This is a genomic window from Actinoallomurus sp. CA-150999 (assembly GCF_050942425.1).
GTDB lineage: Bacteria > Actinomycetota > Actinomycetes > Streptosporangiales > Streptosporangiaceae > Actinoallomurus.
In genome coordinates, this window is record NZ_CP192063.1 from 11,406,660 (window position 1) to 11,635,238 (window position 228,579).

Consider the following 228,579-nt stretch of genomic DNA (forward strand, 5'->3'; position numbering starts at 1 on the left):
GGCGGAGCGACACTCATGCCGATCACGAGCGATTGGCGTAAGTCGAGCCACTCTGGCGCCAACGGTGGCGAGTGCATCGAAGTCGCCGTCGTCACCACCCGACCATGATCGGCAGAGTGATGTCCATGCCGATCCGCGACTGGCGGAAGTCGAGCAGGTCTGGCGCCAATGGCGGTCAATGCGTCGAGGTCGCCGTCATCGCCGTCCGAGCCTGACGGTCTCTCGGTCGGAGATGACGGCGTGGTCTCTGGAATGGGACCGGATTAGACGCCGGTGCGCCCGTCGACGAGTTCGCGCACGATGTCGAGGTGGCCGTTGTGGCGGGAGATCTCCTCGATGAGGTGGAGAACGATCCACCGGAGGTCCGCGTGGCTGCCGTCCCGGAACGGCCGGCTCGCCTTGGAATCCAGGTCGTGGTCGGACAGCAGGCGGCGGTAGCGGGCGCTCTGCTCCTCGTACTCGGCAAGGAGGCGGGGCAGCGGGATGTCCTGCGCCTGCCGCATCTCGGGGTCGGGGTCCTCGTCGGTGGCCTCTGTGAGGGGGCCCTCGGGCTCCTCGCCCAGGAACATCACCTGGAACCAGTGGTACTCGACCCAGCGGAGATGGCCGATCAGGCCGCACATCGTCATCAGCGGTGAGTTCGGAAGCGGGGCCTTGCGGGCGTCCTCCGCAGACAGTCCCTCGCACTTCGCACGTGCCGTGTCACGCGCATAGTCGAGGAAAGTGGTCAGCTGCGTGCGCTCGTCCCAGGCGGGAGGCGTGTCGGTGCGTCGCGTCATCGCCCGCAGCCTCCCGCAACTCGAATGCGGTGTCGAATGGAATACGGCCAAGGCAGGCCGGATCGACAACGACTCGCCGCTGGTGCACCACGCCGACTGACGCGAGTTAGCCGACCCGTCACATCCATCCTCCGGGATCCGTCATAGCGGCGGAACCCATCGAAGATCGAGGAAGGAACCCGTCATGACGACCGAGTCGCGGCTGCCCAACCCCGTCAAGCTCGTCCCCGAGTTCGGGCCGGTCACCGGCGCCCTGTTCAAGGCCACCGGGAACGGTACGGTCCCGCAGACCACCATCAGCCTGATGCAACTGCGCGCCGGCCAGATCGTGGGCAACACCTACCTGACCGTCCTGCACACCGGCAGCCTGCGTAAGGCCGGGGAGTCCGAAGAGCGCATTACCGCCGTGGCGACCTGGAAGGACGCGCCGTACTTCACCGAGGCCGAGCGTGTCGCACTGGCGCTGGTCGAGGCCGTGTACACCCCGAACCCGCGCGGCGAGCGCGTCTCTGACGAGCTCTATGCCCTGGCGTCCGAGCACTACGACGACAAGGCTCTCGCCACGCTTGCCATCGCGATCGGCCAGGTCGGTTTCTTCGTCCCCCTCGCCCTCATCGGCAGGCCGCTCCCCGGCAAGTCCCCCGCGGAGCAGTGGCGGGACTGAGTACCGACCCGCACAAGATGGCGAGCGGATCGTCGTCGTCCTGTGCGGGGCCGGCATCGACCCCGGCGACCTGATTCAGCCACCGAAAGGACGTCGGCCGGGAAGGCCGCGCAGAGGCGTGGATCGATGCCGCGTCCGTACCGCTCCAGAATGAGCCCGAGACCGTCTCCAGCGGGGTTGCCGATCGGAGGTGGCCTCCGTATCGTGACCCGAAACCACAATCGGAGGTTACCTCCGCTTAATCCCAAGGGGGGCGGTCATGACCGTGGAGGAGACTCGGCGACGGCTCGGCCGGTTCGGCGTGTGGATCCCGCCGCAGACACTGCTCGTGACCCCCGTCGCGGTGCAGCGGCGGGAGTTCGCCCGGATCGAGCGCCTCGGGTACGGCTCGCTGTGGAGCGGTGAGCCGCCGGCGACCTCCCCGGGTGTGAGCCGTGACGCACTCGTCCAGCACGGGCTGATGCTGGCCGCCACGGAACGGATCGTCGTCGGCACGGGGATCGCCAACATCGGGATGCGCGACCCGGTCGCCATGCACACGGGCGCGGCCACTCTGGCGGAGGCGTACCCCGGCCGGTTCATCCTCGGCCTCGGCGGCCAGAGCGGCGACCGGCCACTCGCTCGGCTCGGTGAATACCTCGACGCGATGGACGCGGCCGCCGAGCGGCTGCTACCCGACGTCCGATACCCGCGCATCCTCGCCGCCCTCGGCCCGAAGGCGCATCGGCTGGCCGCCGAGCGCGCGGACGGCGTGCACCCGTTCCTCCAGCCGGTCGAGCACACGGCGAACGCACGGGCGGCCCTGGGCTCCGGCCAACTGCTGATCCCGCATCAGGCGGTCGTCCTCGACACCGACCCGGCGTCCGCACGTGGCCGGTTGCGCGCCATGTTCGGGACCGCCCGGCGTGGCGTCGACTCCCCCTACACGCGGCACTACCGGCGACTGGGGTACGGCGACGAGGATCTTGCGGGTGACCGGAGTGACCGGCTCATCGACGCGATCCTCGCCTGGGGCGACGAGACGGCGATCGCCCAGCGGCTCCGCGCCCACCTGGACGCCGGCGCCGACCATGTACTCGTCCATCCGTTCGCCGCGGATCTACCGGCGATGGTCGACCAGCTCGAAAGGCTCGCGAACCCGCTGGCCCTGTAGGCGGAATGCCTTGATCAAGTGCGCGCCGCCAGGGATTCGGGCCCCGGGTCGCCGGTCGCGTGGTCGTGGCGGGCGCGCGCGTGGCGGATGTCGTCACGGTGCGCCACAGCCCATTCGTGGAGCGCGGCGATCGGGGTGAGCAGCGTGCACCCCAGGTCGGTGAGTTCGTAGTCGACGCGTGGCGGCACGGTCGGGTAAGCGGTGCGGCCGACCAGGCCGTCGCGGACCAGTGCGCGCAGGGTCAGGGTCAGCATCCGCTGGCTGATTCCGTCGATCTCGGCACGGCGGCCGCCAAGGAGCAGTTCGCGTCATCAGGCAACGTTCGCCCTGTCTATGTCCACCTGTGATCACGCCGCCGATGAGTTTCAGGGACGATCCCGGTCAACAAGGCTGTACATGGGTTAAGGAAGGTGAGTAAGGATGGGGAAGGTGCTCTGGCACACGATGTTGAGCCTGGACGGCTTCATCGCGGGACCGGACGATGACATGGGATGGGCATTTGGCGTCGATGGTGGGCCAGGCCAGACCGCCGACGAGGTTGTCCGATCGACGGGAGCGTTGCTGGTCGGCCGGCGTACGCAGGATGTCGAGGATCGCCTGCAACCGGGTTTCTACGGAGGCGCCTTTCGCGGGCCGTTCTTTGTACTGCGCCACGATCCGCCGGCGCAACCTCCTGTCGTGAAGGGTGTGACCGGCCAGTTCCTCGATATGGGCATCGAGCAGGCGGTGACGCTTGCCAAGAAGGCCGCCGATGGTGCGAACGTAGTCATCCTTGGCGCCAACGTCGCCCGGCAGTGTCTCGCGGCCGGGCTCCTGAATGAGATCATCGTGCATATCGCTCCGGTCCTCGTCGGCGAGGGCGTTCGCCTCTTTGAGAGCGCCGGTGGCGCTCCGATCAAGCTCGAGGCGGTCTCTTCCCACGCGGAGGGCGAGACCACGGTGCTTCGCTACGCGGTGCGTCAGACGCCAGAGGAACGACGGTGAGGCAAGTCAGTCCTGCCTTACCTTGGAACAAGCACGCCGCGGGCGAACGCCTCTGCGAGGTAGTCAATAGGGCGAACGCTGCCTGATGCGGCACTAGAGCGTGTCCTGTGGATCAAGGACTAGGCCAGCCGCGGCAGTGCCCTTGCCCGCCGTGGCTGCGCGCCGAGAAGCCGGGTGGAGGGTCAGGCGCGCAGGGTACGTACGGCGAGCAGGGTCAGCCATGCCCAGCCGATGGTGATCGAGATGCGCTGGATCAGTCCGCCTAGATCGACCAGGTTTTTCTCTTGGGCGAATGCGGTGCCGGCTAGCACCATCGTTGCCGCGAAGAGCACGCCGCTTGCGATCGAGTAGATCGCCCATCCGCGCGTGCCCGACCAAGCGAGCACGATGCAGGCCGCGGCCAGTGCCACGAACCCGATGAGGGAGAAGAGGTCGTGGAGAGTTCCCTGTCTGGTGTTGTGCTGGAGCAGGTCGGGGGTTCCGGGAGGGTAGCCGCTCACCGGATCTGTCCGGAAGATCCCGGCGCACAGCAGGCCGATCGCCCACACACCGACGAGCAACGAGCCCCAGCGTGAGGTTCCGACACGCCACAGGCCCGCAGCGAAGGCCAGGGACAGCAGGCCCGCGACGATGAAGTTGGCGGTCTGGGTCCATCCGTGGTCGCCGAGGGCGAGCGAGCTGACCGGATGGCGTAGCGGCTTGTAGTGGGCACGGGTGGCGCCTTCTAGAAGGTACGCGGCGGTGAAGAGGGGACCGGCGGCCACCCCGCAGGCGAGCAGTATTCGATCAGCCACGCTGTCAACATAGGTTGACATCGACCATGTGTCAACCTATGTTGACGAGGCCCTGGGTTGGGACCGGTCTTGTAGATCAAGGGACTGGGTCTCGGAGCCAGATGCGGATAGAGGCGACGTCGATGGTGCCCTGGTAGATGCGGACTCGCTTGTCGAAGCGCATCGCGACGGCGCGAAACTGGCGGAGCTTGTTGAAGCAGCGCTCCACGGTGTTGCGGCCCTTGTACGCCTCGGGGTCGAAGGCGGGTGGGCGGCCTCCGGCGCTGCCGAGCTTGCGACGGCTGGCGGCCTGGTCCTTCTTGATGGGGATGACGGCTTTGATGCGGCGGCGGCGCAGGTAGGCGTGGTTGCCTTTGGAGGAGTAGGCCTTGTCGCCCATGGCTTTCACTGATCCACGGGACACGCCCTAGTGCCGCATCAGGCTACGCCAGCCCCTGCTGACGATATGGCGGAGTCGTTCTTCGCAGTTGTGGTTATCGCACCAGATGGACGCGAGGCGGATCAGCCCTCGGGGTGCACCACCCACTCGCCGAGTAGCGTCTCATGCAGCCAGGTCAGGGCCGCCTTGGTGCGGCAGCGGGCACACGCGTACGACCCGTCATCTCGGAGGAGCACGTCGTGCCCGCCGAACCAGCGGGTGCCGGTGTTCCGTCCCGGCTCTGGAGCGTAGAGATAGCCGGGGACGGCGAGCCGCTCGAAACGGCGCTCCACTTCGGCGACGCCGGCAGCGTCCCACCACAGAATGTCAAAGAGGGCTTCCTCGCCCATCGATTCCGACAGGGCCATCTCCACCCACGCCCACGACATGCTGGGCAGGTACGGTTCCCACTCCGTCATCGGATCGGGTGCCCGCCAGACCACGGGCGGGTCGGCCTGGCCGGTCAGGCGCGTTCCAACCTCTATGACGTACTCATGCTCTTCCTGGTAGACCAGTACCTTCCCCTCCGCATCGAGACGGAGCTCGTGCGGCAGGAGCAGGCGCATCTGGCGCCTCAGATCGTCACGCCGGCCGCAGAGCCGGTAGCCGTGGCGCAGGACCTCCGGTAGCACGATGCCCAGTCTCTGCTCCGCGCGCCGGATCTCAGCCTCGTCGCAGCCGTCGCCGTCGCGCAACGGCCGCGACCAGTGCTCGAAGAATTCCCGGATGAACCTCCAGGCCCCGGCGGCATCGTGCACCTGTCCCAGCCCGGCGCGCAGGTCGAAGGCGTTCCCCACGGGTGGGGACCTTAGCAACCACTGCCGACAGCCTCCACGGCCACGTCCTCTGTAGCCCTTGAAATCGCCGTCGATGTTGGCGTGGCCGAATTGGCCACAGACGCTGAAATCGGTGCCGGGGCGCACCTCGGTGGCGACGACCTGGTCGGTGTAGTTGGGCACCCCGAAAGAATGGCGTCGGGTCGAAGAAGGCCCCGGCCACTCTTTGTCATCGAGTGGACGCGATCAGTATTCAAAGGGAGCGCACCAACGCGCAGTAGGGAGAACGCCCTATTGCCACTGGGGCGGGGTGGAACCCGTTTCGCGGAGTCGGGGAAAAGCGGGTGAAGCGCACACCGCGCACGGCCGGAACACCGGCTGCAAGAGACGGGAGCCGTATGACTGTGACGACCCGACAGGGCGTGAGCGACGCCGCTGTGATCGAGCAGTCTTGGCAAGAGCCCGGGGTCTTCGCCGCGCTGTACCGACGGCACGCCCCTCACATCAGCCGCTACGTCGCCCGAAGACTCGGCGACGACATGGCCGACGACGTCACCGCCGAGACGTTCTACCGGGCGTTCGAGAAACGCCGGAAGTACGACCTCGGACGACCGGACGCCAGGCCTTGGCTGTACGGGATCGCCGCCAATGTGATGGCCCAGTACCACCGCAAGGAGACCCGGATGTTGCGGGCGTTCGCCCGCAGCGGCGCCGACCCGGTGGTGCAGACCTACGGCGGTCAGCTGGATGGCGCCGACGACCGGGTGGTGGCGGCCGGCATGCACCAGCCGCTCGCGGCCGCCCTCGCCGGCCTCAGCCGACCGCACCGGGAGGTCCTGCTGCTGGTGGCCTGGGCGGATCTGTCCTACGAGGAGACCGCCCAGGCGCTGGGCATTTCCGTGGGGACGGTGCGATCGCGGCTGCATCGGGCTCGAAAGAAGATCCGCGCCGCTCTCGGCGACGGAAACCCCCTGTCCATTTCCGATGAAGGCTGAGGCACCGACCGTGAACGACCTCGATCTGATGCGCACGATGCGCACCGACGCCCCGATCCCGTCGCAGCAGCGTCTCGACGCCGGCGAGAAGCGGCTCATCGCGGCCATCGACGAGCCCGGCGCGCGGCGCGCCGTACGGACCCGCCGGCGTTTCGGCGGTGTCCGGGTCATGCTGCTCGCCGGTGGGGTGGCGGCCGCCGCCGGCGTCGCGATCGCGGCCACCCAGGCGGGCGTCTCCCCCGTCACCGTGCACGGCACTCCCGCCGCGGAGGCGGCCAAGTACAGCGACCCGCTCGTGGCACGCGCGACCTTCGGCTGGCTGCCCCCCGGCCTGCACGCCAACGGCTACGTCGCTGACCACCAGCATGAGAAGTTCTTCCAGGTCACCGCGCAGAAGAGCGAGGCCTCGGTGACCCTCACCGCGTACGAGCAAGGAAAGGAGCCGTTCCTGGGTTACCTGCCCGGCGGCATCCCGGCCAAGCGGATCCCCGCCGCGTCCATCAACGGCCACTCCGCCTACTGGATCTACAAACCGAGCCCGTCCGGGCAGTCGTCGTTCGAGCTGCGCTGGCAGTACGCCCCGAACAGCTGGGCCGACCTCGAGGGCGACGGGCTGCGCGGAAGCAGCGCCGAGCTGACGAGGACGGCGTACAGGATCGCCACGTCGGCGAAGTTCGGCGACAACCGGCCGATCGAGATGCCCCTGCACATCGGCGGGGTGCCCGGCGGGTTGAGCCCGGATCGTACGGTGCTCAACAACGGCGCGCACGACGAGCTCAGCGCCATCGTGGGTTACGACGCCGGGGGGCCGTCCTCCAACCTGGAGATCAGCATCGTCAAGTCGAACGGCACCGTCGGGACCGCCGTCCCCGGCAAGCCCGGCAAGCCCTGGAAGGGTCTTCCGGGTCCCAACACGAAGCTGAAGGGGCACCCCGCGTACCGGGCGCCGAGCCTCCTGTACGTCTACGGGGACAACGGCTTCGACGTGCAGATCACCGCGTCCGGTGCGGTGCTGGCGAAGCTCGACAAGACCGGTGGAGTCGTCGGCCTGTACCAGCGGATGACCGTTCTCGGCACTGATCCGGCGAACTGGACCCCGAACCCGATCAACTGATCTCTGATGCCGGTACCGCACGCAAGAGGGCGGTACCGGCATCGCCATGCCCGCCGGGTCAGCCGGCGAGCGAAGCGTCACCCCTGCGGCGGGCGAGGGCCTCACCGGACGGAAAGGCGTCCGCCACACTGCGCAGCAAGGCCAGCGGCTCTTCGAGCGACCGGCCCGCGATGAGTTCTTCCAGGGTGGCGTACAGCCGGTCCTCGATGGCCACGATCTCGCGCTCGAGTCGGCGTCCTTCGGCTGTCAGCGTCAGGGTGACGAACCGGCGGTCATCCGGATCGGTGGTCCGCTCGACGAGGCCCTGGGCCACGAGCCGGTCGACCAGGCGACTGGGACTCGCGGTGGTCTCGCACACCAGGAGCCGCCCGAGGGCCGACAGCGTGAGCGGCTGGTGATCGTGCAGGACCCGCAGCACCTCGGCCTGGGACGGGGTGAGCCCGAGCGGCCGCAGGGCGGCGCCGAGGAGGCGGTTCCCCTCGCGCTGAACGGCGAGGATGAGGTAGCGGAACTCCTCGATCGGCTTCATGTCGTGCACGCCCCTCACTGTTCGGTACGCCAACCGAGAGATCAGGTTACACGACACGTATGACACGACAACTGATTCACGGAGAAGGCTTGACGAGACTAGATGTCGTGTCATCTAATGTCGTGTAATCGACCTCAAGGAGATCGCCATGAACGACCCCATCAGCGCCGTGTCGGTCATCAGCACCGGCACCGTCGCCATCCGCCCCGAGCACGTCGGACCGACGCGGAAGAACACCTATGTCTGGCTGTTCTCCTCGCGCCGGTGGACCGAACCCCGGCCGATCAACGTCTACGTCGTGGAGCACCGCGAAGGCCTCGTCCTGTTCGACACCGGCCAGGACCGCGCCTCCGTCACGGACCCGCACTACTTCCCCGGCGGCCTCAACGGGTTCGTCTACTCCCGGCTCGCCAAGTTCGACATCGACCCCCAGGACACCCTGACGGCCGGACTGCGCGGGCTCGGCCACCGGATCGAGGACGTCCACACCTCCGTCATCTCCCACCTGCACCAGGACCACATCGGCGGACTGCCCCACCTCGGCGGCTCCGAGATCGCCGTCAGCCGACCGGAGTGGGAGTCCCTGCACAAGCCGCTGCCCGAGGCCCGCGGCCTCATGCCCGGCCACATCGACCTACCGGGCCTGCGATGGAACCTGATCGACATGGAGGGCCTCGCCGAGCCCTCGCTCGCGCCGTTCACCCGCGGGCACGACCTGTTCGGCGACGGCAGCCTGGTGCTGCTGCCCACGCCCGGCCACACGCCCGGTTCCCTGTCCATGCTCGTGCGCCGGCCCGGGCACGCGCCGCTTCTCATGGTCGGCGACCTGACCTACGACGACCGGCTGCTCATCGACGGCAAGCTCCCGGGTGTCGGGAACAAGCGCGCCATGCGCACGGCGACGCAGATGGTGAACGAGCTCCGCTCGCGGTTCCCGGGGCTGGTCGTCCTGCCCGCCCACGATCCGGGTGCCGGCGACCGGTTGGCCGCCGCGCTCGCCGATGAGGCTCCGGGACCTTCCGGAAGCCGCTCGGCCACCGTCTAGGGGGTGTCCGCACGTCAGTCGGTGACGCGGAGGAAGCGGGTGCCCCACTCGCGGACGAAGTCGGTGAGCTCCGGCGGGCCGACGATCTCGAACTCGGCGCCGATCGCGCCGATCAGCATGGTGGGCCACTCCAGGCCGTCGACGGTCATCAGCAGGCGGCATCGGTCATCGGCGAGCTCCTCGACCGTGCCCCAGCGTGAGACGGTGGCGCGGACCTTGGCCGCCGGGGCGTGCACGATGACCTCGACGGCGTAGGTCGTCGGGATGGTCGCGATGCCCGCCCGGACGAAGGCCGCGGCGTCCTCGGCGGGCAGGTCACGGGGGCGGAACCGCTCGCCCGTACTGCCCGGGTCGGAGAGCCGGTCGAGGCGGAAGCTGCGCCAGTCGTGCCGGCCCAGGTCGTACGCCACGAGGTACCAGCGGCGGCCGAGCGAGACGAGGCGGTGCGGTTCGACGTGGCGGGCGGTCTGCTCGCCGGCCCGGGCCCGGTAGGAGAACCGCAGCCGTTCCTCGTCGCGGCAGGCCTGGGCGACGGCGGTGAGCACGTCCGCGTCGATGGTCGGGCCGGCGCCCCAGGCCGCGGGGACGGTGACCGCGCGCAGCGCGTCGATGCGGCGGCGCAGCCGGGGCGGCATCACCTGGACGACCTTGGTCAGGGCGCGGACCGCCGACTCCTCGATGCCGGCGACGGCGCCCTGCGCGGCCATCCGCAGGCCGATGGCGAGGGCGACGGCCTCCTCGTCGTCGACCACGAGCGGGGGCAGCGCGGCACCGGGCGCCAGCTGGTAGCCGCCGTCCACGCCCCGGTGCGCGACGACCGGATAGCCCAGCTCACGGAGCCGGTCGACGTCACGGCGGAGCGTACGGGGAGAGACGCCGAGCCGGTCGGACAGCTCCGGGCCGGGCCAGTAGCGGTGGGTCTGCAGGAGGGACAGCAGCCGGAGGGTGCGGGAGCTCGTGTTCGCCATGTCTTTCAGGGTTCCGGTCATTGCGGTCAGGAAGTGGCCGCTATGAACTCTAACGTCTTGTTCATCGACCTCGTTCACAGGAGATGGCCTTGACCGAAATCCTCGAATCCCCGCTCGCGGCGGACGAGAAGACCACCGCGCCGTACCGCTGGCGGTGGCTCGCGTTCTCCGCCGTCCTCGCCTCGAGCGTCATGGACCTGCTGGACAGCACCGTGATCAATACGGCGGCCCCGGCGATCCGGGCGAGCCTCGGCGGGTCGTACGCGACGCTGCAGTGGATGGCGGCCGGCTACACGATGGCGCTCGCGGTCATGCTGCTCATCGGCGGACGGCTCGGCGACATGTTCGGCCGCAAGCGGATGCTGCTGATCGGCGTCGGCGGCTTCACGGTGGCCTCCGTGGCCTGCGCGACCGCCGGCTCCCCGACCATGCTGATCGTCTCGCGGGTGCTGCAGGGCGCATTCGGGGCGGTGATGCTGCCGCAGGGGTTCGGGCTGATCCGTGACCTGTTCCCGGCGGAGGAGATGAAGAAGGCGTGGACCGCGTTCGGCCCGGTGATGGGGCTGTCGGCGGTGCTCGGCCCGATCACCGGCGGAACGCTGATCCACGCCGACCTGTTCGGCACCGGCTGGCGGATGATCTTCCTGGTGAACGTCCCGATCGGCGCCTTCGCGCTGGCCGTCGCGGCGAAGTTCCTGCCCGCGACGCCGCCCGCCGTGCGCTCGGCGCGGCTCGACCTGCCCGGCGTCGCCCTGGCCGCCTCCGGCACCTTCATGCTGATCTTCCCGCTGGTGCAGGGCCGTGAGCTCGGCTGGCCGCTGTGGACCAAGATCCTCCTGGCCTGCTCGGTCCCGGTGCTCGCCCTGTTCGCCGCGTACCAGGTCCGCCGCAAGCGCGTAGGCGCGACGCCGCTGATCGAGCCCGGCGTCTTCACCCGGCGCTCGTACGCCTCCGGGGTCGTCTTCGCGATCGCCTTCACCGGGGCGATGGGCGGCACGCTCCTCACCCTCGGCGTGTTCATGCAGGTCGGCCTCGGATACAGCCCGCTGCGCGCCGGCCTCACGACCGCGCCCTGGGCGTTCGGCGCGATGATCGGCTCGGCGATCAGCGGCACGCTCATGGTCAAGCTCGGCCGGCGGCTCCTGCACATCGGCCTGGCGGGCATGGGCATCGGGCTGGCCGTCCTCTACGGCGTCTTCCAGTACGTCGGACCCGACCTCACCAGCGTCGACTTCATCGCCCCGCTGTTGGTCGGCGGCGTCGGGATGGGCATGATCTTCGTGCCGATGTTCGACATCATCCTCGGCGAGGTCACCGACCACGAGGTCGGCTCGGCGTCCAGCGCCCTGCAGGCCATCCAGCAGCTCGGCATGTCGCTCGGCGTCGCGGTCATCGGCACCCTGTTCTTCGGGCTGCTCGGCGCGCAGGCGCACCACAACTTCGACGCCTCGGCCGCGCCTCGGCTGCGCGCCGCGCTGACCCAGGCGGGCGTGCCCGCCCCGGCCCAGGCCCCGATCGTCGCGGGCGTCCGGACCTGCGTGCACGACCGCGAGGCCGAGAAGGACCCGGACACCGTGCCGGCCAGCTGCCGGGCCACCGGCTCGGCCTCCCCGGCGGTCGTCAAGGCGCTGACCACGGCGGGTCTGGACACCCACCGCCGCGATTCCCTCGACGCCGCCGGGATCACGGCGCTGGTCACCATCGGACTGATCGCGCTGGCCTTCGGGCTCGGGTTCCTGCTCCCGCGGAAGGCCCGCGCCGAGGCCGCCCCGGCCTGAGCGGTAGCCCCGGGCGGACGCCGCCCCCCACCCCTGCGCCCCCGGCCGCCCGGCCGGGGGCGCTGCCGTCTCCGGCGATACTTCGTTAGAGGCTCTGCCTGCGTCGACGTCCCGTCGCCGCTCATGTCCTCGGTCAGGCCACGTCGAGGAAGTCGGTGGAGCGACTCACGTCGGCCCATCGGGCCGCTTCGGCCGCGCGTTCCCGGGAGGACCGCTCGGCCGCCGCCAAGGCGTCCGAGCCGAGCAGGAGGCGCAGGGGCGGCTCGTCCAGGTCGATGACGTCCGCAATGGCCCGCGCCGCCCGCTCCGGATCTCCGGGGGAGGTCCGGTCGAGGCCCGCGCGGCGGCGGTTCATCGCGCCGACGGTCTGCTCGTAGTCCGGGCCGACGGGCGCGAGTGTCATGGACGAGCCTGCCCAGTCGGTGCGGAACGCCCCCGGCTCGACGATCGTGACCTTGATGCCGAGCGGCTTGACCTCGTTGTTCAGGACCTCGGAGAAGCCTTCGACGGCGAACTTCGACGCCTGGTAGGCGGCGGCACCCGGCGAGCCACCCACGCGGCCGCCGACCGAGGAGACCTGCACGAAGTGGCCGGAGCGCTGGACGCGCAGCACCGGAAGCGCGGCCTTTGTGAGGTTCACGACGCCGAAGAAGTTCGCCTCCACCTGCGCGCGGAAGTCCTCATCCGTGGTCTCCTCGATCGCCGAGGAGTTGGCGTACCCGGCGTTGTTGACGACGACGTCGAGGCGGCCCAACGCCTCGACGGCGAACCGGACGGCGGCGCGGGCGGCCTCGGCGTCGGTGACGTCCAGCGCGAACGTACGGACGCGGTCGCCATAGCGGTCCACGAGATCGGCGAGCTGTTCGGGGCGGCGCGCCGTCGCGACCACGGTGTCCCCGCGCTCCAGCGCGGCCACGGTCAGCGCGCGGCCCAGGCCGCGCGAGCTACCGGTGATCAGCCAGGTTCGGGACATGATCTGCTTCCTTCCGTTGAGGGATTGCCCTCATCAGGCAACTGTCACACTAACGTGGCACTTATTCGAGTTATTTCCTCAATGGTGGGAAGATTGAATCGATCGACCGTCACACCCGCACCCGGGAGCCGAGATGAGAGCCGACGCCGCCCGCAATCTGGACGCGGTGCTGCGCACCGGGGCCCGCCTGCTGGCCGATGACCCCTCGACCAGCATCACGACCATCGCCGCGGAGGCCGGGGTCGACCGGAGAACCGTCTACCGGCGGTTCGCCACGCGAGAGGCACTGCTCGCCGCCGTCTTCGAGACGAAGCTCGACTCCTCCGAACGGATCCTCGACGAGGCACGGCTCACCGAGGCACCGGTACCGGTCGCCCTCCACCGCTACGTGGAGGGCATCATCCCGGTCAGCCGGGAGTGGCCGGTCGACACGCGTCGGATGATTCTCGACCATCCCACCGCGAGCGTCCGCCGGGAGGAGCTGAGCCGCCGCCTGGACGTCTTCCTGCGGCGAGCGGCCGACGAAGGGTTCCTGAGGGCCGATCTGCCGACCGGCTGGGTCCGCGCCGTACTGGACGACCTCGTCGACAGCGCCGCCCACCGATTCCCCGACCTGAAGCCCCCGCAGGCCGCCGACCTCGTCGTGGACACCCTCCTGAACGGCGTCGGCCGTCGGTGACCTGGCCGGCGATCACCCGCTCCGGTGATCACACCGGCCGTTTAGGCCAGCCAGCCGTCGCCGAAGTCCTCGCAGGAGTTCACGAGAGCCTCCTCCGAACGGGCGCGGATCGTGAGCCAGGCCCGCTGATCCTCCCGTACGAGCACGTCCAGGCCCGCGAACCACCGCGATCCAGGCAGCTGACCCGACGGGTACTCCGGGAGGGGCAGGCGGGCGTACCGCTCGAGCACCTCGAGATCGTCCTCGTTGACCTCGCGATAGTCCGCGAGCGTCTCGTCGGCGTGGAGGGTCTCCGACAGCACCATCTCGACGCAGGTGAGGGAGAAGGAGTCCAGCCACGGCTCCCAGCTCTCGGCCCCCTCATCGGCCAGGTCGGGCCGGATGAACACCGCGGGGTCGGGGCCGTCGAGCCGGACGCCCCACCGCGCCGCGCCCTGGTCCTCGTCGCGGAACACCAGTAGCCCGTCGTGGACGTACAGCTGCTTCGGCTCGAGCAGTTCGTCCTGGTTACTGGTCAGGTCCCCGCGCCGGCCGAACAGCGCGTACGCCTCCCGTACGGCGGCGGGCAGGGTGACGCCGAGCCGCGTCTCGACGGCGTTCAGGTCCGCGTCCTCCCAGCCGTCGGCGTCCGTGAGCGGTGTCGCCCACGCCGCCGCGAACCCCTGGATGAACCGCCACGCCCCGGCACGGTCCTCGACGCCGGCCAGCTCCGCACGCACATCGAACGCATCGACCATGCCGGGCACCGTACCCGAGCGGTACGGCGCTGGACAGGGCGAACAGATGACGATCCGGTCGCGGATCACGGCCCTTCATCCGAGCGGCCGGTTGCGATGGCCGAGATCATGATTCGGGCGGTTCGGGCGCAACCCGACCTCGGTCTTCGGGAGAGAGCCGGGTGTCAGCAGCCCGACAACGGAGAGTGACGCATGAAGGGACACAGCGGCCCATGGCCACGGCGAGAGCGGTGAGCCACGCGCAGGGAGGACCCGCCGACAAGGCACTCGTCGCCGCCTCCCTGGAAGACCCCGAGTCGTTCGGCGAACTGTTCCGCCGCCACGCGCCACGACTCCACGCCTACATCAAACGGCGCCTCGGAGCCGCCCTGGCCGACGACGTCGTGTCGGAGACGTTCGCCATCGCGTTCCGGCGCCGGGAGCGATTCGACGGACGCTTCGAGTTCGGCGCGTGGCTGTGGGGCATCGCCAGCAAGCTGATCGCCCAGCACCACCGCCAGGAGACCCGCATGTACCGGGCGTTCGCCCGGACCGGAGTCGACCCCGCCGAGGTCGGCGTGGCCGAGGCGACCGACGATCGGGTGGCGGCCGCCGCGCTCGGTCCTCAGCTGGCCAAGGCCCTCGCCTCGCTGAAGACCGAGGACCGCAACGCCCTCCTGCTCCTCGCCTGGGGCGAGCTGTCGTACGCCGAGATCGCGGCGACGCTGGACCTGCCCCTCGGCACCGTCAAAGCCAAGATCCACCGGGCTCGAAAGAAGCTACAGAAGGCCCTCCCGGAGGCGAAGAACGATGGATGAACTCGACGCCCTGCGGCAGATGCGACCGGCGCTCGCCCGCGAGGAGCACCCGGACCGTCTCGCCCTGCGCACCAACTGGCGCTCCCGCCCCGCTCCGCGCCCGCGCACCCGGCGCCGGCTCATGGTGCCGCTGATGGGCGTGGTCGCGGCCGGGGCGGTGGCCGCGGGATCCGTGGCCGTCCTCTCCCTGGACTCGGGCGGGCACCCGTCGCCCGGCCGTACGGTTCCGCTTCGGACGGGCGGCGGCGGAAACGCGCTGCTCGTCGCCGCGACCAACGCGGAGAAGGCGCCGAGCGGCGCGTACTGGCACACCAGGCGCATCAATGGCGTGATCTACGCGGTCGGCAAGACCAGGGCCGACCACTACAAGATCGAGTCGAGGCAGCAGTACGACATGTGGACCAGACGCGACGGTAGGACGCTCCTCAACGTCACCGACCTGCCCGCCCGGCCGTGGACCGCCCAGGACAGGGCGAAGTGGCAACAGGCGGGATCCCCGACGACGATCCAGGCCCCGAGCAGCGAGGGCCCGGTCACCCTGTTCCTCGACCCGAAAACCGCCATGCAGCTTCCTCATCCGCGACCGGAAAGTAATCAGGAGTTCTACGGCCTGACGCCCAGGCAGATCGCCGAGCTGCCGACCGAGCCGAAGGCCCTGGAGAACGCGCTGTTCAAGCTGCGCGACCGCTGGCACGCGTACTCCTCGACGTCCGCGAAGGAACGGTTGGGGTCCCTCCAAGGCGCAGAGCGCGTCCGGGCGCTGAGCGATGTGGCCGGCGGGCTGCTGGCCGACGTGCCCGCCCCGCCGAAGGTACGGGCGGCGGCGTTCCGGATGCTCGCCGCGCAGCCCGGCGTCCGTGCCCAGGGCACGGAGACCGATCCCATGGGCCGCACCGGAACGGTGATCTCCCTGCCGGTGGAGACGACCGTCCCCCTCGGCCTGTACACCGCGCCCAAGCAACTCGGCACGTACCGACGTCAGTGGATCATCGACCCCGCCACCGGGACCCTCCTGGCCGTAAGGGACCTCGTGGCGACGCCGCCGCACGGCAGCCGGAAACTCCCCCCGGGCGACGACGGCAAGCCTCGAACCCTGCGGGTCCAGGACCAGCCCGACCGGTTCCACCGGCCGGGGGAGGTCTCCTCGTACAAGGTCTACGCCGTCGCGGAGTGGGTGAACTCGGAGCCGAAGCTCCCGGCCGGCCCGTGAGCGCTCGGGAGGGGCCTGGCCGCCATGGCGGCCAGGCCCCTCCCTCGTTTTCGGCCGTCCGCAGCGGGAAACAGGCTCAAGAGCTTCCGCGTCCTTGTGGAGTGACCAGCCCCTGAGGGGTCGAACGGCGCGTAGCGGGTAGGGGTCGAATCAATGGCGAACCCTTGAAGAGGCGCCGAGTCGATCGGCCGCGAAAGGGACGGGTGAGCTGACATGTCGACCTCTGTTCATGGCACCGGCGTCCCACGGGTCGCCGCGTCCGGAGACACCTCGATCGGCCGGCTCGTCGGCGAGGCGACCGCCGACCTGCAGAAGCTGATGCGGCAGGAGGTCGCGCTGGCGAAGGCGGAGGTCCGTCAGGAGGCGACCAAGGCCGGGAAGGCCGCCGGGCTGTTCGGCGGGGCGGGATTCGCGGGCTACATGGTGGTGGTGCTGCTGTCGTTCGCGGCGGCACTCGGCATCGGCCATGTGCTCGACATCGCCTGGGCCTTCCTGATCGTGGGGGGCATCTGGGCGGTCGCGGGAGCGATCATGTACGCCATGGGGCGCCACCGGATGCGGACCTTCTCTCCGACACCGCATCGGACGGTCGAGACCCTCCGGGAAGACGCCCACCTGATGCGGCACCCGACCGCCGCCCGGGCGATCCCCGCCGAGCCGCTCCCGGCCGAGCTGCCCGCGCCGGCCCACCCGCGTTGGCCGACCAGTGTCGGCCGGCCGTAACGACCGGCGCTGAACGCGAAGAACGCCGTGGCCTTCCAGGGGTTCCTGGAGGACCACGACGTCAGCGCGGATGCTCTCTGCCGGTCGGAGTGACCTCTACTCGGACAGATCCCAGCTTTCGATCTCGGCGTCGCTGAGCGGGAGGACGCACCAGATGGCGTCCTGCATCGTCGGGCAGATCAGGGCGACCTTGTCGACGCCGGTGATCCGGAACGGCCGCTCGACGCACGGCATGAGGCCGAAGTAGGCGATCGGAACTCCTCGCCGCTTGGACAGCTTCTCCGCGGCGACCACGGCGTTGAGCCCGGCCGCGGAGAAGAACGGCACCCCGCTCATGTCCACCAGCAACGGTCGGTCGGCCGTGGTGACAAGCTCGATCAGACGCCCCCGGAACGTATGCCCGGTGAAGGCATCGACCTCACCGCGCGGCATGGCGAGGGTGTAGTCCTCGCACTCCATCGCGAACATGTCCAGGGCAACGTCCATGGGACCTCCAGTCCGGAACACCGTGGGGCACCCGTGACCATCACAGCATCGCGCGATTACTGATCGTTTCCAAGAGGGTGACGGATACCATCCACAGCGCGGCGCGCTAATGGGGCACCATGCCCGCTTTGGGAGTACACAAACCCCCAAATGGCGGGGGCGTCGCAATGCCGTGCCCAGAAACTCCCCCCAGAAACCGTCCCACTCTCCGAAGTCACCGAACGTTACACATCGCACGAAAATTCCGGTTCCAACCAAGAATCGCCGTAGTCGTCGGCATCGAGGGCATGCGCCGCGTCCGTCCGCCGCAGGTCGCGCGCGGCCTCCTCCGAAGGTCGCAGGGCGGGGCGATGGGATCCCCCCGGCGAGCGACGCCTCGGGGCCGCCGGCTTGAAATGGTCTCTGTAGCCGCTTTGCGAGCACGCGTGCCTCCAAATCCCCTCCGAACGGGAGTCTCGATGAAGCGTTCGTCCGTCGCGACGGTGGCCATGACCGCGACCGCCGTCCTGACCCCGGGTTCCGCCGCGATGGCGGCGAGCGGTCCCGCCCCGGCCCAGACCCCGGCGCCCGCCTGGCGCGACTGCCACACCGCGAACACGCCGCCTCAGCTGGAGTGCGCCACGATCAGCGTGCCGCTGGACTGGTCCCATCCGGGCGGGCAGCGGATCACCCTGGCGCTGAACCGCCTGCGGGCCACCGACCCGGCGCACCGGATCGGATCGTTGCTCGTCAACCCCGGCGGCCCGGGCGGATCCGGCACCGCGGTGGTCGCCCAGGGCGGGATGCTCCTCGGAACGCCCCAGCTCAAGCCCCTGCGCGAACGTTTCGACCTGGTCGGCTTCGACCCGCGCGGAGTCGGCGGCAGCACTCCCGTACGCTGCTCCACGCCGGTGTACGACCCGGCCGCCCCCACCCTTCCGACGACGGAGGCGGAGTACCGGCGGCTCCTGGAGAGCAACCGCCGCCACGGGAACGACTGCCTGAAGACGACGGGCCCGCTGCTCCGGCACGTCGACACGATCAGCGCCGCCCGGGACGTCGACGCGATCCGCGCCGCGCTCGGCGAGTCACGGATCTCCTGGCTCGGCGTCTCGTACGGCACGGAGCTCGGCGCCGCGTACGCCCGGCTGTTCCCCGGCCGGGTACGGACGATGGTGCTGGACGGCGCCATCGACCACACGCGCTCGGTCGCCCGGGACGGCGTGGACGAGTCCACGGCGATGGAACAGGTCTTCAGCCACTTCGCGAGCTGGTGCCGGGCCACGGCCGACTGCGCGCTCCACGGCCGGGACGTCGTGGCCGACTTCGACGCCCTGACGGCGCGGGCCGACAAGGGCGAGGTCACCGATCCCGCCCTCGGCCGCCCCCTCACCGCCGCCGAGGTCACCTCCGGCGCGTACGGGTACCTGATCATCAAGTCGTTCTGGCCGCAGCTCGCCACAGCGCTCGCCGACGCCGAGAAGACGCCCTCGAACGCGACGGCGCTGGGCGAGGGCGTGTCCGGCATCGACCCGAGCTACACCGCGTACCGCGCCATCGGGTGCCACGACTTCCCGCCGCGGGTGCGCGGCCTCGCGGACCTGCGGGCCCGGCTCGCGCGCGTCAAGAAGGCGGCGCCGCACATGTGGCGCTACTCGGAGATGTGGGACGCGACCACCGGGTGCACCGGCTGGCCGGTGCCGGCGGCGAACCCGCCACGCCCCGAGCGCGTCACCGGCGCCCCGACGATCCTCGTCGTCGGCAACACCTACGACCCGTCCACCCCGTACGTCTGGGCGCAGGCGCTGACCCGGCAGATCGACGGCGGCCGGCTGCTGACGTACGACGGCGACGGGCACACCGCCCTGTACAACTCCTCCTGCGCCCGTACGCACGAGGTCGACTACCTGATCACCGGCCAGGCACCCCCGGCCGGCACGGTCTGCCACGCCTGACCCGTACGGCGGGAACGGTAGAGCCGGATCCACAGGGTGTGGACGGCCGAGCCTGACCAGCACGGCGGGAGGACCGACCCGAACCCGCACGGCGGGGAGGGCCAAGCCGGATCCACAGGATGTGGACGGCCGAGCCCGACCCGCACGGCAGGGATCGCCGACCTGAACCCGCGCGGCGGGGACGGCCGAGCCGGGTCCGCAGGATGTGGACGGCCGAGCCTGATCCGCGCGGCAGGGATGGCCGATTCGTCCATGACGAGCGGGGCCCGCGGGAAGGACGATCGCGTTATGAGCATCGACCTTTCCGCGGCGGCCGCGTTCATGGCCGGTCACGCGCGTCTCCTGGACCGCCGTCGCTTTCAGCTGATCACGGAGGACGTCGACGCCGCCCACGTCCTCGCCGCCCTGGACGCGTACCGCAACGCGGACGGGGGCTACGGCTGGGGCCTTGAGCCCGACCTGCGCTCGCCCGAGAGCCAGCCGGGCGCGGCGCTGCACGTCTTCGAGACGCTCGAGGAGATCGCGGCCCACGCGCCGGTCACGGAGGAGGTCATCGCGCGGGCCGTCGCGCTGTGCGACTGGCTGGAGTCGGTGACGCTCCCCGACGGCGGCCTGCCCTTCGCCCTTCCCCTGACGTCCCGCGCCGCGACCGCCCCCTGGTGGGCGAACGCCGATCCGGACACGTCATCCCTGCAGATCACCGCCGTGACCGCCGCGCTCGCCCACCTCGTCGCGGTCCACGTCCCGGCTGTCGCCGGCCATCCCTGGCTCGACCGGGCGACGGCGTACTGCCTGGCCGCGATCGAGGCGATCGACGAGACGCCGCACGCGTACGTGCTGGCGTTCGCGGTGCGCTTCCTCGACGCCGTGCACGATCTCCGGCCTGAGGCCCCGCGTCTCCTGGCCTCCCTGGGCGCGTGGATTCCGTCGAGTGGCGAGATGCCGGTCGAAGGCGGCATCGCGGGCGAGACGCTGCGTCCGCTGGGCTTCGCGGAGCACCCCGACCGGCCCGCCAGGGCGTTGCTCCGGCCCGAGGCGATCGAGGCCGACCTGGATCGGCTGACCGGCCTGCAGCAGGAGGACGGCGGCTGGATCGTCGACCACGCCAGCGCCTCCCCGGCAGGCGCCCTCGAATGGCGCGGTTACGCCACCGTCGGCGCCATCGACGTCCTGCGGAGCCACGGGAGATTGTGAAAACGGTTTTCGTTTCCTCTATAGTCGGTCGCACCGAAACCCCATCACTCACTGTATTCACATCGCCGCATTGCGCGATACCAGAAGTGAGCATCGGCCGCACCCGGGAGGAAGCATGAAGGTCGCGTTCGTCGGAAAGGGCGGCAGCGGCAAGACGACCTTGTCGTCCCTGTTCATCCGTCATCTGGCGGCGGTCGGCGCGCCGGTCGTGGCGGTGGACGCCGACATCAACCAGCACCTCGGCGTCGCCCTCGGCCTTCCCGAGCAGTCCGCCGCCGCGATCCCGGCCATGGGCGCGCACCTGGCCGCGATCAAGGAGTACCTGCGGGGTGACAACCCCCGGATCTCCTCGGCCGCGGCGATGGTGAAGACCACGCCACCAGGCCGTGGATCCCGGCTGCTGCGCCTGGGCGGCGACGACCCGATCCATTCCCGGCTGGCGGTCCCGGCCGCCGGCGCCAGGCTCATGGTGACCGGACCGTTCAGCGATGAGGACTTGGGCGTCTCCTGCTACCACTCCAAGACCGGGGCGGTCGAGCTGTACCTCAACCATCTCCTCGACGGCCCCGGCGAGTACGTCGTCGTCGACTGCACCGCCGGCGCGGAGTCGTTCGCCTCCGGCATGTTCACCCGCTTCGACCTGACCTTCCTGGTCGCCGAGCCCACGCGGAAGGGCGTCGCCGTCTACCGGCAGTGGACCGAGTACGCCGCCGACTACGACGTCGCCCTGAAGGTCATCGGCAACAAGGTCCACGGCCCCGAGGACGTCGCGTTCCTGCGCGAGCACGTCGGCGACGCGCTGCTGTGCTGCGTCGGACAGTCCGGCGCCGTCCGCGCCATGGAGCAGGGCCGCCCGTTCGACCTCGACGACCTGGCCGAGCCCGACCGTGCCGCGCTCGCCACGCTCCGGGCCGCCGTCGACGCCCGCTCCAAGGACTGGGACAAGTTCACCCGCCAGGCGGTCGAGTTCCACCTCAAGAACGCCCGCGCCTGGGCGAACGCCGCGACCGGCCAGGACCTCGCCGCCCAGATCGACCCCGGCTTCACCCCCACCCCCGAGGCGCTCTTTGAGGCCACGGGTTGATCGATTGGTCTGATCCCTCACCTGTGGGGTAGGCAAGGAGGGTGCGCCTCGGGCAGCACTTGCGTGATCTTCGCCCGTCATGGCAGCCGGCTCATGCACTGGTGTTGATACCACTCGCGTTCATCGTGGTGATCGCGGTGGCGGACTTCCTCGCCCCGACCTCGGTCCATCTGGGACCGCTCCTCGTCGTCGCACCCGCGCTCACTGCGTCGTTCGGGGGCCCGGTGATGACGGGGTTGATCGCCACCGTGGCGGTGGTGGCGCAGGTACTCGTCGACGCGCTGCACGGCGGCGTCGGCGGGCTCAACCACCAGGTGCAGATCGCCTCGCTGCTGGCGGTGTCGTCGCTCGTGGTCGTGTTCCGTTATCTGCGTGACCGTCACGCGCGGCAGCTCATCCAGGTCCGGTCGGTGTCCGAGACCGCGCAGCGGGTCATCCTGCGGCCGCTGCCTCGTGGGATCGGCCCCCTGCGGATCGCGTCGATGTACCTCGCCGCGACCGCCGAGGCCCGGATCGGCGGTGACCTGTACGCCGCCGCGCGCACGGCGGGCGGCACCCGCCTGCTCATCGGCGACGTACGCGGCAAGGGTCTGGCCTCCGTCAGCGACGCCGCGGTTCTGCTGTGCGCCTTCCGCGAGGCGTCGCACCGCCATTCGACCCTGCCGAAGCTCGTGGCGTACCTGGAAGGCAGTGTCTGCCGGAACCTCGCCGAACTCGCGGAGACGAACACGGAGAGTTCGGAGCGCTTCGTCACCGCCGCCATCATCGAGATTCCGGACGCCGAACCCGTGGTGCATGTGATCGACTGCGGTCATCCGCCGCCGCTGCTGCTGCGCCGCGGCGAGGTGTCGGCCCTCGAGCCGCACCAGACGGGGCCGCCGCTGGGGCTGGGCGAACTCGGCGCCGGTGAATACATCCCGCAGGCGTTCACCTTCGAGCCCGGCGACATCCTGCTGCTCTACACCGACGGCGTCGTCGAGGCCCGCGACGGTTCGGGCGCGTTCTACCCCCTCGCCGAGCGCCTGCCCGCGTGGGCGGGCCAGGATCCCGAGGCTCTCGTCCGGCTGCTCCATGAGGATCTCGTCGGTCACGTCGGCGGCAACCTGAACGACGACGCCGCGGCGATCGTGGTCCAGCGCCTGCCCACTGGGCCCCTTGGGCGAGCCCCCGGCCCTGCCGTGTCGCCATCGGCCGTGACGCTCAGTGACGCCGGTCCTGCCGGGCGGCGGCCACGGCGACCTGGCCGAGGCTGATGCCGCCGTCGTTCGGCGGCACCCGCCGGTGGGTGAGCACCTGCAGGCCGTGGCGTTCAAGGCCGTCGGTGACCCGACCCAGCAGGAGCCGGTTCTGGAAGACGCCGCCGGACAGCGCGACCGTGCCGATCCCCGTCGCGGTGGACAGCCGACGGCACGCGGCGACGGTGGCGTCGGCGAGCCCGTGGTGGAAGCGCGCGGCGACGGTCGCGGCCGGGACGCCGCCGCGCAGGTCGGCCACGACGGCACGGACCAGGTCGCCGACCCGGATGACCATGGGGTCTCCGTCGTCGATCGCGGCCGGGTAGGCGGCCGTCTCCGCGGGGTCGGCGCGCTGCTCGAGTTCGATCGCCGCCTGTCCTTCGTAGTCGACGGTGTCGCGGATGCCGAGGATCGCGGCGACGGCGTCGAACAGGCGGCCGGCGCTCGACGTGAGCGGCGCGTTCACGCCGGACCTCGCCACGGCCAGTACGTCGTCCCAGCCGCTGCGATGCCTGGCCTGGACGTCCAGGTCCGGCGGCGGAGCGCCGTCGTACGCCGCGTCCAGGTGGGCGGCGGCCATCCGCCACGGCTGCCGGATCGCGGTCGTCCCACCGGGCAACGGCACGGGGGCCAGGAGGCCCACCCGGGAGAAGCCCGCCAGGTCGGCGACGAGAAGCTCACCGCCCCAGATCGTGCCGTCGGCGCCGTAGCCGGTGCCGTCGTAGGCGACGCCGATCACCGGGCCGTCCTCCCGGTTGTCGGCCAGGCAGGAGGCGATGTGCGCGTGATGGTGCTGCACGCCCACGAGTTCCACGTCCTCCAGCGCCAGGGCGTACTTCGTCGACAGGTACTCCGGGTGCAGGTCGTGGGCCACGACGCGCGGCGTGATGTCGAACAGCCGCCGGAAGTGTGCGATCCCCTCGGTGAAGGAGCGCAGCGTCTCGTAGTTCTCCAGGTCCCCGATGTGGTGGGAGACGAAGGCGCGGTCGCCCTTGGCGAGGCAGAAGGTGTTCTTCAGCTCGGCCCCGCAGCCCAGCACCGGGGACGGCACCGGCCGGGCGAGCCAGACCGGCTGCGGCGCGTACCCACGCGACCGCCGCAGCGGGAGCTCCCGGCCTCCGACGACGCGGACGACGGAGTCGTCGGTGCGGATGTGGATCGGCCGGTCGTGCGTGAGGAATTGGTCGGCGATGCCGGCGAGCCGCTCGTACGCGTCGGCGTCGCGGTAGGCGATCGGCTCGTCCAAGACATTGCCGCTGGTCAACACGTACGGACGGCCGAGCTCTCGCGCCAGCAGGTGGTGCAGCGGCGTGTACGGCAGCATGATCCCGAGCTCGCGATTGCCCGGCGCGACCGCCTCCGCCACCGACGCGCCGGGCCGTCGGGGAAGCAGTACGATCGGGCGGCGCGGCCCGGTGAGCAGGCGTTCGGCGACCGGGTCGAGCAGGCAGAGCCGGCGGGCGGCGTCGAGATCGGGGACCATGACGGCGAACGGCTTGGCCTCGCGGTGCTTGCGCGAGCGCAGCCGCCGGGCCGCCTCCTCGTCGCCGGCGTCCACCGCCAGGTGGTAGCCGCCGAGCCCCTTCACAGCCAGAACGCCGCCCGCCCGCAGCACCTCCACGGCCGCCACGATCGGATCACTGGACGCCGACGCGCCTTCCCGACGCCGCACCTCCGCCGCCGCGATCGGATCACCGGAGGCCGGTGCGCCCTCCCGACGCCGCACCTCCGCCGCCACGATCGGGTCACGGGCCGCGCCCCCTCCGCCGGAGGCCGACGCGCCTTCCCGAAGCCGCGCCTCCGCCGCCGCGATCGTCACCCCGGACGCCGCCGCGCCGCCGATATGCGGTGCCTCGACGGCCGGGTCGCCGTCGGCCGTACCCGACAGGCGCAGCGTCGGGCCACAGGCCGGGCAGCAGGTCGGCTGCGCGTGGAAGCGCCGGTTCCCCGGGTCGTGGTACTCCGCCGCGCAGTCGTCGCACAGGGCGAACCCGGCCATCGTCGTCACGGGCCGGTCGTACGGCACGTCGCGGATGATGGTGAACCGCGGTCCGCAGTTGGTGCAGTTGACGAACGGGTAGCGGTACCGCCGGTCGGCGGGGTCGAACAGCTCGGCGAGGCAGTCCGCGCAGGTGGCGACGTCCGGCGAGATCAGCGTCGCACGGGTGTCCTCCCGGCGGCTCGGCGCGATGCGGAATCCTCGCTCGCCGCGGACCGGGAGCCGTGTGGCGGTCATCCGGTGGATCAACGCCAGGGGCGGTGGGTCGTCGCGCAGTCCCTCCTGGAACCGTGTCAGGGCGTCGGGCGGCCCCTCGACCTCGACGAAGACGCCGTGCGCGTCGTTGCCCACCCATCCGGCCAGGTCCAGCCGCCGCGCGAGCGAGTGGACGTACGGCCGGAAGCCGACCCCTTGCACGATCCCCTCGACGCGGATCAGCAGCCGAGCGGACGTTGATCGCATACGTCGAATGTTGCCCACGGCGTGGCGGCCCCGAGACCTGCCCGCAGCCGCCGTGGCCGAGAACTTACCGATCGGGCCGAGGCTTTACCGCCGGTTGTGCGAGACAGGGTGTTCCCCCAGAGCGACATGGACATAGCGTGACGGTACGGATCCGGAATGGAGTGTGTACATGACCGTGACACCACCCATGGAACGGGTCAGTCAGGCGTTCGCGCGGCGTGAGACGGCCGGCCGGATGCTCGCCGAGGACTCCGGGCGGGTGGCCCGCGCGTGCCAGGACATGGCGGTCCGCTTTCACCGCGGCGGAAAGCTGATCGCCTTCGGCAACGGCGTGGCCGGTACGGACGCGGCGCACGTCGCCGTCGAGTTCATGCATCCGATGATCGTGGGGAAGCGGGCGTTGCCCGCCATCGCGGTGAGCAATGACGCGGCGGCCATCACGGGGGTGGCGTGCCGCGAGGGGTTCTGCGAGGTGTTCGCCCACCAGGTGCGCCAGTGGGCGGCTCCGTACGACATCGCCCTGGGGATCTCCGCGGGCGGTCAGTGCGTCGACGTGCTCCGCGGCCTGGAGGCAGCCCATGACCTGGGGCTGCTCACGGTCGCGCTGACCGGCGGGGATGGCGGCATGCTGGGCCAGAGCCCGGCGATCGACCACCTGCTGATCGCGCAGAGCGACGATCCGGCGATCGTCAAGGAGATCCACGTGACGACGTACCACCTCCTGTGGGAGCTCGTTCACGTGTTCTTCGAACAGCCCGGTCTGCTCGGCCCGGAGGTGATCGGGTGACCGAGCGCGGTCCGTGTTCGGAGGAGGTCTGCGTCACCTGTTCCGACGAGGCCGTCCCCGTGACGGTGGTGCGCCTGCTCGACGGCGACCTCGCGGTCGCCGACACCGGTGGCGGCGGGTACGAGGAGGTCAGCGTCGCGCTGGTCGACGCGGCCGTCGGCGACACGATCCTGGTCCACGCGAAAGAGGCCATCGCGGTGGTGGCGCGGGGTGATCGGGGGGAGCGGCAATGACCGGGAGTGAGCCACCGGAAGGGATGCAGGAGCTGTACCCGTTCCTGTATTCGCGGGAGTCCGAGATCGAGACGGTGCTGGGCGAGGTCAGCCGGTCCACCGAGGAGAAGGCCGAGGAGATCGTACGGCTCCGGCGTGAGGTCGCGGAGCGGTCGGGGTTCCTGCTCGCGGAGTGCGCCGAGGCGATGGCCAAGAGGTTCGCCATGGGCGGGCGGCTGTTCACGTTCGGCAACGGCGCCAGCAGCACCGATGCGGAAGAGATCGCCGCCGCGTTCTCCAACCCGTCGCGCGGGCGGTCCCTGCCCGCGCTCTGCCTGACCACCGACGTCGCGCTGCTGACCGCGTTGTCCGACGACGTGAGCTTCGAGGTGGTGTTCGCCCGGCAGCTCGCCGCGCTGGGCGGCACCGGCGACATCGCGTTCGGCCTGTCGACGAGCGGCGAATCGGTCAACGTCATCCGGGCGGTGGAGGAGGCGGCCCGGCGCGGGATGCTCACCATCGCGCTCGCCGGCGACCAGGGCGGCAAGCTCGCCGAGCTGGCGTCCCTCGACTACCTGTTCGTGATCCCGTCGGCGTCCGTACACCGCGTCCAGGAGGCGCAGACGACCGTCTACCACGTCCTGTGGGATCTGACGCAGCACGCCCTCGGCAACTCGGTCTGAAGACGTCGCGGGCGCGTTCCCGTCTGCCGGAAGACCGGACTAATCCTCTCGTAATCCGAAACGTAGGGTTGTCGCGAGAGGAGTCATGACATGCGCGAGGTTGTGGTGTGCTCTCCGGTTCGTACGCCGGTGGGGCGTTTTGGCGGTGCATTGAAGGACGTCAGCGCGCAGGAGCTGGCGGCGACGGTGATCCGTGCGCTGGTCGAGCGCACCGGCGTCGACCCCCACGAGGTCGGCGACGTCATCCTCGGCAACTGCAATCCGAACGGTGACGCGCCGGCCATCGGCCGGGTCGCCGCCCTCGACGCGGGCCTGCCGGTGGAGGTCGCGGGAGTGCAGGTGGACCGACGGTGCGGATCGGGGCTGCAGGCCGTCGTGAACGCGGTGATGCAGGTCGCGACCGGCGTGAGCGACACCGTCATCGCAGGCGGCGCGGAGAGCATGAGCGGCGTCGAGTACTACGCCACCGGCCTGCGCTGGGACCGGCCCGGAGCCGAGATCAAGCTGATGGACCGGCTGGCCCGTGCCCGCGTCACGGCGGGCGGCGAGCACCACCCGGTGCCGGGCGGCATGCTGGAGACCGCCGAGAACGTCCGCGAACGCTATGAGATCAGCCGTACGGAGCAGGACGAGCTGGCGCTGCGCTCCCACGAACGGGCGGTGCGGGCGCAGGACAAGGGGCTGTTCGCCGACGAGATCGTGCCGGTGGAGGTCCGCGACCGCAAGGGCGTGCGGGTCGTCGACCGTGACGAGCATCCGCGGGCGGACACGACCCTGGAGCGGCTGGCCGGTCTCAAGCCGGTCATGCGCGTGGACGGCGCCACGGTCACCGCGGGCAACTCCAGCGGCCAGAACGACGGCGCGGCCGTCTGCCTGGTCACGACGCGGAAGCGGGCCGACGCGCTCGGCCTGACCGTTCAGGCCAGGCTGGTGTCCTGGGCCGTGGCCGGAGTCCCGCCGCACCTGATGGGGCTGGGCCCGGTGCCCGCCACCGAGAAGGCGCTCGTCCGTGCCCGGCTGAGCCTCGACGACATGGACCTCATCGAGCTGAACGAGGCGTTCGCCGCGCAGGTCATCGGCGTCCTGCGCGAGTGGGGGCTCGACGAGGCCGGCCTGGCCAAGCTGAACGTCAACGGCTCCGGGATCTCGTTGGGTCACCCGGTCGGCGCGACCGGCGCGCGCATCCTCACCACCCTGCTGCACGAGATGGGCCGCCGCGACGCCCGGTACGGACTGGAGACGATGTGCATCGGCGGCGGTCAGGGGCTCGCCGCGGTCTTCGAGCGGATCGCCTGACGCCCGTACGGGCGTGCGAGCATGACGACGGAGATCGGATCGAGCCGAGGAGGAGCCGTGGGACTGCTGGAGGGACGGAGCGCCGTGATCACCGGGGCGGCGCAGGGGATCGGGCTGGCCATGGCGCAGGTGTTCGCCGAGAACGGCGCCCGGGTGGTGATCGGAGACCGCGACCTCGACGCCGCCCGGGCGGCGGCCAAGGAGGTGGGCGGTATCGCCGTGGAGTGTGACGTCACCTCGGCCGAGCAGGTGTCGGCGCTGGTCGATCGGTGCGTGACGGAGTACGGCGGGCTCGACGTCATGGTGAACAACGCCGGGATCACCCGGGACGCCACCATGCGGAAGATGTCGGAGGCGGACTTCGACGCCGTGATCGACGTCCATCTGAAGGGCACCTGGCACGGCGTCCGCGCCGCCTCGCTGGTCATGCGGGAACGCGGCCGAGGCTCGATCGTGAACGTCTCGTCCATCTCCGGGAAGGTCGGGATGGCCGGCCAGACGAACTACAGCGCCGCGAAGGCGGGCATCGTCGGCATGACCAAGGCCGCCGCCAAGGAGCTCGCCCACCTGGGCGTACGGGTCAACGCCGTGCAGCCGGGGCTGATCAGGACGGCGATGACGGAGGCGATGCGGGCGGACGTGTGGGAAGGCAAGATGCGGGAGATCCCGATGGGACGCGCGGGAGAGCCGGTCGAGGTCGCGAACGTCGCGCTCTTCCTTGCCTCGGACCTGTCGAGCTACATGACCGGTGCCGTCTTGGAGATCGCTGGCGGACGCTTCATGTGATCAATTGATTCGGCGGTATTTGCAGTTACAAGAGCTCGATTCATGACATCTGACGCGTAGAGTAGCGTTTGAAACGCAACCGCAGATGCGATTCCAGCATCCCCGGCCTCTGCCGCGCTCCGGTCCCTGGACGGAGGCCGATGCGAGGCTTCCATGGATGTCACGAAATCCGATCAGCTCACCCGACGGGATGCGCCGCGCCTCCCGGGTGAGCTGACGAGTTTCGTGGGGCGTCGGCATGAGGTGGACGAGGTCAAGCGCTTGTTGTCGGCGTCGCGGTTGGTGACGTTGACGGGTGTGGGCGGGGTGGGCAAGACCCGGCTGGCCGGCCGGGTGGGGGCGATGCTGCGCCGGGCGTTCCCCGACGGGGTGTGGCTGGTGGAGCTCGCCGATCTGAACAATCCCGATCTGCTGGTGCCGGCGGTGTGTGAGGCGTTGCGGATCCGCGACCATTCGGCACGTCCCGCGCTGGAAGTGCTCATCGATCACCTGCGCGATGCCCAGGCGCTGGTGATCCTGGACAACTGTGAACATCTGATGCCCGGCTGCGCGGTGCTGGCCGATGCGCTGTTGCGGTCGGCGCCGGGCCTGCGGATCCTGGCCACCAGCCGCCAGCCGTTGGGTGTCGGCAGTGAGCAGACGCTGCCGGTGCCGACGCTGCCGGTCGTCTCGGGTGATTCGGTGGTGGCCGGGGATGCGGTGCGGTTGTTCGCCGAGCGGGCCGAGGCGGTGGTGCCCGGCTTCGCGGTGACCGAGGACAACCGGGAGATCGTGGAGCGGATCTGCCGGCGGCTGGACGGGCTGCCGCTGGGGATCGAGCTGGCCGCGGTGCGGTTGCGGGCGTTGTCGGTGCAGCAGCTCCTGGCGCGTCTTGATGACCGGTTCCGGTTGCTGACCTCAGGGTCGCGGGCGGTGCTGCCGCGGCATCAGACGTTGCGGGCGCTGATCGATTGGAGTTATGAGCTGTGCACCGAGGCCGAGCGGCTGGTGTGGGCGCGGATCTCGGTGTTCTCCGGCGGCCTGGACCTGGAGGCCGCCGAACAGGTGTGCGCCGGGGACGGGATCGCCCTGGAGGACATGCTGGACCTCGTGGGCGGCCTGGTCGACAAGTCCGTACTGGTCCGCGAGGAACAGCCCGGGACCGCCCGGTACCGGCTGCTGGAGACCATCCGCCAGTACGGCCGTGAACGCCTGACCGCCTCCGGCACCGAAGACCTCGTCGAGGAACGCCACCGCGACTACTACCGTGACCTCGCCGCGGACGCCTGGACACGCCTCTTCGGACCCGACCAGGTCGCCTTGCTGACCCGGCTGCGGGTCGAACACCCCAACCTGCGGGTGGCCCTCGAGTACTCCTTCAGCCGCCCGGGCGAGGGCGCCATCGGCCTGCGGATGGCCGCCGACCTGCTCTACCACTGGACCACGAGCTACTACCTCACGGAGGGACGCGGCTGGCTCGAACGCGGCCTGGCCGCCGAGACCGAACCCGACGCTACGCGCGCCCACGCCCTGTGGGCCAACGCCTGGCTGGCCATCATCCAGGCCGAGCCCGGCGCCGCTCTGAGAATGCTCGAGGAGAGTAAGCGCATCGGGAAGACCCTGCGGCTGGACTCCGTCGACGCCTACGTCGCGCTCTTCTGCGGAATGGTCGCCATGTACGAGGGCGACCCCGACGCGGCGATCCCGTACTTCAAGACGGCGGTGGCCCAGCACCAGAGGACCGGTGACCTGGTGGGCCAGGCCCTCGGACTGATCCGGCTCTCCCTCGCCTACTCCTTCCGTGGGGACTCGGAGTCGGCGATCGAGTACGCGGAGGAGAGCCTGGCCATCTGCGACGCGTACGGGGAGCGCTGGCACAAGGCGTACACGATGATGGCGCTCGGCGTGGAGGTCTGGCGGCAGGGCGACCTGGACCGCGCGCTGGCTCTGGAGGAGGAGAGCCTGCGGTTCAACCGGGAGCTCGACGATCTCCTCGGGGTCGGAGTGAACATCGAGGTCCTGGCCTGGATCGCCGCGTCGGAGGAACGATTTCCGCGAGCGGCCCGGCTGCTCGGCGTCCTGCGGACGATCTGGCGGAGGGTCGATGCGCCGCTGTCCGGGTACGGGCATCTGGCGCGCTACCACGACGAGTGTGAGACCCGCACGCGTACGGCCATGAGTGAGCAGGCCTTCGCCTCCGCCTGTGACGAGGGGGCCGCGCTCCCCTTCGAGGGGGCGCTCGCCTTCGCCTTGGGCGAGCGGCAGCCGTCCGCGGCGGGTTCCGGCGGATCACCGTTGACCCCCCGTGAGACGGAGATCGCCCATCTCGTCGCCGAAGGCATGAGCAACAAGGAGATCGCGGCCAAGCTGGTGATCGCGCAGCGGACCGCCGAGGGCCACGTCGAGCACATCCTGAGCAAATTGGGCTTCACCTCCCGCGTCCAGGTCGCGACGTGGGTCGCGGAGCACGAGCGGACCGGCGGCGAAGGACGCCCGGACGGGTAGACCACCATGGTGCACGAGCCCTGCGCGATGACCGAATCCCACGCCGACGAGTCGGCCTTCATCGGACGCCGGCATGAGCTCGCCGAGATCAGGCGGCTGCTCGGACGGACCCGGTTGCTGACGCTGACCGGCGCGGGCGGCGTCGGCAAGTCGCGGCTCGCGCGGCGCGCCGCCGAGATGCTGAGCGCGGGCTATCCCGACGGTGTCCAGGTGATCGAGTTGGCCGGCCTGGAGGACGGCGACCTGCTCGAGTCGACGGTGGCATCGGCCCTGGGGCTCCGGGCGGCGCAGCGTCCCATCGGCGCCGCGCTGCTGGACTACCTGGCGGACAAACGGATGCTGCTCGTCCTGGACAACTGTGAGCACCTGCTGTTCGCCTGCGCCGCCCTGATCAACCAGATGCTGCGGCACACGCTGCGGCTGCGCATCCTGGCGACCAGCCGGCAGACGATCGGGATATACGGCGAGCAGCTGCTCCGGGTGCCGTCCCTGGCGGTCCCCGCCTGCGACGAGTCGCCCCGGAAGATCGCGCGGCGGGAGGCGGTGCGGCTGTTCAGCGACCGAGCCGCCACCGTCAACCCCGACTTCACCGTCAACGCCACCAACGCCACCACCCTCGCCCGCATCTCCGCCCGCCTCGACGGCATCCCCCTCGCCATCGAACTCGCCGCCGCCCGCCTGCGCACCACCCCCATCGACCAACTCCTCCGCGAACTCGACGACCGCTTCACCACCCTCACCGGCGGCAGCACCACCGCCCTCCCCCGCCACCAAACCCTCCGCGCCACCATGGACTGGAGCCACGACCTGTGCTCCCCCGCCGAACAACACCTCTGGGCCCGCCTCGCCACCTTCCCCGGCGGCGTCGACCTCGACACCGCCGAAGAGATCTGCTCCGGTGACGGGATCGCGCCTGATGAGATCTTCGACCTGATCTCCGGCCTGGTGGACAAGTCAGTGCTCACCACCCAGCAGGTCCGCACCGCGACGCGGTACCGGATGCTGGAGAGCATCCGCGCGTACGGCCGCGAGCACCTGACGCCTTCGGAGGAGACCACGCTCTGCCACGCGCGCTGCGCCCACTACCGGCGGCTGGCCGACGCGAACCGGATCGACCGCATCGTGCCCGATCAGGTGTACCGGTACTGGCTGCTGCAGACCGAGATCGCCAACCTGCGCGTCGCCCTGGACTCGTGCTTCACCCGGGCGCACGACCCCGGGGCCGGGCTCGACATCGCCTCCTCGATGTGGTCGTACTGGGTGATCACCGGCACCATCACCGAGGGACGGCACTGGCTGGATCGCGGCCTCGACCTGACCTCCAAGAGCGATCCGGTGCGGTTCACCGCGCTGTGGGCCGACGCCCTGCTCGCCATCTACCAGGGCGACGTCGCCAGCGCCCGCTCCTGGGTCGCCGAGTGCCGCGCGCTCGCGGAGCAGTCGCGCGACGAGTCGTCCCTCGCCTTCGCCCTCCAGATCGCCGGGGTCTTCGCGTGCTCCGCCGGTGATCCCAAGAAGGGCTACGCGCTGCTGGAAGAGGCACGGAACCGGCACCGAGCGCTCGGCGACTTCGACGCCCTCGCCCTCAACCTGTACCTCGCCTCGGTGTACTGCTCGGCCACGGCCCCGCACGAGGCGGCCGTCCTCGGCGAGCAGCTCATCGCGCTGTGCAATGAGCGGGGCGCCCCGCTGTTCCGTTCGTACGCGCAGTTCGGCGTGGCGATCGCGGCCTGGATCCAGGGCGACTGGCGCCACACGGAGGCGATGATGCGCCAGGTGGCCATCCCGTGGACCGTCATCAACGACCGCTGGGGGCTGGTGCAGTTTCTGGAGGTGATGGGGTGGACCGCCTGCAGGCGTGGTGATCATCTTCGCGCCGCCCGGTTGCTGGGTGCCGCCGACGCCGTGTGGCAGGCCGTACACGCCTCCCCGATGGTGGTGCGCTACAGCGAGGAGTCGCATCGGAACTGCGTCGAGCATACGCGCCAGGTGCTGGGCGGCCGGGCGTTCGCGGACGCCTTCCGGAGCGGAGCACGGCTGGGGCTCGACCACGCGATCGCCTTCGCGCTGGAGGAGGAGCCGGCCGTCGCGGCGACGGCTTTCTAAGGCCGCGAGGTCTCCCCCCAGGAAGAGGCCTTACCCAGAAAGACGCCGAGACCGGTATACGGGGGACATACCGGTCTCGGCGTCTCTGTGGGGGTTGGAGCGTCTCGAGCTCTCAGGGGGAGGTCGGGGGAGATCATGTCCCGATCGGCTCGCAGATCCGGGGGCGGCAGCGTCCTGGCGAGGGGGCCCGCCTCCGGCCCCCGGATCCTTTGCGAGGCATCAAACGGGTATCGCTGTCGGTATTTACTGCCACCTCCCTCACATGTCGGCGTTGTCGTCCTGAGATGGTCCGCTCGTCCGGAGTTCGAACCAGACGACCTTTCCGTGCTCCGTACGGGTCGTTCCCCAGCCACTGGACAGCAGAGCGACCAGATGGAGCCCGCGTCCGCCCTCCTCACCCTTGCCGACACGGCGGATGCGAGGGGCCGACGCGGCGTCCTCGTCATGAACTTCGAACCGCACCGCGCCGTCCCGCACGCGTACGGTCAGATCGATCCGACCCTCCGCGTGGCGTACGGCGTTGGTGACGAGTTCGCTGACGAGGAGTTCGGCGACGTCACGCTGATCGCCGAGCCTCCAGTGCTCCAGCTGCTCGCCGGTGAGCCGGCGAGCGAGCCGCACAGAGGAGGGCGATGGCGGAAGCGGCCAGGAGACGGCGGCGTCCTGGCCGCTCCCCGACTCGGCAGGGGGAACGGCGAGCTCGTCATGGGGGACGGTGGCGTCGAACGTCTGCCATGCGCACCGCGGTGCGCGATGGCCGTCCGACTGCTGCTCGCTCATGAGGGGACCGGTGAACTCGATGAGCCGATTCATGGCGCCCGCCTCTCGCCGGTGGGCAGCACCCCACCCTGCCTCGGGCGGAGGCCGACGAGGCGCGTCGTGTCGCGGACCGGACGGTCCGCGGGCGGACACTGTGGTTGGTGCTGACACATCGTCTCGTTACCTTCGGTCGTCGCCATTCGGAATCGGCTATGACCACGAGCATGCTCGGTCATCGCAGCATTGGGGACGGGGAAAACACCCGTATGGGTACGTATTCCACCTAGGTAGTCGAGACGTAGGTATCACCGGCGCGGCCCGCAGGCCCCCTCGCGACGGGGCGGTGACCCCGGCGGAGACCGTATCAGTAGGCCTCGAGCAGGGCGATCGACGCTCCCTGGGGATCCCGGATGATCGAGAAACGGCCCCGGCCGCCCGGCACCTCCACCAAGGCGCCGGGAACCGCCGCGCCGAGGGCCGCCGCGCGGTCCCGGCTCTCCTCGAGATCCCCGACCCGGACGAAGGGCAGCCACCCGAACGGGTCCTCCAGCGTGGCGGGCAGCACCTCCGCGACCCGCGTCCCGTCGGCGAGGTCGAAGACGGCCGCGTCGCCCTCGGGCGAGAGCGTCGCGGACCAGCCGATCACCTGCTCGTAGAACCGGGCGGAGGACCCGACGTCCGGGGTGCGCAGCCGGGCCCAGACGAAGGCGCCCACCTCCCGGGACGGCACCGGTTCGGTGAGCGGGTGCAGCACTGCGAAGATCGCCTTATGCGGGTCGAGAATCGGCGCGAGACGGCCGACGCCGGGAACGTCCGCGGGCTCGCCGCTGGTCACGATGCCGCCGGCCGCCGCGGCGCCCCGAGCGACGGCGTCGACGTCCGCGACCGCGACGAAGGGGGTCCAGTGGCTCGGAATGCCGGGTTTGACGTCGCTCGCCCCGCCGACCGGGACACCCGACGCGCGGAAGGTCACGCCGGTCGGCACCGCATCGGCCGACCACCCGAGCAGCTCCCCATAGAACCGGGCCGCCGCGGCGGGGTCGGGAACCCGCAGCTCATGCCATACAAAACGACCGTCGGTCGCCATGTCCGTTCCTCCATACGTCTACACTAAAGAGCATCTGCGTTTGTGCAGATATCAACTTAAGGAAGATTTTCGATGCGGTCAATGCCCGAGGACGCTCACGAGGTCTACCGGCGGTACCTCAGCGCGGTCGTGCTGCATGGACAGGCCAGCGCGGCGGCGGTGGGCCTCGGCGCCACCGACCTGTACGCGATCAACGTCCTCCAGCTGTCCGGCCCCATGACCTCCGGCCTGCTCGCCGCGCACACCGGGCTCACGACCGGAGCGACGACACGGCTCATCGACCGGCTCGAACGCGCCGGTCACGTACGGCGGGTCCCCGACCCCGCCGACCGCCGGAAGGTCGTGATCGAGCACGTCTCGCGGCCGATCGGAGTGGACGAGGCCGTGGACCCGGCGCGACGGAAGGTCGGCGAGATCCTCGCCGGGTACTCCCCCGACGAGGTCGCGACGCTCTTCGACTACTTCCGCCGGGCGGCGCGGGCGTACCAGGAGGCGACCGAAGAGCTTCGCACCAGGACCACCGAGGACGACGGTTGACGTAGGCTCAATAGACGTGAGCGGTGACAGGAGGTGGGCAGGCGTCCGATGGGCGTCTCTGCGCCGCCTGCTGCTCATGGGACTGCTCGTGGCCGGACTGTTCGCCATGCACGGGCTGCAGGCGTCGGACGGCCCGATGGACTCCCACGGCCTGCCGCTGATGTCCATGGTGAGCGGGCCGGACGGCTCCATGACGTCCCACCATGCCGCGGAGCCCGGCCACGAGAAGGCCGGTGCCGGACCGCGCTCACCCGTCTCTCCGACGCCTCACCACCCCGGCGGGCGCACCTGCCTGGGCCTACTGCTCGTCGCGTCCCTGCTGATCCTGCTGACCGTCCTCATCGGGCGGTCCGCCCTTCGGCGCGCCCCAAGCCGTCGACGGGCCCGGCTGCGCCGCCGGCACGGCGGGCGCCCGCCGCCCACACCGTCGGTCTTCCAACTCTCCGTACTCAGGCTGTGACAGACGTCCTGGCTCTCCCCGAGCCGCGACGTCTCTTCACCACATCCACGTACGGAAGGTAGATATACCGATGAAGCGCGCTTTCTCCCTGCTCGTCATCCCGGTCGCCGCGTTCACCCTCGCCGCCTGCGGCGGTGGGAAAGACGACTCCGGGCACTCCATGAGCGGCCACTCGATGCCGGCTCACTCGATGGGCGCGAGCTCCGCGCCGTCGGCGTCCGGGCACAACGCCCAGGACGTGATGTTCGCGCAGATGATGATCCCGCATCACCGGCAGGCGCTCACGATGGCGAAGCAGGCCGCCGCCAAGGCGTCCTCGCCGGAGGTCAAGAAGCTCGCCGGTCAGATCGAACGGGCGCAGCAGCCGGAGATCGAGAAGATGACCGGCTGGCTGCGGACCTGGGGCGCGTCCCCCTCCTCCGGCGACATGGGCATGGACCACGGCTCCGGCATGATGTCCGAGCAGGACATGAAGAAGCTGGGAACGCTGTCCGGCACGCCGTTCGACAAGGCGTTCCTGCAGATGATGATCCAGCATCACCAGGGCGCGGTCACCATGGCCAAGACCGAGCAGGCGAGCGGATCGTCCGCCGACGCCAAGGCCCTCGCCTCCTCGATCGTCACCTCCCAGTCCGCGGAGATCGAGACGATGAGGAAGCTCCTCGCCTCGATGTGACCCAGGGCGTCCGTCCGCTCCGGCGACCCGGGGCGGACGGACCGGCCCGTCAGGGTCGGGGGCGATTCTGGATCAGGGCGTTCCGGTCGAGGGTCGCGATCTAGGACACCCGATGAGGACGGCCCTAAAACTAGGCCGAAAATGGCCAAAAGCGGGTCGGTTTCGGCGCGGCCGAGCTCAGCGTGCGGGACGCGTCAGGCCTGCGCGGCGCGCGGCCGTGCTGATCGCGGTGACGTCGGCGTCCGGCCAGCCGATCTGCTCGGCGAACCCGCGGACGATCCCGGCGGTCACCGCGCGGCGCTCGGCGTGCGTCAGGAGGCGAGCGCAGGCGGCCTGGAACGGCGCGTTCGCGCGGGGAATCCGCTCCCGCAGCCGACTCTCCATCTCCCACGCAGTGTCCGAGCGGACGGCGAACCGGCCCAACGTGGCGGCGATGCCGTCGTCCTCCAGGCCGGGCGGGTACGGCGCCCTGCGCCACGTCGCGTCGACGTACCAGTAGACGAAGCCGAGCTCGCCGGCCTCAAGGTGATCCTCCAGCCGCTCGTACGGCAGCCAGTCGGGGGCTCCGGCGAGCACGTCGACCGGTGGTTCATGCCACTTGGTCCCGCCCACCTGGTCCTCGCCGAACAGCACGGCCCGCCCGTCGCCCCGCCACGTCATCGCCGCCCAAGTGCTGCCGACGGTGTCCAGGTGCAGCCCGTCGTCGTCCAGGCGGTAGCCGGGCCGGCCCGCTCCCGGAGTGGACAGGACCGCGGCCAGTGCCGCCCAGCGCGCCCAGATGACCTCGGCGGACGGCAGGTCCTCCGGACGTCCCGGACGGCGTACGGTCATCCCGGCTCCCGTTCACGAATCGACGGCGTTCCCCGTGGCCCGAGTTGGACGCCGCGCCGCGATGATCAGTTCCCCCTCGCCGGACCCGCAGCGGCTCCTGCACCTAGACGAGCAAGAGGGCCGCCGATCGGATCGGCGGCCCCTGCCGCATCGGCGAGTGCTCGACTCACCCGATGTCTCTGTCGGTGACGTTGCCGCTGTTCTCGACGGTGCTGTTGCGCACACCGCCGGCCGCGCCGGGGCTGCCGGTCACGTTGCCGACGCCGCCGACACTCGTGACGTTGCTGTTGCGGTTGCTGATGTTCGAGCCGGGCCGCTCACCGGGGAAGAAGGGCTCACGCGCGAAGTCGTGTCCCCGGTAGTGAGGATGCCGGAAGTGGTGCCGGTGATGCGGGTAGCGGAAATGCCGGTAGTGCCGATAGTGCCGGTAGCGATACGGACGGTAGTGCCGGTAGTGCCGGTAATGGCGGTAGTGGCGCCGATGGTGGTCGTACGTGAGCACGTTGCCGGCACCACCCTTGGCCATCGCCACGATCTGGCTGTGGGCGGACGCCACCGTGGCGCTCTGCGACGCCGTCGCCGGCGACGCCAGCATGAGTGCGCTCGCCGTGGCCGCGGTCGCGAGGCCGGATGCGACCCAAGTTCTCCTCAACACGTTGAGCCTCCTCTTTACCAAAAGCGCATAACGTTCCGAGGTGGCGACCCTCTTGGGCCGCGTCGCGGGAGGCGAACATATACGCCATTATTGCTGGATAAGCCGGAGATAGCGCAATAAACCAGTAACGTAACTTTAAATCGCCCTTTTCAAACCCGACACCTATGGGCGACTCGACGCCGAGGGCACAGGCATGGCCTGTGCCCTCGAATCGTCGTCGTCTCATCTCCTACGGTCGGTCACTCAATCTCGCTACCGGAGACGTTGCCGCTGTTCTCGATGGTGCTGCCGGAGACGCCGCCGGTCGCGCCGGGGCTACCGGTCACGTTGCCGACGCCGCCCACGCTCGTCGTCTCTTCGCCGCCGCCAGCACGCTCGGTCCCGATCGGGCTTTCCGTCACGTTGCCGCTGCCCCGGATGGTGCTGCCGCCCCGCACGCCGCCCTGGGCCTCCGCGCTGCCGGTGATGTTGCCGACGCCACCGACGCTCGTGACGCCCCGTCCGGGTTCACGGAGAGGCTGGCGAGGCTCCAGCGGGCGCTCTTCCACGAAGCGCGGCTGCTCGCCCATTCCCATCTGCGGGCCGCGGACGTTCCCGCTGCCGATGACCGTGCTGCCGGTCACGCCGCCGCGGGCGCGTTCGCTGCCGGTGATGTTGCCGACGCCACCGACGCTCGTGATGTTCTCGTTGCGGTTGCTGATGTTCGTGCCGGGCCGCTCACCCGGGACGAACGGGCGCTCCGGGATGAAGCGCGGGCGCTCCACCACCCTGACGCGCTCCGGTCCCCTGATGAAGCGCGGGCGCTCGACCACCCTGACGCGCCCCGGCACTCTGACGAAGCGTGGCCGCTCGACCACCCTGACGCGCGGCCGCTCTCTCATTCCGACGCGCGTGCGGACGACGTTTCCGCTGCTCGTGATTCTGCTGCGGGACACGCCACCTCGGGCGCCCGCGCTGCCGGTGATGTTGCCGACGCCGCCGACGCTGGTCACGTTACGCCCGCGACGTCCTTCGCCGTCGCTTGCGGGAACGGCGGAAACGAGGTTCCCCGCGGCGGCTGCCACGGCGCCGGTCGGGATCGCGGTACGGCTCTGAGCGTGTACAGGCGAGGCCATGAGGAGGCCGCTCGCCACTGCGGCGGCCGCAAGGCCGCACACGGACGCTTTCCTCACCACAGTTGAGCCTCCTTTGTATCGGAATGGCATAGAGCCCTAAAACACGACAGCCCTTGATTCATTAGCCAGGGGTCGCCAATGGCCATCATCCCTCGCGAATCGGCACATAACACTACGTACAGGTAATATGTCCCCAAACTAGGGGCCTATAGGCTCGTTCTATCGGTGGCTATTGGCGGCGTCCTGACCGGCGCAAAACGCCGCCGTGACCGAGGCTCGCCGAGCACATCCACAGATTCCGTCAATGGGCAAAGTCTCGGTTCAGGAGAGAGGAGATGTTGACTCTTCCTCGAGCCGGCGGCCGAGCGCCCGAACCCGCTCGGCGATCTCCGGAGCGGCGTCGAGGGTGAACTCGGCGCCGAGGGCCGCGATCGCGGCGACGTACTGCACGACCAGGTCGGCGGACTCCGCGCTCAGCCGGATCGCGCACCCGTCGGCGCCCCGATCCTCGACCTCCCCCGGGATCGACGCGAACACCCCGGCCCGTACGGCGTCGGCGGACAGCCGGACGGTCATCCGCGCGGTATGGCGGTACGACGCGCCGGCGAAGACGCGGGCGAGATAGGCGGCCGGATCCGGCGCGGGCAGGTCCCGCGGCGCGAAGCGGCGATGGGCGGGCGTGGGGCGCTCCATCCGGTCCACCCGGAAGGTCCGCCAGTCCGCCCGCTCCGGGTCGTACGCGATCAAATACCACCGTCCCTGGAGGGTGACCAGGTGGTGCGGCTCGACGCGGCGGGCGCCGACCTGGTCGGACCGGTTCCGGTAGTCGAAGGAGAGCATCTCGTGGTCGCGGCGGCACCCCGCGATCACCGCCAGGACGGCGGGGTCGGCGCGGGGCACGTCAGGGCGGGGAACGGCGACGGTGGCGTCGCTCAGCGCGGCCAGGCGGGGCCGCAGCCGCGCCGGCAGGACCTGCTCCAGCTTGGCCAGCGCCCGCGTGGAGCTCTCCTCGAGGCCGGCCACGCTGCCGCCCGCGGCCGTCGCCAGGCCGAGCGCGACCGCGATCGCCTCATCGTCGTCCAGCAGCAGGGGTGGGAGGTTACGTCCCGAGATCAGCCGGTAGCCGCCGGCCGTACCGGTCGTGCTCTCCACCGGGTAGTCGAGCGCGCGCAGCCGTCCGACGTCACGGCGCAGCGTACGGTCGGTGACGCCCAGCCGCTCCGCGAGCTCGGCGCCGGACCACTCCCGTCTGCCCTGCAGGAGGGACAGCAGGCGCAGCAGCCGGCCGGGCAGGTCCTTGCGGGTCTCGCTCATGGATCCAGATTCCCATCCCCTCCGGACAAGATGTGTCCGGAAGGGCCTCTAACGTGGCCGTCATGAGCGAGACAGTGAGGGATCCGGACATCGACCGGCTCACCGGCCACGTGTACCTGCCGGAGGCCGACGGCTACGACGGCGAGCGCCTCGGGTTCCAACGGCTGAACCCGCACCGGCCCGCGGCGATCGTGGGAGCGGCCGGTCCGGAGGACGTGCGGGCCGCCGTCGCGTTCGCCGCCGCGCGCGGCGTACGCGTGACGGCGCAGGCCAGTGGGCACGGGCTGGGCCGCACGCTGGAGGACGGCGTGCTGATCAACACGCGCCGGATGTCCGGGGTCCGGGTGGATCCCGAGGCGCGTACGGCCTGGGTTGAGGCCGGCGCGACCTGGCGTCACGTCGTCGAGGCGGCCGCGCCGTACGGGCTGGCGCCGCTGTCCGGGAGCTTCCCCGGCGTCGGGGCCGTGTCCTACACCCTGGGCGGGGGCGTGGGCCTGATGGCCCGCCGCCACGGCTTCGCCGCCGACCACGTGCGCCGGTTCGAGGTCGTCACCGCCGACGGGCGGCTCCGGGAGGTCACCGCGGAGTCCGAGCCCGACCTGTTCTGGGCACTGCGCGGCGGTGGCGGCGGATTCGGCGTGGTCACGGGCATGGAGGTCGACCTGCTGCCGGTGAGCACGATCTTCGGCGGCGGCCTGTACTTCGACGTCGCGGAGGTGCCGGACGTCCTGGAGGCCTGGCGGCGGTGGACGGAGACGGCACCGGAGGAGCTGACCTCGGGCGTGACCGTGCTGTCCTACCCGGACCTGCCGATGTTGCCGGAGGCGCTGCGCGGCCGGCATGTCGCGCACGTCCAGGTCGCCTACCTGGGCTCCGAGGCGGAGGGCCGGGAGCTGGCGGCACCGCTGCGCGCCCTCGGCCCGCGTCTGAAGGACACGCTGCGGGTCCTGCCCTACACCGAGTCCGGAACGGTGTTCGACGAGCCCGACCGGCCCCACGCCTACCGGTCACAGAACCGCCTGCTGCGCGCGCTCGACCCGGCCGCGCTCGCGACGCTGCCACAGACGGCGGGCCCGGCGGCCCCGGTGATGTGCGTGGTCGGGCTCCGGCACCTCGGCGGCGCACTCGCGCGGCCACCCCGGATCGCGAACGCCGTCGGGCACCGAGAGGCCGCCTACCTGCTCAACATCCTGTCCCCGGTGGAGCCGGGCGAGGAGGACAAGGTGCACGCCCTGCACGACGACATCCTCACGCCGTTCGCCGGCGAGGCCCTCGGCCGGTCCCTCAACTTCAGCTACGGCCTGCTCGGCGAGGACGAGGTGCGGACGGGGTTCGCGCCGGAGACCTACCGGCGGCTCACCGAGCTCAAGGCGGCGTACGACCCGGAGGGCGTGATCCACGCCAACCACGCGGTCGGCCGACGCTGAGAGCCCGGCGAGTCCCGGCCGGGCCGTCGTGCGCGGTGGTCGGTCGCGGTCAGCCCAGCTGGATGGAGCGTTTGGCCATGCCGAGCCAGAAGCCGTCGATGACGCTGCGCTGGGTGCCGAGCTCGGCCTCCCCGGCGCCGAGGGCGACGAACAGCGGCGCGAAGTGCTCCGTACGCGGGTGGGCGAGGCGGCCGGCCGGGGCCCGGTGCTCGAAGTCCAGCAGCGCGTCGAGGTCGCCGGCGGCGAGCGTCTCCCGTCCCCAGGCGTCGAACTCCTTCGACCAGCCCGGTGCGTTCTCCGGGTTCGGGTCCATGGAGAGGGCGCGCAGGTTGTGGGTGAAGAAGCCGCTGCCGACGATCAGCACGCCCTCGTCGCGCAGCGGCGCGAGGCGGCGGCCAAGGGCGAGGAGCCGCTCCGGGTCCAGGGTCGGCATGGAGATCTGCAGGACCGGGATGTCGGCGTCGGGGTACATCTCGACCAGCGGGACGTACGCGCCGTGGTCCAGGCCGCGCTCCGGGTCCTCGTGGACCGGGCCGTCCACCAGCTTGCGGACCTTGTCCGCAAGCTCGGGTGCGCCTGGCGCGGGGTAGGTGACCTGGTAGTAGTGCTCGGGGAAGCCCCAGAAGTCGTACGTCAGCGGGACCGTGCGGGTCGCGCCGACGGCGAGCGGGGCGGACTCCCAGTGCGCCGACACGACGAGGATCGCCTTCGGGCGGGGCAGACCGGCCGACCAGGCGGCGAGCTGGCCGGGCCAGACCGCGTCGTCCGCCAGGGGCGGCGCCCCGTGGCTGAGATAGATCACCGGCATCCGTTCGGACATGGCGACCCTCCAAGTGATTGAACGCTCAACTTACCTTCCCTAGAGTACGCGATTTATTTGAACTCTCAACTTTTCTGTCCAAGTGATGGTGAAGAACCCGACAGAGACGGAGCCGCTCCCTCACCTGGTGGACCGACTTCGCTACCGTCGCGAGCATGCGAGTCTTGGTGATCGGTGCCGGCATCGTCGGCGCGGCCGTCGCCGCCGGGCTGACCCGCCGTGGCGCGCGGGTGACCGTGCTGGAGGAACGTTTCCCCGGCGCGGGCACCACCGGCACGTCGTTCGCCTGGGTCAACGCGAACGACAAGGACCCCGAGGCCTACTTCGCGCTGAACCACACCGCCGTCCACGCCTACCACGCGCTCGGCGGCGACGGCTTCGTCCCCACCGGGCACCTCGAGTGGGCGAACGGCGAGACACGCCGCCTCGAACTGAGCGCCCGCGTGGAGCGGCTCCGGGACCGCGGATACGCCGTCGAGCGGATCACCGCCCACCGGGCCGCCGAGCTCGAACCCGACCTCGCCGCCCAGCCCGACGGCACGGACTACGTCTACTTCCCCGAAGAAGGACACGTGATCCCCGCGGTGCTCCTCGCCCGGCTCCTCGGCGAGACAAGGGACCATGGCGGCCGCGTGGAGACCGGTGCGGCCGTACGCGAGATCAAGTCAGGGCGCGGCGGGGTCAATGTGACGCTCGCCGACGGCGGCGTCCGCGCCGCCGACGTCCTGGTGACCTGCGCCGGCCGGTGGACGGGCGCGCTCGTCGACGTCCCCGTGCTCGACCCCCGCGTGTCGGGCACGGTCACCAACGGATTCCTCGTCACGACCACCCCGGTCCCCGTCCGGGTGGCGCGTGTCCTGACCGGCGACCGCCTGAACGTGCGCCCCGACGGCGGCGGCCGGCTCATGCTCCAGGCCCCCGACCTCGACGACGCCGCCGACCCCGAGACGCCACCGCCGGACGACGTCGGTGCCGAGATGCTCGCCCGGCTGCCGGAGGTCCTGACCGGCGCCGACGGCGCGCGGGTCGAGCGCACCCGCGTCGGGCAGCGCGCAATGCCCGCCGACCGCCTCACCATCGCGGGCTTCGCCGACCCGGAGACACGCGTCTACACCGTCGTGACGCACAGCGGGATCACCCTGGCGCCCCTCCTCGGCGACCTGGTGGCCGGTGAGGTGTACGGCAAGGAGTCGGCCCTGCTCCGGCCCTTCCGGCCGGCCCGGTTCACCGAGCCGGCGGGGGCCCGGCCCGTCGAACCCGCCCCCGTGCCGGTTCAGTGGCCGATACAGCTGGAACGACGGTAAGCCCGGCCCGGGGATTCGGGAACACACTTCTAGGATCCTGAAAGCGACGATCCGTACGGAATGGTCCGCGGCTCGGCGGGGATGTGGGTCGTATGAGTCCCGGTGGGTCCCATGAGTGACGCTCTGCTCGAGTTCGCCGCGGAGCTCCGCTTCTTCCTGCCTCCGGTGTCCCGGAACGGATCGGTCTCCGTCGCCCTGGACGGGACCTCCTCCCTCGGGCACCTGGTGCAGTCCCTCGGCGTCCCGCTTCCCGAGGTGGGCGAGCTCACCGTCGACGGCCGTGCGGTGCCGCCGTCGTACCGCCCCCGGGACGGGGACCTCGTCCAGGTGTCCGCGGTGCGCCGGCCTCAGCCCCTGCCGGTCACCCCGCCCCGCTTCACGCTCGATGTCCACCTCGGCACGCTGGCCCGGCGGCTGCGGCTCGTCGGCGTCGACACCGACTACCACAACGACATCGACGACGACGCTCTGATCGACCTGGCGAACCGGGAGAAGCGGATCCTGCTGACGCAGGATCGCGGACTGCTCCACCGCCGGAAGCTGTGGTTCGGCGCGTACGTTCGCGGGACGGACCCGGAGGCGCAGTTCAACGACGTCCTCGACCGGTTCGCGCCGCCGCTCGCGCCCTGGAGCCGGTGCACCGCCTGCAACGGCCTGCTGGCCCCGGTCGGCAAGGAGACGATCGAGCACCTCCTGGAGCCGGGCACCCGGCGCAGCTACGACGACTACGCCCGGTGCGGGGCCTGCGGCCGTCTCTACTGGAAGGGCGCCCACCACGACCGGCTGGCGGCGATCGTGGAGGCGGCCCGCCGGGCTTAGCCGAAGCGGCCCGGCGAGCCGACGAGAGCGACTGCAGGGCCGACCCGATGCCCGGCGGCGAGAGCCGCCGCAGGGCCGACCTGATGCCCGGCGGCGAGAGCCGCCGCAGGGCCGACCTGATGCCCGGCGAGAGCCGCTACAAGGCCGACCCGATGTCCCGGCGGCGCGCCGGTGATGACGACTGCAGGGCTACCCGATGTCCCCGGCGGCGCGCCGGTGATGGCGGCTGCAGCGCCTAACCGATGTCGCGGCGGCGGAAGCCCACGAGACCGGCCGCGGCGCCCGCGACCGCCACGGCGGTCAGCACCGCCAGGGGCGTGACGGTCAGGCCGGAGCCGGGCAGCTTGGGCACGTGCGTGAACGGGGACACGTCCATCACCGCCTGGCTCAGCTTGAGCACCGGCCCCATCTGGCCGAGCAGCAGGAACACGCCCAGCACCCCCCAGGCCGCCGCCACGAACCGGGGCACGACACCGAACAGCAGGAGCGCGATCGCCGCCGTCACCCACGCCGCGGGCAGCTGCACCATCGCGGCGCCAAGGAGCCGAGGCACCTGGGTGCCGAGGTCGTGGACCCGCAGCCCGTGGACCAGCCCGGCCGCCACGCCCGCGAGGCCCAGCAGCACCGCCGGACCGGCCGCCGCGAAGAGCAGGTGGCCGATCGACCACCGCACCCGGCGGACCCGTGTCGCCAGGAGCGGTTCGAGGCGTTGTGCCGTCTCCTCGGTGCGCAGCCGCAGCACCACCTGAACGGCGTAGACCGCGGCGATCAGCCCGAGGACGCCCATGACCGTGCCGACGTAGGAGTCCTCGAGTCCCCGCTGGCCGCCCATCTTGGCGAGGAAGTCCTTCGCGCTGGAGCTGTCCTTGACCAGGTCGCCGACGCCCTTGAGGATCCCGCCGATCGCCGCTCCGTACACCACGAAGGCGGCCAGCCACGACAGGAACGCGCCGCGTTGCAGCCGCCACGCCAGGGCGAGCGGGCTGCGCAGCGACGGGGCCGCCTCCGCCGGACCGGGGCGCACGGGCAGCAGGCCCGCGCCGAGGTCCCTGCGCCCGACCAGCGCGTACGCCACGGCCACCACCGCGACCGCGACCACCACTCCGAGGGCGATGAGCCACCAGCGTTCACCGCCGAACGCCCGGACCCGCTGGGACCAGCCGATCGGCGAGACCCAGACCAGCCAGGAGACGCGCGCCGCGTCCCCGACCGCGCGCAGCAGGTACGCGACGCCGACGACGGCGAGCGCGATGCCGCGCGCCGCCTGCGCCGTCTCGGCGAGCTGGGCCGTGACGCCCGCGACCGCCGTGAAGAACAGGCCCGGGACCGCCCAGGCGAGGCCGACCGCGAGCGAGCCCGCCGTCGGGAGGCCGATGGCGATCAGCACGATCGTCGTCACGAGAGCCAGCGCGAGGTTGGCGACGACCCCGACCAGCAGGCCCGCGGTCAGCGGCGCCCGGCGGCCGACGACGCCCGCGCCGACCAGCTCCAGGCGGCCCGCATCCTCGTCGCCCCGCGTGTGCCGGACCACCAGCAGGACGCTCATCACGCCGACCATCACGCCGCCGAGGGCGGCCAGCCGCCAGGCGGTGATGCCGCCGAGCGAGTCGGGCACGAGGATCCGGCCGTACATGGCGACCGTCGAGCCGTTCCCGTTGATGCCGGAGGTGAAGTGACGCACCGAGTCCGGCGTGTCGTACAGCTTCTTGAAGCCGTAGGCGGTGCTCGCCGCGTACGCCGCGAGGGCGTAGACCCAGACCGCGAGCATGATGCGGCTGCGCCGCAGCCCGAGTTTGAGCAGCTGTCCGGTGCCGACGAGGGCGTTCATCGTGCCATCCCCGCGGGGGCCTGGTCCTCGTAGTGGCGGAGGAACAGCTCCTCCAGCGTCGGCGGAGTGCTCGTGAGGCTGCGGACGCCCGCCTGGGTCAGGTGCTTCAGCACCTCGTCGAGCTTGTCGGTGTCGACCTCGAGCTTGACGCGGGTGCCCTGGACGTCCGGGTCGTGCACGCCGGGCAGGGAGGTCAGCCCGTCGGGCGGGCTCGCCAGCTCGGCGGTGATCGAGGTGCGGGTCAGGTGCCGCAGCTCCGACAGCGTGCCGCTCTCCACGGTGCGGCCCTTGCGGATGATGCTCACCCGGTCGCACAGTGCCTCGACCTCGGACAGGATGTGGCTGGACAGCAGCACGGTGCGGCCCTGCTCGCGCTCCTCCTCGACGCACCGCTGGAAGACCTCCTCCATGAGCGGGTCGAGGCCGGAGGTCGGCTCGTCGAGGATCAGCAGCTCGACGTCGGAGGCGAACGCCGCGACCAGCGCGACCTTCTGCCGGTTGCCCTTGGAGTACGCCCGGCCCTTCTTCTTCGGGTCCAGCTCGAACCGCTGGAGCAGCTCGGCCTTGCGCTTCGGGTCGTGGCCGCCGCGCAGCCGGCCGAGCAGGTCGATGACCTCGCCTCCGGTGAGGTTGGGCCACAGGACGACGTCGCCCGGAACGTACGCGAGCCGCCGGTGCAGGGCGGTGACGTCGCGCCACGGGTCACCGCCCAGCAGCCGAGCCGTCCCGGCGTCGCCCCGCAGGAGGCCGAGCAGGATGCGGATGGTCGTGGACTTCCCGGCACCGTTCGGGCCCAAGAACCCGTGCACCTCACCGGACCGGACGGTCAGGTCGAGCCCGTCGAGCGCACGCGTCCGGCCAAAGGTTTTGACCAGGCCGGACACGGAGATCGCGTCTGTCATGCTTCAGAACGTACACTAGTTTCACGGTTTCGTGAAAGTAATAAATCGGATAAACTAGTTGCAGACCCTAAGGAGTGTGACTGCGTGGCCGACCGGAACCCCGAAGCCGTCCAGCGCTTCGTCGAGCGGTTCGCCGCGGAGTTGGTCGAAGCGGGCGTGCCGCGCATGCCCGCACGGGTTCTCGTAACGATCATCGGCTCCGACACCGGCCGCCTAACGTCCGCCGAGCTCGCCGAGACACTGCAGGTGAGTCCCGCCGCGATCTCCGGCGCGGTGCGCTACCTCTCTCAGGTTCGCATGATCCGGCGTGAGCGCGAGCCGGGCTCACGCCGGGACGTCTACGTCTCCGACGGCGACATCTGGTACGAGTCGATCCTCAACCGTGACCGCATCATCCCCCGCTGGCAGCAGAGCCTCCGGGAGGGTGTCGAGGCACTCGGCCCCGACACCCCCGCAGGCATTCGACTGGCCGAGACGCTCGCGTTCTTCGATTTCATTCACGAGGAACTCGGAGACTTCCTCGCCAGGTGGCAGGAGCGCAAGGCCGAGCTTCGGGCCGCCCGCGGCGACTGAGCCCGCCTCAGCGGTATGGGATCTGACCGCCGTTCACGTCACGCGGACAGCACCGGCGTAGTCGCCGCCCAGGCGGACCGGCACCGCGCGGACGTGCGTCCCGGACTGGAAGGCCTCGACCATCTGTCCGGTCCCGAGGTAGATCGCGACGTGGTGGATGTGCCCGCGACCCCAGAACAGCAGGTCGCCGGGGAGCAGCGGACCGCTGCCCTGCCCGGGAGAGAACCGCGCGACGGCGAGCCGGGTATGGAACTGATTGTCGGATGTGCCGTTGAGAATGTCGCGGCCGGTCGCCCGAAAATAGGCGTATCGCACCAGTCCCGAGCAGTCGAATCCGAGCCGTTGTCCGTCGTTCTTACTGGCCGGGTCGTGGCCGTCATAATGGCCGTACGTCGGGCCGGGAAGGGGCCCGTGACCGCCGCCCCAGCTGTACCAGACGCCGATCTGCGAGCACGCCGTCCGGACCGCCTGCTGCGCCACCGGCGACGCGCCCGGCTGCAGCACCCCGCACCCGGGCACGGCGGGCGCGGGGTCCGTGGGCACGCGGACCGCGGCGCTCGCCCCGGATGCCGCCGCGAGGACCCCGCCCGCCAATCCAAAAATACCGACAAAGGATGCGAATTTCCGCATCTCCATGAGCGTCACTCACCCCCGGAATTGATGCCTCGGATTTCCCGGTGACGCTCATTCCCCGTAATGCAATTCCCCAACCGTTCAACGGCGGCGATAACTCGGCGTCGGGTCAGCCTCCGGCGGCGGCGGCGTGCTTCTGCCGTACGGCCTTCTCCAGGGCGCGGGCGATCGGCCAGACCGGATCGGACAGGGCCTCCAGCCGGCGCGCGTGCTCGCGGCGCCCGCGACGGGACAGCACGGTCGGCAGTTCGCCGCGGGCGGCCAGCACGAGCGCGGCCGCGGTGCGGCGGTCGGTGTCCGAGGAGGGGCGCAGGGCGGCCTTGACCTCCGACGCGTACCGCTTCACCTCCCGGCGCTCGCGCAGCCGGACCCGGTCGGGGAGGATCCTGCGCCGCTCCACCTTGATCAATCGATCCTTCTCGAGCTGGTCGCGCACCTCGCGGACGATGCGGCGCTCGTCGGCGTTCACCCAGCGCCGCCAGGATCGCGGTCTGCCGTCGGCGACCTGGCCGAGCACGGCGTCGAGGACCGGGTCGCCGGTCGAGCCGGCGGCGGCGACCTTGGCCTTCCCGTCATCGTCGGCCAGCCGCTCGTCGAGGTAGAGGTCCGCCAGCGCGGCGGCGCGCAGGACCAGGCCGAGCTGGGTGCGGGCGGTGATCCGCTCCTTCTCGACGTCATAGGCCAGCAGGTAGAGGCGGGCGGGGAGCGATCGCGGCAGGTTCATGGTGCGGGGTCCTCCTTCGGAGGTCGGCCGGGTCTTCGTATGCGGCCGGCGTCGCGCGGCATCCGCCCGGCGTCGGCCAGCGCCCGGCGCAGCAGGAACTCGATCTGGGCGTTGGTGCTGCGCAGTTCGTCGGCGGCCCAGCGGGCCAGGGCCTCGTGCACGGCGGGGTCGAGTCGCAGAAGAAGCTTCTTCCGCTCGCCGCCCTTGCGCTCGGGGACCTGGCCTTCGTCGCCGTCCGTCACTGGTAGAGGGTCCCGGTGTTGACGACGGGCTGGGCGTCGCGGTCGGCGCAGAGGACGACGAGCAGGTTGCTGACCATCGCGGCCTTGCGCTCCTCGTCGAGGTCGACGACGTCGTGCTCGGCCAGCTGGTTGAGGGCGGCCTCGACCATGCCGACGGCACCGTCGACGATCCGCTGCCGGGCGGCGACGACGGCGCCGGCCTGCTGGCGGCGCAGCATCGCCTGGGCGATCTCGGGGGCGTACGACAGGCGGGTGATGCGCGACTCGATGACCTTGACGCCCGCCGACGCGACCCGGGCCGCGATCTCCTCGGACAGCCTGCCGGTGATCTCGTCGGCGTTCTCGCGGAGGGAGAGCCGCTCGTCGCCGTGCGCGTCGTACGGGTAGATCCCGGCGATGTGGCGGACGGCCGTCTCGGTCTGGATCGCGACGAACTCGACGAAGTCGTCGACCTCGAACACGGCCTTGGCGGTGTCCTCGACCTGCCAGACGACGACGGCGGAGATCTCGATCGGGTTGCCCTCGGCGTCGTTGACCTTGGTGCGGTCGGTCTCGTGGTTGCGGATCCGGGTGGAGATCTTGCGCCGGGTCGTCAGGGGGTTGACCCAGCGCAGGCCGTCCGTGCGGATCGTCCCGGCGTACCGGCCGAGGAGCTGGACGACGCGCGCCTCTCCGGGCGCGACGGCGGTCAGCCCGACGAGCACGATGGCGGCGGCCAGGATGAGGACGATCGCGACGACGACCAGCGCCGGCTCGCGGGTGAAGAACAGGGCGACGCCGACCGCGATCGCCACGAGGGACGCCGCCAGTATCGGCCATCCGTTGACGCCGTCGGCGACCCGCTCGCCGACCTTGGGCCTCGGCATCTCGAACTCGGCCACGACTCCTCCAACGTGCTTGGTCTGTGGAATCAAAGTGATATCACTTTAAGTCGACAGAGCCCGCAGCGCAAGGCGCGGTAACGCGACCTGACGGGGAGGGGCGATATTGACGCGGGGGATCACGCTCTACCCCGCGCAGGAGGAGGCGCTCATCGAGATCGTCTCGGGCGCGAACGTCATCCTGAACACCCCGACCGGCTCGGGCGAGAGCCTGGTCGCGGCGGGGGCAGGCGCTTCGTGGCGCGGTGGGCCGGCTCTCTCAGGTTCACGTGATCCGGCGTGAGCGCGAGCCGGGCTCACGCCGGAACGTCTACGTCATCAGGTGAGGATCTTGCTCACCTTTTGCGGCGTTCGGATTCGGATGGGTCAGGCGCGCTTGTACTCCTCCCAGGTGTGGATGGTGACCTTGGGTCCGTCGTCGGGGCCGCGGTTGGCGAGCCCGTTCTGGCCGAGGTAGTAGTCGCCGATCTGGTGCTGGGCCTGGGAGGAGAGGTCGGTGTCGTTGATGGCGGCGGCGTGGATGTGCCAGGGCCAGTTGCCTTGGTTGGGGTTGCGCACCCATGCGGCGAAGCCGACACGGCGCAGGGCGCGGGTGACGGTGATGCGGGTGGCGGAACTCATTCCCTTGACGTTGACGTCGATGACGCCGCCGCCGTCGTGGGTGCCCGCGGAGGTGGGGTCACCGCCGGGGTTGTAGGAACCCTGGTCCAGGACGAGTTTGCGGCCGAGCAGCCGTTGTGCCTCGTTCAGCATGGTCCGGGTGCGGGTGTTGATGACGAACTTGCCGATGTGCACCCGGGACCCCGGCACGATGATGTGGGTGACCTTGAAGCGCCCGGCTCCGAGCTTGACGAGCGACGCCTTGGCCGGCAGGCCGCTGGCCTGGAGGCCCTTGTAGCCGAGCGACTTCTGGTATTTCGCGAAGGCGGCGATCGTGGTGGTGCCGAAGGACCCGTCCACCCACTTCTTGTCGAGCAGGTGCCGGGCGCGCAGCGCCTGCTCGACGAGGAGCACGCTGGCCTTGGCGCCCGGGGTCAGCTTGTTGCCGGACCGCCGCGGGTCGATCTGGGCCGCCTTGACGACGGCTTCCATGTTCACACTCGGAAGGGCCTTGGCGTCGGTCCCCGGTGTCGCCGCCTCGGCGGCTCCGGGCAGGGAGGCGAACAGGACGGCCGCCGCGAGGGCAGCGGCGTATGAGGGCAGCTTCATCGGCTCTCCTGGTTGCATGCGGGGGCAGTACCGAAGCACTGGATCGTTCCATCCCGAAGTCGCAGGTCACCGCCGGATTGAGCGATGCCGGCAACCGGCTTCGGCCGGACGCGGCCACCAGCCCGGGCATGACCGTCGAGAGACGGAAGATTCCTTCTTGCCGGGAGCTGGCCACGGCAGATGATCTTGGCCCTTCAAGATCATCTGTATCTAGTCGATGGCCGGATTGGGCCACCGGTCGACGACCGAGCCGGCACGAACGCCGCCACACGGTAGCCCCCTCCGCGTAAGGCGCGGTCCCGCGATTTGGCGGGGACGGGCAGTATTGACGTGTGCGCCTCATCGACCGTCTGCCCAAGGGATCCGACCCCGACGCCGTCTTCGAAGCCTTCAGCGAGTGGGTGACCGAGCGGGGGATCACGCTCTACCCCGCGCAGGAGGAGGCGCTCATCGAGATCGTCTCGGGCGCGAACGTCATCCTGAACACCCCGACCGGCTCGGGCAAGAGCCTGGTCGCGGCCGGGGCGCACCTCGCCGCGCTCGCCCGTGACCAGGTCACCTTCTACACCGCGCCGATCAAGGCCCTGGTGTCGGAGAAGTTCTTCGACCTGATCGAGATGTTCGGCAGCGAGAACGTCGGCATGATGACGGGCGACGCCAGCGTCAACCCCGACGCCCCCATCGTCTGCTGCACCGCGGAGGTGCTGGCCAGCATCGCGCTGCGCGAGGGCGCCGACGCCGACATCGGCCAGGTCGTCATGGACGAGTTCCACTTCTACGCCGAGCCCGAGCGCGGCTGGGCGTGGCAGATCCCGCTGCTGGAGCTGCCGCAGGCGCAGTTCCTGCTCATGTCGGCGACGCTCGGCGACGTGAAGCGGTTCGAGGAGGACCTCACCCGGCGCACCGGCCGCCCGACGGCCGTCGTCAGCTCGGCGGAGCGGCCGGTGCCGCTGAAGTACGAGTACCGGCTGACGCCGCTGCACGAGACGATCGAGGAGCTGCTGCACGACCAGAAGGCCCCGATCTACGTCGTGCACTTCACCCAGGCCGCCGCCGCCGAGCGCGCCCAGGCTCTGATGAGCATCAACGTCTCCACCAAGGCCGAGAAAGAGGAGATCGCCCGGCTGATCGGCGACTTCCGGTTCACGACGAAATTCGGCCAGACGCTGTCCCGGCTCGTCCGGCATGGGATCGGCATCCACCACGCCGGGATGCTGCCGAAGTACCGCCGCCTGGTCGAGCGCCTCGCGCAGGCCGGGCTGCTCAAGGTCATCTGCGGCACCGACACCCTCGGCGTCGGGGTGAACGTCCCGATCCGCACCGTCCTGTTCACCGCGCTGAGCAAGTACGACGGCAGCCGCGTGCGGCGGCTGCGGGCCCGGGAGTTCCACCAGATCGCCGGGCGCGCGGGCCGGGCCGGATTCGACGTGGTCGGCTACGTCGTCGCCCAGGCCCCCGAGCACGTCGTGGAGAACGAGAAGGCCCTCGCCAAGGCCGGCGACGACCCGAAGAAACGCCGCAAGGTGGTGCGCAAGAAGGCGCCGGACGGCTTCGTCGGCTGGGACGAGGAGGTCTTCAACAAGCTCATCGCCGCCGACCCGGAGCCTCTGCAGTCGCGGTTCCAGGTCAGCCACGCGATGCTGCTCAGCGTCATCGGCCGGCCGGGCAACGCCTTCCAGGCGATGAAGAAGCTGCTCACCGACAACCACGAGGACCGCGCGAGGCAGCGCCGCCACATCTCCCAGGCCATCGCGATCTACCGCAGCCTGCTGGCGGGCGGCGTCGTCGAGCAGCTCGAGGAGCCGGACGACGAGGGCCGGTACGCCCGCCTCACCGTCGACCTGCAGGAGGACTTCGCGCTCAACCAGCCGCTGTCGACGTTCGCGCTGGCCGCGATGGAGCTCCTCGACCCGTCCTCACCCTCGTACGCCCTGGACGTCCTGTCGGTGATCGAGTCGACGCTGGAGGACCCGCGCCAGATCCTCGCCGCGCAGGAGAACAAGGCCAAGGGCGAGGCCGTCGCGCAGATGAAGGCGGACGGCGTGGAGTACGAGGAGCGGATGGAGCTCCTCCAGGACATCACCTATGCCAAGCCCCTAGAAGACACGCTCGAGGGCGCGTACGAGATCTACCGGCGCGGGCATCCGTGGGTGGCGGACTACCCGGTCCAGCCCAAGTCGGTCGTGCGTGACATGTACGAGCAGGCGATGACGTTCGCCGAGTACGTCGCGTACTACCAGCTGGCCCGCGTCGAGGGCATCGTGCTGCGCTACCTCGCGAGCGCCTACAAGGCCCTGCAGCAGACCGTGCCCGACTCGGTGAAGACCGATGACCTGCAGGATCTGATCGAGTGGCTCGGCGAGCTGGTCCGCCAGGTCGACTCCAGCCTCCTCGACGAGTGGGAGCAGCTCCAGCACCCCGAGACGGCCGAGCAGCACACGGCGATCGAGGCGAAGCCGACCGCTGTCACCGCGAACGAGCGGGCGTTCCGGGTGCTGGTCCGCAACGCGATGTTCCGCCGGGTGGAGCTGGCGGCCCTGGAGAAGTACTACGAGCTCGGCGAACTGGACGCGGAGGACGGCTGGGACGCCGACCGCTGGGCCGACGCCCTCGACGCCTACTTCGAGGAGCACGACGAGATCCAGACCGGCCCGGACGCGCGCGGCCCGAAGCTCCTGCAGATCGAGCGGGAGACGGACCTGTGGCGGGTCCGGCAGGTCTTGGACGACCCCGCCGGCCACCACGACTGGGGCATCGGCGCCGAAGTCGACCTGCGCGCCTCCGACGAGGCGGGCCGCGCGGTCGTGCACGTCACGGCCGTCGACCGGCTCTAGGGCCTGTCTCGAAGAACACGCACGCCCGTGCCGTGCGTGTTCTGAGGCTGTCTGAGGGCTATGGCACTGTAATCGGTGTGTTTGAACAGATATGCGCAAACCTGGCGAACGCTGCGCTGGCCGGTGACCAGCAGGCGTTCGGTCCTCTTCTTCCGGCGGTGCAGGAGCAGGCCACCGGCCTTCCCGCCGACCGGCTGACCGCCGGGGTCCGGGCGATGGCGGGCGCGATCGCGGAGGCGCCCCCGCACCTCGGTGGCTGGGTGGCCGTGCTGACGGGCGCCCTCGTGGAGAACGGCGCCGACGCGGGCCCCGCCGGCCCTGCCATCGTCGACCGGCTGGTCGAGGTGGCGGCCGCGGCCCTGGCCTTCGCGGGCGCCTGGGAGAAGGCGACCGGCGGCGCGCCCCCGGACCCGATGGAGCACCAGCCGTCCCAGGAGGTCTGGGCGACGGTGCACCCCGAGCTCGGTGACGGCGCGGGCGTCACGATGGAGTCCTGGTGGGCGCTGCCGCAGTTCGCGATGGCCGCCTCCACGATGCTCGCCCGCGACCAGGCCGTCCGCGCCTCCGTGACCGAACGCGACTTCAAGATCTCGGTGGTGGAGCAGGCCGCGCCCTACCTGGGGCAGCTGGAGTACGTCCGTGACCTGCTCAAGGTCCTCGACGGTGAGCGCCTGCTGGTGTTGGACCGTGCCACCGGGCGTGGGTGGACCGTCGTGATCGGCGGCGTCGGCGACAACTTCCAGTTGCACACGCTCCTCGCGCACGCGCTGGTCCGGCCGGGCGGCATGCCCGGGGAGGCGCCCGACCCGCGCTGGGTGGCCTCGTCGATCGACCAGGACGTCGAGCCGGGTACGCCCGCGGTCGCCGGCGTCTGGAACCTCGTCGACGCGCACGGCTCCTGGATCTGGAACGAGGGCGTCCCCGCCGACATCCCCGAGGTGGGCGGCACGCGGATCGTGGTGCTCGACCCGCCGACGTACCCTCGGACGTGGAGCCCGGGCCGCCGCTTCCCGCTGATGCCGGGCTCGCTGACGGTCGAGGGCGCGCACGCCCCGGAAGAGCTGCGCGACTGGTGGCAGCACGTCAAGCCCGCCGTCCCGCCGGCGGGCGGCTGACGCGAGATTGAGCCTCTGGTCTCTGTTCGCCGGCGATCAAGATCACCATACTGCTGCGTACGTTCCCCGCTGAGGAGACATGGTGAATAACACGCAGCGCATGATCACCGGCACTCTCGCGTCCGTGGCGGTGCTCGGCACGGTGGCGGCGATCGCCCCGTCCGCCGGCGCCGCCACCACGGCCGCGCCGAAGTGCACGACCGTGAAGCACAAGGTCGTCCCGGTTCCGACGTACAAGGACCCTTACTGGGACTTCAAGGTCTGCCTGGGCACGGGCAAGGACTCGGAGACGAAGAAGACGTACGTCTACGCCCAGATCGTGCCGACGTTCTACCGGAACGGCACGGACAAGAAGGGCTTCGACTTCAAGTTCCCCACCGACCACGTCGTCCTGAAGGTCTGGCTGCTGCACAACGGCAAGAAGGTCGGCCTGGAGAGCGAAGGCGTCGGCCAGTACGTCAAGCGGTACCTGTGGACCAGTCAACGGTCGCCGCTGCGACTCAACGGCATCTCGACCTCCGTGTGGAAGACGAAGGGCACCTGGCAGGCTGCCGCCGAACTCGACCATGACGTGTCGAACGACAAGCGCGGCGCCTACAAGTTCACCGGGAAGTCCCCGAAGTAGCACCGCGGAGGCGGCACCCGCCGGTCAGACGGCGGGCGCCGCCCGAAAAGAACACCCGGCCGGCGCGGCGTTCAGACCCAAGGCTCTGAGGCCGGACTCGCCGGCCTCCGGCCCGGGCTCATCTCGCCGGCGGGCCGGTGCGTACCTCCCGACGAAGGAGTCATGTTGAGTCTCAAGCAGCGCGTGTTCGCGGCGGCCGTCGCGTCCGCCGCGAGCGTCGGTGCGGTCACCGCGCTCGCCCCGGCCGCCGGCGCCGCCGTCAAGCCGAAATGCACGACCGTGACGAAGACCGTGCCGGTCCCGAAGTACGCCGATCCCCAGTGGGAGATCAGGGTCTGCGTCAGCACGGAGAAGATCGACAAGGACGAGACGGTCATCGCCCGGATCGAACCGATGATGCGTGCGCGCGGCACGAGCAAGAAGGGCTTCGCTTTCAAGCACCCCACAAAGGCCGCCGTCCTGCACATCACCCTGACGCTCGACGGCAAGAAGCAGGCCACCGAAAGCTACGGCATCGGCCAGTACGTCCAGCGATACCTGGGGACCAAGAACCGCCCGTACCCGCTGATCCTCAGCGGCATCTCCGCCTCCGCGGTCAGGCACCCGGGAGCGTGGCAGGCGATCGGCCGCCTGGACTACGACGTGTCGAACGACAAGCGGGGCGCCTACCGGTACACGGTGAAGTCCCCCACGCTCCGGTAGGAACCGCCCGCGGGAGGAGATGGACCGGCGAGGCGGCGTCCGCCGGTCAGACGGCGGGCACCGCCTCCTCGAAGGCGGATTCGTCCCGGATGCCTGGGCCTTCGAGGGCCGCCAGGAAGTCGTGGGCCCAGCGGTCGATGTCGTACTCGATCACCCGCTTGCGCAGTGCCCGCATCCGGCGGTTCTGCTCGGCCGGGTCGGCCTGCATGGCCTGCAGCATCTTCTGCTTCATGCCGTCGATGTCGTACGGGTTGACGAGGAACGCGCGCTTGAGCTCCTCGGCCGCGCCCGCGAACTCGCTGAGCATCAGGCTGCCGCGCAGGTCCGCCCGGCAGGCGATGTACTCCTTGGCGACGAGGTTCATGCCGTCGCGCAGCGGCGTCACCACCATCACGTCGGCGGCGAGGAAGAGCGCGGCCAGCTCGTCGCGTGTGTACGACGTGTGCAGGTAGTTGATGATCGGCGCGCCGAGCTCGGAGTAGAGCCCGTTGGCCCGGCCGATCTGCAGCTCGATGTCGTCGCGCAGGATGCGGTACTGCTCGACGCGCTCGCGGCTCGGCGTCGCGATCTGGACGAACACCGCGTCCCCGCTCTTCAGCCTGCCGTCGCGGAACAGCTCGCTGAACGCCTGGATCCGCTGGCGGATGCCCTTGGTGTAGTCGAGGCGGTCGACGCCGAGCAGGATCGTGGCCGGATTGCCGAGGTCCGCACGGATCTGCGCGGCCCGCTGCCGTACCTCGGGCCGGCCGATGAGGTCGATGAGCTCCTTGACGTCCACGGAGATCGGGAACGCCTCGGCATGGACGATCCGGTCGTCGACGAGGATCTCGTTCCGATGGGTCTTCACGCCGCACAGGCGGCGGCAGAGCCGCGCGAAGTTCGCGGCGGCGTCGCTGCTCTGGAAGCCGACCAGGTCCGCGCCGAGCAGCCCTTCGAGGATCCGCTGCCGCCACGGCAGCTGGACGAACAGCTCCATCGGCGGGAACGGGATGTGCAGGAAGAAGCCGATGCGCAGGTCGGGGCGCAGCTCGCGAAGCATCTTCGGGACGAGCTGCAGCTGGTAGTCCTGCACCCAGACGACCGCGCCCTCGGCGGCGACCTCGGCCGCCGCCTCCGCGAACCGCCGGTTGACCCGGACGTACGCATCCCAGAGTGTCCGCTTGTACACCGGCGGGACGATCACGTCGTGGTACAGCGGCCAGAGAGTGGCGTTGGCGAAGCCCTCGTAGTACCGCTCGACGTCGTTCGTGGTCAGGCAGATGGGCACGAGGTCCATGCCGTCGGCGGTGAAGGGCTCCACTTCCTCGTCCGGCGCGCCGACCCAGCCGACCCACGCGCCCCCGCGGCGCTGCATGACCGGGACGATCGCCGTCACGAGGCCGCCCGGGCTACGCCGCCACGCCGCCTCGCCGTTCTCGTCGATCACACGGTCGACGGGCAGCCGGTTGGCGACGACAACAAACTCACTCTTCGTAGACGCTCCCACATTCCTCTTCCTCCCCAAATCGGACTATTCGATCCCTCTTGAACACGTTTCGCGATCAGTGTCACATCGGTAGGAGGCGCGGAGGTTCCCTCCACCTTGCGGGGGAGCCAGAATCAGCCTGCGGTGTGAGGACGCGGGGCCCTCCCTCGGTGATGATTACGTCAAGGCTCCAGCGAACCCCCACAAAGGGTCTCCCCCACGAGGAAACAGTGTGAGCACCGCCACCGGTCTTATCCCCGGCCGGCCGCCCGCCGGACGTCTCCGGCCTGCCTGGATCACGGGCATCGTGGCCGAGCTGCTGCTGCTGACCGCCGAGCCGCTCGCCCGGCTACGGCGAGGCCGGCTGCCTCTGGCGTTCGGCTCGTCCGCCACGGTGCTGATCCTCTGGTCGCTCCACTTCTCCTCGCTCGGCACGTACATCGTCCGGCTGATCAGCGACGTTTCGGCCTCCACCCCGTTCTACCTCGCCGTCGTCCGGCTACCCGCGTCGATGTACGCTCCGGCGCCGAACCTCCCGGTGTGGGGCTCGCTGCTGCAGGTGTTCGTCGTGTTCGGGATCGCCGAGGCGCTGATCGGGTGGCGCCGTACGCTCATGGTCGCGCTGACCGCGACCTTCCTGTGCACGCTCAGCGGCCGGATCATGTGCTACCTCGGACCGGACTCGATCGTCGGCCTGCCGTGGATCTCCCGGTACGTCTCCGACACCGGCCCGTCGGCGGCCGTCGTCGCGCTCGTCGCGTACGTGTGCTGCGTCCGCCGCGCCCCGCGCACGATGACCGTCCTGCTCACCGCGATGGTCACCGAGGTCACCCTGCTGCCCAACCTGGCCGGGCGCGAGCACGTCGTCGCCATCGCCCTCGGCATCCTGGCCGCCCTCGCCGTCCCGGCCGCCGGCCGGCTCCGCCGCGCGTCGAGAAAAGCGATGTCCCCCGAGTCAGGGGCTCGTCATGGTTGATCACGCTGTCCTACGATGACCCCCCGGGGATGGCGGTGATTTGGGGGTTTTCGCGTGCGTGTCCATCATCTCAACTGCGGCACGATGTACCCCTTCGGCGGACGCATCCTCAATGAGAGCGGCGACCGGCTCGCGTCGGCCCGGCTGGTCTGCCACTGCCTGCTCATCGAGTCCGACGAGGGCCTCATCCTGGTCGACACGGGGATCGGGACGCAAGCCGTCGCCCGGCCGAAGGAGATCCTGGGCCGCTCCTTCGCCGCGATGACCCGGCCCCGGCTCGACCTGGGTGAGACGGCCGTCCGCCAGGTCGCGGCGCTCGGCTACGCCGCCGCCGACGTACGCCACATCGTGCTGACCCACCTCGACGTCGACCACACGAGCGGGCTCACCGACTTCCCCGACGCGGAGGTGCATGTGCACGTCGCGGAGCTGGAGGCGGCCCGGCGGCCCGTGACGCTGCTCGAGCGGGAGCGCTACCGGACCGCGGTGTGGTCGCACCGCCCGCGCTGGGTCGAGCACCACCCGGGCGGCGAACGCTGGCACGGGTTCGAATCCGTACGCGGCCTTCCCGGCGGGCTGCTCCTGATCCCGCTCACCGGGCACACGCGCGGCCACGCCGGCGTCGCGGTGGACACCGGCGACGGCTGGCTCCTGCACGCCGGGGACGCCTACTTCCACCACCGCCAGATCGAGTCGGGCGCCTGCCCGCCCGGCCTGCGCGTCTTCCAGTCCCTCGTGCAGGCCGACCGTACGACGCGGCTGCACAACGTCGGCCGGCTCCGGGAGCTGGCCCGGACCGGCGACGTCACGATGTTCTCCGCCCACGACCCGGTGGAGCTCGAACGCCGGAAAGCGACGGCTCAGGAGCCGTCCCGCAGGCCGAGCAGGCGCCTGGGATCGTAGGCGATCACGGCTCAGAAGCCATCGCACGGATCCAGCAGGCGCCTGGTCTCGCTCAGGAACCATCACGCGGGTCGAGCAGGCGCTTCGGCTTCGCCAGCCGTCGCGCAGGTCGAGTAGGCGCGTCGGCTCGCTAGGAACCGTCACGCAGGTCGAGCAGGTGCCTCGGCTCGCTAGGAACCGTCACGCAGGTCCAGCAGGCGTCTCGGCTCGTAGGCGATCGCGTCGAACGTCGCGGTGCAGCCGGCGCCGGTGGGCGACTGGGCCTCGAAGCCGTACGACGGGACCTCCGAGGCGTAGAGCGCGAAGTGGCGGATGAGCCGCCAGTACGCGCCGTCGGTCGAGGCGTGGAAGGCGTACGCCGTGCCGACCCGCGCCACCCGCAGCCAGACCTGACCCCCGTCCACGACGAAGGCGTTGCAGTCGTCGGACGTGCCGCGCGTGACCACGGACACGACCATGGGCTCCCGCTGCGGGGACAGCTCGAAGGCGAGCTTGGCCCAGGCACGGTCGTTCAGCCACACGAGCAGCGCGCCCGCGTCGAACGTGGACTGGAAGTCCACCTGGACGCGGGCGCTGAGCAGAAAGTCGCCCTCCGCGCAGGCGAGCAGGTGCGGCGCGTTCAGCGTCACGGCCGTCCGCTGCGGGTCGATGAACAGGTCCGTGCCCGGACCGGCAGAGATCTCGAATCCGTCGTCCGTCATCCGGTATGAACTCGCCGGCTCTCCTTCCCACCGCAACGACACGGGGATGCGGGGGATTCCTAGCTGCCCGACTGCACGCGCCACACCGTCTCCTTAGGTCCGCCAGGCGTGTTTTGGAGCGCTCCCAAGGAGAAAGTAGGCCGCGGCCCGGAATTCGTACAGAGTGCGCCGGGCGTTCATTTCTTCAGCATGTACCGGCACTGGGCGACCATGCCCGTCTTCTTGGTGACGACCGACCCGTCGACCGTGATCTGGCAGGTGATCTTCTGCTGCGACGGCGCGTTGGCCAGCACGGCGAGCAGTCCGCCCTTCACCTTGGCGGTCTTCTTCCACGGCAGCTTCACGTTCGAGGCGCTGCCGTTGCCGCCCGCGTTGTAGAGGATCCCCGAGAGCTCCCCCGAGCCCAGCACCTCCAGGACTACCTCGTGAGCGCCGCCCGCGGGCTTGGACTTCGGTTCCCCGGACTTCTTCGCCCCGCCACCGGAGCCGGCCGCCTTCTCGCTCGGACTGGCGGAGGCGGGGTCGTCCTTCGCCTTCGAACCGCCACCGCAGGCGGTGGCCGACGCGAGCATTCCGGCAACGGTGCAGAAGATGAGTATTCGCCGCATCCGCCGAAGATTACTGGCAGCGGAAAGTTAATCGATCTTTACCCGGCCGACCAGGCGGTTGAAGCGGGCCAGCATCGTGGCGAGGACGCGGACGTCCTCCTCCGGCCAGGCGCCGAGCAGCTTGTGGAACCTGTCCTGACGGGCGGTGCTGATGGCGTCCATCCGCCGACGCCCCTCGGCAGTGACGTCGAACCGGTGCGCGCGCCGGTCGTCCGGATCCGGCCGCCGCTCGATCAGGCCGAGCTCCTCCAGGACCTTCAACTGACGGGTCATGGTGGCCTTGCCGATCCCGAAGTACTCCGCGAGGTCGCTGGGCCGGGCCGGCGCGCACTCGCGCAACCCGACGAGCAGCCCGTACGCCGCGGAGTCGAGCCCCGGATGGACCTCGCGCATCATCTGGGTGGACAGCGCCCGCGCGCGGCGCAGCAGGACGCCGATCTCGTGCTCGAGGGCGTGGTACGCCTCGTGCTTACCGGTATCGGGCGAAACTGGTGCTTCGGTCATCGTTCGCTTCCCTTGAGCCGTGCCGTCGGCGAGGCCGAATGGCATGATCCCACCCCGCGCGGCCCGGTTTCGCGTTTCCTTCAAGAGTGGCACGACCGGGGCGCGTGACCGGGCCGGAGCTGCCCCAGGCGGGTGACCGACCCGGGCCGGAGCCGACCCGGGCAAGTGACCCTCCCGGGCGGGTGACGGACCCGGGCGGGTGACCGACCCGGGCAGGTGACCGGGCCCGGCGAGTGACCGGGTCGGTGCAGGTGACCCGCACGGGCAGGTGACCCGCACGGGCAGGTGACCCGGTCGGGCGGGTGACCCGGTCGGGGCAAGCGACCGGGTCGGGGCGAGGGACCGGGCAGGGGCGGGCCGGCCCGGTCCTGTCGGTCACGCCGCCGGGTGGCCGAACCACATGTCGTGCGCGTCCTCGTCGTGCCCGTTGAGGCTGACCGCGCTGGCCACGGGCGCGTACCCGGCTGCGGTGACGGTGTACTGGCCGCCGGTCAGGTCGGCGAAGGAGTACCGACCGTTCGAGCCGGTCACGGTGACGCCGACGACGTTGCCGGCCGCGTCGAGCAGGGTGACGCGGGCGTCGGCGACCGGGCCGTGGCCGTGCGCCTGCACGGTTCCGGCGATCCGGGCGCCGGGCCGCAGCTCGACGTCCTGCCGGGTCACTCCCGAGTCGCCGCCGACCTCGGCCGGCACCGCGGCCGGGCGGTGGCCCTCGGCGCTGACCGCGACCGTGTACGTCCCGGCGACCACCTGGGTGAAGGCGTAACCGCCCTCGGCGTCGGTCACCCCACTCGCGACGACCTCGCCGCGAACGTCGGTGACGACGATCATCGCGTCCGCGACGGGCGCGCCGTTCATGTCCCGCACGGTGCCGGCAAGGCCGCCGTTGCCGGTGAGGACGAGGTCGAAGTCGAGCGGCCGGTCGCCGGTGACCAGCGTCGCGGCCTGCGGGTCGTGGTCGCCGGCCGCCGCGATCAGCACGTACGTGCCGCTGCCGGGAGTGGCCACCTCGTACCGGCCGTCCGGCCGCGCCACCGCGCGACCGATCTGGCGGCCACGGATGTCGATCAGTGTGATCGCCGCACCGGGTACGGGCGTGCCGTCGGCATTGCGGATGACGCCGCGGATGACGCCGCCCTGCCGCACCTCGGGCGCGACCGGGGAGCCGAGAAGACCGTCCTGCCGCACCTCGGGAACAGCCGTGGAGCCCGGAAGGCCGCCCTGCCGCAACGCGGCGACCGGCAGGCCGTCCTGCCGTACCTCGGAAGCGAGCGGAGAGACCGGAATGCCGTCCTGCCGCGTCTCGGGAGCGACCGGGAAAACCGGCCGGTTCGCCAGGGCCGGCTCCTCGCGCCGGGCGTGCTGGCCGCGCGGGGCGGCGCCCGCCGGTGCCGTCTGCTGCCCGAGGTTCGCGGTGCGCAGCGGCACTTCCTTGATGAACACGATGGCGAGCAGCGCGACGAACACGCACGGCGCGGCGAACAGGAAGACGTTGCCGATGCCGTGGCCGAAGGAGTCCTCGACGACCGCGCGGATCGGGGCGGGCAGCGCGGACAGCTTGGGGATGGACTCGCTGCCGCCGCTGGACAGGCCGGCACCCCGAACGCCGAGGCGGGCCATGCCTTCCGCCGTGTAGTGCGTCACCCGGTTGGACAGCAGCGCGCCGAGCGCCGAGACACCGATCGCGCCGCCGAGCGTACGGAACAGCGAGACGGACGAGCTGGCCGCGCCCATCTGGTCGTTGCGCACCTGGTTCTGCACGGCCAGCACGGTGTTCTGCATCGTCGTCCCGAGACCGACGCCGACGAGGAACATGAAGATCGAGGCTTCCCAGTACGCCGTGTCGTGACGCAGCATGCTCATCAGGGCGTACCCGGCCGTCATGAGGACGCCGCCGCTGACCATGAAGGCCTTGTAGCGGCCGGTGCGGGTGATGATCCGGCCGCTGATGGTCGACGCGAGCGCCAGCCCGGCGATCATCGGCAGGGTCATGATGCCGGCCTTCGTCGGCGAGTCGCCGCGGGCGAGCTGGAAGTACTGGCTGAGGAAGGTCGTCGAGCCGAACATCGCGACGCCGATGAACAGGCTCGCCACCACGGCCAGGCTCATCGTGGGGTTGCGGAACAGGTGCATCGGCACGATCGGCTCGGCGGCCTTGATCTCGACGAGGACGAAGATCAGGGCGAGGACCACGGCGCCGCCGACCATCGCGCCGGTCTGCCAGGACAGCCAGTCGTACTTGTTACCCGCGAACGAGACCCAGATGAGCAGCAGGGACACCGCGGCGGTGAGCAGCGTGGAACCGAACCAGTCGATCTTGACCTTCCGCTTGCTGACCGGCAGGTGCAGGGTCTTCTGCAGCACGATCAGGGCGAGGACCGCGAAGGGGACGCCGACGTAGAAGCACCAGCGCCAGCCCAGCCAGGACGTGTCGACGATGGCCCCGCCGATCAGCGGGCCGCCGATCGTGGCCAGCGCGAACACCGCGCCCATATAGCCGGAGTAGCGGCCACGCTCCCGCGGCGGGATCATCACCGCCATGATCGTCTGAGCCAGGGCGGTGAGCGCGCCGGCGCCGAGGCCCTGCACGACCCGCGCCGAGATGAGCATGCCGGAGTTCTGCGACAGGCCGGCGAACGCCGAACCGAGGACGTACACCAGCAGGCCCAGCTGGATGAGGAGCTTCTTGCTCGTCAGGTCCGCGAGCTTGCCCCAGATGGGGGTGGAGATCGTGGTCGCCAGCAGGGTGGCGGTGATCACCCAGGTGTAGGCGGTCTGGCTCGCGTGCAGGTCGGCGGTGATCGTCGGCAGTGCGTTCGACACGACGGTCGACGACAGGATGGCGACGAACAGCCCGAGTAGCAGGCCCGACAGCGCTTCCATGATCTGCCGATGAGACATCGGGGCGTCCGCGCCGTGGCCGGTGCTAGCCCGTACCCCGGCCGGTGCTGCGGTTGTCATCAAGCTCCTTATCGCTCCATGGCCGTACGGGCCCATGACTTATTTGCCCAAAGCAACTATAGATGTACTTGGTTGCCCTAAGCAACGTGTCTCATCCCGTCGGCATTCCCTCGACGAGGTCGGAACACCATCCGCGCCTGCGCGCATGACGAGGTGGGCGATAGGAAAATGAAAAGGGCCGACCACGGCCGTACGGCCTGGTCGACCCTCGGGTCGTGGGTGCGGGTCAGCCGCAGGCCGGCTGGGAGGTGAACTTGTAGGAGCCGTACGTGCCGCCGTAGACGACGCATTCGCCCGTCGGGTTGTCCGCCTTGACCGCACCGGCGTAGTACTTGTACGCGGCGGGACCGTCGACCTTGACGGTCGCACCGGTCGTCAGAGAGGCCGAGATCTTGACGGAGTTCCCGACGTACGAGTCCCCCTTGAGGGTCACCACGCAGTTGCTCGGACCGTTGTTGAGCCAGTAGACGCGTGCCTCGCCGGCCTTGCCCAGCGGCTGCGACTCGACCACCTGGAAACCGGACCCGCAGATCTGCTCCGGGGTGTACGGCTGCGTCCCGGCCGCCGCCGTCCCAACCGACGCCGTCAGCGCGATGCCGCCCCCGAGCGTCAGCACGGCGAGCCTCTTCATCCCGTTCATGTCTCTCCCAGCCATACGTCGCACAGCCCGGATCACGCCGATCCGGATGATCAACAATAAGCGTTGTTGATCATGGTCTGGGAGGCCCGTCCGTGACGGTCGGCCGACGGGAAGGTGACCTCAGAGCGGCTCGCCGGCGAGGCCGGAGAGGGAGAGCCGCTGGGTGAGCCACAGGTGGAAGGACCCGGCGTTCCCGAGCCAGACGGCAGTACTCGCGGCGAACTGCTCACGGGTCACCCCGCCGTCGACGCGCATCATCGCCTCGCTGACGATGATCACACTGCCGTCGTCGTCGGTGGCGGTGTAGACCTTCAGGCCGGTGGTGTCGCGGTTCCACTCGTCGAGGACCCCGCAGAGCGTCGACTTGTCCTCGACGCTGAAGAAGTGGTCATAGATCGTGCGCGCGGAGAAGACCTCGTCCTCGTCGTGGATGGTGAAGAAGAGGCTGAAGCACGGCCACCTCGTACCCAGGCGGCCACGGGAGTCGCGGAACGAGCTGATCTCCAACTGGTCCAGTACGTCTTCCAGGAGCTCGAGGTCGGGCCGGACGACGCACGCGTGAGGACCGCTGGAGGACGGACTACTCGGAGGTTCGGCTTCCATGCGTGACTCCCTTCTCGCGGACAGTAGTCAGATTGTGCCTCACCAACGCCATTGGAGACGCGTTACCGTAACTTTCCGCTGGAACCAGCGATCGGCCAGCCGTACGACCGGGCGATCGATTCGACCGTGGGCGAAATATCCCGTCCCTGGCGTGCAGGCATGGACACCGAGACGGTGCCCGGAGCACAGGTCGCCGAATCCCACCGCGTCGCCCGGCACGCTCCTTCCATGCCGAGCGTTGACCTCCGGTTCGCTCAGTGCTGGTTCGGGGCGAGGCAGAGCACGTAACCGTCCCCGCTTGTTTTGCCGCGCCAGTAGCGGACGGTCGCCGAGGGGTACGGGCTGCAGGCGCCCTTGCCGCCGTTCATCTCCTCGATGCTGACGCTGATCCGGGAGACGTGCTGGACCTTGCCGACGACCTTGTAGGTGGCCGACGCGTCCGTGCAGGCGACGGTCTTGATGTTGTCGCCCGTGATGTGCTTACCGCTCGAGGTGGTCTGGTCCGACGTCTTCTTGACGCAGTCACCGACGGCCGCCTCGTCGGAACCGGATGACAGCCGGTTGATGACGATGATGCCCACCAGGGCGACGAGCGCGATCGGCAGGACGATCAGCAGCCGCTTCCGGCGCTGGTCGGGCGCGAGCCCCGGCGGCGGACCGTACGGTCCGGGCGGACCACCGTACGCGCCGGGCGGACCGGGAGGCATGCCGGGCCCGGGCATACCGGGAGGAGGCATGCCGGGTCCAGGTCCACCGGGAGGAGGCATGCCCGGTCCGGGTCCACCGGGAGGAGGCTGCATGCCGTACGGCCCGCCGGGTCCCGGGCCCGCCGGGCCGGAGGGCGGCATCGGGTTGGGCTGCTGCCAGTTGGGCGATCCGTCTTGCGGCGAGGGCTGTGGGGGGTACGGCGCGGACATCGATCCTCCTGGTGAACGAACCGGGGAGGCCACGTGCGGGTCGCCTCCCCGAGGGGGACGTTCCGACGATCACGCTCGATCGAGCAGAGAGATCGGGAACCGTCCCGGGATTCTCGCACGTCCCTCAGAGGATCCTGTCGATCACCCTCGGTGGCGGCTGAGCCTCGGCCGTACGAGACGTCAGCGGGCCTTGGCGTCCTTGACCTTGCCCTTGATCGTCTTTGGCACGAAGAGGTGGTACGCGGCCGCCTGCACGGTGAAGCAGGTGCCCTTCTTGATGGTGCGCGGCTTCCCGTTGAGCGTCATCGCGTAGTACTTGTTCTTCCGCATGAGCGGCGGCGAGTCGCTGCCCCTCCAGTCGGTGAACGCGACGTGTCGGCTGTCGCAGGTGACGAGCCGGAGTTTGAGCGGCTCGGTGCCGTCCGTGTTGGTGAGCGCGAGGTAGATCGGGCCCGTACGAAGAGCCTTGAACCCCTTGCCTGCGGCGAGGGTCTTCTTCGTCATCTTGGTGTGGAGGGACCACTTGGCCTCCGGCGCCTGCGAGGTGACGGACGCGTCGGCACCGGCGGCGGGCAGCACCAGCGCGGCGAGCACCATTCCGGCGGCCAGGGATAGAGAGACAAGTCGCTTGGACACGTGGGCTTCCTTCGGGGGATTCACCGCGCCTCTGGCGGGACCGGACCAAAGATGATCATGATCCGGCGACCGACACCCTACGGTGCCGCCCCCTCCGTAACAACCGGAACGCAGGCCGATACACCCGGCGACCGTGACTCACTGGAACCACATTGGCCACATGCGTATCGAATAGGGGTCTGGGACCTCGCCCAGGCGGCACAACGAACGACTACGAAGGATCCATCAGTGATGCAGACCCCCCTTCGCCTCGCCGGAGCGCTCACCCTGACGACCGCGCTCGCGCTGTCGGCCACCGCCTGTGGCAGCGCGGACAAGAAGGCCGCGTGCGAGAAGCTCCAGAACACCATCCAGCAGACCAGCCGCACGGGCATGACCCAGATCAACAACCCGAACGCGCTGGCGCAGACGTACGCCACCGGCGCCGCGACCATGCGGCAGGAGGGCAAGGACTCCGGCGACGGCGACGTCGAGAAGGCGGCGAACCACGCTGCGTCCGCGATGGAGAAGCTCGGGAGCCAGGTGAAGTCGGCGGCCGGCGGCAACCCGCAGATGCCCGACTCCACGGACCTGATCAGCGCGGGCAAGGAGCTCAAGTCGGCCTGCGGCTGACCTCGCCCCTTCGGCCCAGGGGTCACCGCCGGCCGCGCCGCCGACGGTGACCCTTCACGGCCGGAGCCTTACGTGAAGCGGACGACGAGCCTGCCGCCACCGATGTACTGAAGGTCGGCCGCGAACCCGCCATCGGCGGCGAACTTCGTCTTGTTGGCCAAGCGCACGGCCAGGCTCCGCCGACCTTGACGTGCTTGCCGGTGTTCTCCTCGTGACCCCAGATCGTGAACTTCTTGATCAGCACGGGCTTGTACTTGTGCAAAAGCTAAAAACCGACCCTCACCGTGGCAGAGCGCCAAAGGGTGCGCGTTCTCGCGGTGAGGATCACGCGCAACCACGGCGCAGGCTGAGTGGGTCCCGGGATTCGGACCAAGTCTCTGACCAAGAAGGTGAGCTTCATGAAGGTCCTGCGCAGGCTTCTGGCGACGCTGGCGTGCCTGCTGCCGGTCGTCACCGGCATCGTGGTCATCGGCAGTGGCACGGCGTACGCCCTCGGCCCCGGCCGGATCTGCATGTTCAACGCGCCGAGCGCGGTCCTGGGGGCCGGGCATGTCGGCTGGGCGTTCGAGGTGGGCACCAGCGGTCAGTGGGTGTTCGGAGCCACCGATGACAATGCGGCGGGTGACTATGCCGTTCCGCCGGGGCAGTACAACGGCGCCTGGACCGGCTCAGGGGACTTCACCGCGGCCAGGAACACTTTCCGCGACAGCTCGATCGGCTACACGCGGTACCGGTGCAAGAACACGCCCACGAGTGCCGTCGGCGGGGCCACGCAACTGGCCAACGATGCGAAGAACTGGGGCTATACCGCGTTCGGAAACAACTGCCTGGACCACGCATGGACGATTCTCACCGCCTACCGCGGCGGCGAGATGCCGGATCCCTGGTCGAACATCATCCCGAACAACTTCTTCGGCTACGGCCTGGATGACTATGGGTGGGAGCGGATCGTTCTCCTGTGAACGGCGGCAGGTTCACCCGGGCGGCGTGGCCGCTGTAGTCACGCGGTGTGCCATCAGGCTCGGCGTACGAGGCGTGCGCATTACTCCACACGTAATCGCTTCTTATACCTCATGCAGGTGATCCTTAGGTCTGTCAGCAGCGGAGAACCGCTCCGCGGCCGAGACGATTGAGGAGAATCATGGCTGCATACGCCATCGGACACCTGCACGACGTCGACCTGGGACCGGCGATCGTCGAGTACCTCGAGCGGATCGACGCGACCCTGGAGCCGTACGGTGGGCGCTTCGCGATCCACGGTGCCAAAGCCGACGTGCGGGAGGGCGACTGGTCGGGCGACCTGGCCGTCATCGAGTTCCCCGACCTGGACAAGGCGCGCGCCTGGTACGACTCCCCCGCCTATCGCGAGATCATCCCGCTGCGCGCGGACCACTCCCGCAGCACCATCCTGCTCATCGACGGCGCCGGCGACGACCACCGCGCCACCGACGTTCTCGCGTGAGACCGTTCGAGGTGGTCCGAGCACAAGCGAGCTCGCTCGGGCCCGGCGAGGTGCCGCGAATCGTCAGGCCCCAGCGCGTCGCGCCCGGTGCAGCAGGTACGCCGCCGATGCGAGGGAGCCGACGAGAGTGACCAGCAAGACCGTCGAGGCGGTGCCGACCGAGGTACCGGACGACTCGCAGTGGCCCGTCGCGTCACAGGTGGTCATCCCGCCCCAGAAGAAGAGGTAGTAGGCCGGGATGACCAGCCCGCCGGGGAACACCAGCGTGCCGATCAGCTTGTCGCGGAGCGTCCAGCGCGCGGACGCCCAGAGCAGCACCGCCCCGATGAGCCAGCCGAGCAGGGGCAGGACGATGCCGCCGATCAGCAGGAGGATGACCGTCGCGATCTCGTAGGCACCCGCGCGCGTCCGAGGAGACGCCTGCGCAGCCGTCGCCGCGCGTACCGGCGACGTCTCCGGCAGGCCGACGCCGGCCTCCTGAACGATCTCCTCTGGGGTACCGAGACGGTCGAGAATCGTCCGTACGGTGGCTTCGGTCCGGTCGGGGCTCTGCGCCAGCACGGTGTCGATATGCTCCCGGATCTCCGCGACCAACTCCGCCCGGCGATCCGGCGGCAGCCCCCGCGCCGCCGCCTCGAGACGGCCGAGGTAATCCCCGATCAGTTCATCGGTCACCGTCATCGCCCTCACGTCCCTTTCCCGATGAAATGCTCGACCGCGCCGCTGAACCGCTCCCACTCCGCGGTGAAGGCCTCCAGCGCCTGATGTCCCGCGGGCGTGAGCCGGTAGTAGCGCCGCGGCGGGCCGGTGGTGGACTCCTGCCACACCGTCTCGACCAGCCCTTGGCGCCGCAGCCGGGACAGCAGCGGGTAGATCGTCCCCTCGCTGATGACCATGCCGTCGACCTCGCCGAGCATCCGTACGATCTCGACGCCGTACCGCTGCTCGTGACGCAACAGCGCCAGCACGCAGTACGGCAGCGCTCCCCTCCGCATCTGCGTGAGAAGGTTCGATGCGTCACCCGGTTCCATGCGACGCATAGTACCTAGCTTGACATGGCGTGTCTAGGAAGGGACGGCCCTCCGCTGCCCCTCACCACGGGTGCCTGGCACATGCCCACCCCGGTGATGAATTCGAAATCGATGACGCCGATGAAATGACAAAGGTGTCGCCCGGCTCGCCCTAGCGATTTGAAAGCGTCCCCCTACGACACATTTGTCTCATGCCGGATGGAACAAGTACCGAACTCCGAGGAAGCTTGTGTCGCGCCCGCTAACGTGCGACAGTCCTGGCGAGTCGTTGAACAGGCAAGGAGACAACCGTGCCTCGTCCCTGGGAAGCCGACCGAGGAGCTCAATTCAGACGTCGGCTCGGTAAGACCGCCGCTGAATTAGGAAACAGCCGCACCACCAACGACTGTCCCGACATCTGGGAGCTCGACAACGGCGACATCGCGATCGTCGGACGTGACATGACGGCGGTGTTCGCCGACCGGCTGCCCGCTGACGTCCGGATCGGCATCGACGAACGCCTCGTTGTCATCCCCGGAAACATGTTGAGCGCTGCCAAACCGGACATCCCGGATGCTTAGTCGCATACACAAGATCGCCGGCAAGACCCTCGACGTCGCGGCCTATCACGCCATACGCCGTGTGGAAACTCATCACCTGACCAGGCCGATCTGGAAGCTCGAACGCTCTCAGTACTTCCATGAACCGGACGATGACCCCAGCTGGCAGGCATTCGTCGCGGATGACTGGCATCGAGTCCTCGCGGTGTTCGAGAGCGAGCGAGCCGGCGCGCGGGCCGAGGTGGAGAACTACGCGCGGCAGGGCACTGAGCTTCGGCGCCTGCGCATCGTCGAACGGCCGGTGTCGCGATACCTGCTATGGGAGATGCAATGGTTCAGGATCCTGGCAGAAGAAGGCACCGCGATCCGCGTCCTCGATGCCGAACACGTACGCGCCGTTGAGCGCGACGGTGTCCTCCCGGAGATCGTCGTCGACGAGCATGCGCTCTACCACATCAGATACGACAAGGACTGGCGGCCATGTGGGGCCAGACGCATCGACGACCCAGACGTGATGCGGCGGGCCATCGAGGAGGTCGCGGCACTGTGGGAGGTGGCAGAGCCCTTCTCGCGCTACTTCACCCGTGAGATCATGACGCTCCTGCCATCGCCCCCGTGAGGGCCGGACCCACAAAGAGGCATGAGCCGACGAATCGGTAACCGAAGCATCAAAAGCGCGCTCACCACGGCCGTTCTTCTGCTCATCGCCGCAACGGCCGTTGCTCTGATCGGTATCTCTCCGATCGCGCTCGGAGCCTTCCACGGGCCCACCGATAAGTGGGAACGGTTCAGCTTCATCGGTCAGACGTACGGCGCGGCGTCCGCCATCGTCTCGGTACTGGCCTTGGCCGGCATCGTCCTAACTTTGAGCTATCAAGCACGCGAGACGAAACTCGCCCGGGACGAGACGCGACGCCAGGCGATCGGGGATCTCCTCAAGATGGCGATGGAGGACCCTGACCTCGACGAGTGTTGGGGGCCGGTGCCGCAACCCGACGATCCGAAGACCCGCAAGCAACTGCTCTATACGAACATGATCATCGCTGAGTGGTCGTTGTCCTTCGAGACGAGAGCGCTGCCGGAAGCCCGCCTACGTGTCATCGCCAACGAGATGTTCCAGGGTGAGATCGGGCGCGACTATTGGAGGAACGCCCGAGAGGCACGGCTCTCCACATCGGCCAACCGCCGAGAGCGACGATTCCACGAGATCCTCGACGAGGAGTACAACCGAGCTCGCCTGCCGACGCCAACCGGCCGTCCCGCCCCAGCGTCCACCGTCGTACGCCGGACGACGGCGAAGGAACGCCTGCTGTGGGTGAGCGCAGGTGCCACCGCGATGGTGTTCTACCAAATACTCCGCCGGGTCCTTGGCCGACGTTAAGTCGGTCACCCGACATCCCGTAAACCGGGTCCGACGGCGACGTTCTTACTTACTCTCGTACGGGAGGCGGCAAGATGGACGGCTCACCCTCCAACAAGGAGTTGAGCTCGTCGGCGGCCGCGTATAGATCTACCACTTCGCTACGGATCATTTCGATGAAATCTCGGTCCACGATCTTCCGCGCGCCCTCAAGGTCGCCGTCGATGTCGTATAGGACTTCATACATGACGACGGTGTCGCGAATTACCAGCTCCGGCAATAGTCCGCGCTCTTCGAGATGTCGGATATCGGCGGCGTCGATAACGCGGATGCCCTCGCCTGCCTCAGCTCGAAGCCGGATGTATTACAGCTCCCACTGAAGGTAGGGCGTGTACGGCCGCTCGACGATCCGGACCCGGCGCATCGTGAGACCGCCGGACTCCCGTACCGGCGCCTGGATCTGATCTCTACGTTCATCGATGAGCCGGACCGCCTCCGCCCAATCACCGGCATCGAGCGCCCGCCAGCTCGGATCGTCAGGCTCCCGGAAGGTCTGACGTCTTTCGAGCTTTATGAACGCATCCGTAGAGTCAGAGAAATACGGCCAAAAGTCCGATAGGTACTCATCTACACTAAGCCGGGTGGCCGCGACGGCACGCACCTCTTCTAGCATCATTTCCCCGTATTGGGCAGGCGCCTTCGACGCGGCAAAAATACCATCGCAGCAACCAAGGTGATCGCTGATTGGTTGTAATCGCCTTAGAGCACAGGAGGGCCCCCGCCGTACGACCTGCCAATGACGGGAACCTTACGCGGCTTTGGTCGACTCGTCGCCGTTTGGGGACTTCCAGCGGGTACGTCCCCGAGCATCGGGTCCGCGACAGCCAGGGGATGAGGGGGTCCTGATGACCGGTGTCGACCCGGCCTTTGAGCGCCGCCGCCTGCTACGTCTGTCGGCGGCGACGGCCGGTGGCGTCGTGCTCGCCTCGGCCGGCGGCCGTACGGCGGCTGGAGACGTCACCGTGGCCCCCGCCGAGGAGGTTCCGCCGACCGAGGACCTCATGCGGGAGCACGGCGTGTTGAAGCGGGTTCTGCTGATCTACGAGGAGGCGGAGCGGCGGCTGCGACACGGCAAGGATCTTCCTCCGGAGGCGCTCCGCGCGTCCGCCGACATCATCCGTACGTTCATCGAGCAGTACCACGAGAAGCTCGAGGAGAATTACGTCTTCCCGCGACTGCGCAAGGCCGGAAAGCTGGTCGACACCGTCGCCGTGCTGAAGACACAGCACGAGAAGGGCCGGATCCTCACCAGTCGCATCCTGGCCGGCGCCACCGCCCAAGGACTGGCCGACGAGCGCACCCGCAAACGGGTCGTCCACGCCATGAGGTCCTTCGACCGGATGTACGCGCCGCACGAGGCCCGGGAGGACACCGTCGTGTTCCCGACGTTCCGCGACATCATGCCGGCGCGCGAGTTCGCCGAGATGGGCGAGCGTTTCGAGGACGAGGAGCACCGGCGGTTCGGCACCGCGGGCTTCACGGGCATCGTCGATCGCGTCGCCGGCATCGAGCGGGAGCTGGACGTCTACCAGCTCTCGAAGTTCACCCCGCACGTCTGACCACCGCCCGTACGGCGGAATGGACGAAGAAACGCAACGGCGGGTTGGTCACTTCTGATCCTATTGAAGTATTGAGGCGGAGCGTCAGCAGGACTGTACGATCCTGATCGCCGATACGGTCGACGATTCCCGATACGGAGAACCCGAGACCGGCCGACCGCATCTGGACCGGTACGCCATTTCCCGCCTCGGCCGGCAGCCACCGACGCCGCCGATGAGATGGGACAGCGCACCGCTACGATCTTCCGGATCCGATGCGTCGGAATTGGATTGCCGAAGCCAGGACACTCGACGCGACGATGCCGTAGAAAGACGTTGCCGTGATTCACAAGAACGCCGTTGTCTCCGCCGTCCGGCCTCGTACGGCGGCGGTCATCCTCCTTGCCGCCATCGCCGCCACGGGCTGTAAGCCGACTGGCAATTCCTCGGAACCGTCGGCGTCGGGGACCCCGGCCGGGTCGGCTTCGCCCACGAAGCCCGGATCTCCGGCCGCGGTGGGGACGCCCCAGCCCGTTTCGCCGGCGCCGACGAGCGGCGCCCCCGTGTCCGCCGCCGGCGTCCCGGACAGTGCCGCGATCCAGGCCGCCATGACCCGGACCGTCGAGGTCGCGAACCCGTCCACCCACTTCGCCGCTGGCGGCAAGCCGGTGACCACCTCGGATCGGGAGAACGGCAACCTCACCGCCGTCGTCGGCCAGCGCACCCCGACCGCGGACGGCAAGGGTCAGCTCGTCTTCTTCTGGCACGGCACGAAGTTCCTCGGCTGGGACGCCGTGACGGAGACCGACTCCATCCGCGGTATCACCGCCGGTCCCGGCTATTTCACAGTGACGTACACGCACTACGCGGCCCAGGACCCGGAGTGCTGCGCCTCCCTGCCGCCCGTCACCATCACGTACGCCTGGCAGGACAACGACGGCTTCGTCCCGTCCGGTCAGGTGCCCCACCACGGCGGTCCGGTCCGCGTGAAGCTCCTGCCCTGACCGCCGGTCGTATCTGACCGATTTCCCCTTTGACGCCGTACGGCGAAGTGCGCTTCTCTGTGCCGGTGCCCAACCTTCGCATCGAACGGGTGGACGACGAGGCCAGCCTCAAAGACTGGCGGTACGTCCACAACCTGATCATCCCTACTGCCACGCTGTCGCTCGACGAGGTCCGTGAGCGTTCGGGGCGCAATCTGCTGGACGTCGCGTACGCCGACGACGTCCTCGTGGGCTGCACGACGGTACGCCCGCCGACGAGCGACAACGGATCCACGGCCACGGTGATCGCCCGGGTCCTCCCCGAACACCGCCGCCAGGGGTTCGGGGAGGCACTGTTCGAGCGAGGGCTGACGGAGGCGCGGGAGCTCGACGCCGAGGTGATCGAAACGGTCATCTGGGCCGCGAACGTCGACGGCCTGCGCTTCGCCGAGAAGCACGGCTTCGTCGAGTTCGACAGGTACCAGTTGCCCGGCGACGACGTCTTCTGGATCGACTTGCGGCTGGCCTGAGCGCCGCCTCGTTGCCACTCGAGGTCACCGTCCGCGGCGGCCGACGACGTGGGCGAGGTTCACCTAGTCCTCCGCCGGGCTTACCCGGACCCCGAACAAGTAGCGGTGTTCAACCGCACGTTCGGGTGTGTGCGTCTGGTGTGGAACAAGACCCTCGCCGAACGCCACGCGGCGTATCACGAGCGAGGTGAGAAGACCTCTTACAAACAGACGGATGCGGCGCTGACGGGGTGGAAGAGGACCGAGGATCTGGCGTTCTTGTCGGAGGTATCGTCGGTTCCGCTGCAGCAGACGCTGCGGCATCAGCATGCGGCGTTCGCGAACTTCTTCGCGGGCCGCGCGAAGTACCCGCGGTTCAAGAACCGCAGCTCCCGGCAGACCGCGCACTACACCCGCTCGGCGTTTCGCATGAAGAACGGCGAGCTTCACATGGCCAAGACCGCCACGCCGGTGAGGTTCGTGTGGTCCTTCGACGACGTCGAAGTGTCCACGCTCAACCCCACCATGGTCGTCATCTCCCGGGATCCGGACGGCCGCTGGTACGTCACGTTCGCCATCGACACCGACGCGCCCGAGCCCATGGACGAGGCCGAGCACGCCATCGGAATCGACCTCGGCGTGAAGGACTTCGCGGTCACCTCCGACGGGGATCGCATCGCCAACCCCCGGCATCTGGAGCGCAAGGCCCGCAACCTGGCCCGCTACCAGCGGCGCATGGCCCGCTGCCAGCGCGGGAGCATGAACCGACGTAAGGCCAAGGCCAAGGTCGCCCGCGCCCACCGCAAGGTCCGCAACGCCCGGAACGACTTCCTGCACCGCACCAGCACCAACCTGATCCGCAGGGCCGACACGATCGTCATCGAAGACCTCGCGGTCACCAACATGGTCAAGAACCACATGCTGGCGCGGGCGATCAGTGATGCGGGATGGAGCGAGTTCCGCAGGCAACTCGAATACAAGGCCGAACGGGCCGGACGGCGCCTGGTCGTGATCGACCGCTGGTACCCCTCCTCCAAGACCTGCTCGGCGTGTGGGCATCTGCTCGCGCAGCTGAGTCTTTCCACCCGGCACTGGACGTGTCCGGGCTGCCGCACCCGGCACGACCGGGACATCAACGCGGCCAAGAACATCCTTGCGGCTGGTCGAGCCGGAACCGGGCAAACCCCCGGTGATGCCTGTGGAGCTGGTGTAAGACGGCAAGGGTCCTCCCTTCCGCATTCGGCGCTGAAACAGGAACCCCGCGCCGCGAGGCGCCCGGCCTAAAGGCCGGATCGGCCACCAGGCCGACGGGACTCCCCCCTCCTTCAGGAGGGGGGAGGAAGTCAACAGGCGAGGAGACCCCAGTAGGCCGCCCACGGGATGAAGATCGCTCCCGCGGCCACCGCCATGGCGACGCGGATGCGCAAGCCGCCGGACGTCGGTGTGCGCCGATTCCGCCAGGCGATCGTCGCGGTCGCGACCGTGGCGCCGACGACGATGACGGCGAGGAGTTGGAGAATCAGCCACGGGAGCGGGCGACCGACGAGGACCGGCCCGATGAGCTGTCCGCTGGTCGCGAAGACCGTGACCGTGAACAGCAGTGTTCCGAGGACGGTCACCAGACCCGTCGCCGCGAGCAGGCGGGCTGAGCGGGATGCCGGTCCCTTTGCTTTCGTGCGCCCGGTGATCCGGCGTATGACCCCGGTCACCAGGTATCCGGCGAATGCCACCAGGAAAAACGCGATCGCGACCCACTGAAGAGCGTTCGCCTCGTACCAGGCGCCGTTCGTCGGGGCACGGCTGGTGAGGGCCTGCCGTGGAGGTGCGGCGGCGCTGGACAGCGGCGCGCGGCCATCGGCGACCTGGTGGACCCACGAGGTCATCGTGGCCGCGTAGTCGGGGACGATGGCGCCCAGTGGATGGCCGCCCAGCAGCGGCCCGCCGAGGTGGTCGAACCCGTCGGTCGTACGGTGGCCGTTGTGGCCGCCGCCGGCGACGAACCGTACGGTGACGTGCTGGTTTCCCGCGCGGGCGAGGACGCGTTCGAAGATCTCCGAACTTTCTCGCGGCGGCACCTGCGTGTCGTGTTCACCCCAGAACGCGAGGACCGGCTGCCGCACGCGCTCGAGCGCGGGCACCGGGTCGTACCCGGCCGAGGGGAACAGTCCCGCGCCGTCCACGAGGTGCGCCGCCGGTCCGCTGACCGTGTCGAGAAGTGATCCGGAGACGTTCTGATGCCGCAAGTGGACGGCGAGGTACCAGGTCTGCGTGCGCAACGGCGTGTAACCGGGCCCACCGATCGTGATCAGGAACGCGACGTCCGAAGACCGCGACGCGACCAGCGGCAGGACCCAGCCGCCTTCGCTGAACCCCCACAGCCCGACCTTCGCGGGGTCGACGCCGGGACGGGCCCGGAGGGTCCGCACGCCGGCGAGCGCGTCGGTGGCGAGGAGCGAGAAGTCGCGGTGCATCTTCGAGTAGCCGACGGTCCGCTTGTCGTAGATGAGCGCGGCGATCCCGGCGCGGGCGAACGCCTCGGCCTCCTGCGTGTACTCCTGCCGGGGCGCCGGACCCGAGCCGCCCACCAGCACGACGCCCGGGACCGGGCGGGTGCTCCTGCTCGGTGCGACGACCGTGCCGTGCAGGAGCACACCGTCGCCGCCGCGGAAGGAGACGTCGCTACGGTTCACGGAGGTGGTACTCGGGCCGGCGGAGTCGTACGCGGCGGGGCGCGCCGGTGCCGACGACGGGATGAGAGCCGGAAGCGACGCCAGCAGGCCGATCGCCCATCCGACCGCTCGTACGCGGCGGGATTTGAATGAGAGCAGCACGACGTGCTCTCCTTTCTCTGGGGTTCGTGTACGCGAAGACACGCCGTATGGCGTGGTGACACGGGCTCCGTTCACCGGGTCGCCGAGCGTGCAGGCTCGGCGGCCCGGCTCATTCCTCGGAGCCTGCCGTGGGTGTTGAGGTGTCCGCCTCGGGGATACCGAGGAGCCGGACATGCATCGGACGTGCGCCGGGAGGCGTCTCCTCCTTGGGTCGTGAGTAGCGGTAGATCAGCGCGATGTACTCCTCGAAGAACTCCTTCGATTCATCGAGCGTGAGACGGAGGGTGGCGCGGGAGAACAGGAACGCGTCCGCCCAGTCGCCCAGCGCCTCCCGGTCGGCCGCGAAGCGGGAGAAGAGCTCGACGAGTTCGGCGAAGTTGTGCCGCATCATCTCCGAAAGCGCCTCGCGCACCTCCGGGGTCTGGCGGCTGTACGGCGGGAACCGTCGATCACCGGGCACAGCGCGCCACCAGCGTTCCCGTCCCTTCGACAGTTCGGGAACCTCCTCGACGAGCCCGTGCTTGGCGAGTTGCCGAAGGTGGTAGCTGGTCGCCCCGGTGCTCTCACCGAGCGCCCGCGCGAGGGTCGCGGAGTTGACCGGCCCGTCACGCAGACACTCCTCGATCTTGCGTCTGAGGGGGTGCGCGAGCAGCCGAAGCACCGCGACGTCCGTGATCTCCTGAGCTGGAGGGCGATCCGCCATGCGCTGATCATAAACACTCGCAAAGGGTCTTTGCAAAGAGTCTTTGCATCACTCCGGCCAGCGGGTCGGTCAGCCAGGGCACGGACCGGGAGACGCGCATCACATTCGTCGGGCTGTCACATCGTGCCGGGTGGTTCCGTCAGTGAGGTGTAGCAGCCAATACGGCAAGGAGATCACCATGGACGCCCGTCTCAACTACTACGGCAACCCGGCCGCGGCGAAGTTCCAGAAGTACATCAACTCCGCCGGCAAGGTCGTGACGGACTCGACGCTGCCGGCCGCGACGCAGGAACTGGTGAAGATCCGCGCCAGCCAGATCAACGGCTGCGCCGGCTGCCTCGACATGCACACCAAGGACGCCGCACACGCCGGGGAGACCTCCGTGCGCCTCAACCTGATCGCCGCCTGGCGGGAGGCCACGGTCTTCACCGACGCCGAGCGCGCCGCCCTGGAGCTCACCGAGCAGGGCACCCGCATCGCCGACGCCGCCGGCGGTGTCACCGACGAGGCCTGGGCGAACGCCGCCAAGCACTACGACGAAGACCAACTCGCCGCCCTGGTGTGCCTCATCGCCCTCATCAACGCCTACAACCGCATGAACGTCATCACCCGGCAGCCCGCCGGCGACTACCAGCCCGGCCAGTGGGGGTGACCGGCGACCAGCGGATCAGCGCCGAGGACGACCTTCGCGCAGCTCTTCGACTGCCTGGGCCACTCGGCGCTCCCGCATCTCGGCCTTCTTCGCCTGCCAGGCGTCAGCCGCCCATCCATGCCCGCGACTCCCGCGCAAGCAGCAGCCACACGATGCCGACCGGGACTACGAGGTACACGATCGCGACGACAATCCCGATGGGGTCCCCGGCCACAAGCGCGACGATCAACGTGACCAGCCCGCCGAGAATGAACAGGCTCTGGAGCGCGGCCGCCGGCACCCGCACCCAGCGCGCGCCGCGGCCCGCCATGACGGCGCCCGCACCCCAGAACGCGGCGATAACCAGGAAGAACAGGCCCATCGCGGTCAGTTGCCCGGCGCCGCTCTGGCCGTGGGAACTCTTACGGTGAGCCTCCATGAACATATCGACCATGGCGAGCACGAAGATGGCTGCTTCGAGCCACAGGCCGGCGATGGCCCACCTGGCTTTCGCCGGCGCGCGCCTCGGCCGGTCCTCGGGAGCCTGCGCGGCCTGGCTCTCGAACGTCATGGGGGTCTCCTCGTCGAGTGTTGAGCGCGATCGTCAACGGCACGGACCTCGCTGTCGATAACGCTAAATGGCGACCGTGGGAGGGGTCCCGGAACGCGGCGGCCGGCGACCAGCCCTACGGTGATTGCTTGATCCGTAAGGCTTATGAGGATCTTGGAGCAACAACGGAACTGTGCCAGTGCCCACCCTGTCGATCATGATGGTCCTGTGTGCTACGGCATGAGTTTTCGACGTCGGCGGATGGTTCGCACGAGCACCGGAGTGATGGCGCTGCGATGAAGAAGGCATGGACGCTCGCACGGCGGCCCCGGTGGTCGCCTCCGCCTTCGTCGAGGAGCCGTCCGACAGCTACGACGAGGGCGGCACAGCCGTTCTGAAGGCAGACGAGACGATCTACGTCCGTACCGATGCCAGCGTGGTGGCGCTGCGATGACGGACCCGAATACGTCGCTGCGCTTTGCCCCTGCTGGAATGGCGACCAAGGACTGGTGAATGGCCCCGATCGTCAAGCACTCCGCTCGCGCCATCCTGATCGACGACAACGACCGCCTCGTACTGATCAAACGCACCCGCCCAGGCCGGCCGGTCTACTGGACGACGCCCGGCGGCCGAGTCGAACCGGATGATCGATCGCTGGAGGAGGCGTTGCGACGGGAACTTCACGAGGAGCTGGGAGCGACCGCCGGCCTTTGTCAACAGGTGTTCCTGCTCAGCCGACCGAAAGATGGCGGCGTACGGGTGCAGCACATCTTCGTCGCACGGCTCACTGAGCTGGACCTTACGCGGCGTAACGGCCCCGAATTCGAAGACCCTTCGCGCGGACGGTACGACCCGGACTTCATCGCGCTCCACGATGAGTCGTTGGCCGCCATCGACCTGAGGCCCCGAGCGTTGAGAGACTTCATTCTGGCCAATCGGGATGCCCTGTTGGACGCTGCCGGCGCATGAGCGCCCGCCCAGGGGAAACCAGGCAGAAGCGGCCGACGACGTGACCGAGCGCTGACGAGCCGTATCCGGCCGCTGAATCAATCAACCTAAAGATCAGCAGAACAAACAAAATCGACTACCGGCTCAACATCGGCGGCCGTACGACTGGAGTGTCGGCTCCGACCGCGGCGGGGCGACAGGAACGGTCTCCATCCCTGAAACCGAACGGACGGGTGCCACAATGCGCACTACATCCCTCAGCCGCACGACGACCGTCACCGCACGGACCCGACGTCTCATCGCCGCGCTCACCGCACTGATCGCCACCACCCTCGGCGTGGCCATCGGCGCGGCCTGCATGACGCCGGCCCACGCCGACACCGCTCAGACGCCCACCACGACCAAGCTGACCTGCCAGGACTTCAACGGAGCCGGTTTCATCAACTGGGACATCCTCGTCCAGCTCAACCCCGACGGGACCGCCAAGTCCGCCTCACAGCTGGGCGACGCGTACCTCACCGGCCTGCAGGCGGTCTCGGTCGAGCGCACCGGCCAGGCCACGATCAACATCACCAACGGTGGGCGCTCCCTGAGCTTCCACAGTGACGTGCTCATCCAGGCAACGGTCCCCCTCACGACCATCAACTTCTCCGGCCCGGCTCAGGGCTGCAGCGCGGACTTCACCTTCCCGAACCCGCCGACCACGTTCACCAACCTCACGTTCAGCTCCTGACCGATCCCCGGTCTCGCCGGTGCCTCCGCGCCCTCTGGTGGCGGAGGCACCGGCACGGTCATATCGGGACACGCCTTGAGCACCGGCGTGATCGCTCGGGCCCTCTCCGAACACCGCCGCCGTGGAGACGACGCGACCCGCCTCGTCGCGGACGTGACCGCCACGGACCGAAACCGCCCATCACCGTGAGGGACCCGTCTCGACGTGCTCGCTCGCGAGTTCCTCGAAGGAGACGCCGTCGAGCAGCCGGTCCAGCGCCTCGACGAAATGCGGGCATTCGCGCGCGGGGTGCTCAGCGGGGCACATGAGCACATGGCTGAGAAAGTCTTTGGCACCCTGGGCCCTGGCGATCAGCTCTTCCAGCTTCTCGATCTGCCCGCCGACGGTCTCCCGCCACTGGTCGCTCCCCTCGTCCAGCAGGGCAGCCGCCGTGTCGAGGTCGATACCGAGCCGCTGCGCGATCTGGATGAACGCCAGGCGCCGTAGCTCCCGCCGACCGTACATCCGCTTCCCGTGCACCCGCGCGGCCGGCCGTACGAGGTCGCGTTCCTCGTAGTAACGGAGCGCCGAGGTTCGCATGCCGAGCCGGTCGGCGGCCTCACCGATAGGGATCAGTTCCATGCGACCATTTGACTTCAAGCCGACTTGAAGCGACAGCCTGGGTGCATGGACGTCACGACACCCTGGACCATGGACGAACCGACCCGCTCGCCGTTCGCGCTGCCGAAGGGACTGGCCGGGCGGCTCGCCGGCCGCCTGATGCTGCGGATGAACAGGCAGCAGGACGTGCTGGACCTGCTCGACGTTCAGGCCGGCGAGCAGGTCCTGGAAGTCGGCTACGGGCCCGGCGGGCTGATCCGTCTACTCGCGCGGACGTCCGCGAAACGGATCTGCGGTGTCGACCCCTCACCGGAGATGCGCGACCTCGCCGGCCGACCGCACCGGGCGCAGATCGCCGCGGGCCGAATCGACCTCCGGCTCGGCACGGCCGACCGTACGGGCTTCGCCGACGCGACCTTCGACCGCGTGGTCTCGGTGAACAACGTCGCCATCTGGCCGGACCTGGAAGCCGGCCTACGCGAGCTGCACCGGGTGACACGCCCCGACGGACGGGCGCTGATCGCCTGGCACGGCGGCGTAAGGCCGTCCCGCATCGCCCGCGGCCTCGTACTGCCCGAAGACGAACTCGCCCGCATCGAGCACGGTCTCCACGGCCTCTTCTCCGATGTGACACGCCACGAGCCGGCGAGCCTCACCGTCTTCGCCGCCGTACGCTGACGGCCTCGGCGCTTTCCGTCTCAAAAACTCGGGGCACCGAGGTGGGTGACGCGGTCGAGCGCGGCGAGGTCGTCGTCGTCCAACCGGATGCCGTCGACGGCCAGGTTCTCTTCGAGGTGGGCGACCGAACTCGTACCGGGGATCAACAGCATGCGGTCGTAGTGGGCGAGCAGCCAGGCGAGCGCGATCTGCGACGCCGAGACGTTGTGCTTGGCGGCCACTGAAGCGATCGCCGGATCGGCGGCGAGTGCCTGCGGGCCACCAGTGAACGCGGAGCCGAGGGGATAGTAGGGAACGTAGGCGATGTCGTTCTCGCGGCAGAGATCGACGACCGGCTCATCCGTACGATTCGCGATGCTGTACGCGTTCTGCACCTCGGCGATCGGGGTGATCTCAAGGGCGGTCTTGACGACGTCGGCTGAGACGGTCGAGAGGCCGATGAGATCGAGCTTGCCCTCGTCGCGCAGATCGGTCAGGGCACCGAGCTGCTCGGCGAGCGGAACGGTGTCCGGTTCAGCGCCCCCGACCCCGAAACGCATGTTCACGAGGTCGATCCGCTCGAGCCGCAGGGAGCGTAGGTCCTGCTCGACGGTCGCCCGCAACTGTTCCGGACGTGAGGCCCGGATCCATCCGCCTTCCTCGTCGCGGGAGCCGCCGACCTTCGTGGCGATGACGAGGCCGTCCGGGTAGGGGTACAGCACCTCGGCGATGAGTTCGTTGACGACATCGGGACCGTAAGCCTGCGAGGTGTCAATGTGGTTGACGCCGAGCTCGACGGCGCGGCGCAGTACGGCACGAGCCGCATCCGGGTCCTTCGGCGGGCCGAACACCCATGGGCCGGCGAGCTGCATCGCGCCGAAGCCGATGCGCCGCACGACCTTGTCGCCGAGCAGGGAGGTCTGAGTGATGGTGGTCATGCGTCGACTATGGGATCCGTGCGTTGTTTTGATTAGTGGTGGGAGCATCCTCGGACGCACAGACCCACCCACGTCGGCGCACCCGGCCACTACCGTTGAAGCGTGGCCAAGAACGGTGAGCTGCGCGAGTTCCTGCACACGCGGCGGGCGCGCGTACAGCCTGAGGACGTGGGTATCCAGACCGGCGGCCAACGTCGCGTCCCGGGCCTGCGCCGCGAGGAAGTCGCGATGCTGGCCGGCGTGAGTCTCGACTATTACGCCCGCCTTGAGCAGGGCCGCCGTCACCTACAGCCGTCCGATCAGGTGCTCGACGCGATCGCCCGCGCGCTGCGGCTGGTCGAGATCGAGAGGCAGTACCTCCACAACCTCGTCCGGTCGACCGTCGCCGCGCCCAAGCCCGACGACCTGCAGCTCGCGCCCCTCGACGCGGGCATGAGGCTGATGCTCGACAGCCTCAAGACCCCTGCGATCATCATCGACTCGCGCGGAGACGTTCACGCGATGAACCGCATGGGACGGGCGCTGCTGGTGGGACTCGAACCGATGCCGTCCGCGGCGGCCAGCCACCCGCGCTGGCTGTTCCTGGAGCCGTCGACGCGGGATCTCTTCACCGACTGGGAGATGAACGCGCGCGTCAGCGTCGGCGTCCTACGGGAGGCTGCGGGCCGCTACCCACGCGACAAGACGCTGCACGCGCTGATCGGCGAACTGTCCGTCGCCAGTCCCGAGTTCCGCAGCTGGTGGGCCGAGCACGATGTCGACGCGCGATGCCGGGGTCCCAAGCGATTCCATCACCCCGTCGTCGGCGAGCTCATCATGCACGTCGAGGCGCTGCAATTCCCGGACGGGGAGCGCTGGCTCTACTCCTATTCAGCGGAACCCGAATCGCCCTCCGCAGAGGCGATCCGGCTGCTCGGCACGTGGGCCGCGACGCAGGACGCCGAGGAAACGTCCGATCAGGCCAGCGTCCCGCGCTCCTCCACCCTCCACGCGTCCAGCGAGTAGTGATGGAGCCGCAGATGATGCCGCGCGGCCGCGGTGCAGCCGGGGCCTGGTGGGGCTCCTGCTGTGCCGGCTGTCACCGGCGGTGTGGCGCAGGTGTTCGCAGGTCGGTGAGGACCTGGGTGGTAAAAGTCGAGCGTTCCAGCAGCTCTATATCGAGCAGTTGACGGCGTCTTTCCTGTTCAACCAGTGGATCGCTTTGTGCGGCCTGTACCGGCTGCGCATCGAGCTCCCCTTGGCGGCGAGAGAGGGCCGCTGCCAGGGCAGCGTCCCGGCCGTAGCGCAGGCAGTGCAGTGTTTCTCTGACCCCGCCGTGGACGGCTACATGACAGGCGCCGGCCACAGCCCAAGCGGCGTGTACGGCGTTCTCCGCCAACGGCGTAGCGGCGCCGTTCGCGACCCGCCATGCCTCCCACGTCCTCGTGCCGGCGAGGTCGAACCCGAACTCGGCGGCGACGAACGCCTGGTCCATGCAGGTCACGCCCACGGTGACGATGTCGAAGGCGGACCCGCGCTCCAGCAGATCCCACACGCCGTCCAGAGCACTTTGGAGCACCAGCGGCTCACCCAGCCCGGTCTGCTCGTGAAACCGTCGGTAGTACGGCAGCAGACGGTCGGCGACCGCCGCCGCCAGCGCAGCCCGAGCCACAGGAGCCAGACCATCGAGCCGCTCGGTCAGCCGTCGTTCTTCGTCAAGGAATCCGGCGATACGGCCGTCATCTCGCCCTGCATCCATGACGTGACCCTATGACGGCGCGATGTCCAGATGAGAAGAAGCCGCATGTACGAGCTTCGGAGACTCCCAATCGTCGTGAAGCACATCCGCACGGTCAGGATCCGCCTGATGGTCACGTCTTTGTCTCCGAACACTCTGTGGTAGTAGACAGCTCCGCCGCTCACTGGTTCCCTTGTGTGTGTCAGGGTCAGTCTTTCTGTCAAAACGGGGGATGCCGACATTCCCGGGGGTGGCGACCGAAATGACTCGCGAGGTGGCGGATGGCCACTGATCGCTTAAGCGACGACGCCGATACCGATGTAGAGAAGATCGACGAGACTCTTCCTGCCGCACATCGCCTGCCGCCGGACCGACCGGGCGCCGAGGGCTTCCCATCGCGAGCGGAAAGCAGAGCCGGTGCGGCTGAAGTCAACGACGACGGGCGGCAGTCTTCCGTCCAGCCAGGCACCGAGGCTGCCGACGATCAAAAGAAAGCCAGCCGGCAGGGCACCGATAGCCAGCAGGAACCACTCGTGCCCGAGGCCCACAGCGGTGAAACGATCCGCCCGTTCAGTGAGCGCCTCGATACTCCGCTGGGTGATGACCAGCCGACCCCGCGGGAAGTGCTGGAACGCTTCGCCCCTCCACGTGCCGGTCTGCGGGAACTCTCGGCGGAACAGGCGAAAGAGTACATCGAGCAGAATGCTGAGCAGCGGCCTTGGCTTTCGTCGGCCAGAGACAGCGACCCGGCGGTACAGCGGGTCATCGCCGCACTGGACCAGGGCAGAGGCCATGCGCTGGAGCGTCATGAAGGCTTTGCCGACGACGACAAGCTGTTTCGGCGTGTGACCGCACTGGAGGACCCGGCACAGCTCGATGCCGACAAACGCGTGGCGGGCATCGACGGGTGTAAGCCTGGAAACCAGGACCACGGGTGCGCCGATTCTGCGACCGCGATCCAGGACCCGGGGGCTTTCGCAACCGCCTTCGCGCGTGGCACGGAACATCAGAAGGTACGCGCGGCTCTCGATACGCCATTCGCGCCGGGCGCAGCCCCGCTGGCTGTCTCGATACCCATTGAAGAGTTATTAGGCCCAGATGGACACCGCTACTGTGACGGCTACGCCCTTACGCCAATAGCAGGAAATAGCCGGGCGGCGATGGAGTGTCGAGACGCATTTGTATATGCGCGAGCAAACGACCGGGATCCCGATGTTCCACCACCGCAGGCTACACAGATGGAGTCGTTCGCCGGTGGGACCGTCGAGTTTCACTTCCGCCCCAACTCCGCCCAAGGCAGCTACGAAGTGAACACGATGTACGTCGAGCCACCAAAGGGCCCCTAGGAGGAACGATGGCACTCAAGGGAAAATACTGGCGCGAAGACAGGAATGCACCGTTCGCGATACTCCTCGGCACAGTAGAAACACACTGCCACCCCGAAGCCTACGATGAGGCTTACGAAGACCTGATCCAGCGCGCGCGACATCCGAAAGGAGACGCTAGTATCAACGACTTCAAAGAGCAGCTGCGCACCGCACTTCAGGACACTTCCAAGCTCCCAGAGGATTCTCTGTTCACAGCAGCTCAATATAGCGACGGAAGCGACGACAAGTTCCTTAGTCGCCTATGGCGCGACTTGTACCCGAACGAGCCACTTCCCGCGAGCTGACCGGAAGGCGGAGCACCCTTGGCGTGCTTCACCGACTCGAGTAGCTCCATGCTTGGCCCGCGCTCCTGAGCCGGGCCGTTGTCGGAGGCGTTCGCTCCCCGACGGCCTCGGCGTCGTCGAGCTCTGCATCGTGCCGACGGCTCGCCCTCACACCGGCAGCCTGAACGCAGTTGGTGCCATCGCCGCTATAGGTGATCGTCCACCAAGCCAGACGTGCGTTACCCAACCTGAGTCACAGAAGCAAGACCATCGAGCCGCCCGGTCAGCCGCATCAGTGACGGCGGCGTGGAAGGCGAATCACTCGACTCTGGTCAGCACGACCGTCCAGTCACGCCCTCCCAGACCCTCGACCCGGTCAAGCTTCCAAGTCTGGTCACTGACGGGGAACGTGTCGCCAATGCGAAGAGTGTATTCACGTTCTTCGTCAGAGGTTACTGCGAGATAGACCTCTGCCGATCCATCAGGCAGAACAGCAGCGTTGAAGACACCGAAGCTACCGATAGAGGTGTTTCGCTGCCTACCATGTTTCAAGAAGATCTCAGTTGGCGTCACTATTAGTCCAAGGTTGTGTATCGAGCCCGCATCGAGTCTTTGAACTCTTTGACCGTCATCACCTGGGGATGCTGCGCGTTCCAGGGGTTGCGTAGGTGGATTCTTCCGCCACCGTCCACGCTCGTCACCTCGTAAGCATGGCAATGGTGGAGTTTGTGTGGCAAGCGCTTCTCACCGGCACGTAGGTCCCGCGTGCCAACCAAGATCGGTTTGCTGTCGCCGAGTTGCTTGCGAAAGTCTTCGAGGAGCTGGCGGTCCGGGCCGCGTCCGTTGTGATCGTAGCCGGTAGGGAATTCCCATGACTTTGCGGGCTTGCCCGTCAGCTGGGTGAGAAGTTCGGCGCGGTCGCTGGGGTTGCTGCCCTGATTGAGGCGTACATATCCTGTTGGCGCGTCTCCGCCATTGCCCTGTACGTCCCAGCGGTCGGACCACTTCTGCCGCCGTTCGTCGTTCCATGTCTGATCGGTGCCGGCAACCGCCTTCTCCAGAACCGGCGCCCACGCCGCCCCGGTCGAGGTCGAGTCAGCGAACGCTGGCTTGCCCGGATCATCGGCATGTACCGGAAGGTCGGGTGTCACGGTCAGGGTGACAGGTCGTCCCGTCGGCTCGTAACGCATACGCGATGACGAGTACTTGGCTTCATGGAGCCGTACCTCGTAGTTCCCGTCGTCGGTTTCCCGCACGCAGTCGCGTATCGCCTCTGGTCGGTGGCCCGCGACCGCACCGAGCGTGGCGATTATCCCGCAGTCGCCGAGGTCGCCCTGCTTCGTCTGCTCGCGCATGGGCTCACCGTCGAACAGCGGGGTGCGGGCACCGTCCGAACGCTCCAGAGGCGTGCCGTAGCGATCAGGAACCAGCCGCGGGTTCTCCAGTGGATCTTGGAAGTCGGGCCGATCCACCACGCCGACCAGCTCCGTACGCTGATCACTCTGCTCGGGAGTGAAGGCTCGCTTCAGGCTTGAGAAGATGCCCCGCTCTACCGCGCTGTCATCATGGTCAGCGACGCGAGCGATGTCGTCGGATAGTCCATCGCCGGCGACTCCCTTTCGCCCGGCGTCGATGTGGCTTCCAGAACTGGAATCCAGCGACGTTTCCCGATCCGCCTCTTTCTCGGGGGTCACGGCCCCGCTATCGGCCTCGCCATCGTCCGTCTTGAAGCCGATGCCTTCGGCCGTGCCACTAGGATCCTCGGGCGGGTCTGCGCTGTCCTCTTGCTGCTGTTCGGTCGAGTCCGTGAGCGCGGATGGTTCGCCTGCCTCAGCCGCACGGGTGCCGTCTTGTGGGACGGCCAGGTTGTCGGGCTCCTGTTGTTGTCGGCCCGCATCGCTTGCGGCACCAGCCTCCTCGAAACGGCGCTCCGCGTCTGACGAGCCGCTGGTGCCCGCCTGAGCATGTCCCGTGTCGCTCCGCTCGCCGGTGACGCGAGCGTCTCTGACCGACTCGCCGTGGTCCGGAGCCGACGCAGTCCAGGGTTCCGGCCCGTCCTGTGCGGCTGTGGAGTCTTGTTCGCCAGAGGCCTCCTGGTCCGGCTGCGCGGTGTCCGGCTCGTTCTCAATCGGCTCGTCGGTGGCCTGGGTGCTGATGTCGTTGGCGGCGGCAGCGCCTTCGCGGCTGTCGGCGCGGGAAGGGTAGCCGTCGGTGCCAGGCATGTCCGGCGGAGGGGGCGGGCGCCGGTCAACAGGGGCCTCTTGCTCGACGGCTACGGTGTTCGTGTCGGAGCCAGCGTTGGTGCGGTCAATGCCCATCGGAGATACGTCGTTCCAGCAGCAGTTGACGATCGACCAGGTCGACAGTCATGACCCGAACACCCACGCCTCCGTGACCCCCCGTACTTGACAGAGCGTCTGACCGAGCCCGGAGAACAACCCAAGCAGAGCCACAGCGAACTTGTCACTACTTCTGTTTAGAGCTGAGCGTTCAATTGGGCGGCACGCTCACAAATCTAGCCCCGGCTGCTCACCGAAACCGCAGTACGGAAACGTCCTTGGGAGGCCGTCGCTCAACGAAGAAGGTCAGGGTCCGTTGCTCCCCCGTGCGAGACGTTCGCTGCCAGCCGTAATCCGCCTGACCGGTGAGATCGATACTCCGCATTGCCAACTCACCGCCCCGCATCGCCGCGCGGCGTGCCTGATCACCAGCCTCCGCACCAACACCACGTCAGCTCGTCAAAACACCCGGTCGGTCTCGGCGATCAGGACGCCGGCCCAAGTCGCGCCCCTACTGCGCCCGGCGCGGCTACCACGCGCTCAAGCGGTTGCCGGCCGCCGACGACGCACGGCGGTGACGATGTCGTCGATCGAGTGGTCAAGGGACAGATCGGACAGGACGATCGGGGTGCCGTACCGAGCCATGTTGCCGCGTGCCTCGCGGCGCAGCCACGGCCATGCGCGGCGGACGACGTCCTCCGGTTCGGCGGGAACGATCAGCAACACCGGGGTTGACGTCTTGCCGCGCAGCGCGACACTGCGCGTGACCGAGGCCACCTCGCCCCAGCTCAACCGCACGCCCATCAGCGGGAAGCGGATCCCGCTCTCGTCGACCGCCACCACCGGTACCCGACACACCGTGCTGACGATGATCGGACCACCGAACACCACCAGCAACACGGCGCCGCTGACGGCGATCAGCACTCCTAGCAGGTCGGGCCGGGTTACCCCGAACACCACCCCTGCGACGGCGGCCAGCGTGAACAGCATGTACGGCCCGTTGGGCCGCAGGCGCACGAGCAACGGCATCGGGCCTCCACTAGGTCTTTCAAATTTTGAACGTGTGCAGCCGGGCGGTGCAGAGGGTCTGCTCCGCGCCGAACTGCTCGAAGGCATCGACGGGCTGAAACCCAAGGCGGGCGGCGATCTTCAGGACCGTACCGACCGGGAAGACGTTGTACAGCCAGTCGTACGCGGCGGCGACCACCGGATCCCGCTCACCCCCGCCGACGCCGACGGCTTGGTCCCAGACGAACACCTCGCCCCACGCGGGATGGTTCACTCCGATCGGCACCCGCGTTGGCCTACAGATCCGGGGTCTCCACCGCGAACCGCAGGCCGGCGTCTGGGAGCTCGACGACGCCACCGTCGAGCCGGCAGGCCAGGCCGTGCCCCTCGCCCGACATCCGGGCCACCGGCTCCGCCACACGCGCCGCGTCCATCGTCCACCTTCCGTCGAGATCACGAACGTTGATCCGACGAGTGAGCCGCCTGCTCGGTTCACGCCGTTTGCCGCAACCCCGCGTGCGCCGGCCTATGGATCGATGAGCACGTCGGGCTTGGCCCTCGCCGCGGTCCGAGTGTGGATACGGGGGGCGGCTCAGCGCCGAGGGCGACCTTCGCGCAGCTCTTCGACCGCCTGAGCGACGCGACGTTCCCGCGTCTCGGCCTTCTTGGCCTGCTCGATCCAGGTCACGTACGCCTTCTTACGGGAGGGCGAGAGCCCGTCGAAGTACCGCTGCGCCTCCGCTTCGGCCTTCAGCGCATCCGCGAGATCGACCGGTACGGCGAGCTCCTGCGGAGAGTCGTCGAGCTCGACCTCGACGTCCACCTCGTCACGGGCTGCGACCCCAGCCGCCTTCCGATGCTCGGCACTGACCGGAATCTTCGTCACCCCGCGCATGCTCCCGAACGTCGTCGAGTACTCGTGGCCGTTGATCGTGACCTTCACCCGGGCCCGCTTACCACCCCCGAGCCCTTCCACGACCTCATCCGGAACGTTGATCCCCCTCGCCGTCTTACCGTCGAGTTGCACCGTCGCGTGGAATCTCATGGCCGCGATTATTCAGCGAAACCGCCCCGTTCACCGCGTAATCACGGCGATGGTGCATACGGTCGCGAATCGTACGGCGTGTGCGCACTCGACTCGCGGCTGCATCCCCGAGATCCGGCGAGTTCGTCGCCAACGCCCTCCGCCACACGGCATCCGCCCAGCCCGGCGGCCAGTTCCTCGTGGAGGTACGCCGCTGCTCGGACAGCGCGACCATCGCCTTAATGGATCAGGGCGGCCTGAAGGAACCGACGATCCCAGACCTCGACGACATGTCCGAATGCGGCCGCGGCCTCTACACGGTTCAGGTACTGGCGAACGAGCTGACCTGGTCCGGAAGTCACGCCAGCCGCACATTCACCGCCACCTTCAAAGATGGGTCACGGTGATCAGCCATGGACCGAGCATCCACACAGAACCGCCGAGCCCAACGAGTACTTCTCGCCGCTCGGCCGCGACGTCCACGACCTTCGTACTCGCTCCGTCCGACCCGGCTCGGTCGAGCTAGACGACTGTTGGCATTCTCTGGACCGGCAACGCTGGCGCTCAACGTCACCGAACCCATCGTTCAGGGCCGCGACGCCCGTGCCGCATTCGACGCCGTTCCGCCCCTGTTACTCCTCGGCCGGGCTGAAGCCGGACCTGCGTTGTTGCGGGACGTCCAAGCCCCGCGACGGACGTCCGACGACGGGCCCAGCGACTCAAAGGCTCACGCTCTTCGCCAGGCAGCACCAGCTCGGCCTTCTGCCGTCCCGTCCTCGCCATCCGGCCATCGTGCCGCACCCGACCAAATTATGTAGCGAATTCCCGACTCGGGACACTAGCTGCCCAACGCCGCGTCGAGCAGGCGAATACCAGTACTAGGCGTATCCGGCTTGTCAAAATTCGCATGGCCTGGGACCGTCGACTCAAATTCTTTTTTCAATCCCCACGTCTCCAGCCTCTGCAAAACATCCTCGGTTGGAGGCGCCCAACCGAGTGCAGCACAAATGACGTGCATGGCCAAACGTGGTGGAACGGCATTTCCGATCTGCTGGCCCACATCGCGACCGGACCACGGATAGTCGGCCGGAAAGGTTTGGAGACTACCCGCTTCCGAAAACGAGAAGCGCTTCCGCTCGAAGTCCTTACCAGATACGATGCGGTTACGAAAGATCTTTCCTGTGACCGTCGCCGACGGCTCCTTGGACGAGCGGCGGCCGCGAGCCTCGGGATCCCCACCAGTACCGTAATTCGAAATCACGGAAAATTCATACCGCCTGTCAAGCACATCTTCCATAGTACGCCATGGCTGAAGTCCTCTATCTCCGGCATGACGGGGGACGCCTTTTCGGTAGGCCCGATGCGTAGGCAGGGGAAGGGCAGCTTTCCCGTCGTTCAAACGGGCTATGAGCACGGCTCTTTTACGGGTCTGCGGAACACCATATTGCTCTGTGCGGAGAATACCGCAGTCCACCGAATAACCTTCGTTCTCCAGCTCTTCTGCATAGGCCTCCCACACTGGAAGCACTGCCGGCACCTGCTCAAGAATGATCGCTTGATAGGGATTGCGGCGATCATCGATTGCTTGAAGAGCCCAGCGGAGCGGCTCCAGCACCAATCCGGTCCGCTCGTCCTCCATCTTGGAGAGATCCCGCTCAATCTCTTTGCGATCTTCTCGGGCAACCATGCGTTTAACGAAGCTCAACACGTCATCAAGCGCCCTACGACCGGCCCCGGTTCCCGCGACCGTGAAGGTCTGACATGGCGGCCCTCCGGCCAGCACGTCCGCGTCAGAGAAGTCACGGTAGGACGGTCCATAGTCGCGGACGTTACCCTTCACGGTGGCCAGGCCAGCATCACGACGTGTTGCGCATGCCCCGTCGTCCCATTCCACACCCACCGTCTTGACACCCAGCTTCTCTGCTGCCACGTCAAGTCCGCCAGGACCGGCGAACAAGTCAACCATCAGGACCGGTTGCACTGGATCTCCAGGTGTGTCTGTCCGAGTTCATGCTGCCGCGAGCTTCTCGCACTCGGTATCCCATGGGTAACAAGCCGCTCGGTGGTCACACAGCGTACCGTGAGCCCGATCGCCTCGTTTCCGGCAGAGCATGATCCGTCCGAGAGGCGCGAGGAGATTCTCCGCAAGAAGCGGGTCACCTCGTCGCTGCGAGAGCCGTCAGGGATTCGGTTACGACGTCATGAAGTCGCATCCGTATCTGCGGTTCGTCGAGAGCGAGGAACGAAGTGAACGGGATGAGTCGGCTAACCCGCTTGGTGACATCACGGACGACAGCGCGCCGTGGCAGGCCCGATGCGGCGACGCGGGTGTCGGCGAGTTCAGAGACGAGGGCCTGGGCCAGCGGCGGGGTACCGCCGATGCTGCGACGCTCGAAGATCTGGTTAAGATCGGCCTCGGACAGCGAGTTCAGCAGCGCATAGTCGCGTCCGTCACCAGCCGGGACGCCGAGGGCGTAGGCCTGCCACCATAGTCGGCCGAAAGTATGACGGACGAGACCGCGACCGATCCAACGTTTATCGTTTTGCTTCGGCTGCCATCGCCACATGACGACGTCGGGCACCAACCGAGTCGCCATGTACGTCCACACCTCGGGTGCAGCCGCCTCGGCCGGAGCCATGTCAGTGTCCTCGAATACGACGGCGGCTAGAGCCCGGTCGAAGCCGCCAGTGGCGTCGTCGATGTAATGAGGGTAACCATAGGCTTTGGCGCACTGGCGGATCGCATCGGCGACAGCTTCTAGGCGCTCTCGACTAGCGGGAATGCCGCCGGTCGGCGCGTAGATCTTCGGGTGTTCAAGCCGCGCGTCCCGGGCGAGGGTGTCGACATCCTGGAGTCGGATCCGCTTGAGGAGTATCCGCCCCTCGGCGTCAGACAGCCGGGGATATAGCGTCGTCATCACGGTTTACTCGCATCCGTCTCAATGCGCCCTGCAGGCGGGAGTAGAATCGCCCTGGATCGCTGTCGCGCATAACGGCCAACGTCGCCAAGGATTCGTGCGGGAACATGGTTCTCAGCAATGCAGCAAGGCTCGCGGCAATGGTGTCGTTGTCGTCAGTGTAGTCGTACAGCGCCTCCCGCCATTCAGGTCGCAGAGCCGCCTCGACCAGCCGGCAGGTCAGGTCCGTCTCCATCCACTCAAGAATCCGCTTTTGTACGGGTGTCGGCGCAGCGGCCTTCTTCGCTGCGTTGACGACCTCCGCGTCGGCGCTGTTGAGGTAGAGCCGCACTGCAGCCAGCGCGGGTTCGGACAGACTGGTGGGCAGTTCGACGTGCCAACGTGCGTCGGGATCGAACCCGGCCTCGGCAAAGTCCACGACGTATGTGGGCAGTCGACCTGCGGTGCCCTGCAACTCGGTTCGGACGGTCTCCTCGTACAGGATGTCACCGGCTCGCTGCGCGAGGAACGGGTCCGCAGCCGGGGTGTCATCGCCAAGGACCAGGCGGGTGGCGAGAATCAGCGCACCACCGAGCAGTGCCCCGCGTATGTGCACGTCCACACGGAATTTCGCGCTGTCGGACACCGGGATACGGCGAGCGCGCCCGGAGATCTGCGCGGCAGCCGCGGTCCATTCCACGGCAAGCAGCAGCGGAGCATCCGCGGGCAACGCGGACTCCAGACGCGCGCGTGCCGCGTCGACCCGGATGTCGCGGGACAGATGCAGGTCGGTGTTGTAATCCCAGTCCGCCAGAAATGCTGGCAGCGCGATGTCGCCAGTGTCCTGGTGTAGCCGCCAAGGCTCGGCGGTTACGACGCTTGCGTCGGGCAGCAAGAATGGGGGGACGCTGCGGTTCACGCGTCACCCTGCCGGGCGACGAGTCTGACCTTGGCGGCGGCGCCGCTCGCCGGGCGAATGATCACGATCCAATCTCGCCGATCGGCTGGGCCCACGGTGACGGTGTCGCCAGGAACAGTTTGGCCGTCCTCGTCGCGCAACTCCAAGACGACAGGGACGTCCGCGCCGACCGGCGGTTCGTCCTCGCTGCCGACATCTAGGGCTACGGCTGCGACCACCTGCACCGTAACCGATTGCGATGTCGGAACTACCTTGAATCCGGCAACAATGCGCGAGACGCCATCCAGACGCACCATCCGGGGGGCGTTCGTCAGCCGCGCTACCGGAACTCCACCACCGTTAGAAGGGAACGAGCCTCCGCCTCCGTCAGCGCCCGGGCCGCTCGCGGCAGGTATCAGCGCAGCTAGGCGATTGGCTAGCGCGCCGAGCGGCGGCTGGACACTACCACCCAGTGACGTGCCAGTCTGTTGATCAGCATATGTCGCGAGCTCGGTACGCAACTCAGCCTCGGCCCGTCGGACGATGCTGGCGGCGTTGCCAGTCAATTTGTCAGGCACCCAAGCGTCGTGGGTCGGTGGTTCGGCGTCGGCAAAGACCTGGTTATGCTCCTGCTCAGCCCGGAACACCGCGCCGTATTGCAGTGCATCGTTTGCCAGCCGCGGACCCTCAAGGTAGTCGACGATCAAGCGCGGCGTCCGAATCCGGGCGCAGTGGTGGGCGGGACCCGTAAAGGGGGCGGCCAGCGAGGCGACGCTCGCATGGATCGGCGCGATGCCAGTGCGGACGGCAAAATGACCGAGCACCGTGGCGGGACGTTTACGACGGATGATTGTTGGAGAATCACCCAACGCGCGGTAGGCGTCGACGAACGGCTTGATACACGGCTCATCTTGTGGGCGAGGCACGGGGACGTCAACTCCGTCGGCAGTGACCCGACAGTGCAGCGCAGTCCCGGTGTCGGTGGGCAGCAGGAGCGGCCATAGATTCCACATCATCGCTGAGGCGAGGTGTTCGGCGGCCTGACGGACCGTGCGCGGACGTTCCTCGTCCTCTGCACCGTCCACGGCTACGGATCCGAGGGTCGCCCCGACGATCACGATGTCGGTGCCCAATTCATCCGGCTGCATTGGCGGCAGACCGAGGTAGCCGGCCAGTTCCTCGGCCTCGGCATCCAGCATCGGGTCCGGGATCCCTTCGACGATCTGTCCCCACCAATGCCTACCGGTGTAGATGCGACCGTCGCGTTGGAATCCCGTACCCAACGCCGCAGCGATCAGCCGGGCCTGCAGGCGGTCCTGCCAGCGGCAGCGGGTACGAACAAGGATTGTGCCAACGCCGCTGGTGGCGAAAAGGATGCCCTTGCCGAATCCGTAGGTACCTCCACCGGACTGCCGGTCGCGGGGCTCGCCGATGTTACGGAGAAGGCGGACGAAATCCGATTTAGGCGAAAGGGCCACGTCGGCGCGCAGCGGACCACCCAATCCTTGAGTACCGCGGTCGCTGATCACTGCCATCACCGGGTGACTCGTAGTGAAAAGTTCTTCGAGACCGAGGTCGGCGCCGTCCGGCCCGGGACACAATAGGGTGCGCCAGCGCAGCAACTGCTCCGGTGTCAGTCGGGCCAGGTCGATGGCATAACGGACGGTGCCGCTGTCGGTGTCGGCTGCGTCCCAACTGTTCTGCGCGCTCTCTCGGACCAGGACGGTCAGCGGATCCATCCGAGGAGTGCCGAGTTGCTTACGAATGCCCTCAGCCTTGGCCGAGCCGGTTGCGGCCACCGGCTCGGACCACCAGCGTCGTTCTGGCCTCAAGACAGTGTCCCCTTCGTGAAGAGTGGTGCGATGGCTGCGTCGGTCAGTGCCTTTGGCAGCAATAGCGACAGATCCAGGCTGTAAGACAGGGCGCTGACCTCGTCGGGGAGCGTGACGACCAGTGAAGATGGAGCGATCCGCGGAAAGTCGTCGCCGATGGGAAGCGCGGCGATCTGCGCAATCATGAACCGACGGTCACTGTAGTGCTCGGCGTCGGTTTCGCTATAGCCGGCCCGAGCGAGGGCGGCCGCGAACGCCCGACGGTCATTGGTTTTTGGGCGAATCCGTTCAACGAGGTCTGGCAGCGCGAGACCGTCGTGGTTGGCGACTAGTCGTACGACGATCAGATGCAGGTCGCCCTTGTCAGACGGCTCAAGCTGCTCGATGCCGTGTACGCGCACCATCGACCCGGTCGTGCCGAGGGTCTTGACCTCCAAGTCACCGTCCAGGAGGCGGAAGTCGTGCGGTTCACGGTCCGGTCCGCGCCAAACCGACAGGTCATAGGCGTCGCTTGCGGCCAGGATCCGTTCGAGGACGACGAGTTCTCCGAATAGGCCTCGCAGCGCGTCTTCGCCGAGCAGGCCGCCGCGGCGGCGCAGAAGTTCGCGCCACTCGTTCAGAATCCGCTTGCACACAACGGCAGGCTGCGATCTGGGGTCGGTGGCAAGCTCGGTGAGCATGGAGGAGATGACGTCGTCGAACAGCTCGGATAGGTCGGCGCGGTGGCAGACGACGTCGACGAAGGTTCGGCCACGTCCGCCGATGGCCAGCACGCATCGCTGGATCCTGATGTACGCGGCTTGCGAATCCTCGACAACGAGTGCGCCGTCACCAGCCGGGACCAGCAGGTGATGGTCACCGCGTGCGTCGACGCCAGCCAGGACCTCTGCACCTCCCACAAGGACGCCCAGGCCGCTAGTCGCCACGCCTGCGGAATCGCGGCGCGCGCTCAGCACAGCCCAGTGCGCTCGTAGTTGCGCTTGCCAGGCGCGGTCACTCGCGGTCATGCGCTCACCGAGTCCTGATCGTCTTCGAGAGCATCCGATATCTCGTCGTATTCAGACGTGTCAACACCGCTGGTATCAACCTGCACGTACTTGTTCATCACCTTGTCTTCAGCATTGCCGGGGAAGACAAGCGCCATGCCGATCACGTGGCCGGCCGCGTTGAACGACACACGCGAGTCGATGTTGGCTGGCTCCGGCTTCGAGTCGCGGGCGATGGGATAAAGCAGTAGCAACCCGGTCGTAGCGTGTTCGACGCCTGCGTTACGCAGGTCAACCAGCGCACCCTCGGATTTCCCGCGTGCCGCCGACGCGCTGATGTCCATGTCTACGACCCGGTGCTCCTTCGACATCAGCGTCTTGATGTCCGCCTTATCACCGCCGGTATCCTTCATCAGCGACCGCTCGATCGTGCCAAGCCGAATCCCACCGCCGAAATCGACGACGTGGTCCTGATCGCGGATGGGGGCGCCCATCAGCGCTACATTCCAGGACAGGAGCGAGGGATCGGCGCGTCGATTCTCCTTTTCGATGTACGCGGTCACTAGCCGCGGGTCCAAGTCCGGCGAGTCCTCGTGGACGCCATAGGCATTGAGGAAGGTGAGTACCTGCGTGGCGTCGACATCGCGCAGGATCACGGTGCCGTCCCCGTGATCGTCGACCTTGACACCGTCGGATACGGCAGCGGTGACCAGCGTGGTCGCTGCGACGCGGTTGGCGCGGAGCCAGTCGGCATCGTTCTCGCGGAAGTATCGAGTCTGCACCCGCCGGCCGCCGTAGGAAGCGTAGGCGATGCGCGCAGCCCCCATCTTCGCGGTCACGTTGAGGACCGGATGCGTCCTGATCCGCACACCGACCTCTCTCGGGGACATGTTCTGCTCCTCATAACGGGCAATGTCCAAGCGGATCTCGGCCTCGACAGTCGCCAGATGGCGAAAATCTGATTTCAAACCGCTGGTCATCCATATACGCGGCAGATCCTCATAGCCACTTCGAAAGCCGAACCATCGACCCATCTGCAGCAGTGTGTCGTACGTCTTGGCGGTGCGAACGAAGAAGCTGACCACCAGACCCTCCAGAGTCAGGCCACGCGACAGCGTGTTGCCGCCGACCGCCACGGCGACCACCGGGCGTGGACCGGAGTAGTCCAGCCGATCGCGGCTGCGGAAGTTGTCGACGACCACCGTCACGTCGCTGAGGACCTCGAGAAGAGGACCCGCCAGTTCGTCAAAGGACACCGTAGAGAGGCCGTCGAACAACGATGCCGGCACCCGCTCGGTCTCTTTCTCCCACTGCATCTTCAGCTCAGTGAGCGTGCTGGCATCCTGGCGTTCAACCGCAGCGGCAAGTTCGCTCAGAAAATGACGCATCGGTTCTCGATAGGAATCGTGGATGACGGTCTTCATACCGGTATGCACGAGCATCGTGGAGTGGCTTTTGTCGCCGCGATACCGTCGGGCAGCAGTGCCGAGGACGAAATAACGCAGCGCCTCTGCGAGTTCGTCGGTAATGGTCGGGACGAACCCATTCTCCGATCCGCGGCCCGTCGGCCGGATCAGCTCAAGGGTGTCGCTGGGCACAATGCGAACCATGTCGTAGCCATCAAGCTGGGGGCCAACGTACTCGCCCTCGACTGCATCCCGTCCGAAGATCTTCTCGGCGCCAAAGTAGCCGTCGGGTTCAGGAAGGTTGAGAATGAACGTCTCTGGATACAGCTCATCGGGGACCGACGGGTCGATGAGGACGTTGGCGAACGGAGTAGCGGTATAGCCAATGTAGGCGCGGCGCGAGAACAGCTTGAGCAGTGCCCGTATCTGAGGGTTAATCTTTGGAGTCTCGACGCTCGCCTGATCCGCCTCGTCGTCAATGATCAACGCCGGAACATTGGTCAACGAACCATTCTTCGCAGCGTTCGTCAGCCAGCTGAGGAGCCTAGCAAGGACGTCTTTCTGCTTCTTCGCTACGATCAAGATCGTGCGATCGCCCCCTTGATGGGCGGCGAACGTTGCCGGAGGCTTGTGGAAGTCCTTGGATACATCTGTCAACGGGAACCAGGCCCCGTCACCCGCGGTATCGACGAGCTCGGCCAGCAACCGTTCCTGGGTCTGCCGACGTAGACCGTTGTGAATGCCCGACAGCACGATCACTAGCTTGTAACCGATGTCGGCGGCCTTGGCCGCGACCCCGGTGAAACTGGTGGTCTTGCCGGACTGGACGTAACCGACGACGAGGCCCTTCGTCAGATACTCCGGGGTGTCAGGACTGTGGGTATAGGCGATGATCTTCGACGTCGACTGATCCAGTTTCTCAACCGCGTCCGCCGACAACCGCGTCAGCGAGTCGCGAAAGGCAGGCCAGCGCTTGTCATGTGGCAAGGGGCCGGGGTACCAGGGCTTGAGCCCGGGGGCCGAGAGCATCTTCGGCGGATAGCCGATCTTCACGCCCTCGACGAGGCGCTCGTATTCCTCAACCCACTCATCGATCTGCTCGTCCGTGCACACTCCCCGAAAACGCTTCAGTGCTTCAGAGAGCCCGAAACGCTCTACCCAATCGATGAAGACCGCAGCGAATTGGTCCATGACCGAACTTTAACGACACATACCGACAAGCGGACAGTGTCCGGCCGGATCCGGCGAGTTTCCATGCTCGCTGGTCTGGATGTCGCGGAGTCGACTGCTGGTGATCGGCAAGCGCCGTCCGACCCGGAAGGAGTCATGGATGCCCAGGCCAGAACGGTCCGGCGCGAACAGCCTTGACCAGAAGGCGCGACATCGGCGCGCACCGGCCTGATCAGGCATCCATGCTGTGTCGCGACCGAAATACTGGAAACGGGCGGTCGCTTGCCTCGCGGTTGTCATCGAACGAAAACCCCGGCACGACTGACCTCGGGGCTGTTCCTGCAGGTCATAGATGGTCAAGGGCGTGGTCGAACCGCTGGCCCTCCGCTTTTCAGGGATAGCAACCACCCCGCTCATGATGCCAAGATTGAGGTACATGCCGATATATCTGTACCGGTGGCTGTCCACGGCTGCTGTCGTTGCCATCAGTCGCACCCCCGTTGTCGAGAACAACGCGATCCCGGGCCTCAGGGCTGGCTGCAGCCCAGACAACCCGGAGGCGATGCGTCAGCCGGTCGGCCCACTCCTGGGGCATCTGCTCAGTGGCCGACCACCTCGGCAACCTTTGCCGGCAAGGTCTGGGCCATCTGTCAGTGACGCGCCAGCCTGCTTCGGGTGAATACCTGGTCGCTGCGAAAGCCCTAGAACAGGGCGACGTGGTCGACGGTCACCCTCGGGAGTCCGTCCCTATCCGTACCGCGCCTTGGGGCCTGCGTGCTGGAGGTTCGTCGGTCAGGGTGCCGACGCCGGTGATCCTGCCGATGGCGCCATGCGTACCTTCGACCGGCCGGGAGCCGTCTCGTCGACTGCGTCGATTCCCTACGGTTGGATGTGTGGGAGCCTCAAGACCGACCGAAGCGTCCAGCGCCGGCGTTCGCAAGAGCATGCAGTCAAACAAGGGGCGTGATACCAGACCAGAACTCGCCCTTAGGAGAGCCGCCCACGCGCTCGGTTTGCGGTACAGGGTGTCCGTCCGTCCGATTCCTTCGGTGCGTCGTACCGCCGACTTGGTGTTCACGAAGGCCAAGCTGGCTGTCTTCCTCGACGGCTGCTTCTGGCACGGATGCCCCGAACACCACACCGTGGCTAAGACCAACGCCGACTACTGGGCTGAGAAGGTCCTCCGTAATCGGGAACGTGATCGTGAGACCGATCGGCTATTCGCCGAGGCCGGTTGGCGTGTGTTTCGCGTGTGGGAGCACGAGGACCCGACGGTGGTGGCCCTTCGTATCGCGGAACTCGTCCGGGGCTCGAAGTAAGCAGTGCGGATCAAGGCAGCAGGTGAGGCCTGATCCGGAGCTGGGATCGGACGCCAGACATGCAGGCGTACTACGGCTTCACCGACATAGTCGACCGGATGGTCACCGCGCCCTGCCTCCACTCGGGGAACTACCGTCCGGTGCCCCCGTACATCGAGAAGCCGGACTTCTGGTCGCGCGCCAGCACAGCCGTCAGCGGAGGGTCGGCCGCTCCCTGCTCGGGCGAGCGGGGACCAACTCGTGGGGAAATGCGGCCAGCTCGTGATCGATGCGGGCTGAGGTCACCGACGCGATGTCGTCACGGAGCCGCCCCAGCGTCTGTGTGGCTGCGTCGCGGTCGCCTCGGCGGTACTGGACTCGGGCGAGTCGCGTGCCGATCAGTGCGCGGGTACGGCGCTCGATCGGCTGGCGTGTTGCCACCGATGCGGCCAGGTGTCCCTCAGCCTCGGCGAGGTCGCCAAGGCTGGCCAGGAGTGTGCCGGCCTGGTGCTGCCAGGATTCGCGTCGGTAGCTACCGGTCCACTGGTATTCCGGTGGCGAGTCGGCCGCCTCCAGGAGCCGTTCCGCGGACCGCATGACGGTTCGGGCCTCCGGACCGCGGTTGGCGGCGGCCAGGGCCTCGGCGCGCATGCCGAGGATCCATGCTTGTGTCCGGGCTGGACATCCGCGTCGTATCGCCGTCACGGCCGCGTCCGCGATATCGAGCGCCTCGGTCGTGTGGCCGAGTTCCAACGCTTGAAGGGCAAGCGACCGGAGTAGGCGCCCTCGAGCGATTGGATCACCGGCCTCGTCGGCCAATCGGACCGCTTGGACGTAGTACTGCTGGGCGAGGGCCGAGCGCATGTCGTCAGCAGCCATCCACGCGGCCAGGTACGCACAGTCGGCGGCGGCCGAGAACATTTCGGCGCGTGCCGGGCCTCTCGCCACACGCAGCATGGGGACGACGTCGTGAGTGAGGTAGGCGGCGACGGTCGAGCGAGCGGCTCCGCCGCCGTACAGGTCGTCGAGCTGGGCTAGGTGCCGGGTTGTCTCTCGGATCCGCTGGGCGGCTTCTGCCCCACTCGGTATTTGCCGAGGGCTGGGCGCTGCCGGCACGGCGAGCGCAGCGAGGGAGTAGACGCCGGTTGTCAGCACGGTGCGCCGGTCGAGCATGTCGTCCCGGCCGATCTGGGTCAGGCGCATCAGCACCTCACCGGCCCAGAGATCGGACAGCACGATCCCGGTATCGGGCCAGCCGAGTGACTGCGGGCTCATCGGACGGGCCAGTCGCCGCGCGAATGCCTCGACCGCGCAGGGCAACGCGTCCTTGCGCGGGACCGTGCCCGACAGCCAATGGGAGATCGAGGTGCGGTCGTAGTAGAGCCTCAACCCGTTCTCGGCCCCCACCGTGTTCACTGCGGAAGACGTCTGTGCGAGAGTCCATCCCGCCTCCTCGATCGCCGCCCGTAAGGCGCTGTTGATCGGCATGCCTCACCTCTTTGAGAGTGCCCCGCGTCCGCTTACCGATCCATCCCTCACTGTGCCGGACCTGGTCAGGCGCGCCTATGACTTTCAACACGCTTCAACGCGGCGGCGTCTTCTCGCCGGGCCCGGTCCCGGTCTTTGCTGAAGCCACACCATCCGCAATGACCGAGGAGGATCGCGATGGCCGAAGCCACGCCACCACGCGTCCTGTGGGAGCGGAACGGCCTGGTGCAGGTAAGAGGGTTCCTGCCCCCGGACCGGTTCGATGCGCTCGTTACCGAAGCACAGCAGCAGGCCGAGCAGTCGACGCCGTACGAACGGGTCGAGACCTCCGGCCACCGGGACGGCTCGTTCGCGTCCCCTGCGCACTGCGACATGGCCGCCGGCGGTCCCGCCCTGTATGGGCTTCTTTCCGACAAGGAGCTGCTGCTGGTGCTGCGCGAGATGACGGGGATGCGGAGGCTCACGCCGTTCGGATGCGTCTACGTCACCTACAACCACGGCGACTTCCAGGGTCTGCACACCGACGACGTCAAGTCCACGCTCACGATCGGGATCGCCCTCACCGACAACCTCGCCGCAATGGGTTGGGCTCCGGGCCTGCGCGCCGTGTACCCCGACGTCCTCGGCAAGGTCGTCGCCGAGCACGGCATGTTCCTCGAAGGCGACGGCTTCGAACACCTGGAACACCCGCATGGACCCGGCCTGCTGCAGGGCTGGGCCGGATACGACATTCCGCACTGGCGGTCCCCGCACACCGACAGCCGCCCCGCCGTACTGGCGACGCTGTCCTACCTGGACCTGTAGGGGCGACGATGCTACGCGCACAGTGGCTGGCCGACGGCCGCGTCCAGGTTCCCGCCGACGCGATCCCCGCCAGCCTGTGGGATGACCTAGCCGCCGAGGCTGAAAAGCTCGAATACGACGCGATCCCGCGCGAACGCACCGTGCCGGGCCTGAAGATGCTACGGGACGGGTCGATCACCTCGCCCCAGCGCTGCCACGTCCACCCGGGCGGCGAAGCCCTCAAGACCCTCGTTCGGCACCCGGCGCTGATGGAGGTGGCGTGCGAGGCCACCGGCAGCACGCGGATGGTCGCGATCCGCTGGGGCTACAAGTGGTACCGGCCCGGCGACCACATGCAGGTGCACCGCGATGAGGGCAAATGCACCATCACCTACTCGACCGGCCTGGTCGGTGACCTAGGCACGATGGGCTGGCTGCCGAACCTGCGGTGGCTGCCCAGCGCCGAGATCGCCGATCGGTTCTCCGGCGAGGCCTTCCCCCACGACGACGGCAGCTTCCCCGTCCTGCACCGGGTCATGACCGGGTTCGACGGGGTGCGCGTCCCGCACTGGCGGCCGCCGTACGAGCAGGACCTGGGCGTCATGGTCACCTGCTGCTACGCCTCGCGCGCGTAACCGTACGCGCGCGGTTCTCCCGATAAGGAGAGGAGCACCACATGTCCACGATTGCCACGCCGGCCGCAGCCGACCCCGCCCCCGCAGGGCGGGTCGACTTCGACCCGGCCGACTTCATCGCCGAACTCCGTGATGAGGGCCAGTTCCCCATCACCGCTGGCGGTGACCCTGCCGTGCCCGACAGCCTCGGCAGCGACCCGGCCCGCTGGGCGGCCGAGTACATGAGCCACGCCAAGCGCAAGCTCGGCCTGCCGGACTTCCCCACCGAGTAGCTCAGGCAACGCCCTCGCCGCATCATCTCGGGCCCTGAGATACGCACACGCAGGGCAGGCACGGCGGCGGGCCTGCCTTGCCCAGGATCGGACCACCCCGATGGACGGGACGAGGAGACGACGATGCAGAAGGTGTTCTTCGCCGGCACCCACCGAACCCGGCATCCTGCCGACACGCTCGCCGCGATCAGCCCGCTGCTCGCCTCGTACGGGATCACGCGCCTGGCCGACGTGACCGGCCTGGACGACATCGGCATCCCCGTGGTCATGGCGGTCCGGCCGCTTGCGGCCACGCTCGCAGTCGCCCAGGGGAAAGGCGCGACCTTGGATGCCGCCCGCGTCTCCGCGGCGATGGAGGCGATGGAGTTCTGGCATGCCGAACGCGCCGTGCCCGCGCCGACTGTGACCGAGACGGCGGCCTCCGACCTGCAACTGCCGTACCCGGTGACCGAGCTGGAACAGCATGCGGGAAGCCTGCTCACCGACCGCACCCGCATGGACTGGATTACCGCATCTTCGGCCGTGTCCGGGGCGCCGGTACTCCTGCCGCGCCCTCTCCTACGCATCGGCCGGCATGTCCGAACGGAGTGGCGGATCTACATGCTCACCGCCTCCACCAACGGCCTTGCCTCTGGCAACACCCGCGCCGAGGCGATCATCCACGGGCTCTGCGAGGTGATCGAACGTGACACCACCAGCCGCCTGACCGGTCAGGCCGCCGACGCCCAGGAGTACATCGACCCGACTACGGTCACCGACCCGTGCTGTGCCCGACATCTGGAGTTGCTCGACGCAGCCGGCGTCTGGATCGAACTCGTACACCTGCCCAACCGGTTCGACGTCCCGGTGATGGTGTGCCACCTGTGGCGCGAGGACGCCGGAAGCGCGGTCGTGTCCGGATCTGGCGCGCACTCCGACCCCGGCGTGGCGCTGTCCCGGGCCATCACCGAAGCCGTGCAGTCCCGCCTGACTCACATCTCCGGGGCCCGCGACGACATCACCTCCCTCGTCTACCGGCCCGGGCGGTACCGCCCGCCGGTCACCCCCAGCGCCGCGCGGCCGTGGCGGGACATCGCCGCCCGATACACGACCGCGCATGCGACCGACGACAGCGAAGCCGCGTGGCTGGCCGCGCGGATCACCCAGGTCACCGGCTGGGAACCTCTTGTCGTCGACCTGACCCACGGCCCGGACCCGTTCGCGGTGGTTCGGGTCGCGGCACCGGGCCTGATCTACTCCGCCCGTCACGTCATCCCCCGCCCGGAACGCGTCGGAGCAGCCCGATGACCACTTCATCCCCGGCACTACACGTCTTCATCGGCCCGACCCTGACGGCCGCCCGCGTCCGGTCACTCGGCCCCACCGCGATCGTCCACCCACCAGTCCAGCACGGTGACCTCCTCCGCCTCGCGACCTCGCCCGGCGACACCGTGGTGATCATCGACGGGTTGTGGCACCAGGTGCCGCCCGTCCGGCACAAGGAAATCCTCGAGCTCCTCGCCAGCGGCGTCACTGTGATCGGCGCGGCCAGTATGGGCGCCCTGCGCGCCGCCGAGCTCGCCCCATACGGCATGGTCGGCGTCGGCTGGGTCTACGAGCAGTACGCCAGTAGCGCGATCGATGCTGACGACGAGGTCGCCGTCGCCCACACACCCGAGGGCCGGCCCTTGTCGACCGCGCTGGTATGCATCCGCTACGCCCTGTCAGCGGCCGCCGATGTCGGCATCATCACCCGCTCGGACGTCGGCAGACTGCTCGACCGGGCACAGGCGCTGCCGTTCCAGCGGCGTACTTGGCGTGCCCTGAAGTACGTCACGACAGGCGACCTCGCCGAGGCGTACGAGCTGGCGAGGGCGTGGCTCGATGCGCAGGGACCGGCGGTCACCAACGTCAAGGCGCTCGACGCCGAACTCGCCATCGCTCAAGCCGTCGCCGGTCAGCTGCCGACGGCCGTTCCGCCTGGGTGGCAGGCCGAGCCGTGGCGAACCTCCCACCTGCGGCGCTGGATCGCCACTTACCGGCCCGCCGCCCACACCGCGCGGGCGAGTGTCCCCTTCTTGGCGGTCCTGAATCACGCCCAGCTCTACGACCCAGCGTTCCCCGCACGCTGGCGCCGCCACGTCCTGGCCTGGATCGCCGCCCAGTCTCCCGCCGCTAGGAACGTCGAGGACCAGGCGCTCGCTGCCGCGCACGCCCGGGGCCTGGATTCAAATGCGCTGACACCTGGGCAGATCGGATACTGGGCGACCCCTGGCGAAATCGTAAGCCTGTGCCAGCGGGAGCTGCTGCTGCGGATCCTCGTCCGATCGGCGCGGATGGACCCGACTGCAAGCGTCTGGCCGGAGACTCCTGCCGAAGCCGCCGGGCTCCTCGACGCCGACACCGCTGCCAGGGCGGCCGTGACCGCCTGGACCACCAACGAGCGGGTGGCCGCGACAGGACCCGGCCGTACCCTCGAACATCTCGACCCCAAGCGGATCCACGCGCACTTGGCAAGCCAGTGGGGCATCCACCCGTCCGACACCGCGGCGCTGACCGCAGCCGCCCGCGACCGCGGCATCCTGTCACTTCCGGACGCCGTCGAGGCGGCTCGGCCGTTCTACCTCGCCGCCCGCGCCACGTCGCTCACGGTCGGGACGACGCGCCAGCGGTGACCGGCACCGCCCCGGCAGTCGGAACCTCCTCACTCAGGCGGCCTGGCAGCCGCATCGCACGGACCTGACGGCTGCACAACGGTACGAACGCCACCGCCACGATCACGACGGCGCAGCTCACCAGCGCCGGGATAATGCCGACGGTCGCGGCGAGCGGGCCTGCCAGCATGTACCCGAACGGGATGGGCAACTGCTGGCCGAGCAGGCTGTAGGAGGACGTGCGGGCCTGCATATCCACAGGCACCTCACTCTGTTGGTAACTCGCGAACGTGTTGATCGACACGTCCAGGCCCACGCCGGTGACGAACGTAGCGGCGACTAGGAGCGGCAGCGGCGCATGCGCGGCCAAGGCCACCAGCGGCAGCCCCATTGACGCGGTCGCCGTGCAGGCCACCAGGCCGACCCGGCGCGGCCGTAGCAGCAGCACAACGACCGACCCGGTGATCAGTCCAGCCGCGAACCCGGCGACGATCACCCCCCACGCCGCCGACCCGCCGAGGTGGTCCCGCGCGTACAGCGGCCCGAGGACCTGATAGCCGATCAGCCAAGGCGTGATGCACACAGCGCCCTGAACCACCATGATCCAAAGCCACCGGCGGGACCAGAAATCCATCCACCCTTCGCGCAGCGCCTGCAGGAGCCGTGTGTTCTTGACCGGCGTCAGCGGCACCCGCAGACGTGACAGCATCCATGAAGCGGCGAAGAACGTCACCGCGTCATACGCGATCGCGGATTCCGCTCCAGCGCTCGCGATCACGACCCCCGCCGCAGCCGGGGCGGCGATCTTCACGATGTTCTGCCCAAGCCGCAGCAGCGCGTTCGCCTCGCGCAGCAACTCCCGGTCGACCAACTGCCGCACGATGCCTTGGGCAGCCGGGCCGAAGAACGCCCCTGCCACGCCGCTGATGACTCCCGCTGCCAGCAACTGCCACAGCAAGGCATGCCCCGTGAACACCAGGATCGCGACAACCGTCTGTGTGACTGCCGAGACCAAATGCGAGACGACCATGATTCGGCCACGCGGATGCCGGTCCGCGACCGCACCGCCGAGCAGCGTCAGGATCATCTGCGGGACCATGCTCACCGCGAGCACGCTCCCCAGAGCGCCAGCACCGCCTCCGACCTGCAGCACGGCGAACGCGAGCGCGATCGGCGCCATCGATGAGCCGGTCTGCGACACCAGCCGCGCAGCCAGGAAGCGGCGGTAAGCGGGGCTTGACCTCACTGGAAGGAGTGCCTCTTTGGCTCGTCTCGCCATTCCGTTGTTCTTAGCCCTCAGCTGCCCCTGCGGACTGTTGACTACCACCGGTACACCCTGCACCAGCGGTCACGCGAGACCAACCTGCATTACCCGATCCGGCATTGACCGCACCCGGTCATTGAACGAGCGGCTGTCTCTGGTCGGCGTGGCACCGACGGAGCGGACCCGCGTCTCGTCGGTGCCGCCCCGGTCGCCCGACGTCACCGTGGGAGTGTGCTACTCCTCATCGGCGGCGGCTTCGAGTTCGCCGGCGAGGGCGGCTCGGCGTTTGCGCATGGTGGCTACGCGTTCGTTGACGGACAGGGTCTTGTGGGGCGCGGCATCCACGACGGGGATGCCGTGCTCGGCGGCGGTGAGCGCGAGGGCTTCGCCTACCTGCGGCATGGAGCATAGGGCGAGGCTGGAGAACAGGCCGGCGGTGGTGGTCTTCTCCTTGCGGATCCGGCCTCGGTAGACGATCTCGCAGGCCACCCGGTCGGGTAGCTCGCCCTCCGGATCGTCCTCGATCCGGTCCTCCAGGTCCACGGACATGGCCATCACGATCTGCAGGACCTTGGTGACGGCCCACTTGCGGCCAGGGACCGGTGGGAGCCGGTTGCGCAGGTCGTCGATCGCGAAGTCCCAGATGGCGCCGCAGGCGAGTTCGGTCGCCGAGCGGGTGCGGACCTCCAGGACGCGCTCCCACTCGACCTCGTCGCCGTCGAAGCCGATCTCCTTCGGTCCCACCGCGATCGCGCCGAAGCTGTCCAGCGGGGACAGCAGCTTGCCGATCAGGGCGGGTGCCTTCGGGTGCCGGGTGATGAGCGCGCCGATCGATAGGCGCCACTCCTCTGTCAGGGGAAGGACCGGCGGCGGGACGGAGGCGAGCTGTTCCATCACCCAGTCGTTGCCGTCCCGGGCCGCCGCGGCGGCGGTGCCGCCGGCCTCGGCCGCGCCGCGTCCAGTGGCGCGGACCGCGTTCGTCCCGGTGTCGAGTGCCGCCGACGCCGTACGCCTGACGTCGCCTACGCGGTCCTTCAGACCCATCGAGATCCTCCTCATGCCCGTCAGCGCGGAGAGCTTACCGAGGCAGGTTGGGGATTCGGCGCGGCCGTGAGGCTCTTTCCGGAGTAGGACCTACAGGTCGCTCCGGAGGTCGGCTGCGGCGCGGAGGACGGTGGACCATTCGGTCGGGGTCGGGTCATCCGGGGTGTGAGCGGTGAACAGAGGGTTGAGCTCGACGTCGGGAACCTCGCCGGTGTCGGGGTCGGGGCGGTATGCCAGCGCGAGCATGTCGGGCACGGGGTCCTTGCCGAAGCGTTCGGCGATGGCCGCGAAGAGTTCGTCGAGGGCGACGGCGAGGTCGAGGGGCGGGAAGGTGATCGCGTCGCCGCAGCGGCGGGCCTGTTCCTCGTACCGGTCCTCCCAGAAGTCCATCTGCCAGCCGGGCCACAGATCCGTCAGCGCGGGCAGCAGGCCGGGGACGGGTTCGTTCGACCACGCGCCGACGGTGCGGGAGCGGACATCGACGTGCAGTCCGCCGTCCGGGATGACGGGCAGGTGCACCTGGGCGAGGCCACCTGCGGGGAGCCGGTCCAGCAGGCCGGGGCCCTGCCAGGCGCTGTGGTCGTCCGCCCAGTCGAACGGGTACACGAGGAGCCGGCCCGCCTCGTCCCGTACGGTCACCAGGTGCGGCGGCCAGTCCTTCGACGGGTTCGGTTGCAGGTCGCCCGGCATCTCCGGGTCACGGGCGGCGCGGACGATGGCGCGGTCGAGGCCGACGTGGGCGGCGAAGTCGCCCAGGCCGTCGTACGCCCAGCGGACGTCCCAGCCCGGCCAGGTGAGCGACAGCAGGCGCGTGAAGACGCGCTTGGCCGGCAGGTCCAGCATCAGTTGGTCGCCGTAGAAGATGAGCCGACGGGTGCGATGGTCGACCATGGCGCCGCCTTCGGCCCAGATGTCGTCGAGCCATTCGTCCTGCGCGCGCTGACGCTGGGCGATGATGAACCGGGTGGCCGCCTCGGGTCCGGCGACCAGGACGGAGCAGATCTGGTTGGCGGCCCAGTGGTCGTAGTACAGCCGCCAGCCGGTGTCGTCGACCAGGACGAAGTTCGCGCGTTGCCCCATGGCGTTTCATCCTGGCGCGTATCCAAGCCCCGACGCCACGGGATTACGTGGCCGCGGCCGTCTCGGGCGCCGAGCGGACCGTCCGGTGGGTTCGTCGCCTCACCGTTCCTTCCTCCACAGGGCCGCGGTCTGGCTGGTCGACTTGATCGTGATGGGCTCGCCCTGCGAGGCGGGCCACACCTGGATCAGGTACTCCTCTACCGGGTCGCCGTCCCGACGGGGGTCGCCGTCGTCGCGGTTGCGGCCGTGGACGCGCAGGCGGTAGTCGCCGGGGCCGGGCAGTTCCAGGCGTTGGGCCGGGTCGTCGCCGCTGCCCGTCGTCCCGGAGTCCAGGAACGCGGATCGCCAGGCGACCGAGACCTCGGCAACGTCCTGCCAGTCATCGGCGGCCGGCGGCGGAGCGTCGTCCCAGAGTTCGGCGGTGACGGCGATGTCACCGATCTCCTGTCCGCAGATGACGCATGCGCCGTCGCCGTCGGGGTCGGCGTCGACCAGGCCCGTCGTGGTCCAGTCCGGTTCGAACTCCGTCACCAGGTCCTCGCCGGCCAGGTCGACCGTGGACGCGTCCACCCACACCTCGGCGGAGGTTCGGCGGATCAGAGTCGGCATGGCACCGGATCCCTTCCTCGTACGAGAGTGGCCGCCGGACTCCGGGGCGACCGTTATTGGATGTTCAGCCTGATCGGATGGGCGGCGTCCACGGGGCAGGTGAAGATGCGGAGTTCACCGAAGCGGCCGACGACGATGTCGGGGCCGTCATTGCTGCTCTCCATGGTCAGGAACAGCCGCATGCGCGCGCCGCAGGAGCAGTCGATGGGGATTAGGTCGGTGAGGTGCCAGCTGGGCCAGCCGCCGACCTTCCAGCCGGGGCGGCACGCCAGGCCGCGGTGGTACTCGATGCCGCGTGCGTCCGCCCAGCGGCAGCCCTCGTCGTAGAGGTCTTCGGGCAGTTCGTCCACAGCCGGCAGATCGACGATCTCCTCCGGGTCGACGGCACAAGGTTCAGGGAGGTAGCCCTCGTCGGCTTGTTCCGGTCGGGGAGGGTTCAACACGGTCTCGACCGCGGATGACGACCGGTACCGCAGTTCGATCGTGGGTCCGAAGTAGTCGGGTTCGCTGTGGTCGTTCGGGCACCACAGCACCTGCAGGAGATCCATCCCGGTCGGCCAGTGGTCTCCCGGCACGTCCCGGGCGTAGAGCTGGATGACGGGGACCATCGGGACGCTGGGGCCGGAGGTGTCCTGCACCCCGCGGATTCTCTCCCAATTCGTCATGTCGAGCGCCGACGCGCCCGCCATGATCTCCGTCTGGATCCGGGCCTCCTCGTTCGTGAGCTCGTACCCCCGGCTCGGATTCCGACGGTGCCTTTCCTTCATGGCGCGGTCGATCCGCTGCCAGGTTTCGCGCTCCTCGTCCGAGAGCTTCTCCCGTACCTCCATCAGATGCGGCGCACGGCATTCCGGCCACGACTCGTCCTCCGGCCACAGCGGTGGTCCGCCGACGGAGCTGTCCCGGACACCGGGCATACCCTCCGTCGGTCTCAGCAGGGTCGCCGGACGGGCGTGGGGTGCGAACGCGGGAATGTCGGCGATCAGGGACTCAGCGGATGCCGACAAGATCGCAACCCTTTCAGTGGATTCCAGGCGGGCCCTGATCATGGCAGATGGCTCAAAGACCGGGATCAGAAGGTTCCCGCGGCTGGGGTGTCCGAGATGGGTGCGCGATCAGGGGGCGCGAAACGCACGGGTCGGCTCCCTAGCGTGCTCGGAGGCAGAGGGCCTCCGCACGTCGCGGATGGCCGTGGAAGGGAGCACCGAATGTCCGTGACAGGCGTGAAACGAGCGATCATCGGCACGGCGGCCGTCGCCGCCATCGTCGGCGGGGCTCAGGGGGTGGTCGGCGGTGTCGCCCAAGCATCGAGCCGGACCGCTGCGACACTGGCCGCATCTCAATGCACCGCCTCCACCGCGGGGGCAACGGCGTCCGGCAACTGCGGCAAGGGCCCGGCGAGCCAGTTCCGCCTGCACTGGACCTGTACGTCCCGGTTCGCCGGCATCGCCGGCTTCACTGCGTGGCAGAAGGCCCCGGGCAAGGTCACGTACGTTTGCAGCGCCGGTTATAGCGCCACGGCGGCCTACATCCAGACCCACTGACCTCAGCGGTCCGCGCCCGGCAGCCCGAGATGGGACCGGTCGCCGGGACTGGTCGCAGGGTTTCGGACCACTCGCCGTCGACTTCCCTCAGCCACTGGGGGGGCCGGTTGGTGACGCGGCGATGGTCCTCATCCGGCACCGGTGATACCCGCGCCACCCGCCCGGTATGAACAGGGCGGGTGGTACCGCTTGGTCAGGCCGGTCGGGTGACCTGGTTGAGGAGCGGCTCTCCGGCGGTGAACCTTCGGAGTTGCTCGGCGATCAGGCGTTCGGCGCGGGGATAGAACGTCGCGGAGCCGCCGCCCACGTGCGGGGTGATCAGCACGTTCGGTGCCGACCACAAAGGATGTCCGGCCGGGGGTGGCTCGGGGTCCATGACGTCGAGGGCGGCGCGCAACCGGCCTGACCTCGTCTCGGTCAGCAATGCGGCGGTGTCGATGGTGCCGCCGCGGCCGACGTTCACGATGAGCGCGTCGTCGGGCAGGGCGGCGAGCAGGCGGGCGTCTAGGAGGCCCGTGGTCTCGGCGGTCAGCGGCAGGGTGGACACGACGATGTCCGCGTGCGGGAGTAGGTCCGGTAGCTCGTCGACCCCGTGCACCGAATCGGTCGGGCGGGCGCGGCTGGCGACTCGGCGTATCTCCGTCTCGAAGGGCAGCAGTCGGGCCTCGATGGCGGCGGCGATCGAGCCGTAGCCGAGGAGGAGCACCCTCGAGTCGGCGAGCGAGCGGGTGAAGTGCGGCTGCCAGCGTTCCTCGTCCTGGTCGCGGATCCAGCGGGGCAGTTCGCGCTGTGCGGCGAGGATCAGGCCGAGGACGTGTTCGGCGACGCTCGCGTCGTGTAGGCCCCGGCCGTTGCACAAGGTGACGCCCGGTGGCACGTGCGGCAGCAGGTTGTCGACGCCGGCGCTGAGGCTCTGTACGGCCTCCAGTTTCGGCATCCGGCCCAGCGGTTCGAACGTCTCGGGCCCCTTCGCGTACGGCAGCACGTAGAACCGCACCTCGGACACGTCCGCCGGGGCCGGGCCCGTACCGTCGTAGATCTCGACGGTCAGGGAGTCCGGCCAGCCGCCCATCAGGTCGGCGACATGCGGCCAAGGTACGAGCGTGTCGGGTGGGACGCTCACTCGGTCACCTCCCAGGCACGAACCGGAGGGATCAGTGCTGCGGCGGCGTGCGACACGGCCAGCACCACGAATGCCGCCTCCTTCCCGCCGGTGGCTTCGTCCAGCCAGCCTATGACGGGGGTCCCGCCTTACCCGCTCCGGGCGGCCGAACGAGTTGATCAGCGCACTGTCCCACGGCTTGCTGACGGGCGTCTGCGGCTCATCTTCCGCGGAAGGTCAGGCGCTTGCCGTTACGATTCAGTGTCATGGCGTTCATCGTCACGTCACCTTTTGTTTCACTTACTGCGGGGAGCCACCATGCTGCTGGCCGAGGTTCAGTCGTCATCTGCTGATGTCGCCGACGCGGGGCTGGGGCTCGGTGTCGCGATCTTGACGATGGGCGATCGGCCCGCGGAGTTGACCGCGTTGCTGGAATCGGTTCTGGCGCAGCATGGGGCCGTCCCGCGGATCGTGGTGGTGGGCAACGGGGCGCCGTTGCCGCCGCTCCCGTCCGGAGTGCAGGGCGTCGAGATCGAGAAGAACCTCGGGATCTCCGGTGGCCGGAACGTCGCGCTGGCCGCGCTGCGGGAGCACGGAGACGTCGATGTGGTGATGTACCTCGACGATGATGGGCTGCTTCCCGAGCCGGCAACGTTCCAGCGGGTACGGCAGGCGTTCGCCGAGGATCCCGAGCTGGGCATCGTGAGCTTCCGGATCGCCGATGAGTCCGGTGCCACGCAGCGCCGTCACGTGCCTCGGCTGGGTGCGCGGGATCCGCTTCGCGGCGGTCCGGTCACCACGTTCTTGGGTGGCGGGAACGCCATCCGGATGGCCGTTGTTGAGCAGACCGGTGACTGGCCGGAGGCGTTCTTCTACGCGCACGAGGAGACCGACGTCGCCTGGCGCGCCCTGGATGCGGGCTGGCGGATCGACTACCGCCCTGACCTGCTGTTGCAGCACCCCCGCACCAGCCCGACGCGGCACGCGATGTACTTCCGGATGATCGCCCGTAACCGGGTCTGGCTGGCCCGCCGCCACCTGCCCGCCGTACTGGTCCCGGTCTATCTGGGCCTGTGGACGCTGGTGACGGTACTGCGCCGGCCACCGCTGGCCGGCCTGCGTGCCTGGGCGGGCGGTTTCACCGAAGGTGTCCGTACGCCGTGCGGGCCGCGGCGGCCGATGTCGTGGCGTACCGTCTGGCGGATGACCTCGCTTGGCCGGCCGCCCGTCATCTGAGCACGCCCTCGATGAGCCAGTACTTCCAGGTTGACGATCGTGTTCTGAGGCGATGCCACGCTGACGTCGCCGGCGACGGGACCAGCACAGAGGGCGTTCGTCCTGGTTCGGTGGGGTTCGGGTGGGGCATGGCCCGGTGAGGGTGTGGTCGGTCGCTGGGGCGGGTTCTCGGGGGAGGAATCGTGCTCGAGGTGATCGGGGCCGGGTTCGGGCGGACCGGCACGCTGTCGTTGAAGTTGGCGCTGGAGCGGCTCGGGTTCGGGCCGTGCCATCACATGATCGAGCTCATCGACAATCCGGAGCAGTTGGACCGGTGGTCCCGGGCGGTCGAGGACGGCGACGCGGACTGGGATGAGGTTTACCGCGGATATCGGGCCACGGTGGACTGGCCGGGGGTGGCGTTCTGGCGGCGGCTGGTCGCCTACTACCCCGCGGCCAGGGTGATCCTCACGGTCCGCAGCCCGAAGAGCTGGTACGAGAGCGCCTACGAGAGCATCTACCAGGCCACGTCGCAGTGGCCGGCGGATCCGCTCGGCGTACGCCGGCGGCGGTTCGTGCAGCGGGTGGTGTGGGACGGGGACTTCGGCGGGCGATTCGAGGATGCCGCGTACGCGAAGGCGGTGTTCATCGAGCATAACGACGCCGTACGGCGGGAGGTCCCGGGCGAGCGGCTGCTGGAGTTCCGCGTTCGTCAGGGCTGGGAGCCGTTGTGCGGCTTCCTCGGCGTGCCCGTACCCGATGAGCCGTTTCCCCGTACCAACGATCGGCAGGAGTTCGCCGAACGGGTCGCCCAGCGGCAGGGACGGTGAGGACACCCTTCGCGGTGACCTGGACCGCTTGACGCAAGATCGTTTGCTGCGCTTGGCTGCCTCGTCCCCCAGTGGAATGAGGTAGCAGTGAAGAAGACGCAGTTCGTTCTCGGCACGGCCGGTCTGCTGGCGCTGACGGCGTGCGGCACCGGCAGCCCGGTGGCGGGCAAGGTCGCGCAGACCGCTCCGGTCGCGCCGACGGTCCAGGTGACGGCCGACACGTACCGAAACTATGCCGACCTCGCCCGGCACGAGAAGGAGGGCCGGGACTACAAGCGGGTGCAGCGTACGGTGCGCGGCGCGAAGGTGGTGCAGATCGCGATCCACGGCGGGCTGATCGAGCCGCCGACCACGCAGCTCGCCGACTACGCCGCGAGTACCGGCCGCGACGACTACTACTCGTTCATGGGGATCAAGAAGTCGGGCAACCAGAAGCTGCACATCACCTCGACCCACTTCGACGAGCCGCGGGCGCTGAAGCTCGTGAAGGCTTCCAAGTACACCGTGTCCTGGCACGCCGCCAAGGGCGACCGGGCGGTGACGTACGTGGGCGGGCGGGACACCGCGCTCGTCAAGAAGATCATCAAGGCGCTGAACGCCAAGGGGTTCAAGACGGCGGTGCCGGCGTCGAAGATCGAGGGCCAGGATCCGAAGAACATCTGCAACCGGAACCAGCGGGGGAAGGGCGTGCAGCTGGAGATCAGTACGGCGCAGCGGAAGGCGTTCTTCAAGAGCGGGCGGCTGGACGGGGACTGGATCGCGAATCCGGCGCACCGGACGCAGGCGTTCTACGCCTACGCGAAGGCGGTCGACAGCGTCCTGGCAGGTCTCTGAGCCGTTCCGGCAGGTAGCCGTTCCGGCGGTCTCTGAGCCGTTCCCGCACGACGAGGCGGGGTGTCCGGAACCGGCCGACGAATGTGGCACCTCGGGAAGATCAACGGAGCGGCGCGTCCGGTTAGCATCGGGAGAAGAACGTTCGTTTTACATGTCGCCCCCTTACTGCCACGAAAGGGGGCGGCTCCGCACACGAGAGGATGCGCTCGTGCTCGAGGTGATCGGGGCAGGGTTCGGACGGACCGGCACGCTGTCGTTGAAGCTCGCACTGGAACGGCTCGGGTTCGGGCCGTGTCATCACATGATCGAGCTGATCGACGATCAGGAGCAGCTGGATCTGTGGTCGCGGGTGGCGGAGGACGGCACCGCGGACTGGGACATGGTCTACCGGGACTACCGGGCGACGGTCGACTGGCCGGGGGTGACGTTCTGGCGGCAGCTCGTCGACCACTATCCGGACGCGAAGGTGATCCTCACCGTCCGCGATCCGCGGAGCTGGTACGAGAGCGCCTACGAGAGCATCTACCGGGCCCGGTCGTTCGTGTCGCCGGGGAACCGGGAGCGGCGGGAGTTCGTGGGACGGCTGTTGTGGGACGGGGCGTTCGGCGGCCGGTTCGAGGACGCCGAGCACGCGATGGCGGTATTCACCGAGCACAACGACGAGGTACGGCGGGAGGTGCCGGCCGAGCGCCTGCTGGAGTTCCAGGCTCAGCAGGGCTGGGAGCCGCTGTGCGACTTCCTCGGCGTGCCGGTGCCCGACGAGCCGTACCCGCGCAGCAACGGCCGGCAGGAGTTCGCCGCCCGGGTCGCCGACCAGATGCGCAAAGCCGACTAGGTCAGCGGCCGCTGCGGGCGGAGCGCCAGCGGCTGGGGGACAAACCCTCCTGGCGCTGGAAGAACGTGCTGAAGTTCGCGGCGTCGTCGAAGCCGAGGCGTTCGGCGCAGCGCGCGACGGTCAGGTCGGTGTGGGCGAGGAGGCGCTTGGCCTCCAGCAGGATCCGCTGGTCGAGGAACTGCTTGGCACCCACACCGGCGGTTTCGCGGGTCGCGCGGGTCAGGGTCCGTACGCCGTAGCCGAGCGCGCGGGCGTAGTCGGCGACGTGGTGCCAGCGGGTGAAGTGACGCTCCACGGCGGCGCGGTAGCGGCGGAAGACCGTGTCGTCCTCGGCCGCGGCGAAGGTGCCCGAGTCGGCCGGGAGCACTCGCAGGGCGAGCGCCGCGAGCAGGTGGGCGAGCACTGGAGACGATGCCAGGCGCGGGTCCGCCACGGCCGCCGCGTGCTCGTACGTCAGGTGGTCCGCCGCTCGTACGCTCAGGTCCCAGGCGCTCTCGTCCAACTGCCAGCACGTCGGGGCGAAGACGTCCGCCGCTGCCCGGGCCGCGGGGCCGGCGGGCAGGAAGCCCTGCTCGAACAGCACCAGCGGGCCGTCGAGGTCGTCGATGTCGGTCCAGCGGTGGACGACGCCGGGCCGGATCCACACGACGCTCCGCTCCTGCAGGGCATGGTCGACGAAGTCGGCGGTGTGGTGTCCCACGCCCGACCGTACGAGGGCCAGGACGTGGAAGTCCGGGCGCTGCGGCCGGCTCCGCCGACGGCCCGCGTCCATCTGGCGCAGGCGTTCGAAGCCGAGCACCTCGACGCCGAAGCCCGCTCCGGGGGCCGGGGAGTAGCGGAGCTGCCGCACTCCGGGGAGCTGACCGGTTTCCACAGCAGTCACGCGCCTTTCGACCGTGTTTCCCTCCCACGACGACCGTAGCGTCGACCTTGCGATCTTGCAGTAAGGCCCCTAGCTGGAACAGCCCGGCTCGGGAGTGTGAGGAGAACACGGTGATGACGGAAACCACAATCGCGGTGACGGGCGGGGCGGTCGGCGTACGCAGGCGAGGAGGGGACGGGCCGGCGCTGGTCCTCGTGCACTACTGGGGCGGGTCCGCCCGTACGTGGGACGCGGTGGTGGAGCGGCTGCCGGCCGACCGCGACGTCGTCCGCTTCGACCAGCGCGGCTGGAGCTCGTCCCGGGGACTGCCCGGCCCGTACGGCCTCGATCGGCTCGCCGGCGACGTCATCGACATCGCCCAGGGTCTCGACCGTTACGTGCTGGTCGGGCACTCGATGGGAGGCAAGGTGAGCCAGCTCGCCGCCGCCCGACGTCCTTCGGGACTGGCCGGGGTGGTGCTGGTGGCGCCCGCGCCGCCGCGACCGCCGGCCACGGTCACCGCCGAGTATCAGGGGTTCCTCGCGCACGCGTACGACTCGCCGGAGGCCGTCGAGCAGTCGCTCGACCAGGTGCTGACCGCCACCCCACTGGATCCGGCCGTACGGGAGGCCGTCGTCCGCGACAGCATGGCGGCCGACGCCGCCGCGTATCGGGAGTGGCCGCTGCACGGCATCGCGGCGGACGTCACGGACGCTGCCGGAGCGATCGACGTGCCCGTCCTCGTTCTGGCGGGTGAGCATGACCGGGTCGAGCCACCTCAGGTCCTGCGCGATCATCTGCTGCCCTGGATCCCCCATGCGCGGCTCGACGTGATCCCCGGTGTCGGGCACCTGCTGCCGTTGGAGGCGCCGGGAGCCGTCGCCGCGGCGCTGGAGGGCTTCGCCGCCGACCTCGCGCGGTGAGACAGCCGGTCGGTGTGTCACGGCCACCGACCGACCTCATCCGGCCCGACGCTCGGTCAGGCCCCGATGACGCTGTTGATCCAGTCGCGGTAGTAGCCGATGCCGGTGTAGATGTCCGGGGCTCCGCCGCAGGTGTCGCTCACGCCGCGGCTGTCGACGCCCTGGAGGACCCAGCGCTGGTCGATCAGCGAAAGCAGCGGGGAGCCGGAGTCGCCGCCGCACGGGCCGCGGACACCCTCCGGGTTGTCGGCGCAGGTGTCACCGACGGCGATGCCGTACGCGTCGCTTCCGTTCTCGTCGACGTGGCACTTCGTGGTGTCGTCCGGAATGATCTTGGTGTCCAGCTGCTGGAGGACGGTCGGGAGCTTGCTCGGGTCGCCGATGTCGCTGTTGGAGGTGTACCCCCAGCCGATCTCCCGGACCTTGGTCCCCGGTTCGGGAAGGACGGTGGCCATCGGCACCGTCTTCTCGGTGACCGGCGCGGTCAGGTGCAGGAGCGCGACGTCCTTACCGGTGACCTTGTCCGGGTAGAAGATCCAGCCGGGGTGCAGGACGATCTTGTCGAGCTTCGCGATCGTGCCGCCCGTGGTCCGGTCCTTCGAGCCGATCCGGACGTGGAAGATGGTCGGGTCCATGGGCTGGGACGGGGTCGTGTCCGAGCCCTCCGTGGACACGCAGTGGGCCGCGAGGACGACCCACTGCGGCTTGATCAGGGCGCCGCCGCACCGGTGGGAGTCCGGGTTGCCGTTGCGCAGGTACTCCAGCGAGACCATGAACGAGTACGTCTGGTCGGCCGGGCTCCCGCCGACGATCTTCGGTGAGGGGTCACCGCTCGTGGGGGCCGCCTGCGCGGCGCCGGCGGTGGTCAGCGCGCCGGTGAGGACCGCTGCCGTCGCCACCACGCGGGCGAACAGCCGTCGTCGGCCGCCGGAGGAGGCGTTCGAAGCCGAGGTCATGGGGGGTTGACTCCTGTCCGTTTTATCCGTTGACACTGGTCGTCATCGCCGGACGGTACCGACTTCGGACAGGTAGTTGATCTTGGAACCGGTGTGATCATCATCTCAGCGCGAGCGGGCTCCGATGGCTCGGCGGCGCCGCGGCGTACGCGCCGAGACCTCGGCCGCCGTCAGCGCGCGCGAAGGTAACTCAGCTCGCGGAAGTTCTCCTCGTACCGCTCCAGGAGGCGGCGGGCGACGGTGACGGAGTCGACGAGCGGGTGGGTCGCGAGGGCGCGCAGCGCGGCCGGGCGGGAGCCGGTGGTCGCGGCCTCCAGGACGGCGCGTTCGACCGCCTTGATCGTGGTGACCAGGCCGAGCTGGTGGTCGGCGAGGGGCGCGCAGGTGACGGGGCGGGCACCGTTGGCGTCGACGACGCACGGGACCTCGACCACGGCGTCGTCGTCGAGACCGGGCAGGGCGCCGCGATTCCGCACGTTGAGGATCAGGGTGGTGCGCTCGTCGTGGGCGATCGCGCGCATGAGGGCCAGGGCGACGTTCTCGTACCCGCCGGACTCCAGGTCGCACGACTCGCGCTCGCCCGCGCCGGCGGCCTCGCGGTTCTCGGCCATGTAGGTGGTCTCGCGGGCCATCCGGGTGGTCTCCCAGGCCTCGAGCGCGGAGCCGGGCGAGTCGGGCGTACGGGCGTAGAAGTCGCGCTGCTGGTCGAGGACGAGAGCGCCGCGCGTGCGCTCCGCGTTCCGGACTGCGGCGACCGCGTCGCGGTCGAAGTAGTAATAGTGCAGGTACTCGTTGGGGACGGCGCCGATGGCCCGCAGCCACTCCCCGCCGAACAGTCGCCCCTCCTCGAATGACGCGAGCGCGGCATCGTCGACGAGCAGGTCGGGCAGCACGTCGCGACCCTCGACGCGGACCGCGCGCAGCCAGCCGAGGTGGTTGAGGCCCGCGTAGTCGAACCAGGCGGTGCCGCCGTCGACGCCCAGCGCGGCGGCGACGCGGCGGCCGAGGCCGACCGGGGAGTCGCAGATGCCGATGACGCGGTCGCCGAGGTGGCGGGACATCGCCTCGGTGACCGTGCCGGCCGGGTTGGTGAAGTTGATGACCCAGGCGTCGGGGGCGCGTTCGGCGACGCGGCGGGCGATGTCGACCGCGACCGGGATCGTGCGCAGGCCGTACGCGATGCCGCCCGCGCCGACGGTCTCCTGGCCGAGCACGCCCTCGTCGAGGGCGATTCGCTCGTCGGCCGCGCGGCCGGCGAGCCCGCCGACGCGGATGGCGGAGAACACGAAGTCGGCGCCGGTCAGGGCCTCGTCGAGGTCGGTCGTGGCGGTGACCGTCGGCGCGTCCGCGTGCCCGGCCGCCTGCTCGGCGAGGACCTGGCGGATCACGGCCGTACGGGCCGGGTCGAGGTCGTGCAGGACGACGTCGGTGACGCGGCCCTTGCCCCGGTCGGCCAGGAGCGCCCGGTACACCAGCGGCACCCGGAACCCGCCACCGCCCAGAATGATCAGCCTCATACCTCCGGCACCCTACGCGGGACGGCGGCCTTCGCGATCTTGTCTGGGCACGACACGGATGATGATCACATTGCCTCGTAAGCCGACATTTTGTAACTGGGGTTAACTATGGTGCTTCCGAGATAGAAGTTTCTTATCCCCCGTTAGGAGCATTCAGGGTGAAGAAGGTGCCCACCGCCCTCTTGATCGCTGGAGGCGTCGTCACCGCCTCCGCCGTCGCCCTGGCCGTCGGAGTCGGCGGGCCGACGGCCCACGTCGAGCGCACCGGCGCCCAGGCGCCCATCCGCACGGCGCCCCAGGGAACCGCCGCCACGACGGCGATCGCGCCCAACGCCTACACCGTGAAGATCGTCGGGCAGTACCAGAGCAAGAACTCCTGGTGCGTGCCGACCGCCAGTTCGATCAGCCTCCGCAGCTTCGGCATCACGGTGCGCCAGACCACCCTCGCCAAGAAGATGGGGACCACCAGCAAGGGCACCTGGGCCAAGACCGCCATCCCGGTGCTCAACTCCTACGTCAGGTCGAAGACGAGCACCTACCGCGTCGGCGACGACATCAGCAGCGGGTCGAAGCTGATGAACCTCGTCGCCAACGACGTCGGAGTGCTGCACCGGGCCACCGTCCTGGGCGTCTGGATCGACGACCTGCCCTGGAGCGGCAAGGGCTGGAAGAACAACACCGGACACGCGATCGTCGTCTACGGCTACAACAGGTCGAAGGGCACCATCACCGTCTGGGATCCGTGGAAGATGACCAACGGCAAGAAGACCGGCGGCACCCACGTGATCAGCGCCAAGAAGCTCGCCGCCGTCTCCCAGAAGGGCGGCCTTTACTACATCATCCACCGGGTCCTCTGACGTCCGTAGGTCCCGTGGGGAACTCCTCGACGCCGAGCACCCGCAGCAGCTCCAGCCGCTCGCGGGTCTCGGCGTCCGCCGCGGTGAGCACCAGCAACTGCTGACGCTGGTCGGGAGTGACCAGGGTCTCGCAGTCCAGCAGCAGGCGGCCCACCCGCGGATGCAGGACCGTCTTGCGGTCGGCGCGCCGGACCGCCACCTCGTGCTCGGCCCAGAGCCGGCGGAAGTCGGCGCTCGCGGCCTGCAACCGGTCGACGAGTCCGGCGACCGTGGGGTCACCGGACCGGCGGCCGGCGACCGCGCGCAGGTCGGCCACGAGCTGACGGGCGTAATACTCCTGCTCCTCGACCGGGCAGACGGCGCGGGCGGCGGGATCGGTGAACCAGCGGTAGACGACGTAGCGCCGGTCGCCGGAGAAGCCGGTGTGGTCGCCCGTCAGGAGGACGGCCGCCCGGTTCTGGGCGAGGACCTCGCCCAGGTTGGACAGCACCAGGGCCGGGGTGTCGCCGAGCAGGTCGAGCATGCGCATCAGGCCGGCGCGAGCCAGGCGGGCCACCCCATCGGCGGGCGGTGGCCGGTGACCGGCCATGTGGAACAGGTGGTCGCGCTCGTCGTCGGACAGCCGCAACGCCCGGGCCAGCGCGCCGAGCAACTGGGTCGAGGGCTGACTGCTGCGCCCCTGCTCGAGGCGTACGACGTAGTCCACGGACATGCCGGCGAGCATCGCCACCTCTTCCCGGCGCAGGCCGGCGGTGCGGCGGCGAGGACCGTCGGCGATGCCGGCCTCGGCCGGGCGGATCCCCTCGCGACGACGGCGCAGGAAGTCGGCGAGCTCGTCACGCTGCATGGCCCTATGCCCCCTCGCGACGACGGCGCAGGAAGTCGGCGAGCTCGTCATGGCCCCATGCCCCCTCACGGCGGCGCGGGAAGTCGGCGAGCCGGTCACGCTGCATGGCCCCATGGTCCCTCGCGGCGGGCGCGCCCATCCAGGGAGCGGCTCTCCCACGATGAACGCTCCGCTTCCGCGCGTCCCGGCCCTGGCGCAAGGTCGGGGGACGACATCGAGAAGAGGGAGAACGTGATGCAGACACGGACCCTGGGCCGCACCGGACCGGCCGTTTCCGCGCTGGGCCTGGGCGCGATGGGCATGTCGGGCGCGTACGGCCCGGCCGACCGCGCGGAGAGCATCGCCACCGTGCACGCCGCGCTGGAGGCCGGCGTCACGCTGATCGACACCGGCGACTTCTACGCCATGGGCCACAACGAGTTGCTGCTCGCCGAGGCGCTGCGCGGCCGGGATCGGGACGGCTACGTGCTGAGCGTCAAGTTCGGCATGCTGCGGGGGCCGGGGCCTGAGTTCGGCGGGCAGGACGGCCGTCCCGAGGCGGTGAAGAACTTCCTCGCCTACTCGCTGACCCGGCTGGGCACCGACCACGTCGACATCTACCGCCCCGCGCGGCTGGACCCGGCGGTGCCGATCGAGGAGACGGTGGGTGCGATCACGGAGATGGTCGACGCCGGGTACGTACGGCACATCGGGCTCTCGGAGGTCGACGCGGCGACGATCCGCCGGGCGCACGCCGTGCACCCGATCGCCGACCTGCAGATCGAGTACTCGCTGATCTCCCGGGCGGTGGAGGCGGACGTCCTGCCCACACTGCGGGAGCTCGGCATCGGCCTGACCGCGTACGGCGTCCTCGGCCGAGGCCTCATCTCCGGGCACTGGTCCGCCGGGCGCACCGCCGGTCCCGGCGACGGTCGCGGCTTCAGCCCGCGGTTCTCCAGCGGGAACGTGGAACACAACCTCGCCCTCGTGGACGCCCTGCGCCGGGTCGCCGAGACCAAGGGGTGCACCGTCGCGCAGTTGGCCATCGCCTGGGTGGCCGCACAGGGTGAGGACATCGTGCCGCTGGTCGGCGCTCGCACCCGCGAGCGGCTGGCCGAGGCGCTGCCCGCGACCGAGCTGGACCTCACCGCCGACGACCTCGCCGAGATCGAGAGGGCGGTGCCGCCGGGCTCGGCGCGTGGCGACCGGTACCCGTCCAGGTTCATGTCCGACCTGGGCGTTGGGAACTGAGTCCGCGCAAAAGGTGACAAATAATGTGCGAAGTAGATTTAACCGGCTTTATGGACGTATAGGGCGCGGCTGCGACACGGCACGGGTGTGGTGACTGTCACCCAAGACGCAGACCAGGGTGTTCACTGGCACGGCTAATCTATATAACGATCAGGTCACGGACCGGTCGGCTGTCGGAACGGGCCACCCGGCCGTACCCAGAGTCCTCACAGCCACCGTCCAGGATGCGGAGAGTTTCGGGAGTTATCCCTAAGGAAAGAACGCGGCAAGGGGGGTGCGATGCGCAGATTGTTGTGTTCGGTGAGCGTGATCGTCCTACTGGCCGGCTGTGGCACGGCAACCGGGACGACACCCAAGGTCCCGGCCGATCGCCCGGCCGCACACCCGTACCCGACCACCAGCGCAGCGCCCACTCCCTCACCGGCCGCCAGCGCACCGACGCCGAGCGGCACGCCGACCGCCCAGGCCACCGTGTACGGCCGCCGGGTCGGAGCGCTGTTCTCCCACGACACCTCGGGAACCCACTTCTGCACCGCCAGCACGGTCGACAGCCCCAACCACAACATGATCATCACCGCCGCGCACTGCCTGCACGGTGGCAAGGACAGTGACTACGCCAGCGATCTGGTGTTCGTCCCCGGCTACCGCGACGGGAAGGCCCCGTACGGGATCTGGAAGGTCCGCACGCAGCTCGTCGACACCCGCTGGGCGAACGGCTCCGACGAGGACCTCGACGTCGGCTTCGCGGTGCTCGAACCCCTGAACGGCAAGAACATCGCCGACGTCGTCGGCGCGAACACACTCGCCATCGACGCCGGCTTCCGCAACGTCGTACGGGTCACCGGCTACCCGATGCGGTCCGACAAGCCGATCACCTGCGTGAACTCCACGACCAAGGAGGACACCTACCAGGTGCGCTTCGCCTGCAACGGGTACTTCCCCGGCACCAGCGGCAGCCCCTGGCTCACCGGCTACGACCCGAACACCCGCGTGGGAAAGGTCGTGGGCGTGATCGGCGGTCGCGACGAAGGCGGCGACGAGGACGACGTCTCCTACAGCTCCTACTTCGACGGCGACGTCAAGCACCTCTACGACGAGGCCGTACGGGAGAGCACGTCCCGGTAGGCAAAGATGGGGCCATGAACGTCGACGTCATCGTCATCGGGCTCGGCCCGGGCGGAGAAGAGGCAGCGGGCAGTCTGGCCGAGGCCGGGCTCGCGGTGGTGGGCATCGAAGACCGTCTCGTCGGCGGCGAGTGCCCCTACTGGGGATGCATCCCCAGCAAGATGATGATCCGCGCGGCCGACCTGCTGGCCGAGGGCCGCCGCATCCCGGGCATGGCCGGGGACGCGGAGGTCCGGCCGTCCTGGGCGCCGGTCGCACGCCGGGTGCGGGAGGCCACCGACAACTGGGACGACAAGGTCGCGGCCGACCGCTTCACCGGGAAGGGCGGCACGCTCGTACGCGGGAAGGGCCGCATCACCGGCCCGAACGAGGTCACCGTCGGCGACCAGGTCTTCCGCGCCCGCAAGGGCATCGTCATCGCCAACGGCACCGCGCCGTCGATCCCGCCGATCGACGGCCTGCGCGACACCCCGTACTGGACCAATCGGGAGGCGATCGAGACCACCGAGGTCCCCGAATCGCTGATCGTGCTGGGCGGCGGGGCGATCGGCGTGGAGCTGGCCCAGGTGTTCGCCCGATTCGGCAGCCGGGTGACCGTGGTCGAGGCCCTGCCCCGGCTGCTCGCCCTGGAGGAGCCCGAGTCCAGCGAGCTGCTGCAGAAGGTCTTCGAGAACGAGGGCATCGCGGTCCGTACGGGCGCGAAGGTCGAGCACGTCCGCCACGACGGCGACGCGTTCGTCCTGAACGGCGACCTGCGCGCCCAGCGGCTGCTCGTCGCCACCGGCCGCCGTACGGACCTGAAGGCCCTGGGCGTCGCGGCCGTCGGCCTGGACGAGAACGCCCGGTTCGTCGACACGGACGAGCGGATGCGCGCCGCCGACGGCGTGTGGGCCCTCGGCGACGTCACCGGCAAGGGCGCGTTCACACACATGTCGGTGTACCAGGCGCGGATCGTCGTACGGGACATCCTCGGCCAGGACGGCCCGCCCGCCGACTACCGCGCCGTGCCGCGCGTGACGTTCACCGACCCGGAGATCGGCGCGGTCGGCCTGACCGAGCAGCAGGCCCGTGAGCAGGGCATGGACGTGCGCGTCCACCACACCGACATCGCCGTGTCCGCCCGCGGCTGGATCCACAAGGCCGAGGGCTTCCTCAAGCTCATCGAGCACGACGGCTTCCTGGTCGGCGCGACGTCGGCCGGCCCGGTCGGCGGCGAGGTGCTCGGCGCGCTCGCGGTGGCGGTCCACGGCGAGGTCCCCGTCGAGCGACTCCGGAACATGATCTACGCCTACCCGACCTTCCACCGCGCCATCGAGGCCGCCCTGCTCTGACCACCCGCCTGCTACCGGCCGAGTAGTCCCTCGACGATGGCCCTGGTCTGCTCCGCGAAGTGAGGGTCGGTGTCTTCGAAGATCTCGATCGCCTTCCGAAAGCTCTCCCTGGCCTCATCGTCGCGGCCTTGCATCATGTAGAGGTTTCCCATGGTGTGATGCACGCCGCCCTCGTGATGCCGGTCGTTCAGGTCCCGGAAGATGACCAGGGCTCTTTCGCAGTATTCGAGCCCCTGCTCGAGATCGCCCCCTGCCCGGATGATCTGGGCGAGGGTCATCAGCGCAATCGCTTCCTCCCGACGCTCGCCGAGCTGCTGGAACAGGCGGGCCGCCTTCTGCTGGAAGTGCAGCGCCTTGTCGAAGCGACCGGTCATCTTGTAGGTCTGCGCGAGGTTGCCGTACGCGCGCCCCTCCCCGGCGCGGTCGCGTGTTCGCGTCGCGATGCGCGCGGCCGTCTGAAAACATGCGATCGCTTCGTCGTATTTCTGCCAGCCGGGAGAGCTCCCGCTCCCGTCCGGTGAAGGCCGGAACGTCTAACGGAAGCTGATCCGGCGGCGGCCGAGACTCGCCCTCGTCGGACAACCGCACATTGAGGTTCAGGTCTCGGCCGGCGGTGTAGGCGTCTCGTCCGGCATTGACCTGGAAGCGACGATCGTCGGTCATCAGACCTGCCTCCCCATCGGCGCTACCCGGGTCAGCCGGTGAGCCGGCGGAAGAGGTTCTTGGCGGCCTGCTCGTCGAAGCTTCCGTTGATCTCGACGCTGCCGCCGGTGATGGCCTGCATGACCATCGGCGCGGAGACCACCTTGTCCCCGACCATCATGGCGATCTTGTTGCCGGGCTGCGGCGACCCTGCCGCCGTGGCGCTCAGCGTCGCGAACGCCTGGGCGTCCGCGCGCTCCAGGTCCAGGCGGAGCCCCCATGACGTGCTGCCGTGTGCGGGGTCCGGGGCCTGCACCATGATGACCTTCACCCGGCTCACCGACATGCTGCGCTCCTCGGCGAGCCGGTAACACGTCCGCCCGTCGGCGTCCGGAACACCGCCGCCCGAGCACGGGCTCGGAGACTCCGCGGTGACCTGCTGGAACCGGATCGGCGTCTTCAGCGCGCCCGAGGCCCGGGTCGACTCCTTGTTCCCGGTGAGGAGCACGATCGCCGTCGCCGCCCCGGCCAGCAGCACGACCGCCGCGAGGGCGACGACCGCGATGAGCGGACCCCGGCCGCGCCGGGGCGGGCCCGGCGCGAAGCCCTGACCCGGGCCGGGTCCGTACGGCGGCGGAGCGTAGGACTGCGGGCCCAGAGGTCCCGGCGGTCCGTACGGCCCGGCGCCCGGGTTCTCGACAGGGCCGTACGGCGGTGGTCCGGGCTGTTCGGCCAATGTCTCCTCCGGACGCGATGTGATCTCGCCCTTGTCCTACACCACGGAGCGCCACGGGTCGAGGCCGGTGTCCTGCCCGGAACCCCGGCGGGTGGGCCCGCGTCTGATGTGATCATGGTGGACGGCACGCCGGACGACGAGCAGGAACTCATCAACGGGCGGTACCGCCTGGTCGAGGCCATCGGCCAGGGCGGCATGGGCACCGTGTGGCGCGGCCACGACGAGATGCTCGACCGCGAGGTCGCCATTAAACGGGTGCTGTTCCCGCCCGACGTGGACGACGACGAACGTGCCGAACTGACCGCTCTGGCATTGCGCGAGGCCCGCGCCACCGCGCGGCTGAACCACCCGGGCGTCGTGACCATCCACGACGTCATCGATGACGGCTCTCCCGTCATCGTCATGGAGTTGATCGAGGGCCGTTCGCTCGCGGACATCGTGCGGGAGGAGGTGCGCCTGCCCTACCGGCGGGTCGCCGAGATCGGCGCGGCGGTCCTGGACGCACTCCGGGAGGCCCACACCGCCGGGATCGTGCACCGCGACCTCAAACCCGCCAACATCCTCATCACCGACCGCCGAATCGTCCTCACCGACTTCGGCGTCGCCCAACGCGTCGGCGAACGCGCCGACGACTTCGAGGACGTCCTGGGCACTCCGGCGTTCATGGCCCCCGAACAGGTCGAGGGTGCCGCCGCCAGCCCCGCCGCCGACCTGTGGTCACTCGGCGCCGTACTCTTCAACGCCGTCGAGGGCAAGCCGCCCTTCGAAGGCCCCGACCACGCCACCGTCCTGCTCACCCTCCTCACCCAAGAAGCACCCGCCCTGGTCAACGGCGGACCCCTCAAACCACTGATCGCCGCACTACTGATCAAGGACCCGCAACGCCGCCCCACCGCCGAGGAAACGGCCGAACGGCTGGAAGCAGTCCTGAACCAGGACGACGGCAGCGCGTCACCGGTGCAGGGAAGGCCGGTCATCGCCGCACCGGACACGGGCAAGGGTGCCGGCCGGCCGGATCCCGGAAGATCCGCTCCACCGCCACCGTCCGTGGCCAAGCCGACGTCGCCGGGACCCGGCGCGCCCGCGTCCGGGCCGAAGCCCGCCACCGGTCCCGTTTCCCTTCCGCCGCGCCCCCATCGCGTACGCTCCGCGCCTCCCGCCCCGCATCATCTGCCCGCCCGGAGTCCTTCGCCGGACGCCCAGCGGTTCAAACGGGCCGTGGCCGGGCCGGTCGTCGCCGCGCTCTTCCTCCTGGGCTTGTACCTCTTCACCCACATCTCTTCGGGCGGGTCGGCTTCGAGCGGCGTCAATCCGATCCCGTCCGATTCATTCGGCGGTCTCCCGAGCGTGCCGGTCTACACGCCGCCCACGTCGCCGGAACCCACGCCGACCACGTCGGAGAAACCCAGCGGCTTCCAGAAGGCGACGATCAGTCAGGACGGGGACACCGTCGCGTTCGGCGGCGAGTCCGCGGAGATCCGGGTGTACGACACCGCGTCCCGCAAACTGCGGTGGCGCTTCCGCGCGTCTCCGAACTCGTACGGGGACACCTATGCACTGGCGTTGAGCCCGGACGGCCAGACCCTCGCCGTCGCCACCGAAGAGGGGGCCGGCCTCTGGGACCTCCGAGGACACAAGAAGCGCAAGATCGACGATTTTGGCGATGCGGTCGGCACGTTGCAGTTCAGCGCCGATGGCCGCACCCTCAGCGCTCTCGGCATGAGCGGAAAGTTCGGTAGCTGGAACGCCGGTACCGGAACTTATACCGCCGGCGGCGCCATCACCTTGCCCAACAACGAAGACGTCTGCGACACCGCGCTGAGCGCGAACGGACGCTACGCGGCCTGCGGATACTCAGCCTTCGGGAATAACGACGACGATGGCATCATCGTCTGGGACATCGAGAACAACCATCAGGTGGCCGCATGGCCGGGTTCCAGCTGGGAGTACGGCTTGGCCCTCAGCCCGGATGGCAAGAAGGTCATCTTCTCCGAAGAAGACACACACCTGCAGATCTGGGACGTCGCTTCACATCGCCAGACCGGCAGCCTAGCCGTCAACGGCTCCTCGGTGATCAACGCGCGGGCCTTCAGCCAGGACGGGAGCAGGCTCGCCGTCCCCGACCCGGACACCGATGGTGTCATCGAGATTTGGAACGTCACCAAGGAGCAGAAGGTGATGAGGCTCAAGGGCGCCGTCGGCGGCCCGAGCGCCATGGAGTTCAGCGCGGACGGAGACAGGCTCGTCGCGGCGGACGGCCACAATGGCGTGGTGTGGAACGCGCGTTCGGGCACGAAACTCGCGTCCTGGACCGGATGACCTGCCACGAGGCTCAGTCCGAGTGTCCGGCTCTCTCCTTTTCCTCGGCCGGCCGTGTCTCCGCACCATGGCCGTCGCCGGAGGTGATGGCCAGGTGCTTCTCCTGCCCGTCGTCCGTGCGGATCCGCGCGGTGTGCGGCAGGTCGACGACGTCGCGGTAGACGTGGTTGAGCTTGACCTTGACGCGGGCCGTCGGGCGGCGGGCCTGCTTGGACAGCACGCCGTGCTCGTCGGGCTGCAGTTCGAGCAGCGGCCGGGCGGGCGGCACGCGGCGGGCCATGACCACCGCGGCCTCCTCTTCGTCGACCGGGCGCTCGACCTCGACGTACTCGCCGTTGGGCAGTCGTTTGATGACGCCGGTCTCGACGCCGTGTTCGAGCATGTGGCGGTCGCGGTGCTGCAGGCCGAGGGCGATCCGCCGGGAGATGACGAACGCGAGAATCGGCCCGACGATCACGGCGATCCGGAAGATCCACGTGGTGGTGAACAGCGGGATCTCGAACGTCTTGGCGATGATGTCGTTGCCGCCGGCCAGCCACAGGACGGCGTAGAAGACGACGCCGGCCATGCCGATGCCGACGCGCGCCGGGACGTCGCGCGGCCGGTCGAGGAGATGGTGGATCTCGTAGTCGTGGGTGACCCAGCGTTCGAGGAACGGGTAGATGGCCAGGCCGGTGAACAGCACCCCCGGCACGACGAGCGCCGGGACGATGACGTTCATCGGCAGCGTGTGCCCGAACGCGTTGATCTCCCAGGCCGGCATGATCCGCAGTGAGCCCTCGAGGAATCCCATGTACCAGTCGGGCTGCGAACCGGCGCTGATGCTGCCCGGCTCGTACGGGCCGAACAGCCAGATCGGGTTGATCTGGAAGAACGTCGCCAGCAACGTGACGAACCCGAACACCCACATGAAGAACGCCGACGTCTTGACGATGAAGACGGGCCAGAACGGCTTGCCCTGAACGGTCCGGTTCGTGCGGCCCTTGGCGGGGAACTGCGTGTGGGTCTGCCGCCAGGTGAGGACGACCGCGTGCAGCGGGAGCAGCGCCAGCAGGATGCCCGGGATGAGCAGGACGTGGATCGTGAACAGCCTGGGGATGATCTCGTTGCCCGGGAACTCCCCGCCGAACAGGAAGAACGACAGGTACGAGCCGACGAGCGGCAGGGACAGCAGGACGCCTTCGAGGATGCGGATGCCGGTGCCGGACAGCAGGTCGTCCGGGAGGGAGTAGCCGAACAGGCCGTTCAGGAGGACGAGGATGAACAGCGTCACGCCGATCAGCCAGTTGACCTCGCGCGGCTTACGGAAAGCGCCGGTGAAGAAGTTACGCAGCATGTGCGCGACGATCGACGCCAGGAACACGATCGTCGCCCAGTGGTGGATCTGCCGCATGAGCAGTCCGCCGCGCACGTCGAAGCTGATGCGGAGCGTCGATTCGTACGCCTCGCTCATCGTGACGCCGCGCAGCGGCATGTAGTGGCCGTTGTAGATGACGTCGTGCGAACTCGGCTTGAAGAAGAAGGTCAGGAAGACGCCGGTCGCGATGATGATGAAGAAGCAGTACATCGCGATCTCGCCGAGCAGGAAGGTCCAATGATCGGGAAAGACCTTCCGCATCGCCTTGGACAGGAAACGCGCGCCGCCGAAGCGTTCGTCTACCGCTCGGCCCGCGTTGGCCAGTGGTCTGGGCGCAGTCGCCATCGCCGCACTCCGCTCTGGCGGCCCCCCGACCGCCTCGGCTATCGGTCCTCTACCACTTGTAGTACTTCCCCGTTCATCACGCAACGGAGTTGGCTTGGCCACTTTTGGAACAATTGGTGCATTTCGTCACTTGCGACGGTAACTTTCGATCGCAGCCATGGGCTGGGGGGAGGGTTCCGTGTGACGAACGAGGGGCGGCCGTGGGCATCCATCCCACCCCGACTCGCCGCCGAGGTCAGACGAGGGCTGGCCGACGAGATGACCGAGGAGATCCATCGCCGGATCCCCGAGTACGCCCGCCGCTGGGATGACGCCTTCGCCGCGGTCATCCGCTCGGCCGTCGACCGGGTCATCGATGAGGTGTTAAGACGTGTCACCGACGATGAGGCGTCCGCCGAGCAGGTCGCCGAGTTCTTCCGGGGAATCGGCCACAGCGTGGCCCGCGAAGGGCGCGCCCTCGACACGCTCCAGATGGCCATCCGCGTCGCCGGGCTGACCGTCTGGCGCCGGATCTCCGCCGACCTCGATTCCCTCCGGCTCTCCCCGCAATCGCTGTGCGCGCTCGGCGAGACGGTCATGCTCATCCAGGACGAGGTCGCCGCCGCGGCCGCCGAGGGCTACGCCCAGGCGGAGGCCGCCGTGGCGGGCGAGCTCACCCGCCGCCGCAGCCGCCTCGTCAACCTGCTCCTCGCCCGGCCGCCCGCCTCCGCCGAGGACATCATCGAACTCGCCCGCGTCGCCCGCTGGCCCGTCCCCCGTACGGTCGCCGCCGTCGCCCTCTACGAACGCCGGCAGGGCGTCGGCCGGCCGGCGCTGCCGCCCGACATCCTGGCCGACCTCGGCCGCTCGAAGCCCTGCCTGATCGTCCCCGACCCCGACGGGCCGGGCCGCGCCCGCCAACTCGACGCCGCCCTGACCGACTGGGTCGCCGTCGTCGGCCCGACCGTACGGCTGTCGGAGGTGTCCCGGTCGATGCGCTGGGCCCGGCAGGGCCTCGACCTCGTACGCCGCGGCGTCGTCGCCGACGACAACGTCGTACGGTGCGCCGAGCACATGTCCACGCTGATCCTCTTCCAGGACGAGGGACTGCTCGCGGCCCTGTCCGCGCGGCAGCTCGCCCCCCTGGCCCACCTGCGGCAAAGCCAGCAGGACCGGCTGGCGGAGACGCTGCTGGCGTGGCTGCAGGCGGGACGCAACGCCAACGAGGTCGCGGTCCGGCTCCATGTCCATCCGCAGACGGTGCGCTACCGGCTACGCCAGCTCGACGACCTGTTCGGCGAGCGGCTGCAAGACCCCGACCTGCGCTTCGAGCTAGAGATCGTGCTACGCGCCCGGGCCCTGCTGTCCGGCACCGGACGGGCGAGCGAGACACCGGAAGGCCAGGTGATCAGCCTCCGCCGCTGACCGCGTCACCATGTCCGCTGCCAGCCAAGACAGCGCAGGCGGTGCAGCGCATCATCGAGCAACGCCCGCCCCGGCGTCTCCTCGCGCCACCACACCGAAAGGCTCACCTGAAGCCGAAGGTCGAGCCCGCACACACCGCCGTTGAGAACTCGGAAGCTGATCGGAGAGACGAGGAACGGGTATCTCGGACCTTCGATCCAGACGGCGTCGTCCTCCTCGATGAGCGGCACCCGTACACCCCGTCGCTTGTTGTCGAAGTCATCGACGACGAAGTGGTCCTCGATGCCACTCCGCATCGAGTCGGGGAACCGGACACGCGCTGAGCGGACATACATCTCCGTCCAGGTCAGCAGGCATCCGGGCGGAGCGGTACAAGGCCGACCAAGGACCTGGTCCACGACGTGGAGCATCGCCGACTCATCGATGACGTCGCTGACCAACGACTCCTCGTCCACGTACATGGCCGCCGGCCGAACATGCGGGGGTTGGTTTGTCCGTCGCAGGTACCAGTGCCAACGGGGCGGATGATCGTCGGGACGATACATGCCGTACTCGTCCATGAAGTGCGCTGTCAGCCCGAAATCCAGAGGCTGGAGAAGATCACGGCACAGCTCCGTCATCGCGAGCACGGCCCGTCGCGCCGCCGCCCAGCCCGGCCGCCCGTCGTCGTCTTCGTCCACGAACTCGAGAGAGACCGTATTCGGGTCCGCGTAGATGCAGTGCTCGCTCGGAACGGCTGTCACAGCGCCATCCTCACCTGAGACACGAACCGGTCGACCGACGGGGCTGTCAGTGAGTGGGTGGGGTGGTGATCTGGGGTGCGGTCCAGTTGCTCAGGAGTTGGAGTGCCTGGGCGGTGTCGGAGCCGGGTTCGGCGTTGTAGACGCACAGTGTCTGCTGGGTGTCGCCGGGGACTTGGAACGACTCGTACGAGAAGTGGAGATCGCCGACGACCGGGTGGAAGTAGTGCTTGGCGCCGTGGGTACGGCGCAGGACCTTGTGGTCGTTCCACCATGTCGAGAACTCGGGGCAGTGCCGGGTGAGTTCTCCGATCAGGTCGGCGAGCCGGCGGTCGCCCGGGTAACGAGCGGCCTCCAGCCGCAGGATGGCCACCGTCTCTGCGGCGATCTTGTCCCAGTCGCCGACGCGTTCGCGGGCTTGGGGATCCAGGAGGTAGTAGAGGGCGAGGTTACGCCGGGTGGCCGGCAGGGCTTCGAAGTCGGTGAGGACGGTCCTGGCGAGGTGGTTGGAGGCCAGCACGTCGGTGCGTCTTCCGAGGATGAACGCCGGCACGTGACTCAGCGTTTCCAGCATCAGGTACAGGCCGGGCCGAACCCGCTGGGGTTGGTTGGGGGTGCGGCGTCCTACGTGAGGGCCAGGCAGCAGTAGGTCAGTGAGGTGCTCGCGTTCGGACGGGTCGAGCTGGAGGGTCCGGGCCAGGGCCTCGACGACCTCGGTGGAGGGGTTGCCGGCGCGTCCTTGTTCCAGACGGGTGTAGTACTCGGTGCTGACCCCCGCCAGGCGTGCGACTTCCTCCCTGCGCAGGCCCGGGACGCGGCGGACGCGCCCGTCGGAGGCAAGCCCGGCCTGGTCCGGGCTGATCGTGGCGCGCCGGCTGCGGAGGAAGTCAGCGATCTCCTTGCTGCGATCCATAATCCCAGTGTGGCGCTGCCGACGCCGGTCCGACCGCTCCAGGGTGACCCTGGCAGTACCTGTCTGACCTGCTGTTACTGTCCGCGAGCCGGGTCGGTCAGGCGGCGACGGCTTGGGCCAACTCGATGACGTTGCCGCTGTTGTCTTTGATCATCGCCAGCCGCTGGCCGATCGGGTCGACCACGAACGGCTCGGCGAAGACGGTGACCCCACGGCTTCGCAGCTCCTCGACACTCTTGTCCAGGTCGGCCACGCGCAGGCACAGGTGGATGTATCCGCTGCGTGCGAGGTGGTCGCCGAGGTCGTTCTGCTCCGCGACAGCCTTGGGCTGCCCGTCTCCGATCAGCTCGATCTCGAACTCGCCCAGCCGGACGTAGGCGAACCGCACACCGGGCACCGCATCGCCCAGCGTCCACTCCTTGACCAGTTCGAAGCCGAGCTTGCCGGTGTAGAACGCGAGCGACTCGTCGTAGTCGTCGACCCGCAGCGCGACGTGGTCGGCGTAGCGGAAGGCCAGTGCGCTGCCGCCGACGACGGCCACCTGCGCCTGCGGCTGGTCCTGCACGCGGTTGCCGCGGATGAGCCAGGTCGGCGCACCACCCTCGACGAGTGGCGTGATGATCTCGAAGAACTTCTTGAAGTACGGGCCCTCGGCATGGGAGTTGAACGCCTCGAGGCTCTCGTAGCCCTCATTCAGGTAGAACCGGTTCGGGTTGTTCTCGTCGGCGATCAGCTCGAACCGCAGAGTCCCCGACTCGTTGGCGCCCGAGTCACGCCCATCCTGCTGCGCGGCCGCGATGAACTCATCGACATGACCAGGCTTGACATCGAAGTAAACAGCAACGTGATACATCGCGAACACTCCTAATGATCCCTAACGGAAGACGGATTCAGATACCACGATCGGGACTCATACGGCTCTCCGCCTTGCGCCCGTTCGCTGGTATCGATTCAAACAAGGGCCGAGGGCCCACGGACCGCCTCTCCATGCCTCCTTGTAACTAGTACCCGGAGGGCCACCTTGGCCTGCCGCATGCGTTTGACCAGGGCAAACAGGATCTTTGACGTTGAACGGCGCGATTGAGACAAGATCGCCGCAGGGATGGTGACATCCTGCGGCTGGAGGCTGCGGACGCAGCCCCCGGACAGGGCTCCATGGCGCCGCGTCAGCCAACGTTGGTCGCCTGGGTGGGGCGGACTGCGACCGGAGCCGGATCCGGCATAACGCCTGAATGCCGCCGACGGGCGAGGGCACTTGTTCTGCGGTTTACGCTCAGGCGGCAAAATTCCCGGGTGGCGGGACAGCGCAGGACGAGGTCAGCTCCCCCGGATAGAAAAGAGTCCCGTAATCCGCTCTGGTGAGGCCTTCGAGGCCTTGGCACCCTGCCGGACTTCCAGGAACGCGTCACGAACCATCCTGCGAGAACGCGCCCGGAAGCAACCTGACCCGTGCCCTGCTAAAGATCAATTACACCCGCGGCTTATTCGCCCTCAACGGGGATGACGTACAGCAGTTCATAGCGATCGACTGGTACGACGATGTCGGCCGTCTCCACTGGCCGCTCCTCCGTCCAGTACGTCCGCTGGATCACCATCACGATCGTTCCCGCGCTGGTCTTCAAGGCGGAGGGTGCTGGTTCGCCGTCCGTAGTGCCCCAGGTCCGGCACTGGATACAGGAAGTCCTCCGGGACTTTCCCCAGGACATTCGCGACCGCGTGGAGATCATCGGCAGCGAGTACACGACGAACTGCGTCCGGCATTCCACGGCGGCCGACGGTGGGGACATCCACCTGCGCGTGACGGTAAGTCGGGAGAAGGTCCGCCTTGAGGTGCGCGACCGAGGGCCCCGCCAGACGGCGCCCGATGTCTGGAAGCCCGAAGAGGCCGCCGATTTCGGTCGGGGTCTGTACATCGTCGACCAGCTCGCCGACGACATGGGAGACGAAGTGTCAAGTGAAGGCCGCGTGGCCTGGGCGGAGGTTAAGAGGTGAGCGTCTCGCAGCCCGCCCCTAGTTTCGCGGCTGTGCTGGGCCTGCAGGGGCACAAGACGCGGTCGCCGTCCACACGGGCGCACTCGGCACGGCTGACAGCCGTAGCCCAGGACTGGCATCGCCTCGATGCGACCTGACCCGGGACCTAGGTATCGCTCGGGGCCGAGGGTGCGCTCTCTGGGATGTTCATTCAGGTTGAAGGATTTTTCGTTTGGTTAAACGCCCCTGACACGAGATGGCCGGGGTTCGGTGACGACATGCCGCCGCGCTGAACCACGACCGCAGGATCCGCGTCCGCCCCCGCCGACCACGAGCGCTCAGGCGGAGTCCACCGGCTGACCCTCATGAGTGGCGGGGCAGGGTGCGGAGGGCCAGGACGGTGCACAGGACGGCCAGGGGGATCTCCAGGCAGACCGCCATCGCCACCGCGGTGATCTGGTCCGCGCCGGGTGCGGCGGTGGAGACGTCGAACCACGCGTCCGCGGTCAGCAGGGTCGCGGTGACGATCGCGGTCAGGCTCCCGCGGGGGTCACGTCGGGTGAGGAGTACGCCGGTTGTGATCAGGGCGAGCGCTTCCAGGGTGTCCAGGCCCACCCAGGCGATCGGCCAGTGTGCGGCGGTCGCGGTGGCGGGGAGGCTGGAGGCCAGTACGAACAGCCAGGGCACCAGCGCCAGGCCGGCACCGATGAACAGGAAGCCCAGGCGGGCCGGCCACCGCGGGCGGGTTCGGGTCGGGGACGCCGAGGCTCGCTTCGGTGTGGGGAGGGGACGCTTCGCCGGGGCGACGGGCGGGCTGATCGTGCTGGTGACCATGGTCAATAGCTTGGCGATCAGCCGCGTCACCGTCAGTCACGCCGCTTTCCGACTTGGAGGTGGTACTGGCTTCACCTTTGATCGGGAGTTTGCTTCATGGCGTGCCGGAAACCGGCCCGATTAGGGTCTTCTCATGACACAAGCGGTCCCACAGCGCCGCGCCTCCCCTCGATGGACCGACTACCTTCCGTTGTCGCGTGGCGCGTGGCGGAACACGGCCTTCGTGACGGCCGGCGTTCCCGTCCACCTCGTCGTGCTGTCGGCGTTCGCGGTGCCGTGGACAACGGTCCCGGCGGCGGACGGGCCGGGGTGGTGGCTCGCCCTCGTGATCTCCGTCCTCCTGCCGCTCCCTCTGCTAAGGCCGCTGACCGCCGTGCAGAGGAGCCGGTTCTGGAGTGTGCTCGGCATCGATGTCCCCCCGCCGACCCGCGTTGGGCGCGACATCCGGGCCTTCCTCCGTTCCCCGGCGACGTGGCGGCAACTGGCGTACCACACGCTGGCGGGGCCCGTCTTCGGGCTGGGCGGCCTGCTCGTCATCGTGATGTGGGCGGCCGGATTCGCGATGGCGCTGTTCTACGCGTACGCGTGGACTCTTCCGTCGTACAGCGCGCTCGCGCTCCCCGCCCACAACAGGGCGGCCACCCTCATGACCACGGGCGGCATCCTCCTCCTGCTCGTCACGCCCGCCGTGGCCGTGCTGGTCGCGCGGCTGGACGCCCGCGCCGCGCGGGCCCTGCTCGGCCCGAGCCGCGCCGAGGTACTCGAGCGACAGGTCGAGGACCTCGCCGAGAAGCGGGCCGGCGTCGTCGACGCCGCGGACGCCGAACGCCGCCGCATCGAGCGCGACCTGCACGACGGCGTACAGCAGCGGCTCGTCTCGCTCGCGATGAACCTCGGACTGGCCAAGGAGACGCTCACTGGTGTGCCCGACAACGCGATGCAGGTGATCGCCGAGGCGCACACGGAGGCCAAGGAGGCCCTCACCGACCTGCGGAACGTCGTCCGGGGCCTGCACCCGGCCGTCCTCGACGACCGGGGGCTCGACGCCGCGCTGTCGGGCATCGCCGCCCGTACGCCGCTCCCCGTGAAGCTGCGGGTCGACGTGCCCGAACGCCCCGCGCCTACCGTGGAGGCGGTCGCGTACTTCGTGGCCTCCGAGGCTCTCACCAACGTCACCAAGCACGCCCGCGCCTCCCATGTCGAGATGGTGCTGACCCGCCACAGGAACGTCCTGCGGATGACCGTCACCGACGACGGGATCGGCGGCGCCGACCCCTCGGGCGGCACGGGCATCAACGGGCTGCGGCAGCGCGTCGCGTCGGTCGACGGTACGTTCCGGATCATCAGTCCGGTCGGTGGGCCGACCGTCATCACCGTGGAGTTGCCGTGCGTATTGTGATCGCTGAGGATTCCGTCCTGCTCCGGGCCGGGTTGATCAAGCTGCTCGAGACGTCGGGGTTCGAGGTGGCCGACGCCTCGGGGGACGCCGACGGTCTGCTCGCCGCGGTCGAGAAGCACCGGCCCGACGCGGTGATCACGGACGTGCGGATGCCTCCCGGCTACTCCGACGAAGGCGTACGGGCGGCGCTGGTCATCCGCCGGCAGTGGCCGGACGTCGCCGTGCTGCTGCTGTCGCAGTACGTCGAGGAGCGGTACGCCGCGGACCTCCTCGCCGCCAACACCAGCGGCGTCGGCTACCTGCTGAAGGACCGGGTCGCCGACGTCTCCTCCTTCCTGGCCGCGCTGCGCCGCGTCGCCGCCGGCGGCACCGCCCTCGACCCGGAGGTCGTCGCCCAGCTGCTCGTCCGGCGGCAGAACGACCCGCTCGAGAGCCTGACCCCTCGCGAGCGGGAAGTGCTGGCGCTGATGGCCGAAGGGCGCTCGAACAGCGGCATCGCCGAGGGTCTGGTGGTCAGCGAGAGCGCCGTCGCCAAGCACATCAACAACATCTTCGCCAAGCTCGGCCTGGTGGGCGGCGCGAACGCCGACCACCGCCGGGTCCTCGCCGTACTCCGGTTCCTGGAGGGTGGATCATGAGCGCGTCACCCGGTCTCGCGGAGACCCCGACCCGGGAACCCGCCGCCGAGGCGCCCCCGCAGCGCCCGCGCCGCAAGGGCCTCTGGCTGACCGTCGCGGCGCTGACCGCGTTCGTGGTGGTCGTGCCGAACGGCGTGCAGATCTGGGGGCGGCTGATCCGCCAGACGTACCGCAGCCAGATCATGTCCGGTTCCCATCCGATCACGGCACTGGTGGTGGACGTGGGCGCCGGCGACGTCGAGGCCACCGCCGGGCCCGCCGGGCAGGTGACCGTGAACCAGACTCTGAAGTGGGCGCTGAACAAACCGCACATCGAACAGCGGTGGGACGGCACCACTCTCCACCTCAAGTCCGTGTGCGGGCCGGGGAGCGAGCTCTTCAGCAGCCTGGAGTGCAGCGTCGAGCTCGACGTTCAGGTCCCCGCCGGGGTCACGCTGCAGGCGACGTCCTCGTCCGGAACGGTCGGCGCCCATGGGCTCACGGGCGCCGTACGGCTGCAGACCAGCTCCGGTGTCGTGTCGATGGACCGGCTGGCGGGACCCGTGTGGGCGCGGACCAGTTCGGGCGTGATCCACGCCACCGGCCTCAGGTCGTCCCAGGTGGACGCCCAGCTCTCGTCCGGAGCCATGGATCTGGAGTTCCAGGAGGCCCCTCGGGACGTCAAGGCGCAGGCGAGCTCCGGTTCCATCACGATCACGGTGCCGAGGGGGCAGCGCTACCGGGTGACCGGTGGGTCGTCGTTCGGCCGGCCGGACGTCTCCCCCGGTCTGGAGGACAACGCTTCCGACCGCCACATCGACGTGCGCAGCTCCTCCGGAAGCGCCAACGTGCAGTATCCGAAACCCTGACGGGGGGCGGGGAGGTCCGCTCCGCTCGCCCGCCCCGCCCCGCCCCGAGGCGGGTCTGTCCCAATGGCTCAATCATTCGATTGACGCTTGTCATTCATCTACTTGATTGACTACTGTCCCGATCATGCCGACACGGAGGGCGCCGCAGCCCGAGGATCGCGGTAAGGCGGCCGAGCAGACGCGCGAGCGGATCCTCGACGCCGCCGTGGCCGAGTTCGGGGCCAAGGGGTACGCGGGCGCGCGCACCGCCGGGATCGCCGCGCGGGCGGGCGTCAACCAGCAGCTGATCTCGTACTACTTCGGCGGTAAGCAGGGCCTGCTGGAGGAGCTGCGTCGGCGATGGCAGCGGGTCGAGTCGTCGATCGCGGCCCCCGACGCGTCCTTCGACGAGTCGATCGGCGCGTACCTGGACGCGACGCTCGACCGGCCCGACTGGGCCCGGCTGGCGGTCTGGCAGGCGTTGGGCGACTGCCCCTTCACCGACGCCGAGGAGGGCGAACGCCACGCGGAGGCCCAGCGGTCCAGGCTGGCGGCCTCCGTGGAGAAGATGCGCCTGCGCCAGCAAGCCGGCGAGGTCACCGACGCGATCGAGCCGGAGTTCGCGCTCCTGGTCGCCTATGCCGTCATCTTCGCGCCGATCGCGATGCCGCAGTTCGTACGGGACATCCTGGGCGACGATCCGCTGGCACCCGAGACCCGGCAGCGGCTCCACCGTCAACTGACCAGGCTCCTCGGCGGAGCCGAAGAATAGGAAGGTCCTCGATATGGTCACGGTCGTCTTCGGTGCCCGGGGAAACGTGGGCCGGCATGTCGCCGACGGTCTCCTCGCCGCCGGCGAGCAGATGCGCGCCACCAGCCGGACCCCCGACGCCGCGGGTCTGCCACCGCGGATGAAGGTCGTGGCGGCCGACCTGGAACGGCCCGAGACGCTGCCCACCGCACTGGAGGGCGCGGACAAGGTGTTCCTCTACACCAAGCCGGACGGCATCGCGGGGTTCGTCGAGGCCGCTCGATCCGCGGGCGTACGGCATGTGGTGCTGCTGTCGTCGGCGGCGGTCGTTGCCCCCGGCGCCGAGCAGAACCCGATCGCCCGGCAGCACCGCATCGTCGAGGAGGCCCTCGAGCGATCCGGCATCGACTGGACGTTCATCCGCCCGGGGATGTTCGCCACCAACACCCTGTGGTGGTGGCAGCGGTCGATCCGGGACGAGGGCGTCGTCCGCAACCCGTACCCGGACGCGCAGACCGCCCCGATCCACGAGAAGGACATGGCCGCGCTCGCGGTCACGGCGCTGACCGAGCCGGGCCACCGGCAGCGGGCGTACACCGTCTACGGCGCGGAGTCGCTCACCCTGCGGCAGCAGGTCGAGCAGGTCGGCGCCGCGATCGGCCGTGGCGTCCGCTTCGAAGTGATCTCCGTCGAGGAGGCGCGGGAGCAGATGGGTAAGACCATGCCCGCGATCGGCGTCGAGACCTTCCTGCGCGTGTGGGCGGCCCAAAACGGCACCCCGGCCGAGACCTCGACGATCGTCGAGGAGGTCACCGGACGCCCCGCGCACACCTTCGCCCAGTGGGCCCGGGACCACGCCGACGACTTCCGGTCCTGACGCCGCAGCCCCCAGATGACCAAATGACTTCGTGGCCGCCCTGAATGGCCCACCAGGGGCGGCCACGTGACGCTCAGTCGTTGCGCCAGTATGCTCCGTCGCCGTTGTTGTTCGCGGTGTAGGTCATGCCGACGGCCCACACCGTCTTCGTGCCGGCGCGGTGCGCCAGGCCGTAGACATGTCCACTCTTCCCTGCCGAGATGGCCAGACGGTACGTGGTCCAGGCGCCGCTCTTGCTGCGGTGCCGCAGCTCCGTGCTCCCCGACTGGATCCAGATCCCGCCGCTTCCGTCACGCTCGATCTGCGAGTACGACGTTCCGTATTTGCCGAGCGCGGTCGCCCATCTGGTGCCGTTCCAGTGGGCGAGCAGCGATCGGGACGCGAGCTTGCCGGCGCTATCCTTCACCGGGATCGAACCGACGGCCCACACATCCTTCGCCGAGTACGCCTCGACGTCATTGAGGGCGGGGGCCATCTCGGTGGCGACGATGCCTGAGATCTTGGGGAAGGCCATCCTCTTCCACACCGACCCGTTCCAGTGGGAGATGGCCGGCTGTCCTTCCGTCTGGCTACCGGTCCCCACCGCCCAGATGTCGGTGGCCGAGTACGCCTTGATCTGGCGTGACCTGATCCCCAGAGGATAGTCGCGCCAGCCCGAACCGTTCCATCGTTTGGCGTAATTCTGGGAGCCGGCCATCCAGACGTTCTTCTGGCTCAGCGCCGCGATCGATTCGGGTATGAAGAACGAGCCGGGGAGGGCCATGGAAGTCCATTTGCTTCCATTCCAGTGGAGCACAGGGTGACCTGTTCCCCACGGACTCCCACCGAGCCAGACATCAGATGCCGAGCTCGCGCCGACGGCCGTCAGCTGAACCTGCGACATGCTCGTCGGAATACTCACCTGGGTCCAGCCCTTTGCGGTGAGCCGCTGCAGCAACGGCTTACGCTGGCTGACCAGATTTCCGACCGCCCACATGGTGCCATTAGCAGCCGAGGTGATGCCGCTGACCGAATCCATGCCGCTGTACGCGTTGGCCTGCGCGAGCCGCCAGCTCGGCGTCGCGACCGTTGCCGCGACAGGTGCGGCGGCACCGTGCTCACGGGTGACTGCTGTGGCCACACCGACGGCGACAAGGCCGACTCCCAGGCCGGCTGAAGCGAGTACGACCGATTTTCTTCCTATTTTCAAGTGGCTCCGTCCACCAAGTTGATCTTGATGGGGAGAGACCATAGCAGCCGGCGGGTCGCGATCTTCAGATCACGATTAGGGTTCGTCTCCTTCGCCGGAGTCGTCGCGGGTCGGGCCGGACACGCTCGGCGCCGAAGCACGGGCCTGCGTACGGGCACCGGCTGACCGGGGCGCGGCCGGCGGCACGCCGTCGGCCGGCGCCGATCACGGACCAGCGAGTCTCGGGAAGACCGGCGACGGCGCGGGCACCCGGCCGTCGACCGCCGTGCACTGCCGGGCGATGCGATCCGCGGCGTCCGGCAGGAACGGCGACAGTTGCTCGCCGAGCGTCCGGCACGCGCTCAGCGACACCGCCAGGGCCGCGTCGAGATCCCGGGCGGCGCCGCGGTCACCGGCCCGTTCGGCGCGCGCGAGCTCCCACGGACGGACCCGGTTGATGAACCGGTTGGCCGCGTCGGCGACCGCCCGGACGGCCCCGGTCGCCGCCCGGAAGTCGAACGAGTCGAGCGCCGCGTCGACGAGCACCGGTGCTCGTTCGCACGCCGCGACCACCTCGTCGGCCGAGCGGTCGCCGGGGTGCACGGGCGGGCGGCCGTCGCGGTACCGGTGGAGCATCGCGATCACCCGGTTGACGAGGTTGCCGATGCCATTGGCGAGTTCGTCGTCGGCGCGCGCGATGAGCCGGTCGTGGGTGAAGTCCGCGTCAGGACCTCGTTCCGGCGTTCGGCCGGCTCGATGCGCAGGCGACCGCTTTCGATGAGGTCGTGGAGGCGACCGGCGTAGTGGGACAGCCGGAAGAACCAGTTCTCCTCGGCGACCCGCTGCGGCGCGGTCCCGTGCTCGGGACAGCGGCCGTCGTCGAGTTCGGCGGGAGTGTAGAACTGCTCGCATCCGACGCAGTACAGGCCCTCGTAGTGCTTGCGGTAGAGGTCGCCTGCGGCCTCGCACGCCCGCCAGAACCGCTCGACACCGATCCGATGCCGCGGATCGCGGCTGGTGTGCACGATGTCGTCGACCGAGAGCGTCAGCGGCCGGTGCAACGCCACGAACGCCTCCGCGTTCCGGTCGACGAACTCCTGGACCGGGACACCGGCCTGTTCGGCGGCCTGCACGTTCTTCAGCGCGTTGTCATCGGTGCCGGCCTGGAATCTGACCTGGTCACCACGGCGGCGGTTCGGAACCTCCGGGAGAGCCGGGACTCCGATGCGCAGACACGGATCGAGGCCCCGGTATCAGGGCCTCGGAATCGAACGTCCGTCAGCGTCAGCGGCCCCGCGCGGGGCGCATCATCACCTGACCTACGGACGTGTTCATGCCCCCACCGTACGGCCCGCGGCCCCGTGACGCACGGCGATTTCCGCCGGCGAATGGTCATCAAGGCCGTCCACGGATTCCTCGCCGATCAACGGGTGAGTGCGTATCCCAGCAGGCCCTCTTGAGTGACGCTCGCGTTTCCGGGCGCCTCGCAGTCCGCACGCACGGAGACGAAGTGATCTCCGATCCCGGCGATGTGGCACCGGTAGAGAGGCACGGATGGACCTGCCGGCCGGGTGGTGTGAATCCAGCCTTCCGTCTGGAGGATCGCGTACTGCGAGCCGCCGCAGTCCGCCCCTTTGTAGAGGAACTGGTCGTCTTGTCCGTTACGGCAGCCGTACAGCGGAACGGTGCCCGGCTCCTGGGCGGAGCGCAGGTACCAACGCCCTTCCTCGTGGTAGCCGGCGGGGGCCGGTCCGGTCGTGACCTGATGCCGCGCCCCGTTGCTGTAGCGGACCAGGGCGATATCGGTCGCGGGCGTTCCTTTCGTGCATCGCACCGTCCGCCGCATCAGCCGGGCCTTCGACCAGTCCGGGCTCGTGCTCTGCCACTGGGTGTAGTAGACGAAGAACGTGGTGCCGGGCGCGTTCGGCGCGCCGCTGGCCGCGACGATGGTCGGGTAGGCGTCGAAGGAATCCGGGTCACGCCACAGCGGATGGCGCGCGGACCATCCGCTCACACCGTTCGCCGAAGTGGACAGGACCATCTCGTGCGGTGACTCGCCGGCGACCATGATCGTACGTCCGTTGCCGCGGGCGACATCCGGCGCCCAGGCCATCGGCCGGCCCGCGTTGATGTCCATGGACGCGCCGCCCAGCGCCGGCTGCGTCCATTTGCCGCCCGCGTACTTGTGCCACGCGGTCACCTTTCCTCGTTTGGCCGCGGCCAGCACCGAGGCGAGCGGTGCACGTGCCACCGACAGTCCCGTGAAGGCGATGTGTCCTGATCCGTCGGCCGAGGCGTCCGCGAAGTAGACATAGAGGTATGAGGTCGTACCGACCTTCGTGACGCTGAACGAGGGCGCGCCGAGATCGATCGTGGCCTGTGTCCGCTTCGCAGTCGCGAAATCAACGTGCGGCCGCACGATTTCGCCGAGCCGGACCGCCTTTCCCGTCTTCGGATCGACACGCCCAAGGTGCAGTTCGGTGTAGAACTTCGACGGGTCATTCCCGTACGGACGCTCAAGGTGCAGCATCTCCAGCACCTGCCCGCTTCGGGTATCGCGGAAGACCGGGCCACCACCCGCATAGTCGTAGCCGCTCGGTATGCCGGCGACGGCTTGGGTGCTCCGGACGCCACCGGCCACCGGGTCATTGAGCGTCCCACTTGTGACGATGACCTTCTGCGGAGGCCGCGAGCCGGGCGTACCGGTCGCGAAGAATCGGTACTTGCCGCCTCCGTCGTTCAATACGCCCAGAGCCGTGTCAGGCCAAACGTCCAGTCCCAGCCGGGCACGGTCGGCGACCGAGACGACCTCCCGCGCCGGTCCCACGGCGACCCCATCACATCCCGGTGAGGCAGCCGAGCCGGTGGACACGTCCGCCGTTGCTCGAGTCGGCCGGTCCGCCGTGCCACAAGCCGACGCGCCGAGCAGGAAAACCCCCGACACCACTAGCGGCGTCAACGCACGCATCTACGCATATCCCATCATTCGCAGCGAGTCCCCCCTTGCCCCCGGACGCTCCACAATGTAGAGAAATCTCGTCGAGTCGCGGCATTACCCGATGGTGGAAATACAGCGCCGCGGCCAAGGGCACCGCCTTGCTCACCCGGTCAGCGCGGCCTGCGGTGCCTGCTGCCGTGGGCGTGTTGATCCGGGAGTATCGTCGGCGAGCTCAGCTGTAACATTCCTTGTTACAGGAGGTGCGATGGCGGCGAACAGCCGACTCACGATCGCCGTTCATGCCCTGGCGTGGATGGCACTGGCCCAGCGGCAAGGGCGCGATGAGCTGACCTCCGACCAGGTGGCCGCGAGCGTCAACACCAATCCGGTGATCATCCGGCGCAGTCTGGGAGATCTTCGTAGGGCGGGACTCGTGAGCGTCCGCCACGGTGCCGGCGCCGGCTGGAGCCTGACCCGACCGCCCGAGGAGATCTCTCTCGTCGAGGTGTACGACGCGGTCGAGCGGGAGCCGCTCTTTGGGCTGCATCGCACCGAGCCGAACCTGGAGTGCCCGGTCGGCAGGGGCATCCGGCCGGCACTCGGGCCCGTTTACGGGGGCGCCGAGCAGGCCCTACGACGCGAACTCGGCCGCACATCGATCGCCGACGTGCTCCGCGAGACCTTGCGGGCGAAGTGAGCATCGATGTCGGCGGATCCGACGCGGCCGAAATGTAATAAAACCAGTTACAGAAGGAGCCCGATGAACGGTGCCCGATCCAGCGTCGTGGAGCTGCGGCAGTACACCTTGCACGACGGAAAGCGCGACGTCCTGATCGACCTCTTCGAGCGGGAGTTCGTCGAGTCCCAGGAGGCGACCGGCATGGAGTTGATGGGCCAGTTCCGCGACGTGGACGCCGCCGATCGGTTCGTCTGGCTGCGCGGCTTTCCGGACATGCACCAGCGGGAAGCCGCCCTCCGCGCCTTCTACGGCGGCCCGATATGGGCGGCTCATCGGGACTCGGCCAACGCCACGATGATCGACAGTTCGGACGTGCTGCTGCTACGGCCGGTGGACGAGCGGTCCGGGTTTCCCGCGCCCACCGCGTCCCGGTCCCCGATCGGGCACACGGAGGCGCCGTCGTCGCTCGCCGTCGCGACCATCTACCACCGCGACCGGCCCTTCGATCAGGAGTTCGCGGACTTCTTCACGCACCAGGTGCGGCCGGTGCTGGCCGAGACCGGAGCCACGCCGCTCGCGTGCCTGCAGACCGAACACGCCGAGAACACCTACCCCGCCCTGCCCGTACGCACCGGCGAGAACGTCTTCGTGTGGTTCGCCCGGTTCGCCGACCAGGCCGATCTCACCGCTCACCTTCGGCGGCTGGAGCATTCCCGAGCCTGGCACGAGCAGGTGCTGCCGCACCTGTCGGCGACGATCACGGGTGAGCCGCAGCGACTGACGCTGACCCCGACCGCCCGCTCCCTCCTGCGCTGACGGTCCTGGCCAGACCTATTCATCCCGTGTAGGCCAGAAGCTGGCCTACACGGGATCTAACGTCTGTGCCACCTGATCGCATCGCATTCCAGGAGGCATCCTCATGGCCGTCAAACCGATTCCAGAGGGCTACACGACCGTGACGCCTTGGATCATCTCTCGCGACACGGCCCAGCTCATCGACTACGTCGAGAAGGCGTTCGACGCCGAGGAACTCGCCCGCGTTCTGAGCGATGACGGCAGCATCGGGCACGCGGAGGTACGGATCGGGGACTCGATCGTCATGATGTTCGACGCCAAGCCCGACTGGCCGCCGACGCCCGGCTTCCTGCGCCTTTACGTCGACGACGCTGATGCCGTTCACCAGCGTGCCGTCGCGGCAGGCGGCACGTCGGTGACCGAGGTCACCCACCTGTTCTTCGGCGACCGCGTCGGGCGCGTCCGCGACCCGCTGGGCAACCTGTGGTGGATTCAAACCCGCATCGAGGACGTCAGTCCGCAGCAGATGCACCAACGCCTCAGCGACCCGGCTTTCACCGAGGCGATGGAGTACGTCCAAGGCGCCGACTTCTTCCCGGGACGGGAGTTCTAAGCAGCCCGCCTATGCCGAGGATTTTCGTCGTTGGACGACGGAAATCCTCGGCGGCGATTATCTCAGCGGCGGTAGAGGGTGAGCCTGTCCTCGCCGATGCGCTCGCGCAGGGCCGGGTCCTCGACGCCGAGTCCCTCCTTCTCCGCGCCGACGAGCAGGCCGACCTTGCCGATGTGCTGGTTGGTCTGCACCGCGCGGGTCGCCTCGCCCGCCTCGTCCAGGCTGTAGACGCTGGACAGGGTCGGGTGGATCATGCCCAGGCCGATCAGGCGGTTGGTCTCGACGGCCTCGTGGTAGTTGAACCCGTGGCTACCGACGATGCTCTTGATGTTCATCCACAGGAACCGGTTGTCGTACTCATGCCGGTAGCCCGTCGACGAACCACACGTGACGATCTTGCCGCCGCGCCGGGCGACGTACACCGACGCCCCGAACGTCTCCGCGCCCAGGTACTCGAACACGATGTGCGGGTCCTCCCCGGAGAGTGCGCGGATCCGCTCGCCGAGCCGCCGCCACGCCTTCGGGCTGCGCAGCCCCTCCTCGCCGAGCTCCAGCTCGGTGCGGTTGATGACGTGGTCGCAGCCCTGCCGCCGGACCAGCTCGGCCTTCTCCTCGGAGCCGACCACGGCGACCGGGACGCCGCCGCCGTTCTTGACGAGCTGCACGGCGTACGAGCCGAGTCCCCCCGTACCGCCCCACACCAGGACGACGTCGCCCTGCTTCATGCGGGCGCCGTGGGCGCCGACGAGCATCCGGTACGCCGTCGCCGCGCACAGCGTGTTCGCCGCCGCCTCCTCCCAGGTCAGATGCGCGGGCTTGCGGATCAGCTGGTTGGCCTTGACGACGGTGAACTCGCCGAACGCGCCGTAGTTGTTCTCGAAACCCCAGGCGAGGGCGGGGCTGGAGATGCTGTCCTCCTGGCTGGCGGGGTGCTGGTGGTCCACGACGCCGGCGTGGACCACGACCCGGTCCCCGACCTTGTAGTTGTGCACGCCGTCACCGGTCCGGACGACGACGCCGGCGGCGTCGGAGCCGAGGACGTGGTACGGCTGGTCGTGCCGCGCTCCCCACGGGCCCGTACGGCCGAGCTTCTCCAGGAACGCGAAGGTCGGGATCGGCTCGAAGATCGCCGACCAGATCGTGTTGTAGTTGATCGCCGCGGCCATCACCGCGACGACGGCCTCGTCCGGCGCCGGTTCGGGCATCTCCACCTCGCCGACGTGGATGGAGCGCCGGACGTCCTTGTCCGTCTCGCCGTCGAAGATGCCCACCTCGTCCTTGAGCGTGTGCGCGGCGCGGAACCGCGTCGGCAGCTCGCAGGAGAGCAGATCGGCGGGCCCGGCGCCCGCGCGGACCGCTTCGAGCAGATCGGACATGGATTACCTCCCAGTGAGGAGCGCCCCCAGATGGCCGGCGAGGGCGTGGACGGCAGGTGGATCGAGCAGGTTCAGGTGGTGCGCGCCCCGGATCGGGACGACCTCCAGACGCGGGCACAGGTCGCCGAAGCCGTTGGTCTCGTCGAGCTCGTACCGGGCGTCCCGTACGGTCCAGGGCGTCGGCTCGGTCGCGCGGTAGAGGACCACGCGCCCGTCGTACGGCTCCGGCCGGTACGCCTCCAGCGACCGTGTGTCCTCGTGCGAGGTGAGCTGGTGGTGCAGGATCGCGGGCGGCAGCGCCTCCATGAGCGGCGCGGCGCGCTCCATCACCAGGGCGAGCTGCGCGTCCTCGTCGAGCGGACGCAGCTCCTCCACGCCGAGCGCCACGCCCAGGTCGTAGGTCTGGTTGAGGTAGGCGACGAAGTCGGCGTACCGGCGGGCGGCGGCCTCCGCCGTATCGTCGACCTGCCGGGGGATCCCCGCGTCGATCAGCGCCAGGAGTTCGACGTCGCCGAGGATCCGGGCGGTCTCGTACGCCACCACACCGCCGAACGACCACCCGCCGAGCCGGTACGGGCCCTGCGGCTGTGCCTCCCGGATCAGCGCGGCGTAGCGGGCGGCACGCTCCTCGACGCTGGGCGCGTCGGCGAAGCGCTCCAGCCCGAGGAACGGACCGCCGACGAGCGTGGCCAGCTGCCGGTACACACCGGTCGTCCCGCCCGCCGGATGCGCACAGAAGAACGGCCGTCCGCGTGTCGCCGGGCTGAGAGACCGGATGATGCGGCGCGCGGCCTCCTCCTCGCCCTTCCGGATCACCGAGGCGAGGTGTTCGACCGTCGGCTGGGCGAACAGCTCCGCGTGGTCGATCGGACGACCCACCTCGAGCTCGAGGATCTCCAGGACGGTACGCGCCTGGTCCTCACACCCGCCGAGGGCGAAGAAATCGTCGGTGGCCGAAACACCGTCGGCGCCGAGGACCCGTTCGAAGACGCGGACGACGAGCCGCTCGGAGGCGTCCCGGGCGTCGACGTACACCCCGTCTTCCGGGCGGCCGCGCGCGGCACGGGACGCCCGGTCTTCGGAGCGGCGCGCGGCACCGGGGGTCGTGCCGTTGGGGCGGGACGCGCCGTCGGGAGTCCTGCCGTCGGGGCGAGACGCGGCGCCGGGAATCCTCCCTTCGATGCGAGATGCGGCGCCAGAGGTTTTGCTTTTGGGGTGGGATGCGGCGCCGGGCGTCCGGCCGCCTGGTGCCTCGCCCGGCTCGGGGTCGGCGAGGCCGAGCTCGGTGAGCGCCCAGGTGGTCAGCACCTCGACACTGCCGCCCTGAAGCAGCACCGTCGCGGGCACCGTGAGCCCGAAGTCGTGTTCCAGCGCGCTCTTGATGCGGACCGCCACGAGCGAGTCCAGGCCGAGGTCGGTCAGGGACTGCGCCGGGTCGGGGCGGAATCCGAGGACGGTGGCAACCCGCTCGGCGACCCGGTCGCAGACCAGCGTGCGGGCTGCGACGGGTTCGAGGGCGCGCAACGCCTCCGGGCCGGGCCAGTCGTCCGCGAGCTCTGGGAGCGTGCCGACCAGCGCCGAGAAGTACGGCATCCGGCCGAGTTCGGGGAACACGGTCACCGCCTGGCGCGGGTCGAAACGGAGCACGCCGGTGGCCGCCCGGTCGTGGGCGAGCAGCACTTCGAAGGCCTCCGCGCCCTCCTCCGGGGTGATCGGGTCGATGCCGCTCACGGTGCCGCCGGTCAGGTTCGCCGCGCCGCCGACCTGGGACCAGGTGCCCCAGTTGATCGTGACGGCGGGCACGCCCTGCTCCCGGAGGAATCCGGTGAAGGCGTCGACCGCGGCGTTGGCGGCGGCGTACGCGCCCTGACCCGGGGAGCCGAGCAGGGCCGCGGCAGAGGAGTAGGCGACCCACCAGTCGAGGTCGTGCCCACGCGCTGCCTCGTACAGCCGGTACGCGCCGTCGACCTTCGGCGCCCAGACGCGGCGCAGGTCTGCCGCGTCGATGTCGGTGAAGATCCGGTCGGCGAGTCCACCGGCGGCGTGGACGACGCCGCGCAGCCGGTCCCCGGCAGCGGCGACCATCCGCTCGGCCACGCCGGGTACCGCGATGTCGCCGAGGACCACCTCGACCTCGACGCCACTCTCGCGCAGCTCGCTGATGGCCTTCTCCGCATCGGGCGGCGGGCCGCTCCGCCCGGACAGCACGATCCGTCCCGCGCCACGCTCGGCCAGCAGCCGGGCCGTGACCAGGCCCAGGCCGCCGTACCCGCCGCTGATCACGTACGCGGCTCCCCGCCGGACGACCGGGCGCGGCCGGTGCCCGGCGGTCCGGCCCGCACTCGCCGGCTTCTGGTCATGGTCGCCGAGGCCGGCGGCGGCGAGCCGCGCGACGTACCGGGCGCCATCCCGCCGGGCGATCTCGGTGTCGGCCGGGCGGGCGCGCAGCTCGGCGGCGATCTGCGCGACGGCCACGCTCACCGGCCCGGTGGCGTCGAGGTCCAGGTGGGTGGCGCGCAGAGCCGGCGTCTCGAACCCGAGCACCCGCACCATCGCACCGATGAACGCCTGCCCCGGCTCGCCCGCGCCCGTGCCCGCCGGGCGGAGCGCGCCCCGGGTGACCAGCCACAGACGGGGCGGCGCGGACCCGCTCGTCAGCCCGCGGACCAGACCGGACACGGCGAGCACCAGCCGCTCACCCGTCAGATCGCCGGGCAGGAGGACCACGACCTGCGCAGCCAGGAGGTCGCGGGCGGCCCCCTCGGCGTCAGCCCAGTCGGCGATCTCGTGGACCGATGCTGCGGGCAATTCCCCCGCGACCGGATCCCCGAGGGTGGCCAGCACCACGACGTCCGCGAACAGGTCACCCTCCGCCGCCGGTGACGCTTTGGGGCGCGGTGGGTCGGCGTCCCGATCGCCGTCCGCCGCCGGTGGCGTTTCGGTGGGCTCCCAGACGACCTCGGCCAGTTTCGTGCTCAGCGGTACGGCTAGCTCGGTGCGTCCGTACGGGCGCAGGTGGATGTCGGTGGCCTCGAGCAGGATCCGTCCCGCCTCCCCGACCAGGCGGAGGTCGGCGGTCCGGCCGTCGCTGGTCGAGGTGAGCTGGACCAGGCAGCGGCCCCCATTCCTCGTCGGTCCGTACACCCGCACGGCGCCGATCGACTCCGGCAGCCAGGCGGGCCGGGCCGGGTCCGTGGCGGAAGCCCCGCCGTCCAGCAGGTCGGCGAGCGCGGCCAGGCAGCGGCCGAACACCTCAGGATGGAGCCGGAAGTGACGGTTGCCCTCCTCGGCCGGTCCGATCTCGACCTCGGCGTCTACGCCGGTGTCGTCGACCGATGCGCCGCTGACCGACGGCCCATTGACTGACGAGTCTCTGGCCGACGCACCGCTGACCGATACACCGCTGACCAAGGAGCCGCTGGCTGACACACCACTGGCCGACGCACCACTGGCCAAGGAGCCGCTGGCCGACGAGCCGTTGGCCGGAATGTCACCGGCGGGAGGGGCGTCGGACAAGGGGCCGCCGACGGGTGTGACGGTGGCGGAGGCCAGGCGGGTCCAGGTGCCCGCCGCGGTGCGCGCGTGCACGTCGATGACGGCCGTCTCGTCGTCGGTGACCGTGAGGGACGTGGTCACGGTCGTGTGCTCCTCGAGCGGCAGGAACCGGTCCAGGCGCAGCCCGGTGACGGTCACGTCCGGTCCCAGGGCCGTGGCTCCCGCGGCCAGCGCGATCTCGGCGTACGCGGCGGTGGGCAGGAGCGGTTGCCCGAACGGCCGGTCCACCCACGGCGACGTGGCCGTGCCGACGTCGGCGCTCCAGACGTGCCGGTCCTCGCCGGGCAGTTCGACGTGCGCGCCGAGCAGGGGATGCTGTCCGGCCGCGCCGCGTGGCGGGACGTCGATCCAGTGATGGCGGTGTTCCCACGCCGGGACGGGTACGTCGACGACGCGGCCCGGCGGCGTGGGGGCGGGCAGGTGGCCGTGGACGGTCAGCGTGGCGAGCGCTTCGTGGAAGGTGACCGTGTCGTCCGCCTCTGGCCGGCCGGAGCGCCGGGGCGGGCGGCGCAGCGTCGGGACGACGAGTGCGCCGTCGGCGGTCTCCGCGATCGCCTGGGCGAGCAGGGGATGGGCGTTCACCTCGACGAACGTCGTGAAGCCGTCCTCGGCGGCGGCGGCGACCGCGTCGGCCAGGCGTACGGTCCGGCGGGCGTTGGCGGCCCAGTAGTCGCCGTCGAACGCGGGGGCCTCGCGCGGGTCCTCCAGCACGGTGGAGTAGAACTGCACGTCGGCCGCGCCGCCGCGGACGTGCGTGAGTTCGGCGCGCAGTGGGTCGAGGATCGGGTCGACGGCGGGCGAGTGCCCGGCGCCCTCCGCCTGGACGAGCCGGGCCAGCAGGCCCTCGTCGGTGGCGCGGTCGGCGACCCGGGCGAGTTCGTCGGCGTCGCCGGTCAGGACGGTCTGCTGCGGCGACGAGCGGACCGCGACATGCACTTCGGCACCGTCCCGTACGAAACCGAGGGCGTCGATGGCCGAGCAGCCTAGGACGAGCATCGCCCCGCCGCCCGTCTCGGCGATGCCGTCGAGCAGGCGCGCCCGAGTACTGATCACCTTGACGCCGTCGGCGAGGGACAGCGCCCTGGCGGCGACCGCCGCGGCGACCTCGCCCATCGAATGGCCGATCGCCGCGCCGGGCTCGGCGCCGTACGAGCGCAGCAGCGCGGCCAGCCCGACCTGCAGGCCGAACAGCGTCGTCATCGTGCGGTACACGCCGGTGACCCGTTCGCCGCTCTCCAGCGTGTCCCACAGCGAGAAGCCGGCCTCCGCCGCGAACGGCCCGTCGAGCGCGTCGATGGCGGCGGCGAACGCCTGTTCCTCGGCCAGGAGACGCCGGCCCATGCCGGGCCGTTGCGCGCCGTACCCGGAGAACACCCAGACCGGCCGGGCGTCCCGGCCGATCGTGATGCCGCTGACGCGCGGAGCGCGGAGCGCCTCGGCGAGCGTCGCGCGGTCGCGGCCGACGACGGCGGCGGCCGCGCGGCCCCGCCCGAAGCGGCGGCTCAGTGTGTGGGCGACGTCCGGCAGGGCCGAATCGGGCGCGGCGTCGAGCCAGTCGGCGAGGCGTGCGGCGTACGGGCCGATCCGGTCGGCCTCGACGTCGGAGAGCAGGAGGGTGTGCACGGCCGGCTCGCGGCGGGGGCGTGGCCGGTCCTCCGCCACGGGGGCCTCTTCGAGGACGACGTGCGCGTTCGTGCCGCCGAATCCGAAGCCGGAAACGCCGGCGACGGCGGGTCGGCCGGTCTCGGGCCACGGCGTCTCCTCCGCGGCGACCGCCAGCCCGAGCTCCGGAAAGTCGATGTGCGGGTTCGGCTCGCGGTAGTGCAGGCTCGGCGGAATCCGCCGGTGAGCCAGCGCGAGGACGACCTTGATCAGCCCGGCGACACCGGCGGCGGCCTCCATGTGCCCGAGATTGGACTTGACCGACCCGATCACGACCGGTCGGCCGCCCGCCTCCCGGACACCCCCGCCCAGGTCGTACGTCTCCGGGCCGTTCCTGCCTGGGCGGTTCCCTTTCCGGCCTGGCGCGCCTGAATCATTTCGGCTCAGGCCGGCCGTGTTCAGGGCGCGTAGGGCGGTGCCGAGGGCGCGGGCCTCGATCGGGTCGCCGAGGAACGTGCCGGTGCCGTGTGCCTCGACGTAGTCGGGCCGGGGGAGGCCCGCGTACGCCGAGCGGACGACCGCGGCCTGGGCCTCGGCGTTCGGGGCGATCAGGCCGTTGGAGCGGCCGTCGGAGTTGACCGCCGAGCCGCGGATCAGTGCCAGTACGCGGTCGCCGTCGCGCCGCGCGTCCGACAGTCGCTTCAGGATGATGACGCCGCAGCCCTCGGCGCGGACCATGCCGTCCCCGGACGCGTCGAACGGCTTGCAGTGGCCGTCCGGGGCGGTCGCGCCCCCTAGGTCGAACGTCTTGGTGATCAGCGGGGAGAGCAGGACGTTGACGCCGCCGGCGACGGCGAGGTCGCTCTCTCCCTCGTGCAGGGATCGTACGGCCAGGTGGGTCGCGACCAGCGACGACGAGCAGGCCGTGTCGACGATCATCGATGGGCCGCGCAGGTCGAGGAGGTAGGACAGGCGGTTCGCGACGATGCTCAGCGCGGCGCCGGTCGCGGTCCAGGGCCGTAGCGGCGCGGTCCCGGTGACGTAGCCGTACTCGGGGGCGGAGACGCCGACGAACACCCCGGTGCGGCTGCCGCGCAGGCTCGGGGGCGCGACGCCCGCGTGCTGGAAGGCCTCCCAGGCGACCTCGAGGAGGAGCCGCTGCTGCGGGTCCATGACGTCGGCCTCGTCGGGCGTGATGCCGAAGAACCGCGAGTCGAAGCCGGCGATGTCGTCGAGGAATCCGCCGAGCCGGGTGACGTCCTCGAGTGAGCCGTCGTCGAAGGCGTCCCAGCGTCCGTCGGGGACCTCGCGGATCGCGTCGCCGCGGTCGAGGAGAAATCGCCAGTACGCCGCCGGTCCGGACACACCGCCGGGGAAACGACAGCCTATTCCTACCACCGCAATGGGTTCGCCGGAATCGGTTGTGGCCGATTCTGGCCGATTAGCGAAATCACCGTCCGGAGCGGCGAATTCACCGTGGGCGATGACATCGGTGAGCCGCGCGATGGTCGGATGTTCGTAAACGAGGGTGGCGGGCAGCCGTGCGCCGATGAGGCGTTCGAGTTCACCGGCGATGGCGACCGCATCGCGCGAGGTCAGGCCGAACTCGTCGAGCGGCTGGTCCGGGTCGACTTCGGAAGAGGGTATCCGGCATCGAGTCGCCACGGCGTCGATGAGAAACCGGCGAATCGCCGACTTTTCGAGTCGGCGGGGGCCGGCTTCGCCCGGCTCGGTAGCCGCCATTTGTGCTACCCCCATTACACACGGTCACACGGGAAAAGACGCTGAGGAGTGAACACCGTGTCTTATCCGGCATGCGTATCGATGCGCACATAGGCCACTTTTCTCCCACGGGGCTTATCACGCCGATGACAAGACTCCTGGTGGCGAATATGGCGTTATAGGGCGAATGACCCGCGCGCGACATGGATGGACGCTCACTGTGATCGCGGTCGCCGGGTTCATGACCACGCTGGACAACACGGTCGTGAACGTCGCGCTGCCGTCGATCCAGCGTGACCTGCGCATTTCCCTGTCCACGCTGGAGTGGGTCGCCACCTCGTACATCGTGATCTTCGCCAGCGTGATGCTCGCCGGCGGCCGGATGGCGGACGTGTACGGCCGCAAGAAGATCTTCCTGATCGGTCTGACGATCTTCACGACGGCGTCGGGGCTCGCCGGGCTGGCGCAGACCGCCGAGACGCTGATCGCCGCCCGGGTCGTCCAGGGCGCCGGCGGCGCACTCGTCATCCCGGCCGGGCTCGCACTCGTCACCGTCGGCCGTACCGAACGCGAGCAGGCGACCGGCACCGTCGTCTGGGTCGGTTCCGCCGCGCTGGCCCTCGCCCTCGGCCCGGTGGCCGGTGGGTACATCGCCCAGCACTGGGCATGGAACTGGATCTTCCTCATCAACCTCGCGCCCGGCGTGCTGGTCGTCCTGCTGGGCCTCCTGGTCATCCCGGAGTCGCGGGACACCACGGCGCAGGGCGTCGACCTGCCCGGCATGCTCGCCTCCGGCACGACGCTGTTCGCCGTCACGTACGCGCTCAGCGAGGTCTCCGCGCATGGGTGGGGCAGCGGCCTGGTGATCGGCGCGTTCACGTTGGCCGCCGTGGGGCTCGTGGCGCTGATCGTCGTCGAGCGGTGGGCCGCCACGCCGATGATCGACGTGGTGTTCTTCCGGAGCCGGGCGTTCGCGGGCGGCGTCGCCGTGCAGATCCTGTGGGGCGTCGGCTTCAACGGCGTGCTCTTCTACGCCTCGCTGTTCCTGCAGGAGGTGCTGCGGTTCTCCCCGACCAAGACCGGCTCGGTGTTCCTGCCGCCGGCCGTGGTGATCGCCCTCCTGACCCCGGTGTCGTTCTGGGTCGGCCGGAAGCTCGGCGCCCGGTCCACGATCGCCTGGGGACTGCTGCTCATGGCCGTCGGGATGACGGCGTTCGCGCTGCTGCGCCCCGGCGACGGCTACACCGACCTGCTGCCCGGCGTCGCCCTGATCGGCGTCGGCTCGGCGCTGAACATGCCGCTCACCGCGTACGTTCTGGGCTCGATCCCGGACGAGCGCCACGGCGTCGCGGGCGGAATCCTCAGCGTCGGGCGGGAGGTCTCCGGGGCGTTCGGCATCGCCGTCATCGGCCTGATCATCGCGGCGCGGCAGGATTCCGAGGTGGCCTCGGGGGCGACGCACGCCGCCGCGTTCCAGCACGCGACCTCGATCGGCCTGCTGTACGGTGCCGGACTGGTCTGCCTCGGCGCGCTGATCGCCCTCGTCTCGCTGCCGCCAAAGAAGCCCCGCGCCCGGCACGCCCGGCCCCAATGGAGCGAGACCGCGGGCACTCGCGTCACGCCGGAACCGCCGCCACTGCTCACCTGGTCGCCGCCTGAGGAGGCCGTCCCCGCCACGCCGACCGCACCCGCCGCACTCGCCGCGCCGGAGCCGCCGCTGCTGACCCGGACACCGCCCGCCGCCGAGACCAGCGACACCCCGGAAAGGCCTCCGCTGCTCACCTGGGCGCCGCCCGCCGAGAGCACTGGGTGACCGCGGTGGCGCGCACCATCGTCATACTGGCGGCCGGTTCCCGGGGGGACGTCCAGCCCTGCGTCGCGCTCGCCCGGGGACTCGCCGCGCGCGGAAACACCGTACGGCTGATCATCGCCGCCGGCCACGAGTCGCTGGCCGCGGGACTCGACACGGCCGTCCTGTCCGTCGACCCGGCGCGGCTCCTGGAGACCGACGAGGTACGGGAGTGGCTGCTGGGCGGCCGCAACCCGGTGCGGTTCGTCAGCGGGTTCAAGCGGCTCATCCGGCCGATGGCCGAGATGCTCCTCGAGGAGATCCGGTCCGCTTCCAAGGACGCCGACCTGCTGCTCTGCCCGACGCTGGGATTCGTCGGGCATCACCTCGCCGAGTACCTGCACGTCGACGAGGCGCTGATCCACTTTCAGCCCAGCCATCCGACGAGCGCGTTCCCGCACCCGCTCGTGCGCCGGGCGTTCGGGGCCGAGCGGCTGAGCTTCCACCTCGTCGACCAGATCGCCTGGCAGCTGGGCCGGCCCATCGTCGACCCGTGGCGCCGGGACGCGCTCGGCCTGCCGAAGCTCTCCCTGCGCGGCCCGATGCGAAGCATCCGGGACGTCCCGGTGCTGGCCTGCTTCAGCGAGGCCGTCGTGCCGCGGCCACCGGACTGGCCGCCGTCCGTGCACGTCACCGGCTACTGGTTCCTCGACGAGCCCTCCTGGACCCCGGACCCGCGGCTCACGGACTTCCTCGCCTCCGGTCCGCCCCCGGTCTACGTCGGCTTCGGCAGCATGGTGCCCCGCGACCCCGAGGCGGCCTTCCGGACGATACGGGCGGCGCTGCGCGTCGCCGGCGTCCGGGGGATCGTCGCCTTCGGGGAGGACGTGGACGACGACATCCTCGTCGTACGCGACGTGCCGCACTCGTGGCTCTTCCCGCAGACGCTCGCGGTCGTGCACCACGGCGGCGCGGGCACCACCGCCGCCGCCCTGCGCGCCGGGATCCCCGCCGTCATCTGCCCGTTCTTCGGCGACCAGCCGTTCTGGGGCGACCGGGTGGCGGCGATCGGGGCCGGGCCACCGCCGCTGCCGATCAAACGGCTCGGGCCGGGAACGCTGGCCGAACGGATCACCACCACCGTGCGCGACGGCGCGATGCGCCACCGGGCGGCGCTGATCGGCCGACGCATCGCGGCGGAGGACGGCGTTGGCCGTGCCTGTGACGCGCTGGACGGGGGACTCACCACATGAACGGGGACGGTCGATGACGAGCTTCGTGCACCACCTGCGCGCCCAGGTCGCGCGCTTCGGAGACGAGCGTTGGTACGTGTTCGTCGACGATCACAAGGGCGACCTGGTCGAGGTCGAGCGGGCGACGTTCGCGGACCTCGACCGCCGCGCGCGGTCGGCCGGTGCGTGGCTCGGCCGCGCCGGGCTGGACGGGGAGGCGGCGCTGCTGCTCTACCCGGCGGGGCTGGAGTTCCTCCGGATGTTCCTCGGCTGCCTGTATTCGCAGGTGATCGCGGTGCCGTCACCGCTGCCGTCGACCGATCCGCGCGCACTCGAACGCGCGGAGGGCATCATCAAGGACGCCGACATCCGGATGGTGCTCACGGACAACGCGAACGCGCCGCTGCTCGCCGCATGGCTGCGCGACGCCGGCCTCGACGGCCGGGTGGAGTGCGTCGCCACCGATGCCATCGAGCTCCCCGACGCGGACACGTGGAAGATGCCGGAGCTGGAGCCGGACACGCCTGCGTACCTGCAGTACACCTCCGGCTCGACCAGCGAGCCACGCGGCGTGCTGCTCTCCCACGGGAACCTGCTGCACAACTCGGCGCAGATCTACACGGTGCTCGGCCGCCCCGAGAACGGGATCGGCGCGGGCTGGCTGCCGCACTACCACGACATGGGGCTGATCGGGCTGCTCCTCCAGCCGCTGTACGCGGGCGGCAGCCTGGCCTTCACCTCGCCCGTGTCGTTCGTGATGAAGCCGGTGCTGTGGCTGCGGATGATCAGCCGCTACCGGGCCGGGTACACCGTCGCGCCGAACTTCGCCTACGAGTGGCTGGTTCGCGGGGTCAAGGACGACCAGCTCGACGGCCTGGACCTGTCCTCGCTCGCCTGGGCGCTCAACGGCGCCGAGCCCGTCCGTACGGCGACGCTGGAGAAGGTCGTCCAGCGGTTCGGCGCCCTCGGGTTCCGCCGGGAGGTCTGGGCGCCCGGCTACGGCATGGCCGAGTCGACGCTACTCGTCACCGGCACCGAACGCGGGTGCGGACCGGTCATCGGCCGCTTCGACGCGGCCGCACTGGAGCAGGACCGCGCCGAGCCGTCGGCACCGGGAGGTCGGCCGGGGTGGGTTGGTCGGGAACGACGCGGGCGGGTTGGCCCGGAAGGACCCGGAGGTCAGGCGGGGTCGATTGGTCCGGAAGGACCGGGAAGTCGGCCGGGGTCGATTGATCCGGAAGGACCAGGAGGCCGGTCAGGGTCGGTTGGTCCGGAAGGACTGGCAGGTCAGTCGGGGCCGGGAGGTCGGTCGGGGTCGGTTGGTCGGGGAGAGCAGGTCGGTCGGGAAGGAGACTACGTGGAGCTGGTCGCCTGCGGTCGGCCGATCGACCTGACCGTACGGATCGTCCAGCCCGAGTCGGCCGCGCCGCTGCCCGACGGCCGGATCGGCGAGATCTGGGTCGCGGGCGGCAGCGTCGCGCTGAAGTACTGGCAGCGCGCCGAGGCGAGCGAAGAGACCTTCCAGGCGCACCTGTCCACCGGGGAGGGGCCGTTCCTGCGCACCGGCGACCTCGGCTTCCTCCACGACGGTCAGTTGTACGTCACCGGCCGCCTGAAGGATCTGATCATCGTCAACGGCCGGAACATCTATCCACAGGATGTGGAAGAGGCGAGCCGGGACGTCCACCCCGCCGCGCGGGCCGCCGCCGCGTTCGGCGTCGAGAACGGGCGCGAGCACGTCGTACTCGTCCAGGAGGTACGCCCCAAGGACCTGGGCGACCTCACGTACGAAGGCCTCGCCAGGAAGATCAAAGGTGAGCTGGCGAGAGCCTTCGGCCTGCCCTCGATGAACGTCGTCCTCGTCCAGCGGGGCGGCGTCGGCAAGACCACCAGCGGCAAGATCCAGCGGCGGCGGATGCGCGAGATGTTCCTGGCGGGCGACCTCAGCCCCTTGCACGCCGAGCTCGAACCCGAGCTCCGCGCCCTCGCCGGCAGATAGACCGGGCTCCCCTCACCCGGTGCACCACCCCCTACGGAGGCCCCCTTGCCCAGCGAAACGCTGATCCGCGACTGGCTCACGCAGCGCGTCGCCGAGTACCTCGAACGCTCCCCCGGAGACATCGACCCGTCGGCCATGCTCGCCGAGTACGGCATGGACTCGGTGTACGCGATGAGCCTGTGCGGCGACATCGAGGCGGAGTACGACCTGGACGTCGAGCCGACTCTCGCCTGGACCCACCCGACCATCGACGCCCTCGCCGCCCACCTGACCGAACGCGTCGGCGACCGGCCCGCCCCCGACCCTGCTTTTCCCGACCAACCGACCCCGGCCGACCTCCCGGCCTTTCCCGACCAACCGACCCGCGTTGTTCCCGACCAACCCACCCCAGCCGACCTCCCGGCCTGACCCTCCATGTCCATCCCCTGGCCGCTGTCCGCCGCGCAGCGCGGAGTCTGGTACGCCCAACTGCTGAACCCGGACGCCCCCGTCCAGGTGGCGCAGTACGTCGAGATCGCCGGGCCGGTCGACCCGGAGGTCTTCGCCGCCGCGGTCCGCGCCTGCGCCCACGAGGTCGAGGCGGTCCACGTCCGCCTCGTCGACCTCACCTCCGGCGGTCGGCCAGAGCACGGTGACCCGAAGCACGGTCCCCTGGAGCACAGCAGGCCGAAGCACGGCGGATCGGGACATGGTGGGCCGGGGCACACTGCGTCGAGCCGCCCTGCGCCGGGACACGGTGGGCCAAGGCATGCTGCGCCGGGTCACTCTGCGCCGGGTCACAGTGGGCCAGGGCACGGTGGTCTGGAGCACGGTGAGCCGGGGCACGGTGGGCCTTCGGGCCGGGCCACGGACCGGGCCGAACTGCAGGGGCCGCCGGAGCAGATCCTCGACATCGCGCCGGTCGAGGTGCCTGTCGTCGACCTGAGCGGTGCGGCCGATCCCATGGCGGCCGCGCACGCGTGGATGCGCGCGGCCTCCTCCACTCCGATCGACCTGCTGGGCGAGCGGCTGTTCGACAACGCGCTCCTGTGCCTCGGCGACGACCGCCACCTGTGGTACCTGCGCTGCCACCACCTCGCCGTCGACGGCTACAGCGGCCCGCAGATCACGCGGCGGCTCGCCGAGGTGTACACCGCGATGGCCGACGGACGGCCGTACGGCGCGGGGACCCTGGGGTCGCTGGAGGTGCTGCTCACCGAGGACGAGGAGTACCGCGCGTCCCGCCGCTTCGAACGCGACCGCGCGTACTGGCTGGACCGCTGCGCGAATCTGCCCGAGGCCCCGGCACTGTCCGTTCGCCCCGGCCACGGCACCCGGCCGTCCGCGACGTTCATCCGGGAGTCCGGCGGGCTGAGCCCGGCCGAGGCCGACGCGATCACGTCCGCGGCTCGAGTGCTCGACACCACCCTCACCGGACTGACGATCGCGGCCGCCGCGGCGTACACCGCCCGGCTGTGCGGCGTCTCCGACATCGTGCTCGGCCTTGCGGTGACCGCGCGGACCACCCCGGCGGCACGCCGCACTCCTGGGATGCTGTCGAACGTCCTGCCACTCCGGCTGAGCGTCCGGCCCGCCGACTCGGTCCGCGACCTCATCGGGCAGGTGACCGAGCAGGTCGGGCGGCTGCTGCGACACCAGCGGTACCGCCTGGAGGACCTGCGCCGTGACCTCGGCCTCCTCGGCGACACCCGCCCGCTGTACGGCCCGCTGATCAACATCATGGGGTTCGAGCGCGACCTGGACTTCGCCGGCCACCGGGGCGTCCCGCACGTGCTGACCACCGGTCCGGTCGAGGACCTCGCCGTCAACGTGTACGAGGGTGCCGCCGGCGAGGGCACGCGCATCGACGTCGACGCCCACCCGGAGCGGTACGCCCCCGCAGAGGTCGCCGCCCACCACGCCCGCTTCCTGAACTTCCTGCGCGCCCTCGCGACCACCGGCCCGGACCGGCCGATCGGCATGCTCGACGTCGCCCTCCCGGAGGAGCGCGCGGTGGCTCTCGGCCGGCCCCGGGTGCCGGAGGCTCGGCGCGCGACCATTCCCGGTCTGTTCGCGGCGCGCGTCGCCCGCGACCCGGAAGCGGTCGCGATCGCTGACGCCGGCACGTCACTGACGTACGGGGAGCTGAACGCCCGCGCGAACCGGCTGGCCCACCACCTCATCGCCCTCGGCGCCGGTCCCGAACGGCTCGTCGCCCTGGCCCTCCACCGATCCGCCGACCTCGTCGTGGCGATCCTCGCCGTGCTCAAGTCCGGTGCGGCGTACGTCCCGATCGACCCGGACTACCCGGCGAACCGCGTCGCGGCCATGCTGGAGGATGCCGCACCCACACTCGTCCTCACGGCCTCCGCCGTCGAACTGCCCGCAGGCGTCACGCGGGTCCGCATCGGTGACGAGGCGCTCGGCGGGTACCCCGAGGACGACCCGGTCGTGCCGCTGCGGCCGGAGCATCCCGCGTACGTCATCTACACGTCCGGGTCGACGGGGCGGCCGAAGGGCGTGGTCGTCCCCCATCAGAACGTCGTGCGGCTCCTCGATGCCACCGACCCGTGGTTCGGGTTCGGGCCGTCGGACGTCTGGACGCTCTTCCACTCCTACGCCTTCGACTTCTCGGTGTGGGAGCTGTGGGGCGCCCTGCTGTACGGCGGCCGGCTCGTCGTCGTCCCGTACGACGTCAGTCGCTCCCCCGAGGAGCTCCTCCGCCTGCTCGACGACGAGCGCGTCACGGTCCTCAATCAGACGCCGTCGGCGTTCCACCAGCTCATGCGCGCCGACCGGGACACAACGCGGGACCTCGCCCTGCGGTATGTGATCTTCGGTGGTGAGGCGCTCGACCCGTCCCGCCTCGCCGACTGGTACTCCCGGCACGCCGACGACGCGCCCGTCCTGGTCAACATGTACGGCATCACCGAGACCACGGTGCACGTCACCTACGCGCCGCTGAACGCCTCAGCCGATCGAGGCAGTGGAATCGGCGTCGGCATCCCCGATCTGCGGGTGTACGTGCTGGACGCGGCGCTGCGGCCGATGCCGCCCGGCGTGACGGGCGAACTGTACGTCGCGGGGGCCGGTCTGGCGCGCGGTTACCTCGGCCGCCCCGATCTGACCGCCGAACGGTTCGTCGCCGACCCGTACGGGCCCGGCCGCATGTACCGCACCGGTGACCTGGCCCGGCGGCACGCCGACGGCCGCCTGGAGTACGTCGGCCGCGCCGACCACCAGGTTCAGCTGCGCGGCTTCCGCATCGAACTCGGCGAGATCGAGGCCGTGCTCGCCGCCGACCCGTCCGTCGACGAGGTCGCGGCGGTCGTTCGCGAGGACGGGCCGGACGACGACCGGCACCGGCGGATCGTCGCGTACGTCACCGGTCCCGGCGTCGAACAGGTCGAGGGCGTACCCCAGGGTCCCGCCGAGCCCGGCTCTGTGGACCCCGCCGCACTCCGCGACCTGGCGCGGCGGAACCTCCCGGCGCACATGGTCCCGGCCGCGGTCGTACGGCTGGACGCCCTGCCGCTCACCCCCAACGGCAAGCTGGACCGCCGTGCCCTGCCCGCGCCGGACATCACCACGTCGTCGCGTGGTCCGCGGACGCCGGTGGAGGAGGTGCTGTGCGGGGTCTTCGCCGAGGTGCTGGGCGCGCCGGCGGTCGGGATCGACGACGGCTTCTTCGACCTGGGCGGGGACTCGTTGCTGGCCACCCGCGTCGTCGCCCGCGTCCGATCCGTACTCGGCGTGGAACTGCCCGTCCGCGCCCTCTTCGAGACGCCCACCGTCGCCGGGCTCGCCGCCGGGCTGGACGCCGCCGCACCGGCCCGGCCCCCGCTCGTGCCCATGCCAAGGCCCGAGCGGGTCCCGCTGTCGTACGCGCAGCGGCGGCTGTGGTTCCTGAACCGGCTGGACGGTCCCACGACGACCTACACCATGCCCGCCGCCCTCCGGCTGACCGGCGACCTGAACGTCGACGCCCTGCGGGCGGCGCTGACCGACCTCGTCGACCGGCACGAGGTGCTGCGCACCGTCTACCCGCAGGTCGACGGCGAACCGTGCCAGGTCGTCCTCGACGGCGTACGGCCCGAGCTGCCGGTGACCGAGACCGGCGACCTGGACGCCGACCTGGCCCGGGACGCCGCGCGCGGGTTCGACCTGGCGCACGAGATCCCGCTGCGCGCCCACCTCTACGCGACCGGCCCCGGCGAGCACGTGCTGCTGGTGGTGCTCCACCACATCGCGGCCGACGGGTGGTCCCTCGCCCCGCTGGCCCGGGACCTGATCGGCGCGTACGCCGCGCGGGCGGAAGGGCGGGCGCCCGCCTGGGAGCCGCTGCCGGTGCAGTACGCCGACTACGCGCTCTGGCAGCCGGACGCGCTCGGGTCCGAGGACGACCCCGGCAGCCTCATCGCTCGCCAGATCGCGTACTGGCGGGAGACCCTGAACGGGCTGCCCGACGAACTCGACCTGCCGACCGACCGGCCCCGGCCCGCCCAGGCGTCGCACGAGGGCGCGCGGGTTCCGGTGCGGCTGGATCCGGAGCCCCTGACAGCGCTCGCCCGCGAGACGGACGCCAGCGTGTTCATGGTGGTGCAGGCCGCTTTGGCCGCGCTGTTGAGCAGGCTGGGCGCGGGCACCGACATCCCCATCGGCACGCCGATCGCCGGACGCACCGACCAGGCCGTGGACGACCTGGTCGGGATGTTCGTCAACACGCTCGTGCTGCGCACCGACCTTTCGGGGAACCCAACGTTCCGGGAGCTGATCGGGCGGCTCCGGGAGGCGGATCTGGCCGCCTACCAGCACCAGGACCTCCCCTTCGAACGTCTCGTGGAGATCCTCAACCCGCAGCGCAGTATGGCCCGGCATCCGCTGTTCCAGGTCATGCTCGCGTTCCAGAACACCGACCGGGTCGAGCTCGACCTTCCGGGCCTGGCGGCGACCGTACGGCCGGTCGACGCGGGGATCGCCAAGTTCGACCTGCTGCTCGACCTGGATCCGAGTGGGGCGGGCGCGCTGGAGTACGCGACCGACCTGTTCGACCGCTCGACCGCCGAGGCGCTCGTCGCACGGCTCGGCCGCCTCATCGTCGCGGTCGCGGCCGATCCCGACACGCGCATCGGCGCGATCGACCTCCTCGATCCGGGCGAACGCCACCGGATCCTTCAGGACTTCAACGACACTGCCCGGAAGGTCCCGCCCGCCACGTTGGCCGAGCTGTTCGAGCAGCAGGTCGCCAGGACCCCGGACGCGACGGCGGTCGTCTTCGCGGGCGACGAGCTGACCTACGCCCAGCTGGACGCGCGGGCGGAGCGGCTGGCTGGTGCACTGGTCGCCCGGGGTATCGGTCCGGAGGACTTCGTGGCGGTCGCGCTGCCGCGCGCGGCGGAGCTGATCGTGGCGCTGTGGGGGGTGCTGAAGGCGGGCGCCGCGTACGTCCCCATCGACCTGAGCCATCCGGCGGAGCGCATCGCGCTCCTGCTCGACGACGCCGGACCCGCCTGCGTCATCGCGCACGAGGGCACCGTGCTCCCGCGTGCGCTGCCCCGCGTGCCGCCCGACGTCCCCGCACCGCTCCCGGCCGAACCGCTCGAACAGGACCCGGACTCGGTCTCCGCAGAGGAACCGGCCTACGCCGAACCCGCCTGCGTCATCGCGCATGAGGGCACCGTGCTCCCCCGCGTCCCCGCGCCGTCCGAACAGACCTCGGTCTCCACGGAGGAGCCGACCTACGCCGAGCCGGTGTTCCGGAGAGCGGCGGCGGGCGCACGGCGAGTACGGCCGGACAACGCCGCCTACCTGATCTACACCTCCGGGTCCACGGGACGGCCCAAGGGCGTCGTCGTCGCGCACCGGGGCGTCGTCGACCTGGTCGACTGGGCCGTGCGCGACTTCGGGCGGGAGCGGCTGTCCCGGGTACTGGCCGCGACCTCGCTCAACTTCGACGTCTCCGTGTTCGACACGCTCGTTCCACTGCTGGTCGGCGGCTCGATCGAGATCGTCCCCGACCTGCTCGCCCTCCTCGACCGGCCGGTCGACGTCGACCTGATCTGCGCGGTGCCCTCGGCGCTGTCCGCGGTCCTCGCGCAGGGGGCGCGGCCGAAGGCCGGCACGCTCGCGCTGGCCGGCGAGGCGCTCCCGCCGCAGTTGCTCCGCGAGGCGCGGGACGCCCTGCCGGAGACCCGCATCGCCAACATCTATGGCCCCACCGAGGCGACCGTGTACGCGCTGGCCTGGGAGGACGACGGCGCACCCGATGCGCGGGCGCCGATCGGCCGGCCGCTGACCAACACCGGCGCGTACATCCTCGACGCCTGGCTGAACCCCGTCCCCGTCGGCGTTCCCGGCGAGCTGTACCTGACCGGCAGCGGCCTGGCGCGCGGCTATCACGATCGGCCCGGCCTCACCGCCGAGCGGTTCGTCTCGAACCCGTTCGGCCCCGGCCGCATGTACCGGACCGGCGACCTCGCCCGCTGGACCGCCGACGGACAGGTCGAGTACCTCGGCCGTACCGACCACCAGCTCAAGATCCGCGGCTTCCGGGTCGAGCCGGGCGAGATCGAGGCGGTGCTCGCCGCGCACGAGGCGGTGGGCCAGGCCGTCGTGCTCCTGCGGGAGGACCGGCCCGGCGACCAGCGCCTGGTCGCGTACGTCACCAGGCCGGGAGGTCAGCCTGGGCCGGGAGGTCGGTCGGGGCCGGGAGGTCGGTCGGGGCCGGTTGGTCGGGAAGAGCAGGCTGGTCGGGAAGAGCAGGCTGGTCGGGAAGAGCAGGCTGGTCGGGAACGATACGGGTTGGTTGGTCGGGAAGGAGACGCGGACCCGGCCGAGCTGCGCGGGTTCGCCGCCGACCGGCTGCCCGCCCACATGGTGCCGTCGGTCGTCGTCGTCCTCGACGCCTTTCCTCTGGGCCCGAGCGGGAAGCTCGACCGGGCCGCGCTGCCCGCCCCGGAAGTGTCCGCCACGGGGCGGTCCCGGGCGCCCTGGACCCCGGCGGAGGAGATCGTCTGCGGGATCTTCGCCGACGTCCTGGGCGCGGGCCGGGTCGACCCGGACAGCGGCTTCTTCGATCTGGGCGGCAACTCGCTGCTCGCCACCCGCGTCATCAGCCGGATCCGGTCGGCGTTCGGTGTCGAACCGACGATCCGGGCACTGTTCGAGGCGCCCACACCCGCCGGTGTCGTCCAGGCCATCGAGGAGGCGGGCTCGGCCCGGCCGCCGCTGCGGCCCGTGGAGCACCCGCCGATCGTTCCCCTGTCGTACGCGCAGCAGCGGCTGTGGTTCCTCGACGGCCTCGACGACGAACCCTCCGGCACGTACAACATCCCGATCGCGCTGCGGCTCACCGGCAAGCTCGACGAGTCCGCCCTCCGGATCGCCCTGTGCGACCTCACCGAACGGCACGAGCCACTGCGGACCGTCTTCCCCGTCTCCGGCGGCACGCCGTACCAGCTGGTCGTCGACGGCATGGCCCCCGAACTGCGGATCGTCGACGTCGCCACGGCGACCGGGCCGGAGCTCGACGAGCGCCTGACGGTGGACGCCGCGCGGGGCTTCGACCTGGCGGTCGAGCCGCCGCTCCGCGCTTTCCTGTACGCGCTCGGCGCGGACGAGCACCTGCTGCTCATCGTCGTGCACCACATCGCCTGCGACGGCTGGTCGCTCGCCCCGCTGGCCCGCGACCTGATCACCGCGTACGCGGCGCGGGTCGACGGCGACACGCCACGGTGGGATCCGCTGCCGGTCCGGTACACCGACTACGCCCTCTGGCAGCGGGCCCTCCTCGACGAGGACCTCATCGGACGGCAGATCGCGTACTGGCGCGACGCCCTCGCCGGGCTCCCCGACCGGCTCGCCCTGCCCACCGACCGGCCGCGCCCGGCGCGCGCGTCGTACCGGGGCGCGACCGTCGCCTTCGACATCGACGCCGCGCTGCACGCCCGGCTGGAGGCCCTCTCCCGCGAGAACGGCGCGACCGTGTTCATGGTCGCGCAGGCGGCGCTCGCCGCGCTGCTCACCCGCCTCGGCGCAGGCGACGACGTCCCGATCGGCTCACCCATCGCGGGACGCACCGATGAGGCGCTGAACGACCTGGTCGGCATGTTCGTCAACACGCTCGTGCTGCGCACGGACACGAGCGGCGACCCGTCGTTCCGCGAGCTCCTGGCCCGCGTACGCGAGACCGACCTGGCCGCCTACCAGCATCAGGACCTGCCCTTCGAGCGGCTGGTCGAGGTCGTCGCCCCGGAACGCTCGATGGCCCGGCATCCGCTGTTCCAGACCATGCTCGCGTTCCAGAACACCGAGCGGGCGGTCGTCGACCTGCCCGGACTGCGAGCGGCCGTCGAACCGGTGCACGCGGGAGTGGCAAAGTTCGACCTGCACCTGATGCTCGAGGAGCACCGCAGCGCCGACGGCGGCCCGGCCGGGCTCGGCGGGACCCTGGAGTACGCCCTCGACCTCTTCGACGCCGGAACCGCCGAACGGATCGCGTCCCGCTTCGTCCACCTACTCGAGACCGCCGTGGCCGACCCGGACGTCCGGATCGACGCGATCGACCTGCTCGACGACGCGGAACGGCGGCGGGTGCTGCAGGAGTGGAACGCCACGGCGCGTCCGGTGCCGGGCGTCACGCTGGCCGACCTGTTCGAGGCACAGGTCACCCGCACCCCGGACGCGGTCGCGCTGGTGTACGAGGGCGTCGAGCTGACCTACGCGGAGTTCGACGCGCGCGTCAACCGTCTGGCGCACTACCTGGTCGAGTGCGGCGTAGGGCCGGAACGGTTCGTCGCGCTCGCGGTGCCGCGCTCGATCGAGCTGCTCGTGGCGATGTACGCCGTCATCAAGGCGGGCGCGGCCTATGTGCCGGTCGACCCCGACCATCCCGCCGACCGTGTCGCGTACGTCCTGTCCGACACCCGGCCGATGCTGATCCTCACCACCGGCGATATCGCGAACCGGCTACCCGGACCACTGCTGGTCCTCGACGACCCCGAGGTACGAGAGGAACTGACCGGATTCCCCGACACAGCTCCGGCCCGTACGGTGACGCCTGCCAACGCCGCGTACGTCATCCACACCTCGGGATCGACGGGGCGGCCCAAGGGCGTCGTGATCCCGCATGCCGGGATCGTCAACCGGCTGCTGTGGGCGCAGGACGAGTACGGGCTGAGGCCCGGTGACCGGGTGGTGCAGAAGACACCGGCGACGTTCGACGTGTCGGTGTGGGAGTTCTTCTGGCCCCTGCAGACGGGTGCCGCCCTCGTGATCGCCCGGCCGGACGGCCATCGGGACGCGGGCTATCTGGCCGAGCTGATCCGGGAATGGCGGGTGACGACGGCGCACTTCGTGCCGTCGATGCTGGCGGCGTTCCTGACCGAACCGCAGGCCGCCGACTGCGCGGGCCTGCGGCGGGTGCTGTGCAGCGGCGAGGCGCTGTCCCCCGAACTCGCGGGACGGTTCCAGCAGGTCCTGCCGCGTGTCGAGCTGCACAACCTGTACGGGCCGACGGAGGCGTCCGTCGATGTGACCTCGTGGCGTCATCGCCCGGGATCCGAGAGCGTCCCGATCGGGCGGCCGGTCTGGAACACCCGCGCGTACGTGCTGGATCCCGGGCTGCGGCCGGTGCCGCCCGGCGTGCCCGGAGAGCTGTATCTCGCGGGTGCCCAGCTCGCTCGCGGCTACCACGACAGGCCCGGCCTGACCGCCGAACGCTTCGTCGCCGACCCGTACGGGCCCGGCCGCATGTACCGCACCGGAGACCTCGCACGCTGGAACACCCACGGCCAACTCGAATACCTCGGCCGCCTCGACCACCAAGTCAAAATCCGCGGCATCCGCATCGAACCCGGCGAAATCGAAACCGTGCTCGCCGAGCAGGAAGGCGTGACCTCGGTCGTCGTCGTCGCGCGGGAGGACCGTCCGGGCGACCGGCGTCTCGTCGCGTACGTCGCCGGAGACGCCGACCCGGCGGAGCTGAGGCGGGCCGCCGCGCGGGCGCTGCCGGAGTCGATGGTCCCGGCGGCCGTGGTCATGCTCGACGAACTGCCGTTGACCCCCAGCGGGAAGACGGACCGCGCGGCCCTGCCCCCTCCGATGTTCGCCGCCGGGTCCCGGACGCCGGGCACGCCCGCCGAGCGGCTGCTCGGCGAGGTCTTCGCCGAGGTGCTGGGCGTCGATGCGGTCGGGGCCGAGGACGGGTTCTTCGATCTCGGCGGGGACAGCATTCTCGCGATTCAGCTCGTGTCGCGGGCCAGGGCCGCCGGGCTCGTGATCAGCGCTCGGGAGGTGTTCGAGCATCGGACGCCGGCCGCTCTCGCCGCGGTCGCGCGGGCGGCCGCGGACGTGGCCGAGCGGTCGGAGCCGCCCGGCGCGGGCGTCGGCCCCGTGCCGCGCCCGCCGATCGTGTCGTGGCTCGCCGAACGCGGCGGCCGGTTCGACGGGTTCAGTCAGGCGGTGCTGCTGACCCTGCCGCCGGCGCTGGGCCTGGAGCGGCTCACCACGGCGGTGCGGAGCCTCCTCGACCACCATGACGCGCTCCGGATGCGGGTGCGCCGAGCGGACGGCGTTTCGTGGTTGCTGGAGACAGCGCCGCCGGGCACGGTGGACGCGACCACGTGCGTCAGCCGCGTCGAAGGGTACGACCGCGAGACGATCGCGGCACGCGCCGAGGCGGCCCGCCGGAGCCTCGACCCGGAGGCGGGGGCGGTGGTCCGGGTCGTCTGGTTCGACGCGGGCGACGCGCCGGGACGACTGCTGCTGGTCCTGCACCACCTGGTCGTCGACGGAGTGTCGTGGCGGATCCTGCTGCCCGACCTCGTACTGGCGCTCGAGGGCGCGGCGCTCGACCCGGTGCCGACGTCGTACCGCAGATGGGCCCAGCGCCTCGCCGCGGCCGCGAACCATCCACAGGTTGTGGACGAACTCCCGCGCTGGACCGAGATCCTCGACGTCACCGACCCGCCGCTCGGCACCGGCGCACGGGACGTCTACAAAGGAGCGGACCTGCGGCGATTCACCGTGACCCTGCCCCGTGAGCAGGCCGAACCGCTCCTGACCACCGTGCCCGCCGCGTTCCACTGCGGCGTGAACGACGTCCTGCTCACCGGGCTGGCCCTCGCCGTCACGGCATGGCGCCGCGACCACGGGCGAGACGTCGGCGAGGGCGTACTGATCGACCTGGAGGGGCACGGGCGCGAGGATCTCGACGGCCTCGGCGACGAGCACGGCACCCGGGGCGGACTCGATCTGACGCGGACAGTCGGCTGGTTCACGAGCCTCCACCCCGTCCGCCTCGAGCCCGGCACGGAAGACGCGGGACAGGCGCTCAAGCGGGTGAAGGAGCAGCTACGGGCGGTCCCGTCCGACGCGGGGTACGGGCTGCTGCGCCACCTCAATCCGCGCACCCGCGACGAGCTGGCGGCCCTGCCCGCGCCGCAGATCCTCTTCAACTACCTCGGCAGGGTCGACACCGGGGACGGCGACTGGACCCTGGCCCCGGAGTCCGACGTCCTCGGCACCGGCCACGACCCGGCCATGCCGGTCGCCCACGGCCTGGAGATCGACGCCGTCACGCGGGACGGCGACCTGCGGGCGACATGGGTCTGGCCGGACGGATGGCTGCCCGAGGACGAGGTGCGCGACCTCGCCGACCGATGGTTCGCCGCGCTGCGGGAGCTGGCCGCCGCGGACGGCGGCGGGCACACACCCTCCGACCTCACCCTCATCGAGCTGGACCAAGACGAGATCGACGCGCTGGAAGACCTATGGGAGCAGGGTTGAACCGGTCACAGATCGAGGACGTCTGGCCGCTGTCACCACTGCAGCACGGCCTGCTGTTCCACGCGCTCCTCGACGAGCGGGACGTGTACGCGGCGCAGGTCGTGCTCGACGTGACGGGCGCGGTCGACGCCGACGCGCTCCGGAAGGCGTGCCAGGACCTGCTGCGCCGCCACCCGAACCTGCGCGCGGCGTTCTCGCACGACCGGCTCAAGACACCGGTTCAGGTGGTCCCGCGCACGGTGGAGCTGCCGTTCCAGGAGGTGACGGCGGCCGACGAGGACGAGGCCGACCGGATCGCCGACGCCGACCGCGGCACGCCCTTCGACCTCGCCCGCCCGCCGCTCATCCGCCTCACGCTCGTACGGCTCGGACCCGACCGTGCCCGGATCGTCCTCACCAACCACCACATCCTGCTCGACGGCTGGTCCACGCCGACCCTGGTCACCGAGCTGCTGACCCGCTACGCCGGCGCCGAGCCCCCGGCCGCGACCCCGTACAAGGAGTACCTCGCCTGGCTGAAGCGACAGGACCACACCGCCGCGACCCGCGCCTGGGCGGCCGCCCTGGACGGGGTCGAGGAGCCCACGCTTCTGGTGCCCGAGGCCGCCGGGCTCCCTCCCGTGCCGCCGACGGCCGTGTCGGAAGAACTGCCCGAGGACCTGACCGCACGGCTCCGTGCCCGGGCCCGCCGCCACGGCGTCACCATGAACACGCTCGTCCAGGCCGCCTGGGGACTGCTGCTCGCGCGGCTGACCGGCCGCTCCGACGTGGTGTTCGGGCAGGTGGTCTCCGGCCGCCCGCCGGAGATCCCGGGCGTCGAGCAGATGATCGGGCTGTTCGTGAACACCGTCCCCGTACGGCTCCGGATCCGGGACGACGAGACCCTCGCCCAGTTGCTCGCCCGGCTCCAGGCCGAACAGGCGGCACTGCTCGGCCACCAGCACCTCGGCCTCTCGGAGATCACCGCCCAGTCGGGCGTGACGCCGCTGTTCGACACGCTCACCGTGTTCGAGAACTATCCGTTCAACCCGTCGGCGATGGGCGAGTCCATTGCGGGCCTCCGGCTGACCGGCGCGACGCAGCGGGACGCCACCCACTATCCCCTGACGCTGTACGTCGTCCCCGGCGACCGGCTGACCCTCCGCCTCGACCACCGCCCCGACGCCGTCGACGCCGCGACACTCCTCGCACGGTTCGCACACCTGCTGCACACCATCGCCGACGCGCCCGACACACCCGTCGGTGCCGTGGACCTGCTGCTTCCCGGCGAACGGCGACGGGTGCTGGAGGAGTGGAACGCCACGGCGCGTCCGGTGCCGGACGTGACGCTGGCCGACCTTTTCGAGGCACAGGTCGCCCGCACGCCCGACGCGGTCGCGCTGGTGTACGAAGGCGTCGAACTGACCTACGCGGAGTTCGACGCGCGGGCCAACCGTCTGGCCCACTACCTGGTCGAATGCGGCATCGGACCGGAAAGCCGCGTCGCCCTGGCCCTGCCCCGCTCCTTCGACCTGCTGGTCGCGATGTACGCCGTCGTCAAGGCGGGCGCGGCCTATGTGCCGGTCGACCCGGACCATCCGGCGGACCGCGTCGCGTACGTCCTGTCCGACACCCGGCCGGCGCTGGTCCTCACCACCGGCGATATCGCGAATCGGCTACCCGGACCACTGCTGGTCCTCGACGACCCTGAGGTACGAGAGGAAGTGACCGGGTTCCCCGACACGGCACCGGCCCGGGTCGTCTCGCCGGGCAACGCCGCGTACGTGATCTACACGTCGGGGTCGACGGGGCGGCCCAAGGGTGTTGTGGTCCCGCATGCCGGGATCGTCAACCGGCTGCTCTGGATGCAGGACGAGTACGGGCTGAGGCCCGGTGACCGGGTGGTGCAGAAGACGCCGGCGACGTTCGACGTGTCGGTGTGGGAGTTCTTCTGGCCCCTGCAGGCCGGCGCGACGCTGGTCATCGCCCGTCCCGACGGGCACCGCGATCCTCGCTACCTCGCGACGCTGATCCGCGAGGAGCAGGTCACGACCGCGCACTTCGTGCCGTCGATGCTGGCGGCGTTCCTGACGGAACCGCAGGCCGCAACCTGCACGGGCCTGCGGCGGGTGCTGTGCAGCGGCGAAGCCCTGTCACACGAGGCGGCGGCGCGTTTCAACCAGGTGCTGCCCGACGCGGAGTTGCACAACCTGTACGGGCCGACCGAGGCGTCGGTGGACGTCACCGCCTGGCAGTGCCCTCCGGGAGCAACGAGTGTGCCGATCGGGCGGCCGGTGTGGAACACGCGTGTTTACGTGCTGGACCACGCGCTGCGGCCCGTGCCGCCCGGTGTGCCCGGAGAGCTGTATCTCACGGGTGTCCAGCTCGCTCGCGGCTACCAGGACCTTCCCGGCCTGACCGCCGAACGCTTCGTCGCCGACCCGTACGGGCCTGGCCGCATGTACCGCACCGGAGACCTCGCACGCTGGAACACCCACGGCCAACTCCAATACCTCGGCCGCCTCGACCAGCAAGTCAAAATCCGCGGCATCCGCATCGAACCCGGCGAGATCGAAACCGTGCTCTCCGGTCATGGGGACGTCGACCACTGCGTGGTGGTCGCCCGGCCGTACGGGGCGGACGGGGTGCGGCTGGTGGCGTACGTCGTCGCCCAGGTCGCCGACCGCACCGGATTGGCGGCGGACCTGCGTACGCTCGCCGGACGCCACCTTCCGGAGGCCATGGTCCCGGCGGCCATCGTCGTCCTCGACGAACTGCCGTTGACCACCAGCGGGAAACTGGACCGCCGGGCCCTGCCGGAGCCGGAGTTCGCCGCCACTTCGTCGCGAGAGCCCCGCACGCCGACCGAGGAGATCGTCTGCGGGCTGTTCGCCGAGCTCCTCGGCGTCGACGGAGTCGGCCCGGATGACGACTTCTTCTCCCTCGGAGGCGACTCGCTCCTGGCGATCCGCATGGTCGGCCGGATCCGGGCCGTGCTCGACGTCGAAGTCGGCGTCCGCACCCTGTTCGACGCCCCGACCGTCGCCGCGCTGGCCGAACGCCTCGACCAGACCCGTCGCGGCGCTCGCCCGGCGCTCGTGGCCGTGCCACGGCCTGAGCGGGTCCCGCTGTCGTTCGCGCAGCGACGGCTGTGGTTCCTCGATCAGTTCGAGGGGCGCAGCGCCACGTACACCATGCCGTTGGCGCTGCGGCTGACCGGCGACCTGGACGTCGACGCGCTGCGGGCCGCGCTGACCGATGTTGTCGATCGGCACGAGGTGCTGCGCACCGTCTACCCGCAGGTCGACGGTGAGCCGTGGCAGATGGTCCTGGACGATCCGCGCCTCGAGCTGCGGGTCGCCGAGACCGCTGACGTGGCGGCGGCCCTGGCCGAGGACGCGGCGTACGGGTTCGACCTGGCGAGCGAGATCCCGATCCGCGCCCACCTCTACACGACCGGCCCCGGCGAGCATGTCCTGCTGGTGGTGCTCCACCACATCGCCGCCGACGGCTGGTCCTTCGCCCCGCTCGCCGGGGACCTGATCGGCGCGTACGCCGCGCGGGCGGAGGGACGACCGCCCGGCTGGGAGCCGCTGCCGGTCCAGTACGCCGACTACGCGCTCTGGCAGCCGGACGCGCTCGGGTCCGAGGACGACCCCGGCAGCCTCATCGCTCGCCAGGTCACCTACTGGCAGGAGACCCTGAACGGGCTGCCCGACCAGCTCGACCTGCCGGCCGACCGCCCGCGACCCGCCGAGGCGTCCTACGAAGGCGGCCAGGTCCCGATCGAGATCGACGCTGAGCTCCGCGCCGGGCTGGCCGCGCTGGCCCGGCGCGACCAGTGCAGCCTGTTCATGGTGGTGCAGGCGGCGCTGGCGACGCTGCTGACCAGGCTGGGCGCGGGCACCGACATCCCCATCGGCACGCCGATCGCCGGGCGCACCGACCAGGCCGTGGACGACCTGGTCGGCATGTTCGTCAACACCCTCGTGCTGCGCACCGACCTCTCCGGGAACCCCACCTTTCGGGAACTCCTCGCACGCGTCCGCGAGACCGACCTGGCCGCCTACCAGCACCAGGACCTCCCCTTCGAACGCCTCGTGGAGATCCTGAACCCACCGCGCAGCATGGCCCGCCACCCGCTGTTCCAGGTCATGCTGGCCTTCCAGAACAACCCCCGCGCCCACCTCACGCTCCCCGGCCTCACCGCAGAACCCCTCCACCTCCACGCCGGCACCGCCAAGTTCGACCTTCACTTCGTGCTCGGGGACGAGCTGAGCGGGGTGCTGGAGTACGCGACGGACCTGTTCGACCGGGCGACCGCCGAGACGATCGCGGCGCGGTTCGTCCGGCTGCTTCGTGCGGTCGGCGCGAACCCGGAGGTCAGGGTGGGCGACATCGACGTCCTCGACGCGCCGGAGCGGCACCGGATCCTGGCGGAGTGGAACGCCACGAGCCGTCCGTTCCCCGAGGTCACGCCGGTGGAGTTGTTCGAGGCGCAGGCCGCGCGGACACCGGGCGCACCGGCACTCGTCGCCGGAACGCTCGCCGATCCGGACACCGCCGTGACGTTCACCTACGCGCGGCTGAACGCCGAAGCGGACCGGCTGGCCCGACACCTGATCGAGGAACACGGAGCCGGTCCGGAACGACTCATCGCCCTCGCCCTGCCGCGTACCGCCGAACTCGTCGTCGCGGTGCTCGCCGTGCACAAGACGGGCGCCGCCTACCTCCCGATCGACACGCGCTTTCCCGCCGACCGCATCGCCATGATGGTCGACGACGCACGGCCGGTCGCGGCGGTGACCTGCGATACGACCGCGCACGTGCTGCCCAAGAGCCTGGCCCAGGTACGGCTCCCCCTGCGGCTCGACGACTCGTCGGCCCGCGCCCGGCGTACGCTCCCGGAACATCCCGCGTACGTCATCTACACCTCCGGGTCGACCGGGCGGCCGAAGGGCGTCGTCGTCCCGCACGGGACCGTCACCAACCTCCTCGACTCGATGGCCGAGCGGGTGCCTCTCACGTCCGAGGACACGCTCGTGGCGGTGACGACGGTCGGCTTCGACATCTCCGTCGTCGAGATCTACCTGCCGTTGCTGGCCGGGGCGCGGATCCGGCTGGCGCGGGAGGAGGAGGTCGCCGATCCGGTCCGGCTCGATCGACTCATCGCGGATGCGACGGTCATGCAGGCCACGCCGACGTTGTGGCGGGAGCTCGCCGACCTGCCGGGCCTCGGCGGGCTCCGTGTGCTGGTGGGCGGGGAGGCCCTGCCCGCCGGGCTCGCCCAGGCCCTGCTGAATCGCGGATGCCCGGTGCTGAACCTGTACGGGCCGACCGAGACGACGATCTGGTCCACGTACGCACCGATCGACGTGGCGACGGCGGCCCGGCCGCCGATCGGACGTCCCCTCGGCAACACCCGTGTGTACGTCCTGGACGCCGCGCTACGGCCGGTGCCGCCGGGCGTCTCCGGCGAGCTGTACATCGCGGGAGCGGGACTGGCGCGCGGCTACCTCGGCCGCCCGGACCTGACCGCCGAGCGGTTCGTCGCCGACCCGTACGGGCCCGGCCGCATGTACCGCACCGGCGACCTCGCCCGGCATCTCCCCGATGGGCGGATCGAGTATCTCGGCCGGGTGGACCACCAGGTGAAGGTCCGAGGGTTCCGGATCGAGCTGAGCGAGATCGAGGCCGTACTCACCGCGCACGACTCGGTCTCCCAGGCCATCGCCGTCGTGCGGGAGGACCGGCCCGGCGACCGGCGCGTCACCGCGTACGTCGTCGGACCGGGAGGTCGGTCGGGGCCGGGAGGTCGGTCGGAGCCGGGAGGTCGGTCGGAGCCGGGAGGTCGGGAAGAGCAGGTTGGTCGGGAAGGAGACGTGGACGCCGGGGAGCTGCGGAAGTTCGCCGGGCAGAGCCTGCCGGACTACATGGTGCCGTCGGCGATCGTGCCGCTGGACGCGCTGCCGCTCACGCCGAACGGAAAGGTGGATCGGCGTGCTCTGCCCGCGCCGGACATCACGGCGTCGTCGCGGGGGCCGCTTACGCCCGTGGAGGAGGTGTTGTGCGGGGTATTCGCCGAGGTGCTGGGGACGGCGTCGGTGGGGGTCGATGACGGGTTCTTCGACCTGGGCGGGGACTCGTTGCTGGCGACGCGGGTGGTGGCGCGCGTGCGGTCGGTGCTCGGCGTCGAGCTGCCCGTCCGCGCGCTGTTCGAGACCCCGACCGTCGCCGGGCTCGCGGCGGCCGTGCGGGGAGCAAACACCGCTCGCCCGCCGCTGACGCCCCGGCCTCGCGCACTCACCTCGCCGCCGCTCTCGCACGCGCAGCGACGCCTGTGGTACCTCACCCGGCTGGAGGGCCGCACCGCCACGTACGCCATGCCGGTGGCGCTGCGCCTGACCGGTGACCTGGACGTCGACGCGCTGCGTTCGGCCCTGGCCGACCTCGTCGACCGGCACGAGACGCTGCGGACGATCTTCCCGGAGTCGGACGGCAGGCCGTACCAGGTCATCCTCGAAGACCGGCGTCCGGAGCTGCGGGTCGAGGAGCCCGAGGACGTGACGGCGGCCCTGGCCCGGGACGCGGCGTACGGGTTCGACCTGGCGAGCGAGATCCCGATCCGCGCCCACCTGTACGCGACCGGGCCCGGTGAACATGTGCTGCTGGTCGTGCTGCACCACATCGCGGCCGACGGCTGGTCCTTCGCGCCGCTGGCCCGCGACCTGATCGGCGCCTACGCGTCACGTTGCGAAGGACGAGCACCGTCCTGGGGGCCGTTGCCGGTCCAGTACGCCGACTACGCGCTCTGGCAGCGGGAACTGCTCGGCTCCGAGGACGACCCCGGCAGCCTCATCTCCCGCCAGATCGCCTACTGGCGCGCGACGTTGGACGGACTCCCCGACCGGCTCGACCTGCCCACCGACCGCCCCCGCCCCGCCCAGGCGTCGTTCGAGGGCGGGCAGGTTCCCGTACGGCTCGGCGCGGACCGCGTCACGGTCCTGGCTCGGGAGCTGAACGCCAGCGTGTTCATGGTGGTGCAGGCGGCGCTGGCGGCACTGTTGACCAGGCTGGGCGCTGGCACCGACATCCCGATCGGCACGCCGATCGCGGGCCGGACCGATCAGGCGCTGGACGACCTGGTCGGCATGTTCGTCAACACCCTCGTCCTGCGCACCGACGTCTCCGGCGACCCCACGTTCCGCGAGCTGGTCGCGCGGGTGCGGGACACCGGCCTGGCGGCCTACCAGCACCAGGACCTGCCCTTCGAACGCCTCGTGGAGATCCTGAACCCACCGCGCAGCATGGCCCGCCACCCGCTGTTCCAGGTCATGCTTGCGTTCCAGAACAACCCCCGCGCCCAACTGACCCTCCCCGGCCTCACCGCCGAACCCCTTCACCTCCACGCCGGCACCGCCAAGTTCGACCTGACGCTGAGCCTGGAGGAGAACCTCGAAGGCGTCCTGGAGTACGCGACGGACCTGTTCGACCGCTCGACCGCCGAGGCGATCGTCGCGCGACTGGATCGGCTGATCGCCGCCGTCACCGCCGACCCCGACATTCGTGTCGGCGCGGTCGACGTCCTCACCCCGGACGAACGCCGGTGGATTCTGCGGGACTTGGGCGACACGACCCGGCACGTCCCGCCCGCCACGCTCGCCGAGCTGTTCGAGCTGCAGGTCTCCCGCACTCCGGACGCGACGGCAGTCGTCTTCGACGGCGAAGAGCTCACGTACGCCGAGGTGACGGCGCGCGCCGGGGAACTCGCCGACACGCTCGCCGGAGCGGGCGCCCGGCCGGAGCGGATCGTGGCCATCGCCCTGCCCCGCTCCGTCGACCTGGTCGTGGCGATGCTGGCGGTGTCCATGACCGGCGCGGCGTACCTGCCGATCGACATCGCGTACCCGCAGGACCGCGTCGCGTACGTGTTCGACGACGCGAGCCCCGTGTGCGTCGTCACCCGGGAGGACGTCGACCTCCCCGGCGACCCACCACGCCTGGACCTTCCACGGACCGGGCTCCTCGCGTCGGGTCCGGGAGTCGTCGGCGGCTCTGGTGCCAGAGGCGGCTCGGAGCGCGGAGATGGCCCAGGTGGCAGCGGCGGCCCGGGGGCCGGAGGCGGCCCAGGCAGAGGCGGCTCGGGTGCCGGAGGTCGCTCGGAGCTCGGGGATGGCCCAGGTGCCAGAGGCGACTTGGAAGTGGGGGGCAGGGGCGGCTTGGAGGTCGGAGGTGGCCTGGGTGTCGAAGACGGCTCGGCGGTCGGGGGTCGTCCGCAGGCCGAGGGCCGTCCTCGGGTCGGGAGTCGTACGGCCGCCGGCTTTCAGGCGGGGGTGGACGGCGCGGCGTACGTGATCTATACGTCCGGGTCGACCGGACGGCCCAAGGGTGTCGTCGTCACGCATCGGGGGGTCGCGAGTCTGGCGGCGACGCAGCGCGAGCGGCTGGGGATCGGGCCGGGGAGCCGGGTGCTGCAGTTCGCGTCGCCGGGGTTCGACGCGGCCTTCTGGGAGCTCGTCGCGCTCCTGTCGGGGGCGACGCTCGTGCTCGCGCCCGAGGACCGCCTCGTCCCGGGCACGCCGCTGGCCGAGCTGGTCGCCGAGCAGCGGATCACGCACGCGACGCTGCCGCCGGCCGCGCTGCCCACCCTCGACGGGCTGCCGCCGGGGCTGACGCTCGTCGTGGCCGGTGAGGCGTGCCCGCCCGAGCTGGTGGAGCGCTGGTCGCGGGACCACCGCATGATCAACGCGTACGGGCCGACGGAGACGACCGTGGCGACGACCGTGAGCGCGCCGCTGTCCGGCCGGGTCGTCCCGCCGATGGGCACCCCGGTGGCGAACACCCGCGTGTACGTGCTGGACGAGCGCCTGCGGCCGGTGCCGCCCGGTGTGCCCGGCGAACTGTACGCGGCGGGTCTCAGCCTGGCCCGCGGCTACCTGGGCCGTCCGGATCTCACCGCCGAGCGGTTCGTCGCCGACCCGTACGGTGCGCCGGGTGAGCGGATGTACCGCACCGGGGATCTCGTCCGGCTGCGTGCCGACGGGCGGCTGGAGTACCTGGGCCGTACGGACCACCAGGTCAAGATCCGCGGCTTCCGCGTGGAGCCCGGGGAGGTCGAGGCGGCGCTGGCCGAGCACGGGGGCGTCTCCCGGGCCGCCGTGGTCGTGCGGGACGACTCGGGCGGCAGGCGTCTCGTCGCGTACGTCGTGGGCGACGCCGATCCGGCGGGGCTGCGGGCGTTCGTCCGGGAACGGCTGCCGGAGTACATGGTCCCGGCGGCCGTCGTGCCCCTGCCCGAGCTGCCGCTGACCGCGAACGGCAAGCTCGACCGCGCGGCGCTGCCCGCGCCGGAGTACCGGGTGTCGGGCCGGGCGCCGCGCACGCCGGAGGAGGAGGTGCTGTGCCGGTTGTTCGCGGAGGTGCTGGGCCTGGACGGTCCGGCCGGCGCCGACGACGGCTTCTTCGACCTGGGCGGGGACAGCATCGTCGCGATCCAGCTGGTCGCGCGGGCCCGGCGGGAGGGGCTGGCGTTGACGGCGCGGGAGGTGTTCCGGCATCGGACGCCGGGCGCGCTGGCGGCGGTCGCGCGGCCCGCCTCGGAGGAGGGCGCGGAGCCGGAGCCGGAAGGGGCGGGCGTCGGGCCGGTGCCACTGACGCCGATCATGAGCTGGTTCGCGGAGCTGGGCGGGTCGCTGCACCAGTCGGCTTTGCTCACCGTGCCGCCCGGCCTCGGCCTGGACCGGTTGACGCGGGCGGTCGCGACGCTCCTGGACCACCATGACGCGCTGCGCCTGCGATTCGACGGGCGGTACGCCGAGGTCACACCGCCGGGTTCGGTGCGCCCGCACGTCACCCGCCTCGAGGGGCTGGACGAGATCGCCGAACACGCGGAGGCGGCTCAGCGGTCCCTGGATCCGGCCGCCGGCGCGATGGTGCGGGTGGTGTGGTTCGACGCGGGCGACGCGCCGGGCCGGTTGCTGCTGACGCTGCACCACCTCGTCGTCGACGGCGTGTCATGGCGGATCCTGCTGCCCGATATCGTGCTCGCGCTGGAGGGCCATCCGCTCGACCCGGTGCCGACGTCGTTCCGGCGGTGGGCCGGGCGGCTCGCGGCTGCGGCGAACGATCCACAGCGTGTGGACGAACTCGCGTTCTGGACGGCGATCGAGGACGACCCGCCGCTGGCCGGCCGGGCCCTGGACCCGGCGAAGGACACCGCCGAGACCGTACGGCACCTGCGGTCGGCCCTCCCGCCGGAGGTCACCGAACCGCTGCTCACGACCGTCCCGGCGGCCTTCCACGGCACGGTGAACGACGTCCTGCTCACCGCGCTCGCCCTGGCGGTTCGGCGCTGGCGGGGTCGCGACGGCGTGCTCGTCGACCTGGAGGGCCACGGCCGCGCCGACCTGGGCGTGGACCTGTCCCGTACGGTCGGGTGGTTCACCAGCCTGTATCCCGTACGGCTCACCCCGGGCACCACCGAGCCGGGCCGCGCCCTCAAGCGGATCAAGGAGCAGCTGCGGGCCGTCCCCGGCGACGGGCTCGGGTACGGGCTGCTGCGCTATCTCAACCCGGCGACGCGCGGCAGGCTGACGGCCACGCCACAGCTCGGGTTCAACTACCAGGGCCGGGTGGCGCCGGGGCAGGGCGAGTGGTCGACCGCGCCCGAGTCCGACCTGCTCGGGATGGGCCACGGTTCGGGCACGCCGCTGCCGCACGGCATCGACGTCAACGCGGTGACCCATGACCTGCCGGACGGCCCGCACCTGAAGGTCACCTGGTCGTACGCGTCCGGCCTGTACGAGGAGGACGACGTGCGGGAACTCGCCGAGGCGTGGGCGGCGGCGCTGCGCGAGCTGGCCGTCACCGAGGAGGGTGGCCACACGCCATCCGACATCGCCCTCGTCGACCTCGGCCAGGACGAGATCGACGAGTTCGAGGCGGAGCTGGAGGACCTGTGACGACCCACGGCGGACGGCTGGAGGACATCCTGCCGCTGTCCCCCCTCCAGCAGGGGCTGTACTTCCACGCCGCGCTGGACGACCGGGACCTGTACGCGACGCAGCTGGTCCTCGACCTGGTCGGCCCGCTCGACGTCGCGGCGCTGAAGCAGGCCGCGTCGGCCCTGCTCGCGCGGCACGCGAACCTGCGGTGCGGCTTCCGGCAGCGCAAGAACGGCGAACCGGTGCAGCTCGTCCACCGCGAGGTCGCCCTGCCCTGGGCGGAGACGCCCGGCGACCCCGACGCCGTCGCCGAGCGCGAGCGGACCCGTCCGTTCGACCTGGCCCGGCCGCCGCTGCTGCGCTTCACGCTCGTCCCGGAGGCCCCGGACCGGCATCGACTCATCGTCACCGGCCACCACATCCTCCTGGACGGCTGGTCGATGCCGGTCCTGGCCGAGGAGTTCTTCACGCTGTACCTCGGCGGTGGGCTCCCGCCCGTCACGCCGTACAAGCGGTACCTGGAATGGCTGGCCGGCCGGGACCGTACGGCCGCCCGCGCGTCGTGGGCCCGGGCCCTCGACGGGGTGGAGGAGCCCACGCTGGTCGCCCCGGCGACCGTGACCGGCCCGCCGCTGCCGCCGGAGCGGATCACCACGGAGGTCGCCCTGGACCTGGCCGCCGTCCGGCGGCACGGCCTGACGGCGAACACGCTCGTCCAGGGCGCGTGGGGCCTGCTGCTGTCCCGGCTGACCGGCCGCGACGACGTGGTGTTCGGGACGGCCGTGTCCGGGCGTCCGCCGGAGATCCCCGGTGTGGAGCGGATGGTGGGACTGTTCATCAACACCGTCCCGGTGCGGGCGCGGATCGACGAGGTCGAGTCCGTCGCGACCCTGTTGACCCGCCTGCAGGACGAGCAGGCCGAGCTGTTCCCGCACCAGCACCTCGGGCTGACCGAGATCAGCCGGACGCCGCTGTTCGACACGATGACCGCGTTCGAGAATTATCCACAGCCTGGGGATATCTCGCTCGGCGACGTCCGGGTGGCGCGCGTCGACCTGTTCGACGCGACGCACTACCCCCTCGCCCTGGTCGCCGCGCCCCTCGGCGGCGACCGGCTCTGGCTGCGGCTCGACCACCGGCCGGACGCGTACGACCGCGCGGAGGCGGAGCTGCTCCTGGCCCGCGTCGAGCGGCTGCTGCGCGCGATGGCCGCGCGGCCGGACGCCTCCGTCGCGGACCTGAACGTCCTACTGCCCGGCGAACGCGAGCAGATCCTGGGCGCCTGGGCGTCCGGCCCGCTCGCCATACCACCACGCACGCTGCCGGAACTGGTCGGCGAGTGGGTCGAGCGCACCCCCGACGCCCTGGCCGTCACCACGCTGCCGTCCCCCGAGCCGCCGGAAGCTCATCCCCGACCCGCCGGAGCACCCTCAGCCGAAGCGCCCGTTCCGCACACCGATCGCACCGGGGCCGCTGCCGAATACACCGAGCAGCCGGAAGTCGGCGACCAGCCCACCGGGGCACGAGTCGGGGACGCCGCCGGACACGCTGAACAGCCGGAAGCCAGCGGCCAAGGGGCCCAAGTCGGGGACGCCGCTGGATACGCCGAGCAGCCGCGAGTCGGCGACCGGCCCGCCGGGACGCGAGCCGGGGACGCCGCCTCGCTGACCTACGCGGAGCTGTGGGCGCGGGCCGGTGAGCTCGCCGGCGAGCTGACCCGGCTCGGGGTGGGCCCGGAGACCATCGTGGCGATCGCCCTGCCCCGATCGGCGGAGTTCGTCGTCTCAGCCCTGGCCGTCAGCCGGGCGGGCGGCGCGTACCTGCCCATCGACCCCCGCTATCCGCCGGACCGCATCGCGTACATGCTCGGCGACGCCCGTCCCGCCTGCGTGATCGCGCACGACGGCGCTCCGCTCCCGTACGACGGCCCGCGGGTGCCCCCGCCCTCGCTGACTGCGGAACCGTTCCCCGCGGCCCTGGAAGGGCGGGTCTCCCAGGTGCGGGCGGACCCCGCGACCGTGGAAGCGCAGGTCTCCCAAGTGCGGGCGGACGCCGCAGCTCCGGAAGGGCGCGTCGCCCGCGTCCGACGGCTTCGGGCGGAGAACGCGGCGTACGTGATCTATACCTCGGGCTCGACCGGGCGGCCGAAGGGTGTCGTCGTCTCGCACGCGGGCCTGGCGAGCCTGGCCGCAGCCGAGGCCGAGCGGTTCGGCGTCGCCCCGGGCGACCGGACGCTGCACTTCTCCTCGCCGAGCTTTGACGCGTCGGTGTTCGAACTGCTCATGGGGCTCGCGTCGGGCGGGACGGTGACGATCGTGCCTCTGGACGTGTACGGCGGCGAGGCGCTCAAGGACGCGCTGCGGCAGGTCACGCACGGCTTCGTCCCGCCGGCCGTGCTCGGCGGCGTCGACCCCGAGGGCCTGGCGAACCTGCGCACCCTCGTCGTCGGCGGCGAGGCGTGCCCGCCCGGCCTCGCCGAACGCTGGGCGCCGGGCCGCCGAATGATCAACGCGTACGGGCCGACGGAGACGACCGTCGCGGCGACGATGAGCGCGCCGCTGACCTGCGACGCGTCGATGATCGGCCGGGCGATCGCGGGTGCGCGGGTGTACGTGCTGGACGGCCGGTTGCGGCCGGTGCCTCCCGGTGTGCCCGGTGAGCTGTACGTCGCGGGGATCGGCCTGGCCCGCGGCTACCTGAACCGTCCTGCCCTGACCGCCGAGCGGTTCGTGGCCGACCCGTTCGCGCCCGGCCGCATGTACCGGACCGGGGACCTCGTTCGTCGGCGGGCCGATGGGGCCCTGGAGTACCTCGGCCGCACCGACGCGCAGGTCAAGGTCCGCGGCTTCCGGATCGAGCTCGGCGAGATCGAGGCGGTGCTCACCGAGCAGCCGGGCGTCTCCCAGGCCGCCGCCATCGTCCGCGAGGACCGGCCGGGCGACCGCCGCCTCGTCGCCTACGTCACCGGGCCGGGAGGTCGGTCGGGGCCGGGAGGTCGGTCGGGGCCGGTTGGTCGGGAAGAACAGGTTGGTCGGGAACGACACGGGTTGGTCGGTCGAGAAGGAGACGCCGACCCGGCCGAGCTGCGGCAGGCGGCGGCGCGGACCCTGCCCGGCCACATGGTCCCCTCCGCCATCGTCGTTCTGGACGCCCTCCCGCTCAGCCCGAGCGGCAAGCTCGACCGCGCGGCACTGCCCGCCCCGGAGCTCTCCTCGGCCTCCCGGCCGCCGCTCGGGCCGCTGGAGGAGATCCTCTGCGGCCTGTTCGCGGAGGTCCTGGGTTTGGACCGGGTGGGGGTCGACGACGGGTTCTTCGAACTCGGCGGCGACTCGCTCCTCGCCACTCGCCTGGCCGGCCGGATCCGCGCCGAACTGGGCGTCGAGATACCGGTCCGCACGCTGTTCGAGGCGCCGACGGTCGCGACGCTGGCCCGCCGGCTCGGCACGGCACATCCCGCGAGGGACTCCGGCATGCCGCCTCTGGAGGTGCTCCTGCCGCTCCGCGTACGAGGAGACCGGCCGCCGCTGTTCTGCGTGCATCCCGCGATCGGGGTGGCCTGGTCGTACGCGGGACTGGTCCGGCACGTTCCGGACCGGCCGGTGTACGGCCTGCAGGCGCGCGGCATCGCCCGCGACGAGGAGCTGCCGGGGTCTATCGAGGACACGGCCGCCGACTACGTCGCGGCGATCCGCGCCGTCCAGCCCGCCGGGCCGTACCACCTGCTGGGCTGGTCGCTCGGCGGTCTGATCGCGCACGCCATGGCCGTACGGCTGCGGGCCGAGGGCGAGGAAGTGGCGCTGCTCGCGCTCATGGACGCCTACCCGCTCGACGGGGACCCGGACGCCGAGGTCCCCCTTCCCGACCTGCTGCGCGACCTGGGATTCGACGTGGCCGACGACGTCACGACCGGGGACGTCGCCGCTCTCCTGGAGGGCAGCGCGCTCGGCGGGATCGACGGCCGTCACCTGGAGGGGATGTACCGCGCCTACCTGAACGCCCTGCGCAACGGGCGCCGGTTCGTCCCCGGGCGGTTCGACGGGGACCTCCTGCTGTTCACCGCCGCCCGCAACGACGCGAGACCACATCCCGACGTCTGGCGGCCGTACGCCGCCAACGTCGAGGAGCACCCCGTCGACTGCGCGCACACCGAGGTGGCCGATCCCGGTCCGCTGGCCCGGATCGCCGCGAGATTGAAGGAGACTCTGGAGCCATGACCAACCCGTTCGAGGATCCCGACGGCCGCTACCTCGTGCTCGTCAACGACGAGGGGCAGCACTCCCTCTGGCCGGCGTTCATCGACGTCCCCGCCGGGTGGACCGTCGCGCACGGCGAGGACAGCCGGCAGGCCTGCCTCGACTACGTCAACGAACACTGGACGGACATGCGGCCGAAGAGTCTCATCGCGGCCATGGAACAGGACGAGAGAGGCTGACGGTGCCGGGCTGGTTCCGATGCTTCGACGCGCGGCCGTCCGCCGCCGTCCGGCTGTTCTGTTTTCCGCACGCCGGCGGGTCGGCCGCGTTCTACCGCCCGTGGGCCAGGGCCGCGCCGGCGTGGATCGAGGTCCATGCCGTGCAGTACCCGGGGCGCGCGGACCGGTTGAGTGACCCCCTGGCCGATGACATCGGCTCGCTCGCCCGGGCCGTCGCGGACGCGCTGACGCCGCTGCCGGGCCGGCCGGTCGCGCTGTTCGGGCACAGCATGGGGGCGACCGTCGCGTACGAGACGGCGCGCCTGCTCACCGCGCGCGGGTACCCGCCGAGGCACCTGTTCGTCTCCGCCTCCCACGCCGCCCACGACCGTCCGGTCGACGACGAGATCCTCCACGACAAGGACGACGACACCCTGGTCGGCGCGCTGAACCGGCTCGGCGGCACCGACGTGGAGGTCCTCGCCGACCCGCAGCTGCGCGAGCTCGTGCTCCCGTACGTCCGGGGCGACTTCCGGCTGGTCGAGACGTACGAGCACGAGCCCGGTCCGCCGCTCGACCGCCCGATCACCGTGCTCGCCGCGGAGGACGACCCCGTCGTCAAGCCCGCGGAGATGAAGCGCTGGGCGGAACTGACCACCGCGGAGTTCGCCCTCGACGTCCACCCCGGCGACCACTTCTACCTGCTCCCCCGGACCGGCCCGATCCTGGCGACGGTCGGAGAACGCCTCGACGTGATCTGACGTCATCTGCCGGTTCGGTGGAGCTCGATCCAGGCCAGGTAAGCGGTCTGGACGGCCTTCCTGCGCCCGGGACTCGACAGGACATCGACGCTGTCGGCCCACTGCTCGATCGAGCCGATCCCGGTCGGCAGTGCGGCAACCTCCGGGGTGGTGATGTCGGCGAGGAGAGCGTCCTGAACGGCCTGATCGACGGTGCGATAGGGCCGGTCGAAAAAGGGGGTCACTGCGGAGGCGGGCGCCGGCAGCCCGAGTGCGCGCTGGACGTCCAGCAGTGCCTCGCACGCGTCGGCGAGGGCGCCTTCGCGTTCCCGCCAGTCCGGGTTCGTCGTGGCGGTGTCGAGGAGACCGTTGAGTTCTGCCGCGATGGGGAGTGCCTGAAAGGCCGTGCCCCGCCACTTGGCATAGGGCGGCCATTGCCGGGACAGCGCGAACGCCAGCGAGATCAGATCGTGGACCAAGCCGACGCTGACCAGGCGTGAGCCGAACGCGTCACCGCGGTCAGCCGCGCGGCCGACCATCGGCAGTTGCTGGGAGAGCCGTCGCCAGCCGGCGGCCAGCACGTACCGTTCGAGGTCAGGGGGATACCAGCGCAACATGGTACGGACCCGCGCCAACGTGCTGGTCTGGTCGGTGAATACCGGTCCGGCGGTCACCTCGAGCACGCTCTGGCCGGTCAGGACCAGCCAGTCCAGCGCCGAAAGCCCGCCGATCGGGTCGATCCCCAGTCGACTGGCGACGAAGTCGGCCACGGTCGCGACCTCGACGTTGTGGGAGACCGACGGATTCCAGGTGACCGGGAATCGCACAGGGAACCGCCGATATCGTTCAGGCAGTTCCCTTTCCAGCAGCCGGCTGATCCGCGGTACGGCGTTGCGGTCGGGCTCGTCGATCAGCAGTGTCAGCCGACAGCCCCAGTCGTGATCGCGACTCATCACGTCATCCAGGCCGAGCACGTCGGATCCAGAACCAAGCCTTCCCGCCGCATACCGAAGCCCGGGAAAAGCGCGAGCCAGCAGCGGCGCGACGACGTCATCGTGGAACCCTCGAGCCACCTGGGCCCCGGAAAGCCCGTGATCCTCCATGTGACCAGCTCACCAGTCGGGATCCGGTTCCAGCCAGCCATTTTCGGGCGGCCCGGACATCTGGTGTCGAGACGTGCGAAGAAAGTCCGACGCGGCGGTCTTCCGGAACGGGATGATCGACACATGACTGATCAGGTACGGCTGCGGCCGGTCGAGGAGGACGACGTCCAGATCCTGGAGGACCTGACGCAGCACCCGGAGACGGCAGGGGAGTTCGCGCGGTTCGGCTGGTTCGACCCGGGCCGCTACCGGCGACGGTGGGCCGAGAACGGCATGATCGGCGAGGACGGCGGCACGCTGATGGTGGTCCGCGGCGACGAGCGGCTGGGCTTCGTGGCCTGGCGTCGCCGGCAGACCACACCGGCGGCCTACTGCTGGAGCATGGGCATCGGGCTGCTGCCGGAGGCGCGCGGCCGGGGGTACGGCTCCGAGGCGCACCGGCTGCTGGCGCGCTACCTGTTCGCGCACACCACCGTGCACCGGATCGAGGCCGACACCGAGGTCGAGAACCTCGCCGAACAGCGCGCCCTGGAGAAGGCGGGCTTCACCCGCGAAGGCGTGATGCGTGGCTGCGGATGGCGCGACGGCGCCTGGCGGGACGGCGTCACCTACAGCCTCCTGCGCACCGACCCACCGGTCTGACCGCCGCCCTCTGGGCCGGCGTTCAACGCATCGATGTTTCGACGTTCGTCGAGGTATCCGGGAGCTACGTTGGCCCTCCGCGGCCGTACGGCCTCGCGAGATGGAGGTTCCGGATGTCCGATGAGGTACCGATCACCGATGGCCGTGAGCCGGCAGGGGTCGTGACAGCGATGATCGATCATGTACTCGGGCTCGCGGTGACCTGGACGGCGTGGGACGGCCGCCCGCTGCCCGCCGGCGACCGGCTGTACACCCCGCACAAGGCGATCCGGCGGGTCACCGATCACCTCATCGATCACCTCGCGGAGTTGGAGGCGCGGCTGGCCGGAGAGCGGACGATCCCCGATCGCTGGCATGCCTCGGCGTGCACCACTCCGGTCGACCTGGCCCCCTTCACCGACCAGGACCTGGACGAGGCCACGAGTCGGCTCACCCGGCTCGGCCGGATCTGGGCCGCCCGGTTGACCACGCTGACGCCCGACCAGCTCGACCATTCGCCCGGAGAGGGCTGGACGTTCCGGCAGATCGCATTTCATCTGGCCGGGTCGACCTACTATGCCGACGCCGTGGGGAACCTGTCGGCCATCGGCTCCGGCCGCTGATCGGGTGTCGACGCCGCGGGACCGCGCTCAGCCTGTATGCGGCCGGCGCGGTCAGCGGATTCCCGCGGTCCTGTTGCCGCTGACCGCTCGGACCGGCTCGGTGAACGGCCGGTCGGTGGCGGTGACCTGTCCGACCCGCTGCAGTTCCAGGAGGAGCGATCTGGCGTCGCTCAGCAGTGTCTGCTGGCGCTCGATGCGGGCTATCTGTTCGTCGATGCGCTGCTGGGCGCGGGCGCAGTACACGACCTCGGACGTGTCCTCGCGGGGAAGCATCACGACGATGTCGGTGATGTCCAGCCCGACTCGCAGCAACAGTTTGATCTTCGCGATCTGCGCGACCGCGCTCGCGTCGAAATCGCGGTACCCGCGGCTGTCGCGTCGCGGCGACAGCAGTCCGACCGATTCGTAGTACCTGATCGAACGCGGACTCGCCCCGGACCGCCGCGACAGCTCACCGATCCGCATCGCGGCCTCCTCACCTCCCACGCCACCTGCCCATGGCGGCGATAGCGACACCGTAGCCCTTCCGGTTGGGCGTAGCGGCGCCCGCCCGCTGCAGGGCTTGAGGTGACATCGATGTCAATCGTTAGCGTCCACCTCCCACCACCCGCCACGGGTCGTCGGTTCCGGTCGTGAAGGAGGGGATCACCTGTGTCCGAATCCATTCGGTCCAACAGGGGCGTGTTGCTGGCGTTGACCTGCGTCGGTCAGTTCATGGTGCTGCTGGACAACACCATCGTCGGTGCGGCACTGCCCACCATGCAGCTCAAGTTGCACACCACCTTGACCGGTCTGCAGTGGATCGTGGACGCCTATGTGCTCGTCGTCGCGATGCTGCTGTTGGCCGGTGGCGTGCTCGCCGACCGGTTCGGTCGCAAACGCCTGTTCCTGACCGGCGTGGCGGTGTTCACGCTGGCCTCGCTGTTGTGCAGCATCGCCCCGACGCTCGGCTGGCTGATCACCGCGCGCATCCTGCAGGGCGTCGGGGCCGCGGCACTGAGTCCCGCGTCCCTCGCCTTGTTGGCCTCGGCATACCCGCAACCGCAGGAACGGGTGAAGGCCATCGGCCTGTGGGCGGGCCTGAGCGGCGTCGGATTGGCGGCAGGTCCGGTGGCAGGCGGCGTCCTCACCGACACGTTCGGCTGGCCGAGCATCTTCCTGGTCAATCTGCCGATCGGAGTGATATCGCTGCTGGCGGGCATGCGAGTGCTGGGTGAGTCCCGCAATCCGGCGGCACCCACGCTCGATATGGCCGGTCAGGCATTGTCGATCCTCGGCGTCGGCGCGCTCACCTTCGGCCTCATCGCGGCAGGCGACCACGGCTGGGGCTCCCCGCTGATCCTCGGCAGTCTCGCCGCGGCCGCCGTCCTGCTCGCGTCGTTCGTCGCCGTCGAGGCACGCGCGGCGACTCCGATGCTGCCGCTGCGGCTGTTCGGGCGGCGGCTGTTCACCGTGTCCAACACCGCCATGGTCGTCGTCGGCTTCAGCCTGATGGGCTCGGCGTTCTTCTTCTCCCAGTTCTTCGTTTTCGTGCAAGGCCATTCGGTACTGCGGGCCGGCATCGAGACCCTGCCCAGCACGCTGGCCATGGTGGTCACCAGCCCGTACGCCGGCCGCATCGCCGCCCGATTCGGCTTCCGCGTCGTCGTCACCGCAGGACTGGCCCTCGCGGCGGTGGGACTCCTGACGCTGTCCACGGTCCATCACGACACCGGCTACGGCAACGTGTGGTGGCGGCTGGCCATCGTCGGTATCGGCTTCGGTCTGACGATGTCACCGCTGACCGGCGCGGCCGTGTCCTCGGTCAACCCTCAAGACGGCGGCCTGGCCTCCGGCGTCAGCAGCACCGCCCGGCAGATCGGCGCCATCTTGGGAGTCGCGGTGCTCGGCGCCATCGTCCGCACCCGACAGACCCACGGTGCCACCTTCGAGACCGGACTCGACACCGCATTCCTCGCCGCTGGCATCGTCACCGCGGCCGGCGCGATCCTGACGGGCCTGTGGCTCGTCAGGAAACACGCCGCCGAACCGCCCGCGCCCCCGCGAGCACAATCACCCGGCTCCGCCCATTCGCCCGCAACCGGCCGATAACGTACGGCGTCCCGAGATCCGCTGTGCGAGGCTGGGCGCAAGAGCGGTCCATGTCGGTCCATACGTGCCACCGTGTGGAGACTTCCGAGGGAAGCGCATGGGTTATCGGGTCCGCATGTCGCGCGAAGTCCGGGATTGGCTGGCGACTCTGCTGGCCGAAGATCAGCAGGCTGGCCGGGTGGTCGGCGAAGCCGTGACGGTGCTGTTCGAGGGTGGCTCTGGCCTCGGGGAACCTCTGGTCGTCCCGCTGCAGCCGCTGCTGCGCGCGGAGCATCCCCGGATCGCACTCGATCACGCTTACCAACGCCAACGGGAACTGCTGCACCGGATTCGCCGAAGCGTCGCCGATTTGGCGACCGAGCGCAAACGTTTGGAACTGCGGATCGGTGGAGGCCATCTTGATCAGGAGGCTCTCGCCGATGCGCGCCGACGGTATGCGGAACTGGTGGCGACGGAGGAACAGGCCACCTTGTCGGTGCAGCGACTCCAGGCCAGGGTGGACGCGTTCCGCGTCCGCAAGGAGGCCGTCAAGGCCCGCTACACCGCGGCGCAGGTCAAGCAGGACATCGACCAGGCGTTTGCGGCTCTCGATGAATCGCATGTGCCCGGATCGGCGGCCGACGATGTGACGCTCGCCCAGGCCGCCACTGCCGAACTACTGCACGCCGCCGCCGACCTGGAACAGCGGCTTGGGGTTGATGTGGCGCCTGAAATGCTGAGCGAGCTGCGGCTCGCGACAGCCGACCTGCGCCTTCTGTTCGCGGCCGAGTCTCCGGACACCGCGGTGCTGCTGGTCGTGGGAATCGGTCATGACGATTGGAGCGAGTGGTACGAAGAGGCGCTGCCGCTGGCCCGAGCCGAACTGCAGCTCCAAGACGACGACTTCACCGGCTACGACCTGGCGGCCTTCCTCTCTGAGTACTTCCCCGGCGAGGAGGCAGAGGTCCAGGCGGGCGCGACCCGGCTGATCGAGCTGAACCGCGCAATAGCGGGAGGGCCTTGAGCATTGCGGCTTCTTGCCCAACCGAATTGCGCGCGGTGCCGGGCCGGCCTGAGCGGCTCGCTATATGTGAATGAACCGCTGCGATCCCATGTTTCCCAGTACGTCGAGCTTGAAGCTCTTCTGCCATCCGAAAGGCGTCATCTCCACCTGGTAGGGCGTGCTCTCAGTAAGTCGATCACGCAGGTCGGCGATGGCCTGGTGCGATTCTTCGGGCGACGCCAGCGTGTGCGATAGATGCGCGAAAGCATTGATCACAATCGACTTGGCATCAGTCTTGCGAGAGACCCTGCGTATCGCTTTCGCGGCGTGACGAATTTTCGTCATATCTCCGGGTTCAATTGCGACAAGAAGCAACAGACAATTGTCCCATGCGAGTGGCGGCGGCATCGCGTGGTCCACTTCGGCACTGGACTGAGTGGGGTACTCCAAGGCGTATTCGGCGTTCCGGCATTCAAGGCAGAGGATCTTCATCAGGGCCACAACCAAATCCGTGGGGGGTCGGCTAATCAGTAAGAAGTTCGCCGCGAGTCAGCATTCCTGGCCGCGCACCGCCGAGCACGGAGGACTCCAGTAGCAACTGCCGGGGGCGAACCTTCCTCCTCACACCACTCGCCTGCCAGGCCGGAAGGCGCAGGGGTGGAGACGATCGAGGACATCGAGATCCTTCAGTAAGGACGTGTAAGGAACCGTGACGCCCAGAGTTCTACCGGATAACGACAGTCGAAATCCGGATTACGTGAAAGCCGAATCTCGAGACCGGCCCTGCCGCGCATCAAGCCGATCGATCAGGATCGCCGCGTTCCGGTCAGTGGAACAGCACAGCCGAGCCTTGACGAACTGGCGATTCTCGACTCTCTCGCCGACACCGCGGTCGGTGGCAGTCCCACCCTCCGCCACTGAGCCGAACCACGCCAGACGCCCGTTCGATGACCTCGTGTCCGGGCTCCTGCCGGATCGGTACGCGGTTCAGAGCAGCCTTCGTTGCACGACGTCGGCGATGACCGTGGTCACGAGCTTGTCGACGGCATCGGCGTCCGGCGGGGTGCCCTTCCGGTCGGCGAACAGCATGTGCCCGCCGCCGATCAGCGAGAGCGCGAGCGAGTCGGCGTCGGCGTCGGCCGCGATGCGGCCCAGTGCGCGCTCCTCGGTGAGATAGGAGCGGATCATGGCGCTGGCCTCCGTCATGATCGGGATGCCGGCCGCCCCGGCTTGGCGCAGCCGGGCGCGCAGTTCGTCGCGGAAGATGACGAGACCGACGATCGCCACGGCGACCGGGTCGAACAGCTCGATCAGCGCGCCGGTGAGGTTGCCGGCGACGGTGCCGGTCCCGGCGGACTCGCGCAGGGCGGCGGACTGGGCCTCGACGCGGGCGATGCGGTCGTGTACGAGCTCGGCGAGGAAGGCGTCGAAGTCGGCGAAGTGCCGATGCAGGACTCCCTTGGCGACGCCCGCCTCGGTGGTGACGGCCCGGCTGGTCAGCGCGCTCGGCCCGTCCCGGAGCAGGACGCGCTCGGCGGCGTCGAACAGCTGCTGACGCGCGTCACGGATGTGCACCCCGGTCGGCATCGCGCATCCCTCCGTACGTCGAATGGTCCCACTCGTTGACCGAGTGGGCATGCGCCCACTAAGGTGGGCACATGCCCACTATACCGCAGGAGCAACCACGTCCTTCCGAACGCGCGCCCCGTGAGGCGGCGCATCGAGCCCGAGCGATGGCGGAGTCGTTCGGCGTGGACCCCGAGCGCTACGACCGGGCCCGGCCGCGCTATCCCGACGCCCTGGTGGAGCGGATCGTCGCCGCCAGCCCCGGCCGCGACGTCCTCGACGTCGGCTGCGGCACCGGTATCGAGGCGCGGCAGTTCCAGGCGGCCGGCTGCACGGTGCTCGGCGTCGACCCCGACGCGCGGATGGCCGAGTTCGCCCGGCGGACCGGGGTCGAGGTCGAGGTGGCGACCTTCGAGGCGTGGGACTCCGCCGGCCGGGTGTTCGACGCGGTCATCGCCGGACAGGCCTGGCACTGGGTGGACCCGGTCGCGGGCGTGGCCAAGGCGGTGCAGGTCCTCCGGCCCGGCGGTCGGCTGGCGGTGTTCGGGCATGTCTTCGACGCTCCACCCGAGGCGAGAGAAGCCCTCGCCTCGGCACTCCGGCGGGTGGTGCCCGACTCGCCGGTGAACCGAGGCGGCCAGCCGACCAGGACGGCCATGGACATCTACCAGACGATGTTCGCCACGGCCGCCGACGGGATCCGGCAGGCGGGCGGGTTCGACGAGCCGGAGCAGTGGCGATTCGATTGGGAGCAGGCCTACACCCGGGACGAGTGGCTGGACCTGCTGCCCACCACCGGCGCGCTCACTCAGCTCCCGCCGGACAAGCTGGCGGAGGTGCTGGAGGACGTCGGCGCCGCCATCGAGGGGGGTGGCTTCACGATGCCGTACACCACCCTGGCGGCCACCGCCGTTCGTACCGGAGCCGCCTGACCCTGATGTTTCAGGCGGAGAGCGCGGAGTCCAGGCGGCACACGGTGGCGATTTCCGGCCTCAGCTCGGCGAACGGCAGGGGGCGTACGGCCTGCTGCATGAGGGTGCCGAGCAGGTAGGAGAACAGCGCGTGAGCTCGCCTGGGCGGGTCGTCGACCGGGATCTCCGCCAGCAGGTCGCGTAGGACATCGATCATCGCCTGGTGCATCCGGTCGATCGGCTCGAGACGGCCCTTCTGCCCGACGTCGACCCAGTAGCTGAACCACAGGAGGGCCGCGTTCGGCCGCTCGGCGAAGATCTCCAGGTACGCCTCGACGGCGGCCCAGAAGCGATCGGCCGGTCGGTCATGCCGGTCCGCGGCGTCACCGATGCGTTCGAGGCAGCCGCGCATATGCCGGTCCATCGCGCCGTCGATGATCTCGTCCATGTCATCGAAGTAGTAGTGGATCGCGCTCTTCGTCAGCGGGCTGGCGTCCGCCACCGCACGCGCGGTGCACGCGGCCAGGCCGTCGCGGGCGAGGACCTCCATGGCCGCCTCGATGATCTGTTCCTTCTTGGCGTGCCGGCTCGGCGACGATCGCCGCTCCACGGATGACCCCATAGGCGAGGAGCGTACTCGTTCATTGCACGATCAGGACACGTGTCCTAAGTTAGGACGCGCGTCCTGGGACACATGTCCTGACGTTCGGGCGCATCGCTTCGACGAGAGGGCAATCGTGACCCCACCGTTCGTCTTCATGGATCTGCGGACCGCCGACCCCGAGGCATCACGCCGCTTCTACACCGCGCTCTTCGGCTGGACCGTCGCCGACGTCCCCGCCGGGCCCTCGACCGTGCCGATGTTCGTCGACGTGGAGGGCCCGTGGGGAGGGCTCACGCAGCTCGCCCCGGACGACGATCGGACGCCACAGTGGATCCCCTACGCGGAGGTGGCCGTCCTGGATGACGCGGTGAAACGGGCGACGGAGCTGGGTGCGACCGTCGCCCGGCCGCGGGTGGACCTTCCGGTGGGTTCCGTGCTCGTCATCCGGGATCCGGAAGGCGCCCTCGTCGCCCTGTGGGAGCCCGCCTCGGCCGCGAGCCCGTCGTGACGGCGCGGCCCGCGTACTCCTGCGCGCTTCCGCCGACCGTGGACGTCGTCGACCTGGCCCGGCTCGCCGAACGACTCGGGTATCGACGCGTCTGGCTGTTCGACTCGCCGGCCCTGCACGGCGACGTGTGGGTGGCGCTGGCGCGCGTCGCCGCCGGGACCGAGCGGATCGGACTCGCCACCGGGGTGGCCGTGCCGAGCCTGCGGCACCCCATGGTGACCGCGTCGGCCATCGGCTCCGTACACGAGCTGGCGCCCGGCCGGCTCATCGTCGCCTTCGGGACCGGCTACACGGCCCGGCACGCTCTGGGGCGGAAGCCCATCGCATGGGCCGACCTCGCCCGTCAGTACGGGCAGGTACGAGCGTTGCTCAAGGGCGACGTCGTCGAGGTCGACGGCCGCCCGTGTCAGATGATGCACCTGCCCGGCCACGGACCCGCGCGCCCGATCGAGGTGCCCCTGTGGGTGGCGGCCTCAGGCCCGAAGGGATTCGCGACGGCACGGGAGCTCGACGCGCCGGGTGTCGTCATGACGGCGGTCCCGCCGGAGGATGACCGGGAGTGGGCGGAGTGCGCGCTGCTCAGGTTCGGCACCGTGCTGCGGCCGGGCGAGGACCACACCACCTCCCGCGTCGTCGAGGCGGCCGGTCCCGGCTACGCGAGCATCGTGCACGCCGTCTGGCAGAACGCGGGTGACGCGGTCGACGCGATGCCCGGCGGGAAGGAGTGGCGCGCCGCGGTCGAGGCCGTACGGCCCGAGGGGCAACGGCACCTCATCGCCCACCAGGGCCACCTGTCCCGGCTGACCGAACGCGACCGCTCCATCGTCGCCGCCGCCGGACCGGCGATCCTGGAGCCCGGCTGGACCGGCGACGCCGCCTCCATCGCCGCCCGGTTCGACGCGGCCGGCACCGCCGGAGTGACCGAGGTCGTGCACACCCCGGCCGGCCCGGACCTCGCCGGTGAGCTGACGGCGTTCGCCGCGGCAGCCAACACTGCCTGATACGAGTCGACCGACTACGGCGACGGCTCTCGGGGGTCAGGTCACGGCACACACGGCTCTGCCGGGTGCGCCGTCCGCACGGTGTCGCCAGACCGGTCGCCTGAGCCGTGGGCGGCAGGACCTCAGTTTCCGTACTGCTTGGTCTCGGGACGCTCGACCATCAGGGCATGTGCGGCGTGCTCGGCCACGGGCCGATGCCTGATGCCCTTGGGCACGACGAACAACTCGCCTGCGGCGAGCGTGACCGGTTCCCGCCCGTCCAGCTCGATGCGGAAGCTCCCGTCCCAGCACAGGAAGAGCTCGTCTTCATCGTGCTCGTGCCAGGGAAACTCGCCTTCGAACCGGGCGATTCGGACGACCGTGTCGTTCGCCGTGACCAGATCCTGTGGCTGATAAGGGCCGCGCAGGGACTGGATGACCTTCTCGATCGACACCCGACCCGTCTCGTGTGTTGTCGTCATGGGCACCATCCTCCGGTCGTCGTACGACGGTGACCAGGGCCAATCCGAGGTGATTGGTTCGTGGCAGGCCGGGCGTACCCGGCCGTCGTCGTCGACGTGCGAGGTGACCGGGTCCGAGAACTCAGTGGGGCTCTTCGGCATAAAGCCTGACGACACAACCTCGCCGAAGGGATTCTCTGTGAGAGCACTCAGCGCAAGGCCGCGCCTCCGGTGCAGACCACCCCGGCTGCAACGAGAGCTGTCGTGATGCGATCAGGGGAGTCCATGGCGGTGACGCGAGACACCGACGTCACCGATGCCGAGTTGATCCGTCGGTCCTGGACCGACCCGGAGCGGTTCGCGGCCCTCTTCGACCGGCACCACCGGCCGATCCATCGCTATGTGGCCCGCCGGCTCGGGACGCAGGTCGCCGACGACCTCGTCGGCGAGACGTTCCTCATCGCCTTCCAGCGCCGAGACACCTACGACCTGTCCTACAGCCACGCGTTGCCGTGGCTGTACAGCATCGCGACGTCGCTCGTCGCCCGGCACCGCCGGGATGAGGAACGGTACCTGCGGGCACTCCGCCGGACCGGCGCGGATCCGCTGCCCGAGCCGATCGCCGACCAGGTCACCGGCCGCGTCGTCGCGCAGGAGCAGGAGCGCCGGCTCGCCGGAGCGCTGGCCGGCCTGTCACAGGGCGATCGCGACGTGCTGCTGCTCGTGGCCTGGGGCGACCTCAGCTACGAGGAGACCGCCCAAGCGCTCTCCGTCCCTGTCGGCACGGTGCGATCCCGCCTGCACCGGGCGCGCCGGAAGGTACGCAAGGCGCTCGGCGGCAATCACCCCCTCGCCACGTCTTTGGAGAACTGAGTCATGGACGAGATGCAGATGATCAAGGACCTGCGCCGTTCCACTCCGGAGATCACGCCGGATGCGGGACAGGCCGCCCGAGCACGGCTTCTGACGGGCATCGCGGAACCGGCCCGGTCCCAGACCCGTACCATCCGTCGTCGGCACGCACCTCGGCTCACCTGGCGGTGGGCGGTCGCCGGTGCGTTGGCCACGGCGGTCGCCGCCGGTGCCGCGGTCACGCTCGACGTCGGCGGCAACGAGCCGGTCGCCAATGCCGCCGCCGCGGTACTGGATCGTGCCAGCGCCGCGGCCGCGTCACGCCCGTTCACCCCGCCGCGTCCAGGCCAGTGGGTCTACCAGCACACTCGCTGGGTCGAGCCCGGCAGCGACCACTTCGGGATGGACATCTATCGCTGGACCGCTGCGGGCGCCGCCTCGGTGTTCGTCGCGGATGCGCCGCATGGCCGCCTGCGCCACCTCGACCACCTTCCGGCGTTTCCGCCGCAGGACTATGCGACGGTCTCGTCGCTGCCGCGTGAGCCTGACGCGTTGCTGCGCTGGATCAGAACGCATCGTCCCCCGACCGACCGGACAACGGACTTCGAGGTCCTGAGCGAGATTCTCCGCGTCGTCGCGGTGGTGCCGCCCAAGCTCGAAGCGGCGACCTTCCAGGCGATGAAGAAGCTCCCCGGAGTGACGGTTCGAAGGAACGTCCAGGATCTCCGGGGCAGGCCCGCGATCGCCGTCGTCGGGCGGACCGACGGGGCCGTGGGCGACGTCCCGACGGACGAGGAGGTCCTGCTCGACCCGGGCACCTACGCGTATCGGGGTGATCGGATACTCCTGAGCCGTGATCTTCGTACCCAGAAGAAGGACGGCGGTACTGAGGTGACCAAGGCGGGCACCGTGAATATCGCCAGCGAGATCGTCCAGGCCGGAATCGTCGACAAGCCCGGTCGGCGCCCCTGAAGCATGACCGCATGGACGACGCGGTCACGGATACCGATCAAGGCCTCTTCCGACTCCATACCGTTGCTCGGAGTCGGAAGAGGTCGCCGGGGCGCCGGGTTCAGACGCGCTTGGCGCCGATGGCGGCCATGAGCTTGGGCCAGGCGTTGTGCATCTCACGGATCCAGGCGGGCCACGCGTGGCGGCCGTTGCCGTAGATGTGCGACGTGATCGGAATCTTGAGCTCCTGGGCCTTCTGGAGGAAGGTCACGTCCGTGGCACCGACGACCCGTTCGCTGAGCAGGCCGATGTCCCACGGCGCGGTCTTGGGGTTGTCGCCGGGGCCGGGCTTGCCGGTGGTGCCGGCCGAGATGTAGACGCCGGTGCCCTTGAGCCGCTGGATCAGGTACAGCGGGTCGTGCTGGCGCCAGTTGACGTCGTCGGCACCCGGTACGCCCCAGATTCGGAACGGGTCGGTGCCGTCGCCCGCGCCGACGATCGTGAACATCAGCAGCGCCGGCACGCCGACCGACCGGATCGACAGCAGGCCGCTGAACGAGGCGGCGTAGCGGTACAGGCCCGGGTACCGCTCCGCGTAGGTGATCGCGCCCTGCCCGCCGGAGGAGTTGCCCATGACGGCCCGGGACGTGCCGGCGTGGTAGGCGCGTTCCACGATCTCGCGGACTTCGAAGTTGTGGAAGGTCTCCCACTGCGGGGAGCCGTACTTGCCGTAGTTGTACCAGTTCGTATATGACCCGTTCACGCCGCCTTCCGGCATGACGACCATGACGTTGTACCGGTACGCGTAGGTCTCGATGTCGGTGCTCCGGGTCCACGACACATAGTGGTCCCGGCCGCCGTGCAGCGCGTACAGCACCGGGAACTTCTTGGTCGTCGAGGTCTTCCAGGCCTTCGGCACCAGGATCCGCACCTTGACCGTCTGGCCGAGCGCCACCGACTTGACCGTCAGGTCCACCTCGTGGCTCGTCAGCCACTTCTGCGCGGTGACGCGCGAGCCGTCGCTCGCCGTGGCCGTCTTCGGAACCTTCGAACTCGGCTTGCTCGCCGCCGCGGCGGGAGCGGCCCCCGCCGCCGCGACGGCCAGGGCCGCGCCCATGGTCGACGCGATCGCGCGGCGCAGCGGACTACCTGGCATGCTCAATCCTCCGGTGTCTTCCAGTGCCACCCGGGTCCATCCGGGTTGGGAACGATCTCTCGCTGGGGGCGGGAAGCGCGGCGGCCGGGTGCGGTCTCGCGCGTCTCCTTGGATGCCGGGGCGCGGCCGTTGACCTCCGCGACCCGACGCAGGATCTCGTCGGCGAGCGTGGGCTCGTCCGCCGTGTCGGTAGGGGCGTCTCGTTCGGGGACGGTCCGGAGCGCCATGTCGGTGGGGGCGTCTCGGTCAGAGGTGGTCCGGAGCGCCATGTCGGTGGGGGCGTCTCGGTCAGAGGTGGTCCGGAGCGCCGTGTCCGTGGGGGCGGCTCGGTCAGAGGCGGTGCGGAGCGCCGTGTCGGTGGGTGCCGCCCGCCCGGGGACGGTCCGGAGCGCCCGGCGCTCCGCGCGGAGCTCGGCCAGCCGCGCCGCCTGCCGCCGCACCCTCGGCGCGGGCGGGCTCTCGGGAGCGTGCCTCGGACCAGTGCGCTCGGTCGCCCATACGCTCCCCGCCTCGGGTTCCCCGCCGGGCAGCCGTACGCTCCCCGGCTCGAATTCACCCCCGGACGCTCGGACGCTCGCCGACGCGGATTCACCCCCGGACGTCCGCACGCTCGCCGACGCGGATTCACCCCCGGACGTCCGCACGCTCGCCGACGCGGATTCACCCCCGGACGTCCGCACGCTCGCCGACGCGGATTCACCCCCGGACGTCCGCACGCTCGCCGACGCGGATTCACCCCCGGACGTCCGCACGCTCGCCGACGCGGATTCACCCCCGGACGTCCGCACGCTTGCCGGCGCGGATTCACCCCCGGACGTCCGCACGCTCGCCGGCGCGGATTCACCCCCGGACGCTCGTACGTTCCCGGGCGTGAGGGCGCTCTGCTCTGCCCGTACGCGCTCGGGCGTGCTCTCCCCGGCCCGTACGGTCGCGGCGGGGGGAGAGTCGTCGTGTTCGCCCAGGTCGATGCGGGAGTGGAGGGCGCGCAGGGGGCGGGGGAGCCACCAGTTCGCCGCGCCGAGGAAGCGCATCGTCGCCGGGACCAGCAGCATTCGTACGAGGGAGGCGTCGACGACGATCGCGACGAACATGCCGACGCCGATCAGCTTGACCAGCATGATGTCCGCGGTGGAGAACACCGCGATCACCACGAGGAACAGCAGCGCCGCGCTGGAGATGATGCCGCCGGTGCGCTGCACCCCGACGGCGACGGATCGCGCGTTGTCCCCCGTACGGTCCCACTCCTCGCGGACGCGGCTGAGCAGGAACACCTCGTAGTCCATGGACAGTCCGAAGACCGTCAGCAGGACGAGGATGATGGTCGTCGGCTCGGTCGTGCCGGTCGGGGTGAAGTGCAGCAGGCGCGCGAGGTGGCCGTCCTGGAAACCCCAGACGATGGCGCCGAAGGACGCGCCGAGGGACAGCAGGTTCATGGCGACGGCCTTGAGCGGCAGCACGATCGACCCGAACGCCATGAACAGCAGCATGAACGTGACGAGTCCGATGATCGCGCCGACCGTGGGCAGGCCGCGTTTCAGGCTGTCCATCAGGTCCATCTGGGCGGCCGTGCCGCCGCCGACGTCGGCGTACAGCGCCTCGCGGTGCGGGGGGATCGCGCGGATATGCCGCACCAGGTCCCGTGCCTGGTCGCTCATGCCCGCGTACTGGTGCCGAACGGAGATCCGCACGGCGGCGTACTTCTCGGCGTATCCGGTGATCTCCACGCTGGTGACGCCGGGCAGTTGCCGCAGCCGTGCCTCGTAGTCGGTGATGAACGACGGGACCGGCCGTTTCTTCGTGGGCACGAAGTTCTTCGGTACGAGGTCGCCGGACAGGACGACGTCGATCGGGTCCTTCGAGCCGGTCGGGAACTCCCGCTGGAACGCCTCGTACAGCTGCCGGTTCGGGCTGCTCGTGGGCAGCACCCGTACGTCGGTGGTGCCGAACCGGACGTGCAGGAACGGCGTGGTCAGGACCCCGAGGACCGTCATGACGGCGACGAAGTACAGGATCGGGTGGCGCATGACGCTGGTCGCCAAGCGGTACCACGGGCCGCTCGTACGCCGGTCGTCGCGCGTCCTGCGGCGCCAGGGCATGCGGCCGAACTCGACGCGGTGGCCGAGGAGGGCGAGCAGCGCGGGCAGCAGGAACAGCGCGCCGGCGATCGCGACGGCCACGACCGCCATGCCGCCGATGCCGACCGAGCGCAGGAACATCTGCGGGAACAGCAGCAGCCCGCTGAGCGCGGTCGTCACCGTGATCCCGGAGAACGCGATGGTGCGGCCGGCGGTCGCCATCGTGTTGGCGAGGGCCGTCGGCCGGTCGGTGTCGCGCGCCAGCTCCTCCCGGAACCGGTTGACGATGAACAGCGAGTAGTCGATCGCCAGGCCGAGGCCCATCATCGTGATGACCTCGGCGCTGAACGAGGAGATGTCGGTGACCATCGTCAGCAGGCGCAGGACGGTGAACGCGCCGACGATGGAGAAGACCCCGACGACGAGCGGCAGCCAGAAGGCCCCGAGGCTGCCGAACACGAAGAGCATCAGGACGAGCAGCACCGGGAACGAGATCGTCTCCGCCCGGGCCAGGTCACGCTGGGTCTGGGTGTTGAACTCCTTGGCGAGCGGCACGCCGCCGCCGACCCGTACGTTCAGGTCCGACGCGGTGAACAGGCCGGCGATGGCGTCGTACTCTCTGGCCTTCGCCGTGTCGTCCCCGGCCAGCTGCACCGCGGCGAACGTCGCGTGCCGGTCCTTGGACGCGAGCTCGGCCACCCGGGGCGTCTGGCTCCAGTACGTCAGGACGTTGCGGACCTTGTCCTTGGGCAGGCGGGCGAGCGCCGTGGTGACCGCGCCCCGGAAGCGGGGGTCGTCGACGGTCAGCCGGTCGCTGCGGTAGATGACGAAGACGTCGGGCGTGGAGTTGCTGAAGTACTGCGCGGACAGCTTGGCGACGAGCGACGAGGAGGAGTGCGGGTCGTCGAAGCCGCCGCTCTTCAGCCGCGCGACCGCGCCCGCTCCCCACATGCCGGACACGACCATGAAGATCAGGCACAGCGCGAGGCAGCTCAGCCGTCGCCGATGGACGAGCCGTCCCAGACCGGCGAACATCAGGGGACGACGGGCAGTGTCCCGGCCAGGTACCGCTCCCGGCAGGCACTCCGCGCGATCTTGCCGCTGGACGTCCGCGGGACCCCGCCCGGCTCCACGAGCACGAAGTCGTCCACGCGCAGCTCGTGGACGGCGTTCACGGCGCGACGGACGGCACGCGCGATGTCCTCGACGGGGACGCCCTCGCCGCGCCGGCCGCGCTCGGCGACGACCACGACCCGTTCGCCGTCCTCGCCGGAGACCGCGAAGGCCGCCGCGTGGTCGCGTCTGATCCCCTCGTGCGCCTGCTGCGCGCTGACCTCCACATCCTGGGGATAGTGGTTGCGGCCGTCGATGATGATGAGGTCCTTGATCCGGCCGGTGACGTACAGCTCGCCCTCGTGGACGACGCCGAGGTCGCCGGTGCGCAGCCAGCCCTCGGCGGGCAGCCCGTCGGCCGGGTCCTCCAGCACGGCGCCGAACACCTCGGCGGTCTTCGCGGGGTTGCGCCAGTAGCCGGGCGAGACGTTCGGCCCGTTCACCCAGATCTCGCCGACCTGCCCGTCGGGCACCTCGGCCCGGGTCTCAGGGCCGACGATGGCGACGGCCTGACCGGTCGGCGTGCCGCAGGAGACGAGGACGGCGTCCGTGCCCGGCCGCGCCACGCCCTCGGTCAGCGCCGCCCGGTCGAAGGCGGTGAACCGCGGTTCCCCTCGCGTCTTGCTGGTGACATAGACGGTGGCCTCGGCGAGGCCGTACCCCGGCGACTGCGCCTCGGAGCGCAGCCCCGCCTCGCCGAACGCGTCGGCGAAGCCGCTCACCGTGCCGGGCCGGATCGGCTCCGCCCCGTTCAGCGCGACCCGCACCCCGCCGAGCCGGAGCCGGGCCTTCTCCTCCTCGGTGACGCGGGAGGCGCAGTACTCGTACGCGAAGTTCGGCCCCGCGGTGACCACGTCGTCCTGCTCGGACAGCAGTTCCAGCCAGCGCAGCGGCTGCATCACGAACGCCACCGGATCCGTGAGCACGACGTGGTTGCCGTGGACCAACGGCAGCGCCAGCGACAGGATCAGGCCCATATCGTGGAACAGCGGCAGCCAGCTCACGCCGACGGTCTCTCCGGGCCGCGCCTCGTACCCGGTCCACACCTGCAGCGCGTTCGCGGTGAGGTTCCGATGCGTGATCTGAACCCCGGCCGGCGCCCGGGTCGACCCCGACGTGTACTGCAGGTACGCGACGTCGTCCAGGGCGAGCTCCTCGCCCTGCCACGACGCGGCGAGCGAGACGGCGACGGCGTCGGCGAGGACGACGTCCTTGGGACGCGGCGCGCTCTGCTCGTCCAGGAACCGCTCCACCTGCGGGAGCGCCGCCGTCGTCGTCACGGCCACGGACGGGTCCGCGTCGCCGTACGCGCGGATCAGCCGGTCGGCGTGGCCCGGCAGGTCCGGCGAGAAGAGCGGAACCGCGATGAGCCGGGCGTACAACGCGCCGATCATCGTCGTGAGGTACTCGAGGCCCTGCGGCATGAGCAGCGCGACGCGCTCCCCGGGCTCGGCCACCTCACGCAGCCGGGCGGCGATGGCCCGCGCCCGCCGGTGCACCTGACCCCACGTGAGCGTGTGCCGTTCAGAGTCAGCGGCGTAATCGACGAACGTGAAGGCCGGCGTGGACGGCATCTCCGCCGCCCAGCGGGCCACCGACGCGATGAGCGGCTCGTTCAGGGCATCGGAGTCGACACGGCGCCCGATCAGTGCCATATCCGCACTCCCTGCCTCGCCCCGGCGCCAAGGCCGACACCACCCGTGATCATCGTGACCGCGTGACGCTATCGCGAGGTGCGGAGCGGCGACTTGCCTCGTACACCACATTCGCCGGAGCCCCGTTGTCACCCGCGTGACAACCCGGCGGGCTCGGATACCGTGCGAGAGGTGAAGAAGCCCCGGCTGCCCAGCGGGCAACGCGCCGACTTCCTGGTCGCCGCGGTCGTCGCCGTGATCGTGATCGTCAGCACGATGTGGCACGCCGGCGGCATCACGGCGGTCGGGCCCAAGGCGTACCTCATGATGGGCGTCGGCGTGGTCGCGCTGGCCCTCCGCCGCCGCGCCCCGGTCCTCGCGACGACGGTCGTCGCCGTCTCGACCGCGTACTACTACGTCGGCCCCTTCCCGGACGGGATGGAGATGGCGACATTCGCGGTCGCCTCCTACCTGGCCGCCGCGCAGGGCCAGCGGGTCGCCGCGTACGTCGGCACGGCGGCGGGACTGTCGGTCTTCGCGGTCGCCGAATTCGGTGTCGGGCACCGGCCGGACCTGTTCCGGTTCCTCGGCGTGCTGGCGTGGGTGCTGGTCGTCGTCATCGCCGGCGAGGTGACCCGCTACCACAGCGCCTACCTCGACGAGGCCCGGCGACGGGTCGCGGAGGCCGAGCGCACCCGCGAGGAAGAGGCGCTACGGCGGGCCACCGAGGAGCGGCTGCGCATCGCCCGGGAACTGCACGACGTGCTCGCGCACAAGATCTCGCTCATCAACGTGCAGGCGGGCGCCGCGCTGCACCGGCGCGACCCCGAGCAGGCGTACGCCGCACTGAGCGCGATCAAGGACGCGAGCAAGGAGACACTGCGCGAACTGCGCACGACCCTCGGCGTGCTCCGCCAGGTCGACGAGGCCCAGCCGCTGACGCCGGTGCCCTCACTCGACCACCTGGACGAGCTCATCGCCCAGACGCGGAACGCCGGGCTCCCCGTCGAGCTGACCGTCTCCGGCGACCGGACCCCGCTGCCGTCGACGGTCGACCTGACCGCCTACCGCATCATCCAGGAGGCCCTGACCAACGCCATCCGCCACGCCGGTCCCGCCACCGCCACGGTCCTCGTCAGGTACGACGCCGGCCAGGTCACCGTGGAGATCACCGACGACGGGCGCGGCTCCGACGCCGCGGCGGGCAACGGCATCCGCGGGATGCGCGAGCGCGCCGCCACCATCGGCGGCGCCCTGACCGCGAACACCCGCCCCGGCGGCGGCTTCCTCGTCCGCGCCTCCCTCCCGCTGACCCCCGCCAACGACGCCTCCCCGCCACACGCGGAAACGCGCTGACGATTGCCTCTCACGACGCCCGATCATCGAGCACCCCGGCGCCAGTCAATGCGCGGCCGACGGGATCGACGCCACGATCCAGGCAGGCCATGACGGCGGGTCGATCATGTTCTCCCGCGAGGCCGACGACGCGGTGCAAGCGATCATCTCGGCGGTCATGGATGTAGAGAAGGCCGGGATGACTGCGATCGGTGTCACTGAAGATCTGGTGACTGCCGAGGACATCGCCGACCGCGCGAAGGTCACCGCCGCGTCGGCGCGTTACTGGATCAGTGGTGATCGAGGCCCGGGGGGGTTTCCCGCTCCTCGAGTGGCGCGGCCCAAAGCGAGCTTGTACTCCTGGGCAGAAGTGTCCGCCTGGCTCCGCAACGCGAAGCTCGGCGAAGTGGACCATGTCGCCGTCGAGACAGCACGCGCCTGCGCTCTCATCTCGGCCGCTCTCGTTGTGCGCCGTGGTCTGGCCGAGTTGCCCAAACACGAACGTCCACTGGTGGCGCGCCTCGTCGCGTGACACGGTGGGTCAGGCATCGCCCGCGATGGCGCGCAGCGCCTGGCAGTGGGCGGCGAAAGCCGCCCGGCCGTCGGAGGTCAGTGCCAACCAGGTGCGGGGCCGCTTGCCGACGTAGCCCTTGGTGACCTTGACGTAGTCGGCCTTCTCCAGCACGGCCACCTGCTTGGACAGGACCGAGTCGCTCACCTCCACGGTGTCGCGGACGTACCCGAACTCGGCCTTCTCCGAGGCCGCCAGGGTCGCCACGATGGAGAAGCGCACCGGCGAGTGGATCACCTCGTCGAGGCCATGGCGTGGATGGGTCATCGCCGCGCCGCCACGTAGGCGCCGATGAACGCGGGCAGGGCCACGACCACGGCTCCGGGCAGCCACCAGGCCGGATCGCCCTCGAAGTAGGAAGTGCCGGTGAACAGCGTCCCGATGTAGAGCATCGTCGACGCGCCGAGCGCCAGGCTGTGACGTTGCCCGAATCCCCGCCGGATCACCGGCTGCCGCAACGCGTAGACGATCAGCGCGGCGAGGGTCACGAGCCAGAAGACCGTGCCGACCACGGTGCCGACGGGGTGGCCGAGCAGGCCGACCACGGTCACGGTGATGGCGATCGCAGCCCCATAGACCAGCTGATAGCGAACGGCCCACCGGGAACCGCCCCGTACCGCGGAGTCCAGGTCCTGGGCGCGGGCCAGCGCGGCCGCGGCGTCCATCGCGTCGTGCGTGTCACGCTCGGACATGAGAAGCCTCCCTTGATCGCTGTCCACGATGGCAACTACTTTCCAACTCGTCAAGTAGTTTCATCAGCGGCAAAGGGTACGTGCGGTCTGGCCCCGCGATGGGACGTGCCGACTCAGGCCGGGTCGCCCGCGGCGTCCTCGCCTGCGAGAGACCGCGTGCGGCGTTGACGTACCGTTTCGGCCAGCGGCGTCTCCGCCAGGCAGGCGTCGAGCAACGCGATGGTCGGCGCGAGGTCGGCCTCGCTCAGGCGCTCCGCCAACCACGTACGGAACAGCGCCTTCCGCTCCCGGGCCGCTTGGGCGAGCTCGCTGCCACGCGGTGTACAGGAGATCTCGATGCGCCGCCGGTCGTCACTGGCGTGCCGACGCTCGGCGAATCCCGCGGCCACGAGACGGTCGACGAGCCGGCTGGGATGACCTCCTTCCGCGATCACGAGGGTGCCCAGTTCGCCGAGGGAGAGCGGGCCGTACCGATCGAGAAGCTGCAGGGCCTCGGCCTGGCTCGTCGTGATCCCGAGCGGCCGGAGCAGATCGTTGATCCGCCGGTCCGTCTCGCGCGTGACGGCCTTGAGCAGCAGGCCGAACTCCTCGATCGCATCCATGCCTCCAGGTTAGGTGTTGCGCGAATATTTGCTGTGCCATATGTTCGCACAGCACACATTGCGCGAGAAGAGGAACAGTGATGTCGAACTCCATGCGCACCATCGTCGTGACCAGCGCCAACAGCCGGACCGGACGCCACCTCCTGCCCCGCCTCGCCGAGCGCGGGAGGCGCGTGATCGCACTGACGCGCACGCTCGAAGATCTTCCCGCCGACGAGGTCATTCCCGACTGGACGACATCGCCGGAGGCCACGAAGGCGATCGCGAACGCCTCGGCCGTCATCCACCTGAGCGGCGTCTTCGCCGCCCGCGACGAGGAGAGCTACGAGGCCGGCAACGTCGCCACCGCACGCCTGGTCGCCGAGGCCGCCGACCCCTCGTGCCGGCTCGTCTACGTGTCCTACGTGGCGGCCGACTCCGCGCATCCGAACTGGTACGTCCGGTCGAAGGGCCGGGCAGAGGACGCCCTGCGGAAGTCCGGCACCGACAGCGTGATCTTCCGGATCCATCCGATCGCCGGAGGGCGGCAGGCCCCGAGCCCGTTCGAGCTGATGTTCCGCCAGGCACGCCCCGATGCCCCGGTACGGGTGATCGGCGACGGCACCCAGCGCTTCCGACCCGTGCACACCGACGACGTGGTCGCTGCGCTCATCAAGGCCGCCGAGGGCGCGGGACGGACGGGCACGTACGACCTCGTCGGCCCGAGCGAGTTCACCGTCGTGGAAATGGTGGAGCGGATCAACGGGCGCTCCGTGCCCATCGCGCGGGTCTCCGTCGAGCAGGCGGCGAACATGCCCGGGCCGCCCCCGACCGTCGCCGACCTGCTGGCGCATCCGGATGCTCCGGCGGATCCGGACGCCGTGGCAGAGGTCTTCGGTCTGTCCCCGACGAGGGTCGAGACCACCTGGCCGCTCGCCTCGGCCTGACGTGCGCAGTGGGCCCGCCCGCAGGCGGGCCTCGGCGGTGACGTGCCCCGCGATGGGACCTGATGTGATGATTGGGAGGTGCATCCCCCGATCAGGGTCGTCCTGGCCGACGACCAGACGCTCGTACGGGCCGGGTTCCGCTCGATCCTCGACAACGAGGACGACATCAGCGTGATCGCCGAGGCCGGCGACGGTGCCGAGGCCGTGCGCCTCGCGGCGGCCGAGCGGCCCGACGTCGTCCTCATGGACATCCGGATGCCCGTGCTCGACGGGCTCGAGGCGACCCGGCGGATCGTCGCCGACGAGCGGCTCCGCGACGTCAAGGTCGTGATCCTCACGACGTTCGACCTGGACGACTACGTGTACAGCGCGCTGAAGGCCGGGGCCAGCGGGTTCATGGTGAAGGACACCGAGCCGATCGAACTGATCCACGCGGTCCGGGTCGCCGCCCGAGGTGACGCGCTGCTCGCACCGTCGGTCACCCGCCGGCTGATCGCTGAGTTCGCGGCGCGGATCAAGGAGCCCCCGCCGTCCGTCGAGCTCAACGCCCTCACCGACCGCGAACGCGAGGTCCTCGAACTCGTCGCGGCCGGACTGTCCAACGACGAGATCGCCGAACGACTCGTCGTCAGCCCGGCGACGGCGAAGACGCACGTCAGCCGGGTCCTCACCAAGCTGCGCGCCCGCGACCGCGCGCAACTCGTCGTCCTGGCGTACGAGTCCGGGCTGGTACGCCCAGGCTGGCTCGGCTGATCCTCGGCCGTTTCCGCTCGAGACCGGGCTGGAACGCCCGAGCCGGCTCGGCTGATCACCCAGCGGTATCCGCTTGAGACCGGGCCGCCCGATCCCCTCGACCTCGCTCCTCCTTCCGGAGGAGGTTCTACACTCCGCGCGGTACGGCGCGGGTGCCGGGTGCATCGCGAGGTGTATCGCGAATGTAGAGCGCAGCCGGACGCCGTACGCCCTCCGTGTCCGATTTGCTTCCAGGGTGTCGGCCCCTGGGACCTCGCCAGGGGCCCCGTCGCGCGCGTCCACCGGACCGCGACCGGACCTGGAGGGATCGTTGAGCACACTGTCGCTTGCCCGATGGCTGTTCGCCCTGACGGCGGGCACCCATTTCCTGTTCGTCGCGCTGACACTCGGGCTCGCGACGCTCGTCGCGATCATGCAGACCAGGGCGGTCTTCGGCGAGAGCGCCGTGCATCTCCGCATGGTGCGGTTCTGGGGCCAGCTGTACGTCATCAACTACGCGGTGGGGATCGTCACCGGCCTGCTGATGGAGTTCCAGTTCGGGCTGAACTGGCCCGGGCTGACCGATCACGCCCGTGACGTCTTCGGGGCGCCGCTCGCGATGGAGACCCTCGTCGCGTTCTTCATCGAGTCGACGTTCCTCGGCCTGTGGATCTTCGGCTGGGACCGGCTGAACCGGTACGCCCACCTCGCGCTGATCTGGGTCGTCACGCTGACCGCGTACCTCTCGGCGTACTTCATCCTCGTCGCCAACGGCTTCCTGAAGAACCCGGTCGGGTACCTGCGCGTCGGCGGCGAGCTGCGCGTCGACTCCGCCGGGGCGCTGTTCACCAACCCGGCGGCGCTCCTGCCGCTCGGTCACATCACGGCCGGCGCGTTCCTCACCGCGGGCTTCTTCATGACCGGAGTGAGCGCGTGGCACCTGCGTCGGTCCGGCGAGACGGAGTTCTACCGCCGGTCGCTGCGGATCGGCCTGATCTCGGTCGTCGCCGCCATCGTGCCGGCGGTCGTGTTCGGCGGCGTCCAGTTCCCGTACGTGCATGACTCGGCCGGCGTGCCGTTCATGACCGAGTTCGGGGCCGAGGCGATGATGTTCGCCTGGCTGTGGATGTTCGTCGTGGCCGTCATGGCGCTGGTGAAGCTGCCGTTCACCGGCTGGCTCCTCCGGGGGCGGATCTTCCTGCGCGTCGTGATGATGACCCTCCCCGTGCCGTACGTGGCGATGCTCGCCGGCTGGATCTACCGCGAGGCCGGCCGCCAGCCCTGGCTGATCTACGGCGTGCTGCGCACCGAGGACGCCGTACGCCCGATCGGGCACGGAGCGATGATCGCGGTCTTCACGGGCGTGACGGCCCTGTTCGCGGTCCTCGTCGTGGTGAACATCGCGCTGCTGCGGCGGTACGCGCGACAGGGCCCGGACGGCTCCGCGCTCGGCCGGCCCGAACCCGCCGTCCGACCCGAGCCCGTCCCCTCCTTCTGATCGGGAGCCATCCGTGGAGACCTTCGCGTTCTGCCTGCTCGGCTTCTTCCTCGTCGGCTACTTCGTACTCGGCGGCGCCGACATCGGCGTCGGCATGCTGCTGCCCTTCCTCGGCCGCGAACGCCGGCTGACCATCGCCACGATCGCGCCGTTCTTCCTCGGCAACGAGGTGTGGCTGGTCGGCTCGGCCGGCCTGCTGACCGCGCTGTTCCCCATCCTCGAGGCCGACCTGTTCGGGCGGACGTGGGGCGCGCTGAGCATCCTCGTCCCCGCCTGGATCGTCCGCGACATGGGCCTATGGCTGCGCGGGCGCCGTACGGAAGACACGTGGCGAACGGCCTGGGACGCGGCGATCGTCGCGGGCAGCTGGGGAGTCGCGGCATCGTGGGGCGTGGCGGTCGGCGCGCTCATGGGCGGCGGCGGTCCGCTGTTCGCCGTGACGACGTGTGGCCTGTTCGCGCTGCACGGCGCGGTCTTCGCCACCGTACGGCTCGGGACCGAGACCGCGCGTGCGGTGGCACGGTGGGTCGTACGGGCGGCGCTCCTGGCGGGCGTGCCCTGCCTCGTCGGCGCCGGAGCCGACGACCTGACGGCGACGGTCCCCGCCGCGGCCCTGCTCGCGACGGTACTCGCCGGGGTGTGGATGACACTCGCCCGCCCGGCGGCCGCCCAGAGCGGGAACGACCAGGCGCGGGACGGCCACGCCGGGAGCGGCTCCGCCCGAGACAGCTGGGCCCGGGACGGCCAAGCCGGGAACGGCCAGGCGCAGGGCGACCAGGCCGGGAACGGCTCTGCCCGAGACAGCCGGGACCGGGACCACCAGGCCGGGAACGACCAGGCGCGAGACGGCCACGCCGGGAACGGTTCTGCCCGGGGCAGCTGGGCCCGAGACGGCTGGGCGCTGGCGGCGTCCGCGCTCGCGATCACGGCCGTGCCCGTCCTCGCCGGCCTGAACCTGCCGGACGCCGACCTCGCACACGAAGCCGCCCTCACGCTCGCGGTCGCCGGCCCGATGCTTCCGCTCCTGGTCGCCGCCCAGGCATGGGTGTGGTGGACCTTCCGCGGCCGAGTCGACAAGCCGTCGTACCTGTGATGACGTACCTGCTGTTCGCCCTCGCCCAGGGCGCGCTCGTCGTGGCCCAAGCCGACCTGCTGTCCCGGGTACTGGCCGGAAGCGCCGTGCTGCTGCCGCTGGTCGCGGTCGTCGCCGGCCGCGCCGTCCTCCTCGCGGGACAGGGCACGGCGTTCCGGTGGACGGCAGCCCGCCGCAAGCGCGAGCTGCGCGCCCGCCTGCTCCGGCACGAAGCCGCCAGCTCACGCCTCTCCGGCGGTCACGGCGGCGCCAGTGGTACCGGGGGTGCGGGCAGTCCCGGCGGTGCGGGCAGTCCCGGCGGTGGTGGCGGCGGCGCTTTCGGCGGCTCACATGGTGGCGCTAGCCGCACCGGCCCCGATGGCTCAAGCGAGGGCTCCAGCCGCGTTGCCAGCTCCAGCGGTGCCGGTGGCTATGGCGGCTTGCGGGGCGATGTGACGCTGCTCGGGCGCGGGCTCGACGCCCTCGATTCCTACTTCGGCGGCTACCTGCCTCAGCGGTACGCCGCCGCGGTCGTCCCGCTGATCGTGCTCGTACGGCTGGCCATCGCGGACTGGCCGTCGGCTCTGGTCATCCTGGTGACGCTGCCGCTCCTCCCGGTCTTCGGCGCGCTCGTCGGGTGGAAGACCAAGCAGGCGACCGAGCGGCAGTGGGGCCTGCTGCACCGGCTCGGCGGCCACTTCCTCGACGTGGTGGCCGGGCTGCCGACGCTCCGGGCGTACGGCCGGGACGAGGCGCAGACCGAGGTGGTCCGGGCGATGGCGGACGGCCATCGGCGCGCGACCGTGCGCACGCTGCGGATCGCGTTCCTGTCCTCGTTCGTGCTGGAAATCGTCGGCACGCTGTCGGTGGCACTGGTGGCCGTGCCGGCCGGACTGCGGCTGCTGGACGGTTCACTCGATCTCCGGACGGCGCTGCTGGTCCTGCTGCTGGCACCCGAGGCGTACCTGCCGCTGCGGCTCCTCGGCACCCGCTTCCACGCCGCAGCCGAGGGGCGCGCCGTCCTCAACCAGGTGACGGCAATCCTCGCCGAACGTCCCACTTCCCAGCGCCCCGGCGCGGCACCGACGATCCTCACCGGCCCCGCCGTTCCGCAACCGCCCCATGCAGGAACGGGAACCCTTGCCGAACCCGCCACTCCTCAACGGCGCGGCACGGTACCGACGGCCCTCACCGAGCCTGCCATTCCGCAACCTTCCCGCATGGGGACGGCCATCCTCGCCGAACCCGCTACTCCCCACCACCCCGGCACGGCACCGACGATCCCCACCGAGCCTGCCACTCCGCAGCCGCCCCGCACGGGGACGGCCATCCTCGCCGAACCCGCTACTCCCCACCACCCCAGCACGGCACCGACGGCCCCCACCGGGCCTGCCATTCCGCAGCCGCCCGACGCAGGAACGGGAACCCTCATCGAACCCACTACTCCCCAGCGGCCCGGCACGGTACCGATCGCCCAATCGGCCGTTCCCGAGCGGCGCGGCACGGTGACCGCGCCCGTTGCCGAGGCCGGCTCCGCCCACAGGGCCCGTTCGGAGCGGCCGGCGGCGCAGATCGAGGTCGCGGGACTCGTCGTCCGGTACCCCGGCGCGGACGTGCCCGCCCTTGACGGCTTCGACCTGACCGTCGCGCCCGGTGAACGGGTGGCGCTTGCCGGGCCGAGCGGCGCCGGCAAGAGCACGCTCCTGCGGGCGGTGCTCGGCTTCGTCGTCCCCGAGAGCGGCCGGATCACGATCGACGGCGTCGACCTCGCCGACCTCGACCTGGCCGGGTGGCGCCGCCGCGTCGCGTACGTGCCGCAGCGCCCGTATCTGTTCGCCGGTACGGTCGCCGACAACATCCGGCTCGGCCGACCGGACGCGGGGGACGGCGCCGTACGCGCCGCCGCTGAGGCCGCCGCCGCGCACGACTTCATCACCGCGCTGCCCGGCGGATACGAGACGCCCCTCGGTGAACGAGGGGTCGGCCTGTCCACCGGCCAGCGGCAGCGCGTCGCGATCGCGCGCGCGTACCTGCTGGACGCGCCGATCGTGGTGCTGGACGAGCCCACCGCGCGGCTCGATCTGGTGGCCGAATCGGCGGTCACCGAGGCCGCCCGCCGCCTGCTCGACGGGCGCACCGCGCTGCTCGTCGCCCACCGCCCGGCGCTGCTGTCCCTCGCCGACCGCGTGATCCACCTGTCCGGACGGGAGGTGTACGCGTGATCGGTGAAGGTGACGCCCGGCTGACGCATGGGCGGTCGGTGCTTCGGTTGTTCGGTCCGCGTGAGGCACCTCGCCTGGTCGCCGCGCTGGCCGCCGGGGCGGGCGCGGAGCTGTGCGCGGTCGCGCTCACCGCGACCGCCGCCTGGCTGATCGCACGGGCGGGGCAGCACCCACCGCTGTCGGTACTCGCTCTGGCCATCGTTGGCGTACGGGCGTTCGCGCTGTTCCGGGGCGTACTCCGCTATACCGAGCGACTCGCCGGCCACGACGCCGCGCTCCGCGTCCTCGCCGGTCTACGCGTTCGCGTCTACGAGGCGCTGCGCCGCTCCACAGACCCGGCCGAACAGGGCTCTCCGGCCCCGTTCCGGGACGCGGACGCCGTCCAGCGGATGGTCTCCGACGTCGAGGCGGTCCAGGACCTGCTGCTGCGCTGTCTCCTTCCCGCCGCGATCTCCTGGATCACCGGTGCGGCCGCGATCGTGGTGACCTCGCTCCTACTGCCCGCGGCGGGAGTGGTCCTGGCCGTCGGCGCGGTCCTCGCCGGAACGGTCCTGCCCGCCCTCGCGGCCCTCGCCGCCCGGGCGGACGCCGGCCGCGCCGCCGACGCCCGCTCCGACCTCGCCGTTCACGGCCTCGACCTGGAACGCGGCGCGGTGGACCTCGCCGCGTTCGGCGCGACCGAGCGCTTCGTCGCCCGCGCGGACATCACAGCGGCCCGGCTGGCCCGGCTCGAGCGGCGGGCCGGGGCGGTGGAGGCGGCGATCGCGGCACTCGGCACGGCCGTTCAAGGTGCGACCGTACTCGCCGTGATCTGGACGGCGCGGCGGCACGGCGCGGACGGTGTGCTGGTCACGGTCCTCGCCCTGACGGCGCTCGCCGCGGTCGACGCCGTACTGCCCGTCGCGGACGCCGCGCGGCGGCTGTCGGAGATCCGCCCGGCCGCACGCCGGGTCGCCGACCTGCTACGTGCCGACGGGCGGCGCGTCCACCGTACGGTCGCCGCCCCACCGCGCCCCGGAGAGTGCCAGGCGATTCGGTCCGGCCCATACCGGGCGACGAGGGCCGCGAGAGCGGACAGAACCGTCCCGGACAAGACCGTCCAGACGAGAACCGCCCAGGCGAGGACCGCCTCGACGGTCGGGACCGCACCCGCCGTGGGCAGCCGACCGCCGCGGCCGGCGGTCCGCCCGCTCCTGCACCCGGCGATCGAGCTGCGCGGCGTCCGGGTGTCGTACGGCTCCGTGACCGCGCTGGACGGGATCGACCTGCGCATCCCCGCCGGGCGGAAGATCGCCGTGGTCGGCGCGAGCGGCGCTGGCAAGAGCACTCTGCTCGGCGTCCTGTCCGGCGAGGTACGGCCCGAGGGCATCGTGCTGCTGGGAGACGCACTCCAGAGCGCCTACGACCCCCGGGACGTACGCGCGACCGTCCGCGGCCTCACCCAGGACGCGCACGTGTTCGGCACCTCGATCCGGGCGAATGTGGCGCTGGCACGGCCGGACGCCTCCGACGCCGAAACGGCCGACGCCGCACGCCGCGCCGGTCTGCTCGACTGGATCGACGGGCTGCCCGACGGCTGGGACACCCCCACCGGCGACGCCCGGTTGTCCGGCGGGCAACGGCAACGGCTGCTGCTCGCCCGCGCGCTACTCGCCGATCCGCCAGTGCTCGTCCTCGACGAGCCCACCGAAGGACTCGATCTCGCGACCGCGGATCGCCTCGTCACCGCCCTGCTGGCCGAGCGGCGTACGGTCGTGCTGGTCACCCACCGGCTCGCTCCCCTGACGGCCGCCGACGAGGTGATCGTGCTCGACCGGGGCCGGATCGTTCAGCGCGGCCCCCACCGCGACCTCGTCGAACGACGCGGCCCCTATCGTGACCTCTGGGAGGCGGAACGCCTCCAGAGCACCGCCCCCGCTATTCGGCGGACGTGAAAATCTGATGCATGATCCCCCGTCGATGGCGGCCGTGGTACGACGCGTTGGCGTCGTCCGTGCTCGGATCGAGCTTGGCGAGGTACTCGCTCTCCGCGTCGATCAAACGCTCCAACTCCCCGCGGTCGAGGAATACGCCCTGGCAGCCGACGCATTCCTCGATCATCACCCCGTTACGCTCCCGCGTGTCCCAAACCCCGGAACACTTCGGACACGTCATCCCCGTCGCAGCCATTGTGGCTCCCCTGTGAACGAATTCGACGATCAGGCAAGACTAATAACCATCGCCCTTTGAGGGAACGTTTTTCACGTGGCGGGGGAATGATCACAACGGGCTCGACAGGTTTCGCGCAATGAGCCGAACGCCGCAGGCCCGGCGCGTGAACGCCGACCGGCCGCGGCGTCTCGGTCATTGCGCGGAACGGCCCGCCCGAAACCGGGTGTGGGGCCGCCGTGCTGAGCGCGTCAGCTCGAAGCTCTCCACCCCAGGCGAACCCGAGTGGTGAGACCGCCGTACTCAGCACGTCGGCTCAAGGCTCTCCACCCCCGAACGAACCCGAGCGGTGAGACCGCCGCGCTCAGCGCGTCGGCTCGGGGCTCTTCGCCCGCACCGCGCGGATCCATTTCCGAAGCGGCAGCGTCACGTGTTCGCGCCGCACGATGATCAAACCGGCGAGCCACAGCAGGAGCGCCTCGACGACCACGGCGATACCGAGTGCCTCCGTCCAGGACCGTCGTCCCGACCGTGCCCTGGCCGGGGCGACGTCCGTCAACTCGGAAGTGCCCTCTGGTCGGGACGCCGCCGGCGTCACGGCCGGAGCGACGTTCGGGAGCAGCGGCACGGCCGACTGGGTGGACTGCGACACGGCTCCGCCCGTCGGTGTGTTCGGCGGACCGGCCGGCGCACCCGCCCCGGCCGGCGCGACCGGGACACCGGCTCCGGCTGGAGCGACCGGAGCGCCAGCCCCAGCGGGAGCGACCGGGACGCCCGCTCCAGCCGGGGCGATCGGGACACCAGCCCCAGCCGGCGCGACCGGAGCACCAGCCCCAGCGGGAGCGACCAGTGAGCCCGGTCCGGCAGGGGCGCCTGCCCCGGCGGCACCGGCCGGCCCGGGATGTACGGCGGGCACCACGCCGTGCGTGTGCTTGGCGTGCTTAGCGGACTTGGAGCGCTTGGAATGCTTGGCGTGTTTGGAGTGCTTGGCGTGTTTGGCCGACTTAGCCCTGATAAGCGTGCCGGTCTTCACGGCGCCGCCCGGTGCCTGTCCCGCGCCGGCTGCGGACGGCGCGCCCACCACGGGCGGCGCACCCACCGCCGGGGTCGAGGCGGGCGCGGAGATCGGAGCCGGCACCGGCGCGGCGGGGCGTGCCCCGGCCAGTGCGGCGAGTCGCGCGGGCCGGCCGTTCGGGACAGCGCCCGCGGGGGGACGCTGCGGCACCGCGCCGGCCCGGCGTCGCGCCGTCTTCGCGCGCCCATCTCCCGCCGCGGCGCCGGAGGCGGACCCGGCACTCGCCGGCGCCGCGTTGCGGGACGCCCGCCCGCCGGGGGCGCCCCCTCCCGGCGCCGTCGACGGCGAGGCCGCTGCAGACGTCTGTCCAGGCGAGGCACCCCGCGGTACTGCCGACAGTGGGGCCGGCGCGGACACCCGTCCAGGCAAGGCACCCCGCGGCACTGCCAACGGTGAGGCCGTCGCGGACATCCGTCCAGGCATGGCGCCCCCTCGCGGCACCGTCGGCGATGAGGCCGCCGTGCCGTGAGAGCCGGCCGCTCGCGGAGCCGACAAGGCCGCTGCACCGCCGGTCGCGACCGGCAACGACCGTCCTGGGAACGCGGCGAACGGCCCCAGAGACCAGGCATCCGCGGGCGCGGCGGCTGGGGAACCCTTCGACGTCGAGGAGCGGGCGGGCGGCATGGCCTGGCCCGTGAGACCGGACGACGCCGGTACCGAGGAGCCGCCTGGGCGCGCATGGCTTGCGCCCTGGGCCGAGCCGCCTGGGCGCGCATGGCTCGCGCCCTCGGCCGAGCCGGCCGGACCCCCATAACTGCCGCCCGCGACCGGACTGACCGGGCGCGCGGGACTGCCACCCGCAGCCGGACCAACCGGACGCGCGGGTCGGTTGGACGTTGAGGGGGCGGCCGGGGAGATGGCGTGCCCGGTGAAATCGGGGGATGCGGGTGCCGGCGAACCGGCGGGTGCGGTGGACGCGTCCGCCGGGGAGCCGCCGGGGCCGGTGGAGGTGAACGGTGATTCCGCGCCCAGCTCGGAAGCGCCGTCGGAGGCGACCTCCGTGGAGACGGGCCAGGTGAGCGAACCGTCGGCCGGAAGCCGGACGGTCCGGAGCGCCATCATCGAACGGCGCGGGGCGTTGACCGCGCTCGCCTCCACCGTGACGGGCGGCTGCATCGGCACGGACGCGCCCGTCCGTACCGACACGTAAAGTGTTCGCGCCGCCGTGAGGTCGCCGAGGTCGCAGCCGAGCACGGTCTCCGACCGGATGGTCGCGCAGTCTGTCTCGGAATCATCCCAGGCCGCGGGCCGTACGGTCGTCAGCACCAGCCGCGCGCCGATCGCCGCGCCCCCGACCGGGCGTACCGTGATCGCGTAATCGACCGCCCCGGGCATCACCGCGACGACTCGCACGGTGGTCTCGAGACGCACCTCGCGGCCCGGCTCAAGACGCACCTCGCGGCCGGGAGCCGCCACGGACGGATCGGGCGACGCGGCCACCGGAACGCTGGCCGCCGAGGCGGACGAGACCTGCCCCGGCAACGGGACCGCCCACGTGACCGCCGGAACGGTCATCGCGGTGGTACCGATCGCGGTCAGAACCGTCCTGGAAACCGCCTTCATCGAGCTCCCCCCAGACGCACGCCGGTCTGCCTCCGGGGGGACGGGCTGGGAGCCCGTGAGGTGATCGCTCCCACTCCTACCGCAAGATCGCCGACCGTAACCACGGCTCGGCGATCGTTTCGAGGAAGCGACACGCTATCTTGCCCGACCGACCAGCCCCGACCAACCAACCCCGGAGATCGGCGTGCGGTGCGTCGCCGTTCCGGTGACCGGCACGCCCGCTTCGGCCGCGATCTCGGTATCCGGGCCGCACGGCCGCCTCACCAACGAGGTGATCGAGGACGTCGTGCCCATCATGCGCCGCACCGCCGGACAGCTCGCCCGGCGCCTGTCGGCCTGACTCCCGCCAAGACCCAACCCCACCAAGGCCCGAATCCCGCCGAGGCCCGAATCCCGCCAACGCCTGAGTCCGCCAAGGCCCGACTCCCACCGAGGCCCGACTCCCGCCGAGGCCGGTGTCACGTACGGGAAATGCCGGTATCGCGTGGGGGAAATATCGGGCGAACCCGGATCGTCGCCCCGCGCTCTGGGTAAAGCCCACGCATGAACGAGCTCACCGTCGCCGTACTCGGAACCGGGATCATGGGCGAGCCGATCACCCGCAACCTGCTGGGCGCCGGGCACCTGGTACGCGTGTGGAACCGCACACGGGCCAAGGCCGAGCCTCTCGCCGCGGACGGCGCACGGGTGTGCGACGAGCCCGCCGAGGCCGCCGACGGTGCGGACGTCGTCGTCACGATGCTCCACGACGGCGAGACCGTCGAGCACGTCATGGCCGGAGTGCTCCCGGCGATGGAGGAAGAGGCGGTGTGGGCGCAGATGAGCACCGTCGGAGCCGAAGCCGCCGACCGCCTCGCGGACCTCGCCGGCAAGCGCGACGTGCCCTTCATCGACTGTCCCGTGCTCGGCAGCCGCAAGCCCGCCGAGGAGAGGGCGCTCATCGTCCTCGCCTCCGGTCCCCGCGACGCGCGCGCGGAGGAGGTGTTCGGCGCGATCGGCTCTCGTACGGTGTGGCTGGGCCAGGGCACGGAGGCGTCGCGCATGAAGCTGGTCCTGAACAGCTGGGTCCTCGCGCTGACCGCGGCCACGGGCGAGGCGATCGCGCTGGCGGAGGCGTTCGGCCTGGATCCGCGGCTGTTCTTCGAGACGATCGCGGGTGGATCTCTCGACTCGCAGTACGCCCAGATGAAGGGCAAGGCGGTCCTGGCCGGTGAGCTGACGCCGAGCTTCAAGGCGACCAGCGCCGCCAAGGACGCCGCCCTGGTCGCCGCCGACGGGCGGTCCTCCGGGGCGAATCTCCGAGTTGCCGAGGCCGTACGCGATCAGCTGCGCCGCGCCGTCGAGCTGGGCCACGGCGACGAGGACATGGCCGCCGTGTATTTCGCCGCGCGCGAGACCTGAACGGCCCGGAGCAAAGTTCCAGGAACCGTGCCGTGAGCGATCACGGAACCCCATCATGGATGCAGACGTCCCAGATCCGACGAGAACACGGAACGGGGAAACGGTGCTCGGAACTCATCCAACCATGACCGAACTGCATATCGGGGGATTCGAGGCCGCACGCGTCCGCGTGGCGCTCGATCCGTACATCTCGGTGCTGGCTCTCACGACCGACGCCTTCGGGCGGCACCGAGGGGCTCCGGAACGCTGGCGTCATCGGATCCGCGCCTCGATCTCGCCTCCCAACGCGGCGGCGATCCGGCCCATCGTGGTGCCGGGGCGCTCCGTGGTGCCGGAGTCCGTGACGCCGATCAACCCGGTGGCGGAGGCTCCCGTCACGGACCTCATCGAGCGGCTGCATGGCATCTCCGCCGATGAGCTCCGGACGGATATGGAAAGCGTTTTCGGGGGACGCCCGCCTGCGGACTGGGGATCGGTGGTGAAGCACCCGCGGCACTGGCTGCACCGCCACGCGGAGGCCACGAGGGAGGCCTGGTCGGCGGTGCGGCCGCTGTGGCAGCAGGCTCGCCCGCTGCTCCACCGTGAGGTCGAGCGGGTGGGCGTCGCGGCGGTACGCGGTCGGCTCGACGTGGTCCTCGGCGGGTTGCATCCGCGCAGCCGGTACGAGGACGGCGTCCTCGGGATCAGCGACCCGGAGCCGACCCGGTTCGAGCTCGGCGACCGGCCGCTCGTGCTGGTCCCGATGCTGTCCGGCGGCGGCGCGCTGATCTGCAACTTCGACCGGACCGACGCCGTGTGGATCGGCTATCCGATGCCGGGTGTGGAACGGCTGTTCCGCGGCGAGCCCGAATCGGTCCGCGAGGACGCCCTCGAGCTTCTGCTCGGCCCCGTGCGCGCGCACGTGCTGGGCGCTCTGGCGCAGCCACGGACGATGGGAGAGCTGGCGGCCCTCATGGAGCTGGCGCCGAGCGCGGTCACGTACCACTGCGAGCGGCTGGCGGCCATCGGCCTGGTCCAGCGCGAGCGGAACGGACGTCAGGTGCGGGTGTCGCGTACTCCGCGCGGCGAGAGCCTCATGGACATGTTCCGGTAACGGCCTCGACGTCATCTGCTTTACGTGCTACCAACAAATGTAAAGCCAACCCCCTCGGGAGGTCCCCCGATGACGATGCGCGATCGCTACACCACTCCTGTCCCCGAGATGACGTGGGAGGTGCCCGCCGCCGGCGCCGCGCGGTTCTCGTGGGAGTACGACGATGGCCGTGACCGCCTGCTGTCCCTCTACCAGAAGGGCAAGGACAAGCAGTGGGATGCCCAGAAGCGCATCGACTGGGACCTGCCGGTCGACGTCAACAACGTCGCCGGGCTGCCGGACGAGTTCAACCCGCTCGTCGGGTCCGACATCTGGGAACGCATGCCCCAGGACGGGCGCGATGAGTTCGGCCGTCACCAGGGCGCCTGGCTGTTCAGCCAGTTCCTGCACGGGGAGCAGGGCGCGCTGACCGTCTCCGCGCGGATCGTCGAGTCGGTGCCGGATCTCGATTCCAAGTTCTACGCCGCCACCCAGGTGATGGACGAGGCGCGGCACGTCGAGCTGTACAAGAAGTTCGTCGACGAGAAGCTCGGCATGTACTACCCGATCAACCAGGACCTCGCGAAGCTGCTGGAGGAGTCGCTGACCGACGGCCGCTGGGACCTGCCCTACCTCGGCATGCAGGTCCTCATCGAGGGCCTGGCCCTGGCGTCCTTCGGCCTCTACCGCGACATGTCGAGCAACGCGCTGGTCAAGCAGCTCCTCGCGTACGTCATGCAGGACGAGGCGCGGCACGTCGCGTTCGGCCGGCTGGCGCTGAAGGACTACTACGCCGAGCTGACATCGAAGGAGCGGGCGGAGCGCGAGGAGTTCGTCGTCGAGGGCTGCTACCTCATGCGCG

207 protein-coding genes and 3 pseudogenes (1 of these 210 cut by a window edge) are annotated in these 228,579 nt (G+C 70.0%); 116 read left to right on the forward strand and 94 right to left on the reverse strand.

The annotated features are described in order from the left end of the window. The first annotated feature begins 15 nt into the window (after positions 1-15). Positions 16-108 carry a DUF397 domain-containing protein gene (locus tag ACQP2O_RS52755; protein WP_433177952.1) on the forward strand — a complete coding sequence of 31 codons (93 nt, stop codon included), beginning with the start codon at positions 16-18 and terminating at the stop codon, positions 106-108. A gap of 17 nt (positions 109-125) precedes the next feature. Continuing rightward, complete coding sequence (locus ACQP2O_RS52760) at positions 126-215, forward strand: DUF397 domain-containing protein (protein WP_433191495.1); 90 nt, start codon at positions 126-128, stop codon at positions 213-215. Between the two features lie 48 nt (positions 216-263). Here the strand turns inward: ACQP2O_RS52760 and ACQP2O_RS52765 are convergent, their stop codons facing one another. Next, positions 264-779 (reverse strand): DinB family protein, encoded by a 516-nt coding sequence (locus ACQP2O_RS52765; RefSeq protein ID WP_433177954.1) that lies wholly within the window; start codon positions 777-779, stop codon positions 264-266. Between the two features lie 184 nt (positions 780-963). On the opposite strand from ACQP2O_RS52765, the gene ACQP2O_RS52770 reads away from it, so the two are divergent. Then, on the forward strand, positions 964-1,443 hold the full coding sequence (locus tag ACQP2O_RS52770; protein WP_360891761.1) for a carboxymuconolactone decarboxylase family protein: 480 nt from the start codon (positions 964-966) through the stop codon (positions 1,441-1,443). 259 nt (positions 1,444-1,702) lie between these two features. After that, positions 1,703-2,596 (forward strand): TIGR03620 family F420-dependent LLM class oxidoreductase, encoded by an 894-nt coding sequence (locus ACQP2O_RS52775; RefSeq protein ID WP_433177956.1) that lies wholly within the window; start codon positions 1,703-1,705, stop codon positions 2,594-2,596. Positions 2,597-2,610: 14 nt separating this feature from the next. Here the strand turns inward: ACQP2O_RS52775 and ACQP2O_RS52780 are convergent, their stop codons facing one another. Then, positions 2,611-2,850 (reverse strand): winged helix-turn-helix transcriptional regulator, encoded by a 240-nt coding sequence (locus ACQP2O_RS52780; protein WP_433177958.1) that lies wholly within the window; start codon positions 2,848-2,850, stop codon positions 2,611-2,613. 166 nt (positions 2,851-3,016) lie between these two features. Here ACQP2O_RS52780 and ACQP2O_RS52785 point away from each other — a divergent pair, with 166 nt between their 5' ends. Further along, positions 3,017-3,580 carry a dihydrofolate reductase family protein gene (locus ACQP2O_RS52785; protein WP_433177960.1) on the forward strand — a complete coding sequence of 188 codons (564 nt, stop codon included), beginning with the start codon at positions 3,017-3,019 and terminating at the stop codon, positions 3,578-3,580. A gap of 182 nt (positions 3,581-3,762) precedes the next feature. Here the strand turns inward: ACQP2O_RS52785 and ACQP2O_RS52790 are convergent, their stop codons facing one another. The 3 genes from ACQP2O_RS52790 to ACQP2O_RS52800 form a co-directional block, all read right to left on the reverse strand. Further along, positions 3,763-4,374: a DUF998 domain-containing protein gene (locus ACQP2O_RS52790; protein ID WP_433177962.1), complete on the reverse strand. Its 612-nt coding sequence runs from the start codon at positions 4,372-4,374 to the stop codon at positions 3,763-3,765. Between the two features lie 76 nt (positions 4,375-4,450). Continuing rightward, on the reverse strand, positions 4,451-4,753 hold the full coding sequence (locus ACQP2O_RS52795) for a transposase (protein ID WP_433191498.1): 303 nt from the start codon (positions 4,751-4,753) through the stop codon (positions 4,451-4,453). A 122-nt stretch (positions 4,754-4,875) separates the two neighbouring features. Continuing rightward, a complete protein-coding gene (locus tag ACQP2O_RS52800; protein ID WP_433177965.1) occupies positions 4,876-5,751 on the reverse strand; it encodes a hypothetical protein in 876 nt (291 codons plus the stop codon). Positions 5,752-5,966: 215 nt separating this feature from the next. Between ACQP2O_RS52800 and ACQP2O_RS52805 the strand changes: the two genes are divergently transcribed. Both ACQP2O_RS52805 and ACQP2O_RS52810 read left to right on the forward strand, forming a co-directional pair. Continuing rightward, positions 5,967-6,563, forward strand: coding sequence for an RNA polymerase sigma factor (locus ACQP2O_RS52805; protein ID WP_433177966.1), 597 nt, complete (start codon positions 5,967-5,969; stop codon positions 6,561-6,563). A 10-nt stretch (positions 6,564-6,573) separates the two neighbouring features. Continuing rightward, positions 6,574-7,677, forward strand: coding sequence for a hypothetical protein (locus ACQP2O_RS52810; RefSeq protein ID WP_433177968.1), 1,104 nt, complete (start codon positions 6,574-6,576; stop codon positions 7,675-7,677). A gap of 58 nt (positions 7,678-7,735) precedes the next feature. Here ACQP2O_RS52810 and ACQP2O_RS52815 read toward each other — a convergent pair whose 3' ends face one another. After that, positions 7,736-8,206 carry a MarR family winged helix-turn-helix transcriptional regulator gene (locus ACQP2O_RS52815; RefSeq protein WP_433191501.1) on the reverse strand — a complete coding sequence of 157 codons (471 nt, stop codon included), beginning with the start codon at positions 8,204-8,206 and terminating at the stop codon, positions 7,736-7,738. Between the two features lie 148 nt (positions 8,207-8,354). Between ACQP2O_RS52815 and ACQP2O_RS52820 the strand changes: the two genes are divergently transcribed. After that, on the forward strand, positions 8,355-9,251 hold the full coding sequence (locus ACQP2O_RS52820) for an N-acyl homoserine lactonase family protein (RefSeq protein WP_433177970.1): 897 nt from the start codon (positions 8,355-8,357) through the stop codon (positions 9,249-9,251). 14 nt (positions 9,252-9,265) lie between these two features. Here ACQP2O_RS52820 and ACQP2O_RS52825 read toward each other — a convergent pair whose 3' ends face one another. Beyond that, complete coding sequence (locus tag ACQP2O_RS52825; RefSeq protein WP_433177971.1) at positions 9,266-10,219, reverse strand: helix-turn-helix transcriptional regulator; 954 nt, start codon at positions 10,217-10,219, stop codon at positions 9,266-9,268. A gap of 89 nt (positions 10,220-10,308) precedes the next feature. Between ACQP2O_RS52825 and ACQP2O_RS52830 the strand changes: the two genes are divergently transcribed. Beyond that, positions 10,309-11,997, forward strand: coding sequence for a DHA2 family efflux MFS transporter permease subunit (locus ACQP2O_RS52830; protein ID WP_433177973.1), 1,689 nt, complete (start codon positions 10,309-10,311; stop codon positions 11,995-11,997). Positions 11,998-12,130: 133 nt separating this feature from the next. Here the strand turns inward: ACQP2O_RS52830 and ACQP2O_RS52835 are convergent, their stop codons facing one another. After that, positions 12,131-12,970 (reverse strand): oxidoreductase, encoded by an 840-nt coding sequence (locus ACQP2O_RS52835; protein ID WP_433177975.1) that lies wholly within the window; start codon positions 12,968-12,970, stop codon positions 12,131-12,133. Between the two features lie 133 nt (positions 12,971-13,103). Between ACQP2O_RS52835 and ACQP2O_RS52840 the strand changes: the two genes are divergently transcribed. Next, entirely contained in the window at positions 13,104-13,649 is a 546-nt protein-coding gene (locus ACQP2O_RS52840) for a TetR/AcrR family transcriptional regulator (RefSeq protein WP_433177977.1), read from the forward strand. Between the two features lie 41 nt (positions 13,650-13,690). Here ACQP2O_RS52840 and ACQP2O_RS52845 read toward each other — a convergent pair whose 3' ends face one another. Next, the gene (locus ACQP2O_RS52845) at positions 13,691-14,386 is read right to left on the reverse strand and encodes a hypothetical protein (protein WP_433177979.1); all 696 of its coding nucleotides are present in this window, start codon (positions 14,384-14,386) and stop codon (positions 13,691-13,693) included. Between the two features lie 212 nt (positions 14,387-14,598). Between ACQP2O_RS52845 and ACQP2O_RS52850 the strand changes: the two genes are divergently transcribed. The 3 genes from ACQP2O_RS52850 (at position 14,599) to ACQP2O_RS52860 (ending at position 17,116) form a co-directional block, all read left to right on the forward strand. Next, the gene (locus tag ACQP2O_RS52850) at positions 14,599-15,183 is read left to right on the forward strand and encodes an RNA polymerase sigma factor (RefSeq protein ID WP_433177981.1); all 585 of its coding nucleotides are present in this window, start codon (positions 14,599-14,601) and stop codon (positions 15,181-15,183) included. Beyond that, a complete protein-coding gene (locus ACQP2O_RS52855) occupies positions 15,176-16,393 on the forward strand; it encodes a CU044_5270 family protein (RefSeq protein WP_433177983.1) in 1,218 nt (405 codons plus the stop codon). Before ACQP2O_RS52850 ends, ACQP2O_RS52855 begins: the two co-directional genes overlap by 8 nt. A gap of 213 nt (positions 16,394-16,606) precedes the next feature. Next, positions 16,607-17,116 (forward strand): phage holin family protein, encoded by a 510-nt coding sequence (locus tag ACQP2O_RS52860; RefSeq protein ID WP_433177985.1) that lies wholly within the window; start codon positions 16,607-16,609, stop codon positions 17,114-17,116. A 96-nt stretch (positions 17,117-17,212) separates the two neighbouring features. Here the strand turns inward: ACQP2O_RS52860 and ACQP2O_RS52865 are convergent, their stop codons facing one another. Further along, positions 17,213-17,602, reverse strand: a complete 390-nt coding sequence (locus ACQP2O_RS52865) for an STAS domain-containing protein (protein ID WP_433177987.1) — start codon at positions 17,600-17,602, stop codon at positions 17,213-17,215. 458 nt (positions 17,603-18,060) lie between these two features. On the opposite strand from ACQP2O_RS52865, the gene ACQP2O_RS52870 reads away from it, so the two are divergent. The 4 genes from ACQP2O_RS52870 (at position 18,061) to ACQP2O_RS52885 (ending at position 23,067) form a co-directional block, all read left to right on the forward strand. After that, the gene (locus ACQP2O_RS52870; RefSeq protein WP_433177989.1) at positions 18,061-19,536 is read left to right on the forward strand and encodes an alpha/beta hydrolase; all 1,476 of its coding nucleotides are present in this window, start codon (positions 18,061-18,063) and stop codon (positions 19,534-19,536) included. A 288-nt stretch (positions 19,537-19,824) separates the two neighbouring features. Continuing rightward, on the forward strand, positions 19,825-20,730 hold the full coding sequence (locus tag ACQP2O_RS52875; protein ID WP_433177991.1) for a hypothetical protein: 906 nt from the start codon (positions 19,825-19,827) through the stop codon (positions 20,728-20,730). A gap of 115 nt (positions 20,731-20,845) precedes the next feature. Beyond that, on the forward strand, positions 20,846-21,814 hold the full coding sequence (locus ACQP2O_RS52880; RefSeq protein WP_433177992.1) for an ATP-binding protein: 969 nt from the start codon (positions 20,846-20,848) through the stop codon (positions 21,812-21,814). Between the two features lie 101 nt (positions 21,815-21,915). Beyond that, positions 21,916-23,067: a PP2C family protein-serine/threonine phosphatase gene (locus ACQP2O_RS52885; RefSeq protein WP_433177994.1), complete on the forward strand. Its 1,152-nt coding sequence runs from the start codon at positions 21,916-21,918 to the stop codon at positions 23,065-23,067. On the opposite strand, the gene hypF is transcribed toward ACQP2O_RS52885, so the two are convergent. Next, entirely contained in the window at positions 23,015-25,510 is a 2,496-nt protein-coding gene (hypF, locus tag ACQP2O_RS52890; RefSeq protein WP_433177996.1) for a carbamoyltransferase HypF, read from the reverse strand. The two genes, ACQP2O_RS52885 and hypF, sit on opposite strands and share 53 nt — an antisense overlap. Positions 25,511-25,679: 169 nt before the next feature. Between hypF and ACQP2O_RS52895 the strand changes: the two genes are divergently transcribed. The 7 genes from ACQP2O_RS52895 (at position 25,680) to ACQP2O_RS52925 (ending at position 33,864) form a co-directional block, all read left to right on the forward strand. Further along, entirely contained in the window at positions 25,680-26,297 is a 618-nt protein-coding gene (locus tag ACQP2O_RS52895) for a D-sedoheptulose-7-phosphate isomerase (RefSeq protein ID WP_433177998.1), read from the forward strand. After that, positions 26,294-26,530, forward strand: a complete 237-nt coding sequence (locus ACQP2O_RS52900; RefSeq protein ID WP_433178000.1) for a HypC/HybG/HupF family hydrogenase formation chaperone — start codon at positions 26,294-26,296, stop codon at positions 26,528-26,530. Before ACQP2O_RS52895 ends, ACQP2O_RS52900 begins: the two co-directional genes overlap by 4 nt. Next, positions 26,527-27,192 carry a D-sedoheptulose-7-phosphate isomerase gene (locus tag ACQP2O_RS52905; protein ID WP_433178003.1) on the forward strand — a complete coding sequence of 222 codons (666 nt, stop codon included), beginning with the start codon at positions 26,527-26,529 and terminating at the stop codon, positions 27,190-27,192. The genes ACQP2O_RS52900 and ACQP2O_RS52905 overlap by 4 nt, the downstream gene beginning before the upstream one ends. Positions 27,193-27,282: 90 nt before the next feature. Then, positions 27,283-28,488 carry an acetyl-CoA C-acetyltransferase gene (locus ACQP2O_RS52910; RefSeq protein ID WP_433178005.1) on the forward strand — a complete coding sequence of 402 codons (1,206 nt, stop codon included), beginning with the start codon at positions 27,283-27,285 and terminating at the stop codon, positions 28,486-28,488. Between the two features lie 57 nt (positions 28,489-28,545). Further along, the gene (fabG, locus tag ACQP2O_RS52915; RefSeq protein WP_433178007.1) at positions 28,546-29,274 is read left to right on the forward strand and encodes a 3-oxoacyl-ACP reductase FabG; all 729 of its coding nucleotides are present in this window, start codon (positions 28,546-28,548) and stop codon (positions 29,272-29,274) included. A 225-nt stretch (positions 29,275-29,499) separates the two neighbouring features. Next, positions 29,500-31,758, forward strand: a complete 2,259-nt coding sequence (locus ACQP2O_RS52920; RefSeq protein ID WP_433178009.1) for an ATP-binding protein — start codon at positions 29,500-29,502, stop codon at positions 31,756-31,758. 27 nt (positions 31,759-31,785) lie between these two features. Further along, on the forward strand, positions 31,786-33,864 hold the full coding sequence (locus ACQP2O_RS52925; RefSeq protein ID WP_433178011.1) for an ATP-binding protein: 2,079 nt from the start codon (positions 31,786-31,788) through the stop codon (positions 33,862-33,864). Between the two features lie 258 nt (positions 33,865-34,122). Here the strand turns inward: ACQP2O_RS52925 and ACQP2O_RS52930 are convergent, their stop codons facing one another. Together ACQP2O_RS52930 and ACQP2O_RS52935 are read right to left on the reverse strand one after the other, a co-directional pair. Continuing rightward, entirely contained in the window at positions 34,123-34,677 is a 555-nt protein-coding gene (locus tag ACQP2O_RS52930; protein WP_433178014.1) for an ATP-binding protein, read from the reverse strand. A 310-nt stretch (positions 34,678-34,987) separates the two neighbouring features. Further along, complete coding sequence (locus tag ACQP2O_RS52935; RefSeq protein WP_433178015.1) at positions 34,988-35,710, reverse strand: VOC family protein; 723 nt, start codon at positions 35,708-35,710, stop codon at positions 34,988-34,990. An 81-nt stretch (positions 35,711-35,791) separates the two neighbouring features. Here ACQP2O_RS52935 and ACQP2O_RS52940 point away from each other — a divergent pair, with 81 nt between their 5' ends. The 3 genes from ACQP2O_RS52940 (at position 35,792) to ACQP2O_RS52950 (ending at position 37,383) form a co-directional block, all read left to right on the forward strand. Then, the gene (locus ACQP2O_RS52940; protein ID WP_433178016.1) at positions 35,792-36,247 is read left to right on the forward strand and encodes a MarR family winged helix-turn-helix transcriptional regulator; all 456 of its coding nucleotides are present in this window, start codon (positions 35,792-35,794) and stop codon (positions 36,245-36,247) included. Between the two features lie 16 nt (positions 36,248-36,263). Beyond that, a complete protein-coding gene (locus tag ACQP2O_RS52945) occupies positions 36,264-36,707 on the forward strand; it encodes a DUF6153 family protein (RefSeq protein WP_433178018.1) in 444 nt (147 codons plus the stop codon). A 70-nt stretch (positions 36,708-36,777) separates the two neighbouring features. Then, positions 36,778-37,383, forward strand: a complete 606-nt coding sequence (locus tag ACQP2O_RS52950; protein WP_433178021.1) for a DUF305 domain-containing protein — start codon at positions 36,778-36,780, stop codon at positions 37,381-37,383. 177 nt (positions 37,384-37,560) lie between these two features. Here ACQP2O_RS52950 and ACQP2O_RS52955 read toward each other — a convergent pair whose 3' ends face one another. The 4 genes from ACQP2O_RS52955 to ACQP2O_RS52970 form a co-directional block, all read right to left on the reverse strand. Continuing rightward, the gene (locus tag ACQP2O_RS52955; RefSeq protein ID WP_433178023.1) at positions 37,561-38,214 is read right to left on the reverse strand and encodes a hypothetical protein; all 654 of its coding nucleotides are present in this window, start codon (positions 38,212-38,214) and stop codon (positions 37,561-37,563) included. A 166-nt stretch (positions 38,215-38,380) separates the two neighbouring features. After that, positions 38,381-38,869, reverse strand: coding sequence for a hypothetical protein (locus tag ACQP2O_RS52960; protein ID WP_433178025.1), 489 nt, complete (start codon positions 38,867-38,869; stop codon positions 38,381-38,383). 239 nt (positions 38,870-39,108) lie between these two features. Next, positions 39,109-39,861 (reverse strand): hypothetical protein, encoded by a 753-nt coding sequence (locus ACQP2O_RS52965; RefSeq protein ID WP_433178027.1) that lies wholly within the window; start codon positions 39,859-39,861, stop codon positions 39,109-39,111. A 444-nt stretch (positions 39,862-40,305) separates the two neighbouring features. Beyond that, positions 40,306-41,298 (reverse strand): helix-turn-helix transcriptional regulator, encoded by a 993-nt coding sequence (locus ACQP2O_RS52970; protein WP_433178028.1) that lies wholly within the window; start codon positions 41,296-41,298, stop codon positions 40,306-40,308. A 62-nt stretch (positions 41,299-41,360) separates the two neighbouring features. Between ACQP2O_RS52970 and ACQP2O_RS52975 the strand changes: the two genes are divergently transcribed. Next, positions 41,361-42,725 (forward strand): FAD-binding oxidoreductase, encoded by a 1,365-nt coding sequence (locus ACQP2O_RS52975; RefSeq protein WP_433178030.1) that lies wholly within the window; start codon positions 41,361-41,363, stop codon positions 42,723-42,725. 49 nt (positions 42,726-42,774) lie between these two features. On the opposite strand, the gene ACQP2O_RS52980 is transcribed toward ACQP2O_RS52975, so the two are convergent. Continuing rightward, positions 42,775-43,545 (reverse strand): dioxygenase family protein, encoded by a 771-nt coding sequence (locus ACQP2O_RS52980; RefSeq protein WP_433178032.1) that lies wholly within the window; start codon positions 43,543-43,545, stop codon positions 42,775-42,777. Between the two features lie 155 nt (positions 43,546-43,700). Here ACQP2O_RS52980 and ACQP2O_RS52985 point away from each other — a divergent pair, with 155 nt between their 5' ends. After that, on the forward strand, positions 43,701-44,849 hold the full coding sequence (locus tag ACQP2O_RS52985; RefSeq protein ID WP_433178034.1) for an NAD(P)/FAD-dependent oxidoreductase: 1,149 nt from the start codon (positions 43,701-43,703) through the stop codon (positions 44,847-44,849). 111 nt (positions 44,850-44,960) lie between these two features. Further along, positions 44,961-45,668 carry a Mut7-C RNAse domain-containing protein gene (locus ACQP2O_RS52990; protein WP_433178036.1) on the forward strand — a complete coding sequence of 236 codons (708 nt, stop codon included), beginning with the start codon at positions 44,961-44,963 and terminating at the stop codon, positions 45,666-45,668. A 235-nt stretch (positions 45,669-45,903) separates the two neighbouring features. On the opposite strand, the gene ACQP2O_RS52995 is transcribed toward ACQP2O_RS52990, so the two are convergent. Further along, positions 45,904-47,496 (reverse strand): ABC transporter permease, encoded by a 1,593-nt coding sequence (locus ACQP2O_RS52995; protein ID WP_433178038.1) that lies wholly within the window; start codon positions 47,494-47,496, stop codon positions 45,904-45,906. Then, entirely contained in the window at positions 47,493-48,398 is a 906-nt protein-coding gene (locus ACQP2O_RS53000; RefSeq protein WP_433178040.1) for an ABC transporter ATP-binding protein, read from the reverse strand. The genes ACQP2O_RS52995 and ACQP2O_RS53000 overlap by 4 nt, the downstream gene beginning before the upstream one ends. An 84-nt stretch (positions 48,399-48,482) precedes the next feature. Here ACQP2O_RS53000 and ACQP2O_RS53005 point away from each other — a divergent pair, with 84 nt between their 5' ends. After that, the gene (locus ACQP2O_RS53005) at positions 48,483-48,971 is read left to right on the forward strand and encodes a GbsR/MarR family transcriptional regulator (RefSeq protein ID WP_433178042.1); all 489 of its coding nucleotides are present in this window, start codon (positions 48,483-48,485) and stop codon (positions 48,969-48,971) included. Between the two features lie 33 nt (positions 48,972-49,004). On the opposite strand, the gene ACQP2O_RS53010 is transcribed toward ACQP2O_RS53005, so the two are convergent. The 4 genes from ACQP2O_RS53010 to ACQP2O_RS53025 form a co-directional block, all read right to left on the reverse strand. Next, positions 49,005-49,601, reverse strand: a complete 597-nt coding sequence (locus ACQP2O_RS53010) for a C40 family peptidase (RefSeq protein ID WP_433178044.1) — start codon at positions 49,599-49,601, stop codon at positions 49,005-49,007. Between the two features lie 112 nt (positions 49,602-49,713). Continuing rightward, positions 49,714-50,328: a GOLPH3/VPS74 family protein gene (locus tag ACQP2O_RS53015; RefSeq protein ID WP_433178046.1), complete on the reverse strand. Its 615-nt coding sequence runs from the start codon at positions 50,326-50,328 to the stop codon at positions 49,714-49,716. Further along, the gene (locus ACQP2O_RS53020) at positions 50,325-50,570 is read right to left on the reverse strand and encodes a toxin-antitoxin system HicB family antitoxin (protein WP_433178048.1); all 246 of its coding nucleotides are present in this window, start codon (positions 50,568-50,570) and stop codon (positions 50,325-50,327) included. The genes ACQP2O_RS53015 and ACQP2O_RS53020 overlap by 4 nt, the downstream gene beginning before the upstream one ends. Beyond that, the gene (locus tag ACQP2O_RS53025) at positions 50,567-51,436 is read right to left on the reverse strand and encodes an SPFH domain-containing protein (protein ID WP_433191503.1); all 870 of its coding nucleotides are present in this window, start codon (positions 51,434-51,436) and stop codon (positions 50,567-50,569) included. Before ACQP2O_RS53025 ends, ACQP2O_RS53020 begins: the two co-directional genes overlap by 4 nt. 121 nt (positions 51,437-51,557) lie before the next feature. Between ACQP2O_RS53025 and ACQP2O_RS53030 the strand changes: the two genes are divergently transcribed. Then, positions 51,558-51,734, forward strand: a complete 177-nt coding sequence (locus tag ACQP2O_RS53030; RefSeq protein ID WP_433191574.1) for a hypothetical protein — start codon at positions 51,558-51,560, stop codon at positions 51,732-51,734. Between the two features lie 83 nt (positions 51,735-51,817). On the opposite strand, the gene ACQP2O_RS53035 is transcribed toward ACQP2O_RS53030, so the two are convergent. Next, a complete protein-coding gene (locus tag ACQP2O_RS53035) occupies positions 51,818-52,660 on the reverse strand; it encodes a peptidoglycan-binding protein (RefSeq protein WP_433178050.1) in 843 nt (280 codons plus the stop codon). Between the two features lie 332 nt (positions 52,661-52,992). Here ACQP2O_RS53035 and ACQP2O_RS53040 point away from each other — a divergent pair, with 332 nt between their 5' ends. From ACQP2O_RS53040 to ACQP2O_RS53055, 4 genes are all read left to right on the forward strand, one after another. Further along, positions 52,993-55,494 carry a DEAD/DEAH box helicase gene (locus ACQP2O_RS53040; RefSeq protein ID WP_433178052.1) on the forward strand — a complete coding sequence of 834 codons (2,502 nt, stop codon included), beginning with the start codon at positions 52,993-52,995 and terminating at the stop codon, positions 55,492-55,494. A gap of 77 nt (positions 55,495-55,571) precedes the next feature. Then, positions 55,572-56,609 (forward strand): hypothetical protein, encoded by a 1,038-nt coding sequence (locus tag ACQP2O_RS53045; RefSeq protein ID WP_433178054.1) that lies wholly within the window; start codon positions 55,572-55,574, stop codon positions 56,607-56,609. 79 nt (positions 56,610-56,688) lie between these two features. Next, positions 56,689-57,234, forward strand: a complete 546-nt coding sequence (locus ACQP2O_RS53050) for a hypothetical protein (protein ID WP_433178057.1) — start codon at positions 56,689-56,691, stop codon at positions 57,232-57,234. Positions 57,235-57,396: 162 nt separating this feature from the next. Beyond that, positions 57,397-57,936, forward strand: a complete 540-nt coding sequence (locus ACQP2O_RS53055; protein ID WP_433178059.1) for a hypothetical protein — start codon at positions 57,397-57,399, stop codon at positions 57,934-57,936. 46 nt (positions 57,937-57,982) lie between these two features. Here the strand turns inward: ACQP2O_RS53055 and ACQP2O_RS53060 are convergent, their stop codons facing one another. Further along, positions 57,983-59,422, reverse strand: coding sequence for an alpha,alpha-trehalose-phosphate synthase (UDP-forming) (locus ACQP2O_RS53060; RefSeq protein ID WP_433178061.1), 1,440 nt, complete (start codon positions 59,420-59,422; stop codon positions 57,983-57,985). 211 nt (positions 59,423-59,633) lie between these two features. Between ACQP2O_RS53060 and ACQP2O_RS53065 the strand changes: the two genes are divergently transcribed. Both ACQP2O_RS53065 and ACQP2O_RS53070 read left to right on the forward strand, forming a co-directional pair. Then, entirely contained in the window at positions 59,634-60,377 is a 744-nt protein-coding gene (locus tag ACQP2O_RS53065) for a hypothetical protein (protein ID WP_433178063.1), read from the forward strand. Positions 60,378-60,431: 54 nt separating this feature from the next. Next, positions 60,432-61,280 carry an MBL fold metallo-hydrolase gene (locus ACQP2O_RS53070; protein ID WP_433178065.1) on the forward strand — a complete coding sequence of 283 codons (849 nt, stop codon included), beginning with the start codon at positions 60,432-60,434 and terminating at the stop codon, positions 61,278-61,280. Positions 61,281-61,450: 170 nt separating this feature from the next. Here the strand turns inward: ACQP2O_RS53070 and ACQP2O_RS53075 are convergent, their stop codons facing one another. The 8 genes from ACQP2O_RS53075 to ACQP2O_RS53110 all read right to left on the reverse strand — a co-directional run bounded on the left by ACQP2O_RS53075 (position 61,451) and on the right by ACQP2O_RS53110 (position 68,850). Next, positions 61,451-62,065: a DUF1349 domain-containing protein gene (locus tag ACQP2O_RS53075; protein ID WP_433178067.1), complete on the reverse strand. Its 615-nt coding sequence runs from the start codon at positions 62,063-62,065 to the stop codon at positions 61,451-61,453. 92 nt (positions 62,066-62,157) lie between these two features. Beyond that, positions 62,158-62,589 (reverse strand): hypothetical protein, encoded by a 432-nt coding sequence (locus ACQP2O_RS53080; RefSeq protein ID WP_433178069.1) that lies wholly within the window; start codon positions 62,587-62,589, stop codon positions 62,158-62,160. Between the two features lie 27 nt (positions 62,590-62,616). After that, on the reverse strand, positions 62,617-63,093 hold the full coding sequence (locus ACQP2O_RS53085) for a MarR family winged helix-turn-helix transcriptional regulator (protein ID WP_433178074.1): 477 nt from the start codon (positions 63,091-63,093) through the stop codon (positions 62,617-62,619). Between the two features lie 375 nt (positions 63,094-63,468). Continuing rightward, the gene (locus ACQP2O_RS53090; protein ID WP_433178076.1) at positions 63,469-66,054 is read right to left on the reverse strand and encodes an MFS transporter; all 2,586 of its coding nucleotides are present in this window, start codon (positions 66,052-66,054) and stop codon (positions 63,469-63,471) included. Positions 66,055-66,280: 226 nt separating this feature from the next. Then, complete coding sequence (locus ACQP2O_RS53095) at positions 66,281-66,694, reverse strand: hypothetical protein (protein ID WP_433178078.1); 414 nt, start codon at positions 66,692-66,694, stop codon at positions 66,281-66,283. Positions 66,695-66,814: 120 nt separating this feature from the next. Further along, positions 66,815-67,297 (reverse strand): YbjN domain-containing protein, encoded by a 483-nt coding sequence (locus tag ACQP2O_RS53100; protein WP_433178080.1) that lies wholly within the window; start codon positions 67,295-67,297, stop codon positions 66,815-66,817. Between the two features lie 254 nt (positions 67,298-67,551). Beyond that, entirely contained in the window at positions 67,552-68,034 is a 483-nt protein-coding gene (locus tag ACQP2O_RS53105) for an LppU/SCO3897 family protein (RefSeq protein ID WP_433178082.1), read from the reverse strand. A 360-nt stretch (positions 68,035-68,394) separates the two neighbouring features. Beyond that, positions 68,395-68,850, reverse strand: coding sequence for a hypothetical protein (locus tag ACQP2O_RS53110; RefSeq protein WP_433178084.1), 456 nt, complete (start codon positions 68,848-68,850; stop codon positions 68,395-68,397). A gap of 231 nt (positions 68,851-69,081) precedes the next feature. Here ACQP2O_RS53110 and ACQP2O_RS53115 point away from each other — a divergent pair, with 231 nt between their 5' ends. The 3 genes from ACQP2O_RS53115 to ACQP2O_RS53125 all read left to right on the forward strand — a co-directional run bounded on the left by ACQP2O_RS53115 (position 69,082) and on the right by ACQP2O_RS53125 (position 70,924). Further along, the gene (locus ACQP2O_RS53115) at positions 69,082-69,462 is read left to right on the forward strand and encodes a hypothetical protein (RefSeq protein WP_433178086.1); all 381 of its coding nucleotides are present in this window, start codon (positions 69,082-69,084) and stop codon (positions 69,460-69,462) included. A gap of 398 nt (positions 69,463-69,860) precedes the next feature. After that, positions 69,861-70,424: a hypothetical protein gene (locus ACQP2O_RS53120; protein ID WP_433178089.1), complete on the forward strand. Its 564-nt coding sequence runs from the start codon at positions 69,861-69,863 to the stop codon at positions 70,422-70,424. Positions 70,425-70,603: 179 nt separating this feature from the next. Beyond that, a complete protein-coding gene (locus ACQP2O_RS53125) occupies positions 70,604-70,924 on the forward strand; it encodes a DUF1330 domain-containing protein (RefSeq protein ID WP_433178091.1) in 321 nt (106 codons plus the stop codon). Between the two features lie 63 nt (positions 70,925-70,987). Here ACQP2O_RS53125 and ACQP2O_RS53130 read toward each other — a convergent pair whose 3' ends face one another. Further along, positions 70,988-71,605, reverse strand: coding sequence for an HAAS signaling domain-containing protein (locus ACQP2O_RS53130; RefSeq protein WP_433178093.1), 618 nt, complete (start codon positions 71,603-71,605; stop codon positions 70,988-70,990). 5 nt (positions 71,606-71,610) lie between these two features. After that, entirely contained in the window at positions 71,611-71,955 is a 345-nt protein-coding gene (locus tag ACQP2O_RS53135; RefSeq protein ID WP_433178095.1) for a PadR family transcriptional regulator, read from the reverse strand. A 290-nt stretch (positions 71,956-72,245) separates the two neighbouring features. Between ACQP2O_RS53135 and ACQP2O_RS53140 the strand changes: the two genes are divergently transcribed. The 3 genes from ACQP2O_RS53140 to ACQP2O_RS53150 are packed head-to-tail and all read left to right on the forward strand — an operon-like array spanning position 72,246 to position 73,875. After that, complete coding sequence (locus tag ACQP2O_RS53140; protein WP_433178097.1) at positions 72,246-72,515, forward strand: hypothetical protein; 270 nt, start codon at positions 72,246-72,248, stop codon at positions 72,513-72,515. Next, a complete protein-coding gene (locus ACQP2O_RS53145) occupies positions 72,508-73,113 on the forward strand; it encodes a DUF6879 family protein (RefSeq protein ID WP_433178099.1) in 606 nt (201 codons plus the stop codon). Before ACQP2O_RS53140 ends, ACQP2O_RS53145 begins: the two co-directional genes overlap by 8 nt. A gap of 21 nt (positions 73,114-73,134) precedes the next feature. Continuing rightward, on the forward strand, positions 73,135-73,875 hold the full coding sequence (locus ACQP2O_RS53150) for a DUF6082 family protein (RefSeq protein ID WP_433178101.1): 741 nt from the start codon (positions 73,135-73,137) through the stop codon (positions 73,873-73,875). A gap of 49 nt (positions 73,876-73,924) precedes the next feature. Here ACQP2O_RS53150 and ACQP2O_RS53155 read toward each other — a convergent pair. Then, positions 73,925-74,530, reverse strand: a pseudogene (locus ACQP2O_RS53155) (DUF6879 family protein). 229 nt (positions 74,531-74,759) lie between these two features. Here ACQP2O_RS53155 and ACQP2O_RS53160 point away from each other — a divergent pair. After that, complete coding sequence (locus ACQP2O_RS53160; RefSeq protein WP_433178104.1) at positions 74,760-75,473, forward strand: hemerythrin domain-containing protein; 714 nt, start codon at positions 74,760-74,762, stop codon at positions 75,471-75,473. A gap of 325 nt (positions 75,474-75,798) precedes the next feature. Here the strand turns inward: ACQP2O_RS53160 and ACQP2O_RS53165 are convergent, their stop codons facing one another. Next, positions 75,799-76,062: a hypothetical protein gene (locus ACQP2O_RS53165; protein WP_433178106.1), complete on the reverse strand. Its 264-nt coding sequence runs from the start codon at positions 76,060-76,062 to the stop codon at positions 75,799-75,801. Here ACQP2O_RS53165 and ACQP2O_RS53170 point away from each other — a divergent pair. From ACQP2O_RS53170 to ACQP2O_RS53180, 3 genes are all read left to right on the forward strand, one after another. Further along, complete coding sequence (locus ACQP2O_RS53170) at positions 76,061-76,456, forward strand: LppP/LprE family lipoprotein (protein WP_433178108.1); 396 nt, start codon at positions 76,061-76,063, stop codon at positions 76,454-76,456. The two genes, ACQP2O_RS53165 and ACQP2O_RS53170, sit on opposite strands and share 2 nt — an antisense overlap. A 65-nt stretch (positions 76,457-76,521) precedes the next feature. Beyond that, the gene (locus ACQP2O_RS53175) at positions 76,522-76,965 is read left to right on the forward strand and encodes a GNAT family N-acetyltransferase (protein WP_433178111.1); all 444 of its coding nucleotides are present in this window, start codon (positions 76,522-76,524) and stop codon (positions 76,963-76,965) included. 129 nt (positions 76,966-77,094) lie between these two features. Continuing rightward, positions 77,095-78,228: an RNA-guided endonuclease InsQ/TnpB family protein gene (locus ACQP2O_RS53180; protein WP_433178114.1), complete on the forward strand. Its 1,134-nt coding sequence runs from the start codon at positions 77,095-77,097 to the stop codon at positions 78,226-78,228. Positions 78,229-78,287: 59 nt separating this feature from the next. On the opposite strand, the gene ACQP2O_RS53185 is transcribed toward ACQP2O_RS53180, so the two are convergent. Together ACQP2O_RS53185 and ACQP2O_RS53190 are read right to left on the reverse strand one after the other, a co-directional pair. After that, positions 78,288-79,775, reverse strand: a complete 1,488-nt coding sequence (locus tag ACQP2O_RS53185) for an alpha/beta hydrolase family protein (RefSeq protein ID WP_433178116.1) — start codon at positions 79,773-79,775, stop codon at positions 78,288-78,290. Between the two features lie 109 nt (positions 79,776-79,884). Then, entirely contained in the window at positions 79,885-80,478 is a 594-nt protein-coding gene (locus tag ACQP2O_RS53190; protein WP_433178118.1) for an ArsR/SmtB family transcription factor, read from the reverse strand. A 178-nt stretch (positions 80,479-80,656) separates the two neighbouring features. On the opposite strand from ACQP2O_RS53190, the gene ACQP2O_RS53195 reads away from it, so the two are divergent. Continuing rightward, positions 80,657-81,130, forward strand: a complete 474-nt coding sequence (locus tag ACQP2O_RS53195; protein ID WP_433178121.1) for a carboxymuconolactone decarboxylase family protein — start codon at positions 80,657-80,659, stop codon at positions 81,128-81,130. Between the two features lie 103 nt (positions 81,131-81,233). Here ACQP2O_RS53195 and ACQP2O_RS53200 read toward each other — a convergent pair whose 3' ends face one another. Continuing rightward, a complete protein-coding gene (locus ACQP2O_RS53200; protein ID WP_433178123.1) occupies positions 81,234-81,680 on the reverse strand; it encodes a hypothetical protein in 447 nt (148 codons plus the stop codon). A 286-nt stretch (positions 81,681-81,966) separates the two neighbouring features. Here ACQP2O_RS53200 and ACQP2O_RS53205 point away from each other — a divergent pair, with 286 nt between their 5' ends. The 3 genes from ACQP2O_RS53205 to ACQP2O_RS53215 all read left to right on the forward strand — a co-directional run bounded on the left by ACQP2O_RS53205 (position 81,967) and on the right by ACQP2O_RS53215 (position 83,340). Then, entirely contained in the window at positions 81,967-82,113 is a 147-nt protein-coding gene (locus ACQP2O_RS53205; protein WP_433178125.1) for a hypothetical protein, read from the forward strand. Between the two features lie 59 nt (positions 82,114-82,172). Further along, positions 82,173-82,628: an NUDIX domain-containing protein gene (locus tag ACQP2O_RS53210; protein WP_433178128.1), complete on the forward strand. Its 456-nt coding sequence runs from the start codon at positions 82,173-82,175 to the stop codon at positions 82,626-82,628. A gap of 220 nt (positions 82,629-82,848) precedes the next feature. Continuing rightward, positions 82,849-83,340, forward strand: a complete 492-nt coding sequence (locus tag ACQP2O_RS53215) for a hypothetical protein (protein ID WP_433178131.1) — start codon at positions 82,849-82,851, stop codon at positions 83,338-83,340. 180 nt (positions 83,341-83,520) lie between these two features. Here ACQP2O_RS53215 and ACQP2O_RS53220 read toward each other — a convergent pair whose 3' ends face one another. Continuing rightward, on the reverse strand, positions 83,521-83,961 hold the full coding sequence (locus ACQP2O_RS53220; protein ID WP_433178133.1) for a MerR family transcriptional regulator: 441 nt from the start codon (positions 83,959-83,961) through the stop codon (positions 83,521-83,523). Positions 83,962-84,006: 45 nt separating this feature from the next. Here ACQP2O_RS53220 and ACQP2O_RS53225 point away from each other — a divergent pair, with 45 nt between their 5' ends. Continuing rightward, complete coding sequence (locus ACQP2O_RS53225) at positions 84,007-84,618, forward strand: class I SAM-dependent methyltransferase (protein ID WP_433178136.1); 612 nt, start codon at positions 84,007-84,009, stop codon at positions 84,616-84,618. Between the two features lie 20 nt (positions 84,619-84,638). Here ACQP2O_RS53225 and ACQP2O_RS53230 read toward each other — a convergent pair whose 3' ends face one another. Continuing rightward, the gene (locus ACQP2O_RS53230) at positions 84,639-85,535 is read right to left on the reverse strand and encodes an aldo/keto reductase (protein WP_433178139.1); all 897 of its coding nucleotides are present in this window, start codon (positions 85,533-85,535) and stop codon (positions 84,639-84,641) included. Positions 85,536-85,637: 102 nt separating this feature from the next. Between ACQP2O_RS53230 and ACQP2O_RS53235 the strand changes: the two genes are divergently transcribed. Then, positions 85,638-86,540, forward strand: coding sequence for a helix-turn-helix domain-containing protein (locus tag ACQP2O_RS53235; RefSeq protein WP_433178142.1), 903 nt, complete (start codon positions 85,638-85,640; stop codon positions 86,538-86,540). A 73-nt stretch (positions 86,541-86,613) separates the two neighbouring features. Here the strand turns inward: ACQP2O_RS53235 and ACQP2O_RS53240 are convergent, their stop codons facing one another. Next, positions 86,614-87,273 carry a DUF416 family protein gene (locus ACQP2O_RS53240; RefSeq protein ID WP_433178144.1) on the reverse strand — a complete coding sequence of 220 codons (660 nt, stop codon included), beginning with the start codon at positions 87,271-87,273 and terminating at the stop codon, positions 86,614-86,616. A 260-nt stretch (positions 87,274-87,533) separates the two neighbouring features. Between ACQP2O_RS53240 and ACQP2O_RS53245 the strand changes: the two genes are divergently transcribed. Then, a complete protein-coding gene (locus ACQP2O_RS53245; protein ID WP_433178146.1) occupies positions 87,534-88,598 on the forward strand; it encodes a hypothetical protein in 1,065 nt (354 codons plus the stop codon). Positions 88,599-88,606: 8 nt separating this feature from the next. Continuing rightward, complete coding sequence (locus tag ACQP2O_RS53250) at positions 88,607-88,924, forward strand: hypothetical protein (RefSeq protein WP_433178148.1); 318 nt, start codon at positions 88,607-88,609, stop codon at positions 88,922-88,924. Positions 88,925-89,221: 297 nt separating this feature from the next. Here the strand turns inward: ACQP2O_RS53250 and ACQP2O_RS53255 are convergent, their stop codons facing one another. From ACQP2O_RS53255 to ACQP2O_RS53280, 6 genes are all read right to left on the reverse strand, one after another. Further along, a complete protein-coding gene (locus ACQP2O_RS53255; protein WP_433178150.1) occupies positions 89,222-89,476 on the reverse strand; it encodes a DUF6406 domain-containing protein in 255 nt (84 codons plus the stop codon). A gap of 2 nt (positions 89,477-89,478) precedes the next feature. Beyond that, positions 89,479-91,125 (reverse strand): hypothetical protein, encoded by a 1,647-nt coding sequence (locus ACQP2O_RS53260; RefSeq protein WP_433178152.1) that lies wholly within the window; start codon positions 91,123-91,125, stop codon positions 89,479-89,481. Between the two features lie 597 nt (positions 91,126-91,722). Beyond that, the gene (locus ACQP2O_RS53265) at positions 91,723-92,172 is read right to left on the reverse strand and encodes a hypothetical protein (protein ID WP_433178154.1); all 450 of its coding nucleotides are present in this window, start codon (positions 92,170-92,172) and stop codon (positions 91,723-91,725) included. Between the two features lie 58 nt (positions 92,173-92,230). Further along, complete coding sequence (locus ACQP2O_RS53270) at positions 92,231-92,476, reverse strand: hypothetical protein (RefSeq protein WP_433178156.1); 246 nt, start codon at positions 92,474-92,476, stop codon at positions 92,231-92,233. Positions 92,477-92,486: 10 nt separating this feature from the next. After that, positions 92,487-92,624, reverse strand: coding sequence for a hypothetical protein (locus tag ACQP2O_RS53275; protein WP_433178158.1), 138 nt, complete (start codon positions 92,622-92,624; stop codon positions 92,487-92,489). Between the two features lie 158 nt (positions 92,625-92,782). Continuing rightward, positions 92,783-93,235 carry a YdeI/OmpD-associated family protein gene (locus ACQP2O_RS53280; RefSeq protein WP_433178160.1) on the reverse strand — a complete coding sequence of 151 codons (453 nt, stop codon included), beginning with the start codon at positions 93,233-93,235 and terminating at the stop codon, positions 92,783-92,785. An 80-nt stretch (positions 93,236-93,315) separates the two neighbouring features. Here ACQP2O_RS53280 and ACQP2O_RS53285 point away from each other — a divergent pair, with 80 nt between their 5' ends. Next, positions 93,316-93,621 carry an ATP-binding protein gene (locus ACQP2O_RS53285; protein WP_433178162.1) on the forward strand — a complete coding sequence of 102 codons (306 nt, stop codon included), beginning with the start codon at positions 93,316-93,318 and terminating at the stop codon, positions 93,619-93,621. 431 nt (positions 93,622-94,052) lie between these two features. On the opposite strand, the gene ACQP2O_RS53290 is transcribed toward ACQP2O_RS53285, so the two are convergent. The 6 genes from ACQP2O_RS53290 to ACQP2O_RS53315 all read right to left on the reverse strand — a co-directional run bounded on the left by ACQP2O_RS53290 (position 94,053) and on the right by ACQP2O_RS53315 (position 102,424). Next, entirely contained in the window at positions 94,053-95,180 is a 1,128-nt protein-coding gene (locus ACQP2O_RS53290; protein ID WP_433191506.1) for a DNA cytosine methyltransferase, read from the reverse strand. 190 nt (positions 95,181-95,370) lie between these two features. Next, positions 95,371-96,132, reverse strand: coding sequence for a DUF6339 family protein (locus ACQP2O_RS53295; RefSeq protein ID WP_433191508.1), 762 nt, complete (start codon positions 96,130-96,132; stop codon positions 95,371-95,373). After that, on the reverse strand, positions 96,104-97,030 hold the full coding sequence (locus tag ACQP2O_RS53300; protein WP_433178164.1) for a hypothetical protein: 927 nt from the start codon (positions 97,028-97,030) through the stop codon (positions 96,104-96,106). The genes ACQP2O_RS53295 and ACQP2O_RS53300 overlap by 29 nt, the downstream gene beginning before the upstream one ends. Then, positions 97,027-98,748: a hypothetical protein gene (locus ACQP2O_RS53305; protein ID WP_433178166.1), complete on the reverse strand. Its 1,722-nt coding sequence runs from the start codon at positions 98,746-98,748 to the stop codon at positions 97,027-97,029. The genes ACQP2O_RS53300 and ACQP2O_RS53305 overlap by 4 nt, the downstream gene beginning before the upstream one ends. A gap of 89 nt (positions 98,749-98,837) precedes the next feature. Then, positions 98,838-99,848: a PD-(D/E)XK motif protein gene (locus tag ACQP2O_RS53310; RefSeq protein WP_433178168.1), complete on the reverse strand. Its 1,011-nt coding sequence runs from the start codon at positions 99,846-99,848 to the stop codon at positions 98,838-98,840. After that, positions 99,845-102,424 (reverse strand): Z1 domain-containing protein, encoded by a 2,580-nt coding sequence (locus ACQP2O_RS53315; protein WP_433178170.1) that lies wholly within the window; start codon positions 102,422-102,424, stop codon positions 99,845-99,847. The genes ACQP2O_RS53310 and ACQP2O_RS53315 overlap by 4 nt, the downstream gene beginning before the upstream one ends. An 800-nt stretch (positions 102,425-103,224) precedes the next feature. On the opposite strand from ACQP2O_RS53315, the gene ACQP2O_RS53320 reads away from it, so the two are divergent. Beyond that, complete coding sequence (locus tag ACQP2O_RS53320) at positions 103,225-103,722, forward strand: very short patch repair endonuclease (protein WP_433191511.1); 498 nt, start codon at positions 103,225-103,227, stop codon at positions 103,720-103,722. A gap of 192 nt (positions 103,723-103,914) precedes the next feature. Here the strand turns inward: ACQP2O_RS53320 and ACQP2O_RS53325 are convergent, their stop codons facing one another. Next, the gene (locus tag ACQP2O_RS53325; RefSeq protein ID WP_433178171.1) at positions 103,915-105,189 is read right to left on the reverse strand and encodes a hypothetical protein; all 1,275 of its coding nucleotides are present in this window, start codon (positions 105,187-105,189) and stop codon (positions 103,915-103,917) included. Positions 105,190-105,366: 177 nt separating this feature from the next. Between ACQP2O_RS53325 and ACQP2O_RS53330 the strand changes: the two genes are divergently transcribed. From ACQP2O_RS53330 to ACQP2O_RS53350, 5 genes are all read left to right on the forward strand, one after another. Further along, complete coding sequence (locus tag ACQP2O_RS53330) at positions 105,367-105,993, forward strand: hypothetical protein (RefSeq protein ID WP_433178173.1); 627 nt, start codon at positions 105,367-105,369, stop codon at positions 105,991-105,993. 8 nt (positions 105,994-106,001) lie between these two features. After that, positions 106,002-106,607, forward strand: coding sequence for a hypothetical protein (locus tag ACQP2O_RS53335; RefSeq protein ID WP_433178175.1), 606 nt, complete (start codon positions 106,002-106,004; stop codon positions 106,605-106,607). Positions 106,608-106,648: 41 nt separating this feature from the next. Next, on the forward strand, positions 106,649-106,879 hold the full coding sequence (locus ACQP2O_RS53340) for a hypothetical protein (RefSeq protein WP_433178176.1): 231 nt from the start codon (positions 106,649-106,651) through the stop codon (positions 106,877-106,879). 123 nt (positions 106,880-107,002) lie between these two features. Next, positions 107,003-108,166 (forward strand): YcaO-like family protein, encoded by a 1,164-nt coding sequence (locus ACQP2O_RS53345; RefSeq protein WP_433178178.1) that lies wholly within the window; start codon positions 107,003-107,005, stop codon positions 108,164-108,166. After that, complete coding sequence (locus tag ACQP2O_RS53350) at positions 108,163-109,533, forward strand: TfuA-like protein (RefSeq protein WP_433178180.1); 1,371 nt, start codon at positions 108,163-108,165, stop codon at positions 109,531-109,533. Before ACQP2O_RS53345 ends, ACQP2O_RS53350 begins: the two co-directional genes overlap by 4 nt. On the opposite strand, the gene ACQP2O_RS53355 is transcribed toward ACQP2O_RS53350, so the two are convergent. From ACQP2O_RS53355 to ACQP2O_RS53375, 5 genes are all read right to left on the reverse strand, one after another. Beyond that, entirely contained in the window at positions 109,505-110,791 is a 1,287-nt protein-coding gene (locus ACQP2O_RS53355) for an MFS transporter (RefSeq protein WP_433178182.1), read from the reverse strand. The two genes, ACQP2O_RS53350 and ACQP2O_RS53355, sit on opposite strands and share 29 nt — an antisense overlap. 219 nt (positions 110,792-111,010) lie before the next feature. After that, complete coding sequence (locus ACQP2O_RS53360; protein ID WP_433178183.1) at positions 111,011-111,820, reverse strand: hypothetical protein; 810 nt, start codon at positions 111,818-111,820, stop codon at positions 111,011-111,013. Positions 111,821-111,910: 90 nt separating this feature from the next. Further along, positions 111,911-112,900 (reverse strand): hypothetical protein, encoded by a 990-nt coding sequence (locus ACQP2O_RS53365; protein ID WP_433178185.1) that lies wholly within the window; start codon positions 112,898-112,900, stop codon positions 111,911-111,913. A 99-nt stretch (positions 112,901-112,999) separates the two neighbouring features. After that, positions 113,000-113,509: a hypothetical protein gene (locus tag ACQP2O_RS53370; RefSeq protein WP_433178187.1), complete on the reverse strand. Its 510-nt coding sequence runs from the start codon at positions 113,507-113,509 to the stop codon at positions 113,000-113,002. Positions 113,510-113,562: 53 nt separating this feature from the next. Then, entirely contained in the window at positions 113,563-114,516 is a 954-nt protein-coding gene (locus ACQP2O_RS53375; RefSeq protein WP_433178189.1) for a hypothetical protein, read from the reverse strand. Positions 114,517-114,717: 201 nt separating this feature from the next. On the opposite strand from ACQP2O_RS53375, the gene ACQP2O_RS53380 reads away from it, so the two are divergent. Beyond that, positions 114,718-115,053: a hypothetical protein gene (locus tag ACQP2O_RS53380; RefSeq protein WP_433178191.1), complete on the forward strand. Its 336-nt coding sequence runs from the start codon at positions 114,718-114,720 to the stop codon at positions 115,051-115,053. A 193-nt stretch (positions 115,054-115,246) separates the two neighbouring features. On the opposite strand, the gene ACQP2O_RS53385 is transcribed toward ACQP2O_RS53380, so the two are convergent. Continuing rightward, positions 115,247-116,125 carry a 2-hydroxyacid dehydrogenase gene (locus tag ACQP2O_RS53385; protein WP_433178193.1) on the reverse strand — a complete coding sequence of 293 codons (879 nt, stop codon included), beginning with the start codon at positions 116,123-116,125 and terminating at the stop codon, positions 115,247-115,249. A 348-nt stretch (positions 116,126-116,473) separates the two neighbouring features. On the opposite strand from ACQP2O_RS53385, the gene ACQP2O_RS53390 reads away from it, so the two are divergent. The 4 genes from ACQP2O_RS53390 (at position 116,474) to ACQP2O_RS53405 (ending at position 119,869) form a co-directional block, all read left to right on the forward strand. Next, on the forward strand, positions 116,474-117,391 hold the full coding sequence (locus ACQP2O_RS53390) for a glycosyltransferase family 2 protein (RefSeq protein ID WP_433178195.1): 918 nt from the start codon (positions 116,474-116,476) through the stop codon (positions 117,389-117,391). A gap of 182 nt (positions 117,392-117,573) precedes the next feature. After that, positions 117,574-118,200: a sulfotransferase family protein gene (locus tag ACQP2O_RS53395; RefSeq protein WP_433178197.1), complete on the forward strand. Its 627-nt coding sequence runs from the start codon at positions 117,574-117,576 to the stop codon at positions 118,198-118,200. An 87-nt stretch (positions 118,201-118,287) separates the two neighbouring features. Then, positions 118,288-119,034 carry a poly-gamma-glutamate hydrolase family protein gene (locus ACQP2O_RS53400; protein WP_433178199.1) on the forward strand — a complete coding sequence of 249 codons (747 nt, stop codon included), beginning with the start codon at positions 118,288-118,290 and terminating at the stop codon, positions 119,032-119,034. A 208-nt stretch (positions 119,035-119,242) separates the two neighbouring features. Next, the gene (locus ACQP2O_RS53405; RefSeq protein WP_433178201.1) at positions 119,243-119,869 is read left to right on the forward strand and encodes a sulfotransferase family protein; all 627 of its coding nucleotides are present in this window, start codon (positions 119,243-119,245) and stop codon (positions 119,867-119,869) included. A 1-nt stretch (position 119,870) separates the two neighbouring features. On the opposite strand, the gene ACQP2O_RS53410 is transcribed toward ACQP2O_RS53405, so the two are convergent. Beyond that, positions 119,871-120,752, reverse strand: a complete 882-nt coding sequence (locus tag ACQP2O_RS53410) for a helix-turn-helix domain-containing protein (protein WP_433178203.1) — start codon at positions 120,750-120,752, stop codon at positions 119,871-119,873. 113 nt (positions 120,753-120,865) lie between these two features. On the opposite strand from ACQP2O_RS53410, the gene ACQP2O_RS53415 reads away from it, so the two are divergent. Further along, entirely contained in the window at positions 120,866-121,654 is a 789-nt protein-coding gene (locus ACQP2O_RS53415) for an alpha/beta fold hydrolase (RefSeq protein ID WP_433178205.1), read from the forward strand. Positions 121,655-121,710: 56 nt separating this feature from the next. Here ACQP2O_RS53415 and ACQP2O_RS53420 read toward each other — a convergent pair whose 3' ends face one another. Further along, entirely contained in the window at positions 121,711-122,610 is a 900-nt protein-coding gene (locus ACQP2O_RS53420; RefSeq protein ID WP_433178206.1) for a S1 family peptidase, read from the reverse strand. Between the two features lie 170 nt (positions 122,611-122,780). Further along, a complete protein-coding gene (locus ACQP2O_RS53425; RefSeq protein WP_433178208.1) occupies positions 122,781-124,127 on the reverse strand; it encodes a 6-phospho-beta-glucosidase in 1,347 nt (448 codons plus the stop codon). 158 nt (positions 124,128-124,285) lie between these two features. On the opposite strand from ACQP2O_RS53425, the gene ACQP2O_RS53430 reads away from it, so the two are divergent. Beyond that, positions 124,286-124,984: a C39 family peptidase gene (locus ACQP2O_RS53430; protein WP_433178209.1), complete on the forward strand. Its 699-nt coding sequence runs from the start codon at positions 124,286-124,288 to the stop codon at positions 124,982-124,984. Here the strand turns inward: ACQP2O_RS53430 and ACQP2O_RS53435 are convergent. Then, complete coding sequence (locus ACQP2O_RS53435) at positions 124,965-125,831, reverse strand: helix-turn-helix transcriptional regulator (protein ID WP_433178211.1); 867 nt, start codon at positions 125,829-125,831, stop codon at positions 124,965-124,967. The two genes, ACQP2O_RS53430 and ACQP2O_RS53435, sit on opposite strands and share 20 nt — an antisense overlap. A 234-nt stretch (positions 125,832-126,065) precedes the next feature. On the opposite strand from ACQP2O_RS53435, the gene ACQP2O_RS53440 reads away from it, so the two are divergent. The 3 genes from ACQP2O_RS53440 to ACQP2O_RS53450 all read left to right on the forward strand — a co-directional run bounded on the left by ACQP2O_RS53440 (position 126,066) and on the right by ACQP2O_RS53450 (position 129,517). Beyond that, a complete protein-coding gene (locus tag ACQP2O_RS53440; RefSeq protein ID WP_433178213.1) occupies positions 126,066-127,061 on the forward strand; it encodes an aldo/keto reductase in 996 nt (331 codons plus the stop codon). Positions 127,062-127,340: 279 nt separating this feature from the next. Continuing rightward, positions 127,341-128,186: a hypothetical protein gene (locus ACQP2O_RS53445; protein WP_433178215.1), complete on the forward strand. Its 846-nt coding sequence runs from the start codon at positions 127,341-127,343 to the stop codon at positions 128,184-128,186. A gap of 14 nt (positions 128,187-128,200) precedes the next feature. Then, positions 128,201-129,517, forward strand: a complete 1,317-nt coding sequence (locus tag ACQP2O_RS53450) for a dihydrolipoyl dehydrogenase family protein (protein ID WP_433178217.1) — start codon at positions 128,201-128,203, stop codon at positions 129,515-129,517. 11 nt (positions 129,518-129,528) lie between these two features. Here the strand turns inward: ACQP2O_RS53450 and ACQP2O_RS53455 are convergent. Both ACQP2O_RS53455 and ACQP2O_RS53460 read right to left on the reverse strand, forming a co-directional pair. Then, positions 129,529-129,993 (reverse strand): annotated as a pseudogene (locus tag ACQP2O_RS53455) (tetratricopeptide repeat protein); the annotation flags it as partial. Between the two features lie 218 nt (positions 129,994-130,211). Then, entirely contained in the window at positions 130,212-130,895 is a 684-nt protein-coding gene (locus ACQP2O_RS53460) for a SecDF P1 head subdomain-containing protein (protein ID WP_433178219.1), read from the reverse strand. A 114-nt stretch (positions 130,896-131,009) separates the two neighbouring features. Here ACQP2O_RS53460 and ACQP2O_RS53465 point away from each other — a divergent pair, with 114 nt between their 5' ends. Further along, a complete protein-coding gene (locus ACQP2O_RS53465) occupies positions 131,010-133,214 on the forward strand; it encodes a protein kinase domain-containing protein (protein ID WP_433178222.1) in 2,205 nt (734 codons plus the stop codon). 13 nt (positions 133,215-133,227) lie between these two features. Here ACQP2O_RS53465 and qcrB read toward each other — a convergent pair whose 3' ends face one another. Beyond that, positions 133,228-134,916, reverse strand: coding sequence for a cytochrome bc1 complex cytochrome b subunit (gene qcrB, locus ACQP2O_RS53470; protein ID WP_433178224.1), 1,689 nt, complete (start codon positions 134,914-134,916; stop codon positions 133,228-133,230). Positions 134,917-135,276: 360 nt separating this feature from the next. On the opposite strand from qcrB, the gene ACQP2O_RS53475 reads away from it, so the two are divergent. After that, the gene (locus ACQP2O_RS53475; protein WP_433178226.1) at positions 135,277-136,320 is read left to right on the forward strand and encodes a PucR family transcriptional regulator; all 1,044 of its coding nucleotides are present in this window, start codon (positions 135,277-135,279) and stop codon (positions 136,318-136,320) included. 5 nt (positions 136,321-136,325) lie between these two features. Here the strand turns inward: ACQP2O_RS53475 and ACQP2O_RS53480 are convergent, their stop codons facing one another. The 3 genes from ACQP2O_RS53480 to ACQP2O_RS53490 all read right to left on the reverse strand — a co-directional run bounded on the left by ACQP2O_RS53480 (position 136,326) and on the right by ACQP2O_RS53490 (position 138,826). After that, entirely contained in the window at positions 136,326-137,063 is a 738-nt protein-coding gene (locus ACQP2O_RS53480; protein ID WP_433178228.1) for a hypothetical protein, read from the reverse strand. Between the two features lie 46 nt (positions 137,064-137,109). Further along, complete coding sequence (locus ACQP2O_RS53485; RefSeq protein WP_433178230.1) at positions 137,110-137,973, reverse strand: helix-turn-helix transcriptional regulator; 864 nt, start codon at positions 137,971-137,973, stop codon at positions 137,110-137,112. Positions 137,974-138,070: 97 nt separating this feature from the next. Next, entirely contained in the window at positions 138,071-138,826 is a 756-nt protein-coding gene (locus ACQP2O_RS53490) for a VOC family protein (protein ID WP_433178232.1), read from the reverse strand. 686 nt (positions 138,827-139,512) lie between these two features. On the opposite strand from ACQP2O_RS53490, the gene ACQP2O_RS53495 reads away from it, so the two are divergent. Continuing rightward, positions 139,513-139,965 carry an ATP-binding protein gene (locus ACQP2O_RS53495; RefSeq protein ID WP_433178234.1) on the forward strand — a complete coding sequence of 151 codons (453 nt, stop codon included), beginning with the start codon at positions 139,513-139,515 and terminating at the stop codon, positions 139,963-139,965. A 342-nt stretch (positions 139,966-140,307) separates the two neighbouring features. Here ACQP2O_RS53495 and ACQP2O_RS53500 read toward each other — a convergent pair whose 3' ends face one another. Further along, entirely contained in the window at positions 140,308-140,778 is a 471-nt protein-coding gene (locus ACQP2O_RS53500) for a hypothetical protein (RefSeq protein ID WP_433178236.1), read from the reverse strand. 133 nt (positions 140,779-140,911) lie between these two features. On the opposite strand from ACQP2O_RS53500, the gene ACQP2O_RS53505 reads away from it, so the two are divergent. The 5 genes from ACQP2O_RS53505 to ACQP2O_RS53525 all read left to right on the forward strand — a co-directional run bounded on the left by ACQP2O_RS53505 (position 140,912) and on the right by ACQP2O_RS53525 (position 145,270). After that, positions 140,912-142,177: a histidine kinase gene (locus tag ACQP2O_RS53505; RefSeq protein WP_433178238.1), complete on the forward strand. Its 1,266-nt coding sequence runs from the start codon at positions 140,912-140,914 to the stop codon at positions 142,175-142,177. Continuing rightward, on the forward strand, positions 142,165-142,815 hold the full coding sequence (locus tag ACQP2O_RS53510; protein ID WP_433178239.1) for a response regulator: 651 nt from the start codon (positions 142,165-142,167) through the stop codon (positions 142,813-142,815). Before ACQP2O_RS53505 ends, ACQP2O_RS53510 begins: the two co-directional genes overlap by 13 nt. Continuing rightward, entirely contained in the window at positions 142,812-143,663 is an 852-nt protein-coding gene (locus ACQP2O_RS53515) for a DUF4097 family beta strand repeat-containing protein (protein WP_433178241.1), read from the forward strand. The genes ACQP2O_RS53510 and ACQP2O_RS53515 overlap by 4 nt, the downstream gene beginning before the upstream one ends. Before the next feature lie 124 nt (positions 143,664-143,787). Continuing rightward, positions 143,788-144,414, forward strand: a complete 627-nt coding sequence (locus tag ACQP2O_RS53520; RefSeq protein WP_433178243.1) for a TetR family transcriptional regulator — start codon at positions 143,788-143,790, stop codon at positions 144,412-144,414. A gap of 13 nt (positions 144,415-144,427) precedes the next feature. Further along, a complete protein-coding gene (locus ACQP2O_RS53525) occupies positions 144,428-145,270 on the forward strand; it encodes an NAD(P)H-binding protein (protein ID WP_433178245.1) in 843 nt (280 codons plus the stop codon). 73 nt (positions 145,271-145,343) lie between these two features. Here ACQP2O_RS53525 and ACQP2O_RS53530 read toward each other — a convergent pair whose 3' ends face one another. From ACQP2O_RS53530 to ACQP2O_RS53545, 4 genes are all read right to left on the reverse strand, one after another. Beyond that, a complete protein-coding gene (locus tag ACQP2O_RS53530; protein WP_433178247.1) occupies positions 145,344-146,390 on the reverse strand; it encodes a hypothetical protein in 1,047 nt (348 codons plus the stop codon). A gap of 273 nt (positions 146,391-146,663) precedes the next feature. Continuing rightward, positions 146,664-147,074: a hypothetical protein gene (locus ACQP2O_RS53535; protein WP_433191514.1), complete on the reverse strand. Its 411-nt coding sequence runs from the start codon at positions 147,072-147,074 to the stop codon at positions 146,664-146,666. A 5-nt stretch (positions 147,075-147,079) separates the two neighbouring features. Then, the gene (locus ACQP2O_RS53540) at positions 147,080-147,670 is read right to left on the reverse strand and encodes a class I tRNA ligase family protein (RefSeq protein ID WP_433191516.1); all 591 of its coding nucleotides are present in this window, start codon (positions 147,668-147,670) and stop codon (positions 147,080-147,082) included. A 191-nt stretch (positions 147,671-147,861) separates the two neighbouring features. After that, a complete protein-coding gene (locus ACQP2O_RS53545; protein ID WP_433178249.1) occupies positions 147,862-149,265 on the reverse strand; it encodes a hypothetical protein in 1,404 nt (467 codons plus the stop codon). Positions 149,266-149,641: 376 nt separating this feature from the next. Between ACQP2O_RS53545 and ACQP2O_RS53550 the strand changes: the two genes are divergently transcribed. The 3 genes from ACQP2O_RS53550 to ACQP2O_RS53560 all read left to right on the forward strand — a co-directional run bounded on the left by ACQP2O_RS53550 (position 149,642) and on the right by ACQP2O_RS53560 (position 151,463). Continuing rightward, complete coding sequence (locus tag ACQP2O_RS53550; protein ID WP_433178251.1) at positions 149,642-150,073, forward strand: Rrf2 family transcriptional regulator; 432 nt, start codon at positions 149,642-149,644, stop codon at positions 150,071-150,073. Between the two features lie 63 nt (positions 150,074-150,136). Further along, a complete protein-coding gene (locus tag ACQP2O_RS53555; RefSeq protein WP_433178253.1) occupies positions 150,137-150,871 on the forward strand; it encodes an NIPSNAP family protein in 735 nt (244 codons plus the stop codon). A 103-nt stretch (positions 150,872-150,974) separates the two neighbouring features. Then, entirely contained in the window at positions 150,975-151,463 is a 489-nt protein-coding gene (locus tag ACQP2O_RS53560; RefSeq protein ID WP_433178254.1) for a VOC family protein, read from the forward strand. Positions 151,464-151,525: 62 nt separating this feature from the next. Here ACQP2O_RS53560 and ccrA read toward each other — a convergent pair whose 3' ends face one another. Beyond that, the gene (gene ccrA / locus ACQP2O_RS53565) at positions 151,526-152,839 is read right to left on the reverse strand and encodes a crotonyl-CoA carboxylase/reductase (RefSeq protein ID WP_433178256.1); all 1,314 of its coding nucleotides are present in this window, start codon (positions 152,837-152,839) and stop codon (positions 151,526-151,528) included. Between the two features lie 3 nt (positions 152,840-152,842). Beyond that, positions 152,843-159,739, reverse strand: coding sequence for an SDR family NAD(P)-dependent oxidoreductase (locus ACQP2O_RS53570; RefSeq protein ID WP_433178258.1), 6,897 nt, complete (start codon positions 159,737-159,739; stop codon positions 152,843-152,845). Between the two features lie 199 nt (positions 159,740-159,938). Here ACQP2O_RS53570 and ACQP2O_RS53575 point away from each other — a divergent pair, with 199 nt between their 5' ends. From ACQP2O_RS53575 to ACQP2O_RS53615, 9 genes are read left to right on the forward strand one after another with little or no spacing between them, the layout of a single operon-like run. Next, positions 159,939-161,531 carry an MFS transporter gene (locus ACQP2O_RS53575; protein ID WP_433178260.1) on the forward strand — a complete coding sequence of 531 codons (1,593 nt, stop codon included), beginning with the start codon at positions 159,939-159,941 and terminating at the stop codon, positions 161,529-161,531. 5 nt (positions 161,532-161,536) lie between these two features. Continuing rightward, positions 161,537-162,760, forward strand: a complete 1,224-nt coding sequence (locus tag ACQP2O_RS53580) for a glycosyltransferase (protein WP_433178262.1) — start codon at positions 161,537-161,539, stop codon at positions 162,758-162,760. A 13-nt stretch (positions 162,761-162,773) separates the two neighbouring features. Next, a complete protein-coding gene (locus tag ACQP2O_RS53585) occupies positions 162,774-164,738 on the forward strand; it encodes an AMP-binding protein (RefSeq protein WP_433178264.1) in 1,965 nt (654 codons plus the stop codon). 45 nt (positions 164,739-164,783) lie between these two features. Next, positions 164,784-165,146, forward strand: coding sequence for an acyl carrier protein (locus ACQP2O_RS53590; protein WP_433178266.1), 363 nt, complete (start codon positions 164,784-164,786; stop codon positions 165,144-165,146). Positions 165,147-165,152: 6 nt separating this feature from the next. Further along, on the forward strand, positions 165,153-176,504 hold the full coding sequence (locus ACQP2O_RS53595) for an amino acid adenylation domain-containing protein (protein ID WP_433178269.1): 11,352 nt from the start codon (positions 165,153-165,155) through the stop codon (positions 176,502-176,504). After that, positions 176,501-187,444, forward strand: a complete 10,944-nt coding sequence (locus tag ACQP2O_RS53600; RefSeq protein ID WP_433178271.1) for an amino acid adenylation domain-containing protein — start codon at positions 176,501-176,503, stop codon at positions 187,442-187,444. Before ACQP2O_RS53595 ends, ACQP2O_RS53600 begins: the two co-directional genes overlap by 4 nt. Next, positions 187,441-191,640, forward strand: a complete 4,200-nt coding sequence (locus ACQP2O_RS53605; RefSeq protein ID WP_433178272.1) for an amino acid adenylation domain-containing protein — start codon at positions 187,441-187,443, stop codon at positions 191,638-191,640. The genes ACQP2O_RS53600 and ACQP2O_RS53605 overlap by 4 nt, the downstream gene beginning before the upstream one ends. Continuing rightward, positions 191,637-191,858, forward strand: coding sequence for an MbtH family protein (locus tag ACQP2O_RS53610; protein WP_433178274.1), 222 nt, complete (start codon positions 191,637-191,639; stop codon positions 191,856-191,858). Before ACQP2O_RS53605 ends, ACQP2O_RS53610 begins: the two co-directional genes overlap by 4 nt. 2 nt (positions 191,859-191,860) lie before the next feature. Beyond that, positions 191,861-192,598: a thioesterase II family protein gene (locus ACQP2O_RS53615; RefSeq protein ID WP_433178276.1), complete on the forward strand. Its 738-nt coding sequence runs from the start codon at positions 191,861-191,863 to the stop codon at positions 192,596-192,598. 2 nt (positions 192,599-192,600) lie between these two features. On the opposite strand, the gene ACQP2O_RS53620 is transcribed toward ACQP2O_RS53615, so the two are convergent. Beyond that, positions 192,601-193,680: a DUF4037 domain-containing protein gene (locus ACQP2O_RS53620; RefSeq protein ID WP_433178279.1), complete on the reverse strand. Its 1,080-nt coding sequence runs from the start codon at positions 193,678-193,680 to the stop codon at positions 192,601-192,603. Between the two features lie 123 nt (positions 193,681-193,803). Here ACQP2O_RS53620 and ACQP2O_RS53625 point away from each other — a divergent pair, with 123 nt between their 5' ends. Together ACQP2O_RS53625 and ACQP2O_RS53630 are read left to right on the forward strand one after the other, a co-directional pair. Next, positions 193,804-194,322, forward strand: coding sequence for a GNAT family N-acetyltransferase (locus ACQP2O_RS53625; RefSeq protein ID WP_433178281.1), 519 nt, complete (start codon positions 193,804-193,806; stop codon positions 194,320-194,322). 113 nt (positions 194,323-194,435) lie between these two features. Continuing rightward, positions 194,436-194,924, forward strand: coding sequence for a hypothetical protein (locus ACQP2O_RS53630; RefSeq protein ID WP_433178283.1), 489 nt, complete (start codon positions 194,436-194,438; stop codon positions 194,922-194,924). 51 nt (positions 194,925-194,975) lie between these two features. On the opposite strand, the gene ACQP2O_RS53635 is transcribed toward ACQP2O_RS53630, so the two are convergent. Beyond that, complete coding sequence (locus ACQP2O_RS53635) at positions 194,976-195,389, reverse strand: MerR family transcriptional regulator (RefSeq protein ID WP_433178285.1); 414 nt, start codon at positions 195,387-195,389, stop codon at positions 194,976-194,978. A 186-nt stretch (positions 195,390-195,575) separates the two neighbouring features. Between ACQP2O_RS53635 and ACQP2O_RS53640 the strand changes: the two genes are divergently transcribed. Together ACQP2O_RS53640 and ACQP2O_RS53645 are read left to right on the forward strand one after the other, a co-directional pair. Further along, positions 195,576-197,015 carry an MFS transporter gene (locus ACQP2O_RS53640; RefSeq protein WP_433178287.1) on the forward strand — a complete coding sequence of 480 codons (1,440 nt, stop codon included), beginning with the start codon at positions 195,576-195,578 and terminating at the stop codon, positions 197,013-197,015. Positions 197,016-197,130: 115 nt separating this feature from the next. Further along, positions 197,131-198,018, forward strand: a complete 888-nt coding sequence (locus tag ACQP2O_RS53645) for a PspA/IM30 family protein (protein WP_433178288.1) — start codon at positions 197,131-197,133, stop codon at positions 198,016-198,018. A gap of 60 nt (positions 198,019-198,078) precedes the next feature. Here ACQP2O_RS53645 and ACQP2O_RS53650 read toward each other — a convergent pair whose 3' ends face one another. Further along, positions 198,079-198,489, reverse strand: coding sequence for a threonyl-tRNA synthetase editing domain-containing protein (locus ACQP2O_RS53650; protein ID WP_433191519.1), 411 nt, complete (start codon positions 198,487-198,489; stop codon positions 198,079-198,081). A gap of 495 nt (positions 198,490-198,984) precedes the next feature. Beyond that, entirely contained in the window at positions 198,985-199,584 is a 600-nt protein-coding gene (locus ACQP2O_RS53655; protein WP_433178290.1) for a TetR/AcrR family transcriptional regulator, read from the reverse strand. Positions 199,585-199,730: 146 nt separating this feature from the next. Between ACQP2O_RS53655 and ACQP2O_RS53660 the strand changes: the two genes are divergently transcribed. Next, a complete protein-coding gene (locus ACQP2O_RS53660; RefSeq protein ID WP_433178292.1) occupies positions 199,731-200,495 on the forward strand; it encodes a class I SAM-dependent methyltransferase in 765 nt (254 codons plus the stop codon). A 10-nt stretch (positions 200,496-200,505) separates the two neighbouring features. Here ACQP2O_RS53660 and ACQP2O_RS53665 read toward each other — a convergent pair whose 3' ends face one another. After that, positions 200,506-201,096, reverse strand: coding sequence for a TetR/AcrR family transcriptional regulator (locus tag ACQP2O_RS53665; RefSeq protein ID WP_433178294.1), 591 nt, complete (start codon positions 201,094-201,096; stop codon positions 200,506-200,508). Positions 201,097-201,232: 136 nt separating this feature from the next. Between ACQP2O_RS53665 and ACQP2O_RS53670 the strand changes: the two genes are divergently transcribed. Further along, positions 201,233-201,586 (forward strand): VOC family protein, encoded by a 354-nt coding sequence (locus ACQP2O_RS53670; protein WP_433178296.1) that lies wholly within the window; start codon positions 201,233-201,235, stop codon positions 201,584-201,586. After that, positions 201,553-202,587, forward strand: coding sequence for an LLM class flavin-dependent oxidoreductase (locus tag ACQP2O_RS53675; RefSeq protein ID WP_433178298.1), 1,035 nt, complete (start codon positions 201,553-201,555; stop codon positions 202,585-202,587). Before ACQP2O_RS53670 ends, ACQP2O_RS53675 begins: the two co-directional genes overlap by 34 nt. A gap of 122 nt (positions 202,588-202,709) precedes the next feature. Here the strand turns inward: ACQP2O_RS53675 and ACQP2O_RS53680 are convergent, their stop codons facing one another. Then, positions 202,710-203,048: a cupin domain-containing protein gene (locus ACQP2O_RS53680; RefSeq protein WP_360885500.1), complete on the reverse strand. Its 339-nt coding sequence runs from the start codon at positions 203,046-203,048 to the stop codon at positions 202,710-202,712. 264 nt (positions 203,049-203,312) lie between these two features. On the opposite strand from ACQP2O_RS53680, the gene ACQP2O_RS53685 reads away from it, so the two are divergent. Together ACQP2O_RS53685 and ACQP2O_RS53690 are read left to right on the forward strand one after the other, a co-directional pair. Continuing rightward, positions 203,313-203,900, forward strand: a complete 588-nt coding sequence (locus tag ACQP2O_RS53685; RefSeq protein ID WP_433178301.1) for an RNA polymerase sigma factor — start codon at positions 203,313-203,315, stop codon at positions 203,898-203,900. Positions 203,901-203,903: 3 nt separating this feature from the next. After that, on the forward strand, positions 203,904-204,851 hold the full coding sequence (locus ACQP2O_RS53690) for a CU044_5270 family protein (protein ID WP_433178304.1): 948 nt from the start codon (positions 203,904-203,906) through the stop codon (positions 204,849-204,851). A gap of 100 nt (positions 204,852-204,951) precedes the next feature. On the opposite strand, the gene ACQP2O_RS53695 is transcribed toward ACQP2O_RS53690, so the two are convergent. The 3 genes from ACQP2O_RS53695 to ACQP2O_RS53705 are packed head-to-tail and all read right to left on the reverse strand — an operon-like array spanning position 204,952 to position 210,829. Then, complete coding sequence (locus tag ACQP2O_RS53695) at positions 204,952-205,986, reverse strand: alpha/beta hydrolase (protein WP_433178306.1); 1,035 nt, start codon at positions 205,984-205,986, stop codon at positions 204,952-204,954. Between the two features lie 2 nt (positions 205,987-205,988). Beyond that, positions 205,989-209,096, reverse strand: a complete 3,108-nt coding sequence (locus ACQP2O_RS53700; RefSeq protein WP_433178307.1) for an MMPL family transporter — start codon at positions 209,094-209,096, stop codon at positions 205,989-205,991. Then, a complete protein-coding gene (locus tag ACQP2O_RS53705) occupies positions 209,096-210,829 on the reverse strand; it encodes a fatty acyl-AMP ligase (protein WP_433178309.1) in 1,734 nt (577 codons plus the stop codon). Before ACQP2O_RS53705 ends, ACQP2O_RS53700 begins: the two co-directional genes overlap by 1 nt. A 171-nt stretch (positions 210,830-211,000) precedes the next feature. Here ACQP2O_RS53705 and ACQP2O_RS53710 point away from each other — a divergent pair, with 171 nt between their 5' ends. Together ACQP2O_RS53710 and ACQP2O_RS53715 are read left to right on the forward strand one after the other, a co-directional pair. Further along, positions 211,001-212,164: a sensor histidine kinase gene (locus ACQP2O_RS53710; RefSeq protein ID WP_433178311.1), complete on the forward strand. Its 1,164-nt coding sequence runs from the start codon at positions 211,001-211,003 to the stop codon at positions 212,162-212,164. Between the two features lie 106 nt (positions 212,165-212,270). Then, positions 212,271-212,675, forward strand: a complete 405-nt coding sequence (locus tag ACQP2O_RS53715; protein ID WP_433178312.1) for a hypothetical protein — start codon at positions 212,271-212,273, stop codon at positions 212,673-212,675. Positions 212,676-212,684: 9 nt separating this feature from the next. On the opposite strand, the gene ACQP2O_RS53720 is transcribed toward ACQP2O_RS53715, so the two are convergent. The 3 genes from ACQP2O_RS53720 to ACQP2O_RS53730 form a co-directional block, all read right to left on the reverse strand. Then, positions 212,685-212,981 (reverse strand): winged helix-turn-helix domain-containing protein, encoded by a 297-nt coding sequence (locus ACQP2O_RS53720; RefSeq protein ID WP_433178314.1) that lies wholly within the window; start codon positions 212,979-212,981, stop codon positions 212,685-212,687. After that, complete coding sequence (locus ACQP2O_RS53725; protein ID WP_433178316.1) at positions 212,978-213,406, reverse strand: hypothetical protein; 429 nt, start codon at positions 213,404-213,406, stop codon at positions 212,978-212,980. The genes ACQP2O_RS53720 and ACQP2O_RS53725 overlap by 4 nt, the downstream gene beginning before the upstream one ends. Positions 213,407-213,519: 113 nt before the next feature. After that, positions 213,520-214,008, reverse strand: a complete 489-nt coding sequence (locus ACQP2O_RS53730; protein WP_433178318.1) for a MarR family winged helix-turn-helix transcriptional regulator — start codon at positions 214,006-214,008, stop codon at positions 213,520-213,522. An 80-nt stretch (positions 214,009-214,088) separates the two neighbouring features. On the opposite strand from ACQP2O_RS53730, the gene ACQP2O_RS53735 reads away from it, so the two are divergent. From ACQP2O_RS53735 to ACQP2O_RS53760, 6 genes are all read left to right on the forward strand, one after another. Then, positions 214,089-214,934: an SDR family oxidoreductase gene (locus tag ACQP2O_RS53735; protein ID WP_433178321.1), complete on the forward strand. Its 846-nt coding sequence runs from the start codon at positions 214,089-214,091 to the stop codon at positions 214,932-214,934. Positions 214,935-215,012: 78 nt separating this feature from the next. Further along, a complete protein-coding gene (locus ACQP2O_RS53740) occupies positions 215,013-215,687 on the forward strand; it encodes a response regulator (protein WP_433178323.1) in 675 nt (224 codons plus the stop codon). Between the two features lie 310 nt (positions 215,688-215,997). Then, entirely contained in the window at positions 215,998-217,164 is a 1,167-nt protein-coding gene (locus tag ACQP2O_RS53745; protein ID WP_433178326.1) for a cytochrome ubiquinol oxidase subunit I, read from the forward strand. A gap of 13 nt (positions 217,165-217,177) precedes the next feature. Then, entirely contained in the window at positions 217,178-218,257 is a 1,080-nt protein-coding gene (locus ACQP2O_RS53750; RefSeq protein ID WP_433178328.1) for a cytochrome d ubiquinol oxidase subunit II, read from the forward strand. Then, entirely contained in the window at positions 218,257-220,458 is a 2,202-nt protein-coding gene (locus tag ACQP2O_RS53755) for an ATP-binding cassette domain-containing protein (RefSeq protein WP_433178330.1), read from the forward strand. Before ACQP2O_RS53750 ends, ACQP2O_RS53755 begins: the two co-directional genes overlap by 1 nt. After that, positions 220,455-222,392, forward strand: a complete 1,938-nt coding sequence (locus tag ACQP2O_RS53760; RefSeq protein ID WP_433178332.1) for an amino acid ABC transporter ATP-binding/permease protein — start codon at positions 220,455-220,457, stop codon at positions 222,390-222,392. Before ACQP2O_RS53755 ends, ACQP2O_RS53760 begins: the two co-directional genes overlap by 4 nt. Here the strand turns inward: ACQP2O_RS53760 and ACQP2O_RS53765 are convergent. After that, the gene (locus ACQP2O_RS53765) at positions 222,376-222,627 is read right to left on the reverse strand and encodes a zf-TFIIB domain-containing protein (RefSeq protein ID WP_433178334.1); all 252 of its coding nucleotides are present in this window, start codon (positions 222,625-222,627) and stop codon (positions 222,376-222,378) included. The genes ACQP2O_RS53760 and ACQP2O_RS53765 overlap by 17 nt on opposite strands. Before the next feature lie 343 nt (positions 222,628-222,970). After that, complete coding sequence (locus tag ACQP2O_RS53770; protein WP_433178336.1) at positions 222,971-223,258, reverse strand: hypothetical protein; 288 nt, start codon at positions 223,256-223,258, stop codon at positions 222,971-222,973. A 367-nt stretch (positions 223,259-223,625) separates the two neighbouring features. Between ACQP2O_RS53770 and ACQP2O_RS53775 the strand changes: the two genes are divergently transcribed. The 6 genes and pseudogenes from ACQP2O_RS53775 to ACQP2O_RS53800 form a co-directional block, all read left to right on the forward strand. Beyond that, the gene (locus ACQP2O_RS53775) at positions 223,626-224,150 is read left to right on the forward strand and encodes a hypothetical protein (RefSeq protein WP_433178338.1); all 525 of its coding nucleotides are present in this window, start codon (positions 223,626-223,628) and stop codon (positions 224,148-224,150) included. 399 nt (positions 224,151-224,549) lie between these two features. Continuing rightward, on the forward strand, positions 224,550-224,831 hold the full coding sequence (locus ACQP2O_RS53780; RefSeq protein ID WP_433178340.1) for a hypothetical protein: 282 nt from the start codon (positions 224,550-224,552) through the stop codon (positions 224,829-224,831). A gap of 588 nt (positions 224,832-225,419) precedes the next feature. Continuing rightward, positions 225,420-225,584: pseudogene (locus ACQP2O_RS53785) on the forward strand (IclR family transcriptional regulator domain-containing protein); the annotation flags it as partial. Between the two features lie 203 nt (positions 225,585-225,787). Beyond that, positions 225,788-226,645 (forward strand): NAD(P)-dependent oxidoreductase, encoded by an 858-nt coding sequence (locus ACQP2O_RS53790; protein ID WP_433178341.1) that lies wholly within the window; start codon positions 225,788-225,790, stop codon positions 226,643-226,645. Positions 226,646-226,769: 124 nt separating this feature from the next. Beyond that, positions 226,770-227,738, forward strand: a complete 969-nt coding sequence (locus ACQP2O_RS53795; RefSeq protein WP_433178342.1) for a MarR family winged helix-turn-helix transcriptional regulator — start codon at positions 226,770-226,772, stop codon at positions 227,736-227,738. 69 nt (positions 227,739-227,807) lie between these two features. Further along, positions 227,808-228,579, forward strand: partial view of a ferritin-like domain-containing protein gene (locus ACQP2O_RS53800; protein ID WP_433178344.1) — the 5' portion only. It continues 335 nt past the right edge of the window; 772 of the gene's 1,107 nt are visible here — the first part of the coding sequence; its start codon is at positions 227,808-227,810; its stop codon lies beyond the right edge, outside the window.

Coding starts and splice junctions, on each gene's coding strand:
- ACQP2O_RS53010 (WP_433178044.1), bottom strand. CDS start 49,601: ATGCGGAAATTCGCATCCTTTGTCGGTATTTTTGGATTGGCGGGCGGG.
- ACQP2O_RS53160 (WP_433178104.1), top strand. CDS start 74,760: ATGACCGGTGTCGACCCGGCCTTTGAGCGCCGCCGCCTGCTACGTCTG.
- ACQP2O_RS53490 (WP_433178232.1), bottom strand. CDS start 138,826: ATGTATCACGTTGCTGTTTACTTCGATGTCAAGCCTGGTCATGTCGAT.
- ACQP2O_RS53275 (WP_433178158.1), bottom strand. CDS start 92,624: ATGGACGCGGCGCGTGTGGCGGAGCCGGTGGCCCGGATGTCGGGCGAG.
- ACQP2O_RS53665 (WP_433178294.1), bottom strand. CDS start 201,096: ATGGGGTCATCCGTGGAGCGGCGATCGTCGCCGAGCCGGCACGCCAAG.
- ACQP2O_RS53145 (WP_433178099.1), top strand. CDS start 72,508: ATGCTTAGTCGCATACACAAGATCGCCGGCAAGACCCTCGACGTCGCG.
- ACQP2O_RS52985 (WP_433178034.1), top strand. CDS start 43,701: ATGCGAGTCTTGGTGATCGGTGCCGGCATCGTCGGCGCGGCCGTCGCC.
- ACQP2O_RS52850 (WP_433177981.1), top strand. CDS start 14,599: ATGGCCACGGCGAGAGCGGTGAGCCACGCGCAGGGAGGACCCGCCGAC.
- ACQP2O_RS53685 (WP_433178301.1), top strand. CDS start 203,313: ATGGCGGTGACGCGAGACACCGACGTCACCGATGCCGAGTTGATCCGT.
- ACQP2O_RS53100 (WP_433178080.1), bottom strand. CDS start 67,297: ATGGAAGCCGAACCTCCGAGTAGTCCGTCCTCCAGCGGTCCTCACGCG.
- ACQP2O_RS52835 (WP_433177975.1), bottom strand. CDS start 12,970: ATGTCCCGAACCTGGCTGATCACCGGTAGCTCGCGCGGCCTGGGCCGC.
- ACQP2O_RS53120 (WP_433178089.1), top strand. CDS start 69,861: ATGAAGGTCCTGCGCAGGCTTCTGGCGACGCTGGCGTGCCTGCTGCCG.
- ACQP2O_RS53560 (WP_433178254.1), top strand. CDS start 150,975: ATGGCCGTCAAACCGATTCCAGAGGGCTACACGACCGTGACGCCTTGG.
- ACQP2O_RS53655 (WP_433178290.1), bottom strand. CDS start 199,584: ATGCCGACCGGGGTGCACATCCGTGACGCGCGTCAGCAGCTGTTCGAC.
- ACQP2O_RS53230 (WP_433178139.1), bottom strand. CDS start 85,535: ATGACCACCATCACTCAGACCTCCCTGCTCGGCGACAAGGTCGTGCGG.
- ACQP2O_RS53350 (WP_433178180.1), top strand. CDS start 108,163: ATGACCACTTCATCCCCGGCACTACACGTCTTCATCGGCCCGACCCTG.
- ACQP2O_RS53425 (WP_433178208.1), bottom strand. CDS start 124,127: ATGAGGCTGATCATTCTGGGCGGTGGCGGGTTCCGGGTGCCGCTGGTG.
- ACQP2O_RS53315 (WP_433178170.1), bottom strand. CDS start 102,424: ATGGACCAATTCGCTGCGGTCTTCATCGATTGGGTAGAGCGTTTCGGG.
- ACQP2O_RS53440 (WP_433178213.1), top strand. CDS start 126,066: ATGCAGACACGGACCCTGGGCCGCACCGGACCGGCCGTTTCCGCGCTG.
- ACQP2O_RS53325 (WP_433178171.1), bottom strand. CDS start 105,189: ATGCCGATCAACAGCGCCTTACGGGCGGCGATCGAGGAGGCGGGATGG.
- ACQP2O_RS53610 (WP_433178274.1), top strand. CDS start 191,637: ATGACCAACCCGTTCGAGGATCCCGACGGCCGCTACCTCGTGCTCGTC.
- ACQP2O_RS53690 (WP_433178304.1), top strand. CDS start 203,904: ATGGACGAGATGCAGATGATCAAGGACCTGCGCCGTTCCACTCCGGAG.
- ACQP2O_RS52845 (WP_433177979.1), bottom strand. CDS start 14,386: ATGGTCGATGCGTTCGATGTGCGTGCGGAGCTGGCCGGCGTCGAGGAC.
- ACQP2O_RS53195 (WP_433178121.1), top strand. CDS start 80,657: ATGGACGCCCGTCTCAACTACTACGGCAACCCGGCCGCGGCGAAGTTC.
- ACQP2O_RS52870 (WP_433177989.1), top strand. CDS start 18,061: ATGAAGCGTTCGTCCGTCGCGACGGTGGCCATGACCGCGACCGCCGTC.
- ACQP2O_RS53720 (WP_433178314.1), bottom strand. CDS start 212,981: ATGACCCATCCACGCCATGGCCTCGACGAGGTGATCCACTCGCCGGTG.
- ACQP2O_RS53265 (WP_433178154.1), bottom strand. CDS start 92,172: ATGCTGTTCACGCTGGCCGCCGTCGCAGGGGTGGTGTTCGGGGTAACC.
- ACQP2O_RS53080 (WP_433178069.1), bottom strand. CDS start 62,589: ATGCGGCGAATACTCATCTTCTGCACCGTTGCCGGAATGCTCGCGTCG.
- ACQP2O_RS53035 (WP_433178050.1), bottom strand. CDS start 52,660: ATGAAGCTGCCCTCATACGCCGCTGCCCTCGCGGCGGCCGTCCTGTTC.
- ACQP2O_RS53625 (WP_433178281.1), top strand. CDS start 193,804: ATGACTGATCAGGTACGGCTGCGGCCGGTCGAGGAGGACGACGTCCAG.
- ACQP2O_RS53290 (WP_433191506.1), bottom strand. CDS start 95,180: ATGGTTGACTTGTTCGCCGGTCCTGGCGGACTTGACGTGGCAGCAGAG.
- ACQP2O_RS52895 (WP_433177998.1), top strand. CDS start 25,680: ATGACCGTGACACCACCCATGGAACGGGTCAGTCAGGCGTTCGCGCGG.
- ACQP2O_RS53550 (WP_433178251.1), top strand. CDS start 149,642: ATGGCGGCGAACAGCCGACTCACGATCGCCGTTCATGCCCTGGCGTGG.
- ACQP2O_RS53025 (WP_433191503.1), bottom strand. CDS start 51,436: ATGCCGAGGCCCAAGGTCGGCGAGCGGGTCGCCGACGGCGTCAACGGA.
- ACQP2O_RS52765 (WP_433177954.1), bottom strand. CDS start 779: ATGACGCGACGCACCGACACGCCTCCCGCCTGGGACGAGCGCACGCAG.
- ACQP2O_RS52910 (WP_433178005.1), top strand. CDS start 27,283: ATGCGCGAGGTTGTGGTGTGCTCTCCGGTTCGTACGCCGGTGGGGCGT.
- ACQP2O_RS53190 (WP_433178118.1), bottom strand. CDS start 80,478: ATGGCGGATCGCCCTCCAGCTCAGGAGATCACGGACGTCGCGGTGCTT.
- ACQP2O_RS53715 (WP_433178312.1), top strand. CDS start 212,271: ATGTTCTCCCGCGAGGCCGACGACGCGGTGCAAGCGATCATCTCGGCG.
- ACQP2O_RS53165 (WP_433178106.1), bottom strand. CDS start 76,062: ATGGCGGCCTGGATCGCGGCACTGTCCGGGACGCCGGCGGCGGACACG.
- ACQP2O_RS53420 (WP_433178206.1), bottom strand. CDS start 122,610: ATGACCTCGGCTTCGAACGCCTCCTCCGGCGGCCGACGACGGCTGTTC.
- ACQP2O_RS53505 (WP_433178238.1), top strand. CDS start 140,912: ATGACACAAGCGGTCCCACAGCGCCGCGCCTCCCCTCGATGGACCGAC.
- ACQP2O_RS53000 (WP_433178040.1), bottom strand. CDS start 48,398: ATGACAGACGCGATCTCCGTGTCCGGCCTGGTCAAAACCTTTGGCCGG.
- ACQP2O_RS53280 (WP_433178160.1), bottom strand. CDS start 93,235: ATGAGATTCCACGCGACGGTGCAACTCGACGGTAAGACGGCGAGGGGG.
- ACQP2O_RS52815 (WP_433191501.1), bottom strand. CDS start 8,206: ATGAAGCCGATCGAGGAGTTCCGCTACCTCATCCTCGCCGTTCAGCGC.
- ACQP2O_RS53210 (WP_433178128.1), top strand. CDS start 82,173: ATGGCCCCGATCGTCAAGCACTCCGCTCGCGCCATCCTGATCGACGAC.
- ACQP2O_RS53225 (WP_433178136.1), top strand. CDS start 84,007: ATGGACGTCACGACACCCTGGACCATGGACGAACCGACCCGCTCGCCG.
- ACQP2O_RS52825 (WP_433177971.1), bottom strand. CDS start 10,219: ATGGCGAACACGAGCTCCCGCACCCTCCGGCTGCTGTCCCTCCTGCAG.
- qcrB (WP_433178224.1), bottom strand. CDS start 134,916: ATGGCGACTGCGCCCAGACCACTGGCCAACGCGGGCCGAGCGGTAGAC.
- ACQP2O_RS53465 (WP_433178222.1), top strand. CDS start 131,010: ATGGTGGACGGCACGCCGGACGACGAGCAGGAACTCATCAACGGGCGG.
- ACQP2O_RS52840 (WP_433177977.1), top strand. CDS start 13,104: ATGAGAGCCGACGCCGCCCGCAATCTGGACGCGGTGCTGCGCACCGGG.
- ACQP2O_RS53220 (WP_433178133.1), bottom strand. CDS start 83,961: ATGGAACTGATCCCTATCGGTGAGGCCGCCGACCGGCTCGGCATGCGA.
- ACQP2O_RS53130 (WP_433178093.1), bottom strand. CDS start 71,605: ATGACGGTGACCGATGAACTGATCGGGGATTACCTCGGCCGTCTCGAG.
- ACQP2O_RS53650 (WP_433191519.1), bottom strand. CDS start 198,489: ATGAAGATCCTCTGCCTTGAATGCCGGAACGCCGAATACGCCTTGGAG.
- ACQP2O_RS53260 (WP_433178152.1), bottom strand. CDS start 91,125: ATGCCTGGCACCGACGGCTACCCTTCCCGCGCCGACAGCCGCGAAGGC.
- ACQP2O_RS53245 (WP_433178146.1), top strand. CDS start 87,534: ATGGCCACTGATCGCTTAAGCGACGACGCCGATACCGATGTAGAGAAG.
- ACQP2O_RS53520 (WP_433178243.1), top strand. CDS start 143,788: ATGCCGACACGGAGGGCGCCGCAGCCCGAGGATCGCGGTAAGGCGGCC.
- ACQP2O_RS52990 (WP_433178036.1), top strand. CDS start 44,961: ATGAGTGACGCTCTGCTCGAGTTCGCCGCGGAGCTCCGCTTCTTCCTG.
- ACQP2O_RS53115 (WP_433178086.1), top strand. CDS start 69,082: ATGCAGACCCCCCTTCGCCTCGCCGGAGCGCTCACCCTGACGACCGCG.
- ACQP2O_RS53730 (WP_433178318.1), bottom strand. CDS start 214,008: ATGGATGCGATCGAGGAGTTCGGCCTGCTGCTCAAGGCCGTCACGCGC.
- ACQP2O_RS53435 (WP_433178211.1), bottom strand. CDS start 125,831: ATGCAGCGTGACGAGCTCGCCGACTTCCTGCGCCGTCGTCGCGAGGGG.
- ACQP2O_RS53125 (WP_433178091.1), top strand. CDS start 70,604: ATGGCTGCATACGCCATCGGACACCTGCACGACGTCGACCTGGGACCG.
- ACQP2O_RS53660 (WP_433178292.1), top strand. CDS start 199,731: ATGGCGGAGTCGTTCGGCGTGGACCCCGAGCGCTACGACCGGGCCCGG.
- ACQP2O_RS53050 (WP_433178057.1), top strand. CDS start 56,689: ATGGTGAATAACACGCAGCGCATGATCACCGGCACTCTCGCGTCCGTG.
- ACQP2O_RS52855 (WP_433177983.1), top strand. CDS start 15,176: ATGGATGAACTCGACGCCCTGCGGCAGATGCGACCGGCGCTCGCCCGC.
- ACQP2O_RS53500 (WP_433178236.1), bottom strand. CDS start 140,778: ATGGTCACCAGCACGATCAGCCCGCCCGTCGCCCCGGCGAAGCGTCCC.
- ACQP2O_RS52880 (WP_433177992.1), top strand. CDS start 20,846: ATGAAGGTCGCGTTCGTCGGAAAGGGCGGCAGCGGCAAGACGACCTTG.
- ACQP2O_RS53725 (WP_433178316.1), bottom strand. CDS start 213,406: ATGTCCGAGCGTGACACGCACGACGCGATGGACGCCGCGGCCGCGCTG.
- ACQP2O_RS52995 (WP_433178038.1), bottom strand. CDS start 47,496: ATGAACGCCCTCGTCGGCACCGGACAGCTGCTCAAACTCGGGCTGCGG.
- ACQP2O_RS52875 (WP_433177991.1), top strand. CDS start 19,825: ATGAGCATCGACCTTTCCGCGGCGGCCGCGTTCATGGCCGGTCACGCG.
- ACQP2O_RS53415 (WP_433178205.1), top strand. CDS start 120,866: ATGACGGAAACCACAATCGCGGTGACGGGCGGGGCGGTCGGCGTACGC.
- ACQP2O_RS53705 (WP_433178309.1), bottom strand. CDS start 210,829: ATGGCACTGATCGGGCGCCGTGTCGACTCCGATGCCCTGAACGAGCCG.
- ACQP2O_RS53105 (WP_433178082.1), bottom strand. CDS start 68,034: ATGCCTCCTCCCGGTATGCCCGGGCCCGGCATGCCTCCCGGTCCGCCC.
- ACQP2O_RS52820 (WP_433177970.1), top strand. CDS start 8,355: ATGAACGACCCCATCAGCGCCGTGTCGGTCATCAGCACCGGCACCGTC.
- ACQP2O_RS53795 (WP_433178342.1), top strand. CDS start 226,770: ATGACCGAACTGCATATCGGGGGATTCGAGGCCGCACGCGTCCGCGTG.
- ACQP2O_RS53170 (WP_433178108.1), top strand. CDS start 76,061: ATGACCCGGACCGTCGAGGTCGCGAACCCGTCCACCCACTTCGCCGCT.
- ACQP2O_RS53645 (WP_433178288.1), top strand. CDS start 197,131: ATGTCGCGCGAAGTCCGGGATTGGCTGGCGACTCTGCTGGCCGAAGAT.
- ACQP2O_RS53355 (WP_433178182.1), bottom strand. CDS start 110,791: ATGGCGAGACGAGCCAAAGAGGCACTCCTTCCAGTGAGGTCAAGCCCC.
- ACQP2O_RS53485 (WP_433178230.1), bottom strand. CDS start 137,973: ATGGATCGCAGCAAGGAGATCGCTGACTTCCTCCGCAGCCGGCGCGCC.
- ACQP2O_RS53240 (WP_433178144.1), bottom strand. CDS start 87,273: ATGGATGCAGGGCGAGATGACGGCCGTATCGCCGGATTCCTTGACGAA.
- ACQP2O_RS53535 (WP_433191514.1), bottom strand. CDS start 147,074: ATGCTCCACCGGTACCGCGACGGCCGCCCGCCCGTGCACCCCGGCGAC.
- ACQP2O_RS53370 (WP_433178187.1), bottom strand. CDS start 113,509: ATGCCGACTCTGATCCGCCGAACCTCCGCCGAGGTGTGGGTGGACGCG.
- ACQP2O_RS53790 (WP_433178341.1), top strand. CDS start 225,788: ATGAACGAGCTCACCGTCGCCGTACTCGGAACCGGGATCATGGGCGAG.
- ACQP2O_RS53620 (WP_433178279.1), bottom strand. CDS start 193,680: ATGGAGGATCACGGGCTTTCCGGGGCCCAGGTGGCTCGAGGGTTCCAC.
- ACQP2O_RS53340 (WP_433178176.1), top strand. CDS start 106,649: ATGTCCACGATTGCCACGCCGGCCGCAGCCGACCCCGCCCCCGCAGGG.
- ACQP2O_RS52905 (WP_433178003.1), top strand. CDS start 26,527: ATGACCGGGAGTGAGCCACCGGAAGGGATGCAGGAGCTGTACCCGTTC.
- ACQP2O_RS53150 (WP_433178101.1), top strand. CDS start 73,135: ATGAGCCGACGAATCGGTAACCGAAGCATCAAAAGCGCGCTCACCACG.
- ACQP2O_RS52980 (WP_433178032.1), bottom strand. CDS start 43,545: ATGTCCGAACGGATGCCGGTGATCTATCTCAGCCACGGGGCGCCGCCC.
- ACQP2O_RS52935 (WP_433178015.1), bottom strand. CDS start 35,710: ATGGCGACCGACGGTCGTTTTGTATGGCATGAGCTGCGGGTTCCCGAC.
- ACQP2O_RS53570 (WP_433178258.1), bottom strand. CDS start 159,739: ATGGCGGCTACCGAGCCGGGCGAAGCCGGCCCCCGCCGACTCGAAAAG.
- ACQP2O_RS53670 (WP_433178296.1), top strand. CDS start 201,233: ATGGATCTGCGGACCGCCGACCCCGAGGCATCACGCCGCTTCTACACC.
- ACQP2O_RS53085 (WP_433178074.1), bottom strand. CDS start 63,093: ATGACCGAAGCACCAGTTTCGCCCGATACCGGTAAGCACGAGGCGTAC.
- ACQP2O_RS53310 (WP_433178168.1), bottom strand. CDS start 99,848: ATGACCGCGAGTGACCGCGCCTGGCAAGCGCAACTACGAGCGCACTGG.
- hypF (WP_433177996.1), bottom strand. CDS start 25,510: ATGCGATCAACGTCCGCTCGGCTGCTGATCCGCGTCGAGGGGATCGTG.
- ACQP2O_RS53700 (WP_433178307.1), bottom strand. CDS start 209,096: ATGTTCGCCGGTCTGGGACGGCTCGTCCATCGGCGACGGCTGAGCTGC.
- ACQP2O_RS53735 (WP_433178321.1), top strand. CDS start 214,089: ATGTCGAACTCCATGCGCACCATCGTCGTGACCAGCGCCAACAGCCGG.
- ACQP2O_RS52970 (WP_433178028.1), bottom strand. CDS start 41,298: ATGAGCGAGACCCGCAAGGACCTGCCCGGCCGGCTGCTGCGCCTGCTG.
- ACQP2O_RS52940 (WP_433178016.1), top strand. CDS start 35,792: ATGCCCGAGGACGCTCACGAGGTCTACCGGCGGTACCTCAGCGCGGTC.
- ACQP2O_RS53755 (WP_433178330.1), top strand. CDS start 218,257: ATGACGTACCTGCTGTTCGCCCTCGCCCAGGGCGCGCTCGTCGTGGCC.
- ACQP2O_RS52760 (WP_433191495.1), top strand. CDS start 126: ATGCCGATCCGCGACTGGCGGAAGTCGAGCAGGTCTGGCGCCAATGGC.
- ACQP2O_RS53345 (WP_433178178.1), top strand. CDS start 107,003: ATGCAGAAGGTGTTCTTCGCCGGCACCCACCGAACCCGGCATCCTGCC.
- ACQP2O_RS53305 (WP_433178166.1), bottom strand. CDS start 98,748: ATGGATCCGCTGACCGTCCTGGTCCGAGAGAGCGCGCAGAACAGTTGG.
- ACQP2O_RS53095 (WP_433178078.1), bottom strand. CDS start 66,694: ATGAACGGGATGAAGAGGCTCGCCGTGCTGACGCTCGGGGGCGGCATC.
- ACQP2O_RS52795 (WP_433191498.1), bottom strand. CDS start 4,753: ATGGGCGACAAGGCCTACTCCTCCAAAGGCAACCACGCCTACCTGCGC.
- ACQP2O_RS52770 (WP_360891761.1), top strand. CDS start 964: ATGACGACCGAGTCGCGGCTGCCCAACCCCGTCAAGCTCGTCCCCGAG.
- ACQP2O_RS53695 (WP_433178306.1), bottom strand. CDS start 205,986: ATGCCAGGTAGTCCGCTGCGCCGCGCGATCGCGTCGACCATGGGCGCG.
- ACQP2O_RS52775 (WP_433177956.1), top strand. CDS start 1,703: ATGACCGTGGAGGAGACTCGGCGACGGCTCGGCCGGTTCGGCGTGTGG.
- ACQP2O_RS53380 (WP_433178191.1), top strand. CDS start 114,718: ATGTCCGTGACAGGCGTGAAACGAGCGATCATCGGCACGGCGGCCGTC.
- ACQP2O_RS52975 (WP_433178030.1), top strand. CDS start 41,361: ATGAGCGAGACAGTGAGGGATCCGGACATCGACCGGCTCACCGGCCAC.
- ACQP2O_RS53200 (WP_433178123.1), bottom strand. CDS start 81,680: ATGACGTTCGAGAGCCAGGCCGCGCAGGCTCCCGAGGACCGGCCGAGG.
- ACQP2O_RS52805 (WP_433177966.1), top strand. CDS start 5,967: ATGACTGTGACGACCCGACAGGGCGTGAGCGACGCCGCTGTGATCGAG.
- ACQP2O_RS53360 (WP_433178183.1), bottom strand. CDS start 111,820: ATGGGTCTGAAGGACCGCGTAGGCGACGTCAGGCGTACGGCGTCGGCG.
- ACQP2O_RS53330 (WP_433178173.1), top strand. CDS start 105,367: ATGGCCGAAGCCACGCCACCACGCGTCCTGTGGGAGCGGAACGGCCTG.
- ACQP2O_RS53335 (WP_433178175.1), top strand. CDS start 106,002: ATGCTACGCGCACAGTGGCTGGCCGACGGCCGCGTCCAGGTTCCCGCC.
- ACQP2O_RS53445 (WP_433178215.1), top strand. CDS start 127,341: ATGCGCAGATTGTTGTGTTCGGTGAGCGTGATCGTCCTACTGGCCGGC.
- ACQP2O_RS53635 (WP_433178285.1), bottom strand. CDS start 195,389: ATGCGGATCGGTGAGCTGTCGCGGCGGTCCGGGGCGAGTCCGCGTTCG.
- ACQP2O_RS53515 (WP_433178241.1), top strand. CDS start 142,812: ATGAGCGCGTCACCCGGTCTCGCGGAGACCCCGACCCGGGAACCCGCC.
- ACQP2O_RS53205 (WP_433178125.1), top strand. CDS start 81,967: ATGGACGCTCGCACGGCGGCCCCGGTGGTCGCCTCCGCCTTCGTCGAG.
- ACQP2O_RS53595 (WP_433178269.1), top strand. CDS start 165,153: ATGTCCATCCCCTGGCCGCTGTCCGCCGCGCAGCGCGGAGTCTGGTAC.
- ACQP2O_RS53295 (WP_433191508.1), bottom strand. CDS start 96,132: ATGACGACGCTATATCCCCGGCTGTCTGACGCCGAGGGGCGGATACTC.
- ACQP2O_RS52950 (WP_433178021.1), top strand. CDS start 36,778: ATGAAGCGCGCTTTCTCCCTGCTCGTCATCCCGGTCGCCGCGTTCACC.
- ACQP2O_RS53090 (WP_433178076.1), bottom strand. CDS start 66,054: ATGACAACCGCAGCACCGGCCGGGGTACGGGCTAGCACCGGCCACGGC.
- ACQP2O_RS53320 (WP_433191511.1), top strand. CDS start 103,225: ATGGCGCCATGCGTACCTTCGACCGGCCGGGAGCCGTCTCGTCGACTG.
- ACQP2O_RS52955 (WP_433178023.1), bottom strand. CDS start 38,214: ATGACCGTACGCCGTCCGGGACGTCCGGAGGACCTGCCGTCCGCCGAG.
- ACQP2O_RS52925 (WP_433178011.1), top strand. CDS start 31,786: ATGACCGAATCCCACGCCGACGAGTCGGCCTTCATCGGACGCCGGCAT.
- ACQP2O_RS53135 (WP_433178095.1), bottom strand. CDS start 71,955: ATGGAACCGGGTGACGCATCGAACCTTCTCACGCAGATGCGGAGGGGA.
- ACQP2O_RS53015 (WP_433178046.1), bottom strand. CDS start 50,328: ATGAACCTGCCGCGATCGCTCCCCGCCCGCCTCTACCTGCTGGCCTAT.
- ACQP2O_RS53585 (WP_433178264.1), top strand. CDS start 162,774: ATGACGAGCTTCGTGCACCACCTGCGCGCCCAGGTCGCGCGCTTCGGA.
- ACQP2O_RS52780 (WP_433177958.1), bottom strand. CDS start 2,850: ATGCTGACCCTGACCCTGCGCGCACTGGTCCGCGACGGCCTGGTCGGC.
- ACQP2O_RS53365 (WP_433178185.1), bottom strand. CDS start 112,900: ATGGGGCAACGCGCGAACTTCGTCCTGGTCGACGACACCGGCTGGCGG.
- ACQP2O_RS53215 (WP_433178131.1), top strand. CDS start 82,849: ATGCGCACTACATCCCTCAGCCGCACGACGACCGTCACCGCACGGACC.
- ACQP2O_RS53390 (WP_433178195.1), top strand. CDS start 116,474: ATGCTGCTGGCCGAGGTTCAGTCGTCATCTGCTGATGTCGCCGACGCG.
- ACQP2O_RS52785 (WP_433177960.1), top strand. CDS start 3,017: ATGGGGAAGGTGCTCTGGCACACGATGTTGAGCCTGGACGGCTTCATC.
- ACQP2O_RS53450 (WP_433178217.1), top strand. CDS start 128,201: ATGAACGTCGACGTCATCGTCATCGGGCTCGGCCCGGGCGGAGAAGAG.
- ACQP2O_RS53555 (WP_433178253.1), top strand. CDS start 150,137: ATGAACGGTGCCCGATCCAGCGTCGTGGAGCTGCGGCAGTACACCTTG.
- ACQP2O_RS52930 (WP_433178014.1), bottom strand. CDS start 34,677: ATGAATCGGCTCATCGAGTTCACCGGTCCCCTCATGAGCGAGCAGCAG.
- ACQP2O_RS53495 (WP_433178234.1), top strand. CDS start 139,513: ATGTCGGCCGTCTCCACTGGCCGCTCCTCCGTCCAGTACGTCCGCTGG.
- ACQP2O_RS52860 (WP_433177985.1), top strand. CDS start 16,607: ATGTCGACCTCTGTTCATGGCACCGGCGTCCCACGGGTCGCCGCGTCC.
- ACQP2O_RS52755 (WP_433177952.1), top strand. CDS start 16: ATGCCGATCACGAGCGATTGGCGTAAGTCGAGCCACTCTGGCGCCAAC.
- ACQP2O_RS53055 (WP_433178059.1), top strand. CDS start 57,397: ATGTTGAGTCTCAAGCAGCGCGTGTTCGCGGCGGCCGTCGCGTCCGCC.
- ACQP2O_RS53680 (WP_360885500.1), bottom strand. CDS start 203,048: ATGACGACAACACACGAGACGGGTCGGGTGTCGATCGAGAAGGTCATC.
- ACQP2O_RS53765 (WP_433178334.1), bottom strand. CDS start 222,627: ATGGCTGCGACGGGGATGACGTGTCCGAAGTGTTCCGGGGTTTGGGAC.
- ACQP2O_RS52865 (WP_433177987.1), bottom strand. CDS start 17,602: ATGGACGTTGCCCTGGACATGTTCGCGATGGAGTGCGAGGACTACACC.
- ACQP2O_RS53385 (WP_433178193.1), bottom strand. CDS start 116,125: ATGGGCGGCTGGCCGGACTCCCTGACCGTCGAGATCTACGACGGTACG.
- ACQP2O_RS53525 (WP_433178245.1), top strand. CDS start 144,428: ATGGTCACGGTCGTCTTCGGTGCCCGGGGAAACGTGGGCCGGCATGTC.
- ACQP2O_RS53250 (WP_433178148.1), top strand. CDS start 88,607: ATGGCACTCAAGGGAAAATACTGGCGCGAAGACAGGAATGCACCGTTC.
- ACQP2O_RS53630 (WP_433178283.1), top strand. CDS start 194,436: ATGTCCGATGAGGTACCGATCACCGATGGCCGTGAGCCGGCAGGGGTC.
- ccrA (WP_433178256.1), bottom strand. CDS start 152,839: ATGTCCGATCTGCTCGAAGCGGTCCGCGCGGGCGCCGGGCCCGCCGAT.